Below are 218105 nucleotides of genomic sequence, written 5' to 3' on the forward strand. Positions count from 1 at the left end.
GAGCTGGTCCTTGGTCAGGTCCAGCGTCATCGCTGGCAGCAGGTCCTCGATCTGTTTCATGCTCGTGGCGCTGGCGATCGGTGCCGTCACGCCGGGCTGCGCGATCAGCCAGGCGAGTGCGACCTGCGCGTGGGTGGCCCCGGTGGCTTCGACGACCGCGTCCATCGCGTCGAGCACGGCCTTGCCCTTGCCCTCGAGCAGTTCGCCCATGCGGCCGCCGCGGACGCTCTGGCCGAGATCGTCCTTGGTGCGATATTTGCCGGTCAGGAAGCCCGAGGCGAGGCCGTAATAGGGCAGCACGCCGATATTCTCGGTGACGCAGTAATCCTGCAATTCGCCTTCGAACTTGGTCCTGCTGACGAGGTTATATTCGGGCTGAAGCACATGATAGCGCGGCAGGTCCGACGTTTTCGCGGCCTCGACCGCGGACTTGAGGCGGGCGGCGTGGAAGTTCGATGCGCCGATCACGCGGACTTTCCCCGCATCGACCAGCTTACCGAACGCTTCGAGGACGGCGTCCTGCGTCTGCGAGTCGTCGTCCTGGTGTGCGTAATACAGATCGATGCGATCGGTGCCGAGACGCTTGAGCGAGGCTTCGGCGGCCGCGGCGATGCGCGCGGGGGCTAGCTTCTCGCCGCCTTCGCCGGGGAGCATGCCGACCTTGGTCGCGATCAGCACGTCGTTGCGCTTGCCGCTGGCCTTCAGCCATTCGCCGATCATCGACTCGGATTCGCCGCCCTTGTGGCCGTCGACCCACGCCGAATACACGTCTGCAGTGTCGATCATCGTGCCGCCACCGGCGACGAACGCGTCGAGCACGGCGAAGCTGGCGGCGCGGTCGGCGGTCCAGCCGAACACGTTGCCGCCGAGGACGAGGGGGGCGATCTTCAGATCGGTCGAGCCGAGGCGGCGAAGGGTCATCGAGTCTGATCGCTTTGATTCGAGGGTAGTTCGGGATTTGAGGGTAGTTCGGGATTCGAGAGTAGTTCGGGATTCGAGGGTAGCTCTGTATCGCCAGGAGCGGCAGCGATCGCGTTCAGGTCGACGCTGTTAGCATCGAGCATCGCGGCGGCTTCGTTCAACTGGTGCGCTTCGTCGGCGGTGACGGCGCCGGGTTCGCTGGCCGGTGAGCAGGCCGCGAGGGTGGAAACAGCAAACAGCGCCCCCACCATCACACCGTCATGCCAGCGAAAGCTGGTATCTCTCCGTGTAGGTCGTCGTGAGCCTAACCGGGAGGTCCCAGCGTCCGCTGGGATGACGGGGAGGTGGGGGCGCCTTGGCAAGGCTTAGTCCTTGATTGCGTTGCCGGCGCGGGTCAGCGCGTTGCCGGTGGCGTCGGCGGCGCGGTCGGCACCGTTGCTGATCGAGGCGCCTGCGCGGTCGGCACCGGCTTCGATGCGGTCACCCGCGCGGTCGGCCTTGACGTCGAGATTGTCGGTGGCGTTGTCGAGCTTCGCACCGGCGTTGTCGAGCGAGCGCTCGGCCGAACCGAGGGCGCGGTCGCTGGCAGCGCTGACGTCGTCGACGGCGTTGGCCGTGGTCGCGCTGGCGTCGGCGGCGATCGCGTTGGCGGCCTGTGCGGTCTGGTCCTGCGCGTTGTTGCTGCAGGCGGCGAGACCGGCGGTGAGCGCCAGGGCGGGGATCAGGAACTTCTTCATACTATCTACTCCCGTAAATTGGCTTCGGCCCGGACGGGCATCGCCTTGTGGACCAGCAAACGTCTGGCCCATAGCGCAATCGAACGCCGGTCGAGCGTTTCCGATCCGTCACGATCGCACACGATGCGATAAGTCGCAGACGCTTACGCCCGCGTTGACCTCATATAAAGAAATCTTTATATGACCTGTCATGACGATGGCGCTCGAAATATTCCGTGCACTGGCGGACGCGACCCGGCTGCGGATGCTCGCTTTGTTGCGGCGGATGGAGCTGTCGGTCGGCGAACTCGCGCAGGTGCTCGGGCAGAGCCAGCCGCGTGTCTCCCGCCACGTGAAGATCCTGTGCGATGCCGGGCTAGCGGAGCGTCGCAAGGAGGGCAGCTGGGTGTTCGTGGCACTGGGCAGGCCCGCTTCGGTCGAGCCGGTCGCGGCGGCGCTCGATGCCTGGGCAAAGGCCGAGCCGGACCATTGGGCGGTCGCGGATGCGGCGCGTCTGGCCGCGGTGCGCGCCGACCGGGCGGCCTCGGCGGCGGCGTGGTTCGAGGGGCATGCCGACGAGTGGGACGCGATCCGGTCGCTGCATGTCGCCGACAGCGAGGTCGAGACGGCGATGGCCGCGGTACTGGGTGACGCGCCGATCGGGACGCTGATCGACATCGGGACCGGCACCGGGCGGATGCTCGAACTGTTCGGCGGGCGGGCTACGGTCGCGCTCGGGATCGATCGCAGTTCGGAAATGCTGCGGCTGGCGCGCGCCAAGCTGCACGACATGACCCACGCGGAATTGCGGCAGGCGGATTTGTACGCGCTGCCGATGGCGGATGCGGCGGCGGACGTCGCTATCCTGCACCATGTGCTGCATTTCGCGCAGCAGCCGGGCGCTGCGGTGAGCGAGGCCGCGCGGGTACTGGCGCCAGGCGGTCGCTTGCTGATCGCCGATTTCGCCAGCCACGACCGCGAGGAATTGCGGGTGCGCGATGCGCATACGCGGCTCGGCTTCGCGGACGATCAGATGGCGGCGTGGTTCGAGGCGGCGGGCTTGCAGACGGCGCGCGTGGAGACGCTCGAGGGCGGTGAGTTGACGGTGAAACTATGGCTCGGCCGAAAGATCGGCGCGAGCTTGCGTGAGGTGAAGGCGGCATGACGAATTCTTCGATTTCCCAATTGGCCCCCAACCCGACCGAAGCGCGCCGCGCGCTCGAGGAACCGCTGTTCGCGGATCTGGCGGGCGACGTCGGTATCAGCTTCGAATTCTTCCCGCCGAAAAGCGACAAGATGGATGCGCAGCTCTGGGAGGCGATCCGCACGCTGGAGCCGCTCGGCCCCGATTTCGTGTCGGTCACCTACGGCGCGGGCGGATCGACGCGCGAGCGGACGCATGCGACCGTCGCGCGGATCCAGCGCGAGACGTCGATGAACGCGGCGGCGCACCTGACCTGCGTCGAGGCGACCAAGGCCGAGATCGACCAGGTTGCCGAGGAATATTGGGCAGCAGGCGTGCGCCACATCGTCGCGTTGCGTGGCGACATGCCGACGCTCGGCCAGCCATATCAGGCGCATCCGGGCGGGTATGAGAATGCCGCGGCCTTGGTTGCTGGGTTGCGGAAGCTGCACCCGTTCGAGATTTCGGTCGCGGCGTATCCGGAATGCCATCCTGAATCGGGCGGTCACGACGCGGATATCGACAATCTGAAGCGCAAGATCGATGCCGGTGCGAGCCGCGCGATCACGCAGTTCTTCTTCTCGCCCGAAGCGTATTTCCGGTTTCGCGACCGGGTTGCAGCCGCAGGGATCACCGCGCAGATCCTGCCGGGTATCCTGCCGGTGTCGAACGTTGCGCAGACGCGGAAGTTCGCGGGACTGTGCGGGGCCGAGATCCCGGCATGGATGGACCGGTTGTTCGAGGGGCTCGACGATCATCCTTCGGCGCGGCAGCTCGTGGCGGCGACGATCGCGGCCGAGATGTGCCGGCGGCTCTATGCGGGGGGCGTGAAGGACTTCCACTTCTACACGCTCAACCGCGCGGAGCTGGCGTACGCGATCTGCCACATGCTCGGTGTGCGCGCGAAACCTGCGACAAAGGTCGCCGCGGCCTGACGAACAATCCGTTACCCCAGCGAAAGCTGGGGTCTCACGGTAATACAGCGTGCCCTCGCGGCACGAGATCCCAGCTTTCGCTGGGATGACGGGGATAGGTACGATGACACCACGTGAACGATTCAACGCGGAAGCCGCCAAGCGCATCCTGATCACCGATGGCGCGTTCGGCACCGAGATCCAGAACTGGAAGCTCGACGAGGCTGCCTATGCGGGATCGCTTGGCCTGAGCCACGACCAGAAGGGCAACAACGACATCCTGGCGATCACCAAGCCGGAAGTGCCCGAGACGATCACGCGCGAATATCTGGAGGCCGGGTCGGACATCGTCTCGACCAACACGTTCAGCGCGAACGTCATTTCGCAGGCCGATTACGGTGCCGAGCATCTGGTGCGCGAGATCAACGTCGAGTCCGCGCGGATCGCGCGTGCGCTCGCCACCGAATACGAGGCGAAGGACGGCCGCCCGCGGTTCGTGGCGGGCGCGATCGGGCCGACCAACAAGACGCTGTCGTTGTCGCCAGACGTCAACGATCCCGGCTATCGCGAGATCGACTTCGATTACCTCAAGGGCGTGTACCGCGAGCAGATCGACGCGCTGCTCGAAGGTGGCGAGGGGGTCGGCGTCGACTTCATCCTGATCGAGACGGTGTTCGATACGCTCAACGCCAAGGCCGGCATCATGGCGGCGATCGAGGCGGGTGAGGCTCTGGGGCGCGACGTGCCGATCATGATGTCGATGACGCTGACCGATCTCAGCGGGCGTAACCTGTCCGGGCATACCGTCGAGGCGTTCTGGCACGCGGTGCGGCATGCCAAGCCGATCACGATCGGGCTCAACTGCTCGTTCGGGGCGGAGCAACTGCGCCCGCATGTGAAGACGCTGTCGGCGATCGCGGATACGTTGATCATGATCTATCCGAACGCGGGCTTGCCCAACGAACTCGGCGAGTATGACGAGCAGCCGGAGACGACGGCTGGGCTGGTCGGCGAGTGGGCGGTGGCCAAGCAGGTCAACGTGCTCGGCGGCTGCTGCGGGTCGACGCCGGCGCATATCAAGGCGATGGCCGATGGTGTTCGCGGGCTTGAACCACGGGCGGTTGCGCGGCCGGAGGTGCGGACCAAGCTCGCCGGCCTCGAACCGTTCACGATGGCGGCCTGACCTAAGATTTGACGTCATCCCAGCGAAAGCTGGGATCTCCCGGTGGTGAGGGAGTGACCTGTCACCACGATACCCCAGCTTCCGCTGGGGTGACGGAATTTGGATTGCGATGACCACGACCACGACTTCCTCCTCCTCCTTCGTCAACATCGGCGAGCGCACCAACGTCACCGGCTCGGCGCGTTTCAAGAAGCTGATCATGGCGGGCGATTACCCCGCCGCGGTCGAGGTCGCGCGCCAGCAGGTCGAGAGCGGTGCGCAGGTGCTCGATGTCAACATGGACGAGGGGTTGCTCGACGCGCATCACGCGATGACGACGTTCCTCAAGCTGATCGCCGCCGAGCCCGACATCGCGCGCATCCCGTTCATGGTCGACAGCTCGAAATGGAGCGTGATCGAGGCCGGGCTGAAGTGCGTCAGCGGCAAGCCGATCGTCAATTCGATCAGCATGAAGGAAGGCGAGGAGCAGTTCCTGGCGCAGGCCAAGAAGTGCATGGCGTACGGCGCGGCGGTGGTCGTGATGGCGTTCGACGAGGTCGGGCAGGCGGACACCAAGGACCGCAAGGTCGAGATCTGCGAGCGCGCGTACAAGCTGCTCGTCGGGATCGGCTTCCCGCCCGAGGACATCATCTTCGATCCCAACGTGTTCGCGGTCGCGACGGGGATCGAGGAGCACAACAACTACGGCGTCGACTTCATCAAGGCGTGCAAGGAGATCAAGGCGCGCTGCCCGCATGTCCATATCTCGGGCGGGCTGTCGAACTTCAGCTTCTCGTTCCGCGGCAACGAACCGGTCCGTCGCGCGATGCACAGCGTGTTCCTGTATTATGCGATCCCCGCGGGCATGGACATGGCGATCGTCAACGCCGGCCAGCTCGACATCTACGACGACATCGATCCCGAGCTGCGCAAGGCGGTCGAGGACGTCGTGCTCAACACCGATCCCGAGGCCGGCGACCGGCTGGTGGCGCTCGCCGAACGCTATCGCGGTACCGACGTGGTCGCGGAGAAGGCGGCGGCGGAATGGCGCTCGCTGGGGGTGAACAAGCGGCTCGAATATGCCCTGGTCAAGGGCATCGACCTCCACGTCGTCGAGGATACCGAGGAAGCGCGCCAGATCATCGCCGATGCGGGCGGCCGCCCAATCGAGGTCATCGAAGGCCCGCTGATGGACGGCATGAATGTCGTCGGCGACCTGTTCGGCTCCGGGAAAATGTTCCTGCCGCAGGTCGTGAAATCGGCGCGCGTGATGAAGAAGGCGGTGGCGCATCTGCTGCCGTATATCGAGGCGGCGAAGGAGCCCGGCGCGCGCGGCAAGGGCAAGATCATCATGGCGACCGTCAAGGGCGACGTGCATGACATCGGCAAGAACATCGTCGGCGTGGTGCTGCAGTGCAACGGCTTCGACGTGGTCGATCTCGGCGTGATGGTGCCGTGGTCGAAGATCCTGGAGGCCGCGAACGAGAACGATGCGGATATGATCGGGCTGAGCGGGCTGATCACGCCCTCGCTCGACGAGATGGTAACGGTGGCCGAGGAGATGAAGCGGGCGGGGATGACGATGCCGCTGCTGATCGGCGGCGCGACGACGTCGAAGGTCCACACCGCGCTCAGGATCGCGCCGGCGTATGACGGGCCGGTGGTGCATGTGCTCGATGCGAGCCGGGCCGTGGGTGTGGCGTCGACCTTGGTGTCGGACACGATCCGCGACGAGTTCGTGACGAAGACCGCGGACGAATACGAAGCGGTGCGGATCTCGCGCGCGAACAAGGGGCAGAGCGAATTGCTGCCGCTGGCGACCGCGCGGGAGCGCAAGTTCGTGGCGGACTTTTCGCTCAAGCCGCCCGCGCCGGCGAAGCCTGGCGTGCATGTGTTTTCGGACTGGGACCTGTCCGACCTGCGCGACTATATCGACTGGACGCCGTTCTTCCGTGCGTGGGAGCTGGCGGGGAATTTCCCGGCGATCCTGACCGACGAGGTGGTCGGCGAGAGCGCGAGCGCGCTATATGCGGACGCGCAGGCGATGCTCGATACGATCGTCGCCGAGAAGTGGCTGACGCCGCGCGGGGTTGCGGGGCTGTGGCCGGCGCGGCGCGAAGGGGATGATGTACTTGTATCCTCCCCGGCACGGGGAGGGGGACCGCGCAGCGGTGGAGGGGGCGTGCAACACAGCGTCCCGCTCGCGGAGGCCCCCCTCCACCATCCTGCGGATGGTCCCCCTCCCCGTGCCGGGGAGGAATATAGATTACCCATGCTCCGCCAGCAGATCGCCAAGCGCGAGGGCCGCGCGAACATGTGTCTCGCCGATTTCGTCGACACGCAGGACGACTGGTTCGGCGGCTTCGCGGTCGGCATCCACGGGATCGACGACCACATCGCGCGCTTCAAGGCGGACAATGACGATTACAACGACATCCTGCTGAAGGCGCTCGCCGACCGCTTCGCCGAAGCGTTCGCCGAACGGCTGCACAAGCACGTCCGCACCGACCTGTGGGGCTATGCCGAGGGCGAGCAGCTCACCAACGAGGCGATGATCAAGGAACAGTATCGCGGTATCCGTCCGGCGCCGGGCTATCCCGCCTGCCCGGACCACAGCCTGAAGCCGATCCTGTTCGACCTGCTCGATGCGCCGGCCGCGACCGGGCTCGAACTGACCGAGAGCTTCGCGATGTTCCCGACCGCGGCCGTTTCGGGCTTCTATTTCGGCCACCCGCAGGCCGAGTATTTCGGCGTCGCCCGCGTCGGCCGCGACCAGCTCGAGGATTATGCCGCTCGCCGTGGCGCCGACCTCAAGACCGCGGAACGCTGGCTTCGTCCTAACCTCGACTAAGGTTCGGGCTCGCGCGCGGAACAACCGCCGCGAGCCCGCGCTTATCATGGGTCCACATGCGGAGACCCGATGACCGTTCCCCAATATCTTTCGATCGCCACGCTGTTCGGGATGATGGCGCTCTTCGTCTGGGGCAGGTTCCGCTACGACGTCACCGCGATCCTCGCACTGCTCGCCAGCATCGCGCTCGGCATCGTCAGCCCGAAGGATGCGTTCAAGGGCTTCTCCGACGATATCGTCATCATCGTCGGCTCGGCGCTGGTGATCTCGGCGGCGGTGCAGCGCTCGGGCATCATCGAACGCGCGCTCGCCAAGTTCGCCAAGCGGGTGACGCGGGTCCGTTCGCAATTGCTGCTGCTGACCGCGTCGGTCGGGTTCGCCTCCGCGCTGGTCAAGAACATCGGCGCGCTGGCGATGCTGATGCCCGCCGCGTTCCAGATGGCGAAGAAGAACGACACCTCGCCCTCGGTCTTCCTCATGCCGATGGCGTCGGCATCGCTGCTCGGCGGGCTCATCACGCTGGTCGGGACGTCGCCGAACATCATCGTCAGCCGCGTGCGCGAGCAGATGACCGGGCATCCGTTCGGGATGTTCGACTATGCGCCGGTCGGGCTCGGGCTGACGCTGATGGGGCTGATCTACCTCCGGTTCGCGTACCGGCTGCTGCCGCGCGATCGCCGTGCCGCGCCGACGATGGGCGAGGCGCTCGACATCAAGGGGTATGTGACCGAGGCGATGATCCCCGACGGCTCGCCCGCGGTCGACGAGACCGTCGATGCGTTCCTCGACCGCCACGACCGCGAGGTGACGATCACCCGGATCCTGCGCGCCGGGATGCGCAGCGCGCCGCAAGACCACACGCATCTGCGCGCCGGCGACACGCTGATCCTCGGCGGAGAGCCCGATGCGCTCGAACGGGTAATCGCGCGCGACCGGCTGAAGCTGGAAGGCGAGGACCGCGAAAAGGCCGACGAGGACGACGATGACGAGGTCGGCGTGATCGAGGCGGTGATCGCGCAGGATTCGCCACTCGTCGGTCGAACCGCGGCGAGGCTCGCGTTGCAGGCCCGCTACGGCGTCAATCTGATCGCGATCTCGCGGCAGGGCGAGCATCTCTCGCGGCGCCTCGCCAACACCGAATTGCGGGCCGGCGACGTGCTGGTGCTGCAGGGCCCGCTCGAACAATTGCCCAGCAAGCTGCGCGATCTCGGCTGTCTGCCGCTGGCGCAGCGCGAGATGCGGCTCGGCGTGTCGAAGCGGAGCTGGCTGCCGATCGCCATCCTCGCGGTGGCGATGAGCGCGACCGCATTGGGGTTCGTGCCGGTGGCGGTCGCGTTCTTCGCCGCGGCGGGGCTGATCATGGCGACCGGCGTGCTGCCGGTGCGCGAGGCGTACGACCATGTCGAATGGCCGATCCTGATCATGCTCGGCGCGCTGATTCCGGTCAGCGATTCGCTGCGTACCACCGGCGCGTCGGAGGTGATCGCGACGTGGCTGTCTTCGACCGCGGCGACCTTGCCGCCCTGGGGCGCGGTTGCGCTGATCCTGGCGGCGGCGATGGCCGTAACGCCGTTCCTCAACAACGCCGCGACCGTGCTGGTGATGGCGCCGATCGCGGCGACCTTCGCGGGCGATCTCGGGTTCCGGCCCGAGGCGTTCCTGATGGCGACCGCGGTCGGGGCGGGGTGCGATTTCCTGACGCCGATCGGGCACCAGTGCAACACGCTGGTGATGGGGCCGGGGGGGTACAAGTTCGGCGATTACGCGAGACTGGGCGCACCGCTGTCGCTGCTGGTGCTGCTGGTCGGCACGCCGCTGATCGTCGCGGTCTGGCCGATGCATTGAACGGGACCTAACGATCCTCCCCCGCCAGGGGGAGGTGGCTGGCTCTTGCCAGACGGAGGGGGAGGAAAGGGCAAACCCTCGTTCCGTATCCTCCCCCTCCGTCGCCTACGGCGCCACCTCCCCCTGGCGGGGGAGGATCAGAAGAAGATTCCGCTTCCCTCCGAGAAAGGGAGTTACGCGCCTGATTCGGCTGGTTTACCTTCGCGCACGTCACCCTGCAGGCCGGTGATCGTCTTCACCTCCATGAAGTCCGTCAGCCCATAGCGCCCGTTCTCGCGGCCGTTACCGGACTGCTTGTAGCCACCGAACGGCGCGCCGATATCAGGGCTCCACGAGTTGATCGTCACCAGCCCCGCGCGCAACCTGGGCGCGACCTTTGCCGCCGCCGTCGGGTCGCCCGAGATCGTCGCCGACAGCCCATATTCGGTCGCATTGGCGATGCGGATGCCTTCGTCCTGGTCGTTGTACGCCGTGATCGTAGCGACCGGCCCGAACGTCTCCTCCTGCGCGATCCGCATGTCCGGCCGCACGTCGGTGAACAGCGTCGGCTGGATGTAGAAGCCCGCATTGCGTCCGTTCGGCCGCCCGACGCCGCCCGTCACCAGGGTCGCGCCTTCGTCGATCGCCGACTGGATCAGCCCCTGGATCTTGTCGAACTGCGCCTTGTTGACGACCGGGCCGATATGCTGGCCCATTTCGGCTGGATCGCCGACCTTGGTCTGCTCCATCATCGACTTTACAATCGCGGTAGCCTCCGCAACCTGGCTTGCATGCACCAGCAGGCGGGTCGGCGCGATGCAGCTCTGCCCCGAATTGGCGAGCACGCCTGCGACCGTCGGCGGCAGCACGGTCGCGAGATCGGAGCCCTCCAGCACGAGGTTCGCGGCCTTGCCGCCAAGCTCCTGATGGACGCGCTTGACCGTCGGTGCCGCCGCCAGCGCCACCGCAATTCCCGCGCGCGTCGAGCCGGTGAAGCTCACCATGTCGACGTCGCGGTGCGCGCACAGCGCTGCGCCGACGCCCGGACCGTCGCCGTTGACGAGGTTGAACACGCCCGCCGGCACGCCCGCCGCATCCATGATCTCCGCCAGGATCACCGCGCACGACGGTGCCTCCTCGGACGGTTTCAAGATCATCGTGTCGCCCGCCGCGAGCGCCGGGGCGACCTTCGCGCAGATCTGGTTGAGCGGCCAGTTCCACGGCGTGATCATCGCGACGACACCGAGCGGCTCGTGCACGACGGTCGCCTTGCCGATGACTTCCGAGAATTCGAACGCCGCCAGCGCCTTCGCGGTCGCCGAGAAATGCGCGAGCCCGGTGGGCGCCTGCGCCATCGACGCCAGCGCCATCGGTGCGCCCATTTCCTGCGACATCGCCTTGGCCAGATCGGGCATCCGCGCCTTGTATTCGGTCATGATCCGGCCGAGCACGTCAAGCCGCTCCTGCACGCTGGTCTGGCTCCAGCTCTCGAACGCCGAACGGGCCGCGGCCACGGCCTTGTCGACATCGGCTGCGGTGCCGAGCGTGATTTCCGTACACGGCTGTTCGGTCGACGGGTCGATCACCTGATAGACGGTGCCGCCTTCGCTCTCGACCCACGCGCCGTCGATATACTGCTTCAAATAGCTTTTCATCGTGCCTCTCCGCATCTTGTCTCGCAAAGGTTTGGGCTCGGCGGAGATCGGTTGCAACCCGAAACGTATGCCGTAGGGTAACCCGGAAATCGATCAGGAGACCGGCATGGCGAGAGTGGCATTCATCGAGAAGGCCGGCGGCCCCGAGGTGATCCAGTGGCGCGACGTGACGCTGCCGCCGCCGGCCAAGGGCGAGGTCTGGATGCGCAACACCGCGGTCGGGCTGAACTTCATCGACACCTATCACCGCGGCGGCGTGTACCCGATCGACCTGCCCTCGGGTCTCGGCAGCGAGGCGGCGGGCGTCGTGATGGCGGTCGGCGAAGGCGTCACCGACTTCGCGCCCGGCGACCGCGTCGGGACCTTCGGCCCATCGCGCGGCGCCTATGCGACCGAGCGCAACGTCGCCGCGCAGGACCTTTTCAAGCTGCCGGACACGCTCGACGACCGCACCGCCGCCGCGATGCTGCTCAAGGGCTGCACCGCCGAGTTCCTGGTCGAACGCTGCGCGAAGGTGCAGGCGGGCCAGACCGTGCTCGTTCACGCGGCGGCGGGCGGCGTCGGCCACATCCTCGTCGGTTGGCTGAAAGCAATCGGCGCCACCGTCATTGCCAGCGTCGGCAGCGAGGACAAGGCCGCACGCACCCGCAAAGCCGGCGCCGACCACGTCATCCTCCACAAGTCCGAGGACATCGCGACCCGGGTCCGCGCAATCACCGACGGCGAGGGCGTGCCGATCATCCTCGACGGCGTCGGCGGCGCGACCTGGAATGCATCGCTCGACAGCGCCGCGCGATGCGGCCTGATCGTGAGCTACGGTAATGCCGGCGGCGTGGTCGACGGCGTCAACCTCGGCATCCTCGCGCGCAAAGGGTCGCTGTTCGTGACCCGTCCGACCTTGTTCGACTATTACGTGACGCCGGACGAGCGGAAAGCGGGCATCGCGCGCCTGTTCGCGATGATCGAGAACGGCGCGATCACTCCCGAGATCGGCCAGACCTTCCCGCTCGAAGATGCCGTCGAAGCGCATCGCGCGATCGAGAGCGGGGCGACTTCGGGTAGCACGTTGCTGCTGCCGTAACCCGCGCGTTAGCGCAGGAGCGGTTATTCACGCGAAGGCGCGAAGAAGGTTTGTTCACGCGGAGACGCGGAGGTGTCCCGAGCGGTACGACCGTCGCGTCACATTTCGGCCGTCGATGCTGAGGGGGGCCGTTGGTCCCGTATTCAGCACCTCCGTGTCTCCGCGTCTCCGCGTGAACCCATTCTTCTGGCCTCTTTGCGCCTTCGCGCCCTGGGCGCGACAGGCGGCGCGGTCGTGGACGTCCGCTAACGATTATAGCCATCGCGTGTCCGGCGCTTTCAATGCTGGTTCGATGTGGAATCGTTCGCGCGATCGTACGATGGGATAGCCGCCGAAGCCGCTGTCACCGTGCTGTCATGCTGACGTAACGGCGCTGCCATGCGCGACCGCTACCGCGCCTCCCAAGCCGGCTGAAGAAGTCGGGACCATCCGGGGGAATACCATGAAATCGAACCTGTCGAACCGCGTTCGCGGTCGCGTCGTCGCGCATGCGCTGCTCGCCGGCTGTGCGCTGAGCCCGCTGACCGTTGCGAGCGCCCATGCGCGTCCCGACGCAGCGACACCGGTCGGCGCGCCGCGCGCGCCTGGGGCGATCACCGGCACCGTGTCGCAGGCGGGCAGCGGCGAGTATCTCGATGGTGCCTCGGTCTCGATCCCCGCACTCGACCTGTCGACCGTGGTCGATCGCACCGGACGCTTCTCGCTGGTGGGCGTTCCCGCCGGCACGCACGAACTCGTGATCCGCTATGTCGGCTTCCCCGATGCGCGCCGGACCGTGACCGTCGCCGATGCCCCGGTCACGCTCGACGTCGCGATGACCGCGGTCGTCGGCACGGATGCGGGCGCAGGCGAGGGGGCCGAGATCGTCGTCTCGGGCTCGCGCCCGATCGCGGAATCCGAAGCCGCCGCACTCCAGATCCAGCGCACCAGCCCGTCGCTCGTCTCGGTCATCGCTTCGGATTCGATCGGTCGCCTGCCCGATCAGAACGTCGCACAGGCGGTCAGCCGCCTCCCCGGCGTCGGCGTCCAGCGCGACCAGGGCCAGGCGCGCTACATCACGTTGCGCGGCGCCCCGATCAACTGGACCACGCTGTCGATCGACGGCATCAACGTCGTTAGCCCCGAAGGTCGCGACGCCCGCTTCGACTCGATCCCGTCGGCGATCGCCTCGCAGATCGTCGTGCGCAAGGCCGTCACCCCCGACATGACCGGCGAGACGATCGCCGGCAATGTCGACATCATCACCCGCTCGGCGTTCGATTATCCCGGCATGAAGGTGCAGGCCAAGGGTGGCCTCGGCCATGTAGAGCTGGGCAAGAAGACCGAATATGAGGGCTCGCTCGTCGTCTCCGACCGGATCGACACCGGCATCGGCGAGTTCGGCATCGTCTCGTCCGCGAGCCTGTATCGTCGCGGCATGGTCACCGACAATTTCGAGACCGATTTCGAGGCGGTCAAGGAAGACAAGCGGCCCGGCTATCAGACGCGCAACTGGGCGCGCGAGACCGAGAACAAGCTGTATCGCCTGACGCGCAAGAACTACTCGCTCTCGACCCGGCTCGACTGGCGCCCGGCGCCCGGCCACAAGCTGTTCGCGGAGACGATCTACTCGGCGTTCGCGGACGACGAGCAGCGTAACAACTACATCTTCGATCTCGACGATCAGCAGTCGCGTGCGCCGACCGGCAGCGCCCCCTGCACCGTCAACGCACGGCCTGCGTCGGGCACCACGGGCTATGCCGACATCTGCACCGGCAACACGCCCTTGCTCGGCACCGTCTACGGCGTCGATCTCAACGCGAACTTCACGGTGCGCAAATACAAGCAGTCGGTCTTTACCAACACGGTCGGCGGCGATCACGAACTCGGCGAGTGGAAGGTCGCATGGCGCGGTAACTTCACGCGCTCGATCGACGACCGAACGCAGCCGGCACAGCTGAACTACGAAAGCCCCAGCTTCGCGAACGCCACCAATCGGCTCACCGTGGGCTACGACCTGACCGATCCGCAGCTCGCCAAGGTCCAGCTGTTCCGCACGATCCGCAACGCCGACGGGACGTTCTCGCGCGGCGCACAGGTGACCGCGATCGAGGATTTCCCGACGTCGCTGACCCGCCTGCGCTCGCTGAAGGCAAAGGACGTGACCGAGGCCTATACCGCCAAGCTCGACGTCAGCCGCGAGGCGTCGCTGTTCGGGGCGCAGACGGTGTTCACCGCCGGCGTCCGCTATGACGACCGCACCAAGACCGCGAACGAGGATCTGCTCGACATCAGCAGCGCGGCGCAGTTCGCCGCTGCGGGCATCTCCACCAACTATGCCGCGATCGCCAAGCCCGGCGGGTTCCAGGGCAAGATCCCGCTCGGCTACACCTTCCAGTATTTCGACCGCGACAAGGTGCTCGGGCTGGTCGACCAAGCAAAGAGCGTCGCCAACTACGCGCCGGTCGACGCCAATTTCTACGAGGTCGGCGAGCGGGTCTATTCGGCCTATGCGATGGCCACCACGACGACCAACTGGGGCAGCATCGTCGGCGGCGCCCGCGTCGAGCATATCCGCAACGACGCGCGGGCCTTCTCGATCGACGCGGCGACCAGCGGCGCGACGCCGGTCGAGGCGAAGTCGAGCCAGACGCTGGTCTATCCGAGCCTCCATCTGAACTGGGACGTCAACGATCGGATGAAGGCGCGCCTGTCGTTCAACACCGGCGCCGCGCGGCCCGATTACGATCAGCTGCGTCCCAACCTGACCTACAACGACGCGAACCTGACCGTGTCCGGCGGCAACCCCGACGCGAAGCCGGAAAAGGCCAAGGGGGTCGACGCCTATGTCGAATATTACACGATGCCGCGCGGCTTCCTGTCGATCGGCGCCTATTACAAGGACGTCACCAACGTCCTGTTCGATTCGGTGCAGACCTTCGGCAGCAATATCCTCAACAGCGGCGGCAGCGATCGTTCGCAATATCAGTTCTCGACCGTGCTGAACGGCGGCAAGGGCTATATCATGGGGATCGAGGGCGCGATCCAGCAACAGCTCGACCCGTTCACCGCCGATCTCGGCCTGCCGGACTGGATGGGCGGCTTCGGCATCCAGCTCAACGCGACGATCAACAAGAGCCGCGCGGATACGCCAGGCACGGCTGATATCCCGTCGCGGAAAGTGCCGCTGCCCGGCGCGTCGGACGCGATCTACAATCTGATCGGCTATTACGAGAAATACGGCTTCTCCGCGCGCGTCTCGTACCAGAACCGCTCGGCATGGCTCGACGCGATCGGCTCGGTTGCGAAGGTCGGCGACACCGTCCGCGGCGTCGATGGCGGCGATTTCTACTGGGCCAAGGACAATGAACTGGACGCATCGCTCCGCTACGCGATCAACGGCAATTTTGAGATCTACGCCGATTTCGCTAACCTGCTGAATGGTCCGGGCCGCCGCTATGTCGGGACGTCGGCGTACACGATCGAGCATGAGACGTTCGGGCGGCGCTACACCGGCGGCGTGCGGGTGACGTTCTGATGCGCGCACTTTCCTTTGCGGCGCTGTTGCTGGCGGGCTGCGCGACGACCTCGGCCCCGGTCGCGGTCGAGGCACCGATGGTCGCTGCGGCCGCGGAGACCGATCCGGTCGACACCGCCGCCGATGCCGCCGATGACCCGGCGATCTGGCGCAACGCGAGCGATCCAGCGAAGAGCCTCGTCATCGGCACCGACAAGAAAGCAGGCATCCACGTCTACAGCCTGACGGGCAAGCGGCTGAGCTTCACGCCCGCCGCACGCCTCAACAACGTCGACCTGCGCGATCTCGGCGGGCGAGTGATCGCCGCCGCCAGCGACCGCGCCGATGTGGCGACCGCGCATGTCTCGCTCTTCACGCTCGACACGGCGGCGGCAAAGCTCGTCCCGCTCGGCCGCTTCCCGGTCGGCGCGGGCGAGGCGTACGGCATGTGCCTCTGGACGCGTGCCAGCGATAAGGCGCTGTTCGGCTTCGTCGTGCTGAAGGATGGCCGCATCGACCAGGTCGCGATCGACCTGTCGGGTGCATCGCCCAAGGTCACGACGGTCCGCTCGATGAAGCTCGGCACCCAGTCGGAAGGCTGCGTCGTCGACGATCGCACCGGTCAGCTTTACGTCGCGGAAGAGGATGTCGGCCTCTGGCGCTTCGACGCCGACCCCTCCGCACCGGTGACCGCAACGCCGATCGCCAAGGTCGACGGCAAGACGCTGGTCGCCGACGCCGAGGGCCTCGCGCTCGCACCGTCGGGTAGGACCGGCGGCTATCTCGTCGTGTCGAGCCAGGGCGACAACGCCTACACGCTCTACCGCCTGCCGGGCGTCACCTATGCCGGTCGCTTCCGGATCGGCGGCGGCGCGATCGACGGGACCAGCGACACCGACGGCATCGACCTGATGCTCGGCGATTTCGGCCCGGCCTACCCGCGCGGGTTGCTGGTAGCGCAGGACGGCGACAACGCCCCAGCCACGCAGAACTTCAAATATGTCAGCTGGGACGCGGTGCGAAAGGCGCTGAAACTCCGCTGACGGGCCGCTGTCGATCGCGTCACTCCGCCGCGATCGACAGGGTTGGCGGTTGATCGGCGACCACCACCCGATCGCGCCCGCCACGCTTGGCGCGGTACAGGGCGTTGTCCGCGAGCTGGATCAGGGTCGACCCGTTGCGCTCCATCTCGGGATACCAGGCGGCGATCCCGAACGACATCCGAATGGCGCCGAGCGAGCGATCGCCGTGCCGGACCGAGGTTTCGGCGACGGCCATGCGCAGGCGTTCGACCCGTTCGACCAAGGCCGGCAGCATCGCTCCGGGTGCGATGATCGTGAACTCCTCACCGCCATAGCGGCAGACCACGTCGCCATCCCGGAAATGCCGGGTCATCTCGGTTGCCACCGCGCGCAGCACGACGACGCCGGCATCGTGGCCGAGCTCGTCGTTGAACCGTTTGAAGTGATCGATGTCGCACATCGCCAGTCCCAGCGGCTCGCCGGTACGCGATGCCCGCGCGATTTCGATCGCCAGGGCTTCTTCCATATACCGCCGATTGAACAGCGCGGTCAGGGGGTCGCGGATGGTCTGTTCGCGCAAGCCGCGTTGCAACTGGTGGTTGAGCAGCGCGGAGGCGATGTTCTCGGTGAGCACCGCAAGACGGAACCGGCTCTCGGCCTCGACCACGCCTTCCAGATACAGCAGGCCGATGACCTCGCCGCCCGCGAGCAGCGGTTCGCAGTGATAGACGGCCGAGGGATCGTCGACATGCGCGCAGACGACGTCGGTTCCGGGCGCGACGACGCAATGGCCCTGGCCGCGGCGCAATCCCCAGCATTGCTCGGGCGAAAACGCCTCCTGTGTCAGAGTCAGATCGCCCCAGCTCGCAAGCCTGACCAACAGGTTGCGCGAATGATTATGCGCATACAGCGCCCCTGGTATCGCGGGGAGCACACGCGGCACGAAACACTGGATGACCGCGGCGAGCTCGCCATCCGTGCGCGCCGTCTGCATCCGGTGCGACATCCCGCCGAGCAGCTCGATCATCTCGCTGCGCGCCTGCAGCGTGTCTGCATTGCGCCGCAGCTCGCTATTGGCACGCTGCAGATCGGCGTCGCTGATCGATTGGAGCGATCCTGCGACGGCCAGCCTGTCGGCCATTTCGTTATAGGCCTCGGCGAGGGCGCGGAATTCGGACGTGCCGATCGTGTCGGTCACGCGCGCGTCGCGATCGCCGTCGCCGAACGCGTGCATCGAGTGCAGGATCGACCGGGTCGGCCGTCGCACGCCACGAATGATCAGCGTCACCGCCATCGCGAGCAGCGCGATGATCGCGGGCCCGCCGATCAGCGGCAATTGCCGGTTCCAGCTCGACTGTTGCTGCGCGGCGTAGAGGCGCACCGACAACAAGTCGCGCTCGGACTGCCGTAGCCGCTCGGCACGGCGCGCAACATCGTCCATCAGGTCCCGGCCATGCCCATTGGCGACGATCGCGATCGCCTCGTCGAAATGCCCGCTTTGGCCGAGCGACAGCGGTATCCGGAGCGATGCGATCTTTCGCGCGGCGATCCGCTGTAGCCCCACAGCCCGGTCGTGTTGCGCGGGATTGTCGCGCGTCAGGGCAACCAGCGCGGCGGTATCGTTGGTCGCCTCGACCGTGCGATAATCGAAACTCCGCGCGTAGCTCGTGTCGCGGGTGAGGAGAAATCCGCGCTGGCCCGATTCCGCCTCGCGGAGGTCGGCCATCGTCTCGTCGATCTTCTGGATAAGCTGTTCGGTCTGGCTGACCCAGTCGAGCGACGTCTTCATCCGCGCGCTCGCATCGATCAGCAACACCGCCAGTGCAAGCATCGCGATCGACACGCTCGCGCCGAGCCAGCCGATCCGCGCGGATAGCGATGACAGGGAAAACACAGACATGCCAACGTGATGCACGCCAACCGTAAAGATTTGGCTTCCAGCGAGACATCTGGCCCGCCGTTCATACCCCATCTCGCTGGCCCGCCGACGGGGCGAACTGGCATGGGGATCAGGCGTCGGTACTGGAGCAGATACGCACGGAGGGGAGGTTGGAAGGCATCGCCGGTCGGGCTGGAGCGGGTGAAGGGAATCGAACCCTCGTCACTTGCTTGGGAAGCAAAAGCTCTACCATTGAGCTACACCCGCATACACGCGCCGTGTGGCGGCGCGGTGCGGCGTCCGTACCCGGCACGATCGCGAAGTTCAAGCGTCATGCGCGCACGGAACGTCCGCGCGCGTACAGCGCTGTAGCAGCACGGGCACGATGCCCCAAAAGGACCAAGGCATGCCGACCTCCACACCGATCCACGCCGACCCGTCGGATCTTCAGCCGGCCGATCTGCCGCGGACCGGACCGTCGCGGACCGGGCCGTCGCGGACCGGATTGTCGCGGCCGATTGCGGCGTTGATCGTCGCCGGCGTGCTCGGTGCCAGCGCGCTCGTTGGGCGGCGCAATGCGCCCGACCCGTCGCACCCCAGGACGCGGCGCTGGTATAAACGGCTCGACAAACCCGACTTCACACCGCCCGATGCGGTCTTCGGCGCGGTCTGGCCGGTGCTCGAAACCGGGCTCGCGGTCGGCGGCTATCGCCTGATGCGCGCGCCTGCCGAGCCGCGTCGAAATGCTGCCGTCGGGCTGTGGCTGTTGAACACCGCGATGATCGGCGGCTGGACCGAATTGTTCTTCCGCAAGCGCGCGCTGGATACGAGCACGGTTGCGGCGGGGGCGATGGTCGTCACGGGCGCCGCCTATGTCGCGACCGCAGCGAAGGTCGATCGCCCGGCGGCGGGGCTGGGCGTGCCGTTCGTCGCCTGGCTCGGCTTTGCCACGGTGCTGGCGGCGGGCATCGGTCGTCGCAACGAGTCGCGATCATGAACCGGCTGACCGTCTGGCATGATGGCGACTGCCCGCTGTGCCGCCGCGAGATTGCGCTGATGCGTCGTCTCGACCGTCGCGGCGCCATCGAGTTCGTCGATGCGACGGACGACGATGCGTCGTGCCCGATCGATCGGGGCGCGTTGTTGGCGCGATTCCATGCGCGCGAGAACGGGGAACTGCTGTCGGGCGCGGCCGCCTTCGCCGCGATGTGGCGGGCGATCCCGATCCTCAGGCCGCTGGGACTCGCGGCGCGCAACCCCGTCGCCTTGCGACTCCTCGAACGCACCTATGTCGCCTTCCTGCGAGTCAGGCCCAAGCTTCAGGGTGTGCTGCGTCGGCGTGAGGCTACCGGGCAATGACGATGGCGCGCGATCCGGTGTTGCCGGGCCAGACCAGTGTCTGGGACTTCCCGCGGCCGGCGATCGCCGAGCCGTGCGCGCGGCCGATCCGGATCGAGCACCGCGGTTATATCGTCGCCGACACGCGGGCGAGCGTCCGGACGCTCGAGACCAGCCATCCGCCAAGCTATTACATTCCCCCCGACGACGTTGCGATGACGCTGTTGCAGCGATCGACGCATCGGTCGTTCTGCGAATGGAAGGGCGACGCGGTCTACTACGACCTCGTGGTCGACGGCGAGACGCTCCGCGATATCGCCTGGAGCTATCCCGCCCCGACCCGCGCCTTCGCGGCGTTGCGCGATTACCTCGCCTTCTATGCGGCGCCACTGGATTCGTGCACCGTCGACGGCGAGCAGGTCGTCCCGCAACCCGGTGGGTTTTACGGCGGGTGGATCACGCGCGATCTTGCCGGGCCGTTCAAGGGCGTGCCCGGCAGTCGCTATTGGTAGCCTCAGTCGAGCCCGGCGGCACGGCGCACCGCGAGTCCTGCGCCGGCCCAGTCGACATCCTCGCCCTCGAGCGCGATCGCGGTGCGCAGATGGTCGCGAACGATCCCTAGCAGCGGCATCGGCGTGCGTGAGGCACCGGCGGCGGCGTCGACCAAGTTCATGTCCTTCAGGCCCAGGGGGGCGGCAAACCCGGCCGGCTTGAACGCATCGGCAACCAGCATGTCGCCATAGGTCTTGTAGACGGGCGCGGAGAACAGCGTGCCGGTAAGGACCTCGAGCAACGTCGCGCGATCGACGCCACCCTTTTCCGCCAGCGTCATCGCCTCGGCCATCGCCTCGACCGCGGCCATGATCATGAAATTGCCGCTGAGCTTGACCAGATTGGCCGCCGACGGCGTGGTGCCGACTCGAAACACGCGCTGGCCGATCGCCTCGAACAGGGGCGCGCATCGGTCGAGCAGATCGTCGGCCCCGGCGGCGACGACGAACAATTTGCCCGCCTCCGCTGCGGGCGGGCGACCGAAGACGGGTGCCGCGACATAGGCTTGCCGGTCGTTCGCAAGACGGTCGGCGAGTGCGACACCGATCGTGCTGTGCGAGACGTGGAGCGCCGGACAATCGAGAATGCCGTCCGGACCATAGACGATCGCCTCGAGCGCGCGGTCATCCGCGAGCATCGTCATGACCACGTCGCCCTGCGCGGCGGCGGCCGGGGTTTCGGCGAGCCTGGCGCCCGCATCCACCAACGGCTTCGCCTTGTCGGGAGTGCGGTTCCAGACGGTCACGTCATGGCCTGCCTTCACCAGGTTGGCGGCCATCGCGCTACCCATCTGGCCGAGACCGATGAATCCGACTTTCATGCTGTATCCTTCCGAGTAGGTGTTGCGACCTGAACGCACGCCGCCTGCTATCGCCGCATCAGACGCGTGCTGGCAGGTCGAGGCGGGCTGGCAGGTCGAGGCGGGCGACGAGCCCGCCCGACGCCGATCGACCGAGGGTCAGCGTCCCGCCGTTCAGCTCGGCAAGCTCACGGGTGATCGACAGGCCGAAACCGTGCCCTTCGCTGCTTTCGTCGAGACGTCGGCCGGGCAGCATCGCCTGTGCCATCGCCAGATCGTCCAGGCCTTCGCCGTCGTCGGCAATCTCCAGCGCGACACGGTTGTCGATCGCCGTGGCGCCGATCACGAGTGCCGCGCGCGCATGGCGCCAGGCGTTGTCGAGCAGGTTGCCGATCATCTCGTCCAGGTCCTGCGGGTCGATCGCGACGGCGAGATCGGCAGGGATGGCGATGTCGAGCGCGATCGGGCGTTCGGCGTGGATGCGGCGCAGCACCGCGACCAGATCGTCGACGGCGGGGGCGATCGGGGTCCGGGTGCGGGCGCCACCGGTCGCGTCGGCGCGGGCACGGCCGAGGTGATGGCGAACGCGGCGGTCGATCTGGTCGACCATGTCGCGGACGTCGTCGTCGGCGTTCGCCTCGGCGAGCTTGAGCGATAGCGCGGCGAGCGGGGTCTTCAGGCCGTGGGCAAGGTTGGCGACATGCTGGCGGGCGTGGGCGAGCCCGGCGGCGTTCTGGTCGATCAGCGCGTTGAGTTCGGTGACCAGCGGTTGCAGCTCGCCGGGCTGGTCGTCGGGGACGTGGCGTTCGGTGCCGGCGCGGACCGCGGCGAGTGACGTGCGGAGATCGCGCAGCGGACGCAGGCCGAACCGGAGCTGGAGCAGCGTCGCCAGCGCAAGCCCGACGCCGAGCAGTGCGAGCGAGCCGAGCAGCGGGATCATCGCCTCGCGCAATGGCTCCTCGACGATCCGACGGGGACCGATCGCGGTGATCGTCACGGTGCCGCGCGGCGTCGTGACGTCCAGGGTGCGAGAGTGGAGGCGTTCGCCACTGCGGTCGCGCGTGTCGCCGGCATGGAGTGCACGATCTTCGCGGCCGCCGGGGCCGGGAGGACGAGGTGGTCCTTCAGGATCGGGTCGCGGCGCTGGGGGCGCTGCGTCGATCGGGGGCGCCGGCTTGGGAGCGGGGGGCGTGATCGGGGGCAGGGGGCGGGTCGTGCCGCTGTCGACCCGACCTGCGGGGCCTTCGACCTGCCACGACCAGTTTGATCCGGGCACGCCGAACTCCGGCAGGTCGACCGCGCGGGTCCGGTCGAGCGTCGCGTCGGGGCGCACCGCGCGCGCCAGCACCGTGACCTGCGCATCGAGCCGCTCGTCGAGCCCGCGCATGACGAAGCGCTCGAGCACGTTGCCGATCGTGATCCCGGCGAAGACGAGAGCGAACCCGGTTGAGAGGGCTGCGATGACGAGCATTCGCCCGAAGAGCGATCTTGGAATGAGGCGGAGGCGGGTCATCGCTGATGTGCTTCCAAGTGTAGCCATCCACCTACTGAACCCCACCCCGGCGAAGGCCGGGGCCCAGTTGGAAAGGCTTTTATAATGGCAGACAACGCTCCGTTAACAGCGTCTCCCAACTGGGCCCCGGCCTTCGCCGGGGTGGAGGCTATGGCCATCACGCCCCATCCGCCGTCAGCCGGTACCCGCGGCCGCGCACAGTTTCGATCATCTGCGCGCCGATCTTCCGCCGCAACCGGCCGATGATCACCTCGATCGAGTTCGAGTCCACGTCGGCATCGCCCTCATAGACCCGCTCGATCAGGTCCGCGCGTTCGATCACCACTTCGCGGCGGAGCATCAGCGCGGACAGCACCCGCCATTCGAACGCGGTGAGCTTCAACGGCAGCCCATCGAGCTCGAACGTGCCGAGTTGCGCATCGAAGGCGAGCGGACCGCAAATCACGCGCGCCGCGGCATGACCGGCGGCGCGGCGGACCAGCGCGCGGAGTCGCATCACCACCTCCTCGACGCGGAACGGCTTGACCACGTAATCATCGGCACCGGCCTTGAAGCCCTCGACCTTTTCCGACCAGCCGTCGCGCGCGGTGAGGATCAGGACGGGCAGATCGCGGCCCGCTGCACGCCAGTCGCGCAGCACGGACAAGCCGTCGCGCTTGGGCAGGCCGAGGTCGAGCACCGCCGCGTCGTAGAGTTCGGTCGCGCCGAGATGCCCGCCGTCTTCGCCGTTGCTCGCGACGTCGACCGCGAAATGCTCCGCGCGCAGGGCCCGCGCCAGCCCGTCGGCGATCGCCGCATCGTCCTCGACCAATAATACCCGCATGCGATCGTCCCTATGTCCGAGACCCCAACGGAATCTGAACGGCTTGGTTCAGCGGGCGTCGGCAGCGCGCGCCTAGACGGTGATTCGTCAACCAATGAGAGGAAAGACTATCATGTCCGAGCATCCCGCCCACCCGCTGCCCCCGAAAGGCTTTAATTTTCGCCGCAACCGCCTGGCGCTCGCCGCGGCTGGCCTGCTCGCGGTCGGCGGCGCCGCCGGTGCCGTCACGGTCGCCGCCACCCGCCCGAGCGTTACGATGGCGCCTGCCACGCCGGTCGCGATCCGTTCGCTCCAGGCGGACGGCCGGTCGGACGGCATCGTCACGATCCGCGGCACTGTCGCCGAGATCTACGGCAACAAGTTCGTGATGGCCGACCCCACCGGCCGCGCGCTGGTCGACCTCGGGCGTGAAGGCGAGGACGGCACTCTGGTCAGCGCCGGCCAGCCGGTGACGATCCAGGGCCGGTTCGAAAATGGCTTCGTCCATGCCGCGTTCCTGGTCGGCGCGGGCGGCAAGGTGACGGCGCTCGGCCCGATCGGCGGTCCGCCGCATGGTCCGGGTGGTCCGGGTGGTCCGGGGCGTGATGGTCCTGGTGGCCCCGGCGGTCCGGGTGGCCCGGGCGCGCCTCCGCCCCCAGCCGGCATGGCGCCGCCACCGCCGCCGATGACTGCCGGTGCGGCGCCAGCACCGGTCGGTGCTCCGGCAGGCGTGGCGGCTCCGACGACGGCACCGGCTCCGCAGGCTACGCCAGCGACGTAACTAGGATGGAGCCGGATAAAACCGACTCCATTTCCCGTTCCAGGCAGCATCGAAACCGCGCGGCAAAGACACCGTCATCCCCGCGCAGGTTTCACGATCCTCCCCCGCAAGGGGGAGGTGGCAGGCTCTTGCCTGACGGAGGGGGAGGTAAGGTGTAACTGCCGTTCCGTGTCCTCCCCCTCCGTCGCCTTCGGCGCCACCTCCCCCTGACGGGGGAGGATTCGCTCAGCGGGCGATCGACGCGACCCTTGGGGCTTCGGTCTGGCGCGATTGCGGGGCGGGTTGGCGGACCCAGTAGCGGCCGGTCACCGCCAGTGGCAGCGCGAGCAGGAGCCCCGCGCCGACGTCCCAGACGCCGTCGCCGATCAACCCGGCACCCAGCCCCGCGACGGTCGACACGCCCAGCAAAATCGGCATCGCGAAGATCTGGCGGTTGGTCTTGTGGCTCATGCGATTTCTCCCGCCATCACGACTTCGCGGACGCGCTGGTCGCTCGGACCGCCGCGACGACGCAGCCAAAGATACAGCCCGCTGCCGAGCACGATGATCGTCAATATGTCGAAGATCGCCCAGACGATCTTCATCGCCAGCCCGCCGTAATTCCCGAAATGCAGCGGCTGCGCGAGCAGCATCGCCTGCATGTACCAGGGCATCGGCACGACCGCGTCGAGCCGTCCGGTCGCGGCATCGACGAAGCCCGGCAGCAACAGCTTCGACGTCAGTGGCGTCGCGCCCTTCAGGAACACGGCGTAGTGATGCGTGCTGCTGAAGACGACGCCCGGGAAGGCGATGAACTGCGGTTCCATCTCGGGCGCCTCGCGCCGCACCGCGTCGAGCGCCGCCTGCACCGACGCGCGCTGGGACCCGAGCGGCGTACGCGTCTCGCTGGCGATGATCTCGGCAAGGCCATTCGCCTTCCAGATCGCGGTGATCGGCACGACGAAGGTGTTGATCGTCCCCGTCACGCCGACGACGCTCGCCCACACCAGCGTGACGATGCCGAGCAGATTGTGGCGATCGAGCCACCCGAGCCGCTTGCTGCGTCCGCGCCGCAACGTGCCGAAGTCGAGCTTGGCCATAAACGGCGCGTAGAGCACGACGCCCGAGACGATCGCCGCGAAGAACAGCAGGCCCATCACGCCGAGGAAGATCTCCGCCCAGAAGCCGAGCAGCATGTCGGTGTGCAGTTCGAGGATGAACGCCATCACGCCTGGTACATAGGGCGGCATCTTTGCACCGGTACGCGCATCGAAGGCGTGGAAATGCATCGCCGCGGGCACTGCGTCGGGGGTCGGCCCGGTCGTGACGTAGACGATCGGCCGCTCTTCGTCGAAGCTGATGTAGAGCGGAATCTCGCCGGGAGCCGCCTTCGCCGCCCGCGCGAGAATGGTGTCGAGCGAGAGCGACGGCGTGCCGACGGGCAAGGTGGCCATCGGCGCGGGAGGGTCGATCCACCCGTCGATCTCCTCCTCGAAGATCAACGGCAGGCCGGTCACGCACAGCATCAGCAGGAACGCGGTGCAGATCAGGCTCGTCCATTTGTGGACGAGATACCAAGCCTTGATCGTGCCACGGGTCATGCGCGGAACACGGGTATGTCGAGGGAAAGGCGCTGGCGGATGGTCACCGGCACACAGGTACAGATTTGATAACGATGTGCAATAGCGATGTGCAGCTAGCGGCTCTTGAACCGATCCTCCCCCGCCAGGGGGAGGTGGCTGGCACTTGCCAGACGGAGGGGGAGGTAAGGGCAACCGATGTTGCGTGTTCCTCCCCCTCCGTCACCTGCGGTGCCACCTCCCCCTTGCGGGGGAGGATTTGCGGTCAGGCTACTCCCGCACCGCCCGTCACGCCGTAGACCTCACCCGTGATATAGCTCCCCTCCTGCGAGGCGAGCAGGACATACACCGGCGCGATCTCGACCGGCTGGCCCGGACGCCCGAAATGGCTCTTCGACCCGAACGTCTCGACCATCTCCTGCGGCTGGCCACCGCTCGGCTGCAACACCGTCCAGAACGGGCCCGGCGCGACGACGTTGGCGCGGATACCCTTCTCGATCAGCTGCTTGGCGAGCCCCTTGGTATACGCGACGATCGCCGCCTTGGTGGTCGCATAGTCGAGCAGATTGTCCGACGGATCATAGCCCTGCACCGACGCGGTCGTGATCACCGCCGCGCCGACGGGCAGATGCGGCACCGCGGCCTGCACGAACCAGTGCAGCGCATAGACGTTGCTCTTCATCGTCTGGTCGAAATCGTCGGTCGAGATATCGGCGACGGTCGGCCGCGTCTGCTGGCGTCCGGCGTTGACCACCAGCACATCAAGACCACCGAACGCATCGACCGTCTGCTGGACCGCGGCACGGCAGAACGACTCGTCCTTCACGTCGCCGGGCAGTGCGAGCGCCTTGCGTCCCTCGGCCTCGATCAGCGCGACGACTTCCTTCGCATCGGCTTCCTCGGCGGGAAGATAGACGATCGCGACGTCGGCACCTTCGCGGGCATAGGCGATCGCAGCAGCGCGACCGATGCCGCTGTCGCCGCCGGTGATGAGTGCCTTCCGCCCGCCCAGCTTGCCCGAGCCGGTGTAGCTGGTCTCGCCGTGATCGGGCTTCGGGTCCATCTTCGACGCGATACCCGGGGCTTCCTGCGGCTGTTGCGGGAAGGGGGGCTGCGGATATTGCGTGCGCGGATCCTGCATCGTGAGCCGGTCGGCCATGGGGTGCTCCTGTCTGGGGTAAGCAGAAGCAACCGATGGCCGACCGATCGGGTTGCGCTTTACTTGAGCAGGATCAACGCCTTCGACAGCGTCATGTAGATCCCCCAGAGGATCGGCAGCCCGACCGCCAGCCACGCGAAGACGATCACCGGCGAGGTGCCGCCTTCCGCCGCGACCGTCCCGCCGCCCGCCATCGTCTCGACCGCGATCGGCCTGTCGTCCGCGGGCATGTGGAACTTCGCCGCGACCGGCCGGACGAACAGGTTCGCGACGAACCCGGCGACCAGCATCGCCGCCAGCACCCAGAAGATCGGCGGATAGATATCGCTGCGGGGTACGCCCGCCGCGATCGCGCGGTCACGCATGTTGGCGACGAGCAATGGCCCGACCACGCCCGCGGTCGACCATGCGGTCAGCAATCGCCCGTGGATCGCACCGACATATTTCGTCCCGAACAGGTCGGCGAGATACGCCGGCGCGGTCGCGAACCCACCGCCGTACATTGAGGCGAGGATGCAGAAGACCAGGATGAACAGGCCGAGCATCGTGCCCGCCAGTGCCGGTGCCGCCAGACCATAAAGCAGCGCGCCGGCGACGAGGATGGTCGCGAACATCGGCTTGCGCCCGATCCGGTCGGACAGCCACGCCCAGAAGAACCGTCCGCCGATGTTGAACAGGCTGATCGCGCCGACGAACCCTGCGCCGACCGCCGCCGCCGCCTTTTTCTGGTCGTCGTCGAACGCGGTGAACAGCACGCCCGGCGCATCGATCAGCCGTCCGCCGAACAGCTCCTGCAACATCGGCGAGGCGATGCCGATGATCCCGATCGAGGCGGAGACATTGAAGAACAGCACCAGCCACACGAGCCAGAATTGCGGCGTGCGATGCGCGTTCGACAGCGCGACGTTGAAGCGGCTGATCGAGGCCTTGGCCGAAGTCGGCGCGGTCCAGCCCGCCGGCGCCCAACCCTCGGCGGGAACGCGGTAGCCGATCGCGCCGGCCATCATGAACACGAAATAGACGCTCGCGAGGACCAGGAACGTCTGCCAGACGCCGACGCCTGTGGGGCTGGCGAAATGCTTCATCAACAGGTCGGCGAGCGGTCCGCCGATCATCGCGCCGCCACCAAAGCCCATGATCGCCATGCCGGTCGCCATCCCGCGTCGATCGGGAAACCATTTGATCAGCGTCGACACCGGCGAGATATAGCCAAGTCCCAGCCCGATCCCGCCGATCACGCCAGACCCGATCCAGATCAGCCAGAGCTGATGCATCGACACGCCGATCGCGGCGGTGCCCATGCCGCCACACCAGCAGAACGCGGCGACGACGCCGGCTTTGCGCGGTCCGGCGCGCTCGAGCCAACCGCCCCAGATCGCGGCCGACGCGCCGAGCACGACGAAGAACAACGTATACGTCCAGACGAGATCGCTGACGCGCCAGTCGCAGGCCGTCGTGGTCAGCGCGCCGATCAGCGAGAGGTTGGGGCAGACGACCGGGTCCGAAATCCCGATCGCACGCGACAGCGGCAGCCAGAACACGCTGAACCCGTACGCCATGCCGATGCACAGGTGGATCGCGAGCGCGCAGGGCGGCACGAGCCAGCGGTTGAAGCCGGGCGCTGCAACCGTACGCGCCCGGCTCAGAAAGCCATCCGCGCCCGAATCTCGTTCGCCGTATTCCCGCGTGTCAGCCATGAATCCCCCGTTTATTCGCTTATATTCGGGGACGATGGCCGATCAGGCGGTGAATGTCACCTCGAGCGGTTCGAACCCGTCGATGGTCGCGCGCACGGCTTGTCCTCGACGGATCGGCCCGACCCCGGCGGGGGTGCCGGTGAAGATTAGGTCGCCGGGCGCCAGCTCGACGAAGGTCGACAGCGTCGCGATGATTTCGGGGACGCTCCAGATCATCATCGACAGGTCGCCCGACTGGCGAGTCTCGCCGTCGATGGTGAGCGCGATGCTGCCCGAGGCGGCGGGCACGCCCGGCGTGAGCGCCGCGACCGGGGCGGAGCGATCGAAGCCCTTTGCCATATCCCACGGCCGCCCGATCTTCTTCGCCGCCGCCTGCAGATCGCGCCGCGTCAGGTCGATGCCGACGCCGGCGCCGAAAATCATCGCCGCCGCATCCGCGACCGCGACGTCCTTGCCGCCTGCGCCAAGCGCGACGACCAGTTCGACCTCATGATGCAGGTCTTCGGTTTGCGGCGGGAAGGTCAGCGCGCTGCCGTTCTCCACCACCGCGTCGGCGGGCTTGGTGAAGAAGAACGGCTCCTGCCGGTCGGGGTCGGAGCCCATCTCGCGTGCATGATCGGCGTAGTTCTGGCCGACGCAGAAGATCCGGCGAACCGGGAAGCGATCGGTCGAGCCGGCGATGGCGACGGTCGGGGCGGTGATCGTGGGAATGTGCATGATGGCTCCTTTTGCCGGCCTACATCGACTGCGCGCGCATCCTTTGCAACGGCCGGTCGCGGCAACGAAACCGGAACGTCTGCCGACCGAGCGGGTTACCGCTAGGCACCAACCGGAGATACCCCAATGCCCAGCACCACCCCCGTGCGGTTCGATCCGTCCGTCGAAACGATCGCGCCCGACGAGCAGGACACGCTGCAGAGCATGAAGGACTCGTTCCAGGAGATCCTGGAGACCACTTCGCAAGATTACGGCCATGCGGTCCGGTCGGTCCATGCCAAGGCGCACGGCATCGCGCGCGGCACTTTTACCGTCGCCGATGGCCTTCCGCCCGAACTCGCACAGGGTATCTTCGCGACGCGGGGCCTGCATGAGGCGATCATCCGCATCTCGACCAATGCCGGCGATATCCTCGACGACAGTATCAGCCTCCCGCGCGGTCTCGCGCTGAAAATCCTCGACGTCGACGGTGCACGCCTGCCGGGATCGGAAGGCGACACGACGCAGGACTTCATCATGGTCAACGGCCCGGCCTTTTCCGCGGCGGACCCCAAGTCCTTCGCCAAGAACCTGAAGCTGCTGGCAAAGACGACCGATCGGTTCGAAGGCGTGAAGAAGGCGATGTCGGCCACCTTCCGCGTCGTCGAGTCCGCGCTCGAAGCGGTCGGCGGCAAGTCGGCGACGCTGACCACGCTCGGCGGCGCCAAGCCCGTCCACCCGCTCGGCGAGACCTATTATTCGCAGACGCCGTTCCGCTTCGGCGACTATATCGCGAAGGTCGCGCTGTTCCCCGTGTCGCCTGAGCTGACCCGCCTGACCGGCGATCTGGTCGACATCACCGCGCGCCCGAATGCACTGCGCGAGGTCGTCCGCGAGGAGCTGGTCGAGCATGGCGGCAAATGGGAGTTCCGCGTGCAGCTCAACACGGATCTCGAGAAGATGCCGATCGAGGACGCGTCGGTGGTCTGGGACGAGGCGGAGAGCCCGTTCGTGACGGTTGCCACGCTTGACGTGCCGGCACAGCTTTCGTGGGAACAGGGCGTCACCGATCATACCGACGACGCGCTGTCGTACAGCATCTGGCATGGGATCACCGCGCATCAGCCGCTCGGCGGCGTGAACCGCGTGCGCAAGGACACGTACAAGCAGTCGGCGGACTTCCGCGGCAAGTTCAACGGCTGCCCGATGCACCAGCCGGCAAAGCTGTCCGAGCTCGCCTGACATGACGCTGGGGGGGCATAATCTGAAGCTGTTCCACGTCAGCGACGTGCATTTCGGTGCGGAGGATCCGGCGGCGATCGCCTGGTTCTCCGAACGCGTGGCGGAGGAGAAGCCGGACGCGGTCATCATGACCGGCGACCTGACCATGCGTGCGACCAAGGACGAGTTCCAGCAGGGGGGCGACTGGCTCCAGTCGCTCGGCGTGCCGGTGACTCTGGAGGTCGGCAACCACGACATCCCCTATTATTGGGACCCGTTCCGGCGGTTGTTCGCGCCCTATCAGCGCTATGCCGCGGTGGAGCAGATGATCGAGCGGCCGCTGGAGCTGCCCGGCGTCACGGTGGTGCCGCTGAAGACGACCGCGCGGGCGCAGTGGCGGTGGAACTGGTCGAAGGGGCGCGTCAGCGCCGGATCGCTGAAGCGCGCGCTGGCGATGATCGCAGACGTGCCGAAGGGCAATCTGATCTTCATCGGCGCGCATCATCCGCTGATCGAAGGCGGCACGACCGGGACCGCGAAGACGCGTCACGGCGACGCGGCGCTGTCCGCGCTGGCGGACGCGGGCGCGCATGCGGTATTGTCGGGGCACGTCCACGATCCGTTCGACATTCCGATCGAACGCGAAGGGCGAACGATCCGGATGATCGGCGCGGGCACCCTGTCGAAGCGGACGCGTGGCAGTCCGCCGGCGTTCAACGAGATCCGCGTCGAAGGCGGGCGTTTCGTGACGGTGCCGCGGACGCTGTAGGTCAGCTGTTATAGGGGTTGTTGAGTTCGGCGAGCCAGCCGGCGGCGGGCGGGCGCAAGGTGCTGCCGGAGGCCCGCCGGCGGCGCGCTTCGGAGACGTCGATCGGCGTCTGGAAGGCCAGCCCCGCCAGCCCGCTCCTGACCCACACCACATTGGCGGCGGTTGGCGCGATCGACCCGATCGCGACGACGACGACGGTGCCCGTCACGAGGTCACCGGCCTGCGCGATGCAGAGGCCGGTTTCCGAGATGTTGGTGACGCGGTGCTGGCTGGCCCCGTCGCGGTCGACGCGAAACATATCCGCGCTCAGCATCACGCTCGTCCGCGTCGCACGGGCAAGCGAGGGCGGTTTGTCGCTCGGATCGGTCGTCATGCGATGAAAATGCCCAGGGTCGGTGCGGATATCCATAGTTGCGGGGATATTTCTGCGGGATGGTCCGTGTCGCGCACTTATTTCTTGTCGCCGCCTTGCGTGAAGTCGATCCGGATCTTCACCCAGGCGCCGATCATCGGCTTGCCGCCGACGCGGGGCGGGCGGATGCGGAACTGCCATGCGCTCTGCCGCATCGCCCGCGAGAGTCCGGACCCGATCGGGGATTCGCCGAGCGATCGGCAATTCTCGACCTGGTAATTCGCGATCGTCTTGCATGCGATCAACGCCCAGCCGCCCGGCGGCGCACCGTTGGGCAGGAACTCGGCGAGCTCGGCATGGGTGGGCTCGCGGTACCATTCGGCATTGTACAGCCGCTGCCCGCCCGGCCCCTCGCCAGGACCATAGGCCGAACCACTGTCCTGACCTTTCCCCGACCCGCTCCCCCCATCCCCGCCCGCAAGCTGGTCTTCGGGATGCGCGGGCATCTTGGAGATGTCGGCCGCGTCGAACATCTCCATCCCGCCCAGCATCTTGATCGGTAGCGGGGGTGGAGATTTCGGCGGGGCAGGGGGCGCCTGCGCGGACTCGGCGCGCGGTGCGGCCCGCGGCGGCGAACCACCGCTGGCGCGCTTCTGCTTGGTCGGCGACGGCGTGCGCTTCGCTGGGGTCGGGGTGCTCTGATCGGGCGCGATCTGGAACGTGATCGGCTCGCTCCGTTCCTCGGGCTTGACGACCGCCGAGGGGGCCAGTCGCACCAGCATCAGGATGATCAGGATGTGCGCGATCACCGTCAGCACGAACGCGGCACTGCGGCGTCGCGTGGAAACGCGCGTCTCGATCGACGAAGGATGGTACGCCGACCGCATCTGCCGTTCGCCTAGCCTTCCCGCGCCCGCCCCGCAACATGCCAGCGGCCTGATGACCAAGAGTTCATTCGCAGGGTAGCAGGAGCAAGATCCAGCGCTTGCCGGATGGGAAGGGCGAGGATGTCAGATCCACCCGGTAACATCGCAAACGAAAAAGGCCGCCGCCCGGTGTCCCGGACGACGGCCTTTTAGTGCCAGTCGCTGACGAACCCGATTACTCGGGCGCGTTCAGATACTCGCCGGCATCCGCGTCAGTGCCGGTGCCCGAGGTGACGACCGCTGCGAGCGGATCCTCACCGACGCCGCCTGCATCACGCGGGCTACGCGCGAGTTCGGCGGCATGCTCGTCGGCAGCCGACATCGGTGCCACGATCGACACCTCCGCCATCTTGCGCTGCTGGACGCGCATCGCGGCGTCGCGGCTGTTGGCCACGACACGCAGGCGGTTGAGGCCTGCGCCGGTGCCTGCCGGGATGAGCCGGCCGACGATCACGTTCTCCTTCAGGCCCATCAGCATGTCCTGCTTACCCTGGACCGCTGCCTCGGTGAGGACGCGGGTGGTCTCCTGGAACGATGCCGCCGAGATGAAGCTGCGGGTCTGCAGCGACGCCTTGGTGATGCCGAGCAGGATGGGCTTGCCCTGTGCGCGGGTCTGCTTCTTCTCGAGCTTCTCGTTGGTCGCGTCCATTTCCTCGCGATCGACCTGCTCGCCCTTCAGCAGCGTGGTGTCGCCGCCGTCGGTGATCTCGACCTTCTGCAGCATCTGACGAACGATCGTCTCGATGTGCTTGTCGTTGATCTTCACGCCCTGGAGACGATAGACCTCCTGGATTTCCGACACAAGATACTCGGCGAGGGGTTCGATGCCCATCGTCTCGAGGATGTCGTGCGGATCGGGCGAGCCGCCGATCAGGTTGTCGCCGCGCTTGACGTAATCGCCTTCCTGGACGTCGATCACCTTCGACTTCGGCACCAGATACTCGACGACGTCGCCGCCATCCTCGGGCTGGATGCCGATCTTGCGCTTCGCCTTATAGTCCTTGCCGAACACGACGCGGCCCGAGATCTTGGCGATGATCGCCGAGTCCTTGGGGATACGCGCCTCGAACAGCTCGGCAACACGCGGCAGACCACCGGTGATGTCGCGCGTCTTGGCGCTCTCGCGGCTGACGCGGGCCACGACGTCGCCGCCGAATACCTGTGCGCCATCCTCGACCGACAACGTAGCGCCGATCGCCAGCATGTAACGACCGGTCTCGCCCGACGTCTCGTCGAGCAGGGTCATGCGCGGACGCAGATCCTCCTTCGACTTGGTCGCAGCACGATATTCGATCACGACGCGCTGGGCGATGCCCGTGGCTTCGTCGGTCTGCTCGGTGAGCGTCTTGCCCTCGATCAGGTCGACATACTTGATCGTGCCCGGGTTCTCCGTGATCACCGGCATGGTGAACGGATCCCACTCGGCCATCCGGTCGCCGCGCGACACGATGTGACCATCGTCGAACAGCACGTACGCACCGTAGGGGATACGATCGACCGAGAGCTCGCGGCCGTCCATGTCGACGATCGCGATTTCGCCCGAGCGGCTGAGCACCACGCGACGGCCACGCTGGTCGACGATGATACGCAGATCGCGGAACTGCACCGTACCGTCGGCATGCGCCTCGAGGTTCGACGTTTCGTTGAGCTGCGCCGCGCCACCGATGTGGAACGTACGCATCGTCAGCTGCGTGCCCGGCTCACCGATCGACTGTGCGGCGATGACGCCGACAGCTTCACCGATGTTGACCGGCGTACCGCGGGCGAGATCGCGCCCGTAGCACTTGCCGCAGACGCCGATCTTCGACTCGCAGACCAGCGGGCTGCGGATCTTGCACGACTGCGTGCCGAGGCCTTCGATCGTCGTGATCATCGGCTCGTCGAGCAGCGTGCCCGACGGGATGACGACCTTGCCGGTCTTCGGATCGACGATGTCCTCCGCGGTCGTACGACCGAGGATGCGCTCGCCGAGCGATGCGATGGTCGAACCACCCTGAAGAATGGCCTTCATCTCCAGCGCGCGGGTCGTACCGCAATCCGGTTCGATGATGACGCAATCCTGCGAGACGTCGACCAGACGACGCGTCAGATAGCCCGAGTTCGCGGTCTTCAACGCCGTATCCGCGAGGCCCTTGCGAGCGCCGTGGGTCGAGTTGAAGTACTCAAGGACGGTCAGGCCCTCCTTGAAGTTCGAGATGATCGGCGTTTCGATGATCTCGCCCGACGGCTTGGCCATCAGGCCGCGCATACCGGCAAGCTGCTTGATCTGCGCCTGCGAACCACGAGCACCCGAGTGGGCCATCATGTAGATCGAGTTGATCGGCTTTTCACGGCCGGTTTCCTCGTCGACCTTCACCGCACGGATCTCGTCCATCATGGCGTTCGCGACCTGGTCGCCGCAACGGCTCCAGGCGTCGATCACCTTGTTGTACTTCTCCTGCTGCGTGATCAGACCGTCCTGATACTGCTGCTCGAAGTCCTTCACGAGCGCCTTGGTGTCGTCGACCAGACCAACCTTGGCGTCCGGAATGATCATGTCGTCCTTGCCGAACGAGATGCCGGCGCGGAACGCGTGACGGAAGCCGAGTGACATGATCGCGTCGGCGAACAGCACGGTCTCCTTCTGGCCGGTGTGACGATAGACCTCGTCGATCACGTCGCCCACGTCCTTCTTGGTGAGGAGGCGGTTGACGGTGTCGAACGGCACCTTGTGGCTATGCGGCAGGCACTCGCCCAGCAGCATGCGGCCCGGGGTCGTCTCGTACCGCTTGAGGTACTGCTTGCCCTTCTCGTCGGTCTGCGGAACGCGGCTGATAACCTTGGTGTGCAGCGTGACCGCCTGAGCGTTCAGCGCCTGATGCACTTCGGCCATGTCACCGAGCAGCATCCCCTGGCCCGGCTCGTTCTCCTTCATCATCGACAGATAATAGAGACCGAGGACCATGTCCTGCGACGGGACGATGATCGGCTTGCCGTTGGCCGGCGACAGTATGTTGTTCGTCGACATCATCAGGACGCGTGCTTCGAGCTGGGCCTCGAGGCTCAGCGGGACGTGCACGGCCATCTGATCGCCGTCGAAATCGGCGTTGAACGCGGAGCAGACCAGCGGGTGAAGCTGGATCGCCTTGCCCTCGATCAATACCGGCTCAAACGCCTGGATGCCGAGACGGTGAAGCGTCGGCGCACGGTTCAGCATGACCGGATGCTCGCGAATCACCTCGTCCAGGATATCCCAGACTTCCTTGCGCTCCTTCTCGACCCACTTCTTCGCCTGCTTCAGGGTCATCGACAGACCCTTCGCATCGAGACGCGCGTAGATGAACGGCTTGAACAGCTCGAGCGCCATCTTCTTCGGCAGGCCGCACTGGTGCAGCTTCAGCTCAGGACCGGTCACGATGACCGAACGACCCGAATAGTCGACGCGCTTGCCGAGCAGATTCTGGCGGAAGCGGCCCTGCTTGCCCTTCAGCATGTCGGACAGCGACTTCAGCGGACGCTTGTTGGCGCCCGTGATCGTGCGACCGCGGCGACCATTGTCGAACAGTGCGTCGACGGCCTCCTGAAGCATGCGCTTCTCGTTGCGGACGATGATGTCCGGTGCGCGGAGCTCCATCAGGCGCTTCAGGCGGTTGTTGCGGTTGATCACGCGACGATACAGATCGTTCAGATCCGACGTCGCGAAACGACCACCGTCCAGCGGCACCAGCGGGCGCAGCTCGGGCGGGATGACCGGAACGACCTCGAGGATCATCCACTCGGGGCGGTTGCCCGAATCGATGAAGCTCTCGACGACCTTCAGGCGCTTGATGATCTTCTTGGGCTTCAGCTCGGACTTGGTGACCGCGAGCTCTTCGAGCAGCGCGGTACGCTCACCGACGAGATCGAGCGATTCGAGCATGATGCGGACCGCTTCGGCACCGATACCGGCCGAGAACGCGTCCTCGCCATACTGGTCCTGCGCGTCGAGGAGCTCGTCCTCGGTCATCAGCTGGTACTTCTCGAGCGGGGTCAGGCCCGGCTCGATGACGATGTACGCCTCGAAGTAGAGCACGCGCTCGAGCTGCTTCAGCTGCATGTCGAGCAGCAGGCCGATGCGCGACGGCAGCGACTTCAGGAACCAGATGTGCGCGACCGGGGCGGCGAGCTCGATATGGCCCATCCGCTCGCGGCGGACCTTCGAGACGGTAACCTCGACGCCGCACTTCTCGCAGACGATGCCCTTGTACTTCATCCGCTTGTACTTGCCGCACAGGCACTCGTAGTCCTTGATCGGACCGAAGATGCGCGCGCAGAACAGGCCGTCACGCTCGGGCTTGAACGTGCGATAGTTGATGGTCTCGGGCTTCTTGATCTCGCCGAACGACCACGAACGAATCTTGTCCGGGGACGCGATGCCGATCTGGATCTGGTCGAACGTCTCGGTCTTGGCGACCGGATTGGCGAAGGGGGTCATCTCGTTCATGAGCTGTCCTTAGGAAAAATCTTCCCCCCTACCGCTTGCGGGAGGGGGAGGGGCCCAGCCTCTTCAGGCTGGGAGGGGGTGGGCGCCCGGCATCGACGTCGCGCTTCGCTGCCGGCCGGGAGCCCACCCCTCGGTCCCCTCCCGCGAGCGGGAGGGGAGGGCAAAGGAACTACTCCGCCGCGATCTGGATGCCGTCGCTGTCGAAGCCGGGCTCCGACTGCTTCAGGTCCACATTCAGGCCGAGCGAGCGCATTTCCTTGACGAGCACGTTGAAGCTCTCCGGGATGCCGGCCTCGAACGTGTCGTCGCCCTTGACGATCGCCTCGTAGACCTTGGTGCGGCCGACCACGTCATCGGACTTCACCGTCAGCATTTCCTGCAAGGTATACGCCGCGCCGTAGGCCTGGAGTGCCCAGACCTCCATCTCGCCGAAGCGCTGCCCACCAAACTGCGCCTTACCACCCAGCGGCTGCTGCGTGACCAGCGAGTACGGCCCGATCGACCGTGCGTGGATCTTGTCGTCGACCAGATGGTGAAGCTTCAGCATGTAGATGTAGCCCACCGTCACCTTGCGATCGAACTGATCGCCGGTGCGGCCGTCGAACAGGTCCGACTGACCCGACGTGTCGAGGCCCGCCAGCGCCAGCATCGCCGACACATCAGCTTCGCGGGCACCATCGAACACCGGCGTCGCCATCGGCACGCCACCCTTCAGGTTCTTGGCCAGCTCGACGATCTCGTCGCCCGTGCGGGCGTCGATCTCGGCGTGATACTGCTCGCCGTACACCGTCTTGAGGCGATCGCGGACCGCCTCGGGCATCGCACCCGGCTTGGCGTCCGGATTCTCTTCGCGCCACGTCTCCAGAGCCGCGGTGATCGACTGACCCAGGCCGCGTGCGGCCCAGCCCAGATGCGTCTCGAAGATCTGCCCGACGTTCATGCGCGACGGCACGCCCAGCGGGTTGAGCACGATATCGACCGGCGTACCGTCGGCGAGGAACGGCATGTCCTCAGCCGGCAGGATGCGGCTGATGACGCCCTTGTTGCCGTGACGGCCGGCCATCTTGTCGCCCGGCTGCAGCTTGCGCTTCACCGCGACGAACACCTTGACCATCTTCAGCACGCCTGGCGACAGCTCGTCACCACGCTCCAGCTTCTCGCGACGATCGTGGAACTTGTCCGTGATCAGCTTGGCTGCATCGTCATACTGGATCTTGACCGCTTCCAGATCGCTCTGGACCTTGTCGTCGGCGACCGCGAACTTCCACCACTCGTGGCGGTCGACGCTGTCGAGGAGATCCATGTCGATCACGACGCCCTTCTTGACGCCCTTCGGCGCCGAGGTGGCGGTCTGGTCGAGCAGCATCTCGCGAAGACGCGACCAGGTCGCACGGTTCAGGATCGAACGCTCGTCGTCCGAATCCTTCTTCAGACGCTCGATCTCCTCGCGCTCGATCGCCATCGCACGCTCGTCCTTGTCGATGCCGTGACGGTTGAAGACGCGAACGTCGACGACCGTACCCGACACGCCCGGCGGCAGGCGAAGCGACGTATCGCGCACGTCGCTGGCCTTCTCGCCGAAGATCGCACGGAGAAGCTTCTCCTCCGGCGTCATCGGCGATTCACCCTTCGGCGTGATCTTGCCGGCGAGAATATCGCCCGGCTCGACCTCTGCACCGATGTAGACGATGCCCGCCTCGTCGAGGTTGCGAAGCGCTTCCTCGCCGACGTTCGGGATGTCGCGCGTGATGTCCTCAGGCCCGAGCTTCGTATCGCGAGCCATCACCTCGAACTCGTCGATATGGATCGACGTGAACACGTCGTCCTTCACGATCCGCTCGGAGATCAGGATCGAATCCTCGTAGTTGTAGCCGTTCCACGGCATGAACGCGACGAGGCTGTTGCGACCCAGCGCCAGCTCGCCGAACTCGGTCGACGGGCCGTCGGCGAGCACGTCGCCGGCACGAACCGCATCGCCCACCTTCACCAGCGGACGCTGGTTGATGCAGGTCGACTGGTTCGAACGCTGGAACTTCATCAGCGTGTAGATGTCGACGCCCGACTTGCCGGCATCGATCTCGCCGGTCGCCCGGATCACGATACGCGCCGCGTCGACCTGGTCGACGATGCCCGCACGCTTGGCCGAGATCGCTGCGCCAGAGTCACGTGCGACCGTCTCTTCCATGCCGGTGCCGACGAACGGCGCCTCGGCCTGGACGAGCGGCACCGCCTGACGCTGCATGTTCGAGCCCATCAGCGCGCGGTTGGCGTCATCGTTTTCCAGGAACGGAATGAGCGATGCGGCGACCGAGACGAGCTGCTTGGGGCTGACGTCCATCAACGTGATGTTGTCGGGCAGCGCCATCAGGAATTCGCCAGCCTGACGCGACGACACCAGTTCCTCGACGAAGCCGTTCGACGAATCGAGCTCGGCGTTGGCCTGCGCGATCGTGTGCTTGGCCTCTTCCATCGCCGACAGGTAGACGACGTCGTCGGTCACCTTGTGGTCGACGACCTTGCGGTACGGAGTCTCGATGAAGCCATACTTGTTCACCCGCGAGAAGCTGGCGAGCGAGTTGATCAGACCGATGTTCGGGCCTTCCGGCGTCTCGATCGGGCAGATGCGGCCATAGTGCGTCGGATGAACGTCGCGGACTTCGAAGCCGGCACGCTCACGCGTCAGACCACCTGGTCCAAGTGCCGACACGCGACGCTTGTGGGTGACTTCCGACAGCGGGTTGGTCTGATCCATGAACTGCGACAGCTGCGACGAGCCGAAGAATTCGCGGACAGCGGCAACCGCAGGCTTCGCGTTGATCAGGTCGTTCGGCATGACCGTCGAGACGTCGACCGACGACATGCGCTCCTTCACCGCGCGCTCCATGCGGAGCAGGCCGACGCGGTACTGGTTCTCGAGCAGCTCGCCGACCGAGCGGACACGACGATTACCCAGGTTGTCGATATCGTCGATTTCGCCCTTGCCGTCCTTGAGGTTCACAAGCGTCTTGATGACCTCGAGAATGTCCTCGGTGCGCAGCGTCGTCACGGTATCCTCGACGTCGAGGTCGAGACGCATGTTCAGCTTCACGCGGCCGACGGCCGACAGGTCGTAGCGATCCGGATCGAAGAACAGACCCGAGAACAGCGCCTCGGCCGTCTCCAGCGTCGGCGGCTCGCCGGGGCGCATCACGCGGTAGATGTCGCTGAGCGCCTGCTCGCGCTCTTCGGCCTTGTCGACCTTGAGCGTGTTGCGGATCCACGGACCCGTCGCGACGTGATCGATGTCGAGCAGGTCGAGACGCTCGATTCCTGCCTGGTCGAGCAGTTCGAGATTCTCGGCGGTCACTTCGTCACCGGCTTCGATGTAGATGCGGCCGGTCGACTCGTCGATCAGGTCGTACGCCGAATAGCGGCCGAAGATTTCCTCGGTCGGGATCAGCAGGTCGGTGAGACCGTCCTTGAACGCCTTGTTCGCGGCGCGTGGGGAGATCTTCTGGCCGTTCGGGAACACGACTTCGCCGGTCTTCGCATCGACGATGTCGAACATTGGCTTCTGGCCACGCCAGTTCTCGACCTGGAACGGAACGATCCAGCCACCCTGGCCGCGGACGAACGTCACGCGGTTGTAGAAATAGTTGAGGATCTCTTCCGACGTCATGCCGAGCGCGTAGAGCAGCGCGGTGACGGGCAGCTTGCGCTTGCGATCGATGCGGACGTTGACGATGTCCTTCGCGTCGAACTCGAAATCGAGCCACGAGCCGCGATACGGGATGACGCGGGCAGCGAACAGATACTTGCCCGATGCGTGCGTCTTGCCGCGATCGTGATCGAACAGGACGCCCGGCGAACGGTGCATCTGGCTGACGATGACGCGCTCGGTGCCGTTGATGAAGAACGTGCCGTTCTCGGTCATGAGCGGCATGTCGCCCATGTACACGTCCTGCTCCTTGATATCGATGACCGACTTGGCCTCGGTATCGGGATCGACCTCGAATGCGGTCAGGCGCAGCGTGACGCGCATCGGTGCGGCATAGGTGATCCCGCGCTGGCGGCATTCCTCGACGTCGAACTTCGGCGGCTCAAGGACGTAATCGTCGAAGTCGAGATAGGCGGTGCCGGCGAAATCCTGGATCGGGAATACGCTGCGCAGCGTCTTCTCGAGACCCGAGACATGGCCGATCGACTTGTCGGAGCGCAGGAACTGCTCGTAGCTCTCGCGCTGGACTTCGATCAGGTTCGGCATCTGCACGACTTCGTGGATGTTGCCGAAAACCTTGCGGATACGGCGCTTTGCAGTGCCGTGTTCGATCGCCTTGGAAGCCATAGGTTTTGTTTCGCCCTATAAAAACTGACGGATCAGTCGTAATTTCGTGCTTGGGAACCCCCAAGCGGGACGCACGTTCACGCAAAAAGGCCGCGCGCATCAGGTGCGGCGGCTCTCAGCGTATGAAACCTCGGTATCCAATACGATCGACACGCTGCGCGACGGCATGTCATTTCCCGGATGCAGTGGTGAAGAGCGGATCTAGGCGCGGGGCGGCGTCTTGTCAACGGGAGCCCCTGCCGGTCGAGCGCGGATCGAAACCGCGCAGTGGGTCGATATCCCTCATTCAGACTGTCGGAAATACTATAGATTGGACATACTCGATAGCATTAGGCGCATCCTTCACGAGAGTTCGATCGTATGTTCGGTACAGTTGAGGGCGGAATGAGCGATATGATATCAGTATCGGACCAGGACCGGGCAAATTGGGCGCGGTTGATCAGCGACCATGAACGCATCGCGGATCAATGCGCAGGGCTCGCAGCACTTTCGCAAAAGTCTAGCGCCGAGAGTGGTTTAGCATCGCGCAAGCTGATCGAGCTGGCCGTTTCGGTGGCCGATCATCTCAAGGTCGAGGACGAAGTGATCGATCGCACCGTGGTCGCGATGGAGGCGCATTGCTCGGCGGACACGATTGCGATGATGGAAGAGGATCTCGATATCCTCCGTTCGGACTGGAAGGCGTTCATCGGTCGCTGGCTGCCGGTGATCAAGCCGGGCGACTGGAAGCTGTTCGGAATCCAGGCCGAGTCGATGATGAACCGGCTGTCGGAGCAGGTAAAGCTGGAGACGAAGCTGCTGTACGATCATGCCTTGCAGGACGGCGTAGTGCCGGCCGGCAGCCTCGTTCTGCACTGATTGGGGGAAACACCACGATCGGGGCTAGCGGCGTCGCTTCTTTTTCGTGATGGCCGGGGGCGCGGCCGGCGTCGGTAGCGGTGGCTGCGCTATGATCTTCACGACGAGCGGCTGCACCGCTGGGCTCGCCGGATAGAGCGACCGGGCTCGCGCGAACACGAAGCGCGCCTTGGCGGCACCCGGCGCTTCCGCGGTCGGGCCGACCCAGCGCCAATGCCAGGGTTCCCACTTAACGTGCTGTTTGTTGCTGCCGGGAAAGCTCTGTTCGAACCCGAAGCGCGGCGCGTTCCGCAGCAGCCAGCGTGCAGCGGGGGTTGCCGCCATGCACGCTTCCGCATCGGGGCATCCGTTCGCCGGGCGGACCGCGAAGTCGAGCGCATAGCCGGTCGAGTGCTCGCTATAGCCGGGGGGCGCGACCGAGATGGCGCGGTCGGCGGGATCGCTGCCGCCGCCGCGACAGAATACCGCGCGCTGCCGGGCGATCGAGCGCTGGCACGACAGCGCCTTCAACTGCCCCATGACCGACGGATCGCCCTGCGCCGCCGCGAACAGGCGCAACAGGTCGGGCAGCATGTCCGCGCGCACGACGCACGGGTTGCCCACCGAATAGTCCGAGGGCAGCGTGACGAGTTCGGTTTCCGCGGCATCGCCGTAGGGAAGATGCCCGAACGCACGGCCATCGGCGCTGATCGCGGCGCTCTGGCCTTCGCACAATTGTGCCTCGGCGACGGTCGGTGCCAGGACCAGCACAAGGGCAACTATACGGTGCAACATCGCGACGGCTCTGGCACGCAGGCGCTAATGATGGCAAGGGCGGCGGCATGCATGGTGAACGCGTACTCTTCCTCGACGGCGAGGCCCTGGTAATCGACAAACCCGCGGGGTTGCCGGTCGATCCGCCCCGCGATGGCTCGCTGAGCCTCGAAAATCATCTCGAAAGCCTGAAGTTCGGCTTCCAGCGCTGGCCGAAAGCCGTCCACCGCCTGGACCGCGACACGAGCGGCTGTCTGCTGCTGTCGCGCAATCCGAAGGCGCATGCCCGGTTGCAGCAGGCGTTCGAGCAGGGCCTCGTCTCGAAGCGCTACGTCGCGCTGCTCGACGGCGTGGTCGAGGGGACGTCCGGCCTGATCGAGATGGCGCTCGGCAAGGTCAGCACGGCTGAAACCGGCTGGCGGATGGTCGAGGACCCGGACGGCAAGAAGTCGCGGACCAAGTGGCGCGTGCTGGAGATCAAGGACGGCCGCTCGCTGGTCGAGTTCTTGCCCGAGACGGGGCGGACGCACCAGATCCGCGTGCATGCCGCGAGCGGTCTCGGCGCGCCGGTGGTCGGCGACGGCGTCTACGGCAAGGCGGACGGGCTGGGCATGATGCTCCATGCGCAGCGCCTGATCGTGCCGCGTCCGGGCAAGCCCGACGTGCTCGCCGAAGCGCCGTTGCCCGAGCGGTTCGCCAAGGCCGGGTTCGCGGACGAGGCTGCTCCGGTCGCGGAGGGCGCACCGAATGCCGACGCGGTGACGACGCCCGACCCCACCGACGGCTGAGAGCCAAGGGGAGGGGCTGATGGTCGCGATCCCAATCACCCGGTCGATCTCGATCGACGACAACGAGCTGATCGAGAGCACCACGCGCTCGGGCGGTCCCGGCGGCCAGCACGTCAACACCACCGACAGCGCGGTGATCCTGCGCTTCGACGTCGGCCTGTCGCCCGGCCTGCCGCTGGCGGTAAAGAACCGCATCGCGGTGCTGGCGAGCTCGCGCCTGACGCGCGACGGCGTACTGGTGCTCCGCAGTGAGGGATCGCGGTCGCAGCTGCTCAATCGCCAGGAAGTCCGCGAACGGCTGGTGGCGTTGATCAAGGAGGCGACGATCGTCCCCAAGGCGCGGCGCGCGACCAAGCCGTCCAAGGCGGCGAAGGCCCGACGCGTCGACACGAAGAAGGTGCGGAGTGGGGTCAAGGCCGGGCGCGGTAAGGTCCGCGACGATTGAGGGGGGTGGGCTGTTCTCAGCCACGCTCGTCATTCCCGGGCAAGTTCGTCAGATCGGCAAAGTCGTTAGCCCGTCGGTTTCGTCCTCCCCCACCAACTCCGTCACCCCAAGTCCGTCACCCCAGCGAAAGCTGGGGTATCCCCGTGGTGTGCGCCGCCCGCGCCTCGATGATACCCCAGCTTTCGCTGGGGTGACGAAGGTGGTTGAGGATGGTCACGGGCGGGTGACCGTTGGGTATTGTGGGTTGGATGTCGGAGGCGTCGTGTTCGATCTCAAACACTCTCGATTCCCCCAAGCCCTGTTTTCCAGTTCCCCAAACCCTATCTCCGCGATCATCCGGCGCGAAGCCGACCAAGGAAGACGCCATGTACCAGTTCGACATCTCAGCCGGCAGCAAGGCCGATCTCTACCGCGACCTTCTCGCCGCGCTCGACGCGCTGACCGCGGACGAGCGCGATCCGATCGCCAACATGGCGAACGCTGCCGCGTTGGTGTGGGAATATCTGCCCGACTTGAACTGGGCGGGCTTTTACCGGCTCGTCCCCGAGGCACAGGGCGGCGAACTCGTGCTCGGGCCGTTCCAGGGCAAGGTCGCCTGCATTCGCATCCCAGTCGGCAAGGGCGTCTGCGGTGCCGCCGCCGCCACGCTGATGACGCAACTGGTCGAGGACGTGCACGCGTTCCCCGGCCACATCGCCTGCGACGCCGCGAGCCGCTCCGAACTGGTCGTGCCGGTGACGAAGGACGGTGCGCTGATCGCGGTCCTCGATCTCGATAGTCCCGAACCGGCGCGGTTCGACGCGGAGGACGCGGCAGGCTGCGAGGCGCTGGCAGCCCTGCTCGGCCAGCGGCTGTAGCGCTGATCCGTTTCGGGACGGTACGCTTGCTGGTGACTCGCCTGCGGCTTTGGTAAGCAACCCGTCAAGACATCCGGCGTTTGCGCGGGATCGGGTGGCGGAACCAGGGAGACGGACATGCGGAGCCTTTTGATCGCGAGCGCAGGGCTTGCCATCGCCGGTGACGGCGCAGCGCAGGCCCAGCAGCGCCCCGGCGCCAGCTACGGCGTGCCGGGCGCGACGATGCAGGCACCGATGGCAGATCCCCGTCGGCCGGGACCGATCGCCGCGCGTCTGCCCATCGTTCACACGTCCTCTCGACCGGTCGAATCGCAGCAGGCTGCATCGCGTCGCCAGCCGCGTTGGGGCAGCAAGATCGGCGGGCGCTGGTGGGGTGGTGCCAACGCGCCCGGCGGCTGGGCGGGATACCGTCGCCCACATCGCGGCTGGGCCGTGCCGACCTATTGGAACGCACCGCGCTTCTACATCGGCGACTGGTCGACCTACGGCCTTTCGCAGCCGCCGCAGGGCTATAACTGGGCGCGCTATTACGACGACGCGGTGCTGATCGACTCGCGCGGATCGGTCTACGACATGGCGAGCGACATCGATTGGGATCGCTCCGACTCGAACGGGTACGTCGCGATCAGCCCGCGCGACTATGCGGCCAGCGACTCGGTCTATGCCGGCCCAGGCGACCGCGGCTACGCTCCACCTTACGACGACCGCGGTGCGCCTCGGCGCGACACCGGGGTCGGTGGTGCCGCGATCGGCGCGGTCGCCGGCGGTGTCGCGGGCAACGTCATCGCTGGGCGCGGCAATCGCCTTGGCGGTACGCTGGTCGGCGCGGGCGTCGGTGCGGCGGCAGGCTATGCGATCGACAAGACCGAGGACCAGCGCCGTCCCGCGCCGCCGCCGAGGGCAGGGTACGGCGCTGGCTATGCGCCGCCGCCGGCTTACGCTGGCTATGCGCCGCCGCCAGCTTACGCTGGCTATGCGGAACCGCCGGCTTACGAACCGGATTATGCGCCGGAGGAATCCTACGGGGGCGATTATCCGCAACCGCCTGGCTATGCGGCAGCACCGGGCGGCACATGGGTTTCGCCCGACGGCATGACGACGGTGACGACGACCGGCGGCAGCGTCTATCCGGCCGGTTCGACCACCATCATGGTCCAGTCCGCGCCGATGGTGACCACGACGACCACTACCACCGACTATTGCGACGCAGGATCGCACGCCCCGCGCAAAGCCTGGCGCAGGCGCACGCAGCGGAACTGAGACTGCCGTCGATCGCACGCAGGTTGGCCGGAAGCGCGCCGTCTCGCGTATCGTCTTCACGCCGGGTCTTCGACTAAGCATCGGAGCCTCGCGCGGTTATGCATCGTGCCGCAGGCGCGTTCGCCTTTGGCATGCGGCGCCGTGGACCTTGGCGTTCGTCCGGAGCGACGCAGGTCAGCGTAACCGAATCAATCCGGTTGATCCTTTACCCGAACAAGTCTGGCAGTCGGCACCCCGTGATATTCGCGCAGGTCGCCTTCGATTGAGGCGTGCCGTGGACATCATCACGCCTGACGCAGCCCGCAACAGACTTTGAATATAGGATATCGTATATTATATTTGACATAGTTTCGGTGACGTGATGGACTGCGCGCAACATCCAAACAGGGACGCGGGCAGTCATGACATATTTGGTCAAGAAACTACGGGGTCGGGCGGGCGTCGGGGCCATGGTCGCGATGCTGCTGTCGTCCAGCGCCTATGCGCAGGTTTTGCCTGCGCCGGAGCCGAGCGATGGAGTCAGCGCTGGGCCGAGCGTCGATGAAGTAATCGTCGTGACCGGCACGCGCATCCGCCGCCCCGATCTGCAGAGCAACAGTCCGATCACGTCGGTGACGGACCAGGAGATCAAATATCAGGGCGCGGTCAACGTCGAGAGCGTGCTGAACCGCCTGCCGCAGTTCACCGCCGACGCTAACGAGAACGTCTCGAACGGCTCGGACGGCACGGCCAACATCAATCTGCGCAACCTCGGCTCCAATCGGACGCTCATCCTGCTCAACGGCCAGCGTTTGTTGCCGCAACAGGCGATCGATCTGAACTTCGTGCCCTCCGCGCTGATCGACCGGGTCGACGTGGTGACCGGCGGCGCGTCGGCGGTGTATGGGTCCGACGCTGTGGCGGGCGTGGTCAACTTCGTGCTGAAGGATCACCTCGACGGGTTGCGGATCGATGTGCAGGCCGGGCTCGGCGTGCACACCAACGACAACGGCGCGGTGCGCGATATCATCAACACGCGCGGCTATGCCAATGCGCCGCGCCGCGTCGCCGATGGCGGCAAGCAGGACATCAACGCGGCGTACGGCAAGAACTTCGCCGATGGTCGCGGCAACGTCACCGTCTATGGCGGGTATCGTCACACCGATCCGGTATTGCAGGCGAACCGCGACGTATCGGCCTGCGCGCTGAACCAGGCGGACGATGCCGGCACGGGTCTGGTCTGCGGCGGATCGAGTAACTCGCCCTACGGCACGTTCGCCCCACTCGGTGGGCCCAATGCCGGCAAGACGCTGACCAACAACATGAACGGCACGCAGACCTGGGTGCCCTACACGTCCGCCTACGCCTATAACTACTCGCCGACCAACTACCTCCAGCGGTCCGACGATCGCTACATCGGCGGCGCATTCGCCAAGTTCGAGATCGCGCCGATCGCCGAAGTCTATGGCAGCTTCATGTACATGAAGGACCACACCTTCTCGCAGGTCGCGCCGTCCGCGCTGTTCCTGGGAACGAGCTTCACCGTGCCGTGCGACAACCCGCTGATGAGCGCGGCGCAACAACAGTCGTTGTGCGGCGCGAGCGCCGGGACATCGGCGACGCAGGACACGCTGATCGGCTATCGGCTCGGCGACGGGCAGTCGCGACGCGACGACCTTCGCCATCAGGATTACCGCTACTCCGCCGGTGTGCGCGGCGATCTCGGCCACGGTTTCCAATACGACGTGAACTATTTGCATTCGTTGGTGAAGTTCAACGAGACGTACATGAACAACGTCGACAACGTGAAGGCGCAGCGCGCGCTCGACGTGGTCAACGTCAACGGCGTACCGACCTGTCGTTCGGTGATCGACGGCAGCGATCCGGCCTGCATACCGGTCAACGTGTTCCAGCCCAACGCCATCACCGACACGCAGGCCGCCTATCTGTTTTCGGAGAGCAACACCGCGTCGCGCAATGCGCTCACGGTGATCTCCGCGAACGTCAACGGCGACCTCGGCACGTTCGGCATCACCAGCCCCTGGGCCAAGCGCGGCGTCAACATCGCGATCGGCGCCGAGCGTCGCCGCGAGACGCTGAACTACACCGCGGACGCGGTGGCCGAACAGGGCGGCGCGACCGACTCCGACGGCCGCATCACCGTCAACGAAGCGTATGGCGAGATCGAAATTCCGATCCTGCAGAACCTGCCGTTCGCGCATGCGCTGACCATCAACGGCGGCCTTCGCTATTCGGCGTATCGCAACGACCAGCAATCGACCGGACTGAAGTCGAAATACAATGTCTGGACCTACAAGGGTGAAGCGAGCTGGGCGCCGTCCGAGGATGCGCGTCTTCGCTTCAGCTACAACCGCGCGATCCGCGCGCCCAATATCGGCGAGCTGTTCGGATCGCGATCGATCGGCAACGTCGCCGCGCAGGATCCGTGCTCCGGCGCATCGCCGACCGCATCGCTCGACGTGTGCCGGCTGACCGGGGTGACGCAGGCACAATATGGCAACATCATCGAATGTCCGTCGGATACGTGCTCGGCACAGTTTGGCGGGAACGTCGCGCTGAAGCCTGAAAAGGCGGATACCTATACGGCGGGTATCGTGCTGACCCCGCGGATGCTGCGCAACTTCACGCTGACCGTCGATTATTTCCACGTGAAGGTGAAGGACTATATCAGCTCGGTCGATCCATCGCTCGCGATCAGCCAGTGCGTCGCGGGTGGCGATCCGTTCTATTGCGGACTGTTTACGCGCGATCCGCGCTCGGGCGCGATCTTCGGGACCAACGGCTATATCGTCTCGACGACGTACAATACCGGATCGCTGACGACCTCCGGCGTCGACATCACTGCCGATTACACGTTCGGCATCGGCGCGTTCGGCAAGATCAACCTCAACCTGGTCGGCACGCGCCTGATCGAACAGGCCGCCGAACCGCTGGCAGGTCTGGGCAGCTATGATTGCAGGGGGCTGTACGGCTATACCTGCGGCCAGCCCAACCCGACATGGCGGCATGCGATGCGGACGACCTGGCAGATGCCGCAGGGTGCATCGGTATCGGTGTCGTGGCGCCATACCGATGCAGTCACGCTGTCGTCGCTGTCCGACAACAGCTTCCTTGCCGGCACGCCGAGCGTCATTAACAAGAAGATCTCGGCCTATAATTACATTGATCTCGCCGGTACCGTCGCAGTCGGGCGGGGGCTCCAGTTGCGCGCCGGCGTCAACAACCTGTTCGACAAGGATCCACCGGCGATCGCGGCCGGCATCCTGTCGTCGTTCGGTAACGGCAATACCTATCCCGGCGTGTACGATACGCTGGGGCGGACGATGTTCGTTGGCGCCACGGTGAATTTCTGACGGTGACCGCTGGGGTAATGGTATGACGAGCTTGGTCCGCCGCGACGTTTTGAAGACGGGCGGCGTGACCGCGCTTGCTGCGATCGTTCCCGCAATGCCGATCGCTGCGGCGGGGACGTCTCCCTCGGTCGGCCCGCGCGAGATCGTCTCGCTCGGGACCGGGTGGCGGTTTCATCTGGGGCACGCGAGCGATCCGGCGAAGGATTTCGGCTTCGGCCGTTCGCACGACACCTATGCCAAGTCGGGCGATGTCGGCACGCCGGTTGCCGAAGCGAAATTCGACGATAGCGCTTGGGAGTCAGTGACGCTGCCGCACGACTGGGCGGTCGACCTGCCGTTTGTGAAATTCGGACCGGCGGGGAGCGAGGCGGACCGCACCGGATCGTTCCAGGGGTTCAAGCCGGTTGGGCGGATGTGGCCCGCGACCAGCGTCGGCTGGTATCGGCGCGTGATCCCGCTGGCGAAGGCGGATTCGGGGCGGCGGTTGTTGCTCCAGTTCGACGGGGTGGCGCGCGATTGCATCGTGATCCTCAACGGCTTCGTCGTCGGCGCCAACGAAAGCGGCTACGCGCCGTTCGAGATCGACGTGACCGACTTCGCCAAACCGGGCGAGGATAATGTGCTCGTCATCCGCTGCGACGTGAGCTTGGGCGAGGCGTGGTCGTACGAGGGGGCGGGGCTCTACCGCGACGTGCGACTGGTGAAGACGTCGCCCGCGCATGTCCGGCGCTGGGGTGCGACCGTGCGCTGTTCCGTCGAGGCCGGCGGCGCGACGGTCCGGGTTGCGACCGAGATTGCGAATGATGGCCGTGCGTGTGAGGCGCGGGTTCGATCGACGGTGATCGGTCCGGACGGGAAGACGGTCGCGGCGCTGTTCGCGGACCCGCTCGGCTTGCCGGCCTGGGGTACCGTGACGGCTGCGCAGGAGACACGCATCGCCGCGCCCGCGCTCTGGTCGCTGGAGACGCCGCACCTTTATACCTTGGTCAGCGAGATCCTCGTCGACGGCGTGGTGGTCGATCGCGACACGTGCAGCTTCGGGATCCGCACGATCCGCTTCGATGCGAACCGCGGGTTTTTCCTCAACGGCAAGCCGGTCAAGATCAAGGGCACCTGCAACCATCAGGATCACGCCGGGGTCGGCTTCGCGGTGCCCGACAGCCTGCACGTCTGGCGGCTCGAACGGCTGAAGGCGATGGGCAGCAACGCCTATCGCTCGACGCATCATTCGCCGTCGCCCGCGGTCCTCGACGCGTGCGACCGGATGGGCATCCTGATGATCGACGAGACGCGGCAGATGTCGAGCAATGCCGAGGGGCTGGGGCAGCTCGAACGGATGGTGCGGCAAGGGCGCAACCATCCGAGCATCATCCTGTGGAGCATCGGCAACGAGGAGATCCACCGCGGCAGCGAGACCGGCGCGCGGATCGCCGAGACGATGAAGCGCAAAGTGTACGAACTCGACGGGACGCGGTCGGTGACGGAGGCGTTCAACGGCAAGTTCGGCGAGGGGGCGTCGCGCGTGCTCGACGTGATGGGGTGCAATTATTACCTCGACGCGATCGATCCGTACCACGCCGCGCATCCCGACATGCCGATGATCGGTACCGAGACGGGCAGCACGGTGATGACCCGCGGCGAATATGCGCGCGACGACAAACAGGGCTTCGTGCCCGCCTACGATCGCGAGTTTCCCAAATGGGCGACGACCGCGGAGACGTGGTGGAGCTTCTACGACGCGCGGCCATTCCTGAGCGGCGGGTTCGTCTGGACCGGGTTCGACTATCGCGGCGAACCTACGCCGTTCGAACGCTGGCCCGAGAACGTCTCGAACTTCGGCCAGATGGACCTCTGCGGCTTCCCCAAGGACAATTACTTTTACTACCGCGCGTGGTGGAGCGGGGAGCCGGTGCTGCACCTGTTCCCCCACTGGAACTGGGCCGGGCGCGAAGGCCAGTCGGTCTCGGTGTGGGTGCACAGCAATTGCGACGCGGTCGAGCTGGTCCTGAACGGACGGAGTCTCGGACGGCAATCGGTCGTGAAGAACACGCATCTCGAATGGCAGGTGGCGTATGCCCCGGGGCGGATCGAGGCGCACGGGTATCGCGGCGGCAAGCGCGTGATGCATGCGGTGCGCGAGACCACCGGCGCGCCGGCATGGATCGGCCTGTCGAGCGACCGGCGGCAGCTGGCGCCGGGCGAGGTCGCGGTCGTGCGCGTGGCGATCCTCGACGCGAAACGGCGCGAAATGCCTACCGCGTCCAATCGCGTGTCGTTCACGCTGACGGGTGATGCGAAACTGCTCGGTGTCGGCAACGGCGATCCGCGGAGTCTGGAGCCCGATCATGCAATGTCGCGCTCCGCGTTCAACGGGCTCTGCATGGCGCTGGTGCAGGCGGGTGCGAAGGGCGGGCCGATCCGGCTGGAGGCGCGTGGCGACGGCCTCGCGCCGGCGATGCTGCCGCTCATCGGTCTGACCAAGGATATCCCATGACTGTACGTCGTTCGTCGCGGGCGCTCGCGCTGATCCTGTTGTGCGCTTCGGCGGCGGCGCAGGCCGCGCCCGACGAAGCCGCGTTCCGGCGATCGATCGGACTGCGCCGGGCTTGGCAGGATCTGACGCGGGAGGTCGCTTGGCCGGCGCACTGGACACCGGACGGGCGGCGCTTCTCGTATCGCAAGACGGTGGCGGGTGGGTTCGCGTTCGAGGCGGTCGACGCGCAGACGCTCGCCAAGTCGCCCGCATTTGATGCGGCCAAGCTCGCGGCGGCGTTAGGCGATGCACGGCACGAGACGGTCGATCCGATGCACCTGCCGTTTGCCGCGTTCGACTATATGGAGGACGGCAAGGCGATCGCGTTCTCGCTGGACGAGACGCGGTGGCAGTGCGGGATCGTCGTCTATCGTTGCGAGGCGGTCGTCGATCGGAGCCGACCGCGCGGCTTTGGCGTGGTGCGCGATATGGCGGTGCCGGCGGACAACAGCCCGAAGGCTTCGCCCGATGGGAATTGGACCGCGTTCGTACAGGGCGACAACCTCGTCGTGCGCAAGACCGGCGACACCACGATCGTGCCGCTCAGCGTCGATGGCACAGCGGGCGACTTCTATGATCCCGAGACGCTGCGCTGGTCGCCCGACAGTCGCCACATCATGATCTACCGCGTTCGTCCGGGGTATCAGCGGCGCGTCCTCCGCGTGGAGTCGTCGCCGCGCGACCAGCTCCAGCCAAAGCTACAAAGCCAGCTCTACCCGAAGCCCGGCGATGCGATCGACCAGGAACGGCCGGTGCTGTTCGACGTCGCGATGCGGCGGCAAACCGTGATCGACGACGCGCTTTTCCCCAACCCGTACCAACTCTCCGCACCGCGCTGGCGGAGCGACGGGCGCAGCGTGGCATTCGACTATGTCCGGCGCGGTTTCGGGCAGGCGCGCGTCATCGCGGTCGAAGCCGACACGGGCGTCGCGCATGCCGCGGTCACCGAGGACGCGAAGACGTTCGTCTATGCCGATCGTCGCTACGCGCACGAGGTCGGCGCGGATGGCCGTGAGATCGTCTGGGCGTCGGAACGCGATGGCTGGAACCATCTGTACCTGATCGACGGTCGCACCGGGGCCGTGAAAAACCGGATCACGACCGGCGACTGGGTGGTGCGCGACGTCATCGCCGTCGACGATGCCAAGCGGCAGATCATCTTTTCGGCGAGCGGTATGAATGCGGGCGAGGACCCGTATTTCCGCCACGTCTACCGGATCGATTTCGACGGGCGCCACCTGACCGCACTGACGCCCGCAAAGGCGGATCACGACACGCGGTTCTCGCCGGACGGGACGCTGTATGTCGACACCTATTCGCGCGTCGACCTGCCGACCGTCAGCGAACTTCATCGGTCGAGCGACGGTGCGCTGGTCGCGACGATCACCACGGGCGACGACAGTGCCTTGCGCACGGCGGGGTTCAGGCCGCCCGAGGCGTTCGTCGCGAAGGGGCGCGATGGCAAGACCGACATCTGGGGCGTCGTCGTCCGCCCGCACGATTACGATCCGAGCAAGCGCTATCCGGTGATCGAGAACATCTATGCGGGGCCGCACGACAGTTTCGTGCCCAAGCAATATTGGCCGTTCGGGTACCATTCCGGCGGCGACAAGGTCATCGGCATGCAGGAGCAGGCAGACCTCGGCTTCATCGTCGTGCAGATCGACGGGATGGGGACCGCCAACCGCTCGAAGGCATTCCAGGACGTCGCGTGGAAGAACCTCGCGGACTCGGGCTTTCCGGACCGGATCGCGTGGCACCGCGCGATGGCGGCGAAGGACCCGTCCTACGATATCGGCCGGGTCGGGATCTACGGCGCGTCGGCGGGTGGGCAGAGCACGCTCAACGCGCTGCTGTTCCACGGCGATTTCTACAAGGTCGGGGTGGCCTATGCCGGGTGCTACGACAACCGGATGGACAAGATCAGCTGGAACGAACAGTGGCTCGGCTGGCCGGTTGATGCGAGCTATGCCGCCGCCTCGGGGGTCGATCACGCCGCCCAACTCACGGGCAAACTGCTGATGATCGTCGGTGAGCAGGACAGCAATGTCGACCCGGCCTCGACGATGCAGGTGGCCGATGCGCTGATCCGGGCGGGGAAGGATTTCGAGCTGCTGGTGGTGCCGGGCGGCGAACATAGCGTCGGGCGCTCGACCGGGCCGATCGACTATGTCGCGCGGCGGCAGTTCGGGTTCTTCGTGCGGGAGCTTGGCGGTGAGGCGGTGCCGGATTGGAATGGGGTGTCGCTTAATCCTCCCCTTTGAGGGGAGGTGGCAGCCCGCTTGGGCTGACGGGGGGGTGGCCCGCTACCGAGAGCGCGATACCCCTCCGTCTGGCAAGCGCCAGCCACCTCCCCCTATGGGGGAGGATCAACTGGGTGACAGGGTGAGCTCGCTCGGAGCCGATTCCAGCGGAACGGTGTAGCCGCCGCGTTCGATTTGCGCCCCCCTTGCGGTGTACGGGCGGCCAGCCTTCGTTGTCGTTTCTACGAATACACGTGCGGTCGGATTGATCTTCGTCGCCGCATCGAGCGTCAGCGTGACCGCGCCGGTCCCCGGCGCATACGCCGCGCGCGCGATCTTCCCGGCTTCGAGCGTGATCCATAATCCGGCGGGTGCGATGAACAGGCGGGTGCGGGCGCCGTCCTTCGGGGCGATGCTCACCACGTCGGCCGCTTGATCGACATTGCCGCCGAAGCCTAGCCAGCCGAAGGTCGCGTCGTTGACCAGATAGCTCGCGGCGGTGATCGCGTGGCCGTAGAAGCCCATGCCGTAGTCGCCGCTATACGGGTCCCACCGCATCATGTCGGGTGCGGAGTGGAACGCGGCCGACGAGAAGCCGTCGCGGTCGATGTTGGTGATGCCGCCCATCATGCCGCCGTATGCGATCCGCAACAGCCGGAGGTCGGTCGGATCGGCGCGGTAGGCATCGAACAGCGGGACGGCGTTGAGCGTCGAACCGTAGTGATGCAGCTGGCGCTCGATCCGCGGGTATTTGCCGCCGTAGAGAAAGTCCCAATAGCGGCGCGCATTGCCGTTATAACCCCAGCTCGGGATTGTCGGATCGTAGGCGAGGATCACTTTCCGCGTGACGTCGGCCTGAGGCTGATAGCCGAAATAGCGCATCCAGGCGTAGACCTCGGGCTGGCCCGTCGAATCCCACGCCATCTCGCTGCCGAACGGATAGCGCAGCGTCCGCCAGTGATCGGCGCGCTGCTTCATCAGGCGCTCCATCTCGGTCGCCTCCGCGGTCAGGCCTTCGCGCTTCAGGTCCTTCAGGATGTCGACGAACACGTCGCCCTCCATCAGCCCGAACTGCGTGTAATAGGGCGCGTCGCGCATCATCGCGGTAGTCGTCTGGTACGCGTGGTCGAGATACCAGCGCCACGGGTGCGCGGTGACGAGGCCGGGGTGGTTGCGCGCGACGCGGTACAGCACCCAGTGGCCGATCGCGACGTGCGGGTAATTGTACGCGCGACCGAGATCGCCCGCGTCCTTCTTCGACCAGGAGGTCCAGGTCTTCCAGTCGACGGTCGGGTCGTAATAACCGGGATGCGCGGCGGGGTCGTAGTAGAACAGGCTCTTCCGCACCGCGCCGGCGTGTGGGCCGTCGGGGACTTGCAGGTCGCCCTGGATCGTCTCGTCGACGAGGCGTTGCAGCTTGGCGATCTCGGCGGGGTCGGGATTGTCGAGCTGCTTCGATATAGCCGCGACCCAGCTGCCGGCACCGCCCTCGTCGCTCATGCCGGAGATCCAGACGCGCGGGTCCTGCGTAACCACCTTGCCCGCCTCGCGGTCATAGGTGAGGATCGCGGGGTTGCGGCCGAACGGGTCGGCCTTGTCCTCGTACCATTGGTTCGTCGTGGAGAAGCGGCCGAGGTCGGCCATCGTCTGGTCGAGCGGCTTGGTGATGTAATAGCTGACCGTCTGGACGCTGCCGTCGGCATAGGTGATCGCCAGGCTCGCGCGGCCCCAGCCTTTGCTGCGGACGGTGTAACGCGCCCAGCCTTTCGCGCTCGCCGTCGGGGTTGCGACGAGTGCGCCGACCGGCAGGCTTTCGATCTTGGCGATCGGCTGCGGGGTCTTCAGGAACAGCGCGGCTTCCTGATCGGTCGGGACGACGTAGCCGGGGATGCCGACCGCGACCGGGCGGTGGTTGGCAACGAGCGTGTCCTCGATCGCGGCGATCGACGGCGCGGTGACGAAGCGGACGCCGATCGTGCGCGCTGCGCCGGGGGCGAGCGTGAAGCTGGTCGGCGTGTTCCACTGTTCGCCAGCCTTGGCCCATTCCTTCTCGGCAAAGGCTTTGCTGGCGACGGTCCAGTCGTAGAAGCCTTCGGAGGTCTGGCCGCGCTTGCTGCGGTCGGTGAAGATGTCGCCCTTGGGCGCCTTGGCGGCTTCGACGATCGGGCGGTAGGCCTCGAGCGGGGCGCCTTTTTCGGGGAGTACCAGCAACGCGGGGCCGGCACCGTTGAGGCGGGTGACCTGGAGGTAGCCGGCGTCACGGCCGATATAGGGGTCGACGAAGCTCGCCTGCGCATGCGCCTGTTCGAGGCTACGGCCGGTGATGATGTTGTCGAACACCATCGGCAGGCCGAGTGCGCCGATCTCGACGGGGGCGCTCGTGGTGTTGGTCAGCGTGAAGCGGAGCGCGAGGACGCCGTGGTCGTCGATCCAGCGGCGCTCGACGCGCAAGGGACTGGCAGCACCGAGCGACGCGGTGATGTCGGCGGCGGCGAGCGTGGTGCCGGTCGCGGGCAGGCGGCGGATGGCTTTGCGATGCTGCGCGGAGGCGAAGTCGGTCCATGCGCCGCCGGGTGGCCGCACGCGGAGGTGGATGTCGCCGATATGGACATAGCCGTCGCCCGCGCGCTCGGCCTCGCGGGCGCCGGGGACGAAGTCGAAGCCGGGCTCGGCGGCGGGCGAGAGGCGGGCGAGCGTCTGCGTATCGCTACGGAGCGCGAGGCGGAAAGCGGGGGTGCGAATCGCTGTCTGCGCGATCGGGCGGTAACTGGGCTTGGCGGGCTTGGTCTGCGCATCGCCGGGCAGCGTCGTGGTCGTTGCCAGGAGCAGCGTCAGGAGGCGGAAGGCTGTCATGGCGTTGCTCGCTCGGGTCAAAGGTTAGGATAAAGTGTCACTTGCGCTGCTCTGTCGGAGGTATAGTATACGATATCCGAATGGAGATAAAGATGTTCGCAAACCGCCGGGATGTGTTGATGGGGACGACGGCTGTGGCGCTGTTGTCGGTGGGCGAACAGGCGTTTGGCAGGGGGACGGCCACGCTGCCGGCCAGAACGAAACCGCTGCCGTTGTCGGCGGTGCGGTTGCTGCCCTCGGCCTATGCGACCGCGGTCGAGGTCAATCGCACGTACCTGCTGCGGTTGAGCGCGGACCGGTTTCTGCACAATTTCATGGTCTATGCCGGGCTGCCCGCGAAGGCGCCAATCTATGGCGGATGGGAAAGCGACACGATCGCCGGGCATACGCTCGGCCATTATCTGACCGCGCTGGTGCTGATGCACGCGCAGACCGGCGATGCGGAGTGCCGTACTCGCGCGGATTATATCGTTGCCGAACTGGCGCGGGCGCAGGCGAAGCGCGGGACGGGCTATGTCGGTGCGCTCGGGCGCAAGCGGAAGGACGGCGGAATCGTCGACGGCGAGGAGATCTTCCCCGAAGTGATGCGCGGCGAGATCAAGTCGGGCGGGTTCGATCTAAACGGGTCATGGTCGCCGCTGTATACGGTGCACAAGGTGTTCGCGGGGCTGCTCGACGTGCATGGCGCGTGGGGCAACACGCAGGCGCTGACCGTGGCGACGGGCCTCGCGACGTATTTCGCCAAAGTGTTCGCGGCGCTCGACGATGCGCAGATGCAGACCTTGCTGGGTTGCGAATATGGCGGGTTGAACGAGAGCTATGCCGAGCTATCGGCGCGGACCGGCGACAAGCAATGGCTCGACGTTGCGGAGCGGCTGTACGATCGGAAAATGCTTGATCCGATGGTCGCGGGCGAGGACAGGCTCGCCAACTTTCACGCTAATACGCAGGTGCCGAAACTGGTCGGGCTGGCGCGGATCCACGAACTGAACGGCAAGCCCGCGCCTGCCAACGCCGCGCGGTTCTTCTGGAAAACCGTCACGCAGCATCACAGCTATGTGATCGGCGGCAATGCCGACCGCGAGTATTTCTCCGGGCCCGATACGATCGCGAACCACATCACCGAGCAGACGTGCGAGCATTGCAACAGCTACAACATGCTCAAGCTGACGCAGCATCTGTACGGTTGGCAGCCGGACGGCGCGCTGTTCGATTATTACGAGCGCGCGCATCTGAACCACGTGATGGCGGCGCAGAACCCGAAGACTGCGGGGTTCAGCTATATGACGCCGCTGATGACGGGCTCGGTCCGCGAGTATTCGACGGCGAAGGACGATGCGTTCTGGTGCTGCGTCGGCAGCGGGATGGAGAGCCATGCCAAGCACGGCGAGGCGATCTTCTGGGAGGGCGACGGCACGCTGCTGGTCAATCTCTACATCCCGGCGGAGGCGCGCTGGCAAACCAGGGGTGCGGTGCTGACGCTCGACACGCGCTATCCGTTCGAGCCGGAATCGCGGGTGACGTTGACCAAGCTGGGGAAGCCGGGGCGCTTTCCGATCGCGTTGCGCGTGCCGGGGTGGGCTGCTGGGCGTGCGACGGTGACGGTCAACGGTGAGGCGGTCGAGCCGGTGCTGGCGAAGGGCTATGCGATCGTCGAGCGGCGCTGGAAGGCGGGCGATGTCGTCGCGATCAGCGTGCCGCTCGACCTGCGGCTGGAGAGTGCACCGGGCGACGTCGACACGGTCGCGGTGCTGCGCGGGCCGCTGGTGATGGCCGCCGATCTCGGGCCGACCGAGGCGAAATGGGAGCAGGCGGATCCGGCGATGGTCGGCGCGGATTTGCTTGCCGCGTTCACGCCAACCGATCGCGCGACCTATGCGACAAAGGGGATCATCCGTCCGGCGGACCTGAATTTCGTACCGTTCTACAGCCAGCATGATCGGCGCAGCGCGGTGTATTTCAAGCGCTTCAGCGAGGCGGCGTGGAAGACCGAGGAGGCAGCGTTCCTGACCGAGCAGGCGCGGCTGAAGGATATCGCCGTGCGCTCGGTCGACGTGATGCATCTCGGCGAGATGCAGCCCGAGCGTGATCATGCGCTGACGTCAGAGATCTCCTATCCGGTCAGCTATCGCGGGCGGAACGGGCGCGATGCGCGGTCGGGCGGGTATTTCGAGTTCGCGATGAAGACGCGCGCCGGACTGCTGGTATTGCAGGCGACCTATTGGGGCGACGAGCGCGCGCGCGATTTCGATATTCTGGTCGATAATGTGAAGGTCGCGACGCAGCATCTGGAGGCGGATCAGCCGGGCAAGTTCTTCGATGTCGACTATCCACTGCCGATCGGGCTGACGAAGGGGAAGCCGAGCGTGAAAGTGCGGTTCGTGCCGCATGACCGCTCGTCCGCGGGGCCTGTGTTCGGGGTGCGCATGGTTACCGCCAAGCCGGGTACGACCGCGTGAGCGACGACGTGCGGATGACACTCGACGAGGTGCGGGGGCTCGCGCGGACAGTGCTGCTCGGGGTGGGCCTGTCGCGTGTGCATGCCGAGGCGGTCGCGGAGACGATGGTCGCGGGTGAGCGCGACGGGTGTGCGAGCCACGGCATCTACCGGCTGCTGGTCGCGGCGAACAGCATCGCCAAGGGTGTCGTCGCGCTCGATCCCGAACCGGTGGTGAGCGAACCGGCGCGCGCACTCGTGCGGGTGGATGGCGGCGGCGGGTTCGCGCAACTCGCGTTCGAGCGGGGACGGCAACGGTTGGCGGAGAAGGCGCGGGCGTATGGGATCGCTGCGCTGGCGTTGAACAACGTCGTGCATTTTGCGGCATTGTGGCCGGAGGTCGAGGCGCTGGCGGAGGACGGGCTGGTCGTGCTTGCGGTCACGCCGAGCCATGCCTGGGTCGCACCGGCGGGGGGTACCTTGCCCGTGTTCGGGACCAATCCGATTGCGTTCGGCTGGCCGCGGGCGAGTGGGCATCCTTTCGTGTTCGACTTCGCGACCAGCGCGGTCGCGCGCGGCGAGATCGAGCTGCATCGGCGCGCGGGGAAGCCTGTTCCCGATGACTGGGGCTATGATGCGGACGGGCAGCCGACGACCGACGCGGCGGCGGTGTTGAACGGCGCGATGCGGACGTTCGGCGGGCATAAGGGATCGGCGCTGGCGGCTATGGTCGAGTTGCTCGCGGGGCCGCTGATCGGTGACATGACCAGCCGGGAATCGCTGGAGGCCGACGCCGCGCGTGACGGATCGCCGATTGGTGGGGAGTTGATCATCGCGATCGATCCTGCCGGGTTCCTCGGCGATGCGGTTGCCGAGCACCTCGCGCGCGCGGAAGCGATGTTCGCGGCGATCGAGGGGCAGGGCGCTCGGCTGCCGTCGCAGCGGCGGTATGCGGCGCGGGCGCGCAGTCTGACCGAGGGGGTGGTTATACCCGCCGCCCTGTACCGCGACATCATGGCGCTGGTTCCAGGAGAATGACGATGAAGGCTTTTATCCTGTTGCTCGCGCTCGGTTCGACGGCTGTTGGGGCGGCGCCTTCAAGAACTCCGAAGGCGGCGGCTGCGATGTCCGCGGACGCGCGGTTCAAGGCGCTCTACACGTCGGAATATGCGTGGCGGCAGCTTCAGTTCGCGCAGGGCGAGGACAATCCGACCGCCGCGGCGCGGTTGCCCGATGTCGGCCCAAAAGCGCAGGCCGAGCGGCTCGCGCGCTGGACCGACGTATCGCGGCAACTCGCGGCGATCGCACCGGCCAGCCTGTCGCCCGCCAACCGCATCAACTACGCGGTCTATGCGCAGCAGATCGACGCCTTGCTCGCCGAGCAACGCTATCGCGATTACGAGAAGCCGCTGACTGCGGACACCAGCTTCTGGGGCGATGTCGCGGAGAGTGCGCGCGGCACTTTCAAGTCGGTGAAGGACTATCGCGACTATATCGCTGTGATGCGCCAGATCCCGCGCTATTTCGACCAGCAGACGGACAACATGCGCGCCGGGCTCGCGCGCGGGTTCACGCCGGCGCGGGTGACGCTGACCGGGCGCGACAACGGTGTCGCGCAGGTCGCGGAGGCGAAGACGCCGCAGGACTCGCCGTTCTACGAACCGTTCAAGACCTTCCCGTCGACGATCCCCGCCGCCGATCAGGCTGCGCTCAGGTCGGAGGGGACGGCGGCGATCTCGCAGTCGGTCGCACCGGCCTATGCGACGCTGCTGAAGTTCCTGCGCACGGAGTATATCCCGCATGCCCGCGAGGGGCTGGCGGCGTACGACCTTCCCGACGGCAAGGCCTATTATCTGTCGAAAGTCCGCGAATACACCACGCAGGATATCACGCCCGAGCAGATTCACGCGCTCGGGCTCGCCGAGATCGCCAAGATTCGCGGGCGTATGGACGGCGTGATGCGCAGCGTGAAGTTCCAGGGCGATCTGCAGGCATTCTTCAACCACCTGCGGACCGATCCGCAATTCTATCCCAAGACGCCGAACGAACTGCTCTACCGCGCGGCGTGGATCGCCAAGACGTTCGACGGCAAGGCGTCGCAGTGGTTCGGGCATCTGCCGCGCAGCCGGTTCGCGATAAAGCCCGTGCCGGCCGACATCGCGCCGTTCTATACCGGCGGGCGCGGCGGGCCGGGCATTTATCTGGTCAACACCTATGACCTGCCGTCGCGGCCCTTCTATTCGCAGGTCGCGCTGACGCTGCACGAGAGCGCGCCGGGGCATGCATTCCAGATGCCGCTCGCGTCCGAGAACAAGACCCTGCCGGCGTTCCGGCGTGACACGTATCTGTCGGTCTATGGCGAGGGCTGGGCGCTGTATTGCGAGACGCTCGGCGAGGACATGGGGATGTACGAGACGCCGTACGACCTGTTCGGGATGCTGAGCTATCAGGCATGGCGTGCGGCGCGGCTGGTGGTCGACACCGGCATCCATGCCAAGGGCTGGAGCCGGAAACAGGCGCAGGAGTATCTGCACGACAATACCGCGCTATCGAACCACGAGATCGAGACCGAGGTCGATCGCTACATCGCGTGGCCGGGGCAGGCGCTGTCCTATTACATGGGCCAGATCGCGTTCCAGACCGCGCGGAAGAAGGCGCAGGACACGCTCGGCGCGAAGTTCAACATCCGCGCGTTCCACGATGCGATGCTGGAGATGGGATCGGTACCGGTGCCGGTGATCGAGGCGCGGACCGACCAGTTGATCGCGGCAGGCGGCAAGGGGCCGTATCCCGACGAGGAGTGAGGGCGGGCTGGCGATCGTCACCGCGCCGTCACCCCCCCGTCATCCCAGCGAAAGCTGGGATCCAGAGCCACGAACGCTGGCTTGCGTGGCTCTGGATCCTGGGTCGAGCCCAGGATGACGGAGAGCGGGGTATCCTGCGTTAGCCGAACGGGCGGTCGATGGAGGGCTGCGGTTCGGTAAACCAGGCGGCGCCTGTTTCGGTGACGTGGAAATGATCCTCCAGCCGGATGCCGAAGCGGTCGGGGACGACGATCATCGGTTCGTTCGAGAAGCACATGCCCGGCGCCAATGGCGTGCGGTCGCCGCGGACCAGATAGGCGGGTTCGTGGATCGACAGGCCGATACCGTGGCCGGTGCGGTGCGGCAGGCCGGGGAGGCGGTAGTCGGGGCCGAGACCGGCTTTCTCCAGTACGACGCGGGCGGCGGTGTCGATCGCTTCGCACGGGATTCCGGGCTGGACCGCGGCGAACGCGGCTGCTTGCGCCTCGTGTTCGATGTCCCAGATCGCGCGGGCCTCGTCGCCGACGTTGCCGAACGCATAGGTCCGCGTGATGTCGGAATGATAGCCCTCGACCTGGCAGCCGGTGTCGATCAGCACGAGCTGGTCCTCCTCGAGCAGCTGGTCGCCGGGGATGCCGTGCGGGAAGGCAGTCGCGCGGCCGAACTGGACGGCGCAGAAATACGAGCCCGAGGAGCCGATTGCGCGGTGCGCCTCGTCGATGAAGCGGATCACCGTGCTGGCGGCGATGCCGGGCTGGATGATGCGCGCGGCGCGGCGCTGGACGTCGAGCGTCATCGCCTTGGCTTGCGCGAGCAGCGCGATCTCCGCCGGGCTTTTGATCATGCGGCACGCGTCGATCACCGAAGCGCCATCGCCAAGTTCGAGACCGGTCGAGGCAAGTCCGGTCGCCATGCCGTAAGGGAGTTGTGGTTCGAGTAGCAGCTTGCCGCCGACGGCATCGGCGACCAGCGCGTACGGACTCTCGTCCTCCTCCCAGAGGCGCAGGTCGGCGTCGATCTCGACCGCCGCGTCCAGCGAGCCCTGTTCGAAGCGTGGACAGATCAGGATCGGCTGGCCCTTTACGGGGAGCAGCAGCGCGACGAGGCGCTCGGTCGGCCCCCACGGGATGCCCGCGAAATAGCGCAGGCTCGCGCCCGCGCCGATCAGAAGCGCGTCGGCGCCGGCCGCCTCGGTGAGCGCGCGCGCCTTGTCGAGCCGCGCGGCACGCTCCGCCGACGTGATGCGCGGCGCGCGGTCTGCCCAAGGTGCGATGGTCGCCAGTTCGTCGGCTATCGAAGATCCGCCGATGGTCATGCGTGAGGTCCTTTTTTGCCGAAACGGTCGAGGTCGAACGGCGTGAGCGCCACCGCCGGAGTTTCTCCTGCCAACATCGCCGCGACGAGCGTCGCGGTCACCGGCGCGAGCGTGAGCCCGAGATGTTGATGGCCGAACGCATAAGCGAGATTTGCGTGGTGCGTCGAGCGACCGATCGCGGGGAGGTAGTCGGGCAGGGTAGGGCGCGATCCCATCCAGCGTTCGAACGGTCCCTCGATCGGCAGGCCGAGCGTGCGGACATGATGTTCCAGCCGCTCCCATTTGCGCGGATCGGGCGGGCCGTCGGGATCGCCGAGCTCGACGTAACTCGCCGCCTGCACGCACTCGGCATAGCGCGTGACGATCATCGAACAGTCCTCGAACACGATCGGCGGCAGGTCGGCGGGCCAGCCGTCGGCGCGGGCGCGGATGTGATAGCCGCGCTCGGCGATCATCGGCACGCGGTAGCCGAGCGGTTCGAGCAGATCACGGGACCGGACCCCGGCGGTCACCAGCACGTGGTCGACATCGTGCCCGGCTACGACGATCCGTCCGCCGTCGTCGATCAGGTGCACGCCCTCGCGGACGATCCGCCCGCCCCGCGCCACAATCGCGGCTTCGAGTGTCGTCGCGAGGCGGCGGAGATCGGCGATCTGGCCGCTGCCGGTGAAGCGGATCGCGCCACCGACCGGATCGGCCAGGAAGCCTAGCCGGTGCAGCAGTTCTGGCTCGGCATCGACGATCCGCGCCGTTCCGATCGCGGTTCGAGACCAGCGCTGCCGGCCGGTCCGTGCGCTCGCGGCCGAATCCCAGACCAAGATATGGCCTTCCTCGCGCAACAGATCCGGTGCGTCGATCGTCGCGACCAGATCGCGCCACGCGGGCATCGCGCCAGCCAGCAACGGCGTCAGCGCAGCCGTTCCCGCCGCGAACCTCGCCGGCGTCGACGCCGCGACCAGCCGCGCGGCAAACGGCAGCCAGCGTCGCGCCATCGACAGTGGCAGCCCGAGCGCCCCGCCCGTGCTGAACAGGCGACCCGGCACGGATTTAAGTGCGCTTGGCGACGCAAGCGGTTCGACCTGTTCGACCGCGATGTGGCCGGCATTGCCCCAGGATGCGGCGTTGTAATCGGCGTCGCGTTCGAACACACTCACGCCATATCCGCGATCGAGCAGAGCGACGGCGCAGCACAAGCCGATCACGCCGCCGCCGACTATCCCGATCGTGGGCTTGACCGTTTCCAACCCATTTCTCCTGTTGCACCGCATCAATCGTTTTCGTATACGGTATATATATTGAAACGCAGGAAGGTCGATACCGAATGTCTGTCGAGTGGAAGGGTGTATTTCCGGCCGTAACGACTCAGATCCGCGAGGATATGACAGTCGATCTCGCCGATACGCAACGTGTCGTCGACGACCTGATCCGCGACGGCGTGACCGGGGTGATCGCGCTCGGCACGGTGGGCGAGAACAACTCGTTCGAGTATGAGGAAAAGGTCGAGGTACTGACCGCGATCGTCGAGGCGGTCGACGGCCGCGTGCCGGTCATCACCGGCGTTTCCGAATACGACACGCGCCGCGCAGTACGGTATGCGCAGGCGTCTGAGAAGGTCGGTGCGGATGGCCTGATGCTGCTGCCGCCGATGGTCTATGTGCCGAAGCCGCACGAGCTGGTCGCGCATTTCAAGGGCGTGGCGACCGCGGTTGGTCTGCCGATCATGCTCTATAACAACCCGCCAGCGTATCGCACGCTGATCGACAACGACGTGCTCGCTGCGCTGGTCGACGTCGCCAATATCGTCGCGGTCAAGGAATCGGCTCCCGACACGCGGCGCTTCACCGACGTGAAGACCGCGTTCGGGGATCGCTACGTGCTGTTCGCCGGGCTCGACGATGTTGCGCTCGAGGGGCTGTATCTGGGCGCGCAGGGCTGGGTCTCCGGGCTCACCAATGCGTTTCCGCGGGAATCGGTCGAGCTGGTCAACGCGTTCGCGCGCGGCGATCATGCCAAGGCGATGGAGATCTATCGCTGGTTCATGCCGCTGCTCCATCTCGATGCCGAGCATGACCTGGTGCAGTCGATCAAGCTCGCCGAGCAGGTCATGGGGCGCGGCTCCGAGCGCGTCCTGCCGCCGCGCTATCCGCTGATCGGCGAACGTCGCGCCGAGGTTATCGCGATGGTCGAGAAGGCTGCGGCGACGCGCCCGACTCTCTCGAACTGATGCGCCACACGTTCTTCTGCATCGACGGCCACACCGCCGGCAATCCGGTCCGCCTCGTCGCGGGCGGGGCGCCGCTGCTGAAGGGCGCGTCGATGTCGGAGCGGCGACAGGACTTCATGACGCGGTTCGACTGGATCCGCACCGGGCTTTGCTTCGAACCGCGCGGCCACGACATGATGTCCGGCGGGTTCCTCTACCCGCCGACGCGCGACGATACTGATATCGGCATCCTGTTCATCGAGACGAGCGGATGCCTGCCGATGTGCGGGCATGGCACGATCGGTATGGTGACGTTCGGGCTCGAACATGGGCTGATCCAGCCGGCCACACCGGGCCGGCTGCGGATCGAGGTGCCTGCGGGCGTGATCGACGTGGCGTACGAGACCGAGGGCGCGAAAGTGACCTCGGTACGGATCACCAACGTGCCGGCCTATGTCGCGGCGCGCGGGATCGCGGTGGACATCGAGGGTATCGGTCCGCTCAGCATCGACGTCGCCTATGGCGGCAATTACTACGCGATCGTCGAGCCGCAGGGGCGCTATACCGGGCTCGACGACCTCGGTGCCGCAGAGATCATCGCCCTTAGCGGCCGCGTTCGCGAGGCGGTGCGGGCGCAGTTCGAGCCGGTCCATCCGCTCGACCAGACGATCCGTGGTGTCAGTCATGTGCTGTGGGCGGACGTGCCCCGTGGAGACGGAGCCGACGGGCGCAATGCTGTGTTCTACGGCGACAAGGCGATCGACCGCAGCCCGTGCGGCACCGGCACGTCGGCACGGCTCGCGCATCTGGCGGACAAGGGGCGATTGGCGGTCGGCGACCGGTTCGTCCATGAGAGCTATATCGGCAGCCGCTTCATCGGCCGCGTCGAGGCGGAAACGTCGCTTGGCGACACTCCGGCGATCATCCCGTCGATCGAGGGATCGGCGATCGCGACCGGGTTCAACACAATCTGGATCGATCGCGACGATCGTTTCTGGAACGGTTTCCAAGTTTCATGACATTTCGGCTATGCTGGTGCGGTCTTCCCGTTTTCGGAGCCGTCCATCCATGAGCATCGTCGTCCGCACCCTGTCCGAGCAGGTGTTCGAGATCGTCCGCGAGCAGATCGTCACCGGCAAGCTCGCCGGCCATACCGCGATCCGCCAGGATGCGCTGGCGACCGAACTCGGCGTCAGCAAGATCCCGTTGCGCGAGGCGCTGGCGCGGCTGGAGCAGGAGGGCCTGCTGACCAGCCACGCGAACCGGGGGTACTCGGTCCAGCCGATGTCGGCGGACGAGGCGGACGATATCTTCGCGCTACGGTTGGCGATCGAGCCGCAGGCGGCCGCCTATGCGTCGACCGTCGCCAATGACGACGACCGTAATGCGGCGATCCTCGCCTTCGAGGAGCTCGACAGTGCGGCGAGCGAGCGGCTCGCCGAAGTCGCGATCCGCAACCGCGTGTTCCACACCGCTTTGGTCCGGCCGGGCCGTCGCCTGCTGACCACGCAGATGGTCGAGCGGCTGGCGATCCTCGCCGAGCGTTACGTCGTCGCGCATCTGCGGCCGGCGGGACGCGAGGATCGTGCGCATCTCGAGCATCGGCAAATGCTCGAGGCGTGGCTCGCGCGCGACGACGATCGCATGCTGACGCTGCTGAACAGCCATATTCAGTCGACGCTGACCGATCTGCGCTTCCAGTTCGCAACAGCGCGCGACTAGAGATCACAGGGGATGGGCTATGTTTGGACCGCGTAAATCGTTCGAATCGTCAGCCCATAGCCGCGAACACAGCCTCGCCAAGACGCTGAGCTGGCCGCATCTGATCGCGCTCGGGGTGGGCGCGATCGTCGGCACCGGGATCTATACTTTGGTCGGCGTCGGTGCCGAGCGGGCAGGGCCGGGCGTGATCCTCGCGTTCGTGATCTGCGGCGTGATCTGCGCGTGCGCGGCGCTCGCCTATACCGAACTCGCGACGCTGATCCCGGCAGCGGGCAGCGCCTATACCTTCAGCTATACGGCGCTGGGCGAGGGGATCGCCTGGGTGGTCGGGTGGAGCCTGATCCTCGAATATTCGCTGGCGTGCTCGACCGTCGCGGTCGGCTGGTCGGGCTATCTGGTCGGCTGGATCGAGGCGGCGGGGATCCATTTGCCCCACGCCTTGCTGGTCGGGCCGCATGGCGGCGGGCTCGTCAACATGCCCGCGGTACTGGTGTCGCTGGCGGTGATGGGGATGCTGATCCTCGGCACGCGGCAGAGCGCGACGCTGAACATCGTGCTGGTGCTGATCAAGCTGGTCGCGCTGACGATTTTCGTCGTCTACGCGGCGCCCGCGTTCAAGGCCGACAATCTCCATCCGTTCATGCCCTACGGCTTCGGCTCCACCGAGCTTGGCGGGCATAAGCGCGGCGTGATGGCGGCGGCGGCGATCGTGTTCTTCGCGTTCTACGGCTTCGACGCGGTCGCGACCTCGGCGGAGGAGACCAAGAACCCCAAGCGCGACCTGACGATCGGCATCGTCGGCTCGATGCTGGTCTGCACGGTGATCTACATGGCCGTCGCGGTCAGCGCGATCGGCGCGCTGCCGTTCACGCAGCTCGCCAATTCGCCCGAGCCGCTCGCGCTCGTGCTGCGCCAGTTGAGCCAGCCATTCGCGGCGCAGATCATCGCGCTGGCCGCAGTGATCGCGCTGCCGTCGGTGATCCTGGTGATGATGTACGGGCAGAGCCGAATCTTCTTCGTGATGGCGCGCGACGGGCTGCTACCGCGCGGTCTCGCCAAGATCAGCAAGCGGACGGGGTCGCCGACGCTGATCACGCTGCTGACCGGGCTGTCGATCGCCGCGGTCGCGGGCTTCTTCCGGCTCGACGAGATCGCCGAACTCGCCAATGCGGGCACGCTGATCGCGTTCATCTCGGTCGGCGTGTGCCTGATGGTGCTGCGCCGGACCGCGCCGCAACTGCCGCGCCTGTTCCGCTGCCCGGCGGCCTATGCGGTCGGTGCGGTGACGGTGCTGGGTTGCCTGTATCTGCTGGCGAGTTTGCCAACCTCGACGCTGGTTCGGTTCGTGATCTGGAACGCGGCGGGGCTGGCGCTGTATTTTGCCTATGGCCGGCGCAGGAGCGACGTCGGCAATCCGGCCCACGCGGTCTGACCGGCGCGCGTCACCGCTTCTTGCGGCACGCGTCCGAGCAATAGATCACGCTGTCCCAGTCGCGCGCCCATTTCTTCCGCCAGGTGAAGGGGCGCTCGCACGCCGGGCAGATCTTGGTCGGCAAATTCTGCTTGGCGATACCGTTGGGCATCAGCGGGGCTGCGCGTCGAGGAAGGTTTCGACATCGGTGAGGTCGACGGTCTTGTCGAGATAGGTCTGGCCGATGCCGCGCGCGAGCAGGAACGGCAGCGTGCCCGCCGCCATCTTCTTGTCGTGGCGCATGTGATCGACGAGCCGCGCACCGCTCGCGCCGATCTTCGCCGCGGCGAGCCCGTCGGGAAGACCGACATCGCGCCAATGTGCCGCCACGCGCGCGGCGTCCTGGCCCGAGCAGATGCCCTGTGAGGCCGAGAAGCCGAACGCCAGCGCACAGCCCGCTGCTACGCCTTCGCCGTGGCTCAGCGCCTGTGAGAACCCGGTCTCCGCCTCGAGCGCGTGCCCGAACGTGTGGCCGAGGTTGAGCAGGGCGCGCGTCCCGTTGGTCTCGTGCTCGTCCGCCGCGACGATCCGCGCCTTGGCCGAAACGCTGTGGGCGATCGCATATTCGCGCAGGCCGATGTCACCGCCCAGCAACGCGGCGCCATTCGCCTCGCACCATTCGAAGAACGCGAAGTCGTCGATCAGGCCGTATTTCACGACCTCGGCATAGCCTGCGCGGAGTTCGCGGATCGGCAGCGTGTCGAGCACCTGCGGATCAATCAGCACCATCACCGGCTGGTGGAACGCGCCGATAAGGTTCTTGCCAGCCTTCGTGTTGATCGCGGTCTTGCCGCCCACCGAGCTGTCGACCTGCGCGAGCAGGCTGGTCGGGATCTGCACGAAGTTGCAGCCGCGCTTGAGGATCGAGCAGGCGAACCCGACGAGATCGCCCATCACACCGCCGCCGAGCGCCACGACATGATCGCCGCGCTCGACGCCGAGTTCGAGCAGCCGGTCGCACAGCATCTCCAGCGTCGCCCAGCTCTTGCTGCCTTCGCCCGGCGCGAGGACGATTGCCTCGGACTCGATCCCCTCCGCGCTCAACGAAGCCTGCAGCGTCGCCAGATGCAGCGACAAATTTTCGTCGGTGACGATCGCTACGCGCCGACCCTTCGCGAGCGGCGCTAGAAATTCGCCGGCCCGCGCGAGAATCCCTGCTTCGATATGGATCGGATAGGTCCGCGAACCCAGTTCAACGGTAACGGTCTTCATCGGCCAAGCGCTCTCAGGATTGCGGCGACGGTCGCTTCGTGCGGCGTCTTGTTGCTGACGATATGGATGTGCGCCTGCGCGTAGATCGGGTTGCGCACGCGCGCCAGTTCGGCGAGCACTTTGCCCGGATCGCGGTTGCGGAGAAGCGGTCGCGTATCGCGCCGCCCGACGCGTTCGACCAGGATGTCGGGATGCGCACTGAGCCAGACGGAGATGGCGTCGCGTAAGATCAGCGCCCGCGTGTCATCGTTGATGAACGCCCCGCCACCGGTCGCGATGATTTTCGGCGTGCCGTCGATCAGCCGCGCGATCACCCGGCGTTCGCCGTCACGGAAATACTCCTCGCCGTATTTGGCGAAGATCTCGGCGACGGTCATGCCCGAGGCCGCCTCGATCTCGTGGTCGGCGTCGACGAATGGCAGGTTCATGCGCAACGCGAGCCGGCGGCCTACGGTAGTCTTGCCGACGCCCATCAGCCCGACGAGCACGATCGGTCGATCGATCGGGGCTGGGGCGGGGCCGCCTGCGGGCCCGCCTGAGGGGTTGTGGCTTTGCAACATCGTGAGGGGCGCTATACAGCGGCACCGCGCGAGGGCAAAAGCTCTTGGCGCCTGTTTTGTCCGCTTCCCCGTCCACTACAAGGTTACGCCGCCATGTCCCGTTTCATCGTCTCGGTCGTCGTCGTTCTTGTCGTGGTGGTCGGCGGCCTGTTCCTGCTGGCAGGGCGCGCCACCGAGCGTCCGCAGAGCCGCGTCGAAAAGGCCGTGACGCTTGCGAACCTCTCTTAAGGCATCCCTGACGGCGGCCGTTGCCGTCGGCGCCTTGATCGCGCTTGCCCCCGCAATCGGGCAGGACCGGCCTGAATCGATCCTGCCGCCGGGGTTCGGCGAGCCGACGCCCGCGCCTGCGCCGCGCCCGACCACTCCGGCGGGGACGCAGCCAACGCGCCCGACGGGGCCATCGCAGCCGACTACCCCACCGCCCAGCGCCGCACCGGCACAGCCGGGCGCGATGATCCAGCCTTTGCCGCCGACGACGCCGGGCGACGCACCCCTGGTGCCGCCTGTCGCACCCCCGGCGGTGATCGATCCGGCCGTGCTAGCGCAGTACGAGATGCCGGAGTCCGCGCGTCGCTCGCTCGCGACGGTCGGTCCGGTTTTGGCGAGCGAAGGCGGGCTCGATACAGATGCGTTCGGCGCTGTGGACGGCCAGTATGTCGAGACGCTGATGCGGCGGTTGACTGCGCCGCTGCCGTCGCGCTGGATGTCGATCCTGTTGCGACGTGCGCTGGTGTCGCGCGTCGATACGCCGAGTCGCACCAACGGCGCGGACTTCGCCGCCGAACGCGCGTGGCTTTTGCTGCGGATGGGCGAATCGGTCGCGGCGCGGGCGGTCACGCAGAGCGTCGACACCGGCAATTATACGCCGAAACTGTACCAGGTCGCGATGAATGCCTCGCTGGCGACCGGCGATCCGGCGGGTTTCTGCCCGCTCGTTCCCGGTGCGATGCGCTATGCGCCGGCGCGGGGCTGGACGATGGCGCAGGCGATGTGCGCGGGGCTGTCGGGTAACCCTGCGCAGGCGACGCCGCTGATTGCGACCGCCAAGCGCCGCAACGTTGCGAGCGGCGTCGACATGCTGCTCTCGCAGAAGGTCGTCGGGGCCGGTGCGCAGGGGCGACAGGCGGTGACGATAGAATGGGACGGCGTCGACCAGCTTACCGCATGGCGGTTCGGCTTGGCGATGGCGACCGGTGTCGCGGTGCCCGACGAGCTTTATGCGAGTGCCGGCCCGCAGGTGCGATACTGGCAGGCACTGTCACCTTCGGTCCCACTCAATGCTCGGCTGGCACCTGCGGAGGCTGCGGCGGGGCAGGGCGTGCTCTCCAGCGCGGCGCTGGTCGACCTGTATGCGGCGACCGCCAACGACGACGATGCGCAGAGTGCGGCGGCGGCGACCGCGAACGATTTGCAGACCGCTTATGCCGATCGCAGTCCCGATGCCCGGCTGAATGCGCTCCGCCAGTTGTGGGGCGGCGCGGCCACGCAGCCGCCCTATGCGCGCCTGGTGCTGACCGCGCGGGCGGCGGCGCGGATGAACCCGGCCCTGGCGAAGGACGAGGCGGATCATCTGGTCGCGTCGATGCTGTCCGCCGGGCTCGATCGCACCGCCGCGCGCTGGCTCGGCACGGTGCCGGCCGGCGGTGACGCCTGGGCGATGATCATGCTCAGTGATCCCGACGCGTATCGCCGGCTGAGCTATGCCGACCTCGCCTCCTATTCGGGCGGCGAAGGCGATTCGGCGTTGAAGCAGCGCATGTTGTTCGCGGGGCTGGCAGGGTTGGGACGTCTCAACTCGGGCGACATCGAACGTGCCGCGCAATCGCTTGGCGTCCGCATCGGTGCAGACAATGCTTGGACGCGTGCGCTCGATCGGGCCGCGCGCGACGGGCAGGCGGGGACGGTGGTCGTGCTCGCCGCGATCGGTATGCAGGCGCCTGACTGGAAGGGCATCCCGCCCGAGGCGCTGTACCGGATCGTCGGCGCCTTGCGCGCGGTCGGGCTCGACGGCGAGGCGCGGATGATCGCCGCTGAGGCGATTGCGCGGGCGTGATCACGCCGGGCGCACGGGCGTGACCCACGCCACCGACCGCGCACTGATCGACCGGTTTCTGGAGATGATGGCGGCGGAAGCGGGGGCGGCGGCCAACACCGTCGCCGCGTATCGCAGCGACCTGACGCTCGCTTCGCAGGTGCTCGAAGGGCGGTTGGTCGAGGCGGATGTGGATGCGCTTGCGACGCTCGCCGGCGGCTGGTCGGCGTTGTCCCGCTCCACCGTCGGGCGAAAGTCCGCCTCGCTCCGCCGCTTCTTCGCGTTCCTGGCCGACGAAGGTCACCGCGCGGACGATCCCGGCAAGGCACTCCCGCGACCCGGCACCGCACGCACTTTGCCCAAAGTGCTGAGCCACGCCGATATCGACCGATTGTTCGCCGCGATCGCCGAGCGCGCCGTGCGCGATCCGCTCGACCCCAACGACCTGCGGCTCTCCGCGCTGTTCGAGCTGCTCTACGGCTCCGGTCTGCGCGCGACCGAACTCGTCAGCCTGCCGCGCAATGCGGTTCACCCCGATCGTCCGTTCCTGATCCTGCGCGGCAAGGGGGGGCGCGAGCGCCTCGTCCCGATTTCCGATCGCGCGCGCGCGGCGGTGGCGGTGTGGCGAACCCATGTCGCGACGGATCGCCTGTGGCTGTTCCCCTCGGGCAAGGGGCATCTCTCACGCATCCGCCTGTATCAGCTCGTCAAGGCGCTCGCCGCCGAGGCCGGCATCCCGCCTGATCGCGTCAGCCCGCACGTCCTGCGCCATGCCTTCGCAACGCACCTGCTTGCGGGCGGCGCCGATCTGCGCGCGCTGCAATCGATGCTCGGCCACGCCGATATCGCCACCACGGAGATCTACACGCACGTCGATTCGAGCCGCCTCGTCGAGCTCGTCAACACGCGGCACCCGCTGGCAGACCTGCCCCCGCGGTGACGCGAACAGGGCGCCGCGTTGACGCGGACGGCGTCGCACCGTAACCGCCGCTGATGCCAAGCTTCCTCGACTTCGAGAAACCGATCGCCGAACTCCAGGGCCGGATCGACGAACTCCGCGACACCGCCGCCGAAGGCAGCGTCGACCTCGCCGCCGACATTGCCCGCTTGCAGGCGAAGTCCGACAAGCTGCTGAAGGACACCTTCGCGCGGCTGACCCCGTGGCAGAAGACGCAGGTCGCGCGCCATCCCGAGCGTCCGCACTTTAAGGATTACGTCGCCGCGCTGTTCGACGAGTTCGTGCCGCTCGCGGGCGATCGCGCGTTCGGCGACGACCAGGCGATCATCGGCGGCTTCGCGACTTTTCGCGGGCGGAAAATCATGGTGCTCGGCCACGAGAAGGGCGACGACACTGCGAGCCGCCTGCGCCACAATTTCGGCATGGGCAAACCGGAGGGTTACCGGAAGGCGATCCGTCTGGTCGAACTCGCCAACCGGTTCGGCCTGCCGATCGTCACGCTGGTCGATACCTCCGGCGCGTTTCCCGGTATTCAGGCCGAAGAGCGCGGCCAAGCAGAAGCGATCGCCCGCTCGACCGAAGCCTGCCTCAATGCGGGCGTCCCGATCGTCGCGGCGATCGTCGGCGAGGGCGGCTCGGGCGGCGCGGTGGCGCTCGCGGCAGGCAATCGCGTGCTGATGTTCGAGCACGCGGTCTATTCGGTGATCAGCCCCGAAGGCTGCGCCTCGATCCTGTGGCGCACCGCGGACAAGGCACCCGAGGCGGCCGAAGCAATGCGGATCACCGCACAGGACCTGAAGGCGTTCGGCGTCATCGACGACATCGTCGCCGAACCGCTGGGTGGCGCGCATCGCGACCGGGTCGCGGCGATAGATGCGCTGGGCGACGCGCTGTCGTCGGCGCTCGACGATCTGGTGATGCTTGCACCGGCCGACCTGCGCAAGGATCGCCAAGCCAAGTTCTTGAAGATGGGCCGACTCTAAGCGTTGCGCTGCAGCGACTGAGGTGAATGCCCAATGAAAAGGGCGGCTGGACCGTAGTCCAGCCGCCCTGATCGGCCGCGATGTGAATCGCGGTACGCTTACTTGTTGAGCTGGGTCGCGACGTTGTTGAACGTCTTGTTCAGGCTGTTGCCCAGGCCCTGCATGGCAGCGATCGCGGCAACGGCGATCAGTGCGGCGATCAGGCCGTACTCGATTGCGGTCGCGCCCTTGGAATTCTTGAAAAACTTGCGAATCGTCTTCATTCCGGTCTCCATGGTTGGATTGCTTCAGTGTCACCCGGCTGGACCGGACAGGCCGGGTCAGCAGACCAAGAATTACGAGCCGTGCGTTGAGAAAGGCTTAAGCTGGCCCGGTTTTTTTAGGGTCAGCGAGCGGTCCTGACCTTGGTGTCGACGGTGTTCCACATACCCGTGGTCGAGTTGGCCAAGGCGGTCAGACCGACGATCATCGCGATCACGACAAAGGCCAGGATCAAGCCATATTCGATCGCGGTCGCGCCTCGAGTGTTGCGCCAAAAACGCGAGAGCGTTCGACCGGCGATCGTCGCCACGGAGAGTACAGCCTTCATAAGCAACAGTATAACCGAGGTGAATTAAGGAATGACCAACGATCGTCTCCGTTCGACCACATCGTCGCTCCTGCCGGTCGTTGCCGCCGCGCTGGTCGATCTGGAGGGGCGCGTGCTCCTTCAACAACGTCCCGAGGGTAAGTCGCTTGCGGGACTTTGGGAGTTTCCCGGCGGCAAGATCGAACCCGGCGAGACGCCAGAGGGCGCGCTGATCCGCGAGCTTGAAGAAGAGCTTGGCATTGCGGTACCGCAGGCCTGTCTCGCCCCCGCGGCCTTTGCGAGCGCGCCCCTCGGGGATCGCCATCTCGTGCTCTTATTATACGTCACGCGGAAATGGACGGGGGTCCCGCGCGCGCTCGAGGCAACGGCGTTGCAATGGGTGCGGCCCAGCGCGATGCATGCCTTGCCGATGCCACCGGCTGATCGTCCGTTGATCGGATTGCTGGACGCTTTGATCTAAGGCGCAACGTGCCGAAATCGGACAATGCCGGCTGCATGGGCCCGGTCACCTTGAGTATGACACTATACGCTTGATCTGGTGCGACCCGTGTCGCAAACCACGACCTCCAGCGTGCGTCCCCAAGACCGCACGCGGGCGTTGGACCGCGGCTCGCGCGAGATATTCCCTTTTCTCGAGCGAGCCGTTTTCGGTCTTCTCGTCGACACCCTGCTCGATGACCGCCGAAATCGTCCGCGGTCAGTCGGCGTATGACGCCCATCGTACAATTTGCTCGGGTATGCCGCAGTCTGGCGCTGCAGAAGTTGGAGGCCCGACCGGGAATCGAACCCGGGTGCGAGGATTTGCAGTCCTCTACGTCACCACTCCGCCATCGGGCCTCGATGCGGACGGCGCAAATGCTTCGTTTTGTACGCGCGGTCAACCGTGACGTGCTGCATGTCGCGAATTATCGTGATCCGATAGCGTGCGAAGGATGTCCGGCGCACGGACAATGAAGGTTGGCAAGCCGCTTTGCGATGGTCCGAAAGCCACCCATGTCCCATTTTTGGCGACGGGGGCGGCGTTTGCTGCTAATAATCGGCGCAGAGGTAGTGCCGTGGACTTCCGCATGCGCCCTCGACGTCCCGCCCGCGACATCTTCGGTGTCACACGGGCGGGCGGGGCGTCTACATCGCAAAATCGTTCTATCTCGGACCCGCTGAGCGTAACTCCGGCTTGGCGCGGTCGCTGGTGCGCGATACACATCGACGCGACAACTAGTGTATTGCGCAACTAAAACAGTTGTGCGACAGGATGGGTTATGACGACGATGAGCCTCGAGACCGAAAACCCTATTTTGGCGCCCGCTTCGGCGTTCGAGACCATGCGTCACGCGATGGTCGCGAGCCAGCTCCGGACCAACGCGGTCAACGACCAGCGTGTCGTTGCGGCGATGGCGCGGGTGCCGCGCGAGCAGTTCATGCCCGAGGGCGTGCGCTCGATCGCCTATCGCGACGCGGCTATCCCGCTCGGTGGCGGTCGTCATGTCAACGTGCCGATGGCGACCGGCCGGCTGCTGACCGAGGCGTATCTGACCGCGACCGACCGCGTGCTGCTGATCGGCGCCGCCACCGGCTACACCGCCGCGGTACTGAGCGAGATCGTCGGGTCGGTCGTCGCCGTCGAAAGCGATCCCGCATTGCTGGCGATCGCGCGCACTGCGCTTGCCGGTGTCGGCAACGTCGAACTGGTCGAGGGCCCGATGCAGGATGGTCACGCTGCCGGGGCACCGTATGACGTGCTGATCGTCGACGGCGCGGTCGAGTCGGTGCCCGACGCGCTGATCGCGCAGGTCCGCCCGGATGGTCGCGTGACCGCCGGCATCGCCGAGCGCGGGCTCACCCGGCTGGCGTCGGGACGTAAGACCGATGGCGGCTTCGCGCTTGTCGCGTTCGTCGATGTCGAGTGCGTCGTGCTCCCCGGTTTCGAAACCCCCAAGCCTTTCAGGTTCTGAGCCTATGATGTTGCGCACCGCTCGTTGCCGCCGCTTGCTTGCGAGTGTTGCGCTGATCTATATCGCTGCACCAGCAAGTGCGGAGACGCTTCGCGAGGCGCTGGCCAAGGCCTACACCACCAACCCGATCATCACCGGCCAGCGCGCGACGTTGCGCGCGACCGACGAGAACGTGCCGATCGCGCGCGCCGCCGGTTTGCCATCGGCGAATGCGACCGGCGACTATACCGAATTCGTCGTGACCGCGGCGAACAGCTTTATCGCTTTGCCCCGGCAGGCCGTGGCGCGCGCCAACGTGTCGGTGCCGCTGTATCAGGGCGGGCAGGTCCGCAATTCGGTCGCCGCCGCCAAAACGCGCGTCGAGGCGGGCCGCGCTACGCTGCGCGGCACCGAGGCCGATCTCTTCACCAACGTCGTCGCGGCGTACATGGATGTGATCCGGGACGAGGCGATCGTTGGACTCAACACGCAAAACGTCCGCGTCCTCGACGTCAACCTGCAAGCCAGCCGGGATCGCTTCCAGGTCGGCGATCTCACCCGTACCGACGTGGCCCAGTCCGAAGCGCGGCTCGCGCTTGCCCGTGCGCAGCTCCAGTCGGCGGAGGCGCAGCTGATCTCCAGCCGCGAGAATTACATCCGGTACGTCGGCACGCCAGCCGGGACGCTCGAGACGCCGCCGACCCTGCCGCATCTGCCCGACAGCCCTGCTTCGGCCGTAACCGTCGCAATCGAGAACAACCCGGTCCTGATCGCCGCCGCCAAGGAGCGCGATGCGACCCGTTATGATGTCGGTGTCGCGCGCGCGAGCCGCCTGCCGCAGATCAGTGCAGTGGGCGGGGCAAGCTACACCAACTATCTGGGTTCGGCATCGACGACCGACGGCAGCATCAACACGTTTCCCAACGTGAACAAGGCGGTCCAGGCCGGGCTGTCGCTGACCCTGCCGTTGTTCCAGGGCGGCCGCCCCGCCGCGCAGGTCCGCCAGGCCGAGGCGTTCCAGAGCCGCGCGATCGAGAACGTCACCGCGACCGAACGCAACGTGATCTCGCAGGCGCGATCCGCCTTCGCCGTCTGGCGTTCGTCGGAACAGGTGATCCAGTCGTCCGAGACCGCGGTCAACGCCAACAAGCTGAGCCTCGAGGGCGTCCGCGCCGAGAACAGCGTCGGCACGCGTACCATCCTCGACATCCTCAACGCCGAGCAGGAATTGCTCAACAGCCAGGTGACTCTCGTCACTGCTCGACGCGACGCCTATGTCGCGGGCTTCGCGTTGCTGGCGGCGATGGGGCAGGCCGAGGCGCGCGATCTCGGGCTCGACGGCGGCGTGCTGTACGATCCGGTCGCCAATTATCAGCGCGTCCGCCACAAGATCTGGGATTTCGGCGGCGATGGCGAGCCGGTGCCGGTCGCCACCAGTACCGCGCAATCGCCCGCACAGGATGCCCGCGTCGCGCCGCAACGCGACCCGTTGCTCGATACGCCGGTTGACAGGAACCCCGCCTTAACCACAGGTATGGCGGCGCCGAGCCGCCAATAGGGGTGTGCGCGGCTACGGGGTTTGGGATGGTCCGGATGGGGGACGTGAACGGCGAGCCGTCGATGGAGGAAATCCTCTCGTCGATCAAACGCATCATCGCCGAAGAGGGCGACACGCCCGGCCGGTCGCGCCGTCCGTCCCGGACGGTGTCGGCATCGGTCGAGCCTGCCCAGGGTTATCAGGAGCCCGCCTATCGGGACGCCGCGTATCTCGACGACGAGATCGACGACGATGAAATTCTCGAATTGAGCGATCCGATGCCGATGGTCGACCGTACACCCCGCACGCCGAAATCCCCGGTACTGACGTCGGTCGATGCCGCGCCGGAACCGCGTCAGGCCGCAGCCAAGCCGCAGGCACAGGTCCAGGCGCCGCCCGCGGAGGCGACGTCCGAGTCGATCGTGTCGCGCGAAACCGCCGCCGCAACGCGCGCGCCGCTCGAAGCGTTGACGCGGATGATGATCAAACCCGACACCAACAGCGACGGTACGCTCGAGGGGCTGGTCCGCGAGATGCTGCGGCCGATGCTGCGCGAGTGGATCGATGCGAACCTGCCGCATATGGTCGAGGACATGGTCGCGCGAGAAATCGCCAAGATCATGAACCAGCAGCCTTAATCTTCGCGTCGCCCCGGCGGGAACCTGTGTGGTTCCGCCGGGGTTACGCTTTCCATGTCCGATCCGAGCACGCAAAATCCGGTAGCCCAGCAGGCCCCGACCCTTGCTCCGGTCGAGGGAAGGCCGAGCAACCGTATCGCGCCTGCCGACGCGGGCAGCGACATCTTTTTTGCCGCCGTACAGACCACGCGGATGCCGATGGTCGTGACCGACCCGCACCGCGACGACAACCCGATCATCTTCTGCAACGAGGCGTTCTCGTTCATGAGTGGCTATTCGCAGGACGAGATCCTCGGCAAGAATTGTCGCTTCCTCCAGGGCCCCGAGACGGACCGGGCTGCGGTCGCCGAGGTCCGGGCGGCGATCGAAAAGCGCGAGGAAGTCGCGGTCGAACTGCTCAACTACCGCAAGAACGGATCGACGTTCTGGAATGCGCTGTTCGTGTCGCCGGTCTTCGCCGAGAATGGCGAGCTGCGCTATTTCTTCGCCAGCCAGCTAGATATTTCGCGCCGTCGCGAGGCCGAGGAAGCGCTCCACGAGGCGCAGAAGATGGAGGCGGTCGGCAAGCTGACCGGCGGGATCGCGCATGATTTCAACAATCTGTTGCAGGTCATCCAGGGCTATGCCGATATCCTCGACGCGCGGATCGACGCGAACGATCGCTCTGCCCGACGCGCGGTCGACGCGATCTCGACCTCGGCCTCGCGCGCGGCCACGCTGACGCAGCAATTGCTCGCGTTCGCGCGAAAGCAGGAATTGCGCGATCGGCTGATGAACCTCAACCAGCTGATCGGCGATTTCCGTGCGATCCTGGAGCGCAGCATCGGCACCGGCATCACGCTCAAGCGCGACTTGGCCGCTAACCTGTGGAACTGCCGTGTCGATCCGGTCCAGGCCGAGATGGCGCTGCTGAACATCGTTTCGAACGCGCGCGACGCGACCGGCGGCACCGGCAGGGTCACGATCGCGACGCGCAACACAGTGCTGCCCGAGGACGCCAGCGTCGCGAAGCTGGAACCCGGCGAATATGTCGTCGTCAGCGTCTGCGACGACGGCCCGGGCATCGACCTTGCCACCGCCGACAAGCTGTTCGAACCGTTCTTCACGACCAAGGAAATGGGTAAGGGCGCCGGGCTCGGGCTGGCCATGGTCTACGGCTTCATGCGCCAGTCGGGGGGCCTCGCCACCGTGCGGAATGGCGACAATGGCGGGGCGGAGTTCTCGCTGTATTTCCCGCGTGCGAGTGGCGCGGTCGAGCGCAAGCCTTCGGCACCCGTCGCGCCGCGGTCCGGTGGGGCCGAGCGGGTATTGATGGTGGAGGATCAGGCGGAAGTCGGCGAGCTCGGACGCACGATCCTGGAGGATCTCGGTTACGACGTCGTGCTGGTCAACAGCGCGCGCGGAGCCCTCGACACGCTGGCGCGCAATTCGGACTTCGCGTTGCTGTTCACCGACATCCTGATGCCCGGCGGGATGAACGGCGTCACCTTGGCCCAGTCGGTACGGCGCGATTATCCCCGCACCGCCGTGCTGTTGACGACCGGGTTTGCCGACGAGGCGATCGACGAGGGAAGCCGGTCGTTCGAACTGATCCGCAAGCCGTATCGGCGCAACGAACTCAACGAGCGGATCCGCGCGGTGCTCGACAAGCCCGGCGCGCGGACGTGACGCTGGCCTAGCCCGAACACGCTCGCTAAGGCTTTCGGCATGAGCGAGCTTCCCAAAACCTTCGACCCGGCCTCCATCGAATCGCGCTGGTACGCGCATTGGGAGGCCAGCGGCCAATTCCGCCCCGACCGCCCGAACGCGGAACCCTGGACGATCGTCAACCCGCCGCCCAACGTCACGGGCAGCCTGCATATCGGCCATGCGCTCGACAACACGCTGCAGGATATCCTGACGCGCCACGCCCGTCTGAAGGGCAAGGACGCGTTATGGGTGGTCGGCACCGATCACGCGGGCATCGCGACGCAGATGGTGGTCGAGCGCCAGATGGGCGCGATGTCCCCGCCGCAGAAGCGCACCGACCTCTCGCGCGAGGACTTCATCGCCAAGGTCTGGGCGTGGAAGGAAGAGAGCGGCGGCGAGATCACGCAGCAGCTCCGCCGGCTTGGCTGCTCGATGGACTGGGCGAACGAACGCTTCACGATGGACGAGGGCTTTTCGAAGGCCGTCCTGAAGGTGTTTGTCGACCTCCACAAGGAGGGGCTCCTGTACCGCGACAAGCGCCTGGTGAATTGGGACCCGGGCCTCGGCACCGCGATCAGCGACCTCGAAGTCGAGACGCGCGAGATCAAGGGGAGTTTCTGGCACCTCCGCTATCCGCTCGCCGACGGGTCGGGCTTGATCGAGGTGGCGACGACGCGGCCCGAGACGATGCTCGCCGACATGGCGGTCGCGGTGAACGCGTCGGACGCACGCTACACGCATCTGATCGGCAAGCAGGTGAAGCTGCCGATCACCGGACGCCTGATCCCGATCATCGCCGACGACCATGCCGATCCCGAACTCGGATCGGGCGCGGTGAAGATCACGCCGGGGCATGATTTCAACGATTTCGAGGTCGGCAAGCGCGCCGGAATGGCCGCGGGCACGATGCTCAACATGCTCGATGCGAAGGCGCGCGTCGTACAGGTGTCGGACGGGCTGATCCCAGACGACCTGCTCGGGCTGACGACGGCGGAGGCGCGGAAGGCCGTCGTCTCGCGGTTGAAGGCAGAGGGCTTTCTGATCCCGCACGTCGACAAGGACGGCGAAGAGCACGACGCCGAGCCGCGCACGATCCAGACCCCGTATGGCGACCGCTCGGGCGTGGTGATCGAGCCGTGGCTGACCGACCAATGGTATGTCGACGCGAAGACGCTCGCGCAGCCGGCGATCGAGGCGGTGCGGACCGGCGCGATCGATATCGTCCCGAAGACGTGGGAGAAGACGTTCTTCAACTGGATGGAGAACATCCAGCCCTGGTGCGTGTCTCGCCAGCTTTGGTGGGGGCACCGGATTCCGGCATGGTTCGGATATCCAATTTGGGGAGCCGATTTTCCGAAGCTCAAGCCGGATGACATCGGTAGTCCGTCCTCGCCGCTGCCCACCTTCGTGGCTGAAAACGAAGAGGACGCGATTGCTGAGGCGGAACAGTTTTACCGCGAAAACTGGGACCTAAGTGGCAAGGCTTTCTCCGTCATCATCGGAAATGAAGCCGGCCTCAACGTAAATCATGACACGGTAACGGCGTCTATTCGTCGCGACCCCGATGTGCTCGACACGTGGTTCTCCAGCGCGCTCTGGCCCTTCGCCACGCTCGGCTGGCCTGAGGAGGGTGCCGTTCCCTCTCCCCTCCGGGGAGAGGGCCAGGGTGAGGGGCAGCCAAGCAGCGCGACGCCCGGTACGACCCCTCACCCCGACCCTCTCCCCGCAGGGGAGAGGGAGCAGAAGCAACTCGGCGGCCGCTACCCGAACGACGTGCTCATCTCCGGCTTCGACATCCTGTTCTTCTGGAACGCGCGGATGATGATGCAGGGGCTGCACTTCATGAAGGACGTGCCGTTCCGCACGCTCTACCTCCACGGCCTGGTCCGAGCGGCAGACGGCGCGAAGATGTCGAAGTCGAAGGGCAACGTCGTCAATCCGCTCGGGCTGATCGACCAGTACGGCGCCGACGCGCTGCGCTTCTTCATGGCGGCGATGGAGAGCCAGGGGCGCGACATCAAGATGGATGAGAAGCGCGTCGAGGGCTATCGCAACTTCGCGACCAAGCTGTGGAACGCCGCCCGGTTCGCGCAGGCCAACGGCATCGTCGCCAGCACGACGCTGGAGGCGCCGCGGGCGGAATTGGCCGTCAACAAGTGGATCATCGCCGAGACGATCGCGACCGTCCAGACGGTCGACCTCGCGCTCGCCGACTACCGCTTCGACGGCGCCGCCAATGCGATCTACCAGTTCGCGTGGAGCCGCTTCTGCGACTGGTATCTCGAACTGATCAAGCCGCAGATGGTAGGTGACGAGCGCGGTGTCATCGACGATGAATCGAAGGCGGTCGCGGGCTGGGTGCTCGACCAGATCCTGGTCCTGCTCCACCCGTTCATGCCGTTCATCACCGAGGAACTCTGGCACGCGATGGGCGCTCGCGAGCACGACCTGATCGTCGCGCAGTGGCCGATGGCGGATGCGCGCTCGCTCGATCCGGAAGCGAGCAAGGAGGTCGACTGGCTGATCCGGCTGGTTCAGGAAATCCGTACCGCGCGCAACGAACTGAACGTGCCGCCGGGCGCGCGCTTGCCGCTTCACGTCCGCGATGCGAATGCGGCGACTTTGGCGCGGCTCGAACGCCAGGCACCCGCGCTCGCCCGTCTCGCCCGCGTCACGCACGCGGACGGTGAAGCCACCGGCGGCGCGGCGCAGATCGTGGTCGATGAAGCGACGTTCGTCCTGCCGCTCGAAGGCGTGATCGACCTCGACTCCGAACGCGCCCGCCTGACCAAGGCGATCGCGGCGGCGGAGAAGGAGCGCGATGCGCTGTCGGGGCGCTTGGGAAATGCGAGCTTCGTCGAACGCGCCAAGCCCGAAGCGGTCGAGAAGGCCAAGGCGGACCATGCTGACAAGGCCGCCGAAGCCGCGCGGTTGCACGCAGCATTGGGACGCCTGGGCTGACCTGCTCCCCTCCCGCCTGCGGGAGGGTTGGGGGAGGGGCGTGCGTCAAAAGCCGGACGCCAGTACGTACGTCGCGCCCTCCCCCTGACCCCTCCCGCAAGCGGGAGGGGAATGCGTGGTTGGACAGCGCCCCGCGCTAACCAACCATCCGCCCGTACGTCCAATCGGCCATCCGTCCGTTCGTCCGTTCGTTCGTTCGTTCGTTCGTCCGTTCGTCCGTTCGTCCATCCGCCCGTCACCCCAGCTAAAGCTGGGGTATCCCGGTGAGTAAACGCAACGGCTACCCGACAACGGGGATACCCCAGCTTTCGCTGGGGTGACGGTTTGGGTGGAACGTTGGATTGTGTGTGCTGGCCATGCCACGCCCTACGTATTGTTCTCCCCCGAAGGCGGGAGCCCAGTCTGGATCGCCGCCTTCGCGGGGGAGACAAGGCGCGCTTAGTTCGGAGCGGGGGACCTACCCGCTTGTCCCGGCGTTCACTCCGCGGCTAGGCGTACCGCCGATAAGGCGCGCGCGTACATCGGTGGATGCCGGAACGTGTCCGGCATGACGGAGTGACTGTGTGAGCGATCTGCAATCCGACCGGCAGCTTGGCGCCGTCCCAAGCGAGCCCTCCAACGCGGGATCGCCTAGTCGTCCCCGCGGCAAACCCGGCCAGCGCGACCTCACCACCGGGCATATCGGCCGCACACTCCTGGCGTTCGCGCTCCCGACGCTTGGCTCGAACATCCTCCAGTCGCTCAACGGCTCGATCAACGCGATCTGGGTCGGGCGCTATCTCGGCGAGGGCGCACTCGCCGCCACCTCGAACGCCAACATCATCATGTTCCTCACCTTCGGCGCGGTGTTCGGGTTCGGCATGGCTGCGACGATCCTGGTCGGCCAGAGCTTCGGCCGCCACGATCTCGAAGGCGCACGCCGCGCGTTCGGCTCCGCCGTCGGCCTGGTCCTGGGCGGGGCGATCATCATCGCCGCGCTCGGCTGGGTGTTCGCGCCCGAAATCCTGCATCTGCTCGCCACACCCGGCGACGCGATGCCGCTTGCACTTGCCTATCTGCGCGTGATCTTCCTCGGGCTGCCCGCGTCGATGATGATGGTGCTGCTGATGATGGGCCTGCGCGGCACCGGCGATTCGATGACGCCGCTCTGGTTCATGCTGCTCAGCGCGCTGCTGGACAGCGGTCTCAATCCGTTGCTGATCGCCGGGATCGGCCCGTTCCCGCAGATGGGCATTGCCGGCTCGGCGATGGCGACGCTGATCGCAAGCCACGTCTCGCTGCTCGGGTTGATCGTCTACATCTACAAGCGCGACTTGCCGCTGCGGCTGCGCGGCAACGAACTCCGCTACCTGATCCCCGAGCGCGCGCTGGCCGGGACGATCGTGCGGAAGGGCCTGCCGATGGGCGCGCAGATGCTCGTCATGTCGACCGCAGGGCTGGCGATGGTCGGGCTGGTCAACCGACTCGGTGTCGATACCGCGGCGGCCTATGCGGTGTCGCAGCAGTTGTGGACCTATATCCAGATGCCTGCGCTGGCGATCGGGGCTGCGGTCAGTTCGATGGCGGCGCAGAATATCGGCGCAGGCCGCTGGGACCGGGTGGGCGACATCACGAAGTACGGCCTGCTGTTCAACGTGGCGCTGACCGGCGCGATGGTCGGCGTGGTGATCCTGTTCGACCGCCCGGTGATGACGCTGTTCATCGGCAGCGATAGCCCCGCGCTGCCGATCGCGCGGCATATCCAGCTGATCGCGAGCTGGAACTTCATCCTGTTCGGCATGACGATGGTGCTGTTCTCGACGGTCCGCGCGAACGGGGCGGTGATCGCGCCGCTGATCGCGCTGATCGTTGCGCTGTATCCGGTGCGGATCGGCTTTGCGTTGCTGGCGAAACCGTGGCTCGGGGCGGATGCGTTGTGGTGGAGCTTCCCGCTGGGGTCGCTTGCGACGCTGGCGATCGCGGCGTGGTATTATCGCTATGGCAACTGGCGAAAGGGCGCGCTGGTGGTTCCCGACGACAGCGAGGAACAGGCGCACGGCATGAGCGAGCCGGGCGGGCGGTTGCACCCGACGGGTTAAGGCGAAACGCGCTCCCCTCCCTGAAAGGGAGGGGCTGGGGGTAGGTAGGGCAGCTTTGCCGCCGACGTTCGATGATACGGAAGCCGACCCACCCCCGACCCCTCCCTTCCAGGGAGGGGGGAAGATTACCGCAGGCGTTTGACGAACGACCGGCCACCTTCGCGGCGCTCATGCTGGAAGTTCGGGATCGTCTCGATCAGGTCCGACAGCCGATTGAACCCGTAGTTGCGCGCGTCGAAGCTCGACCGGTTGCCTGCGAGCTGACCGAGTTCGGCGACGCTGGCATAGCCCTTCTCGTCGCGCTTTACGGCGTTGTAGGCATCGATCAGCAGCTTGATGACCTGCTCGTCGATCGGCTGTGCGGTCTTCGGCCGAGCGACGGGCGCTGGCGCCGCTGCCTTCTCGCCAGCGACGGCGGCGGGGGCCGGGGCGGGCATCGCCTGCGACGTCTCGTTCAGCGCGCCGACGTCGATGAACCGGGTGCACGCCTGGCGGAATCCCTCCGGCGTGCGGCTGGTGCCGAAGCCGTACACCGGGATGCCATCTTGGCGGATGCGCGTGGCGAGCGGCATGAAGTCGCTGTCCGACGACATGATGCCGAAGCCGTCGATGCGCCCGCGGAACAGCAGGTCCATCGCGTCGATCGTCATCTTCATGTCGGTCGCGTTCTTGCCCTTGGTCAGGTCGAACTGCTGCTGCGGCTCGATGCCATGCTTGATCGACATGTCGCTCCACGCCTTCAGCGCAGGCTTCGACCAATTGCCATAGACCCGCCGGACGTTGACCGTGCCGAGTTCGGCAAGGACGGTCAGCACCGGGTCGAGCGTGGCGGCGGACGCGTTGTCCGCGTCGATCAGGAGGGCGACGTTGCGCGTTGTGGTATCGATCATGCGCGCAGGATTAGCCGCGCCCGCGCCCCGCGTCCACGCTCCACGCGCCGCCACCCGCTGCGGCGAGGTACAGGAAGACGAAGGAGTAGAGCACCGCCGGCTCGCCGCCATTGGCGATCGGGAAGGGGCCTTGCGGGAGATGCGCTAGGAAATAGGCGACCGCGGACATGCCCGACAGCACGAACGCCACCGGTCGCGTGAACAGGCCGATGATCAACATGCCGCCGCCGACGACTTCGAGTACGCCAGCGACGTAGAGCAGCGGGTTCATCGGCATCGGGAAAGGCGGCAGGCCGAAGAACTTCGAGATGCCGTGGCTGAAGAACACGAGCGCGACGACGATGCGCATGACGCTGAGCAGGCGGGCGGACCAGGTGGCGGGTATCGGCATGGCGGACGTCCTCGGGTGTCGTTGCGTTGGCGAAACGTCACACGGGCGCGGGGCTGGGTCAATTCGCGTAAATCGAAACGGATCGTTCGCGAGGGCAACTCACGATCCTCCCCCGCCAGGGGGAGGTGGCACCGCAGGTGACGGAGGGGGAGGACACGGAACGGCCCGTTTCGCCTGCCTCCCCCTCCGTCTGGCAAGAGCCAGCCACCTCCCCCTTGCGGGGGAGAATCGTGAAGTCAGGGATACGCGATCGCGATCACCTCATATTCGCGTTCGCCGGCGGGCAGGTCCACCCGGCGCACATCGCCGATCGCCGCACCGCGAAGAGCGCGGGCGAACGGCGAGTTCCAGCCGATCCGCCCATTGCTCGCATCCGTCTCGTCGTCACCGATGAGCGTCAGCACGCGCTCGACATCATCCTCGTCCGCGACCGTCACGCAGGCCCCGAACCACACGCGCGAGCGGTCCTCCTGCTGGGCGGGATCGACGACCTTGGCCGCCTTCATCTGCTTCGACAGCCAGCCAAGCCGGCGGTCGATCTCGCGCAGACGCTTGCGGCCGTAGATATAATCACCGTTCTCGGAGCGATCGCCATTGCCCGCGGCCCAGGAGATGACCTCGACCAAGGCGGGGCGCTCGGTCGACAGGAGTTGCTCGTATTCGGTGCGGAGTACGGCGTAACCGGTAGGGGTGATGTAGTTCGGGCGATCCATGCGCGAGGCTATACCGCCTCGAGATCGGTCACCCTAGCCGCAACAACCGTCTTCTTGACCACAACGCCCGTCACATCGACAGCAACATCTGTCATCTCGGCAGCAACGCCCGTCACCCCAGCGAAAGCTGGGGCCTCCCGCGGCTCCAGTCCGACCGACAACCGGGATACCCCAGCGTTCGCTGGGGTGACGAGTATTTGGGGCGGGGAACACTCTTAAGTGATCAACTAAGTGATCAGCCCGGCCGGTTCTTCCCCAGATACCACGACAGCCGCGCCGCCCCCCGGCTCTTCGCCCGCGCGGGGTTCATCAGGTCGTAGACCACCGCATTCTCCAGCACGCGCTGTACGTAGTTGCGCGTCTCCTGGTACGGGATCGCCTCGACCCAATCGATGATATCGACCGAGCCGGTCCGCGGGTCGCCGTTCGCGCGGAGCCATTTGTTCACGTTGCCGCCGCCCGCATTATACGCCGCCACCGCCAACGGATAACTGCCGTAATTGGCGTACACGCGCTGAAAATAGCTCGACCCCAGCATGATCGACATGTTCGGATCGGTCGTCAGCGCCGCCTGGTTATACGCCAGCCCGATCTTCCCCGACTGCTCGCGCGCGGTCGCCGGCATTAGCTGCATCAACCCACGAGCTCCTGCATGCGACACCGCCGCCCGATCGAACTGGCTCTCCTGCCGCGAGATCGCGTGGATGATCGTCCAGTTATTCTCATACCCCGCCGGCACCGACACCATCGGGAAGCCGACCGCGGAGTAATCGCTGAGCCCGTTCGCCAGCGCGCTGCGCCCGACCATTACGCCCAGATCCGGCCGGTTGATGCTCTTCGACAGTTCCGCGGCGAGCAGGTGATCGGTGTCGGTCGTCGCATCCGCCGCGATCTGGCGGACGAACGCGGTCTGGTCCTGCCAGTCGGCGATCTGCCCGAGGAACTTGACCGCGCGCACCGTCTCGCGCCGCTCGAACGCGGCGCGTGCGGCTGGATCGACTGCCACCGAAGCGACCGAGGGCGGTGCGACCAGCGGGCGCCCGGTCCGCTCGTTCGCCAGCTGCCCGTAATATTGATCGCGGTAGCTTGCCGCCTGGCCGTAGAATGCCGCCGCCTGAGGCGCCAACCCGGCTGCCTCCGCCGCACGGCCCGCCCAGTAATAGCCCTTCGACCGCACCTGAGGCGAGCGCGAGCCGCGCGCGTACCGGTCGAACAGCGTCATCGCATCCGCCGGCCGCCCGAGCTGCTTCATCGCCACTCGTCCGCCGAGCCACGCGAGATTGGTGTATTCGTCGCGCTCGGCATAGGATTTCGTCGAGACGTCGGTACCAACCGGATACGCGTCGTCGATCTGCCGCGCGATGTCGTAGGCGACCTGATACTGCCCGTCGTTCGCCGCGCCGTTCGCGTTGGTGACGAGCACCTCGTACCATTCCGCCGCATTGCCCGGCCGCGTCACAAGCGACCGTGGCCGCGCCAGCCACGCCCGTGCCGAAGGGCTCGCCCCCGAATTGCGCAACCACTGTGCCCGGTCGGCGACATAGCCCGCGTCGTTCGCATACAGGCTCTGCGTCGAGGCCGAGATATCCGACGCGTTCGGCGCATTCATCCGGAACGCCAGCCGCGCCTGGAATATCGGCCGTCGCGCAGCGCTGGTCCAAACGATCTGTCGCTGCGCCGCGCCGGTCTGACCCGCCCACAACAGCGCATCCATCCGGGCGTCCTGGTCGTCCGGCGTCAGCGCACCGGGGAAGCCCGACGTCACCATCGCCTCGTCGGTCGGCGTCAGCCCGGCGCTGCGCCATGCTGTCCGGACTGCGGCATAGGCCTGATCCCGCGCGCCGGTTGCCTGCAAAGCGCGCGCATAGGCGACCCCGCCCGAAGCCGATTGCGGCGGATACCGGCGGAAGAACGCGACCACGCTGGTCGGCGAACCCGTCGCCGCCTTGCGCTCAGCCGCACGTCGGTTTGCCACCTCGTTTGGCCAGCCCGGATGCGCCATCAGGAAGCCTGCATAACTGTCGAACGGCAGCGCGTCGGTCTGTTGCAACGCCCGCCACTGTGCGATGGTCGAGGCGATCGCGCCGTCCGTCGCCATCGGCTGCGCGTTGGGCCCCATATTGGCCAACTGCGTGCTGTATCGATCTAGCGTTTGCTGACCCCCATCTCCTATGGCGCCCGAGGAAACAGCGGTCTGTGCGACGACTGCAAGAAGAAGGCTCGTTTTCAACATCGATGCTACCATGTGGACAGCATACGCCTCCAACCCGTATCTGTCCTGAACGAAATCCGGATTTCGCCCGGTATTTGGCGCAACAGGCCAGACTTCTCTTCTAGTATGGACGCAGGCTACCGCATGTTTTCAGGATCGATTCCCGCGCTCGTCACGCCGTTCGCCGCCGATGGCAGCTTCGACGAACCGGCTTACCGCGACTTCATCGAATGGCAGATCGCCGAGGGCTCGTCGGGCCTCGTCGCGTGCGGCACCACCGGCGAGGCGGCGACCTTGTCCTATGACGAGCATTTCCACGTCGTCCGCGTCTGCGTCGACCAGGCGAAAGGCCGCGTGCCGGTGATCGCCGGAGCAGGCTCGAACGATACGCGCGTCGCGTCCGCGAACCTGCGCGCCGCGAAGGAAGCCGGCGCCGACGCCGCGCTGATGGTGCCGCCCTATTACAACCGGCCGGGGCAGGAGGGCATCTTCCGTCATTTCGAAGCGCTCGCGCAGACGACGCCGTTGCCGATCATCCTCTACAACGTGCCAGCGCGGACGGTGACCGACATCCAGCCCGCGACTCTCGCGCGGATCGTGAAGGCGTTCCCCGACGTGTTCGTCGGCGTGAAGGATGCGAGCGGCGTCCTCGCCCGCGTTTCCCAGCACCGCGCGTCGTGTGGTCCCGACTTCTGCCAATTGTCGGGCAATGACGACATGGCGCTGGCGTTCAACGTCATGGGCGGCACCGGCTGCATCTCGGTGACGGCCAACGTCGCGCCGAAGCTCTGCGCCGAGTTCCAGGCGGCGTGTCAGTCCGGCGATTTCGTCAAGGCGCTGGCGTATCAGGATCAGCTTTACCCGCTCCACGAGGCGCTGTTCACTGACGCTTCGCCCGGGCCGGTGAAATACGCGATGACTAAGGTACGGGCAGGTTTCCCGGAGACCCTGCGCCTGCCGATGACCCCCGCCGGTGAGGCGTCACGCGCGGCGGTTGATGCGGCCGTGGCGCACGCGCGTCTCGCCTGAAACCCACTCCGTCATCCTGACGAAAGTCAGGACCCAGAGCCAAGCAGGGCGTCGCTCCGTAATCCTGGGTCCTGACTTTCGTCAGGATGACGGCGCGCAGGGGAATAAACGGAAGCGCAAACACCGCGCCCGCTTCCCCTAAGCCTCGCGACCTCCTACATCGCGCGTCCCATGGCACGTCCCAAACCCCCGACCTTCGAGAAGACCAAGATCGTCGCCGAGAACCGGCGCGCGCGGTATGACTATTATATCGAGCAGGTGTTCGAGGCGGGCATCGCGCTCACCGGCACCGAGGTGAAGGCGCTGCGCGGCGGCGAGGGATCGATCGCCGAAGCCTATGCCGAGGTGAAGGGCAAGAACGTCGTCCTGGTGAATTCGAACATTCCCGAATTCAGCCACGGCAACCGCTTCAACCACGAGCCCAAGCGGCCGCGCAAACTGCTGCTCCACGAGCGTGAGATCAACAAGATGTTCGGGGCGGTCGCACGCCAGGGCATGACGCTCGTACCGCTGATGATCTACTTCAATTCGAAGGGCCGCGCGAAGATCGAACTGGCGCTCGCCAAGGGCAAGCAGAACCACGACAAGCGCGATTCGGTGAAGGAACAGGACTGGAAGCGCGAGCAGGGCCGGATCATGCGGGATCGCGGATAGCCTGTGTCGAAGGCGCCGGGCAGTATCTTCGGGCGCCTCGCGGCGTGGTCGCGTCGCAACTTGCCGACCCGCGAATCGATGGAGCGGAACCGGCTGCTGCGTCCGGTCGCGCACCGCGTGCTCGCGCCCGAACTCTGGCGCTTCACACGGCGATCGGTTCCCCGCGGCGTTGCGCTCGGCATGGTCGCAGGCATCCTGATCCCGGTTGCGCAGACCCCGGTAGCCGCAATCTTCGCGCTGCCGTTTCGCGCTAACGTGCCGACCGCGGCGCTGACCACCTTCATCACCAATCCGCTGACCACGCCGCCGCTCTGGATCGCCGCCTATTGGATCGGCTCGTCGCTGCTGCGGCTCGACGAACATGTTCCCGGCCAGCCCGTCGCCAACGCCGCCGCGCGCACCGAATGGATCCCGTGGCTGATGCAGGCGGGGCCCGCCACCGCGCTGGGCCTGCTGGTCATCACGGTCGTCTGTTCGGTCGGCGGCTATGCGCTCAGCGCGCTCGGCTGGCGGCTGTGGATCGCGCGCAAGTGGCGGCATCGGCACGATAATCGTGCGGCGTAGTATTTCGTAACATTTGACACCGCTTGGAATTGACGGACCGTCCTATCGGCGTAGAACACGCGGCATCCTGAAGTCCTTCCCGAGGTTTTTTGATGCGTAAGTCGATTGTTACCGTGATCCTGCTCGCGTCAGCCGCATCGGCCATCGCCCAGACGAACCAAGCTGCCCCGTCGCCGGCGCTGGCCAAAGCCGCGAAAGGCCCGGTCGCGCCCAAGGATGCGAACAAGCCACAGATCGGCGATTTCGGGTTCGACATGGCGGGCCGCGATACCAGCGTGACGCCGGGCACCGACTTCTTTGATTACGCGAACGGCGGATGGGTGAAGACCACGCCGATCCCGGCCGACCGCTCGTCCTACGGGATGTTCCACGTCCTCCAGGACCTGTCGCTCGAACGCACCCGCACGATCCTCGACGGTGCCGCGAAGACCCCGGGTGACAAGGTCGGCGAGTTCTACACCAGCTTCATGGACGAGGCCGCCGTCAACGCTAAGGGCGCGGGCCCGGTCAAGCCGATGCTCGCCGCGCTGAAGGCGACCAAGGACAAGACCGCGCTCGTCACCGAGATCGCAAAGCTTCAGCGGCAGGGCGTCGGCGGGCTGGTCGGCGTCGGCGTGCAGCAGGACGACAAGGACCCGACCACCTATGTCGTCGGTCTCGGCCAGAGCGGCATCGGCCTCCCCGACCGCGACTATTACCTCAAGGACGATGCCAAGCTCGCCACGATCCGCACGGCGTACCAGGCGTATCTCGCGCGGATGCTGACGCTCGCCGGCGAACCAAACGCCGCCGCCCGCGCCGCCGCCGTCTTCAACATGGAGAAGGGCCTCGCGACCGCGCACTGGACCCGGATCGAGAGCCGCGACGCCGACAAGACCTACAATAAATGGACCGCCGCGGATTTCGCCGCGAAGGCACCGGGCTTCCCTTGGACGCAGTACATGACCGCGATGGGCGTCACCGGCCGTCCGTTCTACCTCGTCGCACAGCCGAGCGCGCTGACCGGCGAGGCGAAGGTGTTCGCCGATACGCCGATCAACGTCCTCCAGGATTACGCGATGCTGAAGGTACTGCGCGCGTACGCGCCGTATCTGTCGAGCGATTTCGACAAGACCAACTTCGCCTTCTACGGCACCACGCTGTCGGGCACGCCCGAGCAGCAGGTCCGCTGGAAGCGCGGCGTGTCGACCGTGTCGGGCGCGATGGGCGAGGCGATCGGCCAGCAATATGTGGCGAAGTATTTCCCGCCCGCATCGAAGGCCGCGGCCGATGATCTCGTCAAGAACGTCATCGCGGCGATGGGCGAGCGTCTCAAGAACCTCGAATGGATGGCGCCCGAGACCAAGACCAAGGCGCTCGCCAAGCTTGCCGCCTTCACCCCGAAGATCGGCTATCCCGACAAGTGGCGCGATTATTCCGCGCTTCAGATCCAGCGCGGCGATCTCGTCGGTAACGTCGCGCGCGCCAATGCGTTCGAATACGACCGCGACCTCAAGAAGCTCGGCCAGCCGATCGATCGGGCTGAGTGGTTCATGACGCCGATGACGATCAACGCCTACGCCAACCCGACGATGAACGAAGTCGTCTTCCCGGCCGCGATCCTCCAGCCCCCGTTCTTCGATCCGAAGGCGGACCCGGCGGTCAATTACGGCGGCATCGGCGCGGTGATCGGCCACGAGATCAGCCATCACTTCGACGACCAGGGCCGCAAATACGACCTCAACGGCAAGCTCACCGACTGGTGGACGCCGCAGGACGTCGCACGCTTCAAGGTGTTCACCGATGCGCTCGTGAAGCAGTACGACGCGTACGAACCGCTGCCCGGTCAGCACATCCAGGGCGGCCTGACGCTCGGCGAGAACATCGCCGATCTTGCCGGCCTGACGGTGGCCTACGACGCGTACCACAAGTCGCTCGGCGGCAAGCCTGCACCGATCATCGACGGCACCACCGGCGATCAGCGCTTCTATTATGGCTGGGCGGGCGTCTGGCGCACCAAGTTCCGCGACGCGGCGCTCCAGCAGGCGCTCCTGTCCGACCCGCATTCGCCGGGCCATCAGCGCGTCCTGACGGTCCGCAACCTCGATCCTTGGTATGCCGCGTTCGGCGCCAAGCCGGGTGAGAAGAGCTACCTCGCCCCAGCCAATCGCGTCCGTATCTGGTAACTGACGCCGTCCCATAGAGCCCCGTCATCCTGGGCTCGACCCAGGATCCAGAGCCACGCGCGCGCCGCTGTCGGCTCTGGATCCTGACTTTCGTCAGGATGACGAAGTTTGGAGAGAAACATGAAGTCGTTCATCGTCGCCGGCCTGCTCGCCGCAACCGCCATCACCGGCGTCACCGCCGCCATCTCGCAAACGGCTGAGCCAACGCCAGCCGCTCCAGCCACCTCGACCGGCGCCCAATACGGCACGTTCGGCTTCGACGAGAAGGGCATGGACAAGACCGTCCAGCCCGGTGACGACTTCTACACCTTCGCCAACGGCAATTGGGCGAAGACCAACCCGATCCCCGCCGACAAGTCGAACTACGGCTCGTTCAACCTCCTCTCCGACCTGTCCGAAACACGTACCCGCGGCATCCTCGACACCGCCGCGAAGGACCCGAACTCGAAGATCGGCCGCGCCTATGCGACCTATCTCGACACCGGCACGATCGAGGCCAAGGGTCTCGCGCCGATCCGGCCGTGGCTGAAGACAATCGCCGCGCTGACCGACCGCGCGCAATATCCCGCCCTCCTCGCCGAAGCCGACCGCGCCGGCATTCGCGGCCCGTTCGGCGGCGGCGTCGGCCAGGACGACAAGTCCCCTGAGCAATACGCGCTCTCGCTCGGCCAGTCCGGCCTCGGCCTCCCCGACCGCGATTACTACCTCAGCACCGACGCCAAGCTCGTCGAGGCACGCAACGCCTACCGCGCGCACATCGTCAAGATGCTGACGCTCGCCGGCGAACCCAATGCCGAGGCCCGCGCCACCGCCTTGCTCGCGTTCGAGACCGAGATCGCGAAGGTCAGCTGGACCCGCGTCGACAGCCGCGATGCCACCAAGACCTACAACAAGATGACCGTCGCCGATCTCGCCAAGCGCGCGCCCGGCTTCGATTTCGTCGCCTATTTCAAGGGCATCGGCACGCCCGTCCCGACCGTCATCGTCGCACAGCCCTCGGCGATCACCGGCATCGCCAAGCTCGTCTCGACCGCGCCGATCGGCGTGCTCAAGGACCAGCTGATCCTGCGCTCGCTCGACGGTTACGCCGACGTCCTGCCCAAGGCGTTCGACGCCGAGCAGTTCGCGTTCTACGGCACCGTCCTCGGCGGCACGCCCGAGCAGGAGGCGCGCTGGAAGCGGGGCGTGCAGTTCACCTCGGGCGCGCTCGATGACGAGGTCAGCAAGCTCTACGTCGCGCAGTATTTCCCGCCCGAGACCAAGGCCGCGGCGGACAAGCTCGTCAAGAACGTGCTCGCCGCGATGGGCCGTCGGATCGACAAGCTCGAATGGATGGCGCCCGAGACGAAGGTCAAGGCGCACGCCAAGCTCGCCGCGTTCACGCCGAAGATCGGCTATCCGAGCCAGTGGAAGGATTTCTCCGGCCTGACGATCACGTCCGGCGATGCGTTCGGCAACGAATGGCGCGCGAACGAATGGCAGCACCAGGACAATATTTCCAAGCTCGGCAAGCCGTTGCAGCGCTGGGAATGGGGCATGACGCCGATGACGGTGAACGCCTATGCCAATTTCGGCATGGTCGAGATCGTCTTCCCCGCCGCGATCCTGCAGCCGCCGTTCTTCGATCCGAAGGCCGACGACGCGGTCAATTACGGCGGCATCGGTGCGGTGATCGGCCACGAACTGAGCCATCATTTCGATGACCAGGGCTCGAAGTACGACGCAAAGGGCCAGCTCACCGACTGGTGGACAGCCAAGGACATCGCCGGCTTCAACGCGCTCACCGGCAAGCTCGGCGCGCAGTACGACGCGTACGAGCCGCTCCCCGGCATGCACGTGAAGGGCCAACTCACGATGGGCGAGAATATCGCCGATCTCGCTGGCCTGACGGTCGCGTACGACGCGTACCACACGGCGCTCGGCGGCAAGACCGCGCCTGTCCTCGACGGGTTCACCGGCGACCAGCGCTTCTATCTCGGCTGGGCGCAGGTGTGGCGTCGCAACTACCGTGAAGCGAACCTGCGCAATCGCTTGCTGACCGATCCGCACTCGCCCTCGCAGCAGCGGGCGTGGGTCGTGCGCAACCTCGACCCCTGGTATGCGGCGTACAAGCCGACGCCGGGGCAGAAGCTGTATCTGACCCCGGAGCAGCGCGTCCGGATCTGGTAAAGGGCTTCCCGGAGGTCGCACCTAAGCCCTGTTCCCTCGCGAAAGCGAGGGGACCAGGAACACGCGCGCTTCTGCTCCAACCCTGGACCCCCGCCTCCGCGGGGGAACGGCTTGCGGGTTCTGGCGGGGCGCAAAAGCCGCTCAGCGTGGCGGATATCGTAACCTAATCACCGCCACGCCAGCCTACTAACCGTCACCCCAGCGAAAGCTGGGGTCTCCCTCGAGGCGGGCGACGCGCGCCTAACAGGAAGATCCCAGCTTTCGCTGGGATGACGTGTGTCGTGTGGCTGACTTGTTTCGCGCGAAGGATGGCCTCCGCCGGAATGACGCCTCTAACGCACAGCGTCGCGAGCGCTCGGAACATCTCAAACCAAGCATCGCGCTTGACGCCCAGCCCCGCTTGAGCGGATGACTCCCCCGATGGCATCGTTCGCTTTATCCACCCCGGCCCGTAACGCCGCGCTCGTCGCTATCGCCTCGGGGATTGCCGCCGCCGCGATCGTGCTGTTGCTCGTCGGCAGCTGGATCGCCGCCGCCGGCTTCTTCGCGGCCGCCATCATCGTCGTCGGGGCGCTCATCGCCTGGCGCCTGCTCAACCCGGTCGCCAAGGACGCGCCCCGCCCGGTCGACTGGGACCTGACCCGCACCGTCGCCGAAGCCGGCGCCGACGCCATCGCCATCACCGACCGCGCCGGCCGCCTGGTCTGCGCCAACGACGCGTACGAAGCGTTGTTCGCGGGCTTCCCGACGCCCCCCGGCCTGCCGCTCGACGAAGCCGGCATCGCCGCGCTCGCCGACGCCGGCCGCTCCGCGTGGCGCGACGGCACCGCGCAGGTCGAACGCCTCAACACGCAGGGCATCCAGCTCTCCGCGCAGATCGCCCGCGCCGGCGACGACGCCGACATGCTCGTCTGGCGTTTCGTCACCGCGCAGGAGCACGACCTCGCCGAGACGCTTGCCGCGCTGCTGACCGGACCGACCGGAGACCGGCTCGGCGGCAGCGGCATCATGGCCGCGTTGCTGTCCCCCGACGGCCGCGTCCGCTCCGCCAACCGCGTGCTGAGAGCGCGTGCGTGCGGCGACGAATACGACCCGATCGAAGGCCGCGACTTCGCCCGCTTCCTAATTACCGACAGCCGCGGCCTCGTCCGGTTCGAGCGCGAAGGCCTCGAAGGCACGCCGCTCCGCGTCCTCCAGATCCCGTTCCTCGAAGGCGACGATGCGCCCGTGCTGGTCGCGCTGCTCGACGACGAGGAGGACGCGCCCGCACTCGGCGCCAGTGCCTCCGCGCACGTCCGCAGCCTGGTCAGCATGATGCCGTTCGGGATGGCGCTGGTCGATCGCGATGGCCGCTTCCTGCAGATGAACGACTCGTTCTTGCGCGCGGCCGGCGTGAATGCGGTCGCCCCGCCGCTCTATCCGGGCGACCTGGTCGTCCGCGAGGACAAGGCCGCGGTCGCCGACGCGATCCGCAAGTTCGCCAACGGCGCGACCCACTCCGCCGACATGGCGGTCCGCCTCAAGGATCACCCCGACGAGCCGGTCGCGCTCACCATCGCTGGCGCGCGCGGGCTCGGCGACGCGGCCGTGCTGCTCAGCCTCAAGGACAATAGCGAGGAAAGCCGCCTCAAGCGCGAGGTCGCGCAAGCTACCAAGATGCAGGCGGTCGGTCAGCTCGCGGGCGGCGTCGCGCATGATTTCAACAACATCCTGACCGCTATCATCGGGCACTGCGACCTGATGCTGATGCGCCACTCGCCCGGTGACAGCGACTACGACGACATCCAGCAGGTCCGCACCAACTCGAACCGCGCCGCCAGCCTGACGCGCCAGCTGCTCGCCTTCTCGCGTCAGCAGACGCTCCGGCCTCAGATTCTCCAACTTCCCGACGTTGTCTCGGAGGTATCGAACCTCCTCAAGCGCCTGATGGGCGAGAACGTCCGCCTCGACATGACCCACGGCCGCAATCTCGGCCCGGTCCGCGCCGACCCGGGCCAGCTGGAACAGGTCGTCGTCAACCTCGCGGTCAATGCGCGCGACGCGATCGTCTCGGCGAACGCGCGTGGCGGCGGCGTGCTCACGATCACCACGCGCGCGGTGCCGGCGTCCGAAGTCCGCGCGATGGCGTCCGACATCCTGCCCGTCGCCGACTATACCGCGCTGATCGTCCAGGACACCGGCACCGGCATCCCGCCCGACGTGCTGCCCAAGATCTTCGAGCCGTTCTTCACGACCAAGGAATTCGGCAAGGGCACAGGCCTCGGCCTGTCCACCGTCTATGGCATCGTCAAGCAATCCGGCGGCTACATCTTCGCCGACAGCAAGCTGGGGCAGGGCGCCACCTTTACCATGTACCTGCCGGTTCACTCGGCGCCGGCGGCGACGCGCGCCGCGGTCGTGAAGCCCGCGCCGAAGCCGGTCGACCTGTGGGGCACCGGCACGATCCTGCTGGTCGAGGACGAGGACATGGTCCGCGCGGTCGCCGAACGTGCGCTCGCGCGGCAGGGCTATACCGTGCTCACCGCGGAGAACGGCGAGATCGCGCTGGAAGTGCTCGAGAAACACGGGCGCCCGGACCTGCTCATCAGTGATGTCGTGATGCCGCAGATGGACGGCCCGACGATGGTCCGCCATGCACGCGAAAAATATCCCGATCTGCCGATCCTGTTCATGTCGGGCTATGCCGAGGAGCAGTTGCGCAAGTCCATAGATCTCGACAACGTCGCGTTCCTGCCAAAGCCTTTCTCGGTGCAGGAACTCGCCGAAGCAGCGCGAGACGTGCTGGCCGCGCGCTGACTCGAACAAGATGTTGGCAAGTCGTAACAATCCCGACTATGCGCAGAGTATGAACGCTACCCCGCAGATCCTTATCGTCGAGGACGAACCCTTGATCGCCATGATGCTCGAGGACTTTCTCGAGGTACTGGACAAGGGCGTGGCTGGCTCTGTCGACACCGTCGCGGACGCGTTGAAGCGGATCGAAGAGGGTGGCGTCGACGGCGCGATCCTCGACGTGAACCTTCGCGGTGGCGAAAAGAGCACCCCTGTCGCCGAAGCCTTGGCAGCCAAGGGCGTCCCCTTCGTCTTCGCCACCGGCGGCGGCGACGACGGTGTTGCGCCAGAATTCCGCGACCGTCCCCGTTTGCAAAAGCCGTTCACGATGGACGGCGTGGCCAAGGCCCTCGAAGGCCTTTGATCATCGTGGCGGCGCGCTGAGAACGCTACCGTTTTTGCTTCCCATCCCTGGAGGGGAGGGGCCGGGCGTGGGTCGGCCGCTTGGGGAGGATGACGACAACCGCCTTCCCCCGTCATCCTGACGAAAGTCGGGACCCAGAGCCAATCCGCGTATCGTTCGTAACCCTGGGTCCTGACTTTCGTCAGGATGACTAAGAGAGGATCACCCTCCTCATCTAAAATTCGACGCAACTCTCTTGCGCAAATACCCCCTCCCGCGACATAGGCGTTCGCCATGACCCGCACATTCGATAAATCACGCCTGCCGAGCCGCCATGTCTCCGTCGGCCCCGAACGCGCCCCGCACCGCAGCTATTACTATGCGATGGGCCTCGACGAGGAGCAGATCGCGCGCCCGTTCGTCGCGCTCGCCTCGGCCGGCAACAACTCCGCGCCCTGCAACACCACGCTCGATGCGCAGGCCGATGCCGCGCAGGCGGGCGTCATCCAGGGCGGCGGCATGCCGCGCCGGTTCAACACGATCACCGTCACCGACGGCATCGCGATGGGCCATCAGGGCATGAAGGCCAGCCTCGTCAGCCGCGAAGTCATCGCCGACTCGGTCGAACTCTCGGTCCGCGGCCATTGCTACGACGCGCTCGTCGGGTTCGCCGGTTGCGACAAGTCGCTCCCCGGCATGATGATGGCGATGCTCCGCCTCAACATCCCGTCGGTGTTCGTCTATGGCGGCTCGATCCTCCCCGGCCGCTACCAGGACCGCGACGTCACCGTCGTCGACGTGTTCGAGATCGTCGGCAAATACGCCGCCGGCGCGTGCCCGCTCTCCGAAGTCCACGCGCTCGAGAAGGTCGCCTGTCCCGGCCACGGCGCATGCGGCGGTCAGTATACCGCCAACACGATGGCCTGCGTCGCCGAGGCGATTGGTTTGTCGATCCCGAACAGCAACATGGTGCCAGCTCCTTATACCACGCGCGAACAGATCGCCGTCGCTGCCGGCGCGCAGGTCATGGAGTGCCTCGCCGACAATATCCGTCCGCGCGACATCTGCACGCGCGAGGCGTTCATCAACGCCGCCCGCGTCGTCGCCGCGACCGGCGGCTCGACCAACGCCGCGCTGCATCTCCCTGCGATGGCGTCCGAAGCCGGCATCGAGTTCGACCTGTTCGACGTCGCCGAGATCTTCAAGACCACGCCATACATCGCCGACCTCAAGCCCGGTGGTAAGTACGTCGCGAAGGACATGTACGAGGCCGGCGGCGTCTACATGCTGATGAAGACGATGCTCGCGGGCGGTTTCCTCAACGGTGACTGCCTGACGGTGACGGGCAAGTCGCTCGGCGAAAACATCGACCAGGTGACGTGGAACCCCGATCAGAAGGTCATCTACGACATCAAGACCCCGCTGACTCCCACCGGCGGCGTCGTCGGCCTGCGCGGCAGCCTCGCTCCCGACGGCGCGATCGTGAAGGTCGCGGGCATGCACCGCCTCCAGTTCAGCGGCCCGGCGCGCGTGTTCGATTGCGAGGAGGACACCTTCGCCGCCGTCGAAAACCGCGAGATCAACGAAGGCGAAGTCATCGTCATCCGCTACGAAGGCCCCAAAGGCGGCCCCGGCATGCGCGAAATGCTGTCGACCACCGCCGCGCTCTACGGCCTGGGCATGGGCGAGAGCGTCGCGTTGATCACCGATGGCCGCTTCTCGGGCGGCACCCGCGGCTTCTGCATCGGCCATGTCGGCCCCGAAGCCGCGGACGGCGGCCCGATCGCGCTGGTCGAGAATGGCGACATCATCCACATCGACGCCGAAGCGGGCACGATCGACCTCGACGTTCCCGAGGACGTGATGGCGGCGCGCCGTGCGGCCTGGGTTCCGCGCAAGACCGATTACGGCTCGGGCGCATTGTGGCGCTATGCGAAGACCGTCGGCCCGGCCTACAAGGGTGCCGTCACGCACCCTGGAGCCGCAGCCGAAACCCATGTCTACGCGGATATCTGAGCCCACGCGGGTAGGTAAACGAGACACGCGCTCCACCCGTCACCCCAGCGAAAGCTGGGGTCTCCCGCTTGGCGCGCGCCGCGACCCGAACGGGGAGATCCCAGCTTTCGCTGGGATGACGGGGGGTAGGGTGTTCGTCAACTTCGGTAAGACGCTCAACCGCCTTCTCGGTCTAGCCCTCATTTCGCTCCCCCTCGCGGCATGCGGGCCAGGCAAGCCATCCAGCACACAGGTCGCAGCCGAACAGACCAAGGAGTCCCCCGGCGACCTCCGCATCCCCTGCGCCCGCGGGACCGCCGCGCTCGAAACGGTCTGCACGATCGAACAGGCCAAGGGTGAGGCTGGTCCAATCCTGACGATCCGCCACCCCGATGGCGCGTTCCGCCGCCTCCTGGTCACCGACGACGGCCGCGGCGTCGTCGCGGCCGACGGAGCGGAGGTCGCCAAGGTCGGCCTGATAGAGGGCAACGGTATCGAGGTGTCGATCGGCGACGCTCGCTACCGCCTCCCGGCCACCGTCAAGAGCGTGACCAAGCCATCATGATTCACATCGAGGGCCAGGCGATCCTGACCGCCGCCGAAATGCGCGCGGCGGAACACGCGGTGATCGCCACCGGCGTCTCGGTCGAAACGCTGATGGACCGCGCCGGCACTGCGATTGCGCACGCGGTTCGTCGGTTGGCGGGTACGAACGAAGTCCTGATAGTCTGCGGCCCCGGCAACAACGGCGGGGACGGATACGTCGCGGCGCGGGTGCTGGCGGAGATGGGGATGTCGGTCCGCGTGGCGGCGTTGTCGGCGCCGAAGACGGATGCGGCGAAGGCGGCGAGGGCAGGGTGGTCCGGCCCTGTCGAGACACTGGCGGCGGCAAAGCCCGCTCCGATCCTGGTGGACGCGCTGTTCGGCACCGGCCTGACCCGCCCGCTCGATTCCGAGCCCGCCCCCACCGTAATCAGTTCCCCCGCGGACGCGGGGGCCCAGCTAAGTTCCGAGCGCTCACTCAACGGTCTATTCTGGGCCCCCGCGTCCGCGGGGGAACAGTCTGTTGTCGGGCGCCTCCATTTCCTCGCCAACTCCGCGCAGCTCAGCATTGCCGTCGACCTTCCCAGTGGCCTTGCGACCGACTCTGGGGAGGCACTCAGCAAACCGCCAGTCTTCAACCTCACCTTAGCCCTCGGCGCAGTGAAACCCGTGCACCTCCTCCAACCCGCCGCGCGCTATTGCGGCCATATTCGCCTCCTCGACATCGGCGTCCCAACCACTAGCGAAGCCGAAGTCCTCAAACCCCCGGTCCTCCCGACCCCCGGCCCGGACTCGCACAAATATACCCGCGGCATGGTCGCGATCATCGCCGGCACCATGTCAGGCGCGTCCGACCTCGCAGCGCTCGCCGCGATGCGTGCCGGCGCCGGCTACGTAACCCTGCTCGGCGACAGCCAAGGCCCCCCGCACGCGCTCGTCCGCGCGCCATTCTCCGACCAAGCCCTCGCCAACGACCGGATCGGTGCGCTCGTGATCGGCCCGGGCCTCGGCCGCGACGATGTCGCCAAGGCCCGTCTCGAAGCGGCGCTGGCCTCAAACCACCCACTGATCATCGACGGCGACGCCCTCCGCCTGCTCGACCCTGACCGGATCAAGGCGCTCAGGGTCCCCGTGATCCTCACCCCGCATTCAGGCGAGTTCGACGCGCTCTTCGGCAAATCCGACCCATCTTCCAAGGGGGCCGATAAGATCACGCGAGCCCGAGACGCAGCTGTCCGCGCCAACGCGGTCGTCGTCTTCAAAGGCGCCGACACCGTCATCGCCGCCCCCGACGGCCGCGTCCGCATCACGCAGGATGCGAGCGACTGGCTCTCCACCGCCGGCACAGGCGACGTCCTCGCCGGCGCGATCGGCGCGATGCTCGCCGCGAAGCTCGAACCGCTGCAGGCCGCGGCCGCCGGAGTGTGGCTCCACGGTGACGCTGCCCGCCGATTGGGGCCCGCGTTCATCGCCGACGACTTGGCGGAAGCGCTTCGGTCCGCCAGAGCATCGTTATGACCTCTGAATCGAATATCGACACGATCATCCGCGTCGCAGCCCGCGGCGACGGCATGACCGCCGACGGCCGCCACGCTGCCTTCTCGGCGCCCGGCGACACGCTCGCGCCCGACGGCACCGTGATCCCAGGCCCGCACCACCAGACTCCCCCCTGCGTGCATTTCCCGACCTGCGGGGGCTGCCAGCTCCAGCATCTCGACGACCAGGCCTATGCCGAGTTCGTCACCGACCGCATCGCCTCCGCGCTCGACGGCCAGGACCTGTCCGCGCCGATCCGCACCCCGCACATCTCCCCCGAACGCAGCCGCCGCCGCGCGACCCTCCACGCAGAGGGCAAGGGCGGCAAGATCACGCTCGGCTTCACCGCCGAGAAGGCGCACACGATCGTCGACATCAAGGAATGCTGGATCCTCGATCCGCGCCTGTTCGCGCTCGTCCAGCCCTTGCGCCAGCTGCTCAAGCGCCTCAACTTCCGCCGCCGCGCGGACATCCACCTGACGCTCGCCGATCAGGGCGCGGACATCCTGATCACCGGGTTCGCCCCCGAAGGCCTCGCCGCCGCCGAAGCGCTGACCAAATTCTGCGAAGACCACGGCATCGCGCGCGTCGCGTTCGACGACGGCCTCGGCCCCGAGACGCGCTGGGAACCCGATTCGGTCACGATCACGCTGGGCGGCGTCCCCGTACCGCTCCCGCCCGCGTCGTTCCTCCAAGCCACGCCCGACGGCGAAGCCGCGCTCACCGCCGCCGTCCTCGAAGCGATCGGCAAGCCCGGGACGGTCGCAGACCTGTTCGCGGGCCTCGGCACCTTCACGCTCGCGATCCCGGCCAAGGTCTACGCAGCCGAAGGCGCCCGCGACGCGCTAGGCTCGCTGAAAGCCGCCGCGCATCGCACCCAGCGTCCGGTCTACCCCGAGCACCGCGATCTCTATCGCCGCCCGCTGACTGTCGCCGAACTCGACCGCTTCGACGCGGTAGTGATCGACCCGCCACGCTCCGGCGCGCGCGAACAGGCGACCGCGCTGGCGGAATGCAAGACGCCGGTAATCGTCTATGTCTCGTGCAACCCGGCCAGCTTCGCGCGTGATGCGAAGGAGCTGTGCGATGCCGGCTGGCGGATCGACTGGGTCCAGCCGGTCGGCCAGTTCCGCTGGTCGACACACGTCGAACTCGCGGCCAAGTTCGTCCGCGACACTCCCCAACCGTCATCCTGACGAAAGTCAGGACCCAGGGTAACGAGCGTTGCGCTTCGTAACTCTGGGTCCCGGATCAAGTCCGGGATGACGGAGAAGGGTAGACGGCACTCACGAAGAACAACCCATCGGGCGGCGCATTCAACCCCAGCATCGCCCGATCCTTCGCCGCCAGTGCCTTGGCGACATCGCCAATCGCCCAGCGCCCCATCCCGACCAGCGCAAGGCACCCAACCATCGACCGCACCTGGTGATGCAGGAACGACCGCGCTGCCGCATAAACGAAAATCCGCTCCCCCTCACGCACCACCTCAAGCCGATCGAGAGTCCGCACCGGACTGTCAGCCTGGCAATGCGCCGACCGGAACGTCGTGAAGTCGTGCCGCCCAACGAGCGCGCCCGCAGCCTCCGCCATAGCCCCGGCATCGAGCGGCTGAGGCACCTGCCAAGCCAACCCCGCCTCGAACGTCAACGGCGCGCGCCGGTTGACGATCCGGTACTCGTACGACCGCCCGACACACGAAAACCGCGCATGCCAATCGTCGTCAACCACTTCGCACGCGAGCACCGACAGCGGCGCGGGCTTCACCAGCGCATTCAGCCCCTCCATCAACCGAAACGCCGCGAGCGGCTTCGCGATATCGACATGCGCGCGCATCGCCATTCCGTGCACGCCCGCATCGGTCCGCCCCGCCGCCTGCACCGACGCGGTCTCGCCGGTCATCTTCAGCACAGCCGCCTCCAGCGCCGCCTGCACGCTCGGCCCGTGCTTCTGCCGCTGCCAGCCCATGAACGGCCGGCCGTCGAACTCCACCGTCAACGCGAACCGCGTCAAAGCTGAGTCCCCGACGGGATCGCAAACCCGCGCAGTAATTCCGTCGCCGACGTCACGCCGCGTCCCGCCCGTTGTAGCAAGGTCGGCCGGATCGCCCCGTCGCCGCACCCGATCGTCAGCTCGGCATTGACCGTCAGCCCCTCGCACCCAAGAAACGTGAACGGCAGTACGTCCGCCGCCAGCACCTTCACCCGCTCGCCCGCATGCTCGAACCACGCCCCCGGCGCCGGGTTCATCGCCCGTACCAGCCGCTCGACCTCGACTGCCGACCGCTCGAAATCGATCCGCGCCTCGGCCTTCTCGATCTTCGCCGCATAGGTGACGCCGTCCTCGGGCTGCGGCCGGGCAGGGTAGGCGTCGAGATCGCCCAACACCTCGACCATCAGCCGAGCACCCATTGCCGACAGCTCGGCGGTCAGTTCCCCTGCAGTTTTCCCAACGATCGGCGTCCGCCCCTCGAGCCGCACCGGCCCGGTATCCAGCCCCGCCTCCATCTGCATAATCCCGACGCCCGTCTCGGCATCACCCGCGAGGATAGCCCGCTGCACCGGCGCCGCCCCGCGCCACCGCGGCAACAGCGACCCATGCACGTTGAGGCACCCGAACCGAGGCGCCTCCAGCACCGCGCGCGGCAGAATAAGACCATACGCGGCCACCACCGCGACATCCGCGTTCAAAGCCGCAAACGCCTCGCGAGGCTCCAGCCCCTCCGGCAAGGACGCCTTGAACGACACCGGCGTCCGCACCTCGATTCCGAGTGCCTCTGCCCGAACCTGCACCGGCGACGGCACCAGCTCGCGCCCACGCCGCCCACCCGGCCGAGCCGGCTGGCAATACGCCGCCACCACGTCATGCCCCGCCGCGACGAGGGCCTCCAGCACCGGCACCGCGAAGTCCGGCGTTCCCATGAAGATGATCCGCATGGCCCTCTCGAACACGCTGGCGGGGAGCGACGCAACCCCCTATCTGTTCCGGTATGGCATCCCCCGAGATCGAGGCGCTGACGCAGGCGCTGGCCCGGCTCCCCGGCCTCGGCCCCCGGTCCGCCCGTCGCGCCGTGCTGCATCTGCTCAAGAAGCGCGACGCGGCGCTGGGCCCGTTGCGTGAGGCACTGACCGCGGTCGACGAGCGGCTGGAGAACTGCTCGACCTGCGGCAACGTCGACACCACCAATCCCTGCGCGATCTGCGCCGACCCGCGCCGCGATCAGCGTTCGCTGTGCGTGGTCGAGGAAGTCGCCGATCTATGGGCCCTCGATCGCTCGCGCCTGTTCCCCGGTCGCTTCCACGTCCTCGGCGGGCGGCTGTCCGCGCTCGAAGGCATACGCCCCGAGGACCTCAGCATCGACAGCCTCGTCCGTCGCATCGAAGCCGGCGGCATCGACGAAGTCGTCCTCGCGATGAACGCCACGCTCGAGGGCCAGACCACCGCGCACTACATCGCCGAGCGCATCGAACGCTTCCCGGTGCGTGTCACGCAGCTTGCGCACGGCCTGCCGGTCGGCGGCGAACTCGACTATCTCGACGAGGGCACGCTGGCGCAGGCGTTAAGGGCCAGAAGGCCAATGGCTTGACGCACCCGGCATGCGTACCTTAGCGGACGCGCTATGACCGTCATGACCGTTCTCGAAGTCCCCGATCCCCGCCTGCGCCTCGTCGCCGAGCCCGTGGAGACGGTCGACGACTCCATCCGTACGCTCGTCGCCGACATGATCGAGACGATGTACGACTTCAATGGCATAGGCTTGGCCGCGACCCAGGTCGGCGTGCAGAAGCGTGTCCTCGTGATCGATCTCCAGGAGGAGAAAGACGAGGACGACAAGCCGATCAAGAACCCCAAGGCGTACATCAACGCCGAGATCCTGTCGGTCAGCGACGAGGTATCCACCTACAACGAGGGCTGCCTCTCGATCCCCGAGCAATATGCCGAGGTCGCACGTCCGGCGCGCTGCCGCGTGAAGTGGCTCGACCAGACCGGTGCGGCGCATGAGGAGGATTTCGACGGCCTGCTGTCGACCTGCATGCAGCATGAGATCGACCATCTCGACGGCGTCCTGTTCATCGACCACATCAGCCGCCTCAAGCGCGACATGGTGCTGAAGAAGCTGGCGAAGCAGCGCAAGCTAGGGTGAGGGGCGTGGGTGATGCGATTGTGCAGCCACCCGCGCGCCTAGCTAGGCACCACCCCGGCGAAGGCCGGGGCCCAATTGGGGGACGTCGCCAACTGAGCGCAGTCCCTCGTTACTGCGACCTTCCCAATTGGGCCCCGGCCTCCGCCGGGGTGGTGCTATTCCGCAAGGATGTGGCAGCGCCCCTCCTAGTTCCCCCGCGAAGGCGGGGGCCCAGAACCACAAGCGCCACCGCCCATAACCCTCGACTCCCGCCTCCGCGGGAGAACAGAATATTCCGATTGTCCTACATCAATCGTTCGACGTATGTTCCACCCATGACGTCCCCAATCTCCCCCCGAACCCAAGCGCCCCGGCGCGCAGTCTCACCCCCGAAAATGCTGCGCCAGCGTCTGCACTTCACTCCCGCTCCAGCCACGCAAAATGGCTGAGTTCGCCATAATCGCCATCCTTGCGCTAGCCGCCGGCATCCTCCTCGGCTGGCTCCTGGCCTCCCGCCGAGCCGCCACACTCGCCAGCGAACTCGCCGTCGCGCAGACCAAGGTCGCCGACGCCGAAATTATCCGCACCGCGCGCGATGCGGTCGAACGTGAACGCAACGCCGCGATGCAGGACCTCGCCACGCTCCGCGCGCAGAACGCCGAGCGCGCCACCGACACCGATCGCCTCCGCCTCGACCTCGCGACGATCCGTGCCGACCGCGACGCCGCCCGCACCGAAATCGCGACGCTGAAGGTCCAAGGCGAAGCGTTCGAAGCGCGCCTGCTCGAACTCCGCGAGGCCAAGGACGTCATGGCCGCGCAGTTCGGCGACGTCGCCAACAAGCTGCTCAGCGACGCGCAGAAGACCTTCCTCGAACGCGCCGACGCCCGCTTCCGCCAGTCGGAAGAGTCCGCCGGCCTCAACCTCAAGTCGATGCTCCAGCCGGTAAGCGACCGCCTGCAACGCTACGAAGAGGGCGTCGCCAAGGTCGAGGCCGAGCGCCGCGACGCATTCGGCGACCTCAAGGGGCAAATCGAACAGATGCGCCTCGGCCAGGAAAAGGTCTCGACCGAAGCCGCCAAGCTCGTCAACTCGCTCCGCAACGCCCCCAAGTCGCGCGGCCGCTGGGGCGAGCAGCAGTTGAAGAACGTCCTAGAAACCTGCGGCCTCAGCGAACACACCGATTTCCAGACCGAAGTCTCGGTCGCGGTAGGCGACGACGGCGCCCGCCTCCGCCCCGACGCGATCATCCGTGTCCCCGGTGGCCGGGCGCTGGTGATCGACGCGAAGGTCTCGCTCAACGCGTACCAGGACGCGTTCGGCGCAGTCGACGACGCCGAACGGCTCATCGGCCTAGCCGCCCACGCGGCGTCGATGCGCGCGCACGTCAACGGCCTCGGCAACAAGGCCTATTGGAGCCAGTTCGCCGATACGCCCGACTATGTCATCATGTTCGTCCCTGGCGAGCATTTCCTGTCCGCGGCGCTCGAACACGACCCGACACTCTGGGATTTCGCCTTCGAAAAACGCGTGCTGCTCGCGACCCCTACGAACCTGATCGCGATCGCACGCACGGTCGCCGCAGTCTGGCGCCAAGAGAAGCTGGCCAACGAAGCGCGGAAAATCGGCGAACTCGGCAAGGAAATGCATGATCGCCTTGCCAAGGTTGCGGACGACCTGCGCAAAGTCGGCGTCGGTCTGAACAGTGCGGTGAAGAACTTCAACGGCTTCACCAACTCGTTCAACGGCCGCCTGATGGTGACGGGCCGCAAGTTCCGCGACCTGAACATCGAGACCGGCGCGCGTGATCTCGAGGACGTGTCATCGGTCGACGCGCTAGCGCTAGGCGAGGGGCCTGCGCTGATCGAGAAGCCGGAAGACGCCACCACTTAATGTTTTCCCGCGAAGGCGGGAGCCCGGGATCAAGCAGTGCTGCGTTCCATTATCCTGGACCCCCGCCTTCGCGGGGGAACGGCTAGGGGCGGGCATCATGCACCATTCCGTCATGCCGGGCTCGTTCCGGCATCCACCGTTTTGCGAATTCAGCAGCCCGAGAGATCGCTGAACCGTGGACCCCGGAACAGGTCCGGGGTGACGGAGGGAGGTTGGGGAAGAAACGAAGAGGCCGCGCGGAAAACCGATCGGTACAAAATTCGTTCACCTCCCGGAAACCTTTCCCGACCCCGCGCATTAACCCGGCAACACCCCCAAAGAGTCGCCAGGTCATGAAAACCCTAGTCCCCGTCCTCTGCGCCCTGATCCCCTTCGCCGCGATGATCGGCGCCTGCGTAACCTGCCCCTAACCGCCGTCTCAAAGGCACAAAAGAAAAGGCCCGCCCGGATCACTCCGGGCGGGCCTTTCTATGCAAGCCAAGAAGGCAGCGAAGGGATCAACCCTGCGCCTCTTCCTTCTGGTCGCGAGGAGCTTCGGCGGTCGCGCCGGGCTCTGCGTTCGGATCGTAATCCTCGACGAAGCCAGCCTCGTCACGCTCGAACATCGACGACATCACGTCGACGCCCGAAGCTTGCATCTCGGCCTCTTCAGGCGAGCGGGCGACGTTGACCTTGACGGCCACCGACACTTCAGGATGCAACGCAACCTTCACGGTGTAGACACCGATCGCCTTGATCGGCTTGTCGAGCACGATCGCCGACTTGCCGACCTTGTGACCGTCGGCCACCAGCGCATCGACCAGATCGCGAACCGCGACCGAACCGTAGAGCTGACCGGTGTTCGACGCCTGACGGATCAGGGTCACGGTCGCGTCGTTGAAGGTCTTCGCTTCGGCTTCGGCATCGCTGCGACGCGATGCGTTGTCCGATTCGATCTTCGCACGGTTCGACTCGAACACCTTGCGGTTGGCTTCGTTCGAACGAAGCGCCTTCTTGTTGGGAAGCAGGAAGTTACGCGCGTAACCGTCCTTGACCTTCACCACGTCGCCGATAGCACCAAGCTTTTCGACGCGCTCAAGCAGAATGACGTCCATGTGGGCGTGTCCTTACTTAACGATGTAGGGCAGCAAGCCCAGATGACGCGCACGCTTGATGGCCTGGGCCAGTTCGCGCTGCTTCTTTGCGGCCACCGAAGTGATACGCGACGGGACGATCTTGCCACGCTCGGACACGAAGCCCTGCAGCAACCGGACGTCCTTATAGTCGATCCGGGGAGCGTCTTTGGCGGAGAACGGGCAGCTCTTGCGGCGGCGGAAGAATGGACGTGCCATGATTATTCAGCTCCCTCTTCGCGGTCACGACGGGGACCACGGTCCGGACGATCGCCACGATCGGGACGGCCCTCGCGGCCACCTTCACGGTCGCCACGACGCTCGCGGTCACGATCCTGCTTGCGCATCATCACGGTTGGGCCCTCTTCGAGGGTGTCGACCTTGACCGTCATGTAACGGATGATGTCTTCGTTGATCTGGGTCTGGCGCTCCAGCTCTGCGATCACGCTGCCCGGGGCATCGATCTCGAGCATGACATAGTGCGCCTTGCGGTTCTTGGCGATCTTGTACGCCAGCGAACGCAGGCCCCAGTTCTCGGTCTTTACGACCCGACCTTCGTTGTCGTTCACGATCTTGGTGGCGATTTCCGCCAGTGCGTCCACCTGCGCTTGTGCCAGATCCTGGCGCGCAAGGAACACGTGCTCGTAAAGAGCCATGTCTTGTCCTTCGTCTTGGCCGATCGCTGATACACGCCCCATGCGTGCACCCCTCCGGCTGTCGTCTAGAATGCAAACAGGGGCGAGAGACGCGAATCTCTCACCCCGGTTGCAGTGGCCTTAGCCGATTACCCGGCAAAGGCAAGGTTGGTGTGGGCGTTACCGGCGAAACGCGCCGCCACGAACCTGGACCACATTGCCGCGGGCGTTGATCAGGATCGCGTCGTTGCCCGAGCGGACCCACTGGCTGCCACGCGGCGGGGCGGCGAGACGGTAGTTCCGGTACGTCGTGATGACGCGATAGTTCTGCGCATAGCGGCGATCGAAGCGCTGACCAGCGCGCCAGTTGCGATACTGGTTCGGGCGGGCGACGGTCTTCCTGGTGACGACGGTGCGGCCGTTGTTGTTCTGGCGCACGGTGGTCACTTCGCGGCGCTGCTGCGCTTCGGCCGGGGCGGCGGCGAGCAGCGGGCTGGCGACGAGGGTGGCGGCAAGCGCGCTGAGGATGAACTTCTTCATGGGTAATCTCCCGTTTGAAACACGGCGCCGTTGTGCGGCGTCATCACTAATCTGGGACCCGATTGTCGCAGGTGCATGTCGCAGCCTGCGCGAAATGGTCGCCATTTGTCGCAAACGCATGGGCTTCGTTCAGGTTCGCGCAGTTGCAACTCAGCCCGCACCTTTATAGGCCCCGCGCTCAAACGAAGACCGAACACAGAGGAGAGGTCATGCGCGCGTTCATCTTCCCCGGCCAGGGGAGCCAGTCTGTCGGCATGGGCAAGGCGCTCGCCGACGCCAGTGCCACCGCCCGCGAGGTCTTCGCCGAAGTCGACGAGGCGCTCGGCCAGCATCTGTTCCGCCTGATGAGCGAAGGGCCCGCCGACGACCTGCTCCTCACCGAGAACGCGCAGCCCGCGATCATGGCGAACGCGATCGCCACCTTGCGCGTCGCCGAGAAGGAAGGCGGCCTCCGCCTCGCCGACAAGGCCGACTACGTAGCCGGCCACAGCCTCGGCGAATATACCGCCCTGTGCGCAGCAGGGGCACTCGACCTGTCGACCACCGCGCGCCTCCTGAAACTCCGCGGCCGCGCAATGCAGGCCGCCGTTCCGGTAGGCGAGGGCGCGATGGCCGCGTTGCTCGGCACCGACCTCGAAAAGGCGCAGCTGATCGCCGGCGCCGCAGTCGACGCGATTCTCGCGGAAGGCGGTCCCGACCTGATCTGCACCGTCGCCAACGACAACGACCCGTCGCAGGTCGTCATCTCCGGCCACCGCCTCGCCATCGAAAAGGCGATCGCGCTGGCCAAGGACCTCGGCGCCAAGCGCGCAGTGCTCCTCCCCGTATCCGCCCCCTTCCACTGCCCCCTCATGCAACCCGCCGCCGAAGCGATGGAAGCCGCCCTCCTCGACGCCGACCTCCGCGCGCCGCTGGTCCCGGTCTTCGCCAACGTCGACGCGGTCGCCGTCGCCGACCCCGGCGCGATCCGTCACCTGTTGGTGCAACAGGTCACCGGCATGGTCCGCTGGCGCGAATCAGTGCTGGCCATGCATACGGCGGGCGTCGGCCACTTCGTCGAATTCGGCGGCAAGGTGCTCAGCCCGATGGTCAAGCGCATCACCCCCGACGTCGAGACGACCAGCGTCATCACGATGGACGACATCGAGGCGTTGATTAAGGTACTGTAGATTTTCGCGCAGAGGCGCAGAGGACGCAGAGCCCATGAAAGATATCGATGTGGTTAGCGGCGACGTCCTGAATGTCGCTCTGCGACTGCATCGAGATCTTGGGCCAGGGCTACTGGAAAGCGTTTATGAAGCAGTCCTTGCCGGTCGATTGGTTGCAATGGGCTACACTGTGGCGCGGCAACGATCGATCGATATCGAGTTCGAAGGCTTGCGCTTCGAGGCAGCGTTCCGGATCGATCTGCTTGTTGACGACCGTTTGGTCGTCGAGATCAAATCGGTCGAGTGCGTCCTTCCCGTCCACGCCAAGCAATTGCTGACCTATCTCAGACTGACCAAACAGCCCGTCGGGCTGCTTATCAACTTCGGTGGCGCAACCCTAAAAGAAGGCGTCCGCCGCCTCGTCAACAACTACCGCCCCTCTGCGTCCTCCGCGCCTCTGCGCGAACAAATCTAGATCGGAGTTAAAATGTTCGACCTCACAGGCATGACCGCCCTCGTCACCGGGGCATCCGGCGGGATTGGGTCCGAGATCGCCAAGGCCCTAGCCGCCCAAGGTGCGCGCCTCGCCGTATCCGGCTCCAACGCCGACAAGCTCGAAGCCTTCCGCGCCACCCTGAAAGGCGACCACGTCGCGCTCCCCTGCAACCTCTCCGACGCAGCCGCAGTCGACGCGCTCGTGCCTCAGGCGGTGGAGAAGCTCGGCAAGCTCGACATCCTCGTCAACAACGCCGGCGTCACCCGCGACAATCTCGCGATGCGGATGAAGGACGACGAGTGGGACAGCGTCATCCGCGTCAATCTCGAAGCCGCGTTCCGCCTCATGCGCGCCGCCGCCAAGCCGATGATGAAGGCGCGCTTCGGCCGGATGATCTCGGTCACCTCGATCGTCGGCGTCACCGGCAATCCCGGCCAGGCCAACTACGCCGCGTCGAAGGCCGGCCTGATCGGCATGTCGAAATCGATGGCGCAGGAGCTCGCCAGCCGCGGCATTACCGTAAACTGCGTCGCGCCCGGCTTCATCACCTCGCCGATGACCGACGCGCTGCCCGAGGCGCAGAAGACCGCGCTGACGACCAGGATTCCGGCCGGTCGCCTCGGCGAAGGCGCAGACATCGGCGCGGCGATCGTGTATCTGGCAAGCCGTGAAGCCGGCTACGTCACGGGACAAACCGTGCACGTGAACGGTGGGATGGCGATGATCTGAACTTGCGCGCTGAACTGCCGCGTTCTAGGTGCGTTCAGGAATTACCGAAAACCCCCAGATTTGAAGAGGGAACTACCATGAGCGAGACCGCTGACCGCGTGAAGAAGATCGTCGTCGAGCATCTCGGCGTCGAAGCCGACAAGGTGACCGAGGACGCGAGCTTCATCGACGACCTGGGCGCAGACAGCCTCGACATCGTCGAACTCGTCATGGCGTTCGAGGAAGAATTCGGTGTCGAGATCCCCGATGATGCCGCCGAGAAGATCGCAACCGTCAAGGATGCGATCACCTATATCGACGAGCACAAGGCCTGATCAGGGTCTAGGGTTCAAACCTTTGGACCTGCCCTGAAGGGTGTGATTTGAGCGGCTCCCCGTCCTTGGGCAAAGAGGGCGGGGAGCCGTTTCGTTTTGAGAGCAGACGGAGTTTGAAGCCATGCGGCGTGTCGTCGTAACCGGGCTAGGCCTGGTCACCCCCCTGGGGGCGGATGTTGAAACGGCCTGGGCGAATATCCTCGCCGGCAAGTCGGGCGCGGGCCCGATCACGCGCTTCGACGCGTCGGATCAGGTGTGCCGCATCGCCTGCGAGGTGAAGCCCGCCGACCACGAATATGGCTTCGACCCCGGCAAGCGCGTCGACCACAAGGTTCAGCGCCAGGTCGATCCGTTCATCATCTACGGCATCGACGCCGCCGGCCAGGCTCTGGAAGACGCCGGGTTGACCGAGATGACGCTGGAAGAGAGCTGGCGTGCCGGCGTCTCGATCGGCTCGGGCATCGGCGGGCTTCCGGGGATCGAAAGCGAATCGATCGTGCTCCACACCAAGGGCCCGCGCCGCGTCTCGCCGCACTTCGTCCATGGTCGCCTGATCAACCTGATCTCGGGCCAGGTCTCCATCAAATACGGCCTGCGCGGTCCGAATCACGCGGTCGTCACCGCCTGCTCGACCGGCGCGCATGCGATCGGCGACGCCGCGCGGATGATCGCGATGGATGACGCCGACGTGATGCTTGCGGGCGGCGCGGAGGGCACCGTCTGCCCGCTCGGCATCGCCGGGTTCGCGCAGGCCCGCGCGCTGTCGACCAACTTCAACGATTCGCCCGAAAAGGCCTCGCGTCCCTACGACAAGGATCGCGACGGCTTCGTGATGGGCGAGGGCGCCGGTGTGCTGGTGCTCGAGGAGTACGAGCACGCCAAGGCACGCGGCGCGAAGATGTATGCCGAGGTGATCGGCTACGGCCTGTCGGGCGACGCGTACCACGTGACGGCACCGCATCCCGAAGGCGACGGCGCGTTCCGCTCGATGCAGATGGCGATCAAGAAGTCGGGCCTCGCGCTCGAGGACATCGATTACATCAACGCGCACGGCACCTCGACGCCACTCGGTGACGAGCTGGAACTCGGTGCGGTCCGTCGCCTGTTCGGCGATGCGATCTCGGGTCTGTCGATGTCGTCGACCAAGTCGGCGATCGGCCATCTGCTCGGCGGTGCCGGTGCGGTCGAGAGCATCTTCTGCATCCTCGCGCTGCGCGACCAGATCGTGCCCCCGACGCTGAACCTCGACAATCCGAGCGATAGCTGCGTGGGCGTCGACCTCGTCCCGCATGTCGCGAAGAAGCGTGAAGTGCGTGCGGTACTGAACAACTCGTTCGGCTTCGGCGGCACGAATGCCTCGCTGGTGATGACGAAGGTCCGCTAAATAAGTTTGTTCCCCCGCGAAGGCGGGGGCCCAGACTGGGCTCCCGCCTTCGCGGGAGAACAAGAGGTAGTGATGCGCAAGGTCGGCTGTTTCGGACTCGTCTTAGGCCTGGCGGCAGTTGTCGCGCTGTTCCTGATCGTCCAGGGCTGGGGCGGCGCAGGCCCAGCCCCTCGCACGCTGACCGTGCAGATCGGCGAAGGCAGCACGCTGGCCGGTGCTGCCACCGAACTCGAAAAGGCCGGCGCGATCCCCTCGGCCCGACGTTTTCGCCTTTACGCGCGGGTGTTCGGCTCGGGCGATCCGATCAAGGCCGGCGAATACCGCATCGCGCCGCAAACCAGCCAGTCCGACATCCTCAAGCTGATGCAGGGCGGCAAGGTCGTCCAGCGCCTCGTCGTCGTCCCCGAAGGCTATCCCTCGGTCCTTGTCCACGACGCGCTGATAAAGGCCGACGGTCTGACCGGCACCGTGCCCGTCCCGGCGGAAGGCTCGATCCTCCCCGACAGCTACGCCTTCCAGGCCGGCGACACCCGCGCATCGGTCGTCACGCGGATGCAGGCGGCGATGAAGACCTACCTCGCCAAGGCATGGGCGGCGCGCAAACCCGGTATCGCGGTGAGCTCGCCCGAACAGGCGATCATCCTCGCCTCGATCGTCGAGAAGGAAACCGGCAAGCCCTCCGAACGCCGCACCGTCGCCGCGGTCTACGGCAATCGCCTGCGCAACGGCATGCCGCTTCAGGCTGATCCCACCGTGATCTACCCGATTACCAAGGGCCGCCCTCTAGGCCGCCGCATCCTGCGGTCCGAGCTGCATGCGAAGAACGGCTACAACACCTATGCCGAAGCCGGCCTGCCGGTCGGCCCGATCGCCAACCCCGGCCGCGCCTCGATCGACGCGGTGCTCGACCCGGCGCAGACGCAAGCGCTCTACTTCGTAGCAGACGGCACCGGCGGCCACGTGTTCGCCAACACGCTGGCCGAACACAACGCCAACGTGAAGAAATGGTACGCCATCCGCAAAGCCCGCGGCGAGATGTAGGGCGAGGCGTTCCGACACACACTCGTCATCCCAGCGAAAGCTGGGATCTCATGCGGCAGGGACGGAATGTATGGCACGAGATCCCAGCTTTCGCTGGGATGACGACTAGGCCCGCAACGCGTTCGCCGCGCGTGCCTTGATCTCGATCTCGGCCATCGTCCCGCCGGTCACCCAGCTCCCGCCCACGCAGAGCACCGGCTTGAACGCCAGCCACTCGGGCGCGCTCGCTTCGGTGATCCCGCCGGTCGGGCAGAAGCTGCACTGATAGAACGGCGCGGCCAATGCCTTCAGCGCCTTCAACCCGCCATTCGCCTCGGCCGGGAAGAACTTGAAGTGCGTCAGACCCAGGTCGAGCCCGATCATGATATCCGCCGCATTGGCGATCCCCGGCAGGAACGGAATACCGCTCTCGATGATCGGCATGGCGAGGCGTTCGGTCAGCCCCGGCGAGACGATGAACTCCGCGCCCGCATCGCGGACCTGCGCGAACTGCTGCGTGTTGACGACGGTACCGGCACCGACGATCGCGCCCGGCACCTTCTTCATCTCGGCGATCGCCTCAAGCGCGGCACCGGTGCGCAACGTCACTTCGAGCACGCGCAGGCCGCCGGCGACGAGCGCCTCGGCGAGCGGACGGGCGAGCGCCGCGTCTTCGATCACCAGCACCGGGATGACGGCGCTGGTCTGTATGATGTCTGCGATTGTGCGCGAGGGGGTTGCGGTCATTGGGTGTGTTCCTGTGCGAAGGCGGCCGCGGCGCCGAACAGGCCGGGCTGGGGATGGGTGATGAGCTTGACGGGCATCGCCGCCATCATTGTCTGGAAACGGCCCTTGGCGACGAAGCGCTGGTCGAAGCCCGAGCGGATCAGGCGATCCTTGATCCGGAAGCCGAGCCCGCCCGCGATCACAACCGCCTTCGCGCCCTGCGCAAGCGCCAGATCACCCGCGACCGCGCCGAGGGCGAGGCAGAACCGGTCGAGCGCGGCGAGCGCGATCGAATCGGTGCCGTCGATCGCCTCGGTCCAGATCGTCTTGTCGTCATGGCTGGGGACCGCGCGGCCCTCCAGCGCGGCAAGCGTCTCGTAGATCGCGACGATGCCGGGGCCTGCGACGACGCGCTCCGCCGAGACGCGCGTGAACGTCTTGCGCAGGCGCTTCAGCAACGCATCCTCGATCCCGTCGAGCGGGGCGAAGTCCATGTGGCCGCCCTCGGTTTCGAGGACCTGATAGCCGTTTTTGCGTCGCAGCAACTGCGCGACGCCGAGCCCGGTGCCGGGGCCGCAGATCGTCGTGATTCCCTCGGAGGGCAGCGGCGTATCTGGACCGCAGAGGTGGATGAAGTCGCTGCTCGGCACCTGCGCGACGGCATGGCCGACCGCGCCGAAATCGTTGACGACCACCCACCGGTCGGCCTTCAAACGCTCGGTGATCAGCGACTTGCGGATGATCCACGGGTTGTTGGTCAGCCGGATGACGTCGTTCGCGACCGGCGACGCGACCGCGATCGCCAGCGCACGGGGGAGGGGGCGACCGAGCCCCGCCTCGAACGCCTGGTACGCCGTCTGGAGCGACGCGTGGTCCGCAGTCTTCAGCGTCGCCGGCTCGCCGAGCGACACGACGCGGCCGTTCTCGACCTCGGCGATCGCGAAGCGCGCATGCGTCCCGCCGATATCTGCCGCTACGATTTCCATGTCATCCTCCGTCTATTATTATTGTCCCCCCGTCATCCCAGCGAAAGCTGGGATCTCAAGCCGCATAGTCCGTCCCCGTCGAGCGAGGTCCCGGCTTTCGCCGGGATGACGGGGGTGTGGCTGAGGTGACGGTGGTTCGTGAGACTTGTTCTAAAGCCCAGCGCCCGCCAGCATAGCCGACGCACCCTTCTCGGCCTCGTCGGCAAGCCCGCGGAACATCCCGAACAGCTCGCGACCCATGCCGCTCACCGGTGGCGGAACCGCGACCATCTCGCGGGTTGCCCACACGTCGGCATCGACCAGCGCCTCAAGCGTACCGTTGACCGCATCCACCCGGATCATGTCGCCATCGCGGATCAACCCGATCGCACCATCGAGCAGCGCCTCGGGCGAGCAATGGATCGCGCACGGCACTTTCCCGCTAGCGCCCGACATCCGCCCATCGGTGACCAGCGCCACCTTGAACCCGCGATTCTGCAACACCCCCAAAGGCGGCGTCAGCTTGTGCAGCTCCGGCATCCCGTTCGCGCGCGGCCCCTGGAAGCGGACGACGACGACGACGTCCTTTTCCAGCTCGCCACGCTTGAACGCCTCGATCACGTCGAGCTGATCATCGAACACCATCGCAGGCGCCTCGACGATCCAGCGCTCGCGCTCGACCGCGGACACCTTGATGCAGGCGCGGCCAATGTTGCCCGCGAGAATTCGCATCCCGCCATCCGGCGAGAACGGCGCCGTCGCAGGACGCAGGATCGTCTCGTCGCCGCTATCCGGCGTATCGCGCCAGCCGAGCGTGTCGCCCTCGACGACCGCAGTCTTCGCATAAGCCGACAGGTCGTCGCCGCCGATCGTCATGATGTCGCCGTGCAACAGGCCTTCGCCGAGCAGTTCGCGAATCACATAGGGCATGCCCCCGGCCGCTTCGAACGCGTTCACGTCCGCCGAGCCGTTGGGATAGACGCGCGCGATCAGCGGTACCGCGCAGGAGAGGCGGTCGAAATCCTCCCAGTCGATGATGATCCCGGCCGCACGAGCGATCGCCGGCACGTGGAGCAGATGGTTCGTCGAGCCCCCCGTCGCGAGCAAGCCGACCGCAGCATTCACGATCGCCTTCTCGTCGACACAATGCCCGAGCGGCCGGTACGAATCGCCGCGTGCGCCGATCTTCGCCAGCCGGTGCACCGCCGCCCGCGTCAGTTCCTGCCGCAGCTTCGTGCCCGGATTGACGAACGCCGCTCCCGGCATGTGGAGGCCCATGACCTCCATCATCATCTGGTTGGTGTTGGCCGTGCCGTAGAACGTGCACGTGCCCTTCGAATGATACGCGCCGATCTCGGCTTCGAGCAACTCCTCGCGACCGACCAGCCCTTCCGCGAATTTCTCGCGCACCGCGGCCTTGGCCTTGTTGGGAAGCCCGGTCGGCATCGGACCGCCGGGGATCAGCACCATCGGCAAATGCCCGAAGCGCAGCGCGCCCATCAGCAGGCCGGGAACGATCTTGTCGCAGATGCCGAGCAACGCCGCGCCCTCGAACGTACCGTGGCTCAGCGCGATCGCCGTGCTCAGCGCGATCGTGTCGCGGCTGAACAGCGACAGCTCCATGCCGGGATACCCTTGCGTCACGCCGTCGCACATCGCCGGCACGCCGCCCGCGACTTGCGCGGTTGCACCCGCCTCGCGCGCCCAGACTTTCATCAGTTCCGGGTAGCGATAGTAGACGGCGTGCGCGGACAGCATGTCGTTATACGCGGTGACGATGCCGATGTTCATGCCGGCATCGGCCTTCATCGCGTCGCGGTCTTCCTCGGTCCCGGCATAGGCGTGCGCGAGGTTTGCGCAGCCGAGACCAGGCCGACGGACCTGAGCCGCCGCCTCGCGCTCGATCAGCGCGAGATAGGCGGCGCGGCTATCGCGAGACCGCTCGATGATCCGGTCGGTGACCGCGGAGACGACGGCGTTGAGCATCGTCACGGCGCCCAGTGCACGTCGACTGGCAGCTCGACTTCAGCGAGCACGCGGCCGATCGGATAGGACGACGACGGCCCCTGTTCGATCGCCTGCTCCAGCACCTTCTTTTTCGCGTCGCCGGTGATCATGATCATCAGTGCCTTCGACGATGCGATAGCCGCCGCCGACAGCGTCACGCGCGCCAGCGGCGCCTCGGGCGGCAGCGGATCGGGCATCACGCCCAGCGCGCGACGTTCCTTCGGACCGCTCAGCGCCTCGTCGTAATCGGGGCCGGGGAAGATCGACGCGGTATGCCCGTCGCCGCCCATGCCGAGCAGGCAGAAGTCGAGCGGCCAGTGCAGGTCCTGCATCAGCGCATCCGCCGAGCGACCGGCAGCCTTGTAGTCCGACATCGCCTCGGGAACGATCGGCTTCACGCGCGCGCCCTTGGGGAGGAAGATCTTCGCCAGCGCGGTGACGTTCGACAGCGGATCGCCGAGCTTCACGATACGCTCGTCGCCGGGGATGATCGTGACCTTCTTCCAGTCGAGCTTCGCCTGCGCGAGCTTCTCATATGCCGCGAACGGCGTCTTGCCGCCCGCGAGCGCGATCACCGCCGAGCCGCGTGCGTCGAGTGCACTTTCGATGACGAATTGGATATCGCCCGCGACTGCGTTGGCGAGCTCATCGGAATCCTCGTAATCCCACCATTCGATTTCGGTCATATATCAATCCATTCGTCATGCCGGACTTGTTCCGGCATCCACTTATCCAAACTCACCGCGCTCATGTTGCACGGTGGACCCCGGAACAAGTCCGGGGTGACGGTTAGTCGTCCTGCCAGGTCACGCCATCGCGTTCGGTCAGCGCGATCGCGGCGGACGGACCCCAGCTGCCCGACGCATAGCTCTTGGGCTTCATCGCGTTAGCCTTCCAGCCCTCGCGGATCGCGTCGATCCAGGTCCATTGCGCCTCGACCTCGTCGCGGCGCACGAACAAGGTCTGGTCGCCCTCGATCAGGTCGAGCAGCAGGCGTTCATAGGCGATGCGCCGCCGCGTGCCGGCAAACTCGGCGTCCATGCTGAGGTTCAGCGGCACTTCGCGCAGGCGGACGCCGTCACGGTCGAGACCCGGCTCCTTCGCCATCACCAGCAGCTGGACATATTCCTCCGGCTGGAGGCGGATGATCAGCATGTTGGGCTGCAACAGCCCGCCGCGCCCGGCGAACATCGAATGCGGCACCGACTTGAACTGGACCGCGATCTCGCTGCGGCGCGCGGCCATGCGCTTGCCGGTGCGCAGATAGAAGGGCACGCCGCGCCAGCGCCAATTGTCGACATGCGCCTTGATCGCGACAAACGTCTCGGTGTTCGAGGCCTCGCCGAGTTCGTCGGAGTAGCTCTTGACGAACTTCCCCTTGACCGCGCCTTCGCCGTACTGGCCGGTGACCGTGACGTTCGGCACTTCCTCGGGCTTGATCAGGCGCAGCGAGCGGAAAACCTTCGACTTTTCGTCGCGGACGTCGGTGCCCTCGAAGCGTGCGGGCGGCTCCATCGCGATCAGCGCGAGCAGTTGCAGCATATGGTTCTGGACCATGTCGCGCAGCGCGCCGGCGCTCTCGTAATAACCGGCGCGCTCCTCCAGCCCGACCGTCTCCGAGATCGTGATCTGGACGTTGTCGATCCCCTGCGCGTTCCACACCGGCTCGAAGAATGAGTTGCCGAAGCGCAGCGCGAGGATGTTCTGGACGGTTTCCTTGCCGAGATAATGGTCGATTCGATAGGTCCGGTCCTCGGGGAAGGCCTTCGCCACCGCGTCGTTGATCTCGCGGCTGGTGTCGAGGTCGTAGCCGAGCGGCTTCTCGAGTCCGACACGGACCGTTTCGCCGGCGAGGCCGACCTTGTGCAGCCCTTCGATCGCCGATTCGAACAGCGACGGCGCGGTCGAGAGGTAGATTGCGAGGCCGCCGGAGATATCGCCGATCTTGTCCGCCAGCGGCTGGAACGCGGCGGGGTCTGACAGATCGGTCGCCTGATAGAATAGCCGGTCGAGGAACGTCCCGATCGCGCTCTCGTCCTTGCGATCCTCGGGCAGGAACTCGTCGAGCGCCTTCTTGGCGAACTTGCGGTAATCCTTGTCGTCATGCTCGTGACGCGCGGCGCCGGTGATCGTCAGTTCTTCGGGTAGCAGGCCGTCGGCGTGCAGGCCATAGAGCGACGGCAGCAGCATGCGCTGCGCGAGATCGCCGGTCGCGCCGAACAGGAGCAGCTTGGCTACGGGATTACGGTGCATGAAAGCTCCTGGAACTAGCCGGTTTCTTTAGAAAACCAGGCCGGCGACCGGGTCGACCCCGGCCATGATGTTGAGGTTCTGGACCGCGGCGCCGCCGGCGCCCTTGCCCAGATTGTCGAGCGTCGCGACCAGCCTTGCATGGCCGACCGCATCGTTGCCGCAGACCCGCAGCGTCAGCCGATCGGTCCCCGCATTCTCCTCGATATCGACCGTGCCGATATCGCCGGGGGCGACCGAGACGAGCTTCGAGCCATCGAACGCCGCGCGCAGCACGTCTTCGATCGCCGTGAGCGACGGGCGGCCGGGCAGGGCGTGCAGATGCAACGGTACCTCGACGACCATCCCGCGATAGGTGTTCGCCACAGCAGGTGCGAAGATAGGCGCATGGTTGAGGCCCGCATGCTGCGTCATCTCGGCGATATGCTTGTGCGCGAGGCCGAGCGCGTAGGCGCGGAACGCCGTCGCGGGCTCGCCATTCTCGAACGCGGTGATCATCGCCTTGCCGCCGCCCGAATAGCCCGAGGTCGCGTTGACGCTGAGTGGAAGATCGGCGGGGATAAGCCCGGCGCTGACCAGTGGCGCGACCAGCGCGAGGAAACCGGTCGGATAGCAGCCGGGGTTCGACACGCGCATCGCGGCCGCCACCTTCTCCGCCTGACCCGGCAATTCGGGGAAGCCATAGGTCCAGCCAGCAGCGACGCGGTGCGCGCTCGATGCATCGATCACGCGGGTGCGGTCATTGTCGATCAGCGTCACCGCCTCGCGCGACGCGTCGTCGGGCAGGCACAGGATGACGAAATCGGCATCGTTCAGCGCCTCGCGCCGCGCTGCCGGATCCTTGCGCCGATCCTCGGGCAGCAGCGCCAGCGTGATGTCGGTCCGACCGGCGAGCCGTTCGCGGATCTCGAGACCGGTGGTGCCGACCGCGCCGTCGATGAAGACCGTGGTCATGCCGCGTCCGTCGTCGAAAGATCGAGTGCCGCCGCCTCGACATAGCCGACCAGCCCGCTCGGACGCGCAACGCCCCATGCGGAAACGCCGGCAATCTCCAGCACTTCGAAACTGTCGCCGGGCTTGAGGTCGACCATCGTATCGCTCGCTTCGTCTCGTCCGCTGCGCAACAAAGCTGTGCGCGCGACGGGCCGTATCATCGGCACCGCATAGTGTGGAGCGAATACGTATTCGGCGAGGCGAATATCGGCGATATCGCGGCGAACGGCGTGTGTGCGCGGGTCGAGCTCGACCGAACGGCCCGTCAGCGCGAAGCTGGTCCGGGCCTTGTCGTCGAACGGCTCAAGCGTGAGCGGCGTGACCGTTGGAGCCGGCTGGGGCGGGGCCGTCGCCGATGAATTGCCCGAACTCTTCAAGAAAATCTGCCCCTTCGGTCGTGCGCGCGACGAAGATGTTGCGCTTGTCGCTGTCGTCGCGTTGCCGGCGCAGATAGCCGAGGGCACCCAATCTGTTCAAGGCGCGCGTGACGACCGGCTTCGATACGTTCAGCGCACGGGCAAGGCCGCGCACCGTGTGCGGCCCCGGTTTGAGGTAGACGAGCAGTAGCAATGCCATCTGACGATTGGTCAGATCGGGTTCACCCGAGCGGACATAATCCACCAGAGCGGTCATCCAGGTCGATAAGGTATTGGCTGCCATTGATGCCACAGCGTTGATCCGCCATCTGAATTTATATGCACGATACCCAGTCATGAGCGTCATTACGGGGTCACAACGCCCCCCGGACGTCATGTTTCCGTCGTTTTGCGATTGGCTTGCGATATGCGGAGCCCGTGTTGCGGTTGATCGAAACCTCGGTGTCGCCTATGTGCGCGCCTTCGCAAAAGTTCCGGGGTTTTCCGCGCAATGTTCGCCTTTCTGCTCGTCATCCACGCGATCATCGCGGCCGCCCTCGTCACGGTGATCCTCATGCAGCGGTCGGAAGGCGGCGGTCTTGGCATGGGCGGTAGCCCGTCCGGCCTGATGTCGGCCCGCGGCGCGGCCGATTTCCTGACCCGCGCGACCGGCGTCCTGGCGACGATGTTCGTGCTGTTCTCGATCCTGCTCGCGGTCCTCGCGGCGAATCACCGCACCACCACCATCGACACGTCGCTCGCGCGTACTCCGGCGGCGGCAACCGCCGTTCCGACCGCGCAGCCCAAGGGCGACGCGGCTCCGTTCGCCGGTGGCGCCGAGAATGCTGGCGTTCCGGCCGGCACGACGAAGCCCGCCGATAACGGCGCGGTCCCGCTAGCCAACTAAACACTCCATTCGCCGATAAAAGGCCCCTGCGTGATCCGCGGGGCGCTTGTCGTTCGTCCCCAACACACGCTACGAGACTCTTCCCATGGCTCGGTACATTTTCATCACCGGGGGCGTGGTTTCGTCGCTCGGTAAAGGTCTCATGGCGGCATCGCTTGCCGCTCTCCTCCAGGCACGCGGATATACCGTCAGGATTCGGAAGTTCGATCCGTATCTGAACGTCGATCCCGGCACGATGTCGCCCTATCAGCACGGCGAGGTCTACGTCACCGACGACGGTGCCGAGACCGATCTCGACCTCGGCCATTACGAGCGCTTCACCGGCGTTCCCTCGCGCCAGTCGGACAACGTCACCTCGGGCCGCATCTACCAACAGATCATCACGCGCGAGCGTCGCGGCGATTATCTCGGCGCCACCGTGCAGGTCATCCCGCACGTCACCGACGCGATCAAGGCGTTCGCCCGCGCCGAGACCGACGGCATCGATTTCATCCTCTGCGAGATCGGCGGCACCGTCGGCGATATCGAATCGCTGCCGTTCATCGAGGCGATTCGCCAGCTCAAGAACGAGGAAGGTCGCGGCAACGCGATCAGCATCCACGTCACGCTGGTGCCCTACATCGCCGCCGCCGGCGAGTTGAAGACCAAGCCGACCCAGCATTCGGTCCGCGAACTCGCCGCGCTCGGCGTGCAGCCTGACGTCCTCGTCTGCCGCTGCGAACATCCGCTGCCTCCGTCGGAACGCGCCAAGATCGCGCTGTTCTGCAACGTCCCCGCCAGTGCGGTCATTCCCGCGCTCGACGCGAAGAGCATCTACGCGGTGCCACTCCAGTATCACGGCGAAGGCCTCGACATCGAAGTGCTCCGCGCGTTCGGGATCGAACCCGCCGAGGCGCCCGATCTGTCGCGCTGGACCGAGATCATGGACCGCCTGACCAATCCGCAAGGCGAAGTCACGATCGGCGTGGTCGGCAAATATGTCGGCCTCCAGGACGCGTACAAGTCGCTCAACGAGGCGCTCGTCCACGGCGGCATCGCCAACCGCGTCAAGGTCAACGTCCGCTGGATCGACGCCGAACTGTTCGAGAATGCCGAGAGCGACATCGCCGGCCAGCTCGAGCCGTGCGATGCGATCCTCGTCCCCGGCGCGTTCGGCGAACGTGGCGCCGAGGGCAAGATCGCGTCGGTCAAGTTCGCGCGCGAGCGGAAAATCCCGTATTTCGGGATCTGCTTCGGGATGCAGATGGCCTGCGTCGAGGGCGCCCGCGATCTCGGCGGCATCCCGACCGCGTCGTCGACCGAGTTCGGCCCGACCGACGAGCCGGTGGTCGGCATGATCACCGAATGGATGGGCCGCGAAGGCCTCGAAACGCGCGCGGCCGAGGGCGACATGGGCGGCACGATGCGGCTCGGTGCGTACGACGCGAAGCTCGCCGGCAACAGCGTCGTCGCCTCGATCTACGGCGGCACCAAAATTTCGGAGCGCCATCGTCACCGCTACGAGGTCAACACCGGCTACAAGGAAGCGCTCGAGGCGGGCGGCCTCGTCTTCTCCGGCATGTCGCCCGACGGCACGCTCCCCGAGATCGTCGAACGCCCCGACCACCCCTGGTTCGTCGGCGTCCAGTTCCACCCCGAACTGAAGTCCAAACCCTTCGACCCGCACCCCCTGTTCGCCAGCTTCATCGAAGCCGCCGTCAAGCAGAGCCGCCTGGTCTGACCTTCGATCCTCCCCCGGCAGGGGGAGGTGGCACCGAAGGTGACGGAGGGGGAGGATACGGAACAGCCGTTACCCTTACCTCCCCCTCCGTCTGGCAAGGGCCAGACACCTCCCCCTGGCGGGGAAGGATCACAGCCGATGTCTGCCACAAGCCCCGCCCTGTTTCCCTTCGTCATCCCGGACTCGTTCCGGCATCCACGGTTCCGCACGGTCGAGAGCCGTGAGTTCGAGGAACCGTGGACCCCGGAACCAGTCCGGGGTGACAGATTTCACGCATCTTCGTCTCTTTTTAAGCCTGGCACGAGCGCCGCGAAGCCGCGCTTTCCGCCCCCAAAGACAAGCTCGCATTGAATATCCCCCAAATCGGTAGACTTTGTCCGCCGAGGTTCAGGGGAAAAAATTCATGTCGCTTACGCTCGCGCTGTTGCTCGCCGGTCAGGCCGCTACCGTCACGCCGCCATCGGTCACCCCCCAGACGCCCGCCGCGGATCAGGCGCCCGAGCCGGCCAATGGCCGTCTCGGCAATCAGCAACAGGGTGGCGGCGATATCGTCGTCACCGCACGCCGTCGCGCAGAGACCATCCAGACCGTTCCGATCGCGATGTCGGTGATCGGCGGCACCGCGCTGGCGGAGACCGGCGCGTACAATGTCAGCCGCCTCACACAACTCCAGCCGACGCTGCAATTCTACTCCACCAACCCACGCAATTCCGCCGCCAATATCCGCGGCCTCGGCGCGCCGTTCGGCCTGACCAACGACGGGATCGAGCAGGGCGTCGGCATCTATGTCGACCAGGTCTATTACAGCCGGATCGCCTCGGCGACGTTCGACTTCACCGACACCGAGCGGATCGAAGTCCTCCGCGGACCGCAAGGCACGCTCTACGGCAAGAACACCACCGCCGGCGCGATCAACATCACGACGCGCAAGCCCAGCTTCACGTCTGAGGCGCGGATCGAGCTCACCACCGGCAACTATCAGTTCGTCCAGGCCAAGGCCTCGGTGTCGGGCCCCCTGATCCCCGACAAACTCGCGATCCGGCTGTCGGCATCGGTGACCGAGCGCGACGGCACGATCCACAACGTCGTGACCGGCAAGGATCTGAATGCGCAGGACAATAAGAGCGTACGCGGGCAGCTATACTGGAAGCCGACCGACACACTCGATCTCGCTCTGTCGGGCGATTACGGCCAGCAAAACCCGAATTGCTGCGTGCAATATTACGCGCGCACCGGCGCGACGCAGCGGCCGCTCGACCGGCAATATGCCGCACTCGCTGCCGCGCAAGGCTATGTCGTGCCGTCCACAAACGCGTTCGACCGTGTGACCGACGTCGACACGCCGTTGCGCGCGAAGCAGGAATTGGGCGGCGTGTCGCTGCTCGGCAATCTCGATCTCGGCGCATCGACGATCACCTCGGTCAGCGCATGGCGGTTCTGGAATTGGGATCCGTCGAACGATCGCGATTTCATCGGCCTGCCGATCACCACCGTGTCGGCCAACCCGTCGCAGCAGACGCAGTATAGCCAGGAACTGCGGATCGCCTCGAACGGCAAGCACACGCTCGATTACGTGCTCGGCGCATTCTACTTCTACCAGACGATCGATACCCAAGGGCTTCAGGTGCAGGGTCTGGCGGCCAGTGCGTTCCTGCTCAACCCGACCAGCGCGGGCGGGCGCAATCCGGCGACGTTGAACGGCCTGACCGCACGCAACACGATCGGCTTCAAGAACACCAGCGCGGCGCTGTTCGGCAAGCTGACCTGGAACGTCAGCGACCGGTTCCAGATCGCGCCGGGCCTGCGTTTGAACTACGACAAGAAGAAGGGCGACTATGTCTCGGTCGTCACCAACGGCACCGGCACGGCGCTGACCGCGGACCAGCGCGGTGTGCTCGCGCCGCAGAGCTATCAGCCCGATTTCGACAACTGGAACCTGTCGGGGGATATCACGGCGGCCTACACCGTGACGTCAGACATCCACGCCTATGCGACCTACGCACGCAGCTACAAATCGGGCGGGATCAACCTGTCCGGCCTGCCGCTCGACGCCAGCAACAACCCGATCCTGTCCGCCGCGACGGTAAAGCCCGAAAAAGTGAACCATTTCGAGCTTGGCCTGAAAACCCAGTTCCTGGATCGCCGGCTGACGCTGAACCTCGCCGGCTTCTGGACCGAAATCAGCGATTACCAGGCAACCGTCACCAACGGCCAGCTCGGCGTGCTGCGCGGCTATCTCGCCAATGCCGGAAAGGTCCGCACCCGCGGTCTCGAATTCGACTCGGCGTTCCGCCCCACCGACCGGTTCAGTGTCTACGCGAACGGCGCCTACACCGACGCGAAATACGTGAAGTTCGTCGATGCGCCATGCCCGCCCGAACTTTCCGGCGGCACCACCGCGACCGCCAGCCAGACGCCGAGCGCACCCGGCACCGCCGGCGGGATCAGCCCGCAAAACTGCGACGTCTCCGGCCAGCGCCTGCCCGGCGTGTCGAAATGGGCGTTCTCGTACGGTGCGGAATACGACCTGCCGGCGACGCTCGCCGGCCTCGATGGCCAAGTCTATCTCGGTTATGACGGCAGCTACCGGTCGACCTTCTCGTCCAACCCGTCGCGCTCGGCCTATACCGACATCAACGGCTACGCGCTCAGCAGCTTCCGCCTCGGGTTCAAGGCGAAGGACAGCTGGAACGTCTTCGGCTGGCTCCGCAACGCGTTCGACGAGAACTATTACGAAGTGCTCGCGCTCCAGTCGGGCAGCACCGGCCTGATCGTCGGCCAGCCCGGCGATCCGCGCACCTATGGCGTGACCGTCTCGCGGTCGTTCTGATCGTCACGCCCTGATCGTCACACCTTATCGTCGCCCCCCGATCGTCGCCCCCTGATCGTCACGGCGCGTTCAGGTTTGACGTTTTATAGAGCGGGATACGGCCCGGAGAGACATCGCAGTCGGAAGCTCCCGATGTCTCTCCGGTTCGGCGCAATCGACATGCTTACGCTGTCTCGACGTGCGTCCGATGTCATCCCCTTGCACGCAGCCCCTTCGAAGCGCAGTCTGTTGATCTAAAGCAATAGGCTCAGGCCCATCGGGCCGGGTTAACAAGGGTGGCGGCATGTTCTTCGTACGACAGGGGCCTTTGTGGTTTCGGCTGACCACGGGCGCCTTGGTCGCCTGGGCGCTCATCGGCTGCTTCATGTTCCTGCAACAGGTGCGGCTCGGCGCCGACGCCATGGGGAGGGCGAGTGCCTATGACCGGGCACTCAATGCGGCCCTGCCCAACTGGTACGTTCCGCTGTTCGCCGTCGCGGTGCTGGCCGGACTGATCGGCGCCGTGCTGCTGTTCATGCGCCGTGCCAGCGCCCGCCCGTTCCTGATCGCATCGCTGGGTGCCACGATCGTACAGTTCGGCTGGCTGTTCGCATCGACCGATATCGTCGCGCGCAAGGGCGCCGGCGAAACGCTCGGATTGCCCCTGGTCGTCGTCGGGATCGCGGCGTTCACGCTCTGGCTCGTCGGCCATGCCCGGCAGAAGGGATGGGCGGTTTGATCGCCCCCGGGCCGATGATCCGAAGGCTGGGCGAGCCCCGACGCGCGCGCTACTAGCATCGCCATGTCCACGACCTACACCCTCGACACCGCGACGAGTCGCGCAAACCCCACGCCAGCCCCGCTAAAGCGGCTGACGATCCCCGCGATCCGCCGCCAGAAGGGCAAGACGCCGCTCGTCATGCTCACCGCCTACACGGTTCGTACGGCGCAACTGCTCGATCCGCACTGCGACATGCTGCTCGTCGGCGACAGCCTGGGGCAGGTGATCTACGGCCTGCCGTCGACCGTGCCCGTCACGCTGGAAATGATGGCCGCCCACGGCGCGGCGGTGGTGCGGGGCAGCTATCACGCGGTCGTCGTCATCGACATGCCGTTCGGCAGCTATGAGGCGTCGCCCGAAAAGGCGTTCGAGAGCGCGGCGTTCTTGCTCAAGCAGACCGGCGCGGCGGCGGTGAAGCTCGAGGGCGGCACCGCGATGGCGCCGACCGTCAAGTTCCTGACCGAGCGGGGTATCCCGGTGATGGGTCATGTCGGCCTCACGCCGCAGGCGGTGAACGTGCTCGGGGGCTATGGCGCCCGCGGTCGCACGCCGGAGGAAGCCGCCAAGATCGTCGCCGACGCGCAGCACATCGCCGAGGCAGGCGCCTTCGCACTCGTGATCGAGGGCGTGGTCGAGCCGATCGCGATCGAGATCACCAACACCATCGCGTGCCCGACGATCGGCATCGGTGCCTCGGCGCAGTGCGACGGCCAGGTGCTGGTAACCGAAGACATGCTCGGCATGTTCGAGCGTACCGCGAAGTTCGTGAAGCGGTTCGCCGACATCGCCGACACCATTTCGTCCGCGACGCAGACCTATGCGGACGATGTCCGATCGCGCACATTCCCGGGGCCCGAGCAGGTCTACGTGCCCAAGGATTGATCCGCTTCCGTTTCGGTCCCGGCGCGGCTAAGGTCCGCGCCGTCCATCCCCCCAACATTCCGGAGTTGTCCTTGGCCCTCCCGCCGAAAACCGATGAAGCATTCCTGCGCGAGGTCGACGAAGAACTCCGTCGCGACAAACTCGCCGGGTTCTGGACGAACTGGGGTATCTGGGTCGCGATCGGCGTCGTCGCCGCGCTCGCCGCACTGGCCGGCTTCCTTTACTGGCAGCATCACAATGGCGAGGCTGCCGGCGTCGAGGGTGAGCAGCTTCAGGCCGCCTACGACTCGCTCGGCGCCAACAACGCCGCAGCTGCGGCCAAGCCGCTTGCCGAACTCGCCAAGTCGAACCGCGACGGCTACCGCGCGCTCGCGCTGTTTACGCAGGCCGACGTGCTGCTCCAGAAGGACGACCTGAAGGGCGCCGCCGCCAAGCTCGGTGCGATCGCCGCGGATACGTCGCTGGCCAAGCCGTTCCGCGATCTCGCACTCGTTCGCCAGACGTCGGCCGAGTTCGACACGCTGAAGCCGCAGGTCACCGTCGAGCGGCTTCGTCCGCTCGCGGTCCCCGGTGGGCCTTGGCTCGGCAGCGCGGGTGAGATGGTCGCGATCTCCTATCTCCGCATGAACCAGCGTCAGCAGGCGGGGACGTTGTTCGGCCAGATCGCGCGCGATACCGGCGTGCCGGAGACGATCCGTCAACGCGCGGTTCAGATGGCTGGCGTACTGGGTGTGGACGCTGTTGCCAGCACGGGCGCTACTGCCAGGGTGGTCACTCCGGCTGCATCAAACGAGGATACCAAGGCGCAATGATGAAGACATATCGGGTGACGGTCGCCGTCGCCGCGCTCGTGGCGCTCAGCGGTTGCGGAATCTTCAAGGGTGGCGTGAAGAAGACGCCGACCGTTGGCGACCGCGTCTCCATCCTGGTCTCGGAGAACGAGGTAGAGACCGACAAGACGATCGCCGACGTCCAGGTCCTGCTGCCCGCCCCCGCTGTCAACGACGCCTGGACCCAGCCAGGCGGCAACCCGGCGAAGTCGATGGGTCAGCTCGCGCTCGGCGATCAGCCCCAGCGGGCGTGGCAGGCCTCGATCGACGGCGGCTCGAACCGCCAGCGGCTCGGCGCGGCACCGGTTATCGCGGACAACAAGCTGTTCGTGACCGATGTCACCGCGACGGTCCATGCGTTTGCCGCCGATACCGGTGCTGCGCTCTGGAGCGCGGGCATTACCGAGGGCAAGCTGAACAGTGCGGCCCGCTTCGGCGGCGGGGTCAGCTATGACGACGGCAAGCTCTACGCCACCGACGGCGTCGGTGACGTCGTCGCGATGAACGCGGCCGACGGCGCGATCCTGTGGCGCGCCAAGCCCGGTGCACCGCTGCGTGGCTCGCCGACCGTCGCGAACGGCGCGGTGTACGTCCTGACGCAGGACAACCAGGTCTTCTCGCTCAACCAGGCCGACGGCAAGGTCCAGTGGGTCCAGTCGGGCACGCTAGAAACGCAGGGCGTGTTCGGCGTCGCGGCTCCCGCGGTCAGCCAGGGCACCGTGGTCGCCGGCTTCTCGAGCGGCGAACTCAGCGCCTATCGCTACGAGAATGGCCGTATCCTCTGGCAGGACGCGCTGTCGCGCACTTCGGTCACCACCTCGGTGTCGAGCCTGTCGGACATCGATGCCGCACCAGTGATCGACGGCGGCCGCGTCTATGCGGTCGGGCAGGGGGGGCGCATGGTCGCGCTCGAGCTGTCGACCGGTCAGCGCCTGTGGGAGCAGAACTTCGCGGGTATCTCGACGCCGTGGATCGCGGGCGAATGGCTGTTCGTGGTCACCGACGACGCCCGCCTCGTCTGCCTGTCGCGCTCGAACGGCAAGGCCCGCTGGATTGCCCAGCTGCCCCGCTTCCAGAACGAGAAGAAGCGTAGCAACGCGATCACCTGGTTCGGTCCGATCCTCGCCGGCAACCGCCTGGTCCTGACCAACTCGCGCGGCGAAATCAATTTCGTCTCGCCTACCGATGGCACGGTAAGTTCGACGATCGAGACGAAGACACCGTTCTCGCTGCCGCCGATCGTGGCGAACTCGACGCTCTACACGCTCGACCAGAAGGGCAAGGTCACCGCGTATAGGTGACGTCGACTCCCTCTCCCCGCCGGGGAGAGGGAAGGGGCCCGGCGCACTTGCGCGGGGAAGGGTGAGGGGCGTGAGGCTCGAATAGCTCACCACAACGCCCCTCACCCTTCCGTCGCTGCGCTCCCCCCTCCCTCTCCCCAGAGGGGCGAGGGACATAGGTGACCTTTGCCGCGACACGCGCTAAGGGCCTGCCATGTCCAAACTCCCCGTGGTCGCGATCGTCGGCCGCCCAAATGTCGGCAAGTCGACCCTGTTCAACCGCCTCGTCGGCAAGAAGCTCGCGCTGGTCGACGATCGGCCGGGCGTTACGCGTGATCGCCGCGAGGGCGACGCGTCGCTGATCGGCCTCGAATTCCGCATCATCGATACCGCCGGTTACGAGGATCACGACGCGCAGACGCTGCCAGGCCGGATGCGCCAGCAGACCGAGGCGGCCGTCGCGCAGGCCGATGTCGCGCTGTTCCTGTTCGACGCGCGCGCCGGCATCGTGCCGCTCGACGAGGAGATCGCCCGCTGGCTGCGCACCGCCGACGTCCCCGTCATCCTCGTCGCCAACAAGGCCGAGGGCCGCGCAGGCGAAGACGGCATCCTCGAGTCACTGGCGCTCGGCTTCGGTGACCCGGTCCAGCTCTCTGCCGAGCACGGCGAAGGCATGGGCGACCTGTTCGAAGGCCTGCTCCCGCTGCTCGAAGGCAAGGACGAGGTCCCTGAGGAAGAGCCCGACAACGAATATGAAGGCCCGCTGAAGCTCGCGATCGTCGGTCGTCCGAATGCGGGCAAGTCCACGCTCGTCAACCGCATCCTCGGCGAAGACCGCATGATCACCGGCCCCGAGGCCGGCATCACGCGCGATTCGATCAGCGTTGACTATGACTGGCATCCGACCGGTGGCGAAGCGCGCAAAGTCCGCCTGATCGACACCGCCGGCATGCGCAAGCGTGCCAAGGTGCAGGACAAGCTTGAGAAGATGTCGGTCGAGGATGCGCTCCACGCGGTCGACTTCGCCGAGGTCGTCGTGCTGCTGCTCGACGCCACGCTGGGCCTTGAGGCGCAGGATCTCCGGATCGCCGACAAGGTGCTGCAGGAGGGCCGTGCACTCGTCATCGCGCTCAACAAATGGGATATCGCCGAGAGCGCCTCGTCGCTGTTCAACGGCGTCAAGCGCGCGCTCGAAGACGGCCTGAGCCAGGTCAAGGGCGTCACCGTGATGACCGTGTCCGGCGCGACCGGCAAGGGCATCGACCAGCTGCTCCAGGCCTGTTTCGACACCCGCGACGCCTGGTCTAAGCGGGTCGGCACCGGCGAGCTCAACCGCTGGTTCGAGCGCGCGATCGAGGCGACACCGCCACCGGCCCCAGGCGGCAAGCGGATCAAGATGCGCTACGTCACGCAGGTCAAGACTCGCCCGCCCAGCTTCGTCATCTTCGGCACGCGCGTCGATCAGCTGCCAGCGAGCTACGAACGCTATCTGGTCAATTCGATGCGCAAGGACCTCGGGTTCGGCGCGGTACCGGTCCGGCTGATGTTCCGCGCGCCGAAGAACCCGTACGACGACAATGGCAGGGGCGGCGGCGGCAATTAAGCGGCGGCGTCCGGGATGGTTCGCATCGACGCCCGGGGTATGCGTTGCCCTTGGCCGGCGGTGCGGCTCGCCCGCGCGCTGCGTGACGGCGCGCGGCGGGTCGAGGTTTTAGCGGACGATCCGCAGGCGCCGACTGAAATCGCCGCGGTCGCCGAGGCAGCCGACGCGACGCTAGAGATCATTTTGGATGAATTTTACCGGACCTTTGTCGTAACTTGTCGGTAGTATGACAACAGTGTGTTTACCTGAAACGGGTAAGATGCTGTTCAAATCTTCATGGCGCTATTGCTCAACAGGAGAAGGCGACTTGTCGTTCGAAGGAAGCACCTTGATCAACTGGCCGGCATATTCGCAGGCGCGCAGTGAGCTGGGTGCGGGATTCGTCCGTATCCTGGGCTATTTCCGCGAGGACGGCGTGAAGTCGGTCGCTGCGATCGAGGCGGCGATGCGGTCGCTCAATGCGGCGGCGATGGTGATCCCGGCGCATACGCTGAAGGGCGAAGCGCGGCAGTTCGGGGCGGAACCGCTGGCAGACCTTGCCGAGGCGATCGAAGTGATCGCGCGCAACTGCTTGGAGATGCAGGATACACCCGAAGAAGCGCTCGAGCACATCGTCCAGTTGCGACCGCTGTTCGTCGAGACGCTGACGTTGCTGGAGCGCGAAGCCAATCCGATCGTGGCCCGCAAGCCCGCCGCCGGCGGCTTCGGGCGTCGCTCCGTCCCGACCGGGTTCGGCGAAGAGTAACACGCCGCCGAGTGCTACTGCTCGGCGCCTACTATTGATCCCGTCCGTCATCCCAGCGAAAGCTGGGATCCAGAGCCACAAATGTCGTCTCACGTGGCTCTGGATCCTGACTTTCGTCAGGATGACGGGGAAGACTCACCCCTTGAGATACGGCGCAGCGCCGGCCTTGGGCGAATCATGCTCGGAGATCGAGTTGAGCTGGATGTAGTTGTGGATCCCCATCCGCGCGATCATCTCGAACTGACGCTCGATCGTGTCGACATGCTCTTCCTCGCTGGCGAGGATACGCGCGAACAGGTCGCGGCTGATATAATCCTTGACCTCCTCGCAGTACGAGATCGCACCCTTGAGCTGGACGGTCGCCTCGACTTCGAGCGCCAGATCCGACTTCAGGACCTCTTCGACGGTCTCGCCGATGCGGAGGCGGCCGAGCAGCTGGAAGTTCGGCAGGCCATCGAGGAACAGGATGCGCTCCGACAGCCAGTCGGCGTGCTTCATCTCGTCGATCGATTCCATCCGCTCATACTGGGCGAGCTTGTAGACGCCCCAATGCTCGAGCATCCGGTAATGGAGCCAATATTGATTGACCGCGGTCAGCTCGTTCTTGAGCGCCTCGTTCAGAAATTCGATTACTTGGGGGTCGCCGCGCATGGCCATATCTCCGTCACCTCTGACGAACATGTAGCGCCGGCAATATCGCAACCGCAACCCGAAAAATGGCGGATTTCTGCGGTTTCTTAGCTGTTGCGACGCTTATGCAGCAGCGCGTTCCTCATTGATAATCGCTCGCGCTACCGATGTGCACTGACCGCATTTCGGCTGGCGGCCCATCGAACGGAACGCCTGACAGGGTGTGGTGCAACCGCCGCGTGCGCAGTTGCGAACGTCGGATTCTCGTATGGCATTGCAAACGCAGACGACCATGGGAACTCCCTAGCTGTGAGCCGGGGATACGGATAATGCGAACCACTCGCAAGCTCTTTTGCGTCTTATTCGCAAATAGCGTTATCGGCTGGTCGTAAACGCGGAACCGCGCATCGGTTGCCATTCGAACCGGGACAGGCTGCGCCAGACCCATTCGAGCGGACCGTAGCGTAGGCGATCTAGCCACGGCTTCGACCAGAGGAGCATCAGGAGCCAGATCGGCACGACCACCAGATAGAGCTGCGCACGCGACAATGCGCCGTACAGTCCGAACCCGTAGCCGTAGAACAGCGTCGTGCAGATCATGGTCGTCCCGAGATAGTTGGAGAACGCCATCCTGCCTGCTGCCGACACGCGGGTCGTCAGCCAGCCGCCGGGGCGAGCGAGCAGGATGATCGCCGCGGCATAGCCCATGATCGTGAGGGGGCGGAACGGCGTGGCCAGGGCCAGCCAAGACAGTGCGACATACCGCGCGTCGAATCCGTGGGCGATGTCGAACGTCGCTATGCCCGCATAGGCGAGCCAGCCGCTTCCGACTCCGGCGACCGCGATCACGGCATAATGCCGCCGGGGCCATTCGCCGGTCAGGAAGCCCGATCGCAGGCCCGCCATGCCGAACAGCATGAACCCGAGCGTCTCCGGGCCGGTGGCGGTCAGGGATGTGATCGGCCCGACCGCGTGCGTCCAACGCCACGCGACCAGATCACGCCATCCGCCGCTCCCTATGGCAAGCTCTCGCGCGATGGAGGTACGGGAGGGTTGCCCGAACTGATCCGCCAGCGACTGCCAGTTCGCTATCGCGCGCGCGGTCGCACCGGGCCTGTGCGCGGAGGCCTGCAGGTCGAATGTGTACGCGCTGAGCGTCGCGAGTTCGACCGTCTGGAGGGCGATGCAGGCCAGCCCGACGGCGACCAGCCAACGGACAGGCAGCCGTGCGAACATGTACGCGATCGCGCCGACCAAGGCATAATGCGCCAGGATGTCGCCCCACCACAGCAGGTACAGGTGCGCGAGGCCGAACACGAACAGCCATGCCATTCGGCGCAGGTGGACGGTCGCCGGATCCTCGCTATTCGCCTCCGCGCGGTCGATCACCAGCAGCATCGACGCGCCGAACAGGAACGAGAACAGCCCGCGCATCTTGCCGTCGATGACGATGAAGGTCGTGGTCCAGGCGATCAGGTCCGGCGTGCTCGGCCAGCCCATCGAGGCCGGGGTCATGTAGGCGAATTCGGGGAAGCCGAACGCGGCGATGTTGGCGGCGAGGATGCCCATGACGGCGACGCCGCGGATGAGGTCGAGCGTGGCGATTCTGGCGGGGGCGGGGGTCATGCGGGCAGAGTGAAGTATGGGAGGTGCAGATGCTCGCACAGCATTTCTGGGGGTGTTTCGCAGGGGCGAGTTGGCGGCTGGGATGCGGCGTGGTGGTGCTTTGATGTGGCGGGGGCGCGGCGGATCAAGCGGGAAGTGTCACCCTCTTTTGACGCTTTGCGGGTGCATGGGATTCGCAAACGCGCGAGGTTCGTGCGGGAGGGGAGGACTGCTTCGATCATCAGTCCAACGCTGGCACATTGGGGTGACGTAGGACAGCCCGAGCGACGGGCCGACGCGACGCGCCCCTGTACCGGGGCTGCCGTGACAGAATAACTCCTGGCGACACCTGCACAGCGGCAAATGTTCGTCGCCGGCCAACTCGTACTCGTACTCGTATTCGTATTCGGCACTCTGACCCAGCTCTGGCCCGCACCAACCGTCACCCCAGGGAAAGCTGGGGGATCCCCGTTGGCGCGTGCTGCGACCCGAATAGGGAGATCCCAGCTTTCGCTGGGATGACGGGGGGGGAATGGGTGACGGAGCTCGGTGGTGAGCGACTTGAATTTGGTGACGAGCGACGGATGTCGAGTGAACGCGATCGCAACGGCATAGGGTAACGCGGACAGCGAACGGACCGGCGGCAACAATACTTACCGAGGTTCAGCGCGTCATCGACAGCGCGTCGGTGTTCGAACGGACGACATCGCTCGCCTTCTTGTTCTCCCGCGAAGGCGGGAGCCCAGACTGGGTCCCCGCCTTCGCGGGGACACATGCTATGGCTCTCGGTTACTTTCCTTAGCCCGAAACCAACCACCCCGGCGGAGGCCGGGGCCCAATTGGGGGACGGTGATGGCTGGGGGGGGGGCGGCGCTTCGTTACCGCTGCCTTCCCCAATTGGGCCCCAGCCTTCGCCGGGGTGGTAGCTTTGCGGTGGGGTGGGGCGCTCTCTCAATTAACCAGCGCAGCCATGCATCAAGCCAACGCCGCGTCGACCCCCATCAGTTTCGGGAAGAACCCCTCGTGCGCAGTCCGCAGCGTATCCAGCGCGATCACGTCGTCGCGATCGGGGCGTTCGAAGATCAGGCGCTTGCCGCCAGTGCGGCCCAAGGGCTCGGCCTCGACCTCGGCAGCATGCGCCGCGCCGAGGAAGTCGAGCAGCGCATGGTCTTCGACGGTGACGATGTAGACGCCCTGGTCCTCGGCGAAGAACGCGCGCGCGCAGTCGAACGGCTGCTTGCGGTCGATCATCGCGCCGATCCCGCCGGCCAGCGCCATCTCGGCGAGCGTCACCGCAATGCCGCCGTCGGAAACGTCGTGAACCGCGGTCAGCTGGCCCAGCGCGATCGTCTCGCGGATCAGGTCGCCGACGCGACGCTCGGCGGCGAGATCGACCGGCGGCGGCGGGCCGGCGTCGAGCTGCTCACGGCCGTGGCATTCGCGCAGCCACAAGGACTGGCCGAGATGGCCGCCGCGCGTGCCGACCGCGAGGATGATGTCGCCCGAGCCCTTGAACGCGATCGTCGCATTCTTCTGCCAGTCCGCGAGCAGGCCGATCGCGCCGATCGCCGGCGTCGGCAAAATCGCGGACCCGCCGCCCGTTGCCTTCGATTCATTGTAGAGCGACACGTTGCCCGACACGATCGGAAAATCGAGCGCGATGCAGGCGTCGCTCATGCCTTCGAGGCAGCCGACGATCTGGCCCATGATCTCGGGACGCTGCGGGTTGGCGAAGTTGAGGCAGTTGGTCACCGCGAGCGGCAGCGCGCCGACCGCGGTCAGGTTGCGCCACGCTTCGGCGACCGCCTGCTTGCCTCCCTCGACGGGATCGGCAAAGCAATAGCGCGGCGTACAGTCGGTGGTCATCGCCAGCGCCTTCTGCGTGCCGTGGACGCGGACGACCGCGGCGTCGCCACCGGGGCGCTGCACGGTGTCGGCGCCGACCATGTGGTCGTACTGCTCCCAGATCCAGCGGCGCGAGGCGATGTCCGGCGAGCCCATCAGCGTGAGCAGGTCGGCGGCAATGTCATTGCTGTGCGGCGCGTTTTCGAGCGGCGCGGGCTTCGGAGTCGGCACATGCGGGCGATCGTACAGTGGTGCTTCGTCAGCCAAAGGCCCGAGCGGGATGTCGCAGACGGTCTCACCCTTGAACGTCAGCACCATCCGGCCGGTGTCGGTGACGCGGCCGATCACCGCGAAATCTAGCTCCCATTTCTTGAAAATCGCCTCGGCCTCGGCTTCGCGGCCGGGTTTCAGGACCATGAGCATGCGCTCCTGCGATTCGGAGAGCATCATCTCGTACGGGGTCATGCCGGTCTCGCGCTGCGGCACGTCGTCCATCGTCAGCTCGATGCCGACGCCACCCTTCGACGCCATCTCGACCGCGGACGAGGTGAGGCCGGCGGCACCCATGTCCTGGATCGCGACGATCACGTCGGTCGCCATCAGTTCGAGGCAGGCCTCGATCAGCAGCTTCTCCGTGAAGGGATCGCCGACCTGGACGGTTGGACGCTTGGCGTCCGAATCCTCGCCAAAGTCCGCGCTCGCCATCGTCGCGCCGTGGATGCCGTCGCGGCCGGTCTTGCTGCCGACATAGACGATCGGATTGCCGATGCCGCTGGCGGCCGAATAGAAGATCTTGTCCTGGTCGGCGATGCCGACGGTCATCGCGTTGACCAGGATGTTGCCGTCATAGGCCGCGTGGAAGTTCACTTCGCCGCCGACGGTCGGCACGCCGACGCAATTGCCGTAGCCGCCGATGCCGTGGACGACGCCCGAGATCAGGTGGCGCATCTTGGGGTGGTCGGGCCGGCCGAAGCGCAGCGCGTTGAGGTTGGCGATCGGCCGCGCGCCCATCGTGAAGACGTCGCGCAGGATGCCGCCGACGCCGGTCGCCGCACCCTGGTACGGCTCGATGTAGGACGGGTGGTTGTGGCTCTCCATCTTGAAGATCGCCGCCTGGTTGTCGCCGATGTCGACGACGCCGGCATTCTCGCCGGGGCCGCAGATGACGCGGGGCCCCTTGGTGGGCAGCTTCATCAGGTGGATCTTGCTGGATTTGTAGCTGCAATGCTCGGACCACATGACCGAGAAGATGCCGAGCTCGACCATGTTCGGCTCGCGGCCGATCGCGCGCAGGACGCGCTCATATTCTTCGGGGGACAGGCCGTGGTCGGCGACGATCTGCGGTGTGATCTCGGTCATGGGGCGGGCTTTAGCGGGGTGGGACGCATCCGTCACCTGTGCGAACCACGACAATGTGGTTTGGGACCGTAATTGCGCCGCTTATGGTTATGGCTTGGCGGCGCGCAACGTTTCGTTGATCCGCGACTGCCAGCCGGGCCCGCTCGCGCGAAACCTTTCGAGCACGTCGTTGTCTAGCCGTAGGGAGACGAGCGACTTGCCAGAGGTGACGGAGCCCTTCGGCCTACCGCGCGGCTTGCTGCCGTTCGGAAAGGCCGCTGCCAATTCCGGGAAGTCTGCGATCGGCCGCGACCGCGCGAAATCGGCTTCGGTCAATTCGGGATTGTCGTGTTCGAACGCGACCTTGCGGGTATCACCAGCCATGACGGCGCAACTCCTTCGCATGGGCGTGGCGCAGATTGGTTTAAACGAAAGCGTCGTCCGTTGCGATGGACAGCGTTGGCCTTCTCAAAATCCCGTCATCCTGACGAAAGTCAGGATCCAGGGTAACCGAGTGCGGAGCCTTGTGGCTCTGGATCCTGACTTTCGTCAGGATGACGGTTGGGGTGAGAGTGGCGCGGTGAATGAGCGACCATAGGCCAGAACCGCGGTTTGCGACGCCCTCCCGATCGCCGTATCAACCGTAAGGCGGCTGCGTGTACCCCTTCGGGCTCAGCGTGAAGATGTCGCAGCCCGTCTCCGTAATCCCGATCGAATGCTCGAACTGCGCAGACAGTGAGCGGTCTCGCGTGACCGCCGTCCAGCCGTCGTCGAGCAGCTTCACATCGGGGCGACCAATGTTGATCATCGGCTCGATCGTGAAGATCATGCCCGGCCGCAGCTCGGGGCCGGTGCCGGGCTTGCCGACATGGACGACTTCGGGGGCGTCGTGGAACAGCCGGCCGACGCCGTGGCCGCAGAAATCGCGGACCACGCCGTAGCGGTGCTTCTCGGCGTGGCGCTGGATCGCGTTGGCGACGTCGCCCATGCGGTTGCCAGGCTTGGCGTGCTCGATGCCGATCATCAGGCATTCGTAGGTGACTTCGACGAGGCGGCGCGCCTTGATAGGCACGTCGCCGATCAGGTACATCCGACTCGTGTCGCCGTGCCAGCCGTCGAGCAGGGGCGTGACGTCGACGTTGACGATATCACCCGATTTCAGCGTCTTCTCGCTCGGGATGCCGTGGCAGACGACATGGTTGATCGAGATGCAGACGCTGTGCGTGTAACCGCGATAGCCGAGCGTCGCGGGCACGCCGCCGCCTGCAATAATGAAGTCGTAGATCAGCCGGTCGATCTCGGCGGTGGTCACGCCCGGCACCATGTGCGGCACGATCATATCGAGCGTCTCGGCCGCGAGGCGACCCGCCTTCATCATGCCTTCGAAGGCGGCGGGGCCGTGGAGCTTGATGGCGCCGGTGCGCGCGTCGGGCTGGTCCGAGGTGACGGTTACATATTCGGTCATGTCGCGCGATATAGCGTGGCGGCGGCGGTTTTGCGAGGCTATGCGAGGGGCATGGTAGAGGAACGCATCTGGACGGCCGCGCTGACGATCATCGGCGACGAGATCCTGTCGGGCCGCACGCAAGACAAGAACGTCGCGCAGATCGCGGCCTGGCTCAACGTGCAGGGCATCCGCCTCGCCGAAGTGCGCGTGGTCGCCGACAAGACCGAGGCGATCGTCGAGGCGGTCAACATCCTGCGCCAACGCAACGACTATCTGTTCACGACCGGCGGGATCGGGCCGACTCACGACGACATCACGGTCGATGCGATCGCCGAGGCGCTGGGCGTCGCGGTCGAGCATCATCCGCGTGCGATGGCGGTGCTGGAGGCGTATTACGCGACGCGCGGCGGGCTGACCGAAGCGCGGGCGCGGATGGCGCGGGTGCCGGTCGGGGCAGACCTGATCGACAACAAGGTGTCGGGCGCGCCGGGGATCCGGATCGGTAACGTCTTCATCATGGCGGGCGTGCCGCACATTACGGCGGGGATGCTCGACGCGCTGACGGGCACGCTCGAGGGCGGGCGCCCGGTGGTGTCGAAGACGATCGGCTGCTGGGTCGCGGAGAGCGAGGTCGCCGACCTGTTGCGCGATGCCGAGAAGACTCACGAAGGCGTGGCGATCGGAAGCTATCCGTTCTTCCGCGACGGCAAGACGGGTGCGAACTTCGTGGTGCGGAGTTCGGACGAAGCGCTGGTCGATCGCTGCCTCGCGGACCTGACGCGCGATCTCGAAGCCACCGGGCGAACCGTCACGGCGCAGGGTATCTAGGCTTTTTAATTATCCTCTCCCGCCAGGGGGAGGTGGCGCGCAGCGACGGAGGGGGGAGGAGGTGCCGACCTCTGTTGCGTGTCCTCCCCCTCCGTCTGGCAAGCGCCAGCCACCTCCCCCTGGCGGGGGAGGATGAGGAACCGCCGCTTCACGCCCCCCACTCCGGGCCTTCGGGATCGGGATAGAACGCGTCCGGATCGAATGGCGCGACGCGACTGCGTGACCGGGCCGCCAGTTCCCCCTCCACGAGATCCGGTAGCGTCGGCGCACCGCCGCCGAAGCGGATGCGGACATAGCCCATGCTGCCGACCAGCGCCTGGAATACGACGACATGCTCCTCCTGCTGCATGCGGCGCCCGATCAGCGGCGCGCGTTCGGCGGAGAGATAGCCCATCTGGATACCGCGCAGGCTGAACACCGCGACCGCGTTGGGGTCATGCGGGTTCTTCGGTTCGCGACGCAGCTCGACGGGCTCGCCTGGCGCGCAGAGCAGCAATTCCATCCGCCGGTTGCTCTTGCTGCGATCCGTGTTGGGGAAGTCGATGCCGACCACGCCGAGCGTCAGTTCGTCCATCCCGCGAATCTCCCAGCCTTGGTGCATGACGCCTTGGCGCGCCCAGTCCGGATCTACAGCGCGGTATCGCAAATCGTCAGGCAGCGATGGACAGCAGGCAAAAAAATAGCGGCCCGAAGACCGCTATTTCCTTCAACGAAGTCGTTAGACTTAGTTGCTGTCCGAATCGTCGTCGTTGTCAGCAACGATGACGATCCCGGCTACGACTGCTGCCGCTGCCAGAACTGCGACGATGATGCCGCCTCCGGCCAGCTCGTTCTTGTCAGCCGAAACCGAACCCGAACGAACCGACTTTGCAACCGACAGATTTGCCGGTGCTGCCATGGCCGGAGCAACTGCCATCGTGGCTGCTGCTGCGGTCAGGATGTACTTCCCAAGACGCATGATGAACTCCCTTTGTGCTCGTCACGTCGCACTTGGCACGAAACCAATTGCGAGGCAACCGAGGTAACCGGTACGAAACCGAAGTGTTCCGCACTGTTGCGGCAGTGCAACACGCATCTGCCTCCTGCTATCCATAGCGGCTGGCAGGCGTTTGAGAAAGGCTAGTTTCGCGGCAAAACCGATAAGACCCTTACCAAAAATGGGGGTTATCTCGCGGGATGCTCGAGGGCCGGATTCGACCTGTCCGAGCCGTTCGTCTGCAAGTGCCAGACATCGCCGCCTTCCAATCCCAACGCGGTAAGCTTGCCCGATGCGTACGCACCGGTATCCACGCCGATGCGATGGTTGCGATGCTCGACCTCGTCCGTCATCGTATGACCGTGGACGATGGTTTTCTCGAGCTTGTTGCGATGCTCGAGAAATGGATCACGAATCCATCGAAGATCGGAGGAGCGCTGCCGATCCAGCGGCGCATCCGGTCGAACCCCTGCATGGACGAACGCATAGTCGCCTATGACGATCATGTCCTCGAACGCGCTGATGAATGCGCGGTGCTCCTGAGGGACAAGTTCCGCCAGGCGATGGACGAGTTCCTCATAGTCCAAGCGCTCATATTCGGTCGCGTCCATCCCATAGCTCAGGATGGTCTCCCGCCCGCCGATCCGGCAGAACAGACGGAGCGCCTTGGGCTCGCCGTCGAGCGCGCCCAGGAAAATCTCTTCGTGATTGCCGAGTAGAAAACGGACGGTGCCGCGGGTTTTGGAAAGGTCGATCAACCGATCGATGACGGCGGCGGAAGCCGGACCGCGATCGACGATATCGCCTAGGAAGATCAGCGTCGTCTCGGCGGGCCCGCGTTGGGCATCGTCCGCATCGATCAGCGCGATCAGTTCATCGAGCAGTTCGACACAACCATGAATGTCCCCGACGGCATAGACCCGCTGCCCTTCCGGCACGACAGATGTGGAGGTCTTGGACGCGGTGCGGGACTTAAAAAGCTTGGAGATCATGATGCCGACAATGTGTGGAGGCCGGTATCGAACGGCAATACCGTAGAGACGCGGCGCATACGGGGTAAAGCGGCGGGTCGCAATGTACGCGTGTCGATCTGCCGGCCCTTGCGCTGCGAAGCGCATGACGTGTCGATCGAACAGGTCTAATGCCCGTGGATGACCCTCATCGCCCGACTGCTGCCGCTTCTCCTGCTGACCGCTGCGGCCCCTGCCAAGGATGCGGCCCCTGCACCGGGGTTCTTCGAGGCGCTGCGGGCAGCCGATTTGCGCCTGGCGACGATCGCGTATCGCCTCACGACGGCCAACGCGCCGTTGTGCGACAGGCTTCAGCCGCAGGTTGGGATGCCGATCCATGCGCTGACCCAATATGGTCCTGGCACCCGCGATGCGGCGGCGGCGGCATTCGGGTTCGAATCGATGATCGGCGTGGAGGGCGTGGTGGCTGGCGGTCCTGCGGATCGTGCCGGGGTCGTCGCGAACGACTCGCTGGCAGCGATCGGCGATCTCGTCTTGCCGGGGTTGCCGGCGGCGAACGTACCGGAAAACGCTGCGAGCCGGGATGTTGCGGAGGCGGCGATCGCCGACACCCCGCTGCGCCAGGTACTGCGGCTGACCGTGCTGCGGAGAGGTCAGCGGCAATCGATCGCCGTGACGCCGGTAACGGGCTGTCGATCGCGGTTCGAGATCCTGCTCGGCAGTGGTCTCGATGCCAGCGCGGACGGGTCGGTGGTACAGATCGGCGAGCGTTTCTTCGATGGCTATACCGATGCCGAGATCGCGGTCGTCGTGTCGCATGAACTCGCGCACAATATCCTGCGCCACCGGGCCCGCCTCGACTCGGCGAAGATCAATCGCGGGTTGCTGGCTGAGCTTGGCCGCAATGGCCGGCTGATCCGCGAGACCGAGGACCAGGCCGATCTGCTCGGAATTTATCTCCTCGCCAACGCTGGGTACGACCCGATGTCGGCACCCAGTTTCTGGCGGAGCAAGGGTGGCATGGTCGACGGCGGACTATTCCGAAGCCGTACGCACGCGTCGTCCAAGGCGCGTGCAGACACGCTCGAAGCCGTCGCGCGGTCGATCGCGGCGAACCCGGTCCGGCCGATCATCCCGCCGGTTGTCGCGACGCGGGACGTGCCGTTGCGCTGACGGAGGGTCGCGGCTGGTCGGGCCAGATACCGCGTGTGTCGAGCACCGCCTTGTCGACGCGCTCCTCAAGCGGAATCGATTTGAAAACGTCATGGTCGACCAGAACGACCATGATCGGGCAGGTTTCGATCGCGGTGTCGACGTCGATCAGCGTCGCGCCGGTGTCCGCCAGGGCCGCGGGCAACGTTCGGGCATAGGGCTCGACGATCCGTACGCGGTCGCCAAAAGCGCGGGCGACGGCTTGCGCAACCTTTAGCGCGGGGCTTTCGCGGAAATCGTCGATGTTGGCCTTGAACGCCAGGCCCAGGCAGGCGACCTTCGCATCCGGCATCGATTCGACCAGCGCGGCTACCTGCGCGATGACGTGGTCGGTCTTGCCGTCGTTCACTTCGCGCGCGGTTCGGATCAGCGGTGTCTGGTCGGGCGCCGCATGGACGAGGAACCAGGGATCGACAGCTATACAGTGCCCGCCGACGCCCGGCCCTGGCTGAAGGATGTTCACGCGCGGATGGCGATTGGCGAGGCGGATCACCTCCCACACATCGACCCCCATGGTGTCCGCGATCAGTGACAATTCGTTTGCGAACGCGATGTTGACGTCTCGAAACGCGTTCTCGGTCAGCTTCGTCATTTCCGCCGCCCGCGCCGTCGTCGTAACGCAGGCGCCGCGGACGAACCGGCGGTAGAAGGTTAGGGCCTTGCGCGCGCATCGTGGCGTGATCCCACCGATGACGCGGTCATTGTCTATCAGTTCGACCAGAATGCGACCGGGCAGGACGCGTTCGGGACAATAAGCGATCGCAATGTCCGCCTGTTCGCCGGTTCGGCCGGGCACGCGGATATCGGGACGCAGCGTCGCCAGCAGATCGCGGACCTGTTCGGTGGTACCGACCGGCGAGGTCGATTCGAGAATGATCGTATCGCCGGGTTTCAGCACGCCGGCGATCGTCGTCGCCGCGTCCAGGACATAGCCGATATCGGGCGCGTGATTGTCGTCGAACGGCGTCGGCACCGCGATGACGAAAACGTCCGCAGGCTCGATCGTCATCGATGCGCGCAGCGTGCCGCGGGCGACCACGCCCGAGACAAGCCCGTCGAGGTCGACTTCTTCGATATGCACGCGTCCCGAGTTGATCGTCTCGACCACCGATTCGGTCACGTCCACGCCGAGTACGCGCGCACCGGTGCGCGCGATCACCGCGGCGGTCGGCAGCCCGATATAGCCCAGGCCCATGACGACGACGGTGAGTTCAGTCTCGGTCAGCATGTTTGGCGTTTCCCTTTGCGGTCTCGGGTGCGGTGGTGGCGATGGTGCCGAGACCGACGAAGTCGGTGACGATGGCGGCGATGCGTGCGGCTGCTTGGCCGTCGCCGAACGGGTTATGCGCGCGCGCCATCGCCGAATAGGCGACAGGATCGTCGAGCAGGGTGAAGATTTCGGAAACGATCCGGGCCTCGTCGGTCCCGATCAACCGGGCGGTACCGGCGGCCACGCCTTCGGGGCGCTCGGTCGTCTCGCGCATCACCAGCACCGGCTTGCCGAGCGCCGGCGCCTCTTCCTGCACGCCGCCAGAATCGGTCAGGACGATATCGGCCATGCTCAGCGCCCGGACGAAATGCGGGTAGTCGAGCGGCTCGATCCGCGCGACGTTGCCGCGATCGCCGAGGATCGCGTCCATGACCGATACGACGTTGGGATTGGGATGGACGGGAAACAGGACGGCGACATCGTCGCGTTCCGCTATGCGTCCGATCGCGCGTGCGATCGACGCCATGCCGTCGCCGAAATTCTCGCGGCGGTGCGTCGTGACCAGGATGATCCGCTTACCTGCGAACCGCGTGGCGATCTCGTCGAGCCCGGCGGCGAGCGAGGGGTCCGCGGCGACCTTGGCGCTGGTCCAGTGCAGCGCGTCGATCACGGTATTGCCGGTGACGTGGATCAGGTCGGCCGGAATCGTCTCGCGACGCAGGGCGTCTGCCGACGTTTCGGTCGGCGCCAGATGCAGCGCGGCGATCGGCGCCACGATTCGGCGGTTCACCTCTTCGGGCCAGGGATGATAGATGTCGCCCGATCGCAATCCGGCCTCGACATGGGCGACCGGGACCTTCCGGTAATAGGCGGCGAGCGCGCCGGTCATCGCGGTGGCGGTGTCGCCCTGGACGATGACCAGATCGGGTCGCTCGGCATCCATCACTTCGCCCAGCCCGGTGAGCAGGCGGGCCGTCAGGCGGTCCAGGGTCTGGCCCGGTTCCATCAGGTCGAGGTCGATATCGGGCGTTATGTCGGCGATCGCCAGCACCTGATCCAGCAACCCCCGGTGCTGCGCGGTGACGCACGTCCGCACCGCAAGTCCCGGAATTTCGGCCAGGGCGCGGATGACGGGAAAGAGTTTGATCGCTTCGGGACGCGTCCCGAAAATTACGAGTATCTTTGACATGGAACCTTCCTAACCCACCGCGTTTAATGACGCGCTAACCGGCTACGACGTTTCCTCGATCGGGCGGTCCGATTTGCACGGGACCGTAACGATCGGTAGTTGGTGGCTGGAGTGTTGATGCAAAGATATCACTGGAGATCCGAATGACCATAAAGCCATTGCGCAAGGCTGTGTTTCCGGTCGCGGGACTCGGTACCCGCTTCCTGCCTGCCACCAAGTCGATGCCGAAGGAAATGCTCACCGTCGTCGACAAGCCCTTGATTCAATACGCCGTCGAGGAAGCCCTGGAGGCGGGGATCGAGCAGATCATCTTCGTAACCGGGCGCGGCAAGGGCGCGCTCGAGGATCATTTCGATATCTCGTACGAGCTTGAGGCGACGATGCGCGCGCGCGGCAAGTCGCTCGATGCGATCAGCCATATCCGCATGAAACCGGGTTCGCCGGTCTATGTCCGCCAGCAAGAACCGCTCGGCCTCGGCCACGCCGTATGGTGCGCGCGCGAGATCGTCGGCGACGAGCCGTTCGCGGTATTGCTGCCGGACGAACTCATGGTCGGCAAGCCCGGCTTCATGAAGCAGATGGTCGAAGCGTATAACCAGGTCGGCGGCAACGTCATCGGCGCGCTCGAAGTGCCCGATTCGGAGACCGACAAATACGGTATCATCTCGCCGGGCGCGATCGACGGGCGCCTGACCGAAGTCACCGCACTGATCGAGAAACCCAAGCGCGGCACCGCACCGTCGAACCTGATGATCCCCGGCCGCTACATCCTCCAGCCCGAGGTTATGCGGATCCTGGAGACGCAGGAGAAGGGCGCCGGCGGCGAGATCCAGCTGACCGACGCGATGGCGCAGCTGATCGGCAACCAGCCGTTCCACGGCTTCACCTTCGATGGCCAGCGCTATGACTGCGGCGACAAGGCCGGGTACATCCAGGCAAATCTGGCGATCGCCCTGTCGCGCGACGACATCGGTCCGGCCGTGCGGCAGTTTGCCGAGCGTCTGCTGGCGAACTGATCGGCGGCTCACGACGGATATAGCGTCCCTCATCAGCAGGGGGGCCGCTGCGAAGAGCGGGGCGGCACCGGCAAGGTGCCGCCCTCAGGCGCTATCCGTTATGTCTACTTCTGCGCCACCACCACGCTGGTGTTCGGGATCGCCGTCTGCGCCAGGTCGGTCTTCGGCATGTTGAGCCCTGCGACGCTCCACTGCGTTGCGGTCCGGCACGTCGTTTTCCGAAGATGACTGCCGGTGACGGCGGGATCGGTGACGCAATATTTCTGCGTCTTCGCATCGTATTTGAGTTTCGTCGTCGGCTGCGTCTCGGCAGCGAGGCTCGGCGCAGCGGTGACGAGAACGGCGGCGGCGATGAAGCTGTTCAGGATGAGCGATGGCATGATGGCGTCCTTCGGATCGTTGGTGTCGTAACCCGATTGGGCTACGCAACGACCGATGCATCGTGTGTGCCAGTTTAATAATACAGCGCTACACCTGGGACAAGCTACTCAGCTTCTTGCATATTTTTCCGCACACCGCCGTGTCGATGGAATGCATGTTCCGCACGTCGCACCATCATCTGGCACGAGATACAGGAATTTGGCGCGTTTAGCGCTCCAGCAACCGCGGCATGAGCTCGACGAAATTGCAGGGCCGGTGTCGGCTGTCGAGCTGATCGCGCAGGATCCCGTCCCAGCCATCCTTCACCGCCCCGGTCGAGCCCGGCAGCGCGAAGATATACGTGCCCTTCGACACACACGCGCACGCGCGCGACTGTACCGTCGAGGTGCCGATCGTCTGGTAGCTGAGCATGCGAAACAGCTCGCCGAAGCCCGGAATCATCTTTTCGGCAACCTGCTCGATCGCCTCCGGGGTCACGTCGCGCCCCGTCACGCCGGTGCCGCCGGTGGTGATGATGCAATCGACCTCCGGATCGCCGATCCACGCATGCAGCCGCGAGACGATCGTCTCGACATCGTCCTTCTCGATCCGGCGATCGGCGAGCACGTGGCCAGCCTCGGTCAGCCGCGCGACGAGCGTGTCGCCCGAGCGATCCTCGGCCAGCCCACGCGTGTCCGACACCGTCAGCACGGCGATCCGCACCGGCAGGAAAATCCGGCTCTCGTCGATCGGCATGAAACTCAGTCCGCGCGCGTGATGGTAGAGGATTGCGGCCCGACGCTAGCGTTCACCGCGACCGTGCTGGCGCTCGCCCGCGCGTTGGGCCGGGCGTTCATCCGTACCGCGGTGGCACCCGGCAGGCCGGGGAAGCGCGGCCACATGCCCTGCGCCAGCGCATTGCGGCTGACCGACGCCTTCTTGCCGCCCTGCGCCTCGTACATCCAGTAATTGCGCAGCACGGTGGTCACGTAGCCCCGCGTCTCCCAATACGGAATGCTCTCGATATACAGCAGCGGATCGCCGTTATCATGGACGATCGCGTTCCAGTCGCCGACCGGACGTGGCCCCGCATTATACGCCGCGATCACCTTCGGCAGCAGCCCGCCGGTAACGCCCGCCATGTCGCGCAGCCGCTCCAGATGACGCTGGCCGACATCCATGTTGGTGCTGGGCTTGGTCAGCGCTTTCACGTCGATCGAGGTGCCACGCTCGCGCGCGAAATCGGTCGCGGCGGCGGGCATGATCTGCATGAGACCGTACGCGCCGGCCGGGCTCTTCACGGTATTGCGGAAGCGCGATTCCTCGAGCGTGTGCGCGTAGACCAGCGCCTTGTCGATGTGCCAGCCGCTGTCCGGCGTCCAGTTCGGCGTCGGATAGCGTGCCTCGGCGGTCGACGTCACACCCTGCGGGCAATTATGTGCGAGCCACACGGTGGTCGCGGGCAGGCTCAATGCTTCCGCCACGCGGACCAGGTTACCGAACTCGCGCGGGTCGCCGATCTTGGCCTGCTGGCGGATCACCGTATCGGCCAGATCGGTCTCGCCGACCTCGACCAGCGCCGCTGCGACGCGCACGTTCGGACGCTTGCCGACGACCTGCCAGTCGCTGGCGACCAAGCCGCCGACCGACGTCCCCTTGTCCTTCATCGCCAGTTGCTGGCGCGCGAGCTGGCCGTAGAAGCTCTCGCCGAACTGCGCCGCCGCCTTTAGTCGGCCCTCGATCTTGTCGGGGCGCGAGCACACCATGTCCGCACGCGACGCCCAGTATAGCGCCGCCGCGCGAAGATCGACGTCGCCGGCCCGCGCCGCGACACCCTCGAACCCGGATTCGGCATTCGCACAATCATTCTGACGCCATGCCGACAGCGCGCCGACCCAGCGGCCCTGGACCGCCCAGTCGCCGACGCCGTCCTGCGCCTTCGCCGCCATCACGCGTGCGTTGACGTCGTCGCCTTGCAGGAAATAGATCCACGCGATCTTCTGTTGCCACTCGGTCAGCGCCTCGGGGGTGAGCCCGGGTGTGCTCTCGAGCAGCGACTGCGCCTCGCGGCCCATGTCCGCCTTCACGTAGGGCTGCATCTTGAGCGCGAGATCGGCGGCGATCATGTCGCCCTGCAGGCTCTTGGCGCGGACGCGACGCGGCGCGCCGTCCTGCCAGATCAGCCGTTGCGCGGTAGGCAGGGGCGGCAGGTCGACCGCCCCGCGCACCTTGGCCAGCCGTGAAATCTGTTCGGCCTCGGGCAGTTCGGGCGCTTCGTTGAGCAGCGCGACGAGCGGCTCCATCTCGATCCTGGGCGAGCCCTTCGCGGTGTACATCTCGGCGCGCGCGATCGCGTGCAGCGGGCCGGGCTTCATCGTGTCGAGCTGGATCTGCGCGTCGGTCCACTTGCCGTCGCGGATCGCCGCGAACACCGTCTTGTACGCCTCGCGCTGACCCGCATCGAGCTGGTCGGGGATCTGCTCCAGCGTCGGCGCGCCGACCAGCTGCGGCGTCCCGAGCCGCGCATCGCCGCCCGGCTCGCCCGCAACGGCCGCCGCCAGCGCCGGGAAGGGGAGGGCGCTGAGCCCCAGCGCGATAGCCGCCCAGGAAACCGATCGGGTCCGAATCATCTCACGCCCTCTTGCGATATCTGTTCGCGCATCAGCATCTGCAAATCCTTCCAGGCCTCGGCCTTGGCCGCTGGCTTCTCGATCAGAAACCGCGGGTGAAAGCTCGCGACCACGTTCGTCATGTGCGACGCGTCACCGACCCCTGTTTGTGCGGTCTTATGGTTAAACCCATGTAAACGCCCGCGCGCGGCCTGTAATTCCGTCCCGAGGATTGCACGGCTCGCCGCATTGCCCAGCAGCAGCAACCGCTTCGGCGCGACCAAGCCGATGTGATGCTTGGCGATTTCCGCAAGCCGCTCCTCGACCTCGCTCTGGATCCGCCCCGCCGTCGGCCGCTTCGCGCACACCGCCGCGAGGTGCACCTCGTCGCGGGTCAGCCCGATCGCCGCGAGCATCTTGTCGAGCAACCGTCCCGACGCGCCGCTGAGCAATGCGCCCGCATCGCCGTCGTCGCGGTCAGGGCAATCGACAAGCACCATGACCGTAGCGTCAGCCGGCCCGGTCGCGGTCAGCGAAACCCCGCTCCAGTCGGCTTCCGGAACCTCGGCCCCGGTCCGCCAGTTGAGGAAATCGGCGAGCGTAAGCGGCATGACCGACGGCGCAGCAACCGGTGTAGCAAGTGCGGGCTGGGTAACGACGAGCGGCTCGGGAGCGGCGAACCAGTTGCGCGGGACGTCGTCGACCAGCGTGTCGACGCCAGCCTCGTGCCACCAGTCGAGCGCGCTCGCCGCGGCGTTTCGCCAATCGATGGTTTGGTCCGCCCCCATCGGGTAACCTATGCTGCACGGTTGACGTGGCGGTCAACTCGCGCAATCGCCATATTAGCCAAGACGGTGTCCGCCCGAGCCCGGACGAACGTAACGTTCGGGAAGTGGGGCAAATAGGGGAGATCCCCGGGAGACGATGATGACGACACGTGAATCGATGCCCTATGATGTGGTGATCGTCGGCGCAGGTCCGGCGGGGCTTTCGGCAGCGATCCGTCTCAAACAACTGGCCGCCGAGAAGGACGCGGAGATCAGCGTCTGCGTGCTCGAAAAGGGCTCCGAAGTCGGCGCGCATATTCTCTCGGGCGCGGTCATCGATCCCAAGAGCCTCGACGAGCTCCTGCCGACCTGGCGCGACGACGGCTGCCCGCTCGCCGAGGTTCCGGTGACCGAGAACCATCACTGGATCCTGAGCAAGACGAAGAAGAGCGAGATGCCGCACTTCGTCACGCCGTCGTTCATGCACAACAAGGGCACGTACACGGGCTCGCTCGGCAACCTCTGCCGCTGGCTCGCGGGCAAGGCGGAGGAACTCGGCGTCGAGATCTTCCCGGGCTTTGCCGCCGCCGAAATCCTGTTCAACGACGACGGATCGGTGAAGGGCGTCGCGACCGGCGACATGGGCGTCGCGCGCGACGGCACGCACAAGGGCGACTACACGCCGGGGCTCGAACTCCACGCCAAATACACCTTCTTCTCGGAAGGCTGCCGCGGGCACCTAACCAAGCAACTGATCGCCAAGTTCGCGCTCGACAAGGACAGCGATCCGCAGGTCTACGGCCTCGGCATCAAGGAGCTGTGGGACATCGATCCCGCGCTCCACAGCCCCGGCCGCGTCATCCATACGCAGGGCTGGCCGCTGACCGAAACCGATGGTTCGAACGGCGGTGGCTGGATCTATCACCAGGCGAACGGCCAGGTCTCGATCGGCTTCGTCACGTGGCTCAACTACACCAACCCGCATCTCTCGCCGTTCCACGAGATGCAGCGCTGGAAGACGCATCCCGAGATCGCCGCGCTGCTGAAGGGCGCTAAGCGCGTCAGCTACGGCGCGCGCGCGATCAGCGACGGCGGGCTTCAGTCGATCCCTAAGCTGGTCATGCCCGGCGCGGCCCTGATCGGCGACAGCGCCGGTTTCCTCAACGTGCCGCGCATCAAGGGCACGCATACCGCGATGAAGTCCGGCATGATGGCCGCCGAGGCCGCGGTCGAGGCGATCGTCTCGCAGCGCGGTCACGACGAGCTCGCCGCCTATCCCGAGGCGTTCGAGCGGTCGTGGGTCAAGAAGGAGCTGTCGGTCGTCCGCAACGTCGTGCCGCTGGTCAAGAAGTTCGGCGATCTGGTCGGCTCGGGGCTCGCCGGCATCACGATGTGGCTCGAGCATCTGGGGATCAAGGTGCCCTTCACGATGCACCACCATCCCGACCATGAGAGCCTGTGGCGCAAGGACCTCGTCAAGCCGATCGCCTATCCCAAGGCCGATGGCGTCCTGACGTTCGACCGCCTCTCGTCGGTGTTCATCTCGAACACCAACCACGAGGAGGACCAGCCGGTCCACCTGACGCTCAAGGATCCGGCGGTGCCGATCGAATACAACCTGCCGATGTACGACGAGCCCGCGCAACGCTATTGCCCGGCCGGCGTTTACGAGGTGGTCGGCGAGGAAACCGGCGACCCGAAGTTCGTCATCAACGCGCAGAACTGCGTCCACTGCAAGACCTGCGACATCAAGGACCCCACCCAGAATATCAACTGGGTCGTACCCGAGGGCGGCGGAGGCCCCAATTATCCCAACATGTAAGCGTCTGTTTCTCGCACTAGGTCTTGCCGTGGCGGCTCCCGCCACGGCGGGAACGGGTGATCTCTCCGCCTATCTGAAGGCCCGCGCCGCCGACGCCGCGGGCAGGCCGGACCTTGCCGCCGCCAGCTACGCCAAAGTGCTGGCGGCATCGCCCGACGATCCCGTCGTCGCGATCCGTGCCTATCGCGAGGCGCTGGAGGCGGGCGACATGCCGCTCGCGACGCGCGCCGTAGCCGTGCTCAACAAGGCCGGCGTCGCCCCCGCCGACGCCGCGCTTCTGCCACTCGCCGATGCCGCGCGGCAGGGCGACACCAAGGCCGCAAACGCCGCCATCGCCACGCTCGCCACCGGCCCGCTCGTGGTGCTCGCGCCCTCGCTGTACGCCTGGGTCGCGCACGCCGAGGGACGCGACCCCGAACCGTCGCTCGCCACGGCCGCGAAGGACCCCGTCGCCAATCGCTTCGCCACCGAGACGCGCGTGCTGATCGCGGCGGCGCCGGCCAAGCAACCGCTCGCGATCGGCGTCTCGCGGCTGCTCGCGCGCCTCGCCAGCGACCTCGCAGCCGGCGAACCCTCGCCGCTGTCGATCGCTTTGACGCAGGCCGCGCTGCGCGCCGACCCCCGTTATGACGGCGCGCGCATCCTCCTCGCCGACGCGCTCGCCCGCAACAAGGTCGTCGACCGTGCGCTCGCCGTCCTCGACGAGATCGACCCAATGGGCCCATCCGCCGCGGCCGCCGGCGCCGAACGCGTCGATATCCTGTCGAACGCCGGTCGCGACGGCGAAGCACTCGCGGCCGCCAAGAACCGCATCGACCAGCAGGGCGCGGAGCCCGCCGACTGGCAACGCTACGCCGACCTGTTGCTGACGACCGGCAACCCCGCCGAAGCCGCCACCTGGTACCAGCGCATCATCGCCGCCGACGGGGACAAGGGCGGCACTTGGGGCGCGTGGCTGCAATATGGTGGTGCGCTCGATCAGGCCGGTCGCTGGCCCGAAGCGCGCGACGCTTTGGAAAAAGCCGTCGCCCGAGGCCCCGCGCAACCGCTTGCGCTCAATTACCTCGGCTTCGCGCAGGTCGAGCATGGCGACGACATCCCCGCCTCGATTCGGTTGCTAGAGCGCGCCACCCGCCTCGACCCGACCAGCGCCTCGATCACCGATTCGCTGGGCTGGGCCTACCACCTCTCCGGCAACACCGCGCGCGCGCTCCCGCTGCTCGAAACCGCCGCGCAGGCCGAACCCACCAACGCCGAAATATCCGATCACCTAGGCGACGCATACTGGAGCACGGGCCGAAACTACGAAGCCCGCTACGCCTGGCGCGCCGCGCTCCTCACCGCCGAACCCACCGAAACCGCACGCATAACCGCAAAGATCGCCAACGCCCTCCCCCCCAACGCCCGCCGCTGAAACAACGGCCCTTGCCCTGAAAGCTGAGAGGGAAGGGGCTTGCTCCGCCAACATCTGTCACCCCAGCGAACGCTGGGGTCTCTCACGAGGCGCGCATCGCCGCCAACGATAAGATTCCAGCGTTCGCTGGGATGACGGTCGATTGTTGGCTAAGCGAATCGGCAAAGCGCGCACCAAGCCCGCCGCCAAACCCCGAGACACCGCAATGCCCGCCATCACCGAACCCGCCCCCGCCAAGATCAACCTGGCTCTCCACGTCCGCCGCCGCCGGCTCGACGGCTATCACGACCTCGAAACCCTCTTCGCCTTCGCCACCGACGGCGACCTCATCACGGTAGAAGCCGTCGAGGCTAACAGTTTTACCATAACCGGCCCCTTCGCCGCAGCACTTCTCCCAACCCCTACCACCAACCCGGCGAAGGCCGGGGCCCAATTAGGGGTGGCCCCTGAAGACGCGCACGGCTCGGCCGACGCAGCGCGAGGCGCCGCGCCTTGGCAAGGCAATCTCGTAACCGCCGCCGCCGACGCCTTCACCACCGCCTTCGCCCCCGACACCCATCACGCCATAACCCTTGAAAAGCACCTCCCCATTGCCTCAGGCATAGGCGGAGGCTCGGCCGACGCCGCTGCCACGCTCCGCGCGCTGGTCCGCCTCCACGGCATAGATCCGACCGACCCCCGCCTCCACGAAATCGCCGCGAAACTAGGCGCAGACGTCCCCGCCTGCCTAGCCAATTGCACCATGCTCGGCACCGGCAAAGGCGACACGCTGACCACGCTCGAAGGCCTGTCCGGCACGCCACTCCTGCTGGTAAATCCGGGCGTCGCGGTTTCCACCGCCGCCGTCTTCAAGACCTGGGACGGCCAGGACCGAGGCCCGATTCCGGAAGGTCCCCTCCTCGACCGCGCTAGAGCCGGCCGCAACGACCTCGAGCGCCCCGCGCTGACGCTCGCCCCCATCATCGCCGAAGTCCGCACGCTTCTCGACGCGGCGCGCGGCGTCATCCTGTCGAGAATGTCCGGCTCCGGCGCCACCTGCTTCGCCCTGTTCGAAACCACCCAGGCCCGAGACGCAGCGGCTACCGCCGCGCAAGCCTGCGGCTGGTGGACCCTCGCAACGACCATGGCCTGAAGAAAAGATGCCACCAGCGATGACGCGATTGCGCGGTCACGCCACCACGCCACATCCGTCATCCTGACGAAAGTCAGGACCCAGAGCCACAAATGACACCGCGCGTCTTTTCGCCATCTCAAGACTGTTGATGGGCCGACCACCGCCAAGCCCACGCGCGAGCAAGCCGATCCGTTCTCGACCAAACTCTGACCAGCCCACTCTTCATCTCGGACTTGTTCCGGGATCCACGTTGGCACGGGATCCGCGGTCTCTGAGCATGCGGGCCGGTTGAGGCGGGATACGAGCCCGGCATGACGGCAGAAGAGGGCAGGGGCGCTCGACGGCTGCTGCTGTCAAGCAAGCGCCCTTTTCTTCGCAAACTCACCGTTCCCTACTTGTTCCATGAGAACAAATAGAATACATCGGTTTGACGCGTTGAATGGCACGCGCGCTTGCTTTAGCGATGGGAGCTTATCAATGGCCGCTAATCTGAAAGTGATCGACACCGGCATGGCAACCGCAACCAACGACCGCCAGAAGGCGCTCGACGCCGCACTCGCGCAGATCGACCGCGCGTTCGGCAAGGGCTCGGCGATGCGCCTGGGCTCGAAGGAAACCATGCAGGTCGAGGTCATCTCGACCGGCTCGCTCGGGCTCGACATCGCGCTCGGCGTCGGCGGCCTGCCGCGCGGCCGCGTGATTGAGATCTATGGTCCGGAAAGCTCGGGCAAGACCACGCTCGCGCTCCACGTCATCGCCGAAGCGCAGAAGGGCGGCGGCACCGCGGCGTTCGTCGATGCCGAGCACGCGCTCGACCCGGTCTATGCCAAGAAGCTCGGCGTCAACATCGACGAGCTGATCGTGTCGCAGCCCGACACCGGCGAGCAGGCGCTCGAGATCGTCGACACGCTCGTCCGCTCGAACGCGATCGACGTGCTCGTCGTCGACTCGGTCGCGGCGCTCGTGCCGCGTGCGGAAATCGAGGGCGAGATGGGCGACAGCCATGTCGGCCTCCAGGCCCGCCTCATGTCGCAGTCGCTGCGCAAGCTCACCGGCTCGATCAGCCGCTCGCGCTGCATGGTGATCTTCATCAACCAGCTCCGCATGAAGATCGGCGTCATGTACGGCAACCCCGAGACGACGACGGGCGGCAACGCGCTGAAGTTCTACGCCTCGGTCCGCCTCGACATCCGCCGCATCGGCGCGATCAAGGCCGGCGAAGAGGTCACGGGCAACCAGACCCGCGTGAAGGTCGTCAAGAACAAGGTCGCGCCGCCGTTCAAGCAGGTCGAGTTCGACATCATGTACGGGCAGGGCGTCTCCAAGCTCGGCGAGATCCTCGATCTCGGCGTGAAGGCTGGCCTCGTCGAGAAGTCGGGCGCGTGGTTCAGCTACGACAGCGTCCGCCTGGGCCAAGGTCGCGAGAACTCGAAGACCTTCCTCAAGGACAATCCCGAAACCGCCGACCGCCTCGAAAAGCAGATCCGCGCCCGCACCGACAAGGTCGCCGAGGAAATGATGGCCGGCCCCGACGCCGAAGACGACGTATAAACCATTAAACCCTCTCCCTCCGGGGAGAGGGAGGGGCCCATGCAAAGCATGGGAGGGTGAGGGCACGCGGTTGATCGTGCAGGGCGTGTCGACATCGGGCTGCATCGGCGTCAGCCTCGACTTTGCGCCGGCGACGGTCTCTACGTAGGCACCGCACCGCACCGCACCGCTCCGCCCCGCCCAACCCTCCACCCCGGCGAAGGCCGGGGGCCAATTGGAAAGGTGGCAATAACGAAGCGCGATCTATCGTTGCGATTGTCACCCAACCGATCTCCAGCCCCCGCAGAGGTGGTGGCTCCCACCGAACGGGAGCACCCGCGCGCCCTTGTTCTCCCGCGAAGGCGGGAGCCCAGTCTGGATCCCCGCCTTCGCGGGGAAACAAGAAGGCGCGAGCTGCCGCAGAAAAATAGCGCAACAGGCGCGGCAGAGCGTCCAATTCCCCAGCGCCAAACCCGCGCGAGCGTCTATACTTCCTATACTTCGCTCCAAGCCGTCGCCCCCCAGATCCGACCATGAGGCATCCCGACCCATGACCACCGCCTACGACTGGACCGGCAGAATAGGCGACGTCTGGGCCGAGGAATGGTGCCGGACAGATCGCAGCTTCACCAACCTGACCCCGCACCTCAACGCCGCGATCCTCGCCGCCACCGCACCCCAGACGCGCAAGATCATCGACATAGGCTGCGGCGCCGGCGCGACTTCGCTCGCCACCGCGCAAGCCGTCCCGGACGCGACCGTAACCGGCATCGATCTCTCACCAACGCTGATCGATATCGCCAGACACCGCGCCGAAACCCAGTCCAACGCCAGCTTCGAATGCGCCGACATCACCGTTGCCGCCCCGAACCACGGCCCGATCGACCTCTACGTCTCGCGCCACGGCGTCATGTTCTTCGCCGACCCCCTCGTTGCTTTCGCCACGCTCGCCGAAGCCGCGGCCCCCGACGCTTCGCTCGTCTTCTCCTGTTTCGCCGAACGCGCCGCCAATCGCTGGGCCACCGAAACCGTCACTGCGACCGGCGGCGATCCCATCGCGCCTGCCAGCACCGCACCCGGCCCCTTCGCGTTTGCCGATCCGACATATGTCGCCGGAATCCTAGCAACCGCAGGCTGGAATGCCGCTCCGCCTCAGCGCCTGAATTTCGCCTACCGAGCCGGCGAGGGCGCCAATCCCGAGGCCGATGCCGTCGACTATTTCCGCCGCATAGGCCCGGCCGCCTCCGCCATCCGCGACGCGGCCCCCGAGGAACGCGGGCGCCACATCGCGCGTCTCTCCGAAGTCTGCGCGCATTACAGCGACGGCGTCACGGTAGAATTCCCCGCGGCCGCCTGGATCTGGACCGCCCGCAAAACAGCGAATTAGAATAACGGGAAGCCAGCATGATCATCGTCCACCACCTTGAAAACTCGCGATCGCAGCGCATCCTGTGGATGCTCGAGGAGCTCGGCCTCCCCTACGAGATCAAGCGCTACGAGCGGAACAAGCAGACCATGCTCGCCCCGCCCGAACTCAAGAAGGTGCATCCACTCGGCAAGTCGCCGGTGATCGAGGATGCCGATGTTCAGGGTGGCCAGGTGGTCGCCGAAACCGGCGCGATCGTCGAATATCTGGTCGACAAGGCCGACGGAAAGCTCGGCGCCCCCGCTAACCGCGCCGACGTGCTTCGCTACCGCTTCTGGCTACATTATGCGGAAGGCTCGATGATGCCGCCACTGCTGCTGAAGCTCGTCCTCGCGCGCATTCCGATCATGGGCAAGGTCGCGGTCAAGAAGATCCAGCCGATGATCGACGTCCATCTCGACTATGTCGAATCCGAACTGTCGCAGCGCCCCTGGTTCGCCGGCGCGGAGATGACCGCCGCCGACATCATGATGAGCTTCCCCCTGGAAGCCGCGCGGAGCCGCGGCGGCCTGAACGAGTCGCGCCCCGCGACGATCGCCTGGCTGGCCAAGGTCCACGCGCGGCCGGCATATCAGGCTGGACTCAAGAAGGGTGGGCCATACGCCTACTCTTGAGGGCTGCAGACCAGGAGCCGCGTCGAGGCCGAGAATGCGACCTTTCCCTCAACACCACCCCGGCGAAGGCCGGGGCCCAGTTGGAAAGGTTGGAGTAACGAGGCGCGCCGGTCACCATCAGCGTCCCCCAACTGGACCCCGGCCTTCGCCGGGGCGGTACTTCTTCAGTGGTCCGCCAGCGTAAAAGGGCATCCTTGGGACGTCATCGGCTCAACATCGCCAATCGCTTCAAACCTGCCCCGGCCCGATCTTCTCGTAGCTGTCCACATTCACCTTCGGCCCATGCCCGGTCGGCGCCACCGGCGGATCACGATCGGCCGGCTCACGCTCGTCGAGCCCACCCTCCCATTTCGCCACCACGGTCGCCGCCACCGCATTGCCGATGACGTTGGTCGCCGAGCGCCCCATGTCGAGGAAATGATCCACCGCCAGGATCAGCAGGATCCCCGCCTCCGGGATCTTGAACATCGACAGAGTCCCCGCGATCACCACCAGCGAAGCCCGCGGCACGCCCGCAATCCCCTTCGACGTCACCATCAGCACCAGCAGCATCGCGATCTGCTGCCCGATCGGCATGTCGATGCCGTACGCCTGCGCGATGAACAGCGACGCGAACGTCATGTACATCATCGACCCGTCGAGATTGAACGAATAGCCCAGCGGCAGCACGAAGCTCGCGATCCGCGGCGGCACGCCGAACCGGTCGAGCGCCTCCAGCGTCCGCGGGTACGCTGCCTCCGACGACGCCGCCGAGAAGGCGAGAATGAGCGGATCGCGGATATAGCGCACCAGCAACCGCGTCCGCGGCCCGATCAGCAGGAACGCGATCCCGATCAGCATTGCCCACAGCAGCGCCAGGCCGATATAGAAGGTCAGCATGAAATAGCCGAGCTGGCCGAGGATGGTCGGCCCGCGTTCGGCGAGCGTCGCGGTCACCGCCGCGAACACCGCGAACGGCGCGAACCGCATCACGTAATTGGTGATCTGGAGCATCACCGCGACCAGCGCCTCGATCGCCTTGACCAGCGGCGCGGCCTTCTCGCCGACCGCGGTGATCGCGACGCCGACGAACACCGAGAACACGACGATCTGGAGAATCTCGTTGCTCGCCATCGCCGCGATCATCGAATCGGGCACGATATGCGAGATGAACTTGGCGAGGTCGAACGCCGCGGCATCGACGCCGCTCGACGCGGTCGCCGGCGGGATCGCGAGTTCCAGCCCGACGCCCGGCTGCAAGACGTTGACCAGGATCATGCCCAAGGTGAGCGACAACAGGCTCGCGCAGATGAACCAGCCGAGGCTGCGCAATCCGACCCGCCCGAGCGCGCCGGTGTCGCCCATGTGCGCGATCCCGACGACCAGCGTCGAGAAGACCAGCGGTGCGATGATCATCTTGATCAGCCGCAGGAACAGCGACGTCACGATCGAGAAATAGCCGGCGATGTCCTTCAACTGCGCGGCGGACTCGGCCGTGCCGTCGTCGATCGACGCGTTCAGGACCCAGCCGACGACCATCCCCGCGACGAGGCCGAACAAGATGTAATAGGTTAGCCGCTTGGCCATTAATCGCTCCCGAGAAGTGCGGACAGGGAAGGGGATTGCGGCGCCCGGGTCAAGGACCCTATCGTCCGGCGATGTCGACCACATTCCGAAAATCCGTCTTCAGCCCCTCGCGCCGCGACCTGATCGGTCTTGCGATCGCGGCGCCGTTGCTGTCGACCACCGCGATCATCCGCGCCGCCGAACCCGATCTGTCGGCGCTGTCCGACATCACCGGCGCGACCAGGCCGATCGATGCCGCCGAACGCGCTGCGAGGCTGGTGCGCGCGCAGTCGCTGATGAAGGCGGCGGGCATCGGTGCGGTGCTGATCGAGCCGGGATCGTCGATGATCTACTTCACCGGCGTCCGCTGGCACACGAGCGAGCGGCTGACGCTGGCGATCCTGCCGGTCGAGGGCCAACCGTGCATCGTCACGCCGTTCTTCGAAGAGCCGTCGGTGCGCGAAACGCTCGCCGTCCCCGCCGAGGTGCGCGTGTGGCAGGAGGACGAGAACCCGCTCGCGGTCGTCGCCGGGTTCCTGCGCGACCGGAAACTGGTCACGCGGCCGATCGGGCTGGAGGCGGAAGTGCGCTATTTCGCCTACGCCGGCCTCCAGCGCGTGCTCCCCGAGGCGAAGATCGTGTCCGCCGACCCGGTCGTCCGCGCCTGCCGCATGATCAAGACCCCCGCCGAGATCGCGCTGATGCAGGCCGCGACCGAGGTCACGCTCGCCGCGTATCGCTGGACCTACGCGCGGGTCGAGAAGGGCATGACCGGCCCGGAGATCGGCGCGCTGATGAACGCCGCGACCAAGAAGCTCGGCGCCGCCCCCGAGTTCGCGCTCGCGCTGATCGGCGAGGCGTCTGCCTACCCGCACGGCAGCCGCGAGATCCACCGCGTCGCCGACGGACAGGTCGTGTTGATGGACTGCGGCTGCACCGTGCAGGGCTATCAGTCCGACATCTCGCGCACCTGGGTCCACGGCGCGGCAACCGCCGACCAGCGCAAGACGTGGGACCAGGTCGCCCGCGGCCAACAGATCGCGTTCTCCGCCGCCCGGATCGGCGGGACCGCGGGCAGCGTCGATGACGCGGTCCGCCGACATTACGAAATGCTAGGCTACGGCCCCGGCTACAAGCTCCCCGGCCTGTCGCACCGCACCGGCCACGGCATCGGCATGGACGGCCACGAACCCGTCAACCTCGTCCGCGACGAGACGACGAAACTGGCGACGGGGATGTGTTTCTCCGACGAACCGGGCATCTACATTCCCGGCAGGTATGGCGTCCGCATCGAGGATTGTTTCCACATGACGGATGCGGGCCCTAAATGGTTCAGCGAGCCGCCCAAGTCGCTGGATGCGCCGTTGGGGTAAAGGACGCCCAAGGAACGCCAACACCAACACCAACACCAACACCACCACCCCGGCGAAGGCCGGGGCCCAATTGGGGGACGGCGATAACGACGCGCTGCTCTCCATTATTTCCACCTTTCCAATTGGGCCCCGGCCTTCGCCGGGGTGGTGCATCGGGGCAAACGACGGCCCTCAACGAACCGCAGCACCTGCCTCCTTGTTCTCCCGCGAAGGCGGGAGCCCAGTCTGGATCCCCGCCTTCGCGGGGAAACAAGCTCTCTTCGTTTCAATTGGATGCGCGCAGCGCGGGCGTTCGCCGACACCCTTCTCTACTGCTCGGCCCCCTCACACCTCCACTTGAGCGAACCGCCCCGCTCGCCTAAGTCCCCGCGCATGACATCGACGAACGACATCCGCCGCGGCTTCCTCGACTATTTCGGATCGCAGGGGCACCAGATCGTGCCCAGCGCACCGCTCGTGCCGCAGAACGACCCGACGCTGATGTTCGTCAACGCCGGGATGGTGCCGTTCAAGAACGTCTTCACCGGCCTCGAATCGCGCCCCTACACCACCGCGACCTCATCCCAGAAATGCGTCCGCGCCGGCGGCAAGCACAATGATCTCGACAATGTCGGCTACACCGCGCGGCACCATACGTTCTTCGAAATGCTCGGCAATTTCTCGTTCGGCGATTATTTCAAGGAACAGGCGATCGTCCACGCCTGGACATTGCTCACGCGCGAATGGGGCCTGTCGCCGGACAAGCTGACCGCCACCGTCTACCACACCGACGACGAGGCGTTCGACCTCTGGAAGAAGATCGCGGGCCTCCCCGATCACCGGATCATCCGCATCCCGACCAAGGACAATTTCTGGTCGATGGGCGACAACGGGCCGTGCGGGCCGTGCTCGGAAATCTTCTACGACCACGGCGAGCACATCTTCGGCGGCCCTCCCGGTTCACCCGACGAGGACGGCGATCGCTTCGTCGAGATCTGGAACCTCGTGTTCATGCAGTACGAGCAGGAAAATGCCGAGATCGTCGGCAACCTGCCCAAGCCTTCGATCGACACCGGCATGGGGCTCGAGCGCATCGCTGCAGTCATGCAGGGCGTCACCGACAATTACGATACCGACACGTTCAAGGCACTGATCGCGGCGTCGGGCGCGCTGACGCACACCGCCACCGACGGCGCCAACACCGCCAGCCACCGCGTGATCGCCGATCACCTGCGCACCGCCGGCTTCCTGATCGCCGACGGCGTGCTGCCCGCGAGCGAGGGCCGTGGCTACGTCCTGCGCCGGATTATGCGCCGCGCGATGCGCCACGCACACATCCTCGGCGCCAAGCAGCCGCTGATGCACCGGCTCGTCCCCGCGCTCGTCACCGAGATGGGCGCGGCGTACCCCGAGCTGTCGCGCGCGCGTCCGCTGATCGAGGCGACGCTGCAGCAGGAGGAAACGCGCTTCCGCCAGACGCTCGACAAGGGACTGAAGCTGCTCGACGAGGCGACCACCGGGATGACCGACGGCACGCTGGCGGGCGACGTCGCGTTCAAGCTCTACGACACCTACGGCTTCCCGTACGACCTGACCGAGGACGCACTGCGCGAACGCAACATCGCGGTCGACCGCGAGGGCTTCGACACCGCGATGGCCGAGCAGAAGCGCGCCGCCCGCGCCGCCTGGAAGGGCTCGGGCGCCAAGGCCTCGGACGACATCTGGTTCGACATCGTCGAGCAGACCGGCGGCACCGAATTCCTCGGTTACGCCTCGGATACGGGCGAGGGCGAGGTCGTCGCTTTGGTCAAGGACGGCGCGCGCGTCGACCATGCCACCACCGGCGACACGGTTGCGATCGTCGTCAATCAGACGCCGTTCTATGGCGAGAGCGGCGGACAGGTCGGCGACGCGGGCCACATCTCGAACGACACCGGCCTGCACGCGAACGTCACCGAGACGTCGAAGCAGCTCGGCCGCGTTTTCGTCCACCACGCGATCGTCGACTCCGGCGAGATCAAGGTCGGCGATCCGGTCAAGCTCCAGATCGACGTCGCGCGCCGTGCGCAGATCCGCGCCAACCACTCGGCGACGCACCTCCTGCACGAGGCCCTCCGCGAACGCCTCGGCACGCACGTCGCGCAGAAGGGAAGCCTCGTCGCGCCCGACCGCCTCCGCTTCGACTTCTCGCAGCCGGTCGCGATGACCCCCGCGGACATCGCGCAGGTCGAGGCCGACGTGAACGCGCAGGTCCGCGGCAACGGCGCGGTCACGACGCTGCTGATGACCCCAGACGACGCGATCGCGATGGGCGCGATGGCGCTGTTCGGCGAGAAATACGGCGACGAGGTGCGCGTCGTGTCGATGGGATCGACCGAGGACGGCACCTACTCGATCGAGCTGTGTGGCGGCACGCACGTCAACGCGCTCGGCGACATCGGTCTGTTCAAGGTCGTCGGCGAAGGCGCGGTCTCAAGCGGCATCCGCCGTGTCGAAGCGCTCACCGGCGAAGCGGCGCGCGCATACCTGACCAGCCGTGACGATCGCCTTCGCGAGACCGCAGCAGTGCTTAAGTCGACCCCCGACGAGGTCCCAGCGCGCGTCGCGTCCCTGCTCGAAGACCGCCGCCGCCTCGAACGCGAACTCGCCGACGCGAAGAAGGCGCTCGCGCTGGGCGGCGGCGGTTCGGGTGAGGCGGCAGGTCCTGAACAGGTCGGCGGCGTTGCCTTCATCGGCCAGGTGCTCAACGACTTCGAAGCCAAGGGCCTGCGCGGCGCGGTCGACGAGGCCAAGCAGCGGCTCGGCTCGGGGATCGCGGTGATGGTCGCGATTAACGACGGTCGCGCCTCGGTCGCGGTCGGCGTGACGCCGGATCTGGTGGCGAGCCACAACGCGGTCGACCTGCTCAAGATCGCGGTGGCGACGCTAGGCGGACAGGGCGGCGGCGGCCGTCCCGACATGGCGCAGGGCGGTGGTCCCGATGGTGACAAGGCCGCAGATGCCGTCGCTGCGGTTCGAGCCGCGTTGGAGGCCGTTAACGCATAATCCTGTCGTTGCGCTAACGGTCCGTGCGTAGGGTGGTGCTTTCCAGGAGGGTATCATGATCATCACGACTCTGATCCAGACGGTGTCTGCCATGCTCCCCACGGCGCCTCCGGCACCACCGGCGCCGCCCGCACCGCCGATAATGACGTCGAACTTCGTGCAGCGCGGATTCGGCGGCGTGACGGCGGCGGAACGCTACGTCGTCGATGTCGACGTTAGAGCGGACGGTGCGGTTGTCTGGACGGGATCACTTCGGGTGGCATCGAATGCGGCGGCAAGCTTCCGGCGCGATCAGACCGAAGCCGAGGAGAATGATTGCGGCGTCCGGGATGGATATCGCAGCGGTGTACAGACGGGCTTCTCGCTGCAATTGCGGCCAAGCAGGTTCGACGAGGCCGGTAGCGGCATCGCCATCACGTTGCGCTGGACACGTCCTGGCACCGGGCAATGCCCGGTCCAGGCCAGCACAGGGACGATTGAAATGAACGACGCGGTCAGACTGAAGGCTGGTGAGACGGTGACGATGAAGGGGGACGGCGGGCTGGTCGTCAAACTTCACCGCCGACCGTGAGGGGCAAGGTCAGCCCCGCATCTTCGTCAGCGTCGTCCCTGCGGTAATGGCCTCGATATCCGTTCTCACATGCAGCAACCGCACGCCCGACCTGGTCATCGCCTGGTCGAACGCCGCTGCGAAATCTTCGGTCCGCTCTACGGTTTCGGCCCAGCACCCATAAGCCCGCCCGAGCGCGGCAAAGTCCGGGTTCCGCAACCCGGTCCCTGACACCCGCCCCGGATACTCCCGCTCCTGATGCATCCGGATCGTCCCGTACCCGCCGTTGTCCACAACGATAACAAGCATGTCCGCCCCATGCGCAACCGCGGTCGCCAGTTCCTGCCCGTTCATCAGGAAACACCCGTCCCCGGCCAGCGCCACGACCGTCCGCTCGGGATGCCGCAACGACGCCGCCACCGCAGCCGGCACCCCGTACCCCATAGCCCCAGCCGTCGGCGCAAGCTGAGTCCCTGGCCCGGCATACGCCCAGTACCGATGCCACCACCCCGAATAATTCCCCGCCCCGTTGCAGATGATCGCATCTGCCGGCAGCCGCTCGCGCATCGCCGCCACGCACGGCCCCAGGTCCATGACCAGATCGCGCGGCGCCGGCGTCGACCACGCAACCCACTCCGCATGCGCCTCGGACCCAGAAGTCCGCGGCGGCAGGTCGACCAGCAGCAAAGCCTCGGCAAACTCCGCCATACCCGCACACACCGCGACATCCGCGCGGTACGCCCGGTGCAACTCATCCGGATCGGGATGGACATGGATCAGCCGCTGCCCCGGATGATCGGGCGTTACCAGCGCATAGCCATCGGTGGTCGCCTCCCCCAGCCGGGGCCCGACGACCAACATCAGATCCGCCGCCTTCACCCGCTCGACCAGCTTCGGATTGGGCCCATACCCAAGGTTCCCAGCCCAGACCGGACAGTCGTTCGGAATGGCATCCTGCCGCCGAAACGCCGCCGCGACCGGAATCCCGTTACGATCCGCCCAGGTCGAGAAAGCCCCCGACGCGGCGACATCCCAGCCCGCACCGCCGACGATCGCCACCGGCCGCTCCGCCGTCGTCAGCAGATCGGCGAGCAGGTCCATCGTATCGGCGTCGCACCCCTGCGCCACCCGCTCGACCCGCGGCCGATCGACCGCGTCCACCACATCGAGCAGCATATCCTCGGGCAACGCCAGCGCGACCGGCCCCGGCCGCCCCGACATCGCGGTCGCATAGGCGCGCGCGACATATTCCGGGATCCGCCGCGCATCGTCGATCCGCGCCGCCCACTTGGCGATCGGCGCGAACATCGCCTGGAAATCGATCTCCTGGAACGCCTCGCGGTCGCGCGTGCCGCGGTCGATATCGCCCACGAACAGGATCATCGGCTGCGAATCCTGCATCGCGACGTGAACCCCGATCGACGCATTGGTCGCGCCAGGCCCCCGCGTCACGAACGCCACCCCCGGCCGATGCGTCAGCGTCCCGTCCGCGCACGCCATGAACCCGACGCCGCCTTCCTGCCGACACACGACGAGGTCGATGGCCGGCGTATCGTGCAGCGCGTCGAGCACGGCGAGGAAGCTCTCCCCCGGCACGGTGAAGATCCGGTCGCAGCCCTGTGCGACGAGTTGGTCGACCAGGATACGGCCGCCGGTGCGTGGTGTGATCATCACCGCATCCTGCCGTCCGTTGTGTGCGAAGTCGAGAAGCGGTTACGCTGGCATCGAAGCCGGGACCAACCCGACTCGCCCGGAGAGGATCATGACAGACTTCACCACCGTCGCCGACGGCCTGCGCTTTCCCGAAGGCCCGGTGGCGATGCCCGACGGCAGCGTCATCCTCGTCGAGATCGCCGCCGGCCGCATCACGCGCGTCGCCGCCGATGGTACCAAGTCGACGGTCGCCGAACCCGGCGGCGGGCCCAACGGCCTCGCGATCGGGCCCGACGGCAAGCTGTATTGCTGCAACAATGGCGGCTTCGCGTGGCGCGAGGCGAACGGCTTCCTCACCCCGCACGGCCAGCCGGACGACTATTCGGGCGGCCGGATCGAGCGGATCGACATCGCCACCGGCGCGGTCGAGATTCTCTACAGGGACGGCGATTTCGGCTGCTCGCTGCGAGGGCCCAACGACATCGTCTTCGATTCGCACGGCGGCCTCTGGTTCACCGACCACGGCAAATCGCGCGACCGCGCACGCGACATCACCGGGATCTTCTACGCGAAAGCCGACGGGACCCAGCTCGAAGAAGTGATCTTCCCGAGCGAAAACCCCAACGGCATCGGCCTCTCCCCCGACGGCAAGACGTTGTACGCAGCGGAAACCTACACCTGCCGACTGATGGCGTTCGACATCGTCGCGCCCGGCAAGGTCGTCAGCGCCGCGGGCACGCCGCTCTACCGCCCCCCCGGCTACAAGTTCTTCGACTCGCTGGGAATCGAGGCCGGCGGCAATATCTGCGTCGCGACGATAGGCGAATGCGGGATCAGCGTGATCTCGCCCGCCGGGGCGTTGGTCGAGTTCGTCGCGACCGACGACGTCTTCACCACCAACATCTGCTGGGGCGGCGCGGACGGCATGGACGCCTACATAACCTGCTCTGGCAGCGGCCGGCTGGTAAGGACGCGGTGGAAGCGGCCTGGACTGAAGCTGGAGTATTGAAGCCACTGTATCCTCCCCCGCCAGGGGGAGGTGTCGCCGAAGGTGACGGAGGGGGGAGGACACGGGACAGAGGTTTCCCTTTCCTCCCCCTCCGTCTGGCAAGAGCCAGCCACCTCCCCCTAGCGGGGGAGGATCGTGAAAAGTCGATCCGCGCTACGTTGCCGAGCGCCAACCAGCGCCGTATGCGAGGCCAAAGACCTGAGGAGGATGCATGGCGAACAAGCGCTACACCGATGCGGCAACGGCACTCGAAGGCGTGCTGTTCGACGGCATGACGATCTGTGCAGGCGGGTTCGGGCTGTGCGGCATCCCCGAGCGGCTGATCGACGCGATCGAGGCGTCCGGGGTCAAGGACTTGACGATCGCCAGCAACAATGCCGGGATCGACGGGCAGGGCCTCGGCAAACTGCTCCGTTCGCGCCAGGTCAAGAAAATGATCTCGTCCTATGTCGGCGAGAACAAGGAGTTCGAGCGGCAATATCTGAGCGGCGAACTCGAGGTCGAGTTCTGTCCGCAGGGCACGCTCGCCGAACGCTGCCGGGCAGGGGGCGCAGGCATCCCCGGCTTCTACACCAAGACCGGCGTCGGCACGCAGGTCGCCGAGGGCAAGGAAACCAAGGTCTTCGACGGCCAGGAATACATCCTCGAACGCGGCATCCGCGCCGACCTCGCGATCATCAAGGGCTGGAAGGCGGACGAAAGCGGCAACCTCATTTTCCGCAAGACGGCGCGCAACTTCAACCAGCCGATGGCGACCGCGGGGAAAATCTGCGTCGCCGAGGTGGAGGAGATCGTGCCCGTCGGCAGCCTCGACCCGGACGCGATCCATCTGCCGGGCATCTACGTGAAGCGGATGATCGTCGGCGCCCCCTACGACAAGCAGATCGAATTCCGGACTGTCCGCGAGCGGGTCTCGGCGTGAAGTCAGGCCCGTTGGTGTACAGCAAGCGTGGCCCGTTCTCCTGCGCACGCAGGAGCCCAGGGTCACGGGCGCTGCGGTTAATATCCTGGACCCCTGCGTTCGCAGGGGCACTGGCTCTACAGGGATGCGTGAGCGTTTCCGCACCGACCTCGATCGCGTCTTCGCCTAGCATCGGCGCCCCCGTCACCGTGGACGGCGTCCCCGCAGGCATGCAGTATCTCTACGCCTCGGGCGAAGCCGCAGCGGTCAGTATCCAGGCTTGGAACGCCCTCGTCGGCTACGTTCGCACACAACGCACGCCGACCTCCGTCGTGCTCGCACAAGGCGCCTCGCTCGCCGCGCCGACCTTCACCGCCTGCGGCACCAAGCCCAAAGCTGCGGTCTTTGACGTCGACGAGACAATCCTCCTCAACCTCGGCTTCGAATACGACGCCTCCTCCGGCCAGCCCTGGTCCGACCCTCGTTGGCAGGACTGGGAACGCACCGGCATCAAGCAAGTCGCGCCCGTCCCTGGCGCCCTCAATGCACTGGCCGTCCTCCGCGCGATGGGCGTCACGGTGATCTTCAACACCAACCGCTCCGCCGCCAACGCCGCACAGACGGAGGCCGCGATCGAAGCCGCAGGCCTTGGCCCAGCCCGCCACGGCGAAACCCTGTTCCTCGCCGGCGACGACGCGACCGGTTCGAAGAAGGACGGCCGCCGCGCGACGATCGCCGCGAAATACTGCGTCGTAGCGATGGGCGGCGACCAACTCGGCGACTTCAGCGACCTCTTCAACGCCGGCCAGACCCCCGCCGCCCGCCGCGCCACGGTGCAGTCACCCGCGATCACGGCCAAATGGGGCGCAGGATGGTTCGTCCTCCCCAACCCCGTCTACGGCACCGCGCTCAAGGGCAATCGCGACGAGGTATTCCCGCCAGCAGTCCGCTGGGCCCCGACAGGAGGCGTACGCTAATGGCCGATCACCCCAATTCGATCGCACTCGACAAGGGCGCGCAGCTGACGAGCGAATCGGTCGAGGTGGCCCGCATCTGGATCACCAACGGCGCCGGCAGTAACGTCCTGATAGACGCGGGCATCCTCGAGGATCCGACCGTGTTCGGCTACCTGATCGCCGACACGATCCGCCACGCCGCGCGCGCCTATGCGGGCACATGGGGCATCGCCGAGGACGCCGCGTTGCAGGCGATCGTCGACGGCGTCGGCACCGAGCTCCGTGAACAATTCACGACCATCACCACCATCCAGGAAGGAATGCACTGATGCCCTGGGACCGTAACCAGATGGCCGCGCGCGCGGCGCAGGAACTGAAGGACGGCTATTACGTCAATCTCGGCATCGGCATCCCGACTTTGGTCGCGAACAACATCCCCGAGGGCATGACCGTCACGCTCCAGTCCGAGAACGGCATGCTCGGGATCGGCCCGTTCCCCTATGCGGGCGAAGAGGACGCCGACCTGATCAACGCCGGCAAGCAGACGATCAGCGAACTCCCGTCGTCGGTCTATTTCAGCTCGTCGGACAGCTTCGCGATGATCCGCGGCGGGCATATCGACCTTACGGTGCTGGGCGCGATGGAGGTCAGCGAAGGCGGCGACATCGCCAACTGGATGATCCCGGGCAAGATGATCAAGGGCATGGGCGGCGCGATGGATCTCGTCGCGGGCGTCAAGCAGATCATCGTCGTGATGGACCACAATGCCAAGGACGGGACGCCGAAGTTCATTCCGTCCTGCACGCTGCCGCTGACCGGCAAGAACGTCGTCGACATGATCGTCACCGATCTGGCGGTGTTCCAGCGTCCCGATCACGACAGCCCGTTCAAGCTGGTCGAGCTCGCCCCCGGCGTGACCGCGGACGAGGTCGCGGCGAAGACGACGGCGCACTACACCGCCTGATGAAGCGCGCCGCCATCGTCATCGCGCTGATCGTGATCCTGATCGCGGGCACGGCGTTCACCGCGGGTCCCGGCACGCTCAGCGTCCTCGACGGCGTGATGGGCGGCGGTCGCGGCACGGCGCGCGTTCGTGAGGGCGTCCCGTTCGGCACGCACGGGCAGAAGCTCGACGTCTGGCGCCCGTCCGGCGGCGCGAAGACAGGCCTGCCGGTGCTGATCTTCTGGTACGGCGGCGGCTGGGTTCACGGCTCGCGCGGCGCCTATGCATTCGCGGCGCGCGCCTATGCGAAGGCCGGCTACGTCGTCGTCATGCCCGACTACCGCAAGGTTCCCGACGTCCGCTTCCCCGCCTTCGTCCAGGACGGCGCCGAAGCGGTGAAGTGGACCCGTGACCACATCGCGCAGTCGGGCGGCGACCCAAACCGGATCGCCGTCGCCGGCCATTCCGCCGGTGCCTATACCGTGGCGATGCTGACGCTCGACCAGCGTTGGCTGAAAGCGGAAGGCGTCGACCCGCACATCATAAAGGCCGCGGTCGGCCTGTGCGGCCCCTATGATTTCTACCCCTTCACCGCCAAGCGGGCGATCGACGCGATGCAGGGCGCCTCCGACCCGGTGATGACCCAGCCGATCCACTTCGCGCGGGCGGATGCGCCGCCCATGCTGCTGATCACCGCCGGTAACGACACGCAGGTGAAGCCGCACAACGCCATCAACCTCACCGCGCGACTGAAGGCGCTCGGCGCACCGGTGACGCACATCGACTATCCCGGCCTCAGCCACGAAAACGTAGCGATGGCGCTGTCGAAGCCGTTCCGCGGGAAAGCGTCGGTGCTGGCCGACAGCGTCGCGTTCCTGAACCGGGCGATGCCCGCGCGGTAGACGCGATCCCCCCGACTCTCGTCACCCCAGCGAAAGCTGGGGTATCCCAGTTGGCGGATGCCGCGACCCAAACCGGGAGATACCAGCTTTCGCTGGCATGACGGGTGTGGGGCGGACGGGTAGGGCGCGACCAAAGCCGTGTTTCCCGCGAAGGCGGGGACCCAGTCTGGACGCCCGCCTTCGCGGGAGAACAAACTTCCTTCCCCCGCACGAGGCACACGGCTCGGCGACCGAAAATTACATCGAACCTTGGCGCGGCAGCCTATTTCGGTTAACGCGCGCCCCATCATGGCCACTCCACAAACGCTGTACGAAAAGATCTGGGCGGCGCACGTCGTCGAACGCCGCGACGACGGCACCTGCCTGATCTATATCGACCGCCACCTCGTCCACGAGGTCACCAGCCCCCAGGCGTTCGAAGGCCTCCGCGTGGCGGGCCGCAAGGTACGTCGCCCCGACCTGACGCTCGCCGTTCCCGATCACAACCTGCCGACGACCGCGCGCAAGGACGCCGCCGGTCGTGTCCTGCCGATCGCCGACCCCGAGAGCGCGCAGCAGCTCGACGCACTCCGCCGCAATACGACCGAGTTCGGCATCGACTATATCGACGCAATGGCCGTCGAGCAGGGCATCGTTCACGTCGTCGGTCCGGAACAGGGCTTCACGCTCCCCGGCACGACGCTGGTCTGCGGCGACAGCCACACCTCCGCGCACGGCGCGCTCGGCGCGCTCGCATTCGGGATCGGCACCAGCGAGGTCGAGCACGTCCTCGCCACGCAGACGTTGCTGTTGTCGCAGGCCAAGACGATGGAAGTCCGCGTCGACGGCGAACTCGGCTTCGGCGTCAGTCCGAAGGACGTCATCCTCGCGATCATCGGCAAGATCGGCGCGGCGGGTGGCACCGGCCACGTCATCGAATTTACCGGGAGCGTGATCCGCAACATGTCGATCGAAGGTCGCCTGACGATCGCCAACATGTCGATCGAGGCGGGCGCGCGCTCCGGCCTGATCGCGCCCGACGACACGACGTTCGCGTACCTCAAGGGCCGTCCGATGGCGCCGACCGGCGAACACTGGGATCGTGCCGTCGCCTGGTGGCGCAGCCTCGCGACCGATCCAGGCGCGAAGTACGACAAGTCGGTCACGCTCGACGCCGCCGATATCGCCCCCGGCCTCACCTGGGGCACCAGCCCCGAGGACGTCGTCCCGATCACCGGAGTCGTCCCCGAACCGTCGAGCTTCGCCGATCCCGCCAAGCAAGCGGCGGCGCAGAAGTCGCTCGACTATATGGGCCTCACCGCCGGCACCGCGATGCGCGACGTGCCGATCCAGCACGTTTTCATCGGCAGTTGCACCAACAGCCGTATCGAGGACCTCCGCGCCGCCGCAGCGATCGCCGATGGCCGCCATGTCGCAACCGGTGTCCGCGCGCTCGTCGTGCCCGGCTCTGGCCTGGTGAAGCGCCAGGCCGAAGCCGAAGGGCTCGATCGGATCTTCATCACCGCAGGCTTCGAATGGCGCGAACCGGGCTGTTCGATGTGCCTCGCGATGAACCCGGACAAAGTCCCTGCGGGGGAGCGTTGCGCTTCCACGTCGAACCGTAATTTCGTCGGCCGACAGGGTCCCGGAGCGCGCACGCATCTGGTATCACCCGCGATGGCGGCGGCAGCGGCGGTGACCGGTAAGCTGAGCGACGTCAGAGAGTTGATGGGGGCAAGAACATGAAGAAGGTTTTCGTATTGCTGGCGGCTGGCGCGATGCTCAGCGGCGTTGCGGCCTATGTCGCCTCGGCGCGCGTGGTTCCGGAGCGTACGGAACAGCGATGACCCCCGTCACCACCGTCTCGGGCCGCGCCTATCCCTGGGGCGCGAAGAACATCGACACCGACGTCATCATCCCGGCGCACTGGCTGAAGACGATCACGCGCACCGGCCTCGGCCGCGGCGCGTTCGAGACGGTGCGCGCGCAACCCGGCAACATCTTCGACGATCCGCGTTATGCCGGCTCGCCGATCCTGATCGCCGGCGATAATTTCGGCTGCGGGTCCAGCCGCGAGCATGCCGCCTGGGCACTCGCCGACATGGGCATCACCGCGGTGATCGCGCCGAGCTTCTCCGACATCTTCTCGGGCAACGCGTTCAAGAACGGCATCGTCCCCGTCGTGCTTCCTGAGGAAGCGATCGACCGCCTGATCGAGGTCGCCAAGGACCAGATCGTCACCGTCGACCTCGAGACGATGACCGTCACCACCCCGTTCCAGGATCGCTTCACCTTCGAACTCGACGCATTCCGCCGCCAGTGTCTCATGGAAGGGCTGGACGAAGTCGGCCTGACGCTGGCAAGGGATACCCAGATTTCAAATTTCGAGGACGCGGTCGCATCGAATCGCCCCTGGATGACGGTGGAGAGCGGGTATGCGAGCATTGGTGTCGAAGGCAGTCGGCGGACCTGAAACTCTGGAAATGGTCGAGCTGCCCGATCTGGTAGCCGGCCCCGGGCAGGTGGTGGTCGCGGTCAAGGCCTGCGCGATCAACTTTCCCGACGTCCTGATCATCGAGGACAAGTACCAGTTCAAGCCGCAGCGCCCGTTCGCACCGGGCGGCGAGATCGCCGGCACGATCGCTTCGATCGGCGAAGGCGTGACGGGCTGGGAAGTCGGCGACCGCGTGATTGCGATGCTCGGCCATGGCGGCTTGTGCGAGCAGGTCATCGCCGATCCCGCCAAGCTCTACCGCCTCCCCGAGGGCCGCAGCTTTGCCGAGGGTGCCTCGCTGATCCTCACCTACGGCACGACGATCCACGCGCTGCTCGACCGCGGCCACATCAAGGCGGGGCAAACCCTGCTCGTGCTCGGCGCAGCTGGCGGCGTCGGCCTCGCCGCGATCGAACTCGGCAAGGCGTTCGGCGCGAAGGTCGTCGCCGCGGTCTCGTCCGAGGAGAAAGCTGCCGCCGCAAAATCGGCCGGCGCCGACGAAACGCTGATCTATGCCCGCGCGCCGTTCGACAAGGATCAGTCGAAGGCGCTCGCCGAGCAGTTCAAGGCCGCGGCCGGTCGCGACGGCGCGCACGTGATCTACGATCCGGTCGGCGGCGATTATGCCGAGCCCGCGCTCCGCTCGATTGCGTGGGAGGGCAAGTATCTCGTCGTCGGCTTCCCTGCGGGCATCCCGCGCCTGCCGCTCAACCTGACGTTGCTCAAAAGCTGCGACGTGTGTGGGGTGTTCTGGGGCGCGTTCGCGGCGCGCGACCCTAAGGCGAACCAAGCGCATATCGAAACGCTGTTCGAGCTCTGGGAGGCAGGAAAGATCGCACCGCGCGTCACGGAGGTCTTCGCGTTCGAAGATGGCGGCAAGGCGATCGCCAAGATGGCGGCGCGCGGCGCGATCGGAAAACTCGTCGTCGAGGTCGGCTGACCGGATCGCCTCGGTCCGACCTTGCGGACGGCGAAATGCGGCATTGTTGCGCATGCGCGGTCCGCGACCTATCTCGGATGCAAGACGAGACTGCATCGGGGACCTGCGCAATGACAACATTCGACGATCGCGAACGCGCCAGCGAGGCGCATTTCGTGCGCCAGGATGAAATGGCATTCCGGATCACGGCGCGGCGGAACCGCTTGCTTGGCGTCTGGGCGGCGCATGAGATGAAACTCACCCCCGAGGAAACCGATGCATATGCCACGGCGCTCGTCCATGCGGATATGGAGGGCGGCGGCGATGACGACGTCGTCCGGAAGCTGGTCGGGGACATGACCGCCGCGGGCCTGGATCACGACGAAGCGACCGTCCGCCGCGCGCTCGCGCAGCAGATGATCGAGGCGCGTCGCCAGTTGCTGGAGGCGCATTGATATGCCGATGGCTGCCGACGATATTGCGACCATGATCAAGGACGCGATCCCCGATGCGCATGTCGAGATCACCGACCTTGCCGGCGACGGCGATCATTATGCTGCCAAGGTGACCGCCGCGAGCTTTGCCGGGATGAGCCGCGTGAAGCAGCACCAGGCGGTGTATGCCGCGCTAGGTGGCCGCATGGGCGGCGTCCTGCACGCACTCCAGCTTACAACTGCAATTTCCTGAGGGACGAAGACATGACCGACGACACCAACGCACGCATCGACGCAGTGGTCAAAGCCAGCCCCGTCGTATTGTTCATGAAGGGCAGCCCGCTGTTCCCGCAGTGCGGCTTTTCCAGCCGCGCGATCGCGATCCTCAACCATCTCGAGGTCGAGTTCGAGAGCGTCGACGTGTTGCAGGACCAGGGCATCCGCCAGGGGATCAAGGCCTATTCGGATTGGCCGACGATCCCGCAGCTTTACGTCGACGGCGAGTTCGTCGGCGGTTCGGACATCATGATGGAAATGTACGAAAGCGGCGAGTTGGCGCAACTGTTCGAAAAGCAGAACGCGAACTGACCACGGGGGCGCCGGGGAGGGTGGATCGACGCGAGACCGGACGGTAGCGGTCGATCCACCCTGCATGAACGCAGGTGCGCTCGGTGACATGACGCACGTTGCAGGCTCCGTGCCAACGTCGTCGCATCCAGGTTCTGCAGGGCTTCCAATAGTTAATGGGGTTTCTGCAGCGGGTCGACCTGTAAAGAATGGCGACATGCGACCGAATTGGTGAAGGTCTTGCCATCGCCGCACGAAGCCGCCATCTCGCAATCATGGCTGAGCATCCGACCGGTATCCCGATCCAGCTCGAGCCGCTCGTACTCCGCGTGCTCGCGCCCAATCCGTCGCCGTACACATACACGGGCACGCAAACCCACATCGTCGGCCGTGCCGATCTTGCCGTGATAGATGCCGGCCCGGACGACCCTCCGCATATCGCAGCCTTGGTCCGTGCGATCGACGGCCGTCCGGTGACCGCGATCGTCGTCACGCATCACCACCGCGACCACAGCCCTGCGACGCGGCGGCTGCAGGCGATAACCGGAGCGCCGATCGTCGGTGCTGCGCCCTTCGACCTCGACGACACGGGTGCGCGGGCGGACGCTTCGTTCGACCCCGCCTACGCCCCCGACCGCGTTCTCGCCGAGGGCGACACCGTCACGGGCGAGGGCTGGACGCTCGAGGCGATCGCAACGCCGGGCCACACCTCGAATCACCTCGCCTTCGCGCTGCCCGAGACCAAGGCGCTGTTCTCGGGGGATCACGTGATGGGGTGGTCGACGACGATCGTCTCGCCTCCCGACGGCAATATGACGGCGTATATGGCGAGCCTGGAAAAACTTATGGGGCGCGACGACCGTGTCTATTATCCGGGGCACGGCGAGGCGATCGATAGGCCGCAACGCCTCGTCCGCGGGATGCTCGGCCACCGCAAGCAGCGCGAGGGCCAGATCCTTCGCTTGCTCCGCGACGGCGTACGGCCGATCCCGGCGATGGTCGAGCGCATGTATGTCGGTCTGGACCCGCGGCTCGTGCCCGCTGCCGAGCGATCGGTGCTGGCGCATCTCTACGATTTGCAAACCCGCGGACTGGTCATCGAGGAAGGCGAAACATGGCAGACGAAAACCTGAGCCCCGACCTGCCCCCCGCGCGTAGCGGCGGCGTCAGCGCATTCCTGGCCAAGGCGGTCGGCGTGATTGTCATACTCGTTCTTGCGGGGTTGCTCGCATTGTGGGGCGTGCAGCGCTACGTCAGCGACCGCCTGACTCCCGATCCGACGACGATCGCCAGCGCCAGTCTTGCAGGCCTGCGCGAACAGAACCGCCTGTCCGCGTTCGCCGCGCGCTATGTCGCGGTGGTGACCTCGAAACAGTCGCAGCTCGGCTTCACCACCGAGAAGACGCTGATCATGCCCGGCATGGTGCGGTACGAGGTCGACATGGGGAAGCTGACCCAGGCCGATGTCGCGTGGGACGGCACCACCAAGACGCTGTCGGTGCGGCTGCCCGCGGTCGAGGCGGATGGCCCACAGGTCGATCTGAACGCGGTGCGCGAATATGGCTCGGGCGGCGTGCTGACCACCTTCACCGATGCCGAGAAGCGCCTCGACGCCGCCAACCGCCGTGCCGGGCAGATCGAGCTGATCCGCCAGGCACGCGAGCCGGCGATGATCAAGCTCGCCCGCGACGCCACGCGCAGGGCGGTGGAACGCAGTTTCGCGATGCCGCTCCGCGCTGCCGGGATCGATGCGACCGTCGCGGTGCGGTTCGCCGACGAACCCGTTGCGAACACGGAACGCTGGGATACCTCGCGCTCGCTGCAGGACGTGCTAGGGAATGCGCGCTAAACTCGGGATACGACCATGGAATTGAACCAGAACTTCGCCGGCATCGACATACGCGCCGAGATCGAGCGCCTCCGCAAGGAGAAGAACGCGGTCATCCTCGCGCATTATTACCAGAAGCCCGAGCTTCAGGATCTGGCCGATTTCGTCGGCGACAGCCTCGACCTGTCGCGCAAGGCCGCCGCGACCGACGCCGACGTCATCGCGTTCTGCGGCGTGCGGTTCATGGCCGAGACCGCCAAGATCCTGTCGCCCGACAAGATCGTCGTGCTGCCCGACATGGATGCCGGGTGCAGCCTCGAGGACAGCTGCCCGCCCGAGCAGTTCGCCGCCTTCCGCGCCAAGCATCCCGATCACATCGCGCTGACCTACATCAACTGCTCGACCGAGGTGAAGGCGCTCTCCGACATCATCGTGACGTCGTCGTCGGCAGACACGATCCTCGCGCAGATCCCGCTCGATCAGAAGATCATCTTCGGCCCCGACCGCAACCTCGGCGGCTATCTCGCGCGGAAGACCGGCCGCGACATGCTGCTGTGGCCGGGCGTGTGCATCGTCCACGAGGCCTTCAGCGAAACCGAGCTGATGAAGCTCAAGGCGCAACATCCTGGTGCGCCCGTGGTCGCGCATCCCGAATGCCCGCCGATCATCCTCGATCATGCCGATTATGTCGGCTCGACGCGCGGCATTCTCGATTATGCGCTGGCGATGCCCGGCGACACGCTGATCGTCGCGACCGAGCCGCACATCATCCACCAGATGGAAAAGGCGTTGCCGAACAAGCGCTTCATCGGTGCGCCGGGCGCAGACGGCAACTGCAACTGCAACATCTGCCCGTACATGGCGCTCAACACGCTGGAAAAGCTGTACGTCGCGTTACGCGATCTGAGCCCGCGTATCGAGATCGAGGAGGGGCTCCGCTTGCAGGCAAAGAAGAGCCTCGACCGCATGCTGGAGATGGCGTCGAACACGGTAGGAAAGGGCGATTTGGGCCCTAAATAATGCTATGCGTGAGGCCGAGGTCCACTTCCGGGCCGCCGGACGTCGCGCGGCCGAGGTCGGGCGGCGCACCCGCCCGACAAGCGGTCGACCTTCAGGCCCTGGGAACGTCGCCGCCAAGCTGTGCGAGCGCCTGATCGATGTGGATGGCGGCAAGCGGCATCTGCAAGGCATCGGCCAGCGCGAGCGCCTCATCCAGCAAGGCGTTCAAGCGTGCGACATCGGCCATCGTCTCGGTAAGCATGGTAAAGTCCTTGGAAAACATTCTTGCAACTCGCCAGTCGGCGATTTGTTCCGGGTCGGGAAAACTTTCTCGAGCCGTTGCTCGGTGGGATTTCGCTATTCCGGGCGTCTGATTTTTGGCACCGCGCTGGTACCATCGGTGAATAATGATTTGGGGGATGTCGGGTGAGCGCAACTGGGCTCGAGGGGTTTGATGTCGAAGCGTTCGTCACGGCGACCCTCGCCGAAGACCTCGGGACGGTCGGCGACATCACGTCCGCCGCGGTCATTCCCGCCGACGCCCGCTTCACCGGCGCGATGGATAGTCGCGATCCGATCGTCGTGGCTGGATTGGCGCTTGCCGAAGCCTTTTTCCGGGCGCTCGATCCCGGTGTCCGTATCGAACGTCTCGCCCAGGACGGAGAGTCGGTCGCTGCCGGTACCGATCTGCTCAGGCTCGAGGGCGCCGCACGCGCCTTGCTGACGGCCGAGCGTTCGGCGCTCAATACGGTGCAGCATCTGTCGGGTATCGCCACGATGACCCGCCGCTACGTCGACGCGATAGCGGGCACCGGCGCGATCCTGCTGGACACGCGGAAGACCATTCCCGGGCTACGCGTGCTCGAGAAATATGCGACGCGGATGGGCGGCGCGCAGAACCACAGGATGGGGCTCTGGGACGCGGCGATGATCAAGGACAATCATGTCGCGGTGGCCGGCGGCGTCGGCGAGGCCGTACGACGCGCCAAGGTGGCGGGGATCGCGCAGATCATCGTCGAGGTCGATCGGATCGATCAGATCGAACCCGCGATTGCGGCGGGGGCGACGCACCTGTTGCTCGACAACATGCCGCCACCGACGTTGCGCACGGCAGTGGCGCTGGTCGGCGGACGCGTGCCTTGCGAAGCGTCGGGCGGGGTCAGCCTCGACACCATCCGGGCGATCGCCGAAACCGGCGTTACCTATGTCTCGGTCGGTCGCTTGACGCAGTCTGCACCCGCGGCGGATATAGGGCTCGATTTCACGACTGCGTGAGTGCCGCATCCGCGCGGTATGGTGCCCGTGACTCCGCATCGGGCAGGGGACGAAGACCATGAACAGGCCGCCATCGATAGTCTGGTACGAACGCCTTTATCTCGCGTCGTTCGTGTTCGGGCTCGTTGCCTCCGCGATCAGCTGGACACAACGCGCCACGATCCTTGCCGCCAATCCTATGTTGGCCGAGGCGCACTGGATCCTGCCCGTGACGCAAGCGCTCACCATCGCGATCGCGCTGCTCATCTGGTATTTCACGGCACGCAGGCCCAGCGTGATCGCAAAATGGGTGGTCGTGGTGTTTGCCGCGTTCGGTGTGCTGAGCATCCTCCTGTCGCTGGGAACATTGGCGATGGGCCGCGCGGTCAGCGGTACGACGCTGGCACTGTCGGTTCTCGCGAACGCGCTGTACATTGCTGCTGCGGTATTGCTGTTCAAACCCGACGCACAGCGCTGGTTCGGCGAGATGCCGGAATCGGACGACGATGACGAAGGGTCCGACGCCGATGCGATCGATGAGGATACGACTTATGTTCGCTAGGATCACGCTCGTCGCGGCATTTGCGCTGCCTGCAGCAGCCCATGCTCAAGCCTATCAATGCTCGGCGCCGGCCTCGATACAGCGCGTTCGTCCCGACCTGCCGTCGGACAGCCAGCCGAAGCGCGACCTACCGATCGGCAGCTATACGCTCGCGATCACCTGGGCCCCGCAATATTGCCGCGACAACGGCGATCGCGCAGGCTCGAAGTTTCAGTGCGGGGCGGGAAATCGGTTCGGTTTCACGCTCCACGGGCTCTGGCCCGACGGCGTCGGCAAGGAATGGCCGCAATATTGCCGTGCGGCCGAATTCGTACCGCCCCCGGTGATCAAGGCGCACCTGTGCACGACCCCGTCCGCGCAGTTGCTGCAACACGAATGGGCGAAGCACGGCACCTGCATGCCGGGATATCGTCCTGCCAAATACTTCGCCCAGTCCGCCGCGCTATACGGCAAGCTGCGATTTCCCGACATGGACGCGCTGTCGCGGACATCACTGACAGCAGGGCGGTTCGCGGCGGCGATGGCAAGCCGCAATCCTGGCCTGAAGGCGGACATGATGCGCGTGACCGCCACGAAGCAAGGCTGGCTGGACGAGGTCTGGATCTGTCTCGATCGCCGCTTCCGCTATCGCCGCTGCCCGGTGCACCAGGGTGGGCTTGCGCCAAGCGCGTCGCTCAAAATCTGGCGTGGGGCTCGATAGTCGATCGCGCAATCCGCCCCGGCGGTGACCTCAAATCTCGAGGGTCGTCGTCGACGGATGATGCTTGTCGAGGTGGCGCTTGATGATCCGCAGGTTGCGCGTGTTCGACCGGAAGAAGAAATCCGGGACCGCACCGACGAAGGGGATCATCCCGAGTGCCCAATCGATGCCGACATTGCCGAACATCCGTGCCATCTGAATCTTCGACATACCGATGTTGCGCGCTTCCCAGGCCATCCACGCACCGACCGCGGCCGCGATCGTGCTGCCGGCAAAGGGAATGATGTCGAGGATCACGTCCATGCCGACCTTGCGGTTCGTGCCGGGAATCGTGAACAGACCCTCCATGACGCGCTCCATCGCCTCGACACGGCAGCGAACCGACAGAGCGTCGCGTCCCATCGGGAGCGTATCGAGGATAGATCCGGGGATCATGCGCGTCGGGCGTTGGGTCATGTCTGTCAGTTGGTGTCGGCGCGCAATCGGTTCAACGGGTGCCACGCTCGCGCATTGGGCTGCCACTGCTGCAGCCGGGTCGATACGAGCGACCATCGCAGCGGTCGCGCGAGCGGGATGAAGGCAACATCCGCGTTCATTGCGACATCGGCGGCGGCGATCTGTCGAGCCCGTTCCGCGAGCGTCGGTGCTTCGCGTGCGGCAGTAATTGCGGCCTGCGCGGCCTCTCCGCACACGACACATGCCGTTGCCAGATACCAGCGCGCGCTATCATAGGGCGCGACCGCATCGACCAGCGCCAGGTCGGCGTCCGCACCCTGCGCGACGCGGTAAGGCGTGATACCGACAGCGATCAGCGATGCTGCCACCTGCGCATACAGCAAGGTGGCGCCAGGCCCGTTCGGGAGGGCGATCCGAAGCGACACGGGTCCACCAGTCCATCCGGCAACGCGTTGCCGCGCCGCGACACGACGCTCGTCCTGGGTCAGCAGCGTCCAGGCAGGGACCTGCGGCAATGCGGCCGAGTCGAGAATATCGGGAAGAAGGCGATCGGCCGTATCCCATGCCGGGGCGATCGCCGTGGTCAGCGCGGTTCGGTCGATCGCCTCTGCGACCGCCTCGCGGTTTGCGGCTTCGGCGAGGAATCCGTCGCGGCGAAGTATCGCCAGTCCGAATAGTCCGGCGGCAGGATCGACACGGATATTGGCGGGCGATATCTCGGTGGTCGCTAGCAGGGGCCAGTCGACGAAGCTGCCACCGCTGACCAAATCCGAATCGCGGTGGGCAAATCGCGCGATCGCGCGCGCCGCGCGTTCGCCGATCAACCGGACATCCTCCTCAGGCTTGATCGCGCGCTGGTCCTCCGGGTCGGCCTGGTTGGGGTCGAAGGCCGGGCGCAGCAACGGGGACCGACCGCGCGCAGCCACGCGAAAAGGCCCGCTTCCGCCGAGCGGCGTCATCCTCAGCAAACTGAGCTCGGGTTGCGCGAACAGCTTGAGCAGATCGGGACGGGGGCGGCTCAGCCTAACCTCGATCACCTGCGGGGTCATCACGACGATCTCGTCGATCGCCGTGAGGAAGGGGGCCAGCGGGTTGCGCGAGCCCGGTGCGATCTGACGTTTCAGCGCGGCAACAACCTGATCTGCGGTGACGGGCGTGCCATCGCCCCAATCGCCCTCGCGCAGACGGAAGATGTAGCTCATCCCGCCGTCGATCACGATCCAGCGCTCGGCCAGGCCAGGTTCGATCTGTCCGGCGGCATCGAATCGAACCAGACCTTGCGCGGTCGAATCGACGAACAGTCGGCTGGGCGTGTCGACCCGTACACGGCGGGCATCGACGATCCTGGGCGGAGAGCCGATCGCACTGACGATCACGGCGCCGGTATCGGGTCGCCGCCGCTCGCACCCGGTCAGCGTCATGCCGAGCCCGATGCAGACCGTTAGGAAAAGAGCCGCTCTGGTGCGGACGGCGGGACTCGAACCCGCACTCCTAGGGAGGGAGATTTTAAGTCTCCTGCGTCTACCGGTTTCGCCACGTCCGCACACGCCCCCAACAAGACGACGCCGTCCGCCGGGTCAACCCATCGCAGGTAGAAACACGACCGATCGGCGCCGGAGCCTGACATTTATGCAGCGTCACACGTTCAGGCGGGCGCGCATCTCTTTACCGGGTTTGAAATAGGGAACGCGTTTTGCGTCGACCTCGACGACTTCCCCGGTACGCGGGTTACGGCCCGTTCTTGCGTCGCGCGCGCGCGTCGAAAACGCGCCGAAGCCGCGCAGTTCGACCCTTCCGTCCGCCGCCAGACGCTTCGAGATCTCGTCGAAAAACGTGCTGACGATAAGCTCGACTTCATCGGGTTGCAGGTCCGGATGCGCCTCGGCGATCCTGAGGACCAGTTCAGATCGAATCATTCGTTTTCCCGCTCATTTGGCAGTTACGCTTATTGATGTAAGTCAACTTGCGAAGCGTTAGCACTAATCTGAGCGTAGTCAAAAACCAAAGTGAGATAGTCAATAAAAAGCCCGGCATGTTCGAGACATGCCGGGCCAATTTATCGTTAAGTCGTGAGACTTACTTCTTCTCGGCGTCCGTGCGGGCCTTGAGGGCCTCGCCGAGGATGTTGCCGAGCGTCGCGCCCGAGTCGGACGACCCGTACTGTGCGACGGCCTGCTTCTCTTCCGAGATCTGCATCGCCTTGATCGAGAAGGTCGGCTTCTTCGAACGATCGAAGCCCGTCACCATCGCGTCGAACTTCTGGCCGACCTGGAAACGCTCCGGACGCTGCTCGTCGCGATCGCGACCCAGATCCGTGCGCTTGATGAAGCCGGTCGCGCCATCGTCGCCCTGCTGCACTTCGAGGCCCGCGTCGCGGACTTCGAGAACGGTGACCGTGACGATCGCGTTCTTGTTCAGCTTGTCGCCTGCTGCTGCGATGCCGCCGGCCGATGGCCCGCCGCGCTCGAGCTGCTTCATGCCGAGCGAGATACGCTCCTTCTCGGCGTCGATGTCGAGCACGACGGCCTCGACGGTCTCACCCTTGCGATGCAGGTTGAGCGCGTCCTCGCCCGAAACGCCCCAGGCGATGTCGGACATGTGGACCATGCCGTCGACGTCGTTGTCGAGGCCGATGAACAGACCGAATTCGGTCGCGTTCTTGACTTCGCCCTCAACGGTCGAGCCGATCGGATGCGCGGCAGCGAACGCCTCCCAAGGATTGGCCTGAGCCTGCTTGAGGCCGAGCGAGATGCGACGCTTCTCGGAATCGACTTCGAGGACCATGACGTCGACTTCCTGCGAGGTCGACACGATCTTGCCCGGATGGACGTTCTTCTTGGTCCAGGACATTTCCGACACGTGGACGAGGCCTTCGATGCCCGCTTCCAGCTCGACGAACGCACCATATTCGGTGATGTTCGTGACGCGGCCGGTGAGCTTTGCGCCGACCGGATACTTGACCATCGCGCCATCCCAGGGATCGCTCTCCAGCTGCTTCATGCCGAGGCTGATGCGCTGGGTGTCCTTGTTGATGCGGATGATCTGCACCTTGACGGTGTCGCCGATGTTCAGGACTTCGCTCGGGTGACCGACGCGCTTGTAGCTGAGATCGGTGACGTGCAGCAGGCCATCGATGCCGCCGAGATCAACGAACGCACCGTAATCGGTGATGTTCTTGACGACGCCGTCGATGATCTGGCCCTCGGCCAGGCTCAGGATCAGGCCCGAACGCTGCTCTGCGCGCGTCTCTTCGAGAACGGCGCGACGCGACACGACGATGTTGCCGCGCTTGCGGTCCATCTTCAGGATCTGGAAGGGCTGGGGGATGTCCATCAGCGGCGTGACGTCGCGCACGGGGCGGATGTCGACCTGCGAGCCCGGCAGGAACGCGACGGCGCCGTTCAGGTCGACGGTGAAGCCACCCTTCACGCGGCCGAAGATCACGCCCTCGACGCGGGTCGTCTTGGAGAATTCGGTTTCCAGCTTGTCCCATGCGGCTTCGCGACGCGCACGATCGCGGCTGAGCATTGCTTCGCCGTGGACGTTCTCGACGCGGTCGACATAGACTTCGACTTCGTCGCCGACCTTCAGGTCAGCCTTCTGGCCCGGCGCTGCGAATTCGCGAAGCGGCACGCGGCCTTCCGACTTCAGACCGACGTCGATGACGGCCATGTCGTTCTCGATGCCGGTCACGGTGCCATGCACCACGCGGCCCTCGAAGCTGTCGGCGTCGCCGAGCGTTTCGTTCAGCATCGCCGCGAAATCGTCGCGGGTCGGCATTACCTGGGTTGCCATAGAATTCAGTAATCCTAGTCTGTTTCCGGCCAAGCGGTTGGGTCCGCTGGTCTTGGCCTTCGTTGCCGCGACGACCGAACGCCGGCGCAGCATCCGGACGGCACGAGGCGCAGAGGACGTAGACGCTGAATGCGAAAACGGCGCGTGAGACTCATAGGTCTCCGCGCCTTCCTCCACGAGCATCGCTCGCCGGACATCGCCGTATAGCCGAAACCGCCTCTCGGAGCAAGATCGACTCCGCTGCGTTAGGGGCGGTTCACCACAGGAGCGAAGATTTGAACGAACGCGGCATTCTCGTGCTGGGCTGGGTCGCCACCGTGACGGCGATCGTGATGTACCTGTCGTACATCGACCAGATCATGCTGAACCTTGCGGGTCAGAAAGGATCGGTGGTCCAGCCTTTCGCGACGATGGTGAATTGCGCGCTGTGGGTGGGGTATGGGTTTCTGAAGGACAAGCGGGATTGGCCGATCGTCGTGGCGAATTTCCCGGGGGTGGTGTTCGGGGCGGTGGCGCTGGTTACTGCGCTCTAGGGGAGGGGGCGCCATAGGGGAGTTCCGCTCACTCCTCCTTGTTCTCCCGCGAAGGCGGGAGCCCAGTCTGGGTCCCCGCCTTCGCGGGGAAACAGTGTTGGTTCACGCTAGATTACCCCAACAGAGCAACCACCCCGGCGAAGGCCGGGGCCCGGGTGGGGGACGTTGCTAACTGAGGGACGGACTTCGTTACTGCGACCTTTCTAACTGGGCCCCGGCCTTCGCCGGGGTGGGGCCAACGGGATAGTTCTAAGCCTTAAACCGAAGCCGCCTTCTTCGCCCGCTGCGCCTCCACCAACGCAACCGCCCTTTGCACCGAAGCCTCGATCGACAGAAAGCTCGTATCCAGCAAAGCCGCATCCGCCGCCATCACCAGCGGCGCCGTAGACCGCCCGCTATCCCGAGCATCCCGCGCCCGAATATCCGCCAGCACCCGATCCTTGCTCGCCGTCCCGCCTCGAGCCTGCAACTCCGCATGCCGCCGCTGCGCGCGGATATTCGGCGTAGCCTTCACGAACAGCTTCGCGTCCGCATCCGGCGCGATCACCGTGCCGATGTCGCGCCCGTCGAGGATCGCGCCACCCTCCTGCGCCGCAAACCGCTTCTGCCGGTGCAGCAACGCTGCCCGGACCAGCGGATGCGCCGACACAACCGACGCCAGCGCGCCGATATCGTCATCACGCAACGCCGGATCGCTCAACAGCGCATCGCTGAAATCGCACGCCGCGACCGCGTCGGCTTCGGTCTCCGGATCGAGTCCCATCCGCGCCACGCTCAACGCGACCGCGCGGTACAGCAGCCCGGTATCGAGATACGGCAACCCATAATGCTTGGCCAAGGCGCGCGCGATCGTGCCCTTGCCCGATGCCGCCGGGCCGTCGACTGCGATGATCATCTTAATTCCCCTGGCCGGTAAGCGCGTCGAGCGACCGGAAGAACACGGGGTAGCTCGTCGCCACCGGCGATACATCGTCGATCGTGACGGGCTCGCTGCTCCCAAGTCCAGCCACCACCATGCTCATTGCGATGCGATGATCGAGTTTCGAGGCCACCCGAGCGCCACCGCGAATCGGCGCGCCGCCCGACCCGGTGATCGCCATGCCATCCTCGTATTCCTCACACGCGACGCCGCACGCCTCCAGCGCGATCCGCATCGTCGTGATCCGGTCCGATTCCTTTACGCGCAGCTCGTGCGCGCCGCGCGCGACCGTCGTGCCGGTCGCGAACGCGGCGGCGACGAACAGCACCGGATATTCGTCGATCATGCTCGGCGCGAGATCGGCGGGCACCTCGATCGCGGTCAGGGGTGCGTGGCGGACCCTCAGGTCGGCAACCGGCTCGCCGCCGACGGTCCGCGGGTCGAGCTCGGTGATGTCGGCCCCCATCATACGCAACGCGGTGACGATGCCGATCCGCGTCGGGTTCAGCCCGACATTGCGCACGACGATATCCGACCCCGGCACGATCGACGCCGCGACCAGCCAGAAGGCCGAGGACGACGGATCGCCCGGCACGACGATATCTTGCGGCTTGAGTTCCGCTTCGCCGGTGATCGAGATCACGCGGCCCGCTTCGGTCTCCTCGACGGTCAGCTTGGCGCCGAACCCGGTCAGCATCCGCTCGCTGTGATCGCGCGTCGCGACCGGCTCGATCACCGTCGTGATGCCCGGCGTGTTGAGTCCCGCCAGCAGGATCGCCGACTTCACCTGCGCCGACGCGACCGGCAGCGTGTAGCTGATCGGTACCGCCGGACACATCCCGCGCACCATCAGCGGCAGCTTGCCGCCGGGCGACGCGCTGATGTCCGCGCCCATCTGCGACAGCGGCTCGATCACGCGGCCCATCGGCCGGCCCGACAGCGAGGCGTCGCCGGTAAAGGTGCAGGTGATCGGATGGCTGGAGACGAGCCCCATCAGCAACCGAGTCGACGTGCCCGAATTGCCCATCTCCAGCGCGGTCGCGGGCTGGAGCAGTCCGCCGACGCCGACGCCGTCGACGACCCAGATGCCGTCGCCCTGCCGCTCGATCGTCGCGCCCATCGCGCGCATCGCCGCCGCAGTGGCGAGCACGTCCTCACCCTCCAGCAGCCCGGTGATCCGGCTGGTGCCGACCGCGAGGCTGGCGAACATCAGCGCGCGGTGGCTGATCGACTTGTCGCCTGGAACCGCGATCGAACCGGTCAGGGGACCGCGCGCGGCCACGTCCAGGGACTGGGGGAGGGGGTGTGTCATCGGGCCGGGCTTTTGACAGTGGCCTTGCGCTATGGCAAGGCGCGCCCACTTTGCGAGGGTATCTCCCCGCAATCCATTCATCCGAAAGGTTCTATCGGCATGATCAAGCCGGAATGGGGCACGAAGCGTTCGTGCCCGAAATGCGCGACGCGTTTCTACGACCTCGAAAAAGCCGACCCCGTGACCTGCATCGAATGCGGGTATGCGTGGGAGCCCGAGCCCATCCTGAAGTCGAAGCAGCCGCTGCCGTTCGAGGTCGCCAAGCCCGACACCAAGAAGCCCGACGCGGATCTCGAGGGTGACGAGGAAGAGGACATCGCCTCGATCACCGGCGAGGACGAAGAGCCGTCTGCCGACGACGAAGTCGATCTGGGCGGCGACGACGACCTTGGCGTCGAGACGCCGCAGGACGAGCACGAGCGGTAATAGAAAGAAATTTGGCAAGCGGTGTTTACGCCGCTTGCCAACCCGGGCGGCTCCGGTTAGTGAGCCGCCTCCCAACGGGAATGGGGCCGTAGCTCAGCTGGGAGAGCGTTCGCATGGCATGCGAAAGGTCAGGGGTTCGATCCCCCTCGGCTCCACCATTTCCGTTGATGACCGGTCGATTGGACCGTTGTCCCAAGCCCCGTTCATTTGACTGATATCCTAGACGTATCGGCAGGATTGGGCGCCTAAACTGTAACTCTGCTGCCTTGGCCCGTCTTCAACGCGGTTCGGGATGCGCGCCCAAACATCCCGATACAGCGCCACCCTGCATTTGGCGCAGATGCACGGTCAGCATATGCAATCGCACCGGCCAGCAAACTGTACCGTCACCCCGGACTGGTTCCGGGGTCCACCGTTCCGCAAACCAAATTCTCTTGATTTTGCGGCCCCGTGGATGCCGGAACCAGTCCGGCATGACGGACAAGGGATCGTATTTGTCGAGCCAACCCCGAATGCCGATCCTTCTTAGAACGCGGCGGATAGCCCTGCGAACGCCGACACGCTGTCGCGGTCGTCGCGCAACGCGTAGCCGGCGACACCCGCGCGCAGCGACAACTGCCCTGCGACGTTGCCGTCCACGCCCATCGCGTAGCTCATATAGCTGCGATCGGCGCGTTCCACCGTGCTCGTGAAGCTGATCGGCGCACCCGTCGGGGTCAGCGTCAGTGTCCGCGGATCGTCGTCGAACTCGCGCTCGTAGCCGGCGCGGGCGAAGAACCGCACAGGTTCGCCCGGGACTGTCCGGATCACGGCGCCGAACCGGCCGGTCAGGCTTTTCACCTCCTGCTTGCCGAACGCCGCCGCCGTCGAGAGGCCGCCGGACTCCGTATAGCCGGCAATGCGGACGCGGTCGTATTGCGCCGCGAGGTCGGGGCCGAACGCCACGCCGCCGAGCGTGACCAGGTCGAACGCGGCGGTGACGCGGCCGGCGACGTAGGTGCCGTCGGTCTCGCCCTCGTGCGAGCGGATCGCCGGGCCGAGCTGGACGGTGCGACGGATGTGGCGATAGTCGATCTCGCCATAGGTTCCGTCCGCGAGCAGGCGCACCGGGCCGAGTTCACCGCGCGCGTAGCCGCTGACCGACCAGGCGCGCGGCTTGTAGGTGCCAGCGCCGGCCTTGAAGTCGCCGGTGCCATCCGAATAGCCGCCGGCCACGCCGACTCCCGACGCGTCGCCGATCGCGAGGTCGGCGCCCGCGGTACCGCTAAAGCCGCGCTCGGTGATCCCGACGCGCTGGGCGGAATTGCCGCTCGCATAATAATGATAGCCCGCACTGCCGAACAGCGACAGCGCATGGCCGCTACGCTGCGCGCCGCCGCGCTCGGCGCCCTCGAACAGGTCGCGCTGGCCGCGGAACATCGCCTGCGCTGCATAGCCGAGCCCGGCGATCTGGTCGGGGGCCTGGACGAGGCTGGCCACGGCCTGCCCCTGGATGCGCTGCGTTTTGCCCGACGGGTGGACGCTGTCGGCCAGGATATACGTCTCGTTGGCGTCGGGCGAGACGAGCGTCGCGCGCGTGCAGGCCAGCGACGACGGCACGGTACAGGCGACGCCGGTGATGTTGGTGTAGCCATAGGTCGCGGGGCTGGCGACGAGTTCGCCGAACAGCCGGTCGGTATCGAAATACAGCGCGTTGACGTTCGCCGCTGCCAGCGCGGCCGCATAGGTGCGGTTGAACAGCTGAATGCCCGCTGCACCGCCCGATTGTACCGCGAGCGTGACGATCCGGCTGGCCCCGGCGGTCTGGAGGCGGCCGACTTGCGTGGCGAGCTGCGTGGCCGCAGTGGTCAGGATCGCGGTATTGGTGCTGCCGCCGGCCTGGAACGCGAAATAGTCGTTCCCGCCGCCCTGGATGTAGACGAGGTCGCGTGGCCCGAAGGTGCCGCCAGCGGCGAGGAAATTGCTGATCTGCGTCGTGACCGGGATCGACAGCGCGTTCGCGGCGGTGACGCGCGCCCCGCCGACTGCGTAATTGGTGCCGCCCTTGCCATAGACGGGGTCGAGCGACAGCCCGAGTCGGGCCGCGAGGACCTCGGGCGCGACCGGGTCGGGGTTGGTCGTGAAGCTGCCTGCGTCGCGCGCCAGCCGGGGATCGAGCGTCAGGTAATAGCCGCCATCGGCGAGGCTGTCGCCGAACACGACCATGCGGTTATAGGTCTCGCTGGCCGCGACGTTGGTCGGGTTGGCAGTCTGTGCCTGGCCCGGACTCGCGAAGCTCAGCGCGGTCCCGGCCAGCAACGCCGTATAGGTCGTCTTCATGATGTCCTCTCCCTGGCGGCGAAGGATCATTGTCCTTCGCTCGACCGGGAGTGTCGGAGCCGGTTACGTCCGCGTCAAGAGACTGTCGCTTAGGGGTAGGGCGCCGTTCAGACGAACAGCCCGACCAGCAGATAGGTGCCTGCACCGATCAACCCGGCGGCGGGCAGCGTCAGCGTCCAGGCGACGACGATGTTGCTCGCCACGTTCCAGCGGACGGCGGACAGGCGCCGGGCGGCACCGACGCCGACGATCGAGCCGGTGATGGTGTGCGTCGACGAGACCGGGATGCCCCAGAAGGTCGCGGCGAACAGCGTGATCGCGCCGCCGGTCTCCGCGCAGAAGCCCTGCGCCGGAGTCAGCCGCGTGATCTTCGAGCCCATCGTGTGGACGATCCGCCAGCCACCCGACAACGTGCCGAGCGCCATCGCTGCCTGGCAGGACAGGACGACCCAAAGCGGCACGTGGAATTCGCCGCCAAGCAGGCCCTGCGAGTAGAGCAGCACGGCGATGATCCCCATCGTCTTCTGCGCGTCATTGCCGCCGTGGCCGAGCGAATAGAGCGCGGCGGAGATCAGCTGCAGCTTGCGGAAGCGCTTGTCGACGCCGAGCGGGGTGAGCTTGAGGCTGGTCCACGCCACCGCGAGCACCAGTACGAGCGCGAGCATGAGGCCGATCGCGGGCGAGGCGAAGATCGCGACGACGGTGGCGATGACGCCTTTCCAGACGATCGCGCCGAAACCGACCTTGGCGATACCTGCGCCGAGTAGGCCGCCGATCAGCGCGTGGCTGCTGCTCGATGGGATGCCGAGCACCCAGGTGATGACGTTCCACGCGATCGCGCCCATCAGCGCGGCGAAGATCACCTGCGCGTCGATCACGTGCGCCTGGACGATGCCGGTGCCGACCGTCTGCGCGACGTGAAGCCCGAAGACGGCGAACGCGATGAAGTTGAAGAACGCGGCCCAGAGGACGGCGTATTGCGGCTTCAGGACGCGCGTGGAGACGACCGTGGCGATCGAGTTCGCCGCGTCGTGGAGGCCGTTCAGGAAGTCGAACAGCAGCGCTATGCCGATGAGGCCGATGAGGAGGGGGAGGGAGAGAATCATGCGATTGCCGTCCTATCCCCGACCATTCCACCCCCCCGGCGAAGGCCGGGGTCCAATTGGGAAGGCTTTAGTAACAGCGCGCCGTTCTCAGTTATTGCTGTCCCCCAATTGGGCCCCGGCCTTCGCCGGGGGGGAGCTCCGTGGGCGGTCTCGGACTCAATCGACACATCAAGCATGGTCGATGACCAGCCCCTGGATTTCGTTCGCCACATCCTCGAAGCGGTCGACGATCTTTTCCAGGCTGCTGTAGATCTCGCGGTTGATGATGAAGGTCATCGGGTCCGCGCTGATCTTCGACGCCTGGAACAGCGCGCGAAGGCCCGTGTCGTGGATGTCGTCGGCATGACCCTCGATCTGGATCAGCCGCGCGGTCAGGTCATGCAGCCGCCCCGCATTGGTGCCTAGCGAGCGCAGCAGCGGGATCGCCTCGGCGGTGATGCGCGCGGCCTCGACGATGATGCCCGCCATGTCGCGCATCTCGGCCGAGAATTCGGTCACCTCGTACAACGCGATCGCGTTGGCGGTGCCGTTCATCTGGTCGATCGCGTCGTCCATCACGCCGATCAAATCCGTGATCGCGCTGCGATCGAACGGCGTCACGAACACGCGGCGGACGTCCTGGAGGACCTCGCGCGTGATATCGTCGGCTTCGTGCTCGCGCTTGACGATCTCGGCGATCTGCGCCTCGATCGAGCCTTCGCCGTGGAGCAGCCGTGCGAGCGCATCGGCGCCGGCGACCAGCGTCGCGGCATGCGCGTCGAACAGTTCGAAGAACCGCCCCTGCTTCGGCATCAGCGACTGGAACCAGCCCAGCATCGGAATTCTCCTTTTCGCACTCTTGCGCACGACGGGTAAGATACGTTGCGCGAACGACGCCGGGATCGGCGGCTCGCGGAAAGCCGCGATCAGCGCCTTCAGGCCGGGCTCATTGACAGCGTCTGCCGCACGATCAAGCGTAAACCAGCGTGTGTCGCGCTGATGACGCTCGGGCCAGTCGTCGACCTGCTCGACGAACGCGAGCGGAAACACCGTCACGATCATGTCGCGGTAGCGGCCGGTGCGGCGGCGTTTGCGGTAGCCGAATTCGCCGACCGCGGTGGGGCAGGGAATGCCGCGGATGCCGGCCTCCTCATACGCCTCCTGCGCGGCAGCCTCGTGGCTGGCGAGCCCGACGATCGGATTGCCCTTGGGGATCACCCAGCGACCCGTGTCGCGGGAGGTGATCAGCATGACGCGGGCATGGCCGTCGGCGTCGATCACATAGGGAAGTGCCGCAATCTGCTGGATAATTCGGGTCCTTGTGGGCGCGGAGTCGCGGGGAGTGGGAGACAGCTTAGACGGCGGGATGCAGCATGCACAGAGGGCGGCCGGCGGTGCCGTGCGGACTGTTGCCAGCGCGATTCCGTCCCATTCCCGGACGTGGCCGATTTAACCATTTTTGCGACTGGTCGAATTAGTAAACGCGGCGTTAACGTTCGCATCATGACCAGACGCCTAGTCCTCACCAATGAAGCCGCCCGCCATCCGCTGCGCCGATCGTTGCCGCCGCCGGTGGTCGCGGCTGCGAAAAACGACGATCAGGACGTGAAGCTGTTTTTCCTGAGCTTCGCGGCGTTCTTCACCTGCTTCTACAGCTTCATTTTTTGAAGCGAGCAATCCTCCCCCGCCAGGGGGAGGTGGCTGGCTCTTGCCAGACGGAGGGGGAGGAAAGGAGCAACCACCGTTGCGTTTCCTCCCCCTCCGTCACCTTCGGCGCCACCTCCCCCTGGCGGGGGAGGATCGTTCGGTCGCTACCCCCTCAACGTCGGCAAACACCCGACGGCATCGTCGTCACACGCGCGGTGCAGCTTCTGCGCCAGCCAAGCCGAGACTAGGCACATAGCCGCGACCAGGAACAGCATGTCCTCTGGCGTCACGCCCATCGCCGTGATCCCGATCACCAGGATCGAACCGATCGTCATCGCACCCGAATTGACGACGTTGTTCGCGGCCACGGTGCGTGCGGTCTGGTCCTTCTCCACAGTCGTCGTCAGGAACGCATAGAGCGGCACCACGAACATCCCGCCGGTGATCGCGATCGCCAGCAACGTCGCGAGCACGGGGATCGCGCCAGGCTGATGAATGAACCCGGCCCAGTCGTAATACTGCCCCGCCGGCGCCGGCGTCCAGGCCCGCGCGAGGAACGAGAACAGCACGACGAAGCCACCCATCGCGATCACCGAGGCGGGGGAGAACTTCGCCGAGATGCGCCCGCGCAGCATCGAGTTGATCACCACCGAGCCGATCGCGACGCCGACCGAGAACACCGCGATCACGAAGCTGGCGACTCGCTCGTCGGCGGTCAGCACGTTCTTCACCAAGGGCGGGAAGACGATGATCAGCACCGCGCCGATCGTCCAGAAGAAGCTGATCGCGACGATCGCGAGAAACAGCCGGGGGATGTGCAGCGTCGCGCTGATCAAGCGCCACGATGCCGTGAACGGGTTGTAGTCGAGCTTCAGCGGCGGCCCTTCGCGCGGAGCGGGAGGCACCTGGCGGCCCGCGAACCAGCCGACCAGCGCCACGATCAAGACGCCGGCGGCGGCGCCCTCGATCGGGATCCAGCCCGCCGTCACGGTGCCGAGCAGGATCGCGAGATACGTCCCCGCCTCGACCAGCCCGGTGCCGCCGAGCACATCGCAGGGCTTCAGATGCTGCGGCAGGATCGCATATTTGATCGGGCCGAAGAACGTCGAGTGGACGCCCAGGCACAGCACCGCCCCGAGCATCAGCCCGATCCCCAGCGACGGATGTCCGAAGCGCGCGACCATCAGTCCGGTCGCACCGAGGATCATGATGCCGATCTCGACGGTCTTCACGATCCGGATGATCCGCGCCTTGTCGTGGCTGTCCGCCAATTGCCCGGCGAGCGCGGACAGCAGGAAGAACGGCAGGATGCCGAGTCCCGTCGCCAGCGCGTTGAAGTTCGCCTCCATCTTCGGGTCGTTGAAGACCGCATAGGTGGCGAACAGGACCATCGAGGTCTTAAACAGATTATCGTTGAACGCGCCGAGAAACTGCGTGGTGAACAGGGGCAGGAAGCGACGTTGCTTCAGCAACCCAAGGGCATTGAGCATGCGAGAAATCGCCCAGATCGTTGCGAAAATACGCCAAACCCTTAGCCCAGTGCCTTGCTCACGCCAACGTTTAAACCGGTTTCGCCGCGCGGCCGACCGGTATAGAGGTGGTGGGTGCTGAGCTTGCCTAACCTCCTGACATTGTCGCGGATCGTCGCGGTGCCCCTGCTGGTCTGGTTCCTGTGGTGGCCTGATTGGGAGGCGGGTTACGGCATCGCCTTCGTGCTGTACTGCCTGATGGGCATCACCGATTATTTCGACGGCTATCTCGCGCGGTCGAGCGGCGCGGTGTCGCGATTGGGGATCTTCCTCGATCCGATCGCCGACAAGATCATGGTCGCCGCGGTGATCCTGATTTTGGTCGGGACGCGCGATATTCCCGGTGTCCACGTGATCGCCGCGCTGGTGATCCTGCTACGCGAGATCGCGGTGTCGGGGTTGCGAGAATTCCTGGCGCAGGTCCAGGTTTCGGTCCCCGTTTCGCAGCTGGCGAAGTGGAAGACGACGCTGCAACTCGTGTCGCTCGGCGGGATCATCCTCGGCGGCGCGGTGCCCGAGACGGTATGGGTGCATACTGTCGGCATCGTCGCCTTGTGGGGCGCGGCCGTCCTCACCGTGTTGACCGGGTGGGACTATCTCCGCGTCGGCCTGAAGCACATGGACTGACGATGACGCAGATACGGATGGTGTATTTCGCCTGGGTGCGCGAGCGCATCGGCACGGGCGAGGAATCGGTCGAGCCGCCCGAGAGCGTGGTGACGGTGGCGGATCTGGTCGACTGGCTGGCGGAAACGAGTTCCGGGCACGCCGAAGCGTTCGAGAACCGCTCGCGGCTGCGCGCGGCGGTCGATCAAGAGTTCGTGCCGCTGGATACGCCGATCGGTCGGGCGCAGGAGATCGCGATCTTCCCACCGGTGACCGGCGGATGATCCATATCTCCGTCCAGCAGTCGCCGATCGATATCGCAGCCGAGATGACGCGCGCCGAAGCGGCAGGGGCCGGGGCGGTGGCGACCTTTACCGGGCTGGTCCGCGCGGACGATGGCGTGGGTACGCTCGAACTCGAACATTACCCTGGGGCTACCGAAGCGGCGTTGCTGAAGGTTGCCGAGGGCGCGATCGAACGCTGGGGGCTGAGCGCGGCGATCATCGTCCACCGGGTGGGGCCCATGCAGCCGGGGGAGCGGATCGTGTTCGTCGCGGCGACGGCGGCGCACCGCGGCGCGGCGCTGGAGGCCTGCGCGTATTTGATCGATCGGTTAAAGACAGATGCGCCGTTCTGGAAGCGTGAGACGCGGGGCGTGACGGCTAGCTGGGTCGAAGCGCGCAATGGCGATCATGCCGCTGCTGCTCGGTGGGACAAGTCGACGAGCTAATTCAGAGTTTGCTCTCCCGCGAAGGCGGGAGCCCAGACGGGGTCCCCGCCTTCGCAGGGAAACAAGAAACGGGCCGCGCTCCCTGGGGAGTTCGCGGCCCGTAATTCCGTTAGCCGAGCTTCGGAACGCTCATGCCGTTGGTCAGGTGGACGACACCGTTCGTTTCCCTGATGTCGGCCGTATCGACGTACGACTTGATCCCGGCGGTGTCGGTCAACTCGATGTTGCCGTTAGGGCCGATCGACGCGATCAGCGGCTGGCCAGCGAGCGTCGTCAGCGTAGCCTTGCCACCGCCGGCGGTGATCTGCGCCTTCAGCTGGTCCGACGTCACCGCACCGGCGACCACGTGATACTTGAGGATCGTCGCGAGCGTGGGTGCTGATTCGGGCTTCAGAAGCGTGTCGAGCGCGCCGGGCGGCAGGCGGGTAAACGCTTCATCGCTCGGGGCGAACACGGTGAACGGCCCGGGACCTGCGAGCGTGGTCTGCAGCTTGGCGGCTGTGACTAGCTTGGTCAGCGTGGCACGATTGGGCAGCGTCGGCAGCGCGGCTGCGATCGTCGTCGTCGGCGCGGCGGTCGGTGCAGCCGGGGCTGCAGTCGCAGGTGCTGCCTGTGGCGTAGCGGTGGTGGCGGGCGCCGTCTGCGCCGGAGCCGCGGGCGCCGCGGGCGCCGCAGGCGTCGTCGTCTGTGCGGTCGCACCAGCGGCAAGGATCATGCTCGATGCGGCGGCAATCAAAAGATTCGTCTTAACAGTCATGTGCGACTCCAAATATAATTGATGGGACGATCGAAACTCGAACGAAAAAAATAGGTATGGGATCGGCCCGTCTTCAATGTTTTGGCGGACCAGCCGCGCCATCGATGCGACGAACCGATCCCGGCAGTCGTGCCGATCAGCTCAGTTTCGGCACGATTACGCCGTTGACGACATGCACGACGCCATTCGACTGGCGCACATCTGCGGTCTCGATATAGCTCTTGTTGCCGTTGACGTCGGTCAGCGTGATGACCGCGCCGACCAGTGTCGCAGTGATCGGATCGCCCTCGACCGTGGTCAACGTCGCCGTTCCACCACCCGCCGCGATGCGCTGCCGCAGGTCGTCGGCGGTGATCGCGCCTGGCACGACATGATAGGTCAGAACCTTGATGAGCGAGGCTTTGTTCTCGGGCTTCAGCAACGTATCGACCATGCCCGGTGCGAGCCGCCCGAACGCGTCGTTGGTCGGCGCGAACACCGTGAACGGACCCGGACCCGAGAGCGTGCCGACCAGATCGGCGGCCTTCACCGCAGCGACCAACGTCGACAGATTGGGGGCGGCGGATGCGTTGTCGACGATCGTCCGCGTGGCCATCATCGGCACGCCGCCGACGGTCGGATTGGCAACCGCGGGCGGGCCGTTCGGGACCGCCAGCGCGGGATTGGTCGACGGACTGGCCACGTCGTCCTTCGATTTGCCGCTGCACGCAGCGAGCGCCAGCGCACTCGTGATCAGCAGTAGCGGAAGCGTCTTCGACATCATCGGGTCTCCAGCGGGAACTAGCGAAACATACGATCGAACGCCGAGTTAGTTGCGCATCCGTGCCAATCTCACGGCGAGCCGAGCCGGTTACTGAACGTCGGCCAGCGCCTTCGCCATCAACCGGAAGTCCTTCTCGCGCGGGCTCGCCCGCCGCCAGACCAAGGCGATCTTCCGCACCGCGTTGATCTCGTCGAGCGGGCGAGCCGTGATGTTGGTGTTGTCCAGGATACCGGCCTTGAGCGCCATTTCGGGCAGCATCGTGATGCCAAGCCCGTTGTCGACCATCTGCACGATCGTATGCAGCGACGTGCCGAGCATCGTCGCCTCCGCGCGCAATTCCGGCCGGTTGCATGCACCAAGCGCGTGATCCTTGAGGCAATGCCCATCCTCGAGCAGCAGCAGCCGCGTCTCGTCGATCGCCGACGCCGGGATCGCGGGCAGCGCAGTAGGCTCCTCGCCCGACGGATACGCGACGAACAGCCGGTCCTCGAACAACGTCTCGGACGTCACCTCCCCGCAGGCATAGGGGAGGGCGAGCAGCACGCAGTCGGTCCGGCCATTGTGCAACCCTTCGCAGGCGGGGCCGCTTGGCTCCTCGCGCAGGAACAGCTTCAGGTCTGGATAATCCTTCCGGAGCCGCGGCAGGATGCGGGGCAGCATGAACGGCGCGATCGTCGGGATGACGCTCATCCGCATGTCGCCCGACAGCGGCTGGCCGGCGGCGCGCGCCATGTCGCCCAGCTCCTCCGCCTCGCGCAGCACCCGCCGCGCCTTGTCGGCGATCCCGTCGCCCAGCGGTGTGAACCGCACGACGCGGCGCGTCCGCTCGACCAGCACCACGCCGATCAGCGTTTCGAGCTCGCGCAGACCCGCCGACAGCGTCGATTGCGTTACGAAACACGCCTCCGCGGCGCGTCCGAAATGGCCGTGGTCCTTCAGCGCAACCAGATATTGCAACTGTTTCAATGTGGGTAGGTAGGTCGCAGCCATTAATCGCCTCTATCGATCATCAGATGATAAATAGAGCGTTGGATCGATTACACCAGCCCCCATATACCGCATTGCACAACGACCGAGCGGGACAACCGCCACGCTTGAGGATGCCTGGAGCCAAGTTTATTTCCAGGAGGCTTCCATCATGTTGACCATCGGCGACCAGTTCCCATCGATGACCATTCCCGTCCAGCAGGGCGTTGCCGCACTGCCCGCCGGCGAGACGCTTGACCTGACGATCGCCTATCCTGGCAAGTGGAAGGTGCTGTTTTACTGGCCGAAGGATTTCACCTTCGTCTGCCCGACCGAGATCGTCGGCTACAGCGACATCCGAGGCGATTTCGAAGACCGCGACGCCGTGCTGATCGGTGCGTCGACCGACACCGCGCACGTCCACCTCGCCTGGCGCAAGTCGGACGCGGATCTCGCCGCAGCGGACTTTCCATGGCTGGCGGATAACGGCGCGAAGCTCGCCGACGCACTCGGCATCGTCGACAAGAACGAGCATGTCGCGTTCCGTGCGACCTTCATCATCGACCCCGACAACGTCATCCAGGCGGTTCAGGTCAACGGCCTGAACGTCGGCCGCAACCCCGCCGAGACGCTCCGCGTACTCGACGCGCTGCAGACCGACGAGCTCTGCCCGTGCAACTGGAACAAGGGCGACGACGTCCTCCAGCTGGCTGCTTGATCTATCGGGAGCGGGCTTGAACGCCCGCTCCCATTTTCTTCCGTCACCCCATTTTCTTCCGTCACCCCAGCGAAAGCTGGGGTCTCTTCGTAGCGGGGAGACCCCGGCTTTCGCTGGGGTGACGCATTTCTGGACTGGAACCCATTTATGTCGCTCAAGGAATTCGCGGGCACGCTGCCCGATTACGCCAAGGACATCCGCCTCAACGTCGGCTCGCTTCTCAACGAGACGCATCTGACCGACCAGCGCAAATACGGCCTGCTGCTGACCTGCGCGCACGGCTCGGGCTACAAGCCGCTGGTCGAGGCCGCCGAAGCCGAATGCGCGCCGAAACTCTCGCCCGAGGCTGCCAATGCGGCGCGTGCGGCGGCAGCAGTGATGGCGATGAACAACGTCTATTACCGCTTCACGCACCTCGCCGGGAACCAGGAATACCGCAACATGCCGGCCAAGCTGCGCATGAACGTGATCGGCCAGCCCGGCATCGACAAGGTCGATTTCGAGCTGTTCAGCCTCGCGGTATCGGCGATGAACGGCTGCGGCATGTGCATCGACAGCCACGAGCAGATCCTGAAGAAGGCGGGCGTTACGGCCGAGGCGATCCAGACGTCGGTGCGGATCGGCGCGGTGATGGCGGCGGTCGCGACGGTCCACGCCACGCTTTGACCTGAGATATCCTCCCCCTGGCGGGGGAGGATTTCCAGAGCCGTCAGTGCCAGATCGCGCGGTACAGCCCGAACAAACTCGTGATCGTCAGGATCACGCCGACCATCACCATCAACGTCTTCGCCGGCACGCGCTTCGCCAGCAGCGCCCCGAACGGCGCCGCCAGCACCCCGCCGATCAGCAGCCCCATCGTGGCCTGCGTAAACGCCGCCCAGCCGAGCTGCGTGACGAACGTCGCCGAGATCGTCGCGGTCAGGAAGAACTCCGCGGTATTCACCGTCCCGATCGTGGTCCTTGGCGCTGCGCCCTGCACCAGCAGGTTCGACGTCACCACCGGCCCCCAGCCGCCACCGCCCGCCGCATCGAGAAACCCGCCGACCAGCCCGAGCGGCTCGACGATCTTCGGCTCCTTCTGCTTGGGCGGATAACGAAGCCCGCGATACAGCAGATACACGCCGATCGACGTCAGGTAGGCGAGGATGAACGGCTTGGCGGTGCTAGCATCGATGTTCGACAGCACATACGCGCCCAGCACGCCGCCAATTACGCCGGGGATCATCAGCCGCAGGAACAGCGTCCAGTTGACGTTCTTGTGCAGCACATGGCTGATCCCCGAGACCGCGGTCGTGAACGTCTCGACGGTATGCACCCCCGCCGACGCCGCAGCCGGCGGCACGCCGACCCACAGCAACAGCGTGTTCGAGATCACGCCAAACGCCATCCCCAGCGCACCGTCGACGACCTGCGCGGCGAACCCCACCAGGATAAAGGGCAGGAGCGTCTCGAAGCTCAAGGTCGTCAGGTCGAACATCGGCATCCCCTCAATATCGCGCCCAGACTGCAGCGTGCAGTCTTATCCTACAACAAAGATAGGCTTTACCCCGGTCCCGATAGGCTGATGGGGGCTGACACTGCTCGCGGGCCCGGTTCTGGAAATCGGCCGTTCGATACCCTAGATACGGAAATCGCGAAGGGGACTGCGGATGTCGAGCGGATTACTGGCCTATCTGGATTCGATCCGCGCCCGCGATCCCGCCCCGCATTCGCGCGCCGAAATCATGCTGTATCCCGGCGTCTGGGCGCTCGGCTATCACCGCATCGCGCACCGGCTGTACAAGGCGAAGCTCTATTTCCTTGCGCGCTGCGTCAACCACTGGTCGCGCTTCACGACCGCGATCGACATCCATCCCGGCGCGACGATCGGTCGTAACTTCTTCATCGACCACGGTTTCGTGGTGATCGGCGAGACCGCCGAGATCGGCGACGACGTCACGATCTACCAGTGCGTCACGCTCGGCGGCACCAGCCCCGACAACGGCGTGCAGGGCAAGCGCCACCCGACCATTTCCGATGGCGCGATCATCGGCTCGGGCGCGCAGGTGCTAGGGCCGATCACGCTCGGCAAGCGCTCACGCGTCGGCGCCAACGCGGTCGTCACGCGCGACGTGCCGGCAGGGACCACGGTCGTCGGCATTCCCGCGCGCGCGACCACCATCGAGGGCGGCAACGCGCCCGAGCTCCCGCGATTCGTGCCTTACGGTACGCCTTGCAGCGAAGCATTCGACCCTGCCACGCAGAAGATGGAGCTCATGCGCTGCGAGTTGGAGACGATGCGCAAGCGTCTCGACGCGTTGCTCGCCGAAGATCATCCAGAGGACCAGCGCGACCGCGCATGATGGTGGCTAACTGATGGGCGTCGTACCCTTTCCGATACCGTCCAAGGCGACGCAGGTCGGCTTCGAACGCCTCGAACTCAATCGGATCCTCGACCTCTATGGCCGGATGGTCGCGGCTGGCCATTGGCGCGACTATGCGATCGATCTCGGCAAGGATGCCGCAGTCTTCGCCGCCTTCCGCCGTGCTGCCGAACGGCCTGAATTCAGGATCGAAAAACGCCCGTCGTTGCGTAACAAGCAGGGCATGTGGGCCTTGATTGGGGAAGGTGGCGCTGTGGTGAAGCGCGGGCACGAGCTGGGCCCGGTGCTTGCTCCGGTCGAGCGCCGGTTCATGAAACTCGTCGAGGACTGAGGAGAACCCAACGATCCTCCCCCGCCAGGGAGAGGTGGCACCGAAGGTGACGGAGGGGGAGGATACGGAACAGAGGTTCCTCTCTCCTCCGCCTCTGTCTGGCAAGAGCCAGCCACCTCCCCCCGGCGGGGGAGGATCGTTTAGGACGCTGTCGCCGCTAAGTTCCGCTCAGATCAAAGGCCCCACGACAGACGGATATAGCCGAACTGCCCCGGCACGTCATACGTGGTCGGATCGTAGTTCGGCCCGGTGCAGCTGAAGCAGGCCGGCGGGTCCTGGTTGAACACGTTGTTCACGCCGATCGTCAGCCCCAGCCGGTTCTGCAGCCAACCCGGTGCCAGCGTGACCTGAACGTCGCCGTAGAAGGTGCTCTTGAGCTTTTTGCCATCGGCTTCCTTCACGCTGTCGATATAGCGGCCGGTAAACGACGCGCGCGCTGCGCCGATATCCCAGTCGATCACCCCGTTTCCCTTGAGCTTGGGATAGGATTGATCCGGAAAGCCGCGGGTCGTGCCGCGATAGTCGGTGGTGGTGAAGCCCGTCGCCGCCGGGAAGGTCTCGGCATATTTCAGCAGGATATTGCCGTTGAGCGACAGCCCGAACGTCCCCGCCGAGGTGCGCGGCGAGCGGTACACCATCGTCACGTCGACACCGCGGGTGCGGATCCCGCCGATATTCTGCAACTGCGCATTGATCCGCGAGATCAGCCCGTTCGAGGTCCGCGTGATCGCCGCACAGCTCAGCGCATCGCCCGATTCCGCACAGCGGCTCAACGTCAGCTGCGCCGCGACGGGTGCGATCGCGTCGGTCACCTTGATGTCGTAATAATTGCCCTCGATGCTCAGCTGGCTCGCAAAGCCGCTGTTCCTGGCCCAGTTCGGAGCATAGACGCCGCCGAACAGCCAGGTCCGCGAGGTTTCCGGCTTCAACGCGGTGTTGCCGCCCGTCAGCACGCCGAGCTGGCCGCCATTCGGCTCCTGGTAACTCCCGTTTGCCGGCACGCCGTTTGCAGTGCAGTTCGCACGCACCGTGGCGGACGTCTGGTACGGCGACCCGGCGACGTTGGTGCAGGGATCGTCGATCGGTGCGTCCGAGCGGGATTCCGCCCCGAACAGCTCGCCGATGCTCGGCGCACGGAAGCCCTGCGCATAGGACGCCCTGAACAGCAGGTCGCTGACCGGCTTCCACAACCCGCTGCCGGTGTAGGTCGTGTTGCTGCCGCTGGTCGAATAGTTCGAATGCCGCACCGCGCCGCCGACTTCGAGCGAATGGATCAGCGGCGTGTCGTGGATCAGCGGTACGCGCAACTCGGCATAGACTTCGTCCGAATTGAAATTGCCGCGTGCGGGCTGCGCCGGGATGTCCGCACCGAGACCCGCGGTGATCAGAGGATCGGGCGTAAAGCTGCCATATTGGACGCGGTGCTCATAGCCCGCGGCGATGCCGACCGGCCCAGCGGGGAGGTCGAACAGGTCGCCCGATATATTGGCGGTGTAATCCTCCAGGCTCTGCGAACTACGCGCGCGCTCGTCGAACGCGATATAGGCGAGCATCTGCGGGGTAACGGAGCCCGCGCCGCCGAAGATGTTGAACGGGACGCACGCCCCGGTGCAGTTCGCGACCGGGCCCAGCGCCTGTTGCAGAAGCGCCGCATTGATGTTGCCGGTGAACAGCTGCTTGGCATCGTTGAAGCCGAGCACCGCATTGGCGTCCCAGTAGAATTTACGGCTGCCGACGGTGAACGAGCCGTCGAGGGTCGCGGTCGCCGACATCGTGTCGACGGTCTGCGAATAGGTCCGCTGCCCCGCCTCGACGAGACGACGCCGCACCGTCGAATAGTTCGCCGGCGCGTTACCCGCGCCGCCCGCCGACAATGTGTAGCCGAACGGGTTGAACGGGTTGGTCGCATCGATCGAGATCGTGTCGAGCAGATTGCCGTTGCCGGCGTCCGGCCCGACGAACAGCGGCAGGAATGCCGCCTGGTTTTGCGAATTGCGCCGCGTGTAGTTCATCTTCACGCGCAGGTTTACGCTGTCGGTCAGCTCCTGCTTGGCGCTGACGAAGAAGCCGTACCGCTCCGACGGTGTCAGGAAATAGTTGAACGGCGCGAAGTTGAACCGGTCCGACGCGGTGAGCAGGCGGAAGTCGCTGTTCGCGCCCGTGGGGTTCGCCGCATCGTAGCGCGGTCGGCCAAGGATCGGCGCGGATTTGAGCGTCAGCGCGGCGCCGGTGAGTTGCACATAGCCGTTCACCGTCGCGCTCGAACAGCCGCCGATCGGATCGGTGCAGCTCGTCTGGCCGGGGTTGGGGAATTGCGAGATCGCGCGGTCGCCGGTGCGCACCGCCTCCTGCTTCACATAGCTGCCGCCGAACACCACGCTCGTCCGCGGCGCCTGGATCCCGTAGCTGACATTATAGTCCTGCGTATGGCCGTCGCCCTGCCGGAACGTACCGAACTGCGCCGACGCCTTCAGCCCCTTTTGCTGCGACTTGGTGATGATGTTGACGACGCCGGCCAGCGCGTCCGAGCCATAGAGCGGCGACTGGCCCGACTGGAGGATCTCGATCCGCTCGATCGAGCCGACCTGGATCGTGTTGAGATCGACCGTCGAGGGGATACCGCTCGCCGAGGCGCCGTTGACGAAGCGCAGGCCGTCGACCAGCACCAGCGTCCGTTTGGCGGTGAGGTAGCGCAGGTCGATCTCCGCCGACCCTGCACCGACGCCACCGCCGTCGGGCGGATTGCCGATGTTCCCAGAATTGTTGACCTTCGAGTTCAACCCGCCCGCCGCGCTCGGCAACCGCTGGAGCACGTCGGCGACCGACGACAGCCCGGTCCGCTGGATCGATTCCGCATCGACCGTGATGACCGGCGACGGTTGATCGAGCGGACTGCGACGGATGCGCGACCCGGTCACGACGATATCGCCGCCGGTCTCATCGTCGGCTACCGGCGCCGCTTGCGTGGCTGGCGTGGTCACGGTCTGGGCTTGGGCCGCCGTCGCCGCCAGCATCGTTGCCAGCGCCAACCCCCCGGCGCTTGCATAGGAAAACGTCTTGAACGCGCGCATGAACCTGTCCCCCTGTTCGTGTATCCGTCCGGCATCCGCTCTATTTATTTTGTATACGGATCACGGCTTGGACGTAACGAAGCAAGGTGATATCGGTCTATGCGACAACTTTATTGCGAAATATGTCGGTTCTGTTGCACGAATGCCACGTTCGAGGGTTAGACCAGAACCGGCGCGGCCGCGCGATCCGCTTCGCCGAACACGCGTAGATAGCGAGCGATCTCCGTCGGTTCGCCCGTCGCCTTGGCGGGATTGTCCGACAGCTTCACCGCCGGGCGCCCGTTGGCCGCTATCACCTTGCAGACCAGCGAGATCGGCTCCAGCGCAGTCGCCCCGTCCGGATCGCAGCCGCGGAAGTCGTTGGTCAGGTTGGTCCCCCAGCCGAAGCTCATGCGCACCCGGCCGTGGAAATGCCCGTAAACCTGCTCGATCGTGTCGATGTCCATGCCGTCGGAAAAGATCAGCAGCTTGGTCTTCGGATCGACCCCCTGTTCCTCCCACCAGCGGATGATCTGCTCCCCACCCGCGATCGGCGGCGCGCTGTCGGGGCGGAAACCGGTCCATTCCGCCAGCCAGTGCGGCGCGTTGCGCAGGAACGCGGTCGTTCCGAACGCGTCGGGCAGCGCGATCAGCAGGTTGCCGTTATAATGCTGTCGCCAATGCTCGAGCACGCGGTAGGGCGCCTCGGCCAGCTCCGCGTCGCTGTCGGCCAGCGCGGCGGTGACCATCGGCAGTTCGTGCGCGTTCGTGCCGATCGCCTCCAGATCCGCATCCATCGCCAGCAGTACGTTCGACGTGCCGATGAACCGGTCGCCGAGCCCTTCCTTCAACGCCTCGACGCACCAGCGCTGCCAAAGAAAGCCGTGCCGCCGCCGCGTGCCGAAGTCCGACAGCACGAGGTCGGGCAGTTCGCGCAACCGCTCGACCTTCTCCCACAGCTTGGCCTTGGCGCGCGCATAGACGATGTCGAGCGCGAACCGCCCGCGATCGCGCAGGGCTGCGCGCGATTTCAGTTCGTTGATGATCGTCAGCGCTGGGATTTCCCACATCGTCGTGTGCGACCAAGGGCCCTCGAAATGCAGCTCGTACTGGCCGTCGACTTTGCGCAGATCGTATGCCGGTAGCTGGAACTCGGCGAGCCAGCCCAGAAACTCCGGCCCGAACATCTTCTGCTTCCCGTAGAAGCTGTTGCCCGCGAGCCAGATCAGCTCCTTCTTCGCAAACCTGAGCGTCCGCGCGTGATCGAGTTGCGCGCGCAGTTCGGCCTCGTCGACGATTTCCGCCAGCCGCACGGTCTTCGTCCGGTTGATCAGCGCGAAGGTCGCGGTCACGTCCGGATAGACCTGCCGGATCATCTGCAACATCAACAGCTTGTAGAAATCGGTGTCGAGCAGGCTGCGCACGATCGGATCGAGCCGGAAATTGTGATTATACGTCCGGGTGGCGATATCGGTCACGGCCATGCGCGTGGGCTCCTGCGTTGCGTTAGGCGGCGGGTGTCCGAGAAGACGCGAGTGTGTCAAGCAGCGGGCAAAGGAGACGGGCGATGGCGCGGTTCGTGGTCGTGGTGGATACGCAGTGGGATTTCATGGCGGAGCAGGGCGCGCTGAGCGTGGCGGGAGCGGCGGCTCTGGTCGCGCCGATGCAGGCGTGGCTCGCGGCGCTGAAGCCCGGCGAAACCGCGGGCGTCCTGTTCACCTTCGACACGCATTTCGTCGAGACCTATCCGACGTCGCCCGAGGCGAAGATGTTCCCGATCCACTGCGTTAAGGGTACGCAAGGGTGGCGCAACATGCTCGACGTGGCACTGATCGAGCCGGCGATCCCGGCGTGGCGGATCGAGAAGGGGGTGTTCGACATGTGGGCCGAACCGGCCCTCGCGATCGAGGGCGCGCGCGAGGCGGGACAGCCGTCCATCTTGCGTGACGAGTTCTTTGCCGGACTCACCGCGAAGGGCGTCAGCGAGGTCACGGTGATCGGTGTCGCGGCGGACTATTGCGTTCGCTGGGCAGTCGAGGGACTGATCGCCCGCGGTTTCGCGGTGACGATCCCGCGCGATCTCACGCGCGGCATCGAGCGCCAGATCGACCGGGTTGCAGCGGAAGATTTCGCGGGCCAGCGCCTGGATATCTCCGGTCGATAGCGTTGGGCGCATCACGTCCTCGCGCAAACGGTCTCGCCCGTCGCGTCTGACCGGCAATGCGTTGATACGTACTTGAAACACTGCGGACAGGATCGGCGCGCATGCCTAGCCCGAAAACTCGGAGGGAAATGTCATGCAGCGCCTGTTGGTACCATCGCCGGAATGCTCGACCGGACGCCATGTGCCGCGGTCGCGTCACCGGGATGCGCCGAGCGATGCGATTCAGCGGTCTGCGTGTCGTCGGTGCGGTGTCGCGATCGTAAAATCCGCCGTAAGTCGCCGCTGGATCGTCTCCGGGCTGCTCGGCTAAAACTCCGTCGCCACCAGAGGGAAGCGACGGGACTTCGGGGATAGTATTTAGCCTCGCGCCGTTTCGGGATCAGGGCCCGATCGGCGCGGCGGGCGCGTCGGATCCGTTGCGCCATGTCTCGGCTCCCGCCTGGGGCAACTCGCCACGGGTGAGCGCACCATCCTGGTTGCGGTCGAGGGCCGCGAACCGGAGCGTCGCGGTGGTGGTGAACTCACCCGCGTCGATGCCGCGGTTACCGTTGCGATCGGCCGCTACGACCGGCTCGGGGAAGTCGAAGAACCCGTAACGCGCCGCGCCCAGGCGTTCGCGCGGCCCCGCGGTCTTGCTGGCGCCGCCATTCCCGAAGCGCATGGCCGGCCCGCCAAGGGCAGTATTGCCGGCAGTGCCGTCGTCACCCGGCCTGCTCCCATCGGATCTATGGCGGCCGCCGACGACGCGGATTTCCGGGACGAGCACGTTTTCATAGGAAGCGATGTCGTCCGGATCGATTTCGCCATCCCTGCGGCGATCGAGTGTGGAGAAGAAACGCAGTGCGTCATGCTGGAATTCGACCAGCGTGATCCGCCCGTCACCGTCGGTATCTGCACCTGCAAACCACAGGTTTCGCGCTGCTCCGGGGCGAAGGATCGTACGAAACGGTTCGCCCATCGGGCTGATGAACAATTGGCCCCGACCGCGTTCGGGCGGACCGCCGGGGCGGGGGAGGCCGGTGGCACACCCTGCCAGTGCAGCGGCAAGCCCGATCGTGATGACGCGTCGCATGGCGGTTCCTGGATGTTGAAAAGGATAGGGCCGGTCAGCCGGGCAGCGTGATACGGGCGCGCAGACCGCCTTCGGCGCGCGCCTCGATCGTCGCGTCGCCGCCATGCGCGCGCGCGACGGCACGGACGCTTGCGAGACCCAGCCCGATCCCGCCGGTATCGCGGTTGCGGGATTGTTCGGCACGGAAGAAGGGTTCGAACGCGCGGACCAGATCGTCGGGCTTCATGCCCGGGCCGCGATCCTGCACCTCGATCACGACCATGTCGCGGTCGCGGTACAGCAGCATCTCGGCATGACCGGCATATTTGACCGCATTGCCTATCAGATTGCCGATCAACGCCTTCAACGAGGGCGCGTCGCCTTCGATCGTCAGGGGGCCGCCGGACTGAAGCACGACGTCGTCGCCGCGGTCTGCGAACTCGTCGGTAACGCTCTCCGCGAGCGACCGCAGATCCAGACGCTGGCGGCGGACATGGCGGGTCATATCGCGCACGAAGGCCATCGCCGCGCCGATCCGGTGGCTCATCTCCTGGATGTCTTCCTCGGTGGCGATTCGGATATCTTCCGGTGCCTTTTCGAGCCGCAACGACAGCCGCATCAGCGGTGTCCGCAGGTCGTGCGCGACCGCGGCGATCAACGTCGTCCGATCCTCGACATAGCGATTGAGTCGTTCCTGCATCACGTTGAAGGCAACCGCCGCCTCGGCGATCTCGGGCGGACCGGTGAGCGTCAGGGGTTCTGCCCGCGGATCGCGGCCGAGCCGTTCGACCGCAGCGGTGAACTGACCGATCGGCTTGACCACCCGCCGCGCCAGCGCCCACGCGATCGGCGCGACCACCGCCAGCGCCACCAGAAACCACAGGATGATGCGGATCCGCCACGGTCCCATCACGGCACTGGTCGGGCGGATCACCCGCCATCGACCGCCGCCGAGGTCGATGGAGACGATGAACGGGCCGAACAGCGCGTTCTCCAGGGCGGCGAAATTGTGATGGCGACGCGGTTCCATCGACGGTCCCATCGGTATCGGCGGCCGGAGCGCGCCTGCGAACATCGGGCTTCCAGACCGCTCGGCCTCGACGACGACCGCGGACGTGGGCAGGCCCAGATCGCTGGCGATCACCGCGCCGATCCGGCGGTCGCGCGGGCTGTCGGTCGGGTCCGGTCGGCGCGTCGAGATTTGGGTCTTCAGCAACTTGGCGGGATCCACCCCGGTGCGCGCGAACGCCGCGATACGGGTGGTCGTGAAAATAATCGGCGTCGGCGGCGGCATCAGCAGCAGCGTGGCGAAGTTCAGCACCTGCACCAGCAATACGGTGATCAACATGAGCGCGAAGATCCGCAGGAACAACGGCCAGGATCGTTGCAGATTGCGCGCGCGCGCATCGTCCCTGCCGGTGTCCCTGCCGATCGGGTGGGACGCCCCGGTCATAGCCGCACCACGCGTGGGACGAAGAAATACCCCTCGTTGCGGATCGTCCTGATGATGTCGTCGCCGCGCGAGCGGAGTTTGCGTCGAAGACGGCTGACCTGGACGTCGATCGCACGATCGAAGGCGTCGGTATCGGGCCCGCGCGCCGCCTCCAGCAACGCATCGCGTGCCAGGACGCGTCGGGGGCGCTCGACGAACGCACGCAGCACGGCAAACTCGCCATCGGTCAGGTCGATGAGCGTGTTGTCGGCGTCGAACAGTTCATGCGCGGCGAAATCGACCCGCCAACCGAGAAAACCATAAGCCCGCCCTTCGCTGGCATCCTGCATCTCACGCGCACGTAAGGCTGCGCGGACGGTGGCGAGGATCTCACGCGGACTGCACGGCTTGGTAAGATAGTGGCTGGCACCGATCTCGAGCCCCAGGATCCGGTCGGGTTCCTCACCGAGGGCGCTCAGCATCACCACCGGCGGCCCGGCAGCGCGCGCGAGGCGGCGGCAGACCGACAGGCCATCCTCGCCCGGCATCATGACGTCGAGCAGGATCAGCGACACAGACTGGCGCGCCAGCACGCCGTCCATCTCCTGTGCACTCGTCGCGGTTTCGACGTGATAGCCGTGCATGCCGAGGCTCTGCGCTAGCAGCGTGCGGATCATGTGGTCGTCGTCGACTATCAGCAGCGTCGGTTTCGGCGACGCGCCGTCGGTAGCCGCATTGAACGATTCGGGGACGGGATTCGGCATCATGTGGCGATCCTAGCGCGCGCGTGTGTTCGCGATGTTTCTGCATGCGCCAAAGTACGTCGCCTCGCATCCTCTCGTTGCGAGAAACGTAGGTTAGAGAGGCCGTTACTAGCCTATGTGTCACGGTGGGGCAGGGGGCGTCACATCGGGAAACATCCCGGACAAACACCGGGTGCAGTTGGGACGGCATGGCTCACCGTCTCCCTCTCCCCGAAAGTCGCCGGCGATGAACGTTTCCCAGCATTACGAACCTGCGATCTCGCGCCCGCCGCTCATCGCCGAGTGGCGGGATGATGCGACACACGATTCCGCGGAGGACACGGCGTATCACGCCGCGCGGATCATCATCGTCGATGACGACCCCGGTCTGCGCGAGCTTCTGACCGAGTTTCTCGTCGATAACGGTCTCGGCGTGGAGGCGGTGTCGAGCGGTGCGGCGTTAAGGGCAAGGCTGGTTCAACGGCCCTGCGATCTCGTGATACTCGACATGATGATGCCCGGCGAGGATGGTCTTTCCGTGTTGCGCGGACTTGCCCAGTTCGCCGATCCCCCTGGCGTCATCATGTTGTCGGCCCTGTCGAGCGAGGTCGACCGCGTGGTCGCGCTGGAGATGGGCGCGGACGATTATGTCACGAAGCCATCCACCCCGCGTGAGATCCTCGCCCGCATCAGGTCGGTATTGCGGCGTCGCAATCGGACCACAGCCACGGGTACGGACGTGGGGATCATCGCCGAGCCAGGGGAAGCCGCGCGTTACAATACGACGTACCGGTTTGCCGGCTGGACGCTCAATTGCCGCATGCGATCGCTGCAGGCGCCCGGCGGCGAGATCGTGTCGTTGACCGAGGGGGAGTTCCAGATGATGGATGCTTTCGTCACGCATCCGCACGCGGTTCACACGCGCGAGGACATGATCGCATTGTCGGGACGCGCCGATACCTCGTCCAAAGATCGGACGATCGACGTCAACATCAGCCGTTTACGGCGCAAACTTGCCGCCTTCGATCGGACCGAGATCATCCGGACGGTACGTGGCAAGGGCTATCTTTTCATCGCCGACGTCATCGCCGCCTGATCAGGCAGGCCGTTCGCGGCGTCGGGCTGAACAGGTGGCGGACTCAGGCGCTGGAGTCGGTCGCCGGAATCATGCGGCGGCGCGCGGCGTGCTTGCGGCGTCGCCCGGATGCGCCATGAACCATTCCAGGAATTGCGCCGCGGGCATCGGTCGGGCGAACAGGAACCCCTGGGCCTCGTCGCACTCCATCGTCGACAAGCAGGCTGCGACGCCTTCGGTCTCGACGCCCTCCGCGACGACCCGGTAGCCAAGCTCGTGCGACAACCGGATCATCGTCCGGACGAGCGTCTGCTCGTCGCCGCCGTTGAGGGTCGAATCAAGGTCGCGCATGAAGCTCTGGTCGATCTTGACGACATCGACCGGCAGTTGCTGGAGATAGGCGAGACTGCTGTAGCCGGTGCCGAAATCATCGATCGCGAGCCGGACTCCGGCGGCCCGTAGCGCGGCGAGTTGCTCGCGCGCCTGCGCTACGTTCCGCATGATCGCGCTCTCGGTGACCTCGAGCTCGATCCGGTCGGCGCGGATCCGATGTTTCAGCAGCAGCAATTGGATCCGCGCGGCGAAATCCGGTTCCTCGAGATTGTTTGCGGAAAGGTTGATCGACAGATTGCCGGTAAAACCGTCGGTAATCCAGCCGCCAAGTTGCTCCAGTGCCCGGTCGACGACCCATTGTGTCAGGGGCTTGGCATGCGAGGTCTGCTCGATCAGCGGAATGAACTCCGCAGGCGACACTTCACCCAGGATCGGATGGTTCCAGCGCAACAGGACTTCTGCGCCCAGGCACCGGCGACACGTTAAATTGACGCGGGGCTGGTAGACCAGTCTTAACTGATCGTCGGTCGCCAGCGCAGCCTCGAAGTCCCGCAGCAGATCGTAGCGGCGGCGGTGGACCGTGTCGTTGGCCGAGGAGAAGAACGACACGGTCGTTTCGAGCGTTCGCGCATCTTGCGCCGCACCATGTGCGAACCGCAGCACGTCGGTCGGTTCGACCATGCCGAGAATGATCGGCACGACGCCGACTGCGCCGGTGGTCGAAAACCGCAAAGTCGATGTCCTGCTGCACTGCTCGACTTTTTCCGTCAGCAGGGCGACGTAGGCGTCGTCTTCGACGTCGGGCTCGGCGAAGAACACGAACTGCGTTGCGGCGACATGATAAGCGCGACGATTTTCGGCTAGCGCATCGCGCAATTGAAGCGCTGCGACCTTGACCATATCGACGACGTGCTCGGAGCCAAGGACCCGGGTCATGTTGTCGATCTGATCGGTCCGGGCGAGGTCGAGCATCACCAGCAGGCGGCGCTCCCCGCCGTGGTCGCGCGTAAGATCGTCCAGATCGTCGAGAAATTGCCGACGGTTCGGCAATCCGCTGATCGGGTCGATTCGCCCAAAGGCATGTTGCAGCTCGATCTGCGACATCGTCATGGCCGCGAGGTCGCGCAAGGCGGCCATCTCGTCGGCAGTCACGGTGCGGGGTTCGGTCCCAGTCACGCACAACGAGCCCAGGCCGAAGCCATCGCGGGTCGTCAGCGGCGCTCCAGCATAGAATCTCGTGCCCGACAGCGCGAGTTGGCTCGTCTTGTAGAAAGGGTGGTCGAGCAAGTCGGGAATCACCAAAGGCCTGGTCGTCTCGGCGACTTCCGAACAGGGCGCGCTGCTGCGGTCGAGTTCGGTGTGTTTGAACCGCGCCGGGTTTGTCGGAGGCTCCAACTCCTGAGAAGGTGGAGCCATGACGAGCAAGACGACGAACAAGTTTGCGCCCGAAGTCCGCGAGCGGGCGGTACGGATGGTTTTCGATCACGAG

195 protein-coding genes and 4 tRNA genes (1 of these 199 only partly in view) are annotated in these 218105 nt (G+C 66.0%); 113 read left to right on the forward strand and 86 right to left on the reverse strand.

The window, feature by feature from the left end:
- From SPHN_RS10115 to SPHN_RS10125, 3 genes are all read right to left on the reverse strand, one after another.
- Positions 1–921, reverse strand: the 5' portion of a protein-coding gene (locus SPHN_RS10115) for an aldo/keto reductase (RefSeq protein WP_248523030.1). Its footprint begins 27 nt before the window's first position; the window shows 921 of its 948 coding nt (coding positions 1–921); its start codon is at positions 919–921; its stop codon lies off the left edge, out of view.
- Positions 918–1172 carry a hypothetical protein gene (locus SPHN_RS10120; protein WP_248523031.1) on the reverse strand — a complete coding sequence of 85 codons (255 nt, stop codon included), beginning with the start codon at positions 1170–1172 and terminating at the stop codon, positions 918–920. The genes SPHN_RS10115 and SPHN_RS10120 overlap by 4 nt, the downstream gene beginning before the upstream one ends.
- A gap of 114 nt (positions 1173–1286) precedes the next feature.
- Positions 1287–1658, reverse strand: a complete 372-nt coding sequence (locus SPHN_RS10125) for a hypothetical protein (RefSeq protein WP_132739398.1) — start codon at positions 1656–1658, stop codon at positions 1287–1289.
- Positions 1659–1848: 190 nt separating this feature from the next.
- On the opposite strand from SPHN_RS10125, the gene SPHN_RS10130 reads away from it, so the two are divergent.
- From SPHN_RS10130 to SPHN_RS10150, 5 genes are all read left to right on the forward strand, one after another.
- Positions 1849–2802: an ArsR/SmtB family transcription factor gene (locus SPHN_RS10130; protein WP_248523032.1), complete on the forward strand. Its 954-nt coding sequence runs from the start codon at positions 1849–1851 to the stop codon at positions 2800–2802.
- Positions 2799–3755, forward strand: coding sequence for a methylenetetrahydrofolate reductase (gene metF / locus SPHN_RS10135; protein WP_248523033.1), 957 nt, complete (start codon positions 2799–2801; stop codon positions 3753–3755). The genes SPHN_RS10130 and metF overlap by 4 nt, the downstream gene beginning before the upstream one ends.
- Before the next feature lie 103 nt (positions 3756–3858).
- On the forward strand, positions 3859–4917 hold the full coding sequence (locus SPHN_RS10140) for a homocysteine S-methyltransferase family protein (protein ID WP_248523034.1): 1059 nt from the start codon (positions 3859–3861) through the stop codon (positions 4915–4917).
- Between the two features lie 109 nt (positions 4918–5026).
- Positions 5027–7747, forward strand: coding sequence for a methionine synthase (gene metH, locus SPHN_RS10145; RefSeq protein WP_248523035.1), 2721 nt, complete (start codon positions 5027–5029; stop codon positions 7745–7747).
- 69 nt (positions 7748–7816) lie between these two features.
- Positions 7817–9592: an SLC13 family permease gene (locus SPHN_RS10150; protein ID WP_248523036.1), complete on the forward strand. Its 1776-nt coding sequence runs from the start codon at positions 7817–7819 to the stop codon at positions 9590–9592.
- 173 nt (positions 9593–9765) lie between these two features.
- On the opposite strand, the gene SPHN_RS10155 is transcribed toward SPHN_RS10150, so the two are convergent.
- Positions 9766–11226, reverse strand: a complete 1461-nt coding sequence (locus tag SPHN_RS10155; protein WP_248523037.1) for an aldehyde dehydrogenase family protein — start codon at positions 11224–11226, stop codon at positions 9766–9768.
- 106 nt (positions 11227–11332) lie between these two features.
- Here SPHN_RS10155 and SPHN_RS10160 point away from each other — a divergent pair, with 106 nt between their 5' ends.
- The 3 genes from SPHN_RS10160 (at position 11333) to SPHN_RS10170 (ending at position 16846) form a co-directional block, all read left to right on the forward strand.
- Entirely contained in the window at positions 11333–12307 is a 975-nt protein-coding gene (locus tag SPHN_RS10160; RefSeq protein ID WP_248523038.1) for a quinone oxidoreductase family protein, read from the forward strand.
- Between the two features lie 442 nt (positions 12308–12749).
- Complete coding sequence (locus SPHN_RS10165) at positions 12750–15824, forward strand: TonB-dependent receptor (RefSeq protein WP_248523039.1); 3075 nt, start codon at positions 12750–12752, stop codon at positions 15822–15824.
- Positions 15824–16846 (forward strand): phytase, encoded by a 1023-nt coding sequence (locus tag SPHN_RS10170; protein ID WP_248523040.1) that lies wholly within the window; start codon positions 15824–15826, stop codon positions 16844–16846. Before SPHN_RS10165 ends, SPHN_RS10170 begins: the two co-directional genes overlap by 1 nt.
- 19 nt (positions 16847–16865) lie before the next feature.
- Here the strand turns inward: SPHN_RS10170 and SPHN_RS10175 are convergent, their stop codons facing one another.
- Together SPHN_RS10175 and SPHN_RS10180 are read right to left on the reverse strand one after the other, a co-directional pair.
- Complete coding sequence (locus SPHN_RS10175) at positions 16866–18725, reverse strand: diguanylate cyclase (protein WP_248523041.1); 1860 nt, start codon at positions 18723–18725, stop codon at positions 16866–16868.
- A 172-nt stretch (positions 18726–18897) separates the two neighbouring features.
- Positions 18898–18971: transfer RNA gene (locus SPHN_RS10180), tRNA-Gly, on the reverse strand.
- Positions 18972–19110: 139 nt separating this feature from the next.
- On the opposite strand from SPHN_RS10180, the gene SPHN_RS10185 reads away from it, so the two are divergent.
- From SPHN_RS10185 to SPHN_RS10195, 3 genes are read left to right on the forward strand one after another with little or no spacing between them, the layout of a single operon-like run.
- Positions 19111–19701, forward strand: coding sequence for a TspO/MBR family protein (locus tag SPHN_RS10185; protein ID WP_248523042.1), 591 nt, complete (start codon positions 19111–19113; stop codon positions 19699–19701).
- Positions 19698–20063, forward strand: coding sequence for a thiol-disulfide oxidoreductase DCC family protein (locus SPHN_RS10190; protein ID WP_248523043.1), 366 nt, complete (start codon positions 19698–19700; stop codon positions 20061–20063). Before SPHN_RS10185 ends, SPHN_RS10190 begins: the two co-directional genes overlap by 4 nt.
- A 2-nt stretch (positions 20064–20065) precedes the next feature.
- Positions 20066–20554 carry a DUF427 domain-containing protein gene (locus SPHN_RS10195; RefSeq protein WP_248523297.1) on the forward strand — a complete coding sequence of 163 codons (489 nt, stop codon included), beginning with the start codon at positions 20066–20068 and terminating at the stop codon, positions 20552–20554.
- Between the two features lie 2 nt (positions 20555–20556).
- On the opposite strand, the gene SPHN_RS18515 is transcribed toward SPHN_RS10195, so the two are convergent.
- The 3 genes from SPHN_RS18515 to SPHN_RS10210 form a co-directional block, all read right to left on the reverse strand.
- The gene (locus SPHN_RS18515; protein ID WP_349238498.1) at positions 20557–21453 is read right to left on the reverse strand and encodes an NAD(P)-dependent oxidoreductase; all 897 of its coding nucleotides are present in this window, start codon (positions 21451–21453) and stop codon (positions 20557–20559) included.
- A gap of 19 nt (positions 21454–21472) precedes the next feature.
- A complete protein-coding gene (locus tag SPHN_RS10205) occupies positions 21473–22906 on the reverse strand; it encodes a sensor histidine kinase (protein WP_248523045.1) in 1434 nt (477 codons plus the stop codon).
- Between the two features lie 157 nt (positions 22907–23063).
- Entirely contained in the window at positions 23064–23729 is a 666-nt protein-coding gene (locus tag SPHN_RS10210; protein ID WP_248523046.1) for a response regulator transcription factor, read from the reverse strand.
- Between the two features lie 112 nt (positions 23730–23841).
- Between SPHN_RS10210 and SPHN_RS10215 the strand changes: the two genes are divergently transcribed.
- Positions 23842–24489 carry a hypothetical protein gene (locus SPHN_RS10215; protein ID WP_248523047.1) on the forward strand — a complete coding sequence of 216 codons (648 nt, stop codon included), beginning with the start codon at positions 23842–23844 and terminating at the stop codon, positions 24487–24489.
- A gap of 225 nt (positions 24490–24714) precedes the next feature.
- Here SPHN_RS10215 and SPHN_RS10220 read toward each other — a convergent pair whose 3' ends face one another.
- From SPHN_RS10220 to SPHN_RS10240, 5 genes are all read right to left on the reverse strand, one after another.
- Positions 24715–24939 carry a hypothetical protein gene (locus SPHN_RS10220; protein WP_248523048.1) on the reverse strand — a complete coding sequence of 75 codons (225 nt, stop codon included), beginning with the start codon at positions 24937–24939 and terminating at the stop codon, positions 24715–24717.
- Complete coding sequence (locus SPHN_RS10225) at positions 24936–26069, reverse strand: PepSY-associated TM helix domain-containing protein (RefSeq protein WP_248523049.1); 1134 nt, start codon at positions 26067–26069, stop codon at positions 24936–24938. Before SPHN_RS10225 ends, SPHN_RS10220 begins: the two co-directional genes overlap by 4 nt.
- Before the next feature lie 244 nt (positions 26070–26313).
- The gene (locus tag SPHN_RS10230; RefSeq protein WP_248523050.1) at positions 26314–27207 is read right to left on the reverse strand and encodes an SDR family oxidoreductase; all 894 of its coding nucleotides are present in this window, start codon (positions 27205–27207) and stop codon (positions 26314–26316) included.
- A gap of 59 nt (positions 27208–27266) precedes the next feature.
- On the reverse strand, positions 27267–28904 hold the full coding sequence (locus SPHN_RS10235) for an OFA family MFS transporter (protein ID WP_248523051.1): 1638 nt from the start codon (positions 28902–28904) through the stop codon (positions 27267–27269).
- 42 nt (positions 28905–28946) lie between these two features.
- Positions 28947–29621 carry a fumarylacetoacetate hydrolase family protein gene (locus SPHN_RS10240; RefSeq protein ID WP_248523052.1) on the reverse strand — a complete coding sequence of 225 codons (675 nt, stop codon included), beginning with the start codon at positions 29619–29621 and terminating at the stop codon, positions 28947–28949.
- 126 nt (positions 29622–29747) lie between these two features.
- Between SPHN_RS10240 and SPHN_RS10245 the strand changes: the two genes are divergently transcribed.
- Both SPHN_RS10245 and SPHN_RS10250 read left to right on the forward strand, forming a co-directional pair.
- Positions 29748–30842 carry a catalase family protein gene (locus SPHN_RS10245; RefSeq protein ID WP_248523053.1) on the forward strand — a complete coding sequence of 365 codons (1095 nt, stop codon included), beginning with the start codon at positions 29748–29750 and terminating at the stop codon, positions 30840–30842.
- Between the two features lies 1 nt (position 30843).
- Complete coding sequence (locus SPHN_RS10250; protein WP_248523054.1) at positions 30844–31590, forward strand: metallophosphoesterase family protein; 747 nt, start codon at positions 30844–30846, stop codon at positions 31588–31590.
- 1 nt (position 31591) lies between these two features.
- Here the strand turns inward: SPHN_RS10250 and SPHN_RS10255 are convergent, their stop codons facing one another.
- The 4 genes from SPHN_RS10255 to rpoB all read right to left on the reverse strand — a co-directional run bounded on the left by SPHN_RS10255 (position 31592) and on the right by rpoB (position 41654).
- A complete protein-coding gene (locus tag SPHN_RS10255) occupies positions 31592–31963 on the reverse strand; it encodes a PilZ domain-containing protein (protein ID WP_248523055.1) in 372 nt (123 codons plus the stop codon).
- 77 nt (positions 31964–32040) lie between these two features.
- A complete protein-coding gene (locus tag SPHN_RS10260; RefSeq protein ID WP_248523056.1) occupies positions 32041–32829 on the reverse strand; it encodes a hypothetical protein in 789 nt (262 codons plus the stop codon).
- A gap of 214 nt (positions 32830–33043) precedes the next feature.
- Positions 33044–37330, reverse strand: coding sequence for a DNA-directed RNA polymerase subunit beta' (gene rpoC / locus SPHN_RS10265; protein WP_248523057.1), 4287 nt, complete (start codon positions 37328–37330; stop codon positions 33044–33046).
- Positions 37331–37499: 169 nt separating this feature from the next.
- The gene (gene rpoB, locus SPHN_RS10270; protein ID WP_056051380.1) at positions 37500–41654 is read right to left on the reverse strand and encodes a DNA-directed RNA polymerase subunit beta; all 4155 of its coding nucleotides are present in this window, start codon (positions 41652–41654) and stop codon (positions 37500–37502) included.
- Positions 41655–42038: 384 nt separating this feature from the next.
- On the opposite strand from rpoB, the gene SPHN_RS10275 reads away from it, so the two are divergent.
- Complete coding sequence (locus SPHN_RS10275) at positions 42039–42512, forward strand: hemerythrin domain-containing protein (protein ID WP_248523058.1); 474 nt, start codon at positions 42039–42041, stop codon at positions 42510–42512.
- A gap of 24 nt (positions 42513–42536) precedes the next feature.
- Here SPHN_RS10275 and SPHN_RS10280 read toward each other — a convergent pair whose 3' ends face one another.
- A complete protein-coding gene (locus tag SPHN_RS10280; RefSeq protein WP_248523059.1) occupies positions 42537–43286 on the reverse strand; it encodes a M15 family metallopeptidase in 750 nt (249 codons plus the stop codon).
- Between the two features lie 47 nt (positions 43287–43333).
- Between SPHN_RS10280 and SPHN_RS10285 the strand changes: the two genes are divergently transcribed.
- Positions 43334–44053, forward strand: a complete 720-nt coding sequence (locus tag SPHN_RS10285) for an RluA family pseudouridine synthase (protein ID WP_248523060.1) — start codon at positions 43334–43336, stop codon at positions 44051–44053.
- Between the two features lie 19 nt (positions 44054–44072).
- Complete coding sequence (gene arfB, locus SPHN_RS10290; protein WP_248523061.1) at positions 44073–44498, forward strand: alternative ribosome rescue aminoacyl-tRNA hydrolase ArfB; 426 nt, start codon at positions 44073–44075, stop codon at positions 44496–44498.
- 115 nt (positions 44499–44613) lie between these two features.
- Here arfB and SPHN_RS10295 read toward each other — a convergent pair whose 3' ends face one another.
- The gene (locus SPHN_RS10295; protein ID WP_248523062.1) at positions 44614–44778 is read right to left on the reverse strand and encodes a hypothetical protein; all 165 of its coding nucleotides are present in this window, start codon (positions 44776–44778) and stop codon (positions 44614–44616) included.
- A gap of 85 nt (positions 44779–44863) precedes the next feature.
- Between SPHN_RS10295 and SPHN_RS10300 the strand changes: the two genes are divergently transcribed.
- The 5 genes from SPHN_RS10300 (at position 44864) to SPHN_RS10320 (ending at position 54765) form a co-directional block, all read left to right on the forward strand.
- On the forward strand, positions 44864–45355 hold the full coding sequence (locus SPHN_RS10300; protein ID WP_248523063.1) for a GAF domain-containing protein: 492 nt from the start codon (positions 44864–44866) through the stop codon (positions 45353–45355).
- Between the two features lie 117 nt (positions 45356–45472).
- Positions 45473–46615 (forward strand): RcnB family protein, encoded by a 1143-nt coding sequence (locus SPHN_RS10305; protein WP_248523064.1) that lies wholly within the window; start codon positions 45473–45475, stop codon positions 46613–46615.
- Positions 46616–47016: 401 nt separating this feature from the next.
- The gene (locus SPHN_RS10310; protein WP_248523065.1) at positions 47017–49968 is read left to right on the forward strand and encodes a TonB-dependent receptor; all 2952 of its coding nucleotides are present in this window, start codon (positions 47017–47019) and stop codon (positions 49966–49968) included.
- A gap of 22 nt (positions 49969–49990) precedes the next feature.
- Positions 49991–52462, forward strand: a complete 2472-nt coding sequence (gene galA / locus SPHN_RS10315; protein ID WP_248523066.1) for a beta-galactosidase GalA — start codon at positions 49991–49993, stop codon at positions 52460–52462.
- Complete coding sequence (locus SPHN_RS10320) at positions 52459–54765, forward strand: DPP IV N-terminal domain-containing protein (protein ID WP_248523067.1); 2307 nt, start codon at positions 52459–52461, stop codon at positions 54763–54765. The genes galA and SPHN_RS10320 overlap by 4 nt, the downstream gene beginning before the upstream one ends.
- Positions 54766–54870: 105 nt before the next feature.
- Here SPHN_RS10320 and SPHN_RS10325 read toward each other — a convergent pair whose 3' ends face one another.
- Entirely contained in the window at positions 54871–57597 is a 2727-nt protein-coding gene (locus SPHN_RS10325) for a DUF5695 domain-containing protein (protein ID WP_248523068.1), read from the reverse strand.
- A gap of 92 nt (positions 57598–57689) precedes the next feature.
- Between SPHN_RS10325 and SPHN_RS10330 the strand changes: the two genes are divergently transcribed.
- From SPHN_RS10330 to SPHN_RS10340, 3 genes are read left to right on the forward strand one after another with little or no spacing between them, the layout of a single operon-like run.
- Positions 57690–60056: a glycoside hydrolase family 127 protein gene (locus SPHN_RS10330; protein WP_248523069.1), complete on the forward strand. Its 2367-nt coding sequence runs from the start codon at positions 57690–57692 to the stop codon at positions 60054–60056.
- A 14-nt stretch (positions 60057–60070) separates the two neighbouring features.
- A complete protein-coding gene (locus SPHN_RS10335) occupies positions 60071–61072 on the forward strand; it encodes an Ldh family oxidoreductase (protein WP_248523298.1) in 1002 nt (333 codons plus the stop codon).
- A gap of 2 nt (positions 61073–61074) precedes the next feature.
- Positions 61075–62838: a DUF885 domain-containing protein gene (locus SPHN_RS10340; RefSeq protein WP_248523070.1), complete on the forward strand. Its 1764-nt coding sequence runs from the start codon at positions 61075–61077 to the stop codon at positions 62836–62838.
- A 139-nt stretch (positions 62839–62977) separates the two neighbouring features.
- Here the strand turns inward: SPHN_RS10340 and SPHN_RS10345 are convergent, their stop codons facing one another.
- Positions 62978–64153 (reverse strand): M24 family metallopeptidase, encoded by a 1176-nt coding sequence (locus SPHN_RS10345; RefSeq protein WP_248523071.1) that lies wholly within the window; start codon positions 64151–64153, stop codon positions 62978–62980.
- Positions 64150–65397, reverse strand: a complete 1248-nt coding sequence (locus SPHN_RS10350) for an NAD(P)/FAD-dependent oxidoreductase (protein WP_248523072.1) — start codon at positions 65395–65397, stop codon at positions 64150–64152. The genes SPHN_RS10345 and SPHN_RS10350 overlap by 4 nt, the downstream gene beginning before the upstream one ends.
- A 77-nt stretch (positions 65398–65474) precedes the next feature.
- Between SPHN_RS10350 and SPHN_RS10355 the strand changes: the two genes are divergently transcribed.
- The 4 genes from SPHN_RS10355 to SPHN_RS10370 are packed head-to-tail and all read left to right on the forward strand — an operon-like array spanning position 65475 to position 69510.
- Complete coding sequence (locus tag SPHN_RS10355) at positions 65475–66377, forward strand: dihydrodipicolinate synthase family protein (RefSeq protein ID WP_248523073.1); 903 nt, start codon at positions 65475–65477, stop codon at positions 66375–66377.
- Positions 66377–67375 (forward strand): 4-hydroxyproline epimerase, encoded by a 999-nt coding sequence (locus tag SPHN_RS10360; protein WP_248523074.1) that lies wholly within the window; start codon positions 66377–66379, stop codon positions 67373–67375. The genes SPHN_RS10355 and SPHN_RS10360 overlap by 1 nt, the downstream gene beginning before the upstream one ends.
- A 49-nt stretch (positions 67376–67424) precedes the next feature.
- Positions 67425–68078, forward strand: coding sequence for a GntR family transcriptional regulator (locus tag SPHN_RS10365; protein ID WP_248523075.1), 654 nt, complete (start codon positions 67425–67427; stop codon positions 68076–68078).
- Positions 68079–68097: 19 nt separating this feature from the next.
- A complete protein-coding gene (locus SPHN_RS10370) occupies positions 68098–69510 on the forward strand; it encodes an amino acid permease (RefSeq protein ID WP_248523076.1) in 1413 nt (470 codons plus the stop codon).
- 10 nt (positions 69511–69520) lie between these two features.
- On the opposite strand, the gene SPHN_RS10375 is transcribed toward SPHN_RS10370, so the two are convergent.
- From SPHN_RS10375 to SPHN_RS10385, 3 genes are read right to left on the reverse strand one after another with little or no spacing between them, the layout of a single operon-like run.
- A complete protein-coding gene (locus SPHN_RS10375) occupies positions 69521–69661 on the reverse strand; it encodes a DUF2256 domain-containing protein (RefSeq protein ID WP_248523077.1) in 141 nt (46 codons plus the stop codon).
- On the reverse strand, positions 69661–70761 hold the full coding sequence (gene aroB / locus SPHN_RS10380; RefSeq protein WP_248523078.1) for a 3-dehydroquinate synthase: 1101 nt from the start codon (positions 70759–70761) through the stop codon (positions 69661–69663). The genes SPHN_RS10375 and aroB overlap by 1 nt, the downstream gene beginning before the upstream one ends.
- Complete coding sequence (locus tag SPHN_RS10385; RefSeq protein WP_132897648.1) at positions 70758–71321, reverse strand: shikimate kinase; 564 nt, start codon at positions 71319–71321, stop codon at positions 70758–70760. Before SPHN_RS10385 ends, aroB begins: the two co-directional genes overlap by 4 nt.
- Before the next feature lie 93 nt (positions 71322–71414).
- Here SPHN_RS10385 and SPHN_RS18435 point away from each other — a divergent pair, with 93 nt between their 5' ends.
- The 4 genes from SPHN_RS18435 to SPHN_RS10400 are packed head-to-tail and all read left to right on the forward strand — an operon-like array spanning position 71415 to position 75294.
- Positions 71415–71549 carry a hypothetical protein gene (locus SPHN_RS18435; protein ID WP_267904487.1) on the forward strand — a complete coding sequence of 45 codons (135 nt, stop codon included), beginning with the start codon at positions 71415–71417 and terminating at the stop codon, positions 71547–71549.
- Positions 71533–73374 (forward strand): hypothetical protein, encoded by a 1842-nt coding sequence (locus SPHN_RS10390; protein ID WP_248523079.1) that lies wholly within the window; start codon positions 71533–71535, stop codon positions 73372–73374. The genes SPHN_RS18435 and SPHN_RS10390 overlap by 17 nt, the downstream gene beginning before the upstream one ends.
- A 19-nt stretch (positions 73375–73393) precedes the next feature.
- Entirely contained in the window at positions 73394–74293 is a 900-nt protein-coding gene (locus SPHN_RS10395) for a tyrosine-type recombinase/integrase (protein ID WP_349238499.1), read from the forward strand.
- Between the two features lie 53 nt (positions 74294–74346).
- Positions 74347–75294, forward strand: a complete 948-nt coding sequence (locus SPHN_RS10400; protein WP_248523080.1) for an acetyl-CoA carboxylase carboxyltransferase subunit alpha — start codon at positions 74347–74349, stop codon at positions 75292–75294.
- 98 nt (positions 75295–75392) lie between these two features.
- On the opposite strand, the gene SPHN_RS10405 is transcribed toward SPHN_RS10400, so the two are convergent.
- Together SPHN_RS10405 and SPHN_RS10410 are read right to left on the reverse strand one after the other, a co-directional pair.
- Positions 75393–75557, reverse strand: a complete 165-nt coding sequence (locus SPHN_RS10405; protein ID WP_132897650.1) for a Flp family type IVb pilin — start codon at positions 75555–75557, stop codon at positions 75393–75395.
- A 122-nt stretch (positions 75558–75679) separates the two neighbouring features.
- On the reverse strand, positions 75680–75865 hold the full coding sequence (locus tag SPHN_RS10410; protein ID WP_432715078.1) for a Flp family type IVb pilin: 186 nt from the start codon (positions 75863–75865) through the stop codon (positions 75680–75682).
- 49 nt (positions 75866–75914) lie between these two features.
- On the opposite strand from SPHN_RS10410, the gene SPHN_RS10415 reads away from it, so the two are divergent.
- Positions 75915–76343 (forward strand): (deoxy)nucleoside triphosphate pyrophosphohydrolase, encoded by a 429-nt coding sequence (locus SPHN_RS10415; protein WP_248523081.1) that lies wholly within the window; start codon positions 75915–75917, stop codon positions 76341–76343.
- A gap of 303 nt (positions 76344–76646) precedes the next feature.
- On the opposite strand, the gene SPHN_RS10420 is transcribed toward SPHN_RS10415, so the two are convergent.
- Positions 76647–76720: transfer RNA gene (locus SPHN_RS10420), tRNA-Cys, on the reverse strand.
- A gap of 431 nt (positions 76721–77151) precedes the next feature.
- Between SPHN_RS10420 and SPHN_RS10425 the strand changes: the two genes are divergently transcribed.
- The 6 genes from SPHN_RS10425 to SPHN_RS10450 all read left to right on the forward strand — a co-directional run bounded on the left by SPHN_RS10425 (position 77152) and on the right by SPHN_RS10450 (position 86717).
- A complete protein-coding gene (locus tag SPHN_RS10425) occupies positions 77152–77835 on the forward strand; it encodes a protein-L-isoaspartate O-methyltransferase family protein (RefSeq protein ID WP_248523304.1) in 684 nt (227 codons plus the stop codon).
- Between the two features lie 4 nt (positions 77836–77839).
- Positions 77840–79372, forward strand: a complete 1533-nt coding sequence (locus SPHN_RS10430; RefSeq protein WP_353460933.1) for a TolC family outer membrane protein — start codon at positions 77840–77842, stop codon at positions 79370–79372.
- A 35-nt stretch (positions 79373–79407) separates the two neighbouring features.
- Positions 79408–79989 (forward strand): DUF2497 domain-containing protein, encoded by a 582-nt coding sequence (locus SPHN_RS10435; protein WP_248523083.1) that lies wholly within the window; start codon positions 79408–79410, stop codon positions 79987–79989.
- A 54-nt stretch (positions 79990–80043) separates the two neighbouring features.
- Positions 80044–81657, forward strand: coding sequence for a histidine kinase famiy protein (locus tag SPHN_RS10440; protein WP_248523084.1), 1614 nt, complete (start codon positions 80044–80046; stop codon positions 81655–81657).
- A 39-nt stretch (positions 81658–81696) separates the two neighbouring features.
- Positions 81697–84639 (forward strand): valine--tRNA ligase, encoded by a 2943-nt coding sequence (locus SPHN_RS10445; RefSeq protein WP_248523085.1) that lies wholly within the window; start codon positions 81697–81699, stop codon positions 84637–84639.
- A 572-nt stretch (positions 84640–85211) separates the two neighbouring features.
- Positions 85212–86717: an MATE family efflux transporter gene (locus tag SPHN_RS10450; RefSeq protein ID WP_282580534.1), complete on the forward strand. Its 1506-nt coding sequence runs from the start codon at positions 85212–85214 to the stop codon at positions 86715–86717.
- 125 nt (positions 86718–86842) lie between these two features.
- Here the strand turns inward: SPHN_RS10450 and SPHN_RS10455 are convergent, their stop codons facing one another.
- From SPHN_RS10455 to SPHN_RS10470, 4 genes are all read right to left on the reverse strand, one after another.
- A complete protein-coding gene (locus tag SPHN_RS10455; protein WP_248523087.1) occupies positions 86843–87607 on the reverse strand; it encodes an NYN domain-containing protein in 765 nt (254 codons plus the stop codon).
- Between the two features lie 10 nt (positions 87608–87617).
- Positions 87618–87998 (reverse strand): DoxX family protein, encoded by a 381-nt coding sequence (locus SPHN_RS10460; protein WP_248523088.1) that lies wholly within the window; start codon positions 87996–87998, stop codon positions 87618–87620.
- 236 nt (positions 87999–88234) lie between these two features.
- Positions 88235–88711 carry a transcription elongation factor GreB gene (gene greB / locus SPHN_RS10465; protein ID WP_248523089.1) on the reverse strand — a complete coding sequence of 159 codons (477 nt, stop codon included), beginning with the start codon at positions 88709–88711 and terminating at the stop codon, positions 88235–88237.
- Between the two features lie 235 nt (positions 88712–88946).
- The gene (locus SPHN_RS10470; RefSeq protein ID WP_248523091.1) at positions 88947–90956 is read right to left on the reverse strand and encodes a lytic transglycosylase domain-containing protein; all 2010 of its coding nucleotides are present in this window, start codon (positions 90954–90956) and stop codon (positions 88947–88949) included.
- Positions 90957–91067: 111 nt separating this feature from the next.
- On the opposite strand from SPHN_RS10470, the gene dapA reads away from it, so the two are divergent.
- The 11 genes from dapA (at position 91068) to SPHN_RS10525 (ending at position 105949) form a co-directional block, all read left to right on the forward strand.
- Positions 91068–91952 (forward strand): 4-hydroxy-tetrahydrodipicolinate synthase, encoded by an 885-nt coding sequence (gene dapA, locus SPHN_RS10475; RefSeq protein ID WP_248523093.1) that lies wholly within the window; start codon positions 91068–91070, stop codon positions 91950–91952.
- A gap of 171 nt (positions 91953–92123) precedes the next feature.
- A complete protein-coding gene (gene smpB / locus SPHN_RS10480) occupies positions 92124–92606 on the forward strand; it encodes an SsrA-binding protein SmpB (protein ID WP_055879372.1) in 483 nt (160 codons plus the stop codon).
- A 78-nt stretch (positions 92607–92684) separates the two neighbouring features.
- Positions 92685–93170: a DUF2062 domain-containing protein gene (locus SPHN_RS10485; protein ID WP_282580535.1), complete on the forward strand. Its 486-nt coding sequence runs from the start codon at positions 92685–92687 to the stop codon at positions 93168–93170.
- 92 nt (positions 93171–93262) lie between these two features.
- The gene (locus SPHN_RS10490; protein ID WP_248523097.1) at positions 93263–95335 is read left to right on the forward strand and encodes a M13 family metallopeptidase; all 2073 of its coding nucleotides are present in this window, start codon (positions 93263–93265) and stop codon (positions 95333–95335) included.
- A gap of 120 nt (positions 95336–95455) precedes the next feature.
- Positions 95456–97504 carry a M13 family metallopeptidase gene (locus tag SPHN_RS10495; RefSeq protein ID WP_248523098.1) on the forward strand — a complete coding sequence of 683 codons (2049 nt, stop codon included), beginning with the start codon at positions 95456–95458 and terminating at the stop codon, positions 97502–97504.
- 420 nt (positions 97505–97924) lie between these two features.
- Positions 97925–100300, forward strand: coding sequence for a hybrid sensor histidine kinase/response regulator (locus SPHN_RS10500; RefSeq protein ID WP_248523106.1), 2376 nt, complete (start codon positions 97925–97927; stop codon positions 100298–100300).
- 49 nt (positions 100301–100349) lie between these two features.
- Complete coding sequence (locus tag SPHN_RS10505; RefSeq protein ID WP_248523108.1) at positions 100350–100700, forward strand: response regulator; 351 nt, start codon at positions 100350–100352, stop codon at positions 100698–100700.
- A gap of 273 nt (positions 100701–100973) precedes the next feature.
- Positions 100974–102695 carry a dihydroxy-acid dehydratase gene (ilvD, locus tag SPHN_RS10510; protein WP_248523110.1) on the forward strand — a complete coding sequence of 574 codons (1722 nt, stop codon included), beginning with the start codon at positions 100974–100976 and terminating at the stop codon, positions 102693–102695.
- Positions 102696–102825: 130 nt separating this feature from the next.
- Positions 102826–103239 carry a hypothetical protein gene (locus tag SPHN_RS10515; RefSeq protein WP_248523112.1) on the forward strand — a complete coding sequence of 138 codons (414 nt, stop codon included), beginning with the start codon at positions 102826–102828 and terminating at the stop codon, positions 103237–103239.
- Positions 103236–104735: an NAD(P)H-hydrate dehydratase gene (locus tag SPHN_RS10520; RefSeq protein ID WP_248523113.1), complete on the forward strand. Its 1500-nt coding sequence runs from the start codon at positions 103236–103238 to the stop codon at positions 104733–104735. The genes SPHN_RS10515 and SPHN_RS10520 overlap by 4 nt, the downstream gene beginning before the upstream one ends.
- Positions 104732–105949 (forward strand): class I SAM-dependent RNA methyltransferase, encoded by a 1218-nt coding sequence (locus tag SPHN_RS10525; protein ID WP_248523115.1) that lies wholly within the window; start codon positions 104732–104734, stop codon positions 105947–105949. The genes SPHN_RS10520 and SPHN_RS10525 overlap by 4 nt, the downstream gene beginning before the upstream one ends.
- A 55-nt stretch (positions 105950–106004) precedes the next feature.
- Here SPHN_RS10525 and truA read toward each other — a convergent pair whose 3' ends face one another.
- Entirely contained in the window at positions 106005–106763 is a 759-nt protein-coding gene (gene truA / locus SPHN_RS10530; protein WP_248523117.1) for a tRNA pseudouridine(38-40) synthase TruA, read from the reverse strand.
- Positions 106760–107686 carry a methionyl-tRNA formyltransferase gene (gene fmt, locus SPHN_RS10535; RefSeq protein ID WP_248523119.1) on the reverse strand — a complete coding sequence of 309 codons (927 nt, stop codon included), beginning with the start codon at positions 107684–107686 and terminating at the stop codon, positions 106760–106762. Before fmt ends, truA begins: the two co-directional genes overlap by 4 nt.
- Before the next feature lie 53 nt (positions 107687–107739).
- On the opposite strand from fmt, the gene recR reads away from it, so the two are divergent.
- From recR to rmuC, 3 genes are all read left to right on the forward strand, one after another.
- Complete coding sequence (gene recR, locus SPHN_RS10540; RefSeq protein WP_056052820.1) at positions 107740–108336, forward strand: recombination mediator RecR; 597 nt, start codon at positions 107740–107742, stop codon at positions 108334–108336.
- A 33-nt stretch (positions 108337–108369) separates the two neighbouring features.
- Entirely contained in the window at positions 108370–108894 is a 525-nt protein-coding gene (gene def / locus SPHN_RS10545) for a peptide deformylase (RefSeq protein WP_248523121.1), read from the forward strand.
- A gap of 420 nt (positions 108895–109314) precedes the next feature.
- Positions 109315–110766, forward strand: a complete 1452-nt coding sequence (gene rmuC / locus SPHN_RS10550; protein WP_248523123.1) for a DNA recombination protein RmuC — start codon at positions 109315–109317, stop codon at positions 110764–110766.
- A 497-nt stretch (positions 110767–111263) separates the two neighbouring features.
- On the opposite strand, the gene rplI is transcribed toward rmuC, so the two are convergent.
- From rplI to SPHN_RS10570, 4 genes are all read right to left on the reverse strand, one after another.
- Positions 111264–111860, reverse strand: coding sequence for a 50S ribosomal protein L9 (gene rplI / locus SPHN_RS10555; RefSeq protein ID WP_248523124.1), 597 nt, complete (start codon positions 111858–111860; stop codon positions 111264–111266).
- Positions 111861–111872: 12 nt separating this feature from the next.
- Complete coding sequence (gene rpsR / locus SPHN_RS10560; protein ID WP_031393978.1) at positions 111873–112097, reverse strand: 30S ribosomal protein S18; 225 nt, start codon at positions 112095–112097, stop codon at positions 111873–111875.
- 2 nt (positions 112098–112099) lie between these two features.
- Positions 112100–112534 carry a 30S ribosomal protein S6 gene (gene rpsF, locus SPHN_RS10565; RefSeq protein ID WP_056050884.1) on the reverse strand — a complete coding sequence of 145 codons (435 nt, stop codon included), beginning with the start codon at positions 112532–112534 and terminating at the stop codon, positions 112100–112102.
- A 159-nt stretch (positions 112535–112693) separates the two neighbouring features.
- Positions 112694–113053, reverse strand: coding sequence for an RcnB family protein (locus SPHN_RS10570; RefSeq protein ID WP_248523126.1), 360 nt, complete (start codon positions 113051–113053; stop codon positions 112694–112696).
- 209 nt (positions 113054–113262) lie between these two features.
- On the opposite strand from SPHN_RS10570, the gene fabD reads away from it, so the two are divergent.
- The 6 genes from fabD to mltG all read left to right on the forward strand — a co-directional run bounded on the left by fabD (position 113263) and on the right by mltG (position 118165).
- On the forward strand, positions 113263–114222 hold the full coding sequence (gene fabD / locus SPHN_RS10575) for an ACP S-malonyltransferase (protein ID WP_248523128.1): 960 nt from the start codon (positions 113263–113265) through the stop codon (positions 114220–114222).
- Between the two features lie 34 nt (positions 114223–114256).
- Positions 114257–114676 (forward strand): GxxExxY protein, encoded by a 420-nt coding sequence (locus tag SPHN_RS10580; protein WP_248523129.1) that lies wholly within the window; start codon positions 114257–114259, stop codon positions 114674–114676.
- Between the two features lie 12 nt (positions 114677–114688).
- On the forward strand, positions 114689–115426 hold the full coding sequence (fabG, locus tag SPHN_RS10585) for a 3-oxoacyl-[acyl-carrier-protein] reductase (RefSeq protein WP_248523131.1): 738 nt from the start codon (positions 114689–114691) through the stop codon (positions 115424–115426).
- 77 nt (positions 115427–115503) lie between these two features.
- Positions 115504–115740, forward strand: coding sequence for an acyl carrier protein (locus SPHN_RS10590; RefSeq protein ID WP_031393971.1), 237 nt, complete (start codon positions 115504–115506; stop codon positions 115738–115740).
- A 121-nt stretch (positions 115741–115861) separates the two neighbouring features.
- Entirely contained in the window at positions 115862–117124 is a 1263-nt protein-coding gene (fabF, locus tag SPHN_RS10595; RefSeq protein ID WP_060526942.1) for a beta-ketoacyl-ACP synthase II, read from the forward strand.
- A 72-nt stretch (positions 117125–117196) separates the two neighbouring features.
- Entirely contained in the window at positions 117197–118165 is a 969-nt protein-coding gene (gene mltG, locus SPHN_RS10600) for an endolytic transglycosylase MltG (protein WP_248523133.1), read from the forward strand.
- A gap of 105 nt (positions 118166–118270) precedes the next feature.
- On the opposite strand, the gene eda is transcribed toward mltG, so the two are convergent.
- The 8 genes from eda to SPHN_RS10640 form a co-directional block, all read right to left on the reverse strand.
- Entirely contained in the window at positions 118271–118891 is a 621-nt protein-coding gene (gene eda / locus SPHN_RS10605) for a bifunctional 4-hydroxy-2-oxoglutarate aldolase/2-dehydro-3-deoxy-phosphogluconate aldolase (RefSeq protein ID WP_248523134.1), read from the reverse strand.
- Positions 118888–119856, reverse strand: coding sequence for a glucokinase (gene glk / locus SPHN_RS10610; protein WP_248523136.1), 969 nt, complete (start codon positions 119854–119856; stop codon positions 118888–118890). The genes eda and glk overlap by 4 nt, the downstream gene beginning before the upstream one ends.
- A 150-nt stretch (positions 119857–120006) precedes the next feature.
- Positions 120007–121821, reverse strand: a complete 1815-nt coding sequence (gene edd / locus SPHN_RS10615) for a phosphogluconate dehydratase (RefSeq protein WP_248523137.1) — start codon at positions 121819–121821, stop codon at positions 120007–120009.
- A gap of 2 nt (positions 121822–121823) precedes the next feature.
- Entirely contained in the window at positions 121824–122528 is a 705-nt protein-coding gene (gene pgl / locus SPHN_RS10620) for a 6-phosphogluconolactonase (protein WP_132739130.1), read from the reverse strand.
- Between the two features lie 103 nt (positions 122529–122631).
- On the reverse strand, positions 122632–124095 hold the full coding sequence (gene zwf, locus SPHN_RS10625) for a glucose-6-phosphate dehydrogenase (protein ID WP_248523139.1): 1464 nt from the start codon (positions 124093–124095) through the stop codon (positions 122632–122634).
- 27 nt (positions 124096–124122) lie between these two features.
- Positions 124123–125046, reverse strand: a complete 924-nt coding sequence (gene argC / locus SPHN_RS10630) for an N-acetyl-gamma-glutamyl-phosphate reductase (RefSeq protein ID WP_248523141.1) — start codon at positions 125044–125046, stop codon at positions 124123–124125.
- The gene (locus SPHN_RS10635; protein ID WP_248523142.1) at positions 125043–125462 is read right to left on the reverse strand and encodes an SH3 domain-containing protein; all 420 of its coding nucleotides are present in this window, start codon (positions 125460–125462) and stop codon (positions 125043–125045) included. Before SPHN_RS10635 ends, argC begins: the two co-directional genes overlap by 4 nt.
- The gene (locus SPHN_RS10640; protein ID WP_132897785.1) at positions 125389–125718 is read right to left on the reverse strand and encodes a MarR family transcriptional regulator; all 330 of its coding nucleotides are present in this window, start codon (positions 125716–125718) and stop codon (positions 125389–125391) included. Before SPHN_RS10640 ends, SPHN_RS10635 begins: the two co-directional genes overlap by 74 nt.
- Positions 125719–125952: 234 nt before the next feature.
- On the opposite strand from SPHN_RS10640, the gene secG reads away from it, so the two are divergent.
- From secG to SPHN_RS10690, 10 genes are all read left to right on the forward strand, one after another.
- A complete protein-coding gene (secG, locus tag SPHN_RS10645; RefSeq protein WP_056050855.1) occupies positions 125953–126348 on the forward strand; it encodes a preprotein translocase subunit SecG in 396 nt (131 codons plus the stop codon).
- An 85-nt stretch (positions 126349–126433) separates the two neighbouring features.
- Complete coding sequence (locus SPHN_RS10650; protein WP_248523144.1) at positions 126434–128068, forward strand: CTP synthase; 1635 nt, start codon at positions 126434–126436, stop codon at positions 128066–128068.
- A 403-nt stretch (positions 128069–128471) separates the two neighbouring features.
- A complete protein-coding gene (locus tag SPHN_RS10655) occupies positions 128472–130898 on the forward strand; it encodes a TonB-dependent receptor (RefSeq protein WP_248523146.1) in 2427 nt (808 codons plus the stop codon).
- Between the two features lie 283 nt (positions 130899–131181).
- A complete protein-coding gene (locus SPHN_RS10660; protein WP_248523148.1) occupies positions 131182–131616 on the forward strand; it encodes a hypothetical protein in 435 nt (144 codons plus the stop codon).
- Between the two features lie 63 nt (positions 131617–131679).
- The gene (panB, locus tag SPHN_RS10665) at positions 131680–132540 is read left to right on the forward strand and encodes a 3-methyl-2-oxobutanoate hydroxymethyltransferase (protein ID WP_248523149.1); all 861 of its coding nucleotides are present in this window, start codon (positions 131680–131682) and stop codon (positions 132538–132540) included.
- Positions 132541–132611: 71 nt separating this feature from the next.
- A complete protein-coding gene (locus SPHN_RS10670; RefSeq protein WP_248523151.1) occupies positions 132612–133352 on the forward strand; it encodes a tetratricopeptide repeat protein in 741 nt (246 codons plus the stop codon).
- Positions 133349–134671, forward strand: coding sequence for a PQQ-binding-like beta-propeller repeat protein (locus tag SPHN_RS10675; protein WP_248523153.1), 1323 nt, complete (start codon positions 133349–133351; stop codon positions 134669–134671). Before SPHN_RS10670 ends, SPHN_RS10675 begins: the two co-directional genes overlap by 4 nt.
- A gap of 193 nt (positions 134672–134864) precedes the next feature.
- Positions 134865–136253, forward strand: a complete 1389-nt coding sequence (der, locus tag SPHN_RS10680; RefSeq protein WP_248523155.1) for a ribosome biogenesis GTPase Der — start codon at positions 134865–134867, stop codon at positions 136251–136253.
- Between the two features lie 15 nt (positions 136254–136268).
- Positions 136269–136478 carry a sulfurtransferase TusA family protein gene (locus tag SPHN_RS10685; RefSeq protein WP_248523157.1) on the forward strand — a complete coding sequence of 70 codons (210 nt, stop codon included), beginning with the start codon at positions 136269–136271 and terminating at the stop codon, positions 136476–136478.
- Between the two features lie 82 nt (positions 136479–136560).
- A complete protein-coding gene (locus tag SPHN_RS10690; protein ID WP_248523159.1) occupies positions 136561–136998 on the forward strand; it encodes an Hpt domain-containing protein in 438 nt (145 codons plus the stop codon).
- A 135-nt stretch (positions 136999–137133) separates the two neighbouring features.
- Here the strand turns inward: SPHN_RS10690 and bfr are convergent, their stop codons facing one another.
- From bfr to map, 6 genes are all read right to left on the reverse strand, one after another.
- The gene (gene bfr / locus SPHN_RS10695; RefSeq protein WP_128454522.1) at positions 137134–137649 is read right to left on the reverse strand and encodes a bacterioferritin; all 516 of its coding nucleotides are present in this window, start codon (positions 137647–137649) and stop codon (positions 137134–137136) included.
- 102 nt (positions 137650–137751) lie between these two features.
- Positions 137752–137922 carry a (2Fe-2S)-binding protein gene (locus SPHN_RS10700; protein WP_248523161.1) on the reverse strand — a complete coding sequence of 57 codons (171 nt, stop codon included), beginning with the start codon at positions 137920–137922 and terminating at the stop codon, positions 137752–137754.
- A gap of 81 nt (positions 137923–138003) precedes the next feature.
- On the reverse strand, positions 138004–139254 hold the full coding sequence (locus SPHN_RS10705; RefSeq protein ID WP_248523162.1) for a DUF418 domain-containing protein: 1251 nt from the start codon (positions 139252–139254) through the stop codon (positions 138004–138006).
- Between the two features lie 954 nt (positions 139255–140208).
- The gene (gene purL / locus SPHN_RS10710) at positions 140209–142437 is read right to left on the reverse strand and encodes a phosphoribosylformylglycinamidine synthase subunit PurL (protein WP_248523164.1); all 2229 of its coding nucleotides are present in this window, start codon (positions 142435–142437) and stop codon (positions 140209–140211) included.
- A gap of 87 nt (positions 142438–142524) precedes the next feature.
- Positions 142525–142800: a BrnA antitoxin family protein gene (locus tag SPHN_RS10715; protein WP_248523166.1), complete on the reverse strand. Its 276-nt coding sequence runs from the start codon at positions 142798–142800 to the stop codon at positions 142525–142527.
- Between the two features lie 253 nt (positions 142801–143053).
- Positions 143054–143881 (reverse strand): type I methionyl aminopeptidase, encoded by an 828-nt coding sequence (map, locus tag SPHN_RS10720; RefSeq protein WP_248523168.1) that lies wholly within the window; start codon positions 143879–143881, stop codon positions 143054–143056.
- A gap of 51 nt (positions 143882–143932) precedes the next feature.
- Here map and SPHN_RS10725 point away from each other — a divergent pair, with 51 nt between their 5' ends.
- On the forward strand, positions 143933–144691 hold the full coding sequence (locus SPHN_RS10725; protein ID WP_248523170.1) for a competence/damage-inducible protein A: 759 nt from the start codon (positions 143933–143935) through the stop codon (positions 144689–144691).
- A gap of 148 nt (positions 144692–144839) precedes the next feature.
- On the opposite strand, the gene SPHN_RS10730 is transcribed toward SPHN_RS10725, so the two are convergent.
- The 3 genes from SPHN_RS10730 to SPHN_RS10740 form a co-directional block, all read right to left on the reverse strand.
- Entirely contained in the window at positions 144840–145265 is a 426-nt protein-coding gene (locus tag SPHN_RS10730; RefSeq protein ID WP_248523172.1) for an HIRAN domain-containing protein, read from the reverse strand.
- Between the two features lie 150 nt (positions 145266–145415).
- Positions 145416–145649, reverse strand: coding sequence for a hypothetical protein (locus SPHN_RS10735; protein WP_248523174.1), 234 nt, complete (start codon positions 145647–145649; stop codon positions 145416–145418).
- A gap of 206 nt (positions 145650–145855) precedes the next feature.
- Positions 145856–146785: a metallophosphoesterase family protein gene (locus SPHN_RS10740; protein ID WP_349238501.1), complete on the reverse strand. Its 930-nt coding sequence runs from the start codon at positions 146783–146785 to the stop codon at positions 145856–145858.
- A 33-nt stretch (positions 146786–146818) separates the two neighbouring features.
- Here SPHN_RS10740 and SPHN_RS10745 point away from each other — a divergent pair, with 33 nt between their 5' ends.
- Positions 146819–147811 carry a M48 family metallopeptidase gene (locus SPHN_RS10745; RefSeq protein ID WP_248523176.1) on the forward strand — a complete coding sequence of 331 codons (993 nt, stop codon included), beginning with the start codon at positions 146819–146821 and terminating at the stop codon, positions 147809–147811.
- Here SPHN_RS10745 and wecC read toward each other — a convergent pair.
- Together wecC and wecB are read right to left on the reverse strand one after the other, a co-directional pair.
- Positions 147768–149078, reverse strand: coding sequence for a UDP-N-acetyl-D-mannosamine dehydrogenase (gene wecC, locus SPHN_RS10750; protein ID WP_248523177.1), 1311 nt, complete (start codon positions 149076–149078; stop codon positions 147768–147770). The genes SPHN_RS10745 and wecC overlap by 44 nt on opposite strands.
- On the reverse strand, positions 149062–150249 hold the full coding sequence (gene wecB / locus SPHN_RS10755) for a non-hydrolyzing UDP-N-acetylglucosamine 2-epimerase (protein WP_248523179.1): 1188 nt from the start codon (positions 150247–150249) through the stop codon (positions 149062–149064). The genes wecC and wecB overlap by 17 nt, the downstream gene beginning before the upstream one ends.
- Before the next feature lie 143 nt (positions 150250–150392).
- Between wecB and galU the strand changes: the two genes are divergently transcribed.
- Positions 150393–151265, forward strand: a complete 873-nt coding sequence (galU, locus tag SPHN_RS10760; RefSeq protein ID WP_248523188.1) for a UTP--glucose-1-phosphate uridylyltransferase GalU — start codon at positions 150393–150395, stop codon at positions 151263–151265.
- Between the two features lie 104 nt (positions 151266–151369).
- On the opposite strand, the gene SPHN_RS10765 is transcribed toward galU, so the two are convergent.
- The 4 genes from SPHN_RS10765 to SPHN_RS10780 all read right to left on the reverse strand — a co-directional run bounded on the left by SPHN_RS10765 (position 151370) and on the right by SPHN_RS10780 (position 155022).
- Positions 151370–151645, reverse strand: a complete 276-nt coding sequence (locus SPHN_RS10765) for a hypothetical protein (RefSeq protein ID WP_248523190.1) — start codon at positions 151643–151645, stop codon at positions 151370–151372.
- A 208-nt stretch (positions 151646–151853) separates the two neighbouring features.
- Positions 151854–152381 carry a molybdenum cofactor biosynthesis protein B gene (moaB, locus tag SPHN_RS10770; protein WP_248523191.1) on the reverse strand — a complete coding sequence of 176 codons (528 nt, stop codon included), beginning with the start codon at positions 152379–152381 and terminating at the stop codon, positions 151854–151856.
- 5 nt (positions 152382–152386) lie between these two features.
- The gene (locus SPHN_RS10775) at positions 152387–154255 is read right to left on the reverse strand and encodes a lytic transglycosylase domain-containing protein (RefSeq protein ID WP_248523193.1); all 1869 of its coding nucleotides are present in this window, start codon (positions 154253–154255) and stop codon (positions 152387–152389) included.
- On the reverse strand, positions 154252–155022 hold the full coding sequence (locus tag SPHN_RS10780) for a uracil-DNA glycosylase (protein WP_248523195.1): 771 nt from the start codon (positions 155020–155022) through the stop codon (positions 154252–154254). The genes SPHN_RS10775 and SPHN_RS10780 overlap by 4 nt, the downstream gene beginning before the upstream one ends.
- Before the next feature lie 139 nt (positions 155023–155161).
- Here SPHN_RS10780 and SPHN_RS10785 point away from each other — a divergent pair, with 139 nt between their 5' ends.
- The 6 genes from SPHN_RS10785 (at position 155162) to SPHN_RS10810 (ending at position 162921) form a co-directional block, all read left to right on the forward strand.
- Positions 155162–156823 (forward strand): electron transfer flavoprotein-ubiquinone oxidoreductase, encoded by a 1662-nt coding sequence (locus SPHN_RS10785; protein WP_248523196.1) that lies wholly within the window; start codon positions 155162–155164, stop codon positions 156821–156823.
- Between the two features lie 28 nt (positions 156824–156851).
- Complete coding sequence (locus SPHN_RS10790; protein ID WP_248523198.1) at positions 156852–158237, forward strand: tetratricopeptide repeat protein; 1386 nt, start codon at positions 156852–156854, stop codon at positions 158235–158237.
- Positions 158238–158442: 205 nt separating this feature from the next.
- Positions 158443–159369 (forward strand): 4-(cytidine 5'-diphospho)-2-C-methyl-D-erythritol kinase, encoded by a 927-nt coding sequence (locus SPHN_RS10795; RefSeq protein WP_248523200.1) that lies wholly within the window; start codon positions 158443–158445, stop codon positions 159367–159369.
- A 459-nt stretch (positions 159370–159828) separates the two neighbouring features.
- Entirely contained in the window at positions 159829–160902 is a 1074-nt protein-coding gene (gene recA / locus SPHN_RS10800) for a recombinase RecA (protein ID WP_132739051.1), read from the forward strand.
- A 529-nt stretch (positions 160903–161431) separates the two neighbouring features.
- Complete coding sequence (locus SPHN_RS10805; RefSeq protein WP_248523202.1) at positions 161432–162268, forward strand: class I SAM-dependent methyltransferase; 837 nt, start codon at positions 161432–161434, stop codon at positions 162266–162268.
- A 17-nt stretch (positions 162269–162285) separates the two neighbouring features.
- A complete protein-coding gene (locus SPHN_RS10810; RefSeq protein ID WP_248523204.1) occupies positions 162286–162921 on the forward strand; it encodes a glutathione S-transferase family protein in 636 nt (211 codons plus the stop codon).
- A 228-nt stretch (positions 162922–163149) separates the two neighbouring features.
- Here the strand turns inward: SPHN_RS10810 and SPHN_RS10815 are convergent, their stop codons facing one another.
- Entirely contained in the window at positions 163150–164487 is a 1338-nt protein-coding gene (locus SPHN_RS10815; protein WP_248523206.1) for a dicarboxylate/amino acid:cation symporter, read from the reverse strand.
- A gap of 71 nt (positions 164488–164558) precedes the next feature.
- On the opposite strand from SPHN_RS10815, the gene SPHN_RS10820 reads away from it, so the two are divergent.
- The 3 genes from SPHN_RS10820 (at position 164559) to SPHN_RS10830 (ending at position 169434) form a co-directional block, all read left to right on the forward strand.
- Complete coding sequence (locus SPHN_RS10820; RefSeq protein WP_248523208.1) at positions 164559–165839, forward strand: M24 family metallopeptidase; 1281 nt, start codon at positions 164559–164561, stop codon at positions 165837–165839.
- 372 nt (positions 165840–166211) lie between these two features.
- A complete protein-coding gene (gene alaS, locus SPHN_RS10825; RefSeq protein WP_248523209.1) occupies positions 166212–168863 on the forward strand; it encodes an alanine--tRNA ligase in 2652 nt (883 codons plus the stop codon).
- Positions 168864–168918: 55 nt separating this feature from the next.
- Positions 168919–169434, forward strand: a complete 516-nt coding sequence (locus tag SPHN_RS10830) for a hypothetical protein (RefSeq protein ID WP_248523211.1) — start codon at positions 168919–168921, stop codon at positions 169432–169434.
- Between the two features lie 9 nt (positions 169435–169443).
- Here SPHN_RS10830 and SPHN_RS10835 read toward each other — a convergent pair whose 3' ends face one another.
- Positions 169444–171084, reverse strand: coding sequence for a thiamine pyrophosphate-binding protein (locus SPHN_RS10835; RefSeq protein WP_248523213.1), 1641 nt, complete (start codon positions 171082–171084; stop codon positions 169444–169446).
- A 91-nt stretch (positions 171085–171175) separates the two neighbouring features.
- Between SPHN_RS10835 and SPHN_RS10840 the strand changes: the two genes are divergently transcribed.
- The 15 genes from SPHN_RS10840 (at position 171176) to nadA (ending at position 183018) form a co-directional block, all read left to right on the forward strand.
- On the forward strand, positions 171176–172075 hold the full coding sequence (locus SPHN_RS10840) for an SMP-30/gluconolactonase/LRE family protein (protein ID WP_248523215.1): 900 nt from the start codon (positions 171176–171178) through the stop codon (positions 172073–172075).
- Positions 172076–172286: 211 nt separating this feature from the next.
- Positions 172287–172997, forward strand: a complete 711-nt coding sequence (locus SPHN_RS10845; RefSeq protein ID WP_056057404.1) for a CoA transferase subunit A — start codon at positions 172287–172289, stop codon at positions 172995–172997.
- Positions 172998–173125: 128 nt separating this feature from the next.
- On the forward strand, positions 173126–173953 hold the full coding sequence (locus tag SPHN_RS10850) for an HAD family acid phosphatase (RefSeq protein WP_432715079.1): 828 nt from the start codon (positions 173126–173128) through the stop codon (positions 173951–173953).
- Positions 173953–174261 carry a DUF5076 domain-containing protein gene (locus SPHN_RS10855; protein ID WP_248523217.1) on the forward strand — a complete coding sequence of 103 codons (309 nt, stop codon included), beginning with the start codon at positions 173953–173955 and terminating at the stop codon, positions 174259–174261. Before SPHN_RS10850 ends, SPHN_RS10855 begins: the two co-directional genes overlap by 1 nt.
- A complete protein-coding gene (locus tag SPHN_RS10860; protein ID WP_248523218.1) occupies positions 174261–174896 on the forward strand; it encodes a 3-oxoacid CoA-transferase subunit B in 636 nt (211 codons plus the stop codon). Before SPHN_RS10855 ends, SPHN_RS10860 begins: the two co-directional genes overlap by 1 nt.
- Complete coding sequence (locus SPHN_RS10865; RefSeq protein WP_248523221.1) at positions 174896–175777, forward strand: alpha/beta hydrolase; 882 nt, start codon at positions 174896–174898, stop codon at positions 175775–175777. Before SPHN_RS10860 ends, SPHN_RS10865 begins: the two co-directional genes overlap by 1 nt.
- Positions 175778–176065: 288 nt before the next feature.
- Positions 176066–177502 (forward strand): 3-isopropylmalate dehydratase large subunit, encoded by a 1437-nt coding sequence (leuC, locus tag SPHN_RS10870; protein WP_282580528.1) that lies wholly within the window; start codon positions 176066–176068, stop codon positions 177500–177502.
- A gap of 97 nt (positions 177503–177599) precedes the next feature.
- Positions 177600–178229, forward strand: coding sequence for a 3-isopropylmalate dehydratase small subunit (gene leuD / locus SPHN_RS10875; protein ID WP_248523223.1), 630 nt, complete (start codon positions 177600–177602; stop codon positions 178227–178229).
- Entirely contained in the window at positions 178192–179190 is a 999-nt protein-coding gene (locus SPHN_RS10880; protein ID WP_248523225.1) for an NADPH:quinone oxidoreductase family protein, read from the forward strand. The genes leuD and SPHN_RS10880 overlap by 38 nt, the downstream gene beginning before the upstream one ends.
- A gap of 110 nt (positions 179191–179300) precedes the next feature.
- A complete protein-coding gene (locus SPHN_RS10885) occupies positions 179301–179624 on the forward strand; it encodes a DUF1476 domain-containing protein (protein WP_248523227.1) in 324 nt (107 codons plus the stop codon).
- A gap of 1 nt (position 179625) precedes the next feature.
- Positions 179626–179856 (forward strand): BolA/IbaG family iron-sulfur metabolism protein, encoded by a 231-nt coding sequence (locus tag SPHN_RS10890; protein WP_248523229.1) that lies wholly within the window; start codon positions 179626–179628, stop codon positions 179854–179856.
- Between the two features lie 11 nt (positions 179857–179867).
- On the forward strand, positions 179868–180191 hold the full coding sequence (gene grxD / locus SPHN_RS10895) for a Grx4 family monothiol glutaredoxin (protein ID WP_248523231.1): 324 nt from the start codon (positions 179868–179870) through the stop codon (positions 180189–180191).
- Positions 180192–180445: 254 nt separating this feature from the next.
- Positions 180446–181303, forward strand: coding sequence for an MBL fold metallo-hydrolase (locus SPHN_RS10900; protein ID WP_248523233.1), 858 nt, complete (start codon positions 180446–180448; stop codon positions 181301–181303).
- A complete protein-coding gene (locus SPHN_RS10905) occupies positions 181285–182019 on the forward strand; it encodes a DUF4230 domain-containing protein (protein WP_248523234.1) in 735 nt (244 codons plus the stop codon). The genes SPHN_RS10900 and SPHN_RS10905 overlap by 19 nt, the downstream gene beginning before the upstream one ends.
- Positions 182020–182034: 15 nt before the next feature.
- Positions 182035–183018: a quinolinate synthase NadA gene (gene nadA / locus SPHN_RS10910; protein ID WP_248523236.1), complete on the forward strand. Its 984-nt coding sequence runs from the start codon at positions 182035–182037 to the stop codon at positions 183016–183018.
- Positions 183019–183109: 91 nt separating this feature from the next.
- Here the strand turns inward: nadA and SPHN_RS10915 are convergent, their stop codons facing one another.
- Positions 183110–183259: a hypothetical protein gene (locus SPHN_RS10915; protein WP_248523238.1), complete on the reverse strand. Its 150-nt coding sequence runs from the start codon at positions 183257–183259 to the stop codon at positions 183110–183112.
- A 164-nt stretch (positions 183260–183423) separates the two neighbouring features.
- Between SPHN_RS10915 and nadC the strand changes: the two genes are divergently transcribed.
- The 3 genes from nadC to SPHN_RS10930 are packed head-to-tail and all read left to right on the forward strand — an operon-like array spanning position 183424 to position 185513.
- On the forward strand, positions 183424–184272 hold the full coding sequence (gene nadC, locus SPHN_RS10920; protein WP_248523239.1) for a carboxylating nicotinate-nucleotide diphosphorylase: 849 nt from the start codon (positions 183424–183426) through the stop codon (positions 184270–184272).
- A 58-nt stretch (positions 184273–184330) separates the two neighbouring features.
- Positions 184331–184813, forward strand: a complete 483-nt coding sequence (locus SPHN_RS10925; RefSeq protein WP_248523241.1) for a hypothetical protein — start codon at positions 184331–184333, stop codon at positions 184811–184813.
- Entirely contained in the window at positions 184803–185513 is a 711-nt protein-coding gene (locus SPHN_RS10930) for a ribonuclease T2 family protein (protein WP_248523243.1), read from the forward strand. Before SPHN_RS10925 ends, SPHN_RS10930 begins: the two co-directional genes overlap by 11 nt.
- Before the next feature lie 30 nt (positions 185514–185543).
- On the opposite strand, the gene SPHN_RS10935 is transcribed toward SPHN_RS10930, so the two are convergent.
- From SPHN_RS10935 to rpsA, 5 genes are all read right to left on the reverse strand, one after another.
- The gene (locus SPHN_RS10935; RefSeq protein WP_248523245.1) at positions 185544–185969 is read right to left on the reverse strand and encodes a DUF4112 domain-containing protein; all 426 of its coding nucleotides are present in this window, start codon (positions 185967–185969) and stop codon (positions 185544–185546) included.
- Between the two features lie 5 nt (positions 185970–185974).
- Positions 185975–187390: an ABC transporter substrate-binding protein gene (locus SPHN_RS10940; protein ID WP_248523246.1), complete on the reverse strand. Its 1416-nt coding sequence runs from the start codon at positions 187388–187390 to the stop codon at positions 185975–185977.
- Between the two features lie 38 nt (positions 187391–187428).
- A tRNA-Leu gene (locus SPHN_RS10945) sits at positions 187429–187512 on the reverse strand.
- Positions 187513–187606: 94 nt separating this feature from the next.
- Positions 187607–187885: an integration host factor subunit beta gene (ihfB, locus tag SPHN_RS10950; protein WP_248523248.1), complete on the reverse strand. Its 279-nt coding sequence runs from the start codon at positions 187883–187885 to the stop codon at positions 187607–187609.
- Between the two features lie 160 nt (positions 187886–188045).
- On the reverse strand, positions 188046–189764 hold the full coding sequence (gene rpsA / locus SPHN_RS10955; RefSeq protein ID WP_056060414.1) for a 30S ribosomal protein S1: 1719 nt from the start codon (positions 189762–189764) through the stop codon (positions 188046–188048).
- Between the two features lie 275 nt (positions 189765–190039).
- On the opposite strand from rpsA, the gene SPHN_RS10960 reads away from it, so the two are divergent.
- Positions 190040–190297, forward strand: coding sequence for a SemiSWEET family transporter (locus SPHN_RS10960; protein WP_056486791.1), 258 nt, complete (start codon positions 190040–190042; stop codon positions 190295–190297).
- A gap of 256 nt (positions 190298–190553) precedes the next feature.
- On the opposite strand, the gene cmk is transcribed toward SPHN_RS10960, so the two are convergent.
- A complete protein-coding gene (gene cmk / locus SPHN_RS10965; protein WP_248523250.1) occupies positions 190554–191192 on the reverse strand; it encodes a (d)CMP kinase in 639 nt (212 codons plus the stop codon).
- A 1-nt stretch (position 191193) separates the two neighbouring features.
- Positions 191194–192528, reverse strand: coding sequence for a 3-phosphoshikimate 1-carboxyvinyltransferase (aroA, locus tag SPHN_RS10970; protein WP_248523252.1), 1335 nt, complete (start codon positions 192526–192528; stop codon positions 191194–191196).
- 99 nt (positions 192529–192627) lie between these two features.
- Between aroA and SPHN_RS10975 the strand changes: the two genes are divergently transcribed.
- Complete coding sequence (locus SPHN_RS10975; RefSeq protein WP_031395784.1) at positions 192628–192954, forward strand: TIGR02300 family protein; 327 nt, start codon at positions 192628–192630, stop codon at positions 192952–192954.
- A gap of 82 nt (positions 192955–193036) precedes the next feature.
- Positions 193037–193112 (forward strand) — tRNA-Ala (locus SPHN_RS10980).
- A 367-nt stretch (positions 193113–193479) separates the two neighbouring features.
- Here the strand turns inward: SPHN_RS10980 and SPHN_RS10985 are convergent.
- The 3 genes from SPHN_RS10985 to SPHN_RS10995 form a co-directional block, all read right to left on the reverse strand.
- Positions 193480–195273 carry an autotransporter domain-containing protein gene (locus tag SPHN_RS10985; protein ID WP_248523254.1) on the reverse strand — a complete coding sequence of 598 codons (1794 nt, stop codon included), beginning with the start codon at positions 195271–195273 and terminating at the stop codon, positions 193480–193482.
- A 107-nt stretch (positions 195274–195380) separates the two neighbouring features.
- Positions 195381–196379, reverse strand: coding sequence for an inorganic phosphate transporter (locus SPHN_RS10990; RefSeq protein ID WP_248523256.1), 999 nt, complete (start codon positions 196377–196379; stop codon positions 195381–195383).
- A gap of 168 nt (positions 196380–196547) precedes the next feature.
- Positions 196548–197666 (reverse strand): DUF47 family protein, encoded by a 1119-nt coding sequence (locus tag SPHN_RS10995; protein ID WP_248523312.1) that lies wholly within the window; start codon positions 197664–197666, stop codon positions 196548–196550.
- A 195-nt stretch (positions 197667–197861) separates the two neighbouring features.
- On the opposite strand from SPHN_RS10995, the gene SPHN_RS11000 reads away from it, so the two are divergent.
- Positions 197862–198026 carry a hypothetical protein gene (locus SPHN_RS11000; RefSeq protein ID WP_187502787.1) on the forward strand — a complete coding sequence of 55 codons (165 nt, stop codon included), beginning with the start codon at positions 197862–197864 and terminating at the stop codon, positions 198024–198026.
- 143 nt (positions 198027–198169) lie between these two features.
- Here the strand turns inward: SPHN_RS11000 and SPHN_RS11005 are convergent, their stop codons facing one another.
- Positions 198170–199495: an MFS transporter gene (locus SPHN_RS11005; RefSeq protein ID WP_248523258.1), complete on the reverse strand. Its 1326-nt coding sequence runs from the start codon at positions 199493–199495 to the stop codon at positions 198170–198172.
- A gap of 114 nt (positions 199496–199609) precedes the next feature.
- On the opposite strand from SPHN_RS11005, the gene pgsA reads away from it, so the two are divergent.
- From pgsA to SPHN_RS11020, 3 genes are read left to right on the forward strand one after another with little or no spacing between them, the layout of a single operon-like run.
- On the forward strand, positions 199610–200161 hold the full coding sequence (gene pgsA, locus SPHN_RS11010; protein WP_248523259.1) for a CDP-diacylglycerol--glycerol-3-phosphate 3-phosphatidyltransferase: 552 nt from the start codon (positions 199610–199612) through the stop codon (positions 200159–200161).
- A gap of 2 nt (positions 200162–200163) precedes the next feature.
- Positions 200164–200424: a molybdopterin converting factor subunit 1 gene (gene moaD, locus SPHN_RS11015; protein WP_248523261.1), complete on the forward strand. Its 261-nt coding sequence runs from the start codon at positions 200164–200166 to the stop codon at positions 200422–200424.
- Positions 200421–200870: a molybdenum cofactor biosynthesis protein MoaE gene (locus SPHN_RS11020; RefSeq protein WP_248523263.1), complete on the forward strand. Its 450-nt coding sequence runs from the start codon at positions 200421–200423 to the stop codon at positions 200868–200870. The genes moaD and SPHN_RS11020 overlap by 4 nt, the downstream gene beginning before the upstream one ends.
- Positions 200871–200979: 109 nt before the next feature.
- Here the strand turns inward: SPHN_RS11020 and SPHN_RS11025 are convergent, their stop codons facing one another.
- From SPHN_RS11025 to SPHN_RS11035, 3 genes are all read right to left on the reverse strand, one after another.
- Complete coding sequence (locus SPHN_RS11025) at positions 200980–201627, reverse strand: fasciclin domain-containing protein (protein ID WP_248523265.1); 648 nt, start codon at positions 201625–201627, stop codon at positions 200980–200982.
- Positions 201628–201763: 136 nt separating this feature from the next.
- The gene (locus SPHN_RS11030) at positions 201764–202387 is read right to left on the reverse strand and encodes a fasciclin domain-containing protein (RefSeq protein WP_248523267.1); all 624 of its coding nucleotides are present in this window, start codon (positions 202385–202387) and stop codon (positions 201764–201766) included.
- Between the two features lie 90 nt (positions 202388–202477).
- Entirely contained in the window at positions 202478–203380 is a 903-nt protein-coding gene (locus tag SPHN_RS11035; RefSeq protein ID WP_060526661.1) for a hydrogen peroxide-inducible genes activator, read from the reverse strand.
- Positions 203381–203528: 148 nt separating this feature from the next.
- Between SPHN_RS11035 and SPHN_RS11040 the strand changes: the two genes are divergently transcribed.
- Together SPHN_RS11040 and SPHN_RS11045 are read left to right on the forward strand one after the other, a co-directional pair.
- Entirely contained in the window at positions 203529–204074 is a 546-nt protein-coding gene (locus tag SPHN_RS11040) for a peroxiredoxin (protein ID WP_248523269.1), read from the forward strand.
- Positions 204075–204221: 147 nt separating this feature from the next.
- Positions 204222–204740: a carboxymuconolactone decarboxylase family protein gene (locus SPHN_RS11045; RefSeq protein WP_056057750.1), complete on the forward strand. Its 519-nt coding sequence runs from the start codon at positions 204222–204224 to the stop codon at positions 204738–204740.
- 43 nt (positions 204741–204783) lie between these two features.
- On the opposite strand, the gene SPHN_RS11050 is transcribed toward SPHN_RS11045, so the two are convergent.
- Entirely contained in the window at positions 204784–205551 is a 768-nt protein-coding gene (locus tag SPHN_RS11050; RefSeq protein WP_432715080.1) for a sulfite exporter TauE/SafE family protein, read from the reverse strand.
- A gap of 172 nt (positions 205552–205723) precedes the next feature.
- Between SPHN_RS11050 and epsC the strand changes: the two genes are divergently transcribed.
- Both epsC and SPHN_RS11060 read left to right on the forward strand, forming a co-directional pair.
- Positions 205724–206416 (forward strand): serine O-acetyltransferase EpsC, encoded by a 693-nt coding sequence (epsC, locus tag SPHN_RS11055; protein WP_248523273.1) that lies wholly within the window; start codon positions 205724–205726, stop codon positions 206414–206416.
- 13 nt (positions 206417–206429) lie between these two features.
- On the forward strand, positions 206430–206768 hold the full coding sequence (locus SPHN_RS11060) for a DUF2794 domain-containing protein (RefSeq protein ID WP_132738950.1): 339 nt from the start codon (positions 206430–206432) through the stop codon (positions 206766–206768).
- A gap of 173 nt (positions 206769–206941) precedes the next feature.
- Here SPHN_RS11060 and SPHN_RS11065 read toward each other — a convergent pair whose 3' ends face one another.
- Both SPHN_RS11065 and pncB read right to left on the reverse strand, forming a co-directional pair.
- Positions 206942–209839, reverse strand: coding sequence for a TonB-dependent receptor domain-containing protein (locus tag SPHN_RS11065; RefSeq protein ID WP_248523275.1), 2898 nt, complete (start codon positions 209837–209839; stop codon positions 206942–206944).
- A gap of 158 nt (positions 209840–209997) precedes the next feature.
- Positions 209998–211302 carry a nicotinate phosphoribosyltransferase gene (pncB, locus tag SPHN_RS11070; RefSeq protein ID WP_248523277.1) on the reverse strand — a complete coding sequence of 435 codons (1305 nt, stop codon included), beginning with the start codon at positions 211300–211302 and terminating at the stop codon, positions 209998–210000.
- An 83-nt stretch (positions 211303–211385) separates the two neighbouring features.
- Between pncB and SPHN_RS11075 the strand changes: the two genes are divergently transcribed.
- Entirely contained in the window at positions 211386–211982 is a 597-nt protein-coding gene (locus SPHN_RS11075) for a cysteine hydrolase family protein (protein ID WP_248523279.1), read from the forward strand.
- Positions 211983–212361: 379 nt separating this feature from the next.
- On the opposite strand, the gene SPHN_RS11080 is transcribed toward SPHN_RS11075, so the two are convergent.
- The 3 genes from SPHN_RS11080 to SPHN_RS11090 are packed head-to-tail and all read right to left on the reverse strand — an operon-like array spanning position 212362 to position 215232.
- Complete coding sequence (locus SPHN_RS11080) at positions 212362–213054, reverse strand: EF-hand domain-containing protein (RefSeq protein ID WP_248523281.1); 693 nt, start codon at positions 213052–213054, stop codon at positions 212362–212364.
- A 34-nt stretch (positions 213055–213088) separates the two neighbouring features.
- A complete protein-coding gene (locus SPHN_RS11085; RefSeq protein WP_248523282.1) occupies positions 213089–214486 on the reverse strand; it encodes a sensor histidine kinase in 1398 nt (465 codons plus the stop codon).
- Positions 214483–215232: a response regulator gene (locus SPHN_RS11090; protein WP_248523284.1), complete on the reverse strand. Its 750-nt coding sequence runs from the start codon at positions 215230–215232 to the stop codon at positions 214483–214485. The genes SPHN_RS11085 and SPHN_RS11090 overlap by 4 nt, the downstream gene beginning before the upstream one ends.
- 223 nt (positions 215233–215455) lie before the next feature.
- Here SPHN_RS11090 and SPHN_RS11095 point away from each other — a divergent pair, with 223 nt between their 5' ends.
- On the forward strand, positions 215456–216304 hold the full coding sequence (locus tag SPHN_RS11095) for a response regulator (protein WP_248523286.1): 849 nt from the start codon (positions 215456–215458) through the stop codon (positions 216302–216304).
- Positions 216305–216373: 69 nt separating this feature from the next.
- Here the strand turns inward: SPHN_RS11095 and SPHN_RS11100 are convergent, their stop codons facing one another.
- The gene (locus SPHN_RS11100) at positions 216374–218032 is read right to left on the reverse strand and encodes a sensor domain-containing phosphodiesterase (protein ID WP_248523314.1); all 1659 of its coding nucleotides are present in this window, start codon (positions 218030–218032) and stop codon (positions 216374–216376) included.
- Positions 218033–218105: the final 73 nt, after the last annotated feature.

The organism is Sphingomonas faeni, from assembly GCF_023195535.1.
In the GTDB taxonomy this organism is placed as follows: Bacteria; Pseudomonadota; Alphaproteobacteria; order Sphingomonadales; family Sphingomonadaceae; genus Sphingomonas; species Sphingomonas faeni_B.

Coding starts and splice junctions, on each gene's coding strand:
- SPHN_RS10120 (WP_248523031.1), bottom strand. CDS start 1,172: ATGGTGGGGGCGCTGTTTGCTGTTTCCACCCTCGCGGCCTGCTCACCG.
- SPHN_RS10125 (WP_132739398.1), bottom strand. CDS start 1,658: ATGAAGAAGTTCCTGATCCCCGCCCTGGCGCTCACCGCCGGTCTCGCC.
- SPHN_RS10130 (WP_248523032.1), top strand. CDS start 1,849: ATGACGATGGCGCTCGAAATATTCCGTGCACTGGCGGACGCGACCCGG.
- metF (WP_248523033.1), top strand. CDS start 2,799: ATGACGAATTCTTCGATTTCCCAATTGGCCCCCAACCCGACCGAAGCG.
- SPHN_RS10140 (WP_248523034.1), top strand. CDS start 3,859: ATGACACCACGTGAACGATTCAACGCGGAAGCCGCCAAGCGCATCCTG.
- metH (WP_248523035.1), top strand. CDS start 5,027: ATGACCACGACCACGACTTCCTCCTCCTCCTTCGTCAACATCGGCGAG.
- SPHN_RS10150 (WP_248523036.1), top strand. CDS start 7,817: ATGACCGTTCCCCAATATCTTTCGATCGCCACGCTGTTCGGGATGATG.
- SPHN_RS10155 (WP_248523037.1), bottom strand. CDS start 11,226: ATGAAAAGCTATTTGAAGCAGTATATCGACGGCGCGTGGGTCGAGAGC.
- SPHN_RS10160 (WP_248523038.1), top strand. CDS start 11,333: ATGGCGAGAGTGGCATTCATCGAGAAGGCCGGCGGCCCCGAGGTGATC.
- SPHN_RS10165 (WP_248523039.1), top strand. CDS start 12,750: ATGAAATCGAACCTGTCGAACCGCGTTCGCGGTCGCGTCGTCGCGCAT.
- SPHN_RS10170 (WP_248523040.1), top strand. CDS start 15,824: ATGCGCGCACTTTCCTTTGCGGCGCTGTTGCTGGCGGGCTGCGCGACG.
- SPHN_RS10175 (WP_248523041.1), bottom strand. CDS start 18,725: ATGTCTGTGTTTTCCCTGTCATCGCTATCCGCGCGGATCGGCTGGCTC.
- SPHN_RS10185 (WP_248523042.1), top strand. CDS start 19,111: ATGCCGACCTCCACACCGATCCACGCCGACCCGTCGGATCTTCAGCCG.
- SPHN_RS10190 (WP_248523043.1), top strand. CDS start 19,698: ATGAACCGGCTGACCGTCTGGCATGATGGCGACTGCCCGCTGTGCCGC.
- SPHN_RS10195 (WP_248523297.1), top strand. CDS start 20,066: ATGGCGCGCGATCCGGTGTTGCCGGGCCAGACCAGTGTCTGGGACTTC.
- SPHN_RS10205 (WP_248523045.1), bottom strand. CDS start 22,906: ATGACCCGCCTCCGCCTCATTCCAAGATCGCTCTTCGGGCGAATGCTC.
- SPHN_RS10210 (WP_248523046.1), bottom strand. CDS start 23,729: ATGCGGGTATTATTGGTCGAGGACGATGCGGCGATCGCCGACGGGCTG.
- SPHN_RS10215 (WP_248523047.1), top strand. CDS start 23,842: ATGTCCGAGCATCCCGCCCACCCGCTGCCCCCGAAAGGCTTTAATTTT.
- SPHN_RS10220 (WP_248523048.1), bottom strand. CDS start 24,939: ATGAGCCACAAGACCAACCGCCAGATCTTCGCGATGCCGATTTTGCTG.
- SPHN_RS10225 (WP_248523049.1), bottom strand. CDS start 26,069: ATGACCCGTGGCACGATCAAGGCTTGGTATCTCGTCCACAAATGGACG.
- SPHN_RS10230 (WP_248523050.1), bottom strand. CDS start 27,207: ATGGCCGACCGGCTCACGATGCAGGATCCGCGCACGCAATATCCGCAG.
- SPHN_RS10235 (WP_248523051.1), bottom strand. CDS start 28,904: ATGGCTGACACGCGGGAATACGGCGAACGAGATTCGGGCGCGGATGGC.
- SPHN_RS10240 (WP_248523052.1), bottom strand. CDS start 29,621: ATGCACATTCCCACGATCACCGCCCCGACCGTCGCCATCGCCGGCTCG.
- SPHN_RS10245 (WP_248523053.1), top strand. CDS start 29,748: ATGCCCAGCACCACCCCCGTGCGGTTCGATCCGTCCGTCGAAACGATC.
- SPHN_RS10250 (WP_248523054.1), top strand. CDS start 30,844: ATGACGCTGGGGGGGCATAATCTGAAGCTGTTCCACGTCAGCGACGTG.
- SPHN_RS10255 (WP_248523055.1), bottom strand. CDS start 31,963: ATGACGACCGATCCGAGCGACAAACCGCCCTCGCTTGCCCGTGCGACG.
- SPHN_RS10260 (WP_248523056.1), bottom strand. CDS start 32,829: ATGCGGTCGGCGTACCATCCTTCGTCGATCGAGACGCGCGTTTCCACG.
- rpoC (WP_248523057.1), bottom strand. CDS start 37,330: ATGAACGAGATGACCCCCTTCGCCAATCCGGTCGCCAAGACCGAGACG.
- rpoB (WP_056051380.1), bottom strand. CDS start 41,654: ATGGCTTCCAAGGCGATCGAACACGGCACTGCAAAGCGCCGTATCCGC.
- SPHN_RS10275 (WP_248523058.1), top strand. CDS start 42,039: ATGAGCGATATGATATCAGTATCGGACCAGGACCGGGCAAATTGGGCG.
- SPHN_RS10280 (WP_248523059.1), bottom strand. CDS start 43,286: ATGTTGCACCGTATAGTTGCCCTTGTGCTGGTCCTGGCACCGACCGTC.
- SPHN_RS10285 (WP_248523060.1), top strand. CDS start 43,334: ATGCATGGTGAACGCGTACTCTTCCTCGACGGCGAGGCCCTGGTAATC.
- arfB (WP_248523061.1), top strand. CDS start 44,073: ATGGTCGCGATCCCAATCACCCGGTCGATCTCGATCGACGACAACGAG.
- SPHN_RS10300 (WP_248523063.1), top strand. CDS start 44,864: ATGTACCAGTTCGACATCTCAGCCGGCAGCAAGGCCGATCTCTACCGC.
- SPHN_RS10305 (WP_248523064.1), top strand. CDS start 45,473: ATGCGGAGCCTTTTGATCGCGAGCGCAGGGCTTGCCATCGCCGGTGAC.
- SPHN_RS10310 (WP_248523065.1), top strand. CDS start 47,017: ATGACATATTTGGTCAAGAAACTACGGGGTCGGGCGGGCGTCGGGGCC.
- galA (WP_248523066.1), top strand. CDS start 49,991: ATGACGAGCTTGGTCCGCCGCGACGTTTTGAAGACGGGCGGCGTGACC.
- SPHN_RS10320 (WP_248523067.1), top strand. CDS start 52,459: ATGACTGTACGTCGTTCGTCGCGGGCGCTCGCGCTGATCCTGTTGTGC.
- SPHN_RS10325 (WP_248523068.1), bottom strand. CDS start 57,597: ATGACAGCCTTCCGCCTCCTGACGCTGCTCCTGGCAACGACCACGACG.
- SPHN_RS10330 (WP_248523069.1), top strand. CDS start 57,690: ATGTTCGCAAACCGCCGGGATGTGTTGATGGGGACGACGGCTGTGGCG.
- SPHN_RS10335 (WP_248523298.1), top strand. CDS start 60,071: ATGACACTCGACGAGGTGCGGGGGCTCGCGCGGACAGTGCTGCTCGGG.
- SPHN_RS10340 (WP_248523070.1), top strand. CDS start 61,075: ATGAAGGCTTTTATCCTGTTGCTCGCGCTCGGTTCGACGGCTGTTGGG.
- SPHN_RS10345 (WP_248523071.1), bottom strand. CDS start 64,153: ATGACCATCGGCGGATCTTCGATAGCCGACGAACTGGCGACCATCGCA.
- SPHN_RS10355 (WP_248523073.1), top strand. CDS start 65,475: ATGTCTGTCGAGTGGAAGGGTGTATTTCCGGCCGTAACGACTCAGATC.
- SPHN_RS10360 (WP_248523074.1), top strand. CDS start 66,377: ATGCGCCACACGTTCTTCTGCATCGACGGCCACACCGCCGGCAATCCG.
- SPHN_RS10365 (WP_248523075.1), top strand. CDS start 67,425: ATGAGCATCGTCGTCCGCACCCTGTCCGAGCAGGTGTTCGAGATCGTC.
- SPHN_RS10370 (WP_248523076.1), top strand. CDS start 68,098: ATGTTTGGACCGCGTAAATCGTTCGAATCGTCAGCCCATAGCCGCGAA.
- SPHN_RS10375 (WP_248523077.1), bottom strand. CDS start 69,661: ATGCCCAACGGTATCGCCAAGCAGAATTTGCCGACCAAGATCTGCCCG.
- aroB (WP_248523078.1), bottom strand. CDS start 70,761: ATGAAGACCGTTACCGTTGAACTGGGTTCGCGGACCTATCCGATCCAT.
- SPHN_RS10385 (WP_132897648.1), bottom strand. CDS start 71,321: ATGTTGCAAAGCCACAACCCCTCAGGCGGGCCCGCAGGCGGCCCCGCC.
- SPHN_RS18435 (WP_267904487.1), top strand. CDS start 71,415: ATGTCCCGTTTCATCGTCTCGGTCGTCGTCGTTCTTGTCGTGGTGGTC.
- SPHN_RS10400 (WP_248523080.1), top strand. CDS start 74,347: ATGCCAAGCTTCCTCGACTTCGAGAAACCGATCGCCGAACTCCAGGGC.
- SPHN_RS10405 (WP_132897650.1), bottom strand. CDS start 75,557: ATGAAGACGATTCGCAAGTTTTTCAAGAATTCCAAGGGCGCGACCGCA.
- SPHN_RS10415 (WP_248523081.1), top strand. CDS start 75,915: ATGACCAACGATCGTCTCCGTTCGACCACATCGTCGCTCCTGCCGGTC.
- SPHN_RS10425 (WP_248523304.1), top strand. CDS start 77,152: ATGAGCCTCGAGACCGAAAACCCTATTTTGGCGCCCGCTTCGGCGTTC.
- SPHN_RS10430 (WP_353460933.1), top strand. CDS start 77,840: ATGATGTTGCGCACCGCTCGTTGCCGCCGCTTGCTTGCGAGTGTTGCG.
- SPHN_RS10435 (WP_248523083.1), top strand. CDS start 79,408: ATGGGGGACGTGAACGGCGAGCCGTCGATGGAGGAAATCCTCTCGTCG.
- SPHN_RS10440 (WP_248523084.1), top strand. CDS start 80,044: ATGTCCGATCCGAGCACGCAAAATCCGGTAGCCCAGCAGGCCCCGACC.
- SPHN_RS10445 (WP_248523085.1), top strand. CDS start 81,697: ATGAGCGAGCTTCCCAAAACCTTCGACCCGGCCTCCATCGAATCGCGC.
- SPHN_RS10455 (WP_248523087.1), bottom strand. CDS start 87,607: ATGATCGATACCACAACGCGCAACGTCGCCCTCCTGATCGACGCGGAC.
- SPHN_RS10460 (WP_248523088.1), bottom strand. CDS start 87,998: ATGCCGATACCCGCCACCTGGTCCGCCCGCCTGCTCAGCGTCATGCGC.
- greB (WP_248523089.1), bottom strand. CDS start 88,711: ATGGATCGCCCGAACTACATCACCCCTACCGGTTACGCCGTACTCCGC.
- SPHN_RS10470 (WP_248523091.1), bottom strand. CDS start 90,956: ATGGTAGCATCGATGTTGAAAACGAGCCTTCTTCTTGCAGTCGTCGCA.
- dapA (WP_248523093.1), top strand. CDS start 91,068: ATGTTTTCAGGATCGATTCCCGCGCTCGTCACGCCGTTCGCCGCCGAT.
- smpB (WP_055879372.1), top strand. CDS start 92,124: ATGGCACGTCCCAAACCCCCGACCTTCGAGAAGACCAAGATCGTCGCC.
- SPHN_RS10485 (WP_282580535.1), top strand. CDS start 92,685: ATGGAGCGGAACCGGCTGCTGCGTCCGGTCGCGCACCGCGTGCTCGCG.
- SPHN_RS10490 (WP_248523097.1), top strand. CDS start 93,263: ATGCGTAAGTCGATTGTTACCGTGATCCTGCTCGCGTCAGCCGCATCG.
- SPHN_RS10495 (WP_248523098.1), top strand. CDS start 95,456: ATGAAGTCGTTCATCGTCGCCGGCCTGCTCGCCGCAACCGCCATCACC.
- SPHN_RS10500 (WP_248523106.1), top strand. CDS start 97,925: ATGGCATCGTTCGCTTTATCCACCCCGGCCCGTAACGCCGCGCTCGTC.
- SPHN_RS10505 (WP_248523108.1), top strand. CDS start 100,350: ATGAACGCTACCCCGCAGATCCTTATCGTCGAGGACGAACCCTTGATC.
- ilvD (WP_248523110.1), top strand. CDS start 100,974: ATGACCCGCACATTCGATAAATCACGCCTGCCGAGCCGCCATGTCTCC.
- SPHN_RS10520 (WP_248523113.1), top strand. CDS start 103,236: ATGATTCACATCGAGGGCCAGGCGATCCTGACCGCCGCCGAAATGCGC.
- SPHN_RS10525 (WP_248523115.1), top strand. CDS start 104,732: ATGACCTCTGAATCGAATATCGACACGATCATCCGCGTCGCAGCCCGC.
- fmt (WP_248523119.1), bottom strand. CDS start 107,686: ATGCGGATCATCTTCATGGGAACGCCGGACTTCGCGGTGCCGGTGCTG.
- recR (WP_056052820.1), top strand. CDS start 107,740: ATGGCATCCCCCGAGATCGAGGCGCTGACGCAGGCGCTGGCCCGGCTC.
- def (WP_248523121.1), top strand. CDS start 108,370: ATGACCGTCATGACCGTTCTCGAAGTCCCCGATCCCCGCCTGCGCCTC.
- rmuC (WP_248523123.1), top strand. CDS start 109,315: ATGGCTGAGTTCGCCATAATCGCCATCCTTGCGCTAGCCGCCGGCATC.
- rplI (WP_248523124.1), bottom strand. CDS start 111,860: ATGGACGTCATTCTGCTTGAGCGCGTCGAAAAGCTTGGTGCTATCGGC.
- rpsR (WP_031393978.1), bottom strand. CDS start 112,097: ATGGCACGTCCATTCTTCCGCCGCCGCAAGAGCTGCCCGTTCTCCGCC.
- rpsF (WP_056050884.1), bottom strand. CDS start 112,534: ATGGCTCTTTACGAGCACGTGTTCCTTGCGCGCCAGGATCTGGCACAA.
- SPHN_RS10570 (WP_248523126.1), bottom strand. CDS start 113,053: ATGAAGAAGTTCATCCTCAGCGCGCTTGCCGCCACCCTCGTCGCCAGC.
- fabD (WP_248523128.1), top strand. CDS start 113,263: ATGCGCGCGTTCATCTTCCCCGGCCAGGGGAGCCAGTCTGTCGGCATG.
- SPHN_RS10580 (WP_248523129.1), top strand. CDS start 114,257: ATGAAAGATATCGATGTGGTTAGCGGCGACGTCCTGAATGTCGCTCTG.
- fabG (WP_248523131.1), top strand. CDS start 114,689: ATGTTCGACCTCACAGGCATGACCGCCCTCGTCACCGGGGCATCCGGC.
- SPHN_RS10590 (WP_031393971.1), top strand. CDS start 115,504: ATGAGCGAGACCGCTGACCGCGTGAAGAAGATCGTCGTCGAGCATCTC.
- fabF (WP_060526942.1), top strand. CDS start 115,862: ATGCGGCGTGTCGTCGTAACCGGGCTAGGCCTGGTCACCCCCCTGGGG.
- mltG (WP_248523133.1), top strand. CDS start 117,197: ATGCGCAAGGTCGGCTGTTTCGGACTCGTCTTAGGCCTGGCGGCAGTT.
- eda (WP_248523134.1), bottom strand. CDS start 118,891: ATGACCGCAACCCCCTCGCGCACAATCGCAGACATCATACAGACCAGC.
- glk (WP_248523136.1), bottom strand. CDS start 119,856: ATGGAAATCGTAGCGGCAGATATCGGCGGGACGCATGCGCGCTTCGCG.
- edd (WP_248523137.1), bottom strand. CDS start 121,821: ATGCTCAACGCCGTCGTCTCCGCGGTCACCGACCGGATCATCGAGCGG.
- pgl (WP_132739130.1), bottom strand. CDS start 122,528: ATGACCGAAATCGAATGGTGGGATTACGAGGATTCCGATGAGCTCGCC.
- zwf (WP_248523139.1), bottom strand. CDS start 124,095: ATGCACCGTAATCCCGTAGCCAAGCTGCTCCTGTTCGGCGCGACCGGC.
- argC (WP_248523141.1), bottom strand. CDS start 125,046: ATGACCACGGTCTTCATCGACGGCGCGGTCGGCACCACCGGTCTCGAG.
- SPHN_RS10640 (WP_132897785.1), bottom strand. CDS start 125,718: ATGACCGCTCTGGTGGATTATGTCCGCTCGGGTGAACCCGATCTGACC.
- secG (WP_056050855.1), top strand. CDS start 125,953: ATGTTCGCCTTTCTGCTCGTCATCCACGCGATCATCGCGGCCGCCCTC.
- SPHN_RS10650 (WP_248523144.1), top strand. CDS start 126,434: ATGGCTCGGTACATTTTCATCACCGGGGGCGTGGTTTCGTCGCTCGGT.
- SPHN_RS10655 (WP_248523146.1), top strand. CDS start 128,472: ATGTCGCTTACGCTCGCGCTGTTGCTCGCCGGTCAGGCCGCTACCGTC.
- SPHN_RS10660 (WP_248523148.1), top strand. CDS start 131,182: ATGTTCTTCGTACGACAGGGGCCTTTGTGGTTTCGGCTGACCACGGGC.
- panB (WP_248523149.1), top strand. CDS start 131,680: ATGTCCACGACCTACACCCTCGACACCGCGACGAGTCGCGCAAACCCC.
- SPHN_RS10675 (WP_248523153.1), top strand. CDS start 133,349: ATGATGAAGACATATCGGGTGACGGTCGCCGTCGCCGCGCTCGTGGCG.
- der (WP_248523155.1), top strand. CDS start 134,865: ATGTCCAAACTCCCCGTGGTCGCGATCGTCGGCCGCCCAAATGTCGGC.
- SPHN_RS10685 (WP_248523157.1), top strand. CDS start 136,269: ATGGTTCGCATCGACGCCCGGGGTATGCGTTGCCCTTGGCCGGCGGTG.
- bfr (WP_128454522.1), bottom strand. CDS start 137,649: ATGCGCGGCGACCCCCAAGTAATCGAATTTCTGAACGAGGCGCTCAAG.
- SPHN_RS10700 (WP_248523161.1), bottom strand. CDS start 137,922: ATGGTCGTCTGCGTTTGCAATGCCATACGAGAATCCGACGTTCGCAAC.
- SPHN_RS10705 (WP_248523162.1), bottom strand. CDS start 139,254: ATGACCCCCGCCCCCGCCAGAATCGCCACGCTCGACCTCATCCGCGGC.
- purL (WP_248523164.1), bottom strand. CDS start 142,437: ATGACCGAGATCACACCGCAGATCGTCGCCGACCACGGCCTGTCCCCC.
- SPHN_RS10715 (WP_248523166.1), bottom strand. CDS start 142,800: ATGGCTGGTGATACCCGCAAGGTCGCGTTCGAACACGACAATCCCGAA.
- map (WP_248523168.1), bottom strand. CDS start 143,881: ATGACCGAATATGTAACCGTCACCTCGGACCAGCCCGACGCGCGCACC.
- SPHN_RS10725 (WP_248523170.1), top strand. CDS start 143,933: ATGGTAGAGGAACGCATCTGGACGGCCGCGCTGACGATCATCGGCGAC.
- SPHN_RS10730 (WP_248523172.1), bottom strand. CDS start 145,265: ATGGACGAACTGACGCTCGGCGTGGTCGGCATCGACTTCCCCAACACG.
- SPHN_RS10735 (WP_248523174.1), bottom strand. CDS start 145,649: ATGCGTCTTGGGAAGTACATCCTGACCGCAGCAGCAGCCACGATGGCA.
- SPHN_RS10740 (WP_349238501.1), bottom strand. CDS start 146,785: ATGCGCTTCGCAGCGCAAGGGCCGGCAGATCGACACGCGTACATTGCG.
- SPHN_RS10745 (WP_248523176.1), top strand. CDS start 146,819: ATGACCCTCATCGCCCGACTGCTGCCGCTTCTCCTGCTGACCGCTGCG.
- wecC (WP_248523177.1), bottom strand. CDS start 149,078: ATGCTGACCGAGACTGAACTCACCGTCGTCGTCATGGGCCTGGGCTAT.
- wecB (WP_248523179.1), bottom strand. CDS start 150,249: ATGTCAAAGATACTCGTAATTTTCGGGACGCGTCCCGAAGCGATCAAA.
- galU (WP_248523188.1), top strand. CDS start 150,393: ATGACCATAAAGCCATTGCGCAAGGCTGTGTTTCCGGTCGCGGGACTC.
- SPHN_RS10765 (WP_248523190.1), bottom strand. CDS start 151,645: ATGCCATCGCTCATCCTGAACAGCTTCATCGCCGCCGCCGTTCTCGTC.
- moaB (WP_248523191.1), bottom strand. CDS start 152,381: ATGCCGATCGACGAGAGCCGGATTTTCCTGCCGGTGCGGATCGCCGTG.
- SPHN_RS10775 (WP_248523193.1), bottom strand. CDS start 154,255: ATGATTCGGACCCGATCGGTTTCCTGGGCGGCTATCGCGCTGGGGCTC.
- SPHN_RS10780 (WP_248523195.1), bottom strand. CDS start 155,022: ATGGGGGCGGACCAAACCATCGATTGGCGAAACGCCGCGGCGAGCGCG.
- SPHN_RS10785 (WP_248523196.1), top strand. CDS start 155,162: ATGACGACACGTGAATCGATGCCCTATGATGTGGTGATCGTCGGCGCA.
- SPHN_RS10795 (WP_248523200.1), top strand. CDS start 158,443: ATGCCCGCCATCACCGAACCCGCCCCCGCCAAGATCAACCTGGCTCTC.
- recA (WP_132739051.1), top strand. CDS start 159,829: ATGGCCGCTAATCTGAAAGTGATCGACACCGGCATGGCAACCGCAACC.
- SPHN_RS10805 (WP_248523202.1), top strand. CDS start 161,432: ATGACCACCGCCTACGACTGGACCGGCAGAATAGGCGACGTCTGGGCC.
- SPHN_RS10810 (WP_248523204.1), top strand. CDS start 162,286: ATGATCATCGTCCACCACCTTGAAAACTCGCGATCGCAGCGCATCCTG.
- SPHN_RS10815 (WP_248523206.1), bottom strand. CDS start 164,487: ATGGCCAAGCGGCTAACCTATTACATCTTGTTCGGCCTCGTCGCGGGG.
- SPHN_RS10820 (WP_248523208.1), top strand. CDS start 164,559: ATGTCGACCACATTCCGAAAATCCGTCTTCAGCCCCTCGCGCCGCGAC.
- alaS (WP_248523209.1), top strand. CDS start 166,212: ATGACATCGACGAACGACATCCGCCGCGGCTTCCTCGACTATTTCGGA.
- SPHN_RS10830 (WP_248523211.1), top strand. CDS start 168,919: ATGATCATCACGACTCTGATCCAGACGGTGTCTGCCATGCTCCCCACG.
- SPHN_RS10835 (WP_248523213.1), bottom strand. CDS start 171,084: ATGATCACACCACGCACCGGCGGCCGTATCCTGGTCGACCAACTCGTC.
- SPHN_RS10840 (WP_248523215.1), top strand. CDS start 171,176: ATGACAGACTTCACCACCGTCGCCGACGGCCTGCGCTTTCCCGAAGGC.
- SPHN_RS10845 (WP_056057404.1), top strand. CDS start 172,287: ATGGCGAACAAGCGCTACACCGATGCGGCAACGGCACTCGAAGGCGTG.
- SPHN_RS10855 (WP_248523217.1), top strand. CDS start 173,953: ATGGCCGATCACCCCAATTCGATCGCACTCGACAAGGGCGCGCAGCTG.
- SPHN_RS10860 (WP_248523218.1), top strand. CDS start 174,261: ATGCCCTGGGACCGTAACCAGATGGCCGCGCGCGCGGCGCAGGAACTG.
- SPHN_RS10865 (WP_248523221.1), top strand. CDS start 174,896: ATGAAGCGCGCCGCCATCGTCATCGCGCTGATCGTGATCCTGATCGCG.
- leuC (WP_282580528.1), top strand. CDS start 176,066: ATGGCCACTCCACAAACGCTGTACGAAAAGATCTGGGCGGCGCACGTC.
- leuD (WP_248523223.1), top strand. CDS start 177,600: ATGACCCCCGTCACCACCGTCTCGGGCCGCGCCTATCCCTGGGGCGCG.
- SPHN_RS10880 (WP_248523225.1), top strand. CDS start 178,192: ATGCGAGCATTGGTGTCGAAGGCAGTCGGCGGACCTGAAACTCTGGAA.
- SPHN_RS10885 (WP_248523227.1), top strand. CDS start 179,301: ATGACAACATTCGACGATCGCGAACGCGCCAGCGAGGCGCATTTCGTG.
- SPHN_RS10890 (WP_248523229.1), top strand. CDS start 179,626: ATGCCGATGGCTGCCGACGATATTGCGACCATGATCAAGGACGCGATC.
- grxD (WP_248523231.1), top strand. CDS start 179,868: ATGACCGACGACACCAACGCACGCATCGACGCAGTGGTCAAAGCCAGC.
- SPHN_RS10900 (WP_248523233.1), top strand. CDS start 180,446: ATGGCTGAGCATCCGACCGGTATCCCGATCCAGCTCGAGCCGCTCGTA.
- SPHN_RS10905 (WP_248523234.1), top strand. CDS start 181,285: ATGGCAGACGAAAACCTGAGCCCCGACCTGCCCCCCGCGCGTAGCGGC.
- nadA (WP_248523236.1), top strand. CDS start 182,035: ATGGAATTGAACCAGAACTTCGCCGGCATCGACATACGCGCCGAGATC.
- SPHN_RS10915 (WP_248523238.1), bottom strand. CDS start 183,259: ATGCTTACCGAGACGATGGCCGATGTCGCACGCTTGAACGCCTTGCTG.
- SPHN_RS10925 (WP_248523241.1), top strand. CDS start 184,331: ATGAACAGGCCGCCATCGATAGTCTGGTACGAACGCCTTTATCTCGCG.
- SPHN_RS10930 (WP_248523243.1), top strand. CDS start 184,803: ATGTTCGCTAGGATCACGCTCGTCGCGGCATTTGCGCTGCCTGCAGCA.
- SPHN_RS10935 (WP_248523245.1), bottom strand. CDS start 185,969: ATGACCCAACGCCCGACGCGCATGATCCCCGGATCTATCCTCGATACG.
- SPHN_RS10940 (WP_248523246.1), bottom strand. CDS start 187,390: ATGACGCTGACCGGGTGCGAGCGGCGGCGACCCGATACCGGCGCCGTG.
- ihfB (WP_248523248.1), bottom strand. CDS start 187,885: ATGATTCGATCTGAACTGGTCCTCAGGATCGCCGAGGCGCATCCGGAC.
- rpsA (WP_056060414.1), bottom strand. CDS start 189,764: ATGGCAACCCAGGTAATGCCGACCCGCGACGATTTCGCGGCGATGCTG.
- cmk (WP_248523250.1), bottom strand. CDS start 191,192: ATGATCATCGCAGTCGACGGCCCGGCGGCATCGGGCAAGGGCACGATC.
- aroA (WP_248523252.1), bottom strand. CDS start 192,528: ATGACACACCCCCTCCCCCAGTCCCTGGACGTGGCCGCGCGCGGTCCC.
- SPHN_RS10975 (WP_031395784.1), top strand. CDS start 192,628: ATGATCAAGCCGGAATGGGGCACGAAGCGTTCGTGCCCGAAATGCGCG.
- SPHN_RS10985 (WP_248523254.1), bottom strand. CDS start 195,273: ATGAAGACGACCTATACGGCGTTGCTGGCCGGGACCGCGCTGAGCTTC.
- SPHN_RS10990 (WP_248523256.1), bottom strand. CDS start 196,379: ATGATTCTCTCCCTCCCCCTCCTCATCGGCCTCATCGGCATAGCGCTG.
- SPHN_RS11000 (WP_187502787.1), top strand. CDS start 197,862: ATGACCAGACGCCTAGTCCTCACCAATGAAGCCGCCCGCCATCCGCTG.
- SPHN_RS11005 (WP_248523258.1), bottom strand. CDS start 199,495: ATGCTCAATGCCCTTGGGTTGCTGAAGCAACGTCGCTTCCTGCCCCTG.
- moaD (WP_248523261.1), top strand. CDS start 200,164: ATGACGCAGATACGGATGGTGTATTTCGCCTGGGTGCGCGAGCGCATC.
- SPHN_RS11020 (WP_248523263.1), top strand. CDS start 200,421: ATGATCCATATCTCCGTCCAGCAGTCGCCGATCGATATCGCAGCCGAG.
- SPHN_RS11025 (WP_248523265.1), bottom strand. CDS start 201,627: ATGACTGTTAAGACGAATCTTTTGATTGCCGCCGCATCGAGCATGATC.
- SPHN_RS11030 (WP_248523267.1), bottom strand. CDS start 202,387: ATGTCGAAGACGCTTCCGCTACTGCTGATCACGAGTGCGCTGGCGCTC.
- SPHN_RS11035 (WP_060526661.1), bottom strand. CDS start 203,380: ATGGCTGCGACCTACCTACCCACATTGAAACAGTTGCAATATCTGGTT.
- SPHN_RS11040 (WP_248523269.1), top strand. CDS start 203,529: ATGTTGACCATCGGCGACCAGTTCCCATCGATGACCATTCCCGTCCAG.
- SPHN_RS11045 (WP_056057750.1), top strand. CDS start 204,222: ATGTCGCTCAAGGAATTCGCGGGCACGCTGCCCGATTACGCCAAGGAC.
- SPHN_RS11050 (WP_432715080.1), bottom strand. CDS start 205,551: ATGTTCGACCTGACGACCTTGAGCTTCGAGACGCTCCTGCCCTTTATC.
- epsC (WP_248523273.1), top strand. CDS start 205,724: ATGTCGAGCGGATTACTGGCCTATCTGGATTCGATCCGCGCCCGCGAT.
- SPHN_RS11060 (WP_132738950.1), top strand. CDS start 206,430: ATGGGCGTCGTACCCTTTCCGATACCGTCCAAGGCGACGCAGGTCGGC.
- SPHN_RS11065 (WP_248523275.1), bottom strand. CDS start 209,839: ATGCGCGCGTTCAAGACGTTTTCCTATGCAAGCGCCGGGGGGTTGGCG.
- pncB (WP_248523277.1), bottom strand. CDS start 211,302: ATGGCCGTGACCGATATCGCCACCCGGACGTATAATCACAATTTCCGG.
- SPHN_RS11075 (WP_248523279.1), top strand. CDS start 211,386: ATGGCGCGGTTCGTGGTCGTGGTGGATACGCAGTGGGATTTCATGGCG.
- SPHN_RS11080 (WP_248523281.1), bottom strand. CDS start 213,054: ATGCGACGCGTCATCACGATCGGGCTTGCCGCTGCACTGGCAGGGTGT.
- SPHN_RS11085 (WP_248523282.1), bottom strand. CDS start 214,486: ATGACCGGGGCGTCCCACCCGATCGGCAGGGACACCGGCAGGGACGAT.
- SPHN_RS11090 (WP_248523284.1), bottom strand. CDS start 215,232: ATGATGCCGAATCCCGTCCCCGAATCGTTCAATGCGGCTACCGACGGC.
- SPHN_RS11095 (WP_248523286.1), top strand. CDS start 215,456: ATGAACGTTTCCCAGCATTACGAACCTGCGATCTCGCGCCCGCCGCTC.
- SPHN_RS11100 (WP_248523314.1), bottom strand. CDS start 218,032: ATGGCTCCACCTTCTCAGGAGTTGGAGCCTCCGACAAACCCGGCGCGG.